This window comes from Vibrio sp. SCSIO 43097, from assembly GCF_023650755.1.
GTDB lineage: Bacteria > Pseudomonadota > Gammaproteobacteria > Enterobacterales > Vibrionaceae > Vibrio > Vibrio alginolyticus.
This window is the reverse complement of record NZ_CP071840.1, coordinates 403,700-634,385: the sequence shown is the minus strand read 5'-3', so window position 1 is coordinate 634,385 and position 230,686 is coordinate 403,700. Positions and strand designations below refer to the sequence as shown.

Here is a 230,686-nt window from a genome sequence, read left to right as displayed (position 1 = left end):
CTAGAGCAGAAACACTGATGTTTGTTGTATAACCTGTGGCATTAACAGAGATAACACTACCCAGTTTATCAAGCTCAGCTTGAATCTCTTCGACACTGCGTTTCGTTGTACCTTCTTGCAACATCGCAGCGGTCAATTGGGCAAGACCTTCTTTACCCTTTTCAACAAAACGTGTCCCGGCAGGTAGACTAAATTGCATCATCACCGTCGGCGTTTCATCGCTAACTGCACCAAGCAGCTCCGAGCCATTCTTGAAATGTAACTCGTACAGCTCTGGCATCGTCGCTTTCACTGGTTCTCCTACTGGCGGTTGCACTGAGCGATCGAAGTTATCGGTCGCACGACGATACGCCAATTGGTCATCGGAAATTTTTTCATATTCTGGCAGCGTACGCTTTGGCGTCACAAAGGTCGCAGGTTTTACGACAAGGTCTGTTTTTCCTTTTGGGACCACGCTTAGGGTCACTTTGTTCTTACCTTGGATAAAGTCCGTATACGCTTTTTCTACCGAAGTCGGCGTAACTGCACGGATTTGCTCAAGCTGTTGCTCAAGACGATCAGGATCGCCGAAAAATGTCTCGTTGGAAGCCAACTGAGTCACTTTACCTTTAACGCTTTCTAGCGCAAAAATAGCATCCGCTTCCGCTTTACCCTTCAACTGCTCAAGGCGATCCTCTGTCACGCCTTTTTCCGCAAACTGATTCAGTGATTGTAAAAGCTCGTCGTACAGTTTTGATAGGTCGCCTTTGTCTCCAGAATCACCCATTGCGTAAACGTAAAAGTTACACGCCAGTTCAGCACAGTCATGGAATGAACCAGCATCGACCGCTTTTTGAGTCTTCACTAGGTCTTGATAGAGCACGCTGTTGGTACCGCCACCCAATACTTCTGATAACGTGTCGAGAGACGCTTGGCTTTCTTCGCCGTTGTAGGTTGTTGGCCACGCGATCATCACCATAGGTTGTTGAATACGATCTTCTAGCGTGATGTATTTGTCTTCTTGCAGTTTTGCAGGTTGTTTCGGCGCATTTTCAACCTCAGGACCACGAGGAATCGAACCGAAGTACTTATTTACCCACTCTAGAGTTTGTTCAACGTCTAAGTCACCACCGATCGTGATAGTCGCATTGTTTGGGCCATACCAACGCAAGAAAAACGCTTTGAGGTCGTTCACATCAACACGATCAAGATCTTCAACATAACCAATGGTTTGCCACGAATACGGATGACCTTCAGGATATAGCGCTTCGGACATGCGCTCCCAAATTAAGCCATAAGGACGATTATCGTAACGCTGAGCTCGCTCATTTTTTACAGTCGAACGCTGAATTTCAAATTTGCGTTGAGAAACCGCATCCAACAAAAAGCCCATACGGTCAGACTCTAACCACAGCATTTTCTCGAGCTGGTTAGCAGGGACAGTTTCAAAGTAGTTAGTACGATCGCGGTTTGTTGTACCATTTAACGTGCCGCCAGCCTCTGTGATGATTCTGAAGTGCTCTTGGTCACCAACGTTCTCTGAACCTTGGAACATCATGTGCTCAAAGAAATGCGCAAAACCAGACTTACCCACTTCTTCACGAGCTGAACCAACATGGTAAGTCACATCCACATGGACCAATGGGTCAGAATCTTCAGGAGCTAAGATCACCGTTAAACCATTATCGAGTTTATACTTTTGGTATGGAATCTTAACTTTGCCTTCTTCAGCTTTCGATGACTCAACGAAAGTTACCCCTTTCGGCAGTGATGAAACTGGCGTATTTGATGCACAGCCCGTGATCACCAACAGTGAACACGCGCCAACCCAAAACATCTTCATGTACTTTCCTTAAAATAATCCGAGATAGATGGCCGCAAGTAAGCTATACCTAGCAGCCTTTCCTAAAAATATTAAAATCACGCAAGGCAGAAACTTCATTCTTAGCCACCCTGCGGCTAAACACAGCGGGTCTCCTATTACAGGTAACCAGCTAAAAAATAACCCCCAATAGCCATACTTAGAGAGCCACTTTAATGCGGTATGACCGTGCTTTTCCTCTTGTGCTTTGTTGGGAATCCACAAGCCAAGCCAATAATTTGTTAAGCCACCAAGCGTATTACCGATAGTAGCGACCATAACAATTGAAGAAACGGAGTATTGATTTAATGAGAGAGTGGCAACTAAGCCCGCCTCAGAACCACCAGGCAACAACGTGGCACTGAGAAAACCGGTCATGAAAAGCACCCATAATGCTGAATCTGAAAACCAAAGCGCTAAACTTTCAAAACTCGTGTTAAATGCTTCTAGCATGTCATATCAAGCAACACCTTGCCTCTGGTTCTTCCTGATTCGACCTGCTGGTGAGCACCAATGACATCACTCATAGGATAAACCTGTTGAATTTCAGTCTTCAGTAAGCCAACGCCGACCATGTACAACAAGGTATCTAACTGCGCAGGATCTGGTTCAACCAACATGCCACTAGCCTCAAAGCCTAGGAGTTTGGCTTTTTCACAAATCAGCTCAGCTGTGATGGTTGGAACGGTGATGACTCTCGCATTGTCTTTCAAGCATTTAAGCGCATCTAACGCAGAATCTCCGCCTACTAAATCAATCAAAACATCAACATCTTCCACACGTTCTGACACTGGTGCAAATTGATAGTTCACTGCATGAGCACCGAGCGTCGCAAGGTAGTCTAGATTTCGTTCACTGCAGGTTGTAAAGACTTCCGCTTTCGTCGCGATCGCAATTTGTACCGCGAGGTGTCCAACACCACCGGCTCCAGCGAGGATAAGTACGCGATCGTTTTCCGTCACATTAGCCTTACTGAGAGCTTGTGCCGCAGTTTGTCCCGCCAACGGTAATGCAGCAGCTGCCTCTAAAGTGACAGAGCTAGGAACATGACTTAACTCAGTTTCTGGAACACATATGTATTGACTGTATCCACCGCCTCGAACTGGGAAACCAATAAATCCAGCCACCTCATCACCTTCATTAAAGCGTGATGCCCCCTCTCCACAAGACATCACTTTTCCTGAGATGTCGTAACCTGGCACCCAAGGTAAATTATCCTTATTCTGCGCTGCCGCCCAACCGAGCCCAGCTCGAGTTTTGACATCAATAGGATTTACGCCTGAAAAAGCGACTTTTACTAAGACTTCACCAGGCTGTGGTGATGGTGTAGAAGCATGTTGAATCGCGAGTACGTTGGCATCACCAAACTCAGTGATAACGATCTGTTTGTGTTCCATAAACCATTCCCTGCAAGAAAACAAAAAGGGATGCGAAAGCATCCCTTTGACTATAAACCATTTTGTTAACCTAAGTTAATCGTGATTTTGTAAATTGGTTGATCATTCCATTTTCAATAATGTCTAACCAACAAGTGCTAACAATATACCAGCCGCAACGGCTGAACCCAGCACACCAGCAACGTTTGGTCCCATCGCATGCATTAACAAGAAGTTTTGCGGGTTAGCTTGTAAACCAACTTTGTTTACGACTCGCGCGGCCATTGGTACCGCAGAAACGCCAGCCGCACCAATAAGTGGGTTGATGTCTTCTTTCGAGAACTTGTTAAGCAGTTTCGCCATCAGGACGCCCGCACCAGTACCGATACTAAATGCAACTGCGCCTAACCCCAAGATACCTAACGTTTCTAGGTTCAAGAACTGCTCAGCTTGCAGCTTAGAACCAACACCAAGACCTAAAAAGATAGTCACTATGTTGATCAATTCATTTTGAGCAGTTTTCGATAAACGATCGACCACACCAGCTTCACGCATCAAGTTACCCAAACAGAACATACCAACCAATGGCGTAGCTGAAGGTAAGAACAGAATCGTCATCAGTAATACAGCAAGCGGGAAGATGACTTTCTCCCATTTACCAACATGACGAAGCTGAGCCATCTTAATTTGACGCTCTTCCTTGGTTGTCAGTGCTTTCATGATTGGTGGCTGGATAATCGGCACCAATGCCATATAGCTGTATGCCGCGACTGCAATCGCACCTAGCAGATCTGGAGAGAGCTTACTCGCTAAGAAAATCGCTGTCGGCCCATCAGCACCACCGATGATCGCGATAGACGAAGCATCTGCCATGGAGAACTCCATGCCAGGTACATAGTTGAGCAAAATAGCGCCAAACAGTGTTGCAAAAATACCAAACTGCGCAGCCGCACCTAACCACAACGTTTTTGGGTTTGCGATCAAAGCACCAAAGTCGGTCATCGCGCCCACACCCATGAAGATCAATAGCGGGAACACACCCGATTCAATCCCAATGTAGTAAACGTAGTAGAGCAAGCCACCAGGCTCAGTAAAGCCAGCATTTGGAATATTCGCCAAAATAGCACCGAAACCAATCGGCAATAACAGTAAAGGTTCAAATCCTTTTTTAATTGCCAAAAACAGCAAAGTACAACCAACCAGCATCATACAGATTTGGCCGAACTCGAAGTTAGCGATCCCTGTTTCTGCCCAAAGGGTTAACAATCCGTCCATGATACTCCCTTACGCTAGGCTCAACAGAGGCGCACCTACTGTGACAGCATCGCCTTCTTTAACGTTCAGCTCTTGAACCACACCACCACGCGCCGCTCGTACTTCAGTTTCCATTTTCATCGCTTCAAGGATGAGCAATACATCGCCTTCAGCTACCTCAGCACCAGGCTGAACATTCACTTTGAAGATGTTACCTGCAAGAGGAGCAGGCACCGCTTCAGCTGAAGCATTAGAAGGTGTGCTAGGTGTAGCCGATTTTGCCGGTGCATTAGAAGGAGCAACAGATGTCAGTTCACCTTGAGGGCCAACTTCCACCTCATACACCTGCCCGTCAACACGTACACTATAAGTTTCTACACCACCAGTTGCTGGTTGAGCTGCAGGTACAGCAGGCTTCGCAGCTTCTAGCGTTGGTGCTGGCTCAAATGCTTCTGGGTTTTCACGATTCTTAAGGAACTTAAGCCCAACTTGAGGGAAAAGTGCATAAGTGAGTACGTCATCAACACGCTCACTTGCTAGCTTAATGCCTTCTGATTTCGCTTTCTCCATCAGATCAACCGTAAGCGTCTCCATTTCAGGCTCAAGTAAATCGGCAGGACGACAGCTAATTGGCTCTTTACCATCAAGCACTTTCGCTTGCAGTTCTGCATTTAACTCGGCTGGCGCTTGACCGTACTCACCTTTCAATAGGCCAGCGGTTTCCTTGGTAATACTCTTATAGCGCTCGCCAGTAAGAACGTTAATCACCGCTTGCGTACCGACGATCTGTGAAGTTGGAGTCACCAATGGAATGAAACCAAGATCTTTACGTACACGAGGGATCTCTTCTAATACTTCATCAATGCGATCCGCAGCGCCCTGCTCTTTCAACTGGCCTTCCATATTGGTCAACATACCACCAGGCACTTGGGCAATCAGGATGCGTGAATCGACTCCTTTTAACTGGCCTTCCCACTTCGCATACTTCTTACGTACCTCACGGAAATATGCGGCGATAGGTTCCAGTTGCTCGAGTTTCAAATTGGTATCTCGCTCGGTGCCTTCTAGCATAGCGACTACCGTTTCAGTCGGTGTATGGCCGTAGGTACAACTCATTGAAGAAATCGCAGTATCAAGAATATCAATACCGGCTTCTACTGCTTTTACCGCTGTTGCTGTAGACAGCCCCGTTGTTGCATGACAATGAAGTGCCAATGGCACATCACAAGACGCTTTGATACGCGTGATAAGCTCTTCCGCTTCATAAGGCTTAAGTAAGCCAGACATATCTTTAATACACAGCGAATGACAACCTAAATCCTCTAGGCGTTTTGCCAAGTCAACCCAAGTGTCTGCGTTATGCACTGGGCTCGTTGTGTAAGACAACGTACCTTGAGCATGCGCACCAACATCAACCGTTGCTTTCACGGCTTTCTGGAAGTTTCGCACGTCATTCATTGCATCAAAAATACGGAATACATCCATGCCGTTAGCATGCGCGCGTTCAACAAACTTTTCTACTACGTCGTCGGCATAATGGCGGTATCCTAAAAGGTTTTGACCACGCAGTAGCATTTGCATTGGTGTATTAGGCATCGCTTTTTTTAGTTCACGTAAACGCTCCCAAGGGTCTTCCCCTAAGAATCGAATACAAGAATCAAATGTTGCACCACCCCAAGTCTCTAGAGACCAGTAACCAACCTTATCCAACTCAGCTGCGATAGGCAGCATATCCTCAATACGCATACGCGTAGCAAATAGTGATTGATGGGCATCACGAAGGACCACATCAGTAATAGCTAGTGGTTTAGACATGCTCTTAAACTCCTTTTTAATCCTAGTTCGGCTACTTCGCGAATGAGGCGCGATGTTTATGAATCGCAGCCGAGATCGCCGCCACTACTTGTGGACTAACAGCTGAAGAGGTTGATTGAATATTAGTGTTTGTTTTTGGTGCTGCGATCGGCTCTGGTACTTCTTCTGGTACCAATTTCGACATTAACCGAACGAGATAAACAAGAATAGTGAGGAAAATAAATACGACCGCCATCCCCGTTAGCATCAGGGTGGCCGCATCTACTAGCAGGCTTCCTATATTAGTCATGTTGCTTCCTTTCTTTGTCATCCTGACAACGTGCAGGACTTTAATAGTGTCAAATCCCGACCCATGGATTATCTCGATTGGTTAAATTTTGTCAATTTTGTTTAAGGAAGGTTTGTAGTAATCCTGATAAATGATTATTTATTCACTACCCAGATCACAGTTCATGACAAAATAATCACTTCAAATCGCTATCACCTTACGAACAGAGTAAAGGAGGACATAAATAAAAACTGCGATTTAGATTTCAAAATCAAATCGGGACTCACGAAGTAAAAACCAACAAAAACAAAAAGATGAACAAAATTAACAATCAATAAACAAATAACAAACAAAGTGACTACATGAGAGTAATTGAAATGAAAAATGGAAGTCAGTGTATAGGAGGGATAATCAGGATGATTTCACACGATGCGACAGAAGCTTGATAGCAAATTGCTTAGATACGCACATATTCGCTTTTAAAAAAGAGGAACATAGGCTCTAGTGATCCTACGCCATATTCCAGATGTCTAGATACAAAAAAGCCTCGCAATTGCGAGGCTTTTTCAATAAGTGGCGCGTCCTGGAGGATTCGAACCTCCGACCGCCTGGTTCGTAGCCAGGTACTCTATCCAGCTGAGCTAAGGACGCGCAGTTTTCGATATCGAATTTCATCAATATCAGGGCATTACCCTTTAATAAGTGGCGCGTCCTGGAGGATTCGAACCTCCGACCGCCTGGTTCGTAGCCAGGTACTCTATCCAGCTGAGCTAAGGACGCGCAGTTTTCGATATCGACTTTCGTCAACATCAGGGCATTACCCTTTAATAAGTGGCGCGTCCTGGAGGATTCGAACCTCCGACCGCCTGGTTCGTAGCCAGGTACTCTATCCAGCTGAGCTAAGGACGCGCAGTTTTCGATATCGACTTTCGTCAACATCAGGGCATTACCCTTTAATAAGTGGCGCGTCCTGGAGGATTCGAACCTCCGACCGCCTGGTTCGTAGCCAGGTACTCTATCCAGCTGAGCTAAGGACGCGCAAGTTTTCGATATCGACTTTCGTAAACATCAGGGCATTACCCTTTAATAAGTGGCGCGTCCTGGAGGATTCGAACCTCCGACCGCCTGGTTCGTAGCCAGGTACTCTATCCAGCTGAGCTAAGGACGCGCAGTTTTCGATATCGAATTTCATCAACATCAGGGCATTACCCTTTAATAAGTGGCGCGTTCTGGAGGATTCGAACCTCCGACCGCCTGGTTCGTAGCCAGGTACTCTATCCAGCTGAGCTAAGGACGCGCAATAATCTTATTTTACTTTGTATAACCCGTTTATCAAACGAATTATTAAATAGTGGCGCGTCCTGGAGGATTCGAACCTCCGACCGCCTGGTTCGTAGCCAGGTACTCTATCCAGCTGAGCTAAGGACGCGCAGATCTTCTTGCTAAGAAGTTGTGAAGTAAATCACATTCATTTCTTACGAAACAAAAAAAAGGCCATCGGGCCAGTCAATGAATGGCGGTGAAGGAGGGATTCGAACCCTCGATACGGGATAAACCGTATACTCCCTTAGCAGGGGAGCGCCTTCAGCCTCTCGGCCACCTCACCGTTTTCATTGTTATATCTCAAAAGAGATATGGCGCGTCCTGGAGGATTCGAACCTCCGACCGCCTGGTTCGTAGCCAGGTACTCTATCCAGCTGAGCTAAGGACGCACTTTTTGTTGATAAATCAACGTTGCAAGAATGGCGGTGAAGGAGGGATTCGAACCCTCGATACGGGATAAACCGTATACTCCCTTAGCAGGGGAGCGCCTTCAGCCTCTCGGCCACCTCACCGTCTTGCGGAGGCACATATTACGTTTTACCGAAAATATGTCAAACACTTTCTTTGAAAAAATCTACGAAACTGGCTTAACCGTTGCTGATTTAATCAAAGTGACTATTAAACGAACTTTATCACTCTATTATGATGAAAAAAAGAGAGTCTTCTCTGAAAAAAAGACATTTATTTTCAAATAACTTTCTGAAGTTCGAATCAATATTATTGATGAATTCACAGCCATACTCAACACAATAGTTTCTGCAAATTTTCAAAAACAGTAAAAACTAAAAAGGCCAACCCTTCGGTTAGCCTTTTTCATTCAAACTAAGCTCTGTAAACAGGAGCGACTTAGTAGTTACCTGAAGCAACGTTGCCATTGCCTTTTTCAGCTTGAATGCGCATGTAGATTTCTTCACGGTGAACTGAAACCTCTTTCGGAGCGTTAACGCCGATACGCACTTGGTTACCTTTAACACCTAGTACAGTTACAGTCACTTCATCACCAATCATCAGTGTTTCGCCTACGCGGCGAGTCAAAATTAGCATTCTTTGCTCCTTGAGTAATCTCTAAATTTTCTTGCTACAAAGCTATTATCCAACAAAAGTTATATTTTCGTAAACTACCTTGTTAGCGAAAATCAGCCTAAAAAGGCATGTTTTTGTTGAATGTTTAATGCTTCACTAGACGTAATGTAAGCATCATGCAGAATGTTTGCTGCTGTATCCACACATTCGGGTGCTAAAACTAGCATCATAGTGAGTGCATTCGTTGCGCTGAAATTGATCTCAATATCTCGCTTTGCCAACAAATCGCATGCGTGCTCTACCATTCCATTGGCCTCAAGCCCCACTGCGGTCAACAGGCTTACCACTTCACTATTACGGATTTTGTCGCTGAACACCAGATCGAACTTGGCACATGCATCTTGTTTTATCATGATACCTGCCCGTTCTGTTTCCTCGATCACATTCCAAATGTCGATACCCAACATCTGACATTGTTTTGTAGCACTAGATAAATGTTCTTTATCGACTTCGATTATGGCAAGGTCACGTTGAATGGCTATACCAGAGACGGCTTGATTGCCTAACTCCCCCTTTACCAGACTGCCTTCATTAACATCAAATGTCGAAAGCACGCGCAGTGGCACATTATTCTTCCATGCAAATTGCACTGAAGGTAAATGTAATACTTTCGCGCCTCGGCTTGCCATCGCTTCCATGGAAGGAAAATCGATAACCGCCAATTTTCGCGCGTTTTTCACTACACGTGGGTCACAAGTATAAATACCATCAACGTCGGTAAAGATTTGACACTCATCAGCGCGCAATGCGCCTGCCAGTGCCACTGCGCTCGTATCTGAGCCACCTCGACCTAATGTGGTGATATCCCCGTTCTCATTCACACCTTGAAAGCCTGCAACAATCACGATTTGGTCTTGCTCAAGCAATCCCAGAATTGTCTTAGTATCAATGTGTTTAATCGTTGCGTCATTGTGTTGATTATCCGTCACAATATTCGCCTGTGCTCCGGTAAGCGAGCGTGCAGCATGACCCAATTTATTGAGTGTCATTGCTAACAGTGCCATTGACACTTGCTCACCAGCAGAGAGCAAAACATCAAGTTCTCGAGCTGTAGGCACGCTATCTATCTGTTTAGCGAGGTCCATCAGTCTGTTTGTTTCGCCTGACATTGCAGACACGACAACAACAACTTGATTGCCATCATTTTTCGCCTTAATGATGTGTTCAGCAACTTGGTGGATTCTTTCAATTGAACCCACTGAGGTTCCGCCAAACTTTTGCACGATAAGGGGCTTTTTCACCAGTCTTCACCTTCCCAAGACCGAAGTCTCTTTAGAACTGCTTACATCGTCAGTATTTCCTTTTAGAAAAATTATATAAGCAGTAGTTACAACAAAAACCAAATAGCCTAAATGACTCGGTTAACTTTTGGTCAATTAAACCACTTGGCTGCTAAAAAAAATTACGCTCAATCAAAGAAACTTGATTGAGCGTAATTTTAGTAGTTAAAAGCTTATAAGCGCTCTTCTAACCAAGGCTGAACTGTTTTAATTGCCTCTGGTAGTGCGGCTACATCAGTACCACCAGCTTGAGCCATGTCAGGACGACCACCGCCCTTACCACCGACTTGCTCAGCAATCATCTTAACTAGATCACCAGCTTTTACTTTACCAGTTAGATCTTTAGTCACACCAGCAATCAGGCCAACCTTGTCACCTGTTACGTTAGCAAGCAGTACGACACCAGACCCCATTTGGTTCTTGATGTCATCAACCATAGTACGTAGGTTCTTGCTGTCAGCGCCTTCAAGAGCTGCGACTAGAACTTTTGTACCATTGACTTCAACCGCTTTGCCCATGATGTTAGCGCTTTCTGCTGCCGCCATCTTATCTTTTAGCTTCTGCACTTCTTTCTCTAGCGCTTTTGCTTTCTGTGCAGATTCTGCCAGTTTCTCTTCATACTTCGCGTTTTGAGCTTCAATCGCGTCTAATGCAGCCTCGCCTGTTACCGCCTCAATACGTCGAATACCTGCAGCAATGCCGCTTTCTGAAGTGATTTTGAATAGGCCAATATCACCTGTGCTTGATGCGTGAATACCACCGCAAAGCTCTGTCGAGAAGTCACCCATAGACAGTACGCGTACTTCGTCATCGTACTTCTCGCCGAATAGAGCCATTGCGCCTTTCTTCTTAGCTGACTCAATGTCCATCACGTTGGTTTCAATCGTGTGGTTGCGACGAATTTGCGCGTTAACTAGACGCTCAACTTCTTTCAGTTCTGCTGCAGTTACGGCTTCTAGATGCGAGAAGTCGAAACGTAGGTTGTCTGCCTTCACCAATGAGCCTTTCTGCGTTACGTGCTCACCTAAAACTTGGCGTAGTGCTGCGTGTAGCAAGTGCGTTGCTGAGTGGTTTAGAGAGATAGCTGCGCGACGCTCTGCGTCAACGATAGTTGCTACTTCATCACCTTTCGCTAGAACGCCTTCTGCCATTACACCGTGGTGCGCGATTGCGTTACCTAGTTTTTGAGTGTCCTCAACGTGGAATACACCAGACTCAGTACGGATTTCACCAGCGTCACCACACTGACCGCCTGACTCTGCGTAGAATGGCGTTTCACCAAGTACGATGATTGCTTTGTCGCCCGCAGATAGTGAATCTACTTCGTTGCCTTCAACGAACATCGCAGCTACAGAGCTAGAGCCTTTAGTAGCTGTGTAACCACAGAATTCTGTTTGCGTATCAACTTTGATTGCTGCGTTGTAGTCAGTACCAAAGTTACCCGCTTCACGCGCACGTTGACGCTGCTCTTCCATCGCTTTCTCGAAACCTTCTTCGTCGATTGCGAATTCACGCTCACGTGCTACGTCGTTAGTTAAGTCAGCTGGGAAGCCGTAAGTATCGTAAAGTTTAAATACGGTTTCGCCGTCCAGTACTTTACCGTCTAGGTTATCTAGTGCTTCGTTTAGAATCGCCATACCGCGCTCAAGTGTACGACCAAAGTTTTCTTCTTCGATACGCAGTACTTTTTCAACCACAGCTTGTTGACGCTTCAGCTCTTCACCAGCCGTACCCATGATGTCAGCTAGAACGCCAACCAACTTGTGGAAGAATGCACCTTGTGCGCCCAGCTTGTTACCGTGACGAACTGCACGACGGATGATACGGCGTAATACGTAACCACGACCTTCGTTTGAAGGCATAACGCCATCCACGATCAGGAATGAACATGAACGGATGTGGTCAGCGATAACGCGTAGTGATTGGTTTGATAGGTCTTCGTAACCGATCACTTCTGCTGCTGCTTTGATAAGAGCTTGGAACACATCGATTTCGTAGTTTGAGTGAACGCCCTGCATGATTGCAGAGATACGCTCGATACCCATACCAGTATCTACCGATGGTTTTGGTAGCGGTTCCATAGTGCCGTCTGCGTGACGGTTGAACTGCATGAATACGTTGTTCCAGATCTCGATGAAACGGTCACCATCTTCTTCAGGCGTGCCAGGACGGCCACCCCAGATGTGCTCACCGTGATCGTAGAAGATTTCAGTACATGGACCACAAGGGCCAGTGTCGCCCATTTGCCAGAAGTTATCAGACTCATACGGCTTGCCGCCTTCTTTATCACCAATGCGAACAATACGATCAGCGGGCACGCCAACTTTCTTGTTCCAGATGTCAAACGCTTCGTCATCGGTTTCGTAAACAGTTACCAATAAACGATCCGCTGGCAGTTTAAGAACTTCGGTTAGGAATTCCCAAGCAAAGGAGATCGCATCTTCTTTGAAGTAATCGCCAAAGCTGAAGTTGCCTAACATTTCAAAGAATGTGTGGTGACGAGCAGTGAAGCCAACATTTTCTAGGTCGTTATGTTTACCACCTGCACGTACGCAACGCTGAGCCGTAGTCGCTCGAGTGTAGGCTCGTTTTTCTAAGCCTAAGAAACAATCTTTAAATTGGTTCATACCTGCGTTTGTGAACAGCAGGGTTGGGTCGTTATGTGGAACTAACGATGAACTTTCTACGATTTGGTGTCCTTTGCTCTCAAAGAACTTGAGGAACGCGTTACGAACCTCATCAGTGCTCATGTACATGCAGCTCTTCCTGAAAATAGTCGAGTTAGAATTTTGCCGTATTGTAGATCATGCAAACAGCTGAGACTAGTTTTCTTGAGGAAAAGAGGGAGTAGGAGAAAAAATTTGAAGCAAAACAAAAATCAGTGCGAACGACTGACCGTTAATCTTCGTCCTCAAAGCTCAGCGCGTAGCTGATTTGGTCAAAACTGTAGCCACGATATTGCAGAAAACGAACTTGTTTTGCGTACTCTTTTTGGTCTTTGGCTTTAATACCTTTGAATTTCTTTTCTGCCGCCTGTTTAGCCAGTTCAAACCAATCTTGCGGCTCTTCAGCCATAGCTTGCTCAATCACCGATTCCGCAACACGCTTCTGGTTTAACTCTTGACGAATTCGACGCTCTCCATGTCCTTTGTATACATGCTGTCTAATTTGACTCTTCGCGTAACGTAAATCATCTAAATAGTTATGGTCTAGGCAAAAATTAATTGCGATGTCGATGTCTGATTCTTCATAGCCCTTCATCGATAATTTTTGGTAAAGCTCATACTGACCATGATCGCGACGGCTAAGCAATTGGATAGCTGCCTCTTTGCTCGATAATGTTGGCGCCTGGCGTTTTTGGTACATGATGATCCTAAAAGTATTTTTGCTGTACAGGCTCTCAATGGCCTTTGTGATAATTCGATTTTTGATTTCAATAGATACAACAAAGCCCCGCATTGCAGGGCTTTGTCATTTATTAATCTATGAGAGATTAAAACTCTTCAGCTTGCTCTGGCGCTTCACCAGCTTCAGGCGCTTCCGCAAGTGCTGGCGCTAGCAACATTTCACGCAGTTTTGTATCGATAGTTTTAGCCACTTCAGGATGCTCACGCAGGTAGTTACACGCATTCGCTTTACCTTGACCAATCTTATCGCCATTGTAGCTATACCAAGCACCGGCTTTTTCAACTAACTTGTGCTTCACACCTAGATCGACAAGTTCACCTTCGCGGTTAAAGCCTTGGCCGTACATGATTTGTGTGTTTGCTTCTTTAAATGGTGCTGCAATCTTATTCTTAACAACTTTGATGCGCGTTTCGTTACCTACGACTTCGTCACCTTCTTTGATTGCGCCAGTACGACGGATATCTAGACGAACAGAAGCGTAGAACTTAAGTGCGTTACCACCTGTTGTTGTTTCTGGGTTACCAAACATCACACCAATCTTCATACGGATTTGGTTGATGAAGATACACATACAGTTAGACTGCTTTAGGTTACCCGTTAGCTTACGCATTGCTTGAGAAAGCATACGTGCTTGCAGACCCATGTGGCTATCGCCCATTTCGCCTTCGATTTCTGCTTTCGGTGTTAGCGCTGCAACAGAGTCGACAACCATAACATCGATAGCACCAGAACGTGCAAGTGCGTCACAGATCTCTAGCGCTTGCTCACCTGTGTCTGGCTGAGAAACCAGCAATGCATCGATATCTACGCCAAGTTTCTTCGCGTATACAGGATCTAGAGCGTGCTCTGCATCGATAAACGCACACGTTTTGCCTTCACGTTGCGCAGCAGCAATAAGCTCAAGGGTTAATGTTGTTTTACCTGAAGATTCTGGGCCGTAGATTTCTACGATACGACCCATTGGTAGACCACCAGCACCCAAAGCGATATCAAGAGAAAGAGAACCCGTTGAGATGGTTTCTACGTCCATTGCGCGGTTATCACCAAGGCGCATGATAGAGCCTTTACCGAATTGCTTTTCAATTTGACCTAGCGCAGCGGCGAGCGCTTTCTGTTTGTTCTCGTCCATTACTTTCTCCGATTTATTCATCTTCTTTGGGCGACGAATAGTAATTCATTTTTCTTAAGCAGAAGAACTGCTCAGCAATGAAAGTTATTATACTGTTGATTCATACAGTGTCCATACCTGTATGAAAAAAATTTGGCTGACCTAAAGTCGTGATTTGCTCTAGCCCTTATCAATGCTGGGCTAAAACAATTTAAGAAATTCTAGAGTAGATGTTGATACAATTGAGTCAGCGCATGCTCGACCGCTTTTTTGCGAACTTCTGCACGGTCACCAGTAAAATGCATGGTTTCGACTTGCTGCCAACTTTGGTTATCAGCAAAAGCAAAGCAGACCATGCCGACTGGTTTCTCTTCACTGCCACCACCCGGCCCTGCAATACCACTGATGGACACACCGATGGTCGCATTGGAGTTTTTAATTGCACCCTGCACCATTTCAATCACAACTGGCTCACTCACTGCACCATGCGCTTCTAACGTTGAAGCTTGCACACCAAGCATCTCCATTTTCGCTTCATTACTGTAGGTGACAAACGCACGGTCAAGCCACGCTGAACTACCAGCAATGTCAGTAATGGCGGTTGCAACACCACCACCAGTGCATGATTCTGCGGTCGTTAAAAGATGCCCGTGTTTAGCCAATAATGCGCCTAAATCGGCACTCAATTTTGTTGTTTTTTCCATAGCCAAAATGCCCTTTGTCTCTTTTTACTTGATAGGGATTCACGTATCCTAAGCCGCTACGGAAATAAACAAAAGAACTTACCTGTGAAAGCTGAACAAAAACACACTCCGATGATGCAGCAATACCTCAAGCTAAAAGCTGAGAACCCAGAGATTTTGCTGTTCTACCGCATGGGCGATTTCTACGAACTCTTTTACGATGATGCCAAGCGAGCTTCTCAGCTTCTTGATATTTCATTGACCAAACGTGGTGCGTCTGCAGGTGAACCTATCCCAATGGCGGGTGTGCCATTTCACGCCGTAGAGGGCTACCTGGCAAAACTTGTTCAGCTTGGTGAGTCTGTGGCGATCTGTGAACAGATTGGCGATCCGGCCACCAGCAAGGGCCCAGTAGAACGTAAAGTTGTGCGTATCGTGACACCAGGTACAGTGACGGATGAGGCGCTGCTTTCTGAGCGTGTCGATAACTTAATCGCAGCAATTTACCATCACAACGGTAAGTTCGGTTATGCGACGCTGGATGTCACCTCTGGTCGCTTCCAACTGACAGAACCAGAAACTGAAGAAGCGATGACAGCCGAGCTTCAACGTACCGCACCACGTGAGCTACTGTTCCCAGAAGATTTTGAACCTGTACATTTAATGGCGAGCCGCAATGGTAACCGTCGTCGCCCAGTCTGGGAGTTTGAGCTTGATACGGCTAAGCAACAACTCAATCAACAATTTGGCACAAAAGATCTGGTTGGTTTTGGTGTAGAACATGCGTCCTTAGGGTTATGTGCTGCTGGTTGTTTGATCCAGTACGTAAAAGATACTCAACGTACGGCTTTACCTCATATTCGCTCTTTAACGTTTGATCATCAGGATCAATCCGTCATCCTTGATGCTGCTACCCGACGTAATCTGGAAATTACTCAAAATCTAGCAGGCGGAACCGATAACACGCTCGCTGCAGTACTCGACCATTGTGCAACTCCGATGGGCAGCCGAATGCTGAAGCGTTGGTTGCATCAGCCTATGCGTTGCATTGAAACGTTAAACAATCGCCTTGATGCGATTGGTGAGATTAAAGAACAAGCTCTGTTTGCTGATCTTCAACCAACGTTAAAGCAAATTGGTGATATTGAACGTATCTTAGCGCGCCTTGCATTACGCTCTGCTCGCCCTCGCGATATGGCTAGACTTCGCAATGCCATGCAACAGCTACCAGAGCTAGAATCTGTCACCGCTTCTTTGACCCATCCGTACCTAACGAAATTGGCGAAGTATGCAGCTCCGATTGACGAAGTATGTGACCTGTTAGAGCGCGCGATTAAAGAAAATCCGCCGGTTGTTATTCGTGATGGTGGCGTCATCGCTGAAGGCTACAATGCGGAGCTCGATGAATGGCGAAAATTGGCAGACGGTGCAACAGAATATCTTGAGCAGCTTGAGCGAGATGAGCGTGAACGACACGGTATCGATACGCTTAAAGTAGGCTACAACAACGTTCATGGCTTCTTTATCCAAGTAAGCCGTGGCCAGAGCCATTTGGTTCCACCGCATTATGTACGTCGCCAAACACTCAAAAACGCTGAACGCTACATCATCCCAGAGCTTAAGGAACACGAAGACAAAGTACTTAACTCGAAATCTAAAGCGTTAGCACTTGAGAAACAGTTGTGGGAAGAACTGTTTGATCTATTGATGCCAAACCTTGAGAAGCTGCAAAACCTAGCTTCTGCCCTGTCTCAACTGGATGTATTACAAAACCTAGCAGAGCGTGCAGATTCGTTAGATTACTGCCGCCCAACGCTTGTGAAAGACGCAGGAATTCACATTCAAGCTGGTCGTCATCCAGTCGTAGAACAAGTAACAACAGAGCCGTTCATCGCGAACCCAATTGAGCTTAACCCAGCCCGTAAGATGTTGATCATCACCGGTCCAAACATGGGTGGTAAATCAACCTACATGCGTCAAACTGCGCTGATTGCATTGATGGCACATATCGGCTCTTATGTACCGGCAGAATCCGCACAGATTGGTTCTTTAGATCGTATATTTACTCGTATTGGTGCGTCAGATGATCTTGCATCTGGCCGCTCGACCTTCATGGTAGAAATGACCGAAACAGCCAATATTCTTCACAACGCAACTAAGAACAGTTTGGTGCTAATGGATGAAATCGGACGCGGTACTAGTACTTACGACGGTCTCTCTTTAGCTTGGGCAAGTGCGGAATGGCTCGCAACACAAATTGGTGCGATGACCCTATTTGCAACTCACTACTTCGAATTAACAGAGTTACCGAACCAACTGCCAAGCTTAGCGAACGTTCACTTGGATGCCGTAGAACATGGAGACAGCATTGCCTTTATGCACGCAGTTCAAGAAGGTGCGGCAAGTAAGTCTTACGGCTTGGCTGTTGCGGGCTTAGCTGGCGTACCAAAAACGGTCATCAAAAATGCGCGTAACAAGCTATCTCAGCTAGAGCAACTGGGGCAAAACAGTGACACACCGCGTCCAAGTGCAGTAGATGTGGCTAACCAGTTGAGCCTGATTCCAGAGCCTAGCGAGGTCGAACAAGCTCTGTCAGGTATTGATCCTGACGACTTAACGCCACGCCAAGCTCTTGAAGAGCTGTATCGCTTGAAAAGGATGCTGTAAATAGACTCACACCAAGGAGCAAAAAAGAAAAAAGGCTATGGGGAACCATAGCCTTTTGTGTATCTAGTGAAATACGGATTATTTAATCGTCTTCTACGTTAAACAAGTTTTCCATATTCAAACCTTGTTTGATTAGGACTTCACGAAGACGACGTAAACCTTCCACTTGTATTTGACGTACTCGCTCACGTGTCAGACCAATCTCTCGACCAACTTCTTCCAGCGTCGAAGGCTCATAGCCTAGTAGGCCGAAGCGTCGTGCAAGCACTTCTTTCTGTTTCGGATTCAACTCTTCTAACCAATGAATCAACGATGATTTGATGTCGTCATCTTGAGTCGAAACTTCTGGATCAGAGTTGTTTGCATCAGGAATAATATCCAGCAGCGCTTTCTCACCGTCACCACCGATTGGCGTGTCGACAGAGCTAATACGCTCATTAAGGCGTAACATTTTGCTTACGTCTTCGACTGGAATATCTAATTGAGCAGCAATTTCCTCTGCGGTCGGTTCGTGATCGAGCTTTTGAGAAAGTTCACGCGCAGTACGCAGATAAATGTTCAGCTCTTTCACTACATGGATAGGTAGACGGATCGTGCGAGTTTGGTTCATCAACGCTCGCTCTATCGTTTGTCGGATCCACCACGTTGCGTAAGTAGAGAAACGGAAACCACGTTCTGGGTCGAATTTTTCGACCGCTCGGATCAAGCCGAGGTTACCTTCTTCAATCAGATCAAGTAGTGCTAGACCACGGTTACTGTATCGACGAGAAATCTTAACAACCAAACGTAGGTTACTTTCGATCATACGTTTGCGTGCCGCTTCGTCGCCACGTAGGGCGCGTCTTGCGTAAAGCACTTCTTCTTCGGCAGTAAGTAAAGGTGAGAAGCCAATTTCGCCCAAATACAACTGAGTTGCATCTAAGCTTTTACTGCTCGCGTCAAATTCTTCACGCGCAGTCGCTTTGCTTTCTGTGGATGATGATCTTTCGAGTTCGTTATCAATGGTCTTCACTGACGCATTGTCAAATGCAAACTCTTCAACTTTGGTTACTGTGTTGCTGATACTCATAACGCCTCCCCCTGGCGAGTTAGCAAGACATGACAACTCAATATGTCGCTAAATGATGTCGCAAGTTGTTTTTCAAAGTTTTAAGGCAAATAGCGTTTTGGATTCACTGATTTACCTTGATAGCGAATTTCAAAGTGTAGTTTGACCGACTTTGCACCTGAACTACCCATGGTGGCGATTTTTTGTCCGCTTTTTACGCTTTGTCCTTCTGTGACCAGCAGTTTGTCATTATGTGCGTATGCGCTTAAATAATTGTCGTTATGCTTTACTATAATTAAGTTGCCATAACCTCGTAGCGCATTGCCTGAATAAACGACTGTGCCGGCTGCGGTTGAAACGATAGGTTGACCACGCTGTCCTGCGATGTCGATACCTTTATTTCCCTGTTCTCCCGCCGAAAAGTTCTTGATTACTATCCCTTTTGTTGGCCACAACCACTTTGAGACTTTATCACTCTTTGCTGTGGTAGTTGGCGCTTTTTGCTTCACTTTTTGGTTATCTTTTGAACCAACATACTCCTTTGTTTTCGATTGTTCAACCTTCTTTGGAGGCTGTTTTTGTACGACTTTAGGCTTAGTCTCTGTAGGTTTTTGACTAGAGTTTTTACTCGAAGGTTTGGGTTTAGAGGCTGTTGATGTTTTCGTCACTGGAGCTGGGGGTGTCGTAACAACAGGAGCCACAACGGGTTCAACTTTTTGACCATATTTAGGGGCGACATATTTCGGAGCCCAAAGTTTTAGCCTCTGTCCTGGGTAGATAGTGTAAGGCTGAGTTAACTCATTGTAACGAACAAGATCATTTACATCTTTATCTGTGACATAAGCTATGAAGTAAAGTGTATCGCCTTTTTTTACCTCATAATAACTCCCTCTGTAACTCCCTCTTTCAAGGCTTGAATAGTCTTTTTTTAGGCTAGAGACAGGTGCAGGGGAATGCGCTGCACAACCAACTAGTCCTGCAGCAAACACAAAGCTAATACCAATATGACGTAGTAACTTATTCACCTATCCCTAACCCTTAAGCTAAATCACCCGCAACCAGAGGTACGAACCGAACCATTTCTACAACGGTAGAGAGATATTCGTCTCCCTTACGCTCTATTTTTAATAACTGTTGTTCCGTATCTCCAACAGGAATGACCATTTTGCCGCCATCTCTTAATTGTGAGAGAAGAGCTTGGGGAATCACTTCAGCGGCAGCGGTAACAATAATAGCATCGAAAGGACCTCGCGCTTCCCAGCCCTGCCACCCATCAGCATGCTTAGTTGAAACATTGTAGATATCCAATTGCTTCAGGCGACGCTTTGCTTCCCATTGCAACGATTTAATTCGCTCAACGGAGTATACATGATCAACAATTTGCGCCAGTACCGCGGTTTGATAACCCGATCCCGTTCCGATTTCCAGAACACGACTCGCCGGTTCTAGCTCAAGCAACTCGGTCATACGAGCAACGATATAAGGCTGAGAAATAGTTTGTCCCTGACCAATTGGTAACGCATTGTTATCATAGGCTTGGTGCATCATCGCTTGAGAAACAAAGCTTTCTCGTGGCAAGCGTTGGATAGCATCCAGAACTCTTTGGTCTTTGATGCCACTGGAGATAAGAAACGCTATCAACCTGTCAGCATGTGGGTTACTCATTACTTCTCTTCCTTTAACCAACTATCCATAGCACGCAGCGACTCGTGAGCGGTGAGATCAACTTGCAGAGGCGTCATTGAAACTCGGCCATGCTCAATTGCATAAAAGTCCGTGCCCTCTCCTGCATCTTGCTCCTTTCCTGGTGGGCCTAACCAATAAATGTCATGGCCTCTCGGATCTTTCTGCTTGATCATATTCTCTGCGTGATGACGTGCACCTAAACGCGTAACTTCAATTTCACCTAAATTCTCTGATGGTAAGTCAGGCACGTTTACGTTCAGTAGACGATTCGTTGGAATCGGCGACGCTAAATGCTGTTGTACAATTTGACGTGCAATTTTAGCGGCGGATTCGAAATGTCGCTTACCCACTAGAGAAAAAGCCACCGACTGAACGCCAAGGAAATGACCTTCCATGGCGGCTGCTACTGTTCCAGAATAAAGAACATCATCACCCAAATTAGCGCCATGGTTGATTCCTGACAGAACAAGATCAGGCAAATCATCTTTCATTAGCTCATTCAGCGCGAAATGCACACAATCCGTGGGCGTGCCTTGCACTGAGTAGATATTTGGGGCAATTTCAGTCACGCGTAATGGTTGTTCTAATGTGAGTGAATTCGAAGCACCTGAACGATTTCGATCAGGTGCGACAATGGTCACTTCAGCGATATCTCTCAACTCATCAGCGAGGGCATGAATCCCTTGAGCATGAACACCATCATCATTGCTGATTAAGACCCTTAAGGGCTTCGGGTTTCGTGAATCCTGTTCCATTAGTATTCTCTTTCTACTTCAACCTCATTAACTAACTCACGAACAATAGAGGTCGCAAAAGATCCCGCATCCAGTGAGAAAGTCAGCGTAATGTTGTTACCTTCAACCGTCCAAGCTAAATCTTTTGGCTTCAGCGCAATATCGCGACGATCGTGGCGCATGCGATTACCACGAATCAGCGCCATGAGGTCAGGCTCTTCGTCTAAAAACGGTTGCTCTAATGCCAGAGCCTCGGCTTGAGTAGGCAGTGCATTATCGCCAGCAAGCGCAGCGGTAATTGCCGCTTCACCTTGTGCAAATTGTACTTGCAAATCAGTGATGTTGTTTGCATCAATCAACTGAGTGCCAGAATTCGTCTGTGCAATGTCACCATCAATGAACTTATCAAACACACCATTCTCTAGACGAGCTGAAACGATGCGGTTGAAAATCCACGAACGAGCCGCTGATAAATACATGCTGCGCTTGTTTTGATTGCGGGTACGAACGTTTTCGCGTCCCCATCGACGTGCTTCTTCAAGGTTGTTACCATCGTTACCAAAACGCTGACTACCAAAGTAGTTTGGCACGCCAACTTGTTTCACTTTTTCAAGACGTTGCTCTACATCCGCTATATCTGTCACTTCAGACAAAGTAACCACGAACTCGTTCCCTACTAGGTCACCAGGACGCAGTTTTTTATTGTGACGATCTGTTGCAAGGATTTCGATACTTGGGTATTGAGACAAAAACGCTGAAAAATCTGGCGTTTCACCTTTTGGTAAATGGACACTTAACCACTGTTCCGTCACCGCATGACGGTCTTTAAGACCCGCCCAGCTAACGTCTTTCGACTTAACACCACAGGCTTTTGCTAACTCGTTAGCAACGAAGCTGGTGTTCTCGCCCTTTTTACGGATACGAACCATTAAGTGCTCGCCTTCGCCCGTAAAGGCAAAACCTAAATCTTCGCGAACCTGAAAATGCTCTGGCTGCGCTTTAATTTTTGCCGATGCAACTGGCTTACCCGTTAGGTAAGCCAATGAAGATAAAATGTCTGACATGATGTGTTTCCGCTGATATCACAGCTTAGGGGAGCAAATTGCTAGTTATTGCTTAAACAGAAGTACAACGGCTTCCGTTGCAATGCCTTCTTTGCGTCCAGTAAAACCGAGACGTTCTGTCGTCGTCGCTTTTACGTTGATGTTACTAATGTCGGTTTCTAGGTCTTCGGCAATTGCCGCACACATTGCGTCAATGTGTGGTGCCATTTTAGGCGCTTGTGCCATGATGGTTACATCAGCATTGCCAAGACGGTAGCCTTGCTCTTTGACTCGACGGTAAACGTCTTTCAGTAATTCACGACTGTTTGCGCCTTTCCATTTATCATCCGTATCTGGGAAATGACGACCAATATCGCCGGCAGCAATCGCGCCCAGCAGAGCATCCGTTAACGCATGCAACGCTACATCGCCGTCTGAGTGTGCAATCAAACCTTGCTCATAAGGGATTGCTACACCACCAATAATGACTGGGCCTTCACCACCGAATTTATGTACATCGAAACCATGACCAATTCGAATCATTTTCTATCCTTTCTTTATTCGCCGCGCTCACGGCTTAGATAAAACTCGGCTAACGCGAGATCTTCTGGCTGAGTGATTTTTATATTGTTCGCATTCCCTTGAACTAAGGCTGGCTTCTCGCCTAACCATTCCAAAGCCGAGGCTTCATCGGTAATGGTTACACCCTGTTCTAATGCGTCAGCCAGTGCTTGAGTAAGCTGCTGAGTTTTAAACATTTGTGGAGTAAGTGCATGCCACAATGCTTCTCTATCTACCGTATGATCGATATCTTGTACTGCGTTTGCTCGCTTCATTGTATCTCTCACAGGAGATGCGAGAATGCCACCCGTTGAGTGGGCGCAGCAAACATCAATCAAACGGTCAATGTCGGATGTTAATACACATGGCCTCGCAGCGTCGTGGACTAATACCCACTCGCTTTCCAGATGCTCATTGACATAGTTTAGCCCTGATAACACAGAGTCTGCTCTTTCTTTACCACCAGCTACACGAATCACATCTGGGTGCTTAGCAATGGACAATTCTGGGTAATATGGGTCGCCGTCAGTAACGGCAACGACAACCTTAGAAATATTTGGGTGAGAAAGCAGTTTCTCTACGGTATGTTCCAGTACCGCTTTACCTTCGATCAATAAATATTGCTTAGGGCGATCTGCCTTCATTCTGCTCCCTACACCAGCAGCTGGCACAATTGCGATATGCGATGAGTTCATATCCAACATTTTAATGGTTTTCCTCACCTATAATGCGGTAAAAAGTCTCGCCATCTTTAACTAAACCGAGCTCATGACGCGCACGTTCTTCAATCGCATCAAGACCTTGCCTTAAGTCATCAATCTCAGCGAACATTTCATTGTTGCGAGCTTGTAGCTTGCTGTTCACTTGTTGCTGAACTTCAATTTCATCTTTTACTGTGTAGTAGTCAGACACTCCGTTTTTACCAAACCATAGAGTGTATTGAAGCAAGCCAAACAGTAGCGTAAGGGCTATAACAAAGATTCGCATATCGCTGCTAACATTCTGTACCGGAAGGAATTAGATAAGGAGACATATATAGCATAAATGCGAGGTTGCCTCTAGGGGAGAAAGGGAGACTCACACGCTCCTTACAAGAAATAAGCAGCAAAATGAAACAAAGAGACTTCTCTACTCTCTCCTTCCTCGTTCTATGGAATCACAAATGAACGTAAGCGAAAGACATCAAAAAGCAAAGCCTGTTCTCATATGTCAGATACAAAAACACCCCGCCAAAGCAGGGTGTTTCAAAAGCTTTAAGTTAAGCGGTTAATTCAATTAAGAATTAAGCTTGACCTTTAACTTCTTTAAGACCGTTGAAAGGAGCGCGATCACCTAGTGCTTCCTCGATACGGATTAGCTGGTTGTACTTAGCAACACGGTCAGAACGGCTCATAGAACCAGTTTTGATTTGACCTGCTGCTGTACCTACCGCTAGGTCAGCGATAGTTGCATCTTCAGTTTCGCCAGAACGGTGAGAGATTACTGCTGTGTAACCTGCGTCTTTAGCCATCTTGATTGCAGCTAGAGTCTCAGTTAGAGAACCGATTTGGTTGAACTTGATAAGGATAGAGTTAGCTACGCCTTTCTCGATACCTTCAGCAAGGATCTTAGTGTTAGTAACGAATAGATCGTCACCTACTAGTTGAAGCTTGTCACCTAGTAGTTCTGTTTGGTGCTTGAAGCCATCCCAGTCAGACTCGTCTAGACCGTCTTCGATAGAAACGATTGGGAATTGGTTAGCTAGCTCAGCTAGGTAGTGGTTGAACTCTTCAGAAGTGAAAGTTTTACCTTCGCCTTTCATGTTGTAGATGCCAGCTTCTTTGTCGAAGAACTCAGATGCAGCACAGTCCATAGCTAGAGTAACGTCTTTACCTAGTTCGTAACCAGCAGCTGCAACAGCTTCTGCGATAACTTCTAGAGCTTCAGCGTTAGATTTAAGGTTAGGAGCGAAACCACCTTCATCACCAACTGCAGTGCTGTAGCCTTTAGACTTAAGAACTTTAGCTAGGTTGTGGAATACTTCTGCACCGATACGTAGACCTTCTTTAAGAGTCTTAGCGCCAACTGGTTGGATCATGAACTCTTGGATGTCAACGTTGTTGTCTGCGTGCTCACCACCGTTGATGATGTTCATCATTGGTAGAGGCATAGAGAACTGACCTGCAGTGCCGTTTAGCTCAGCGATGTGCTCGTATAGAGGCATGCCTTTCGCAGCAGCAGCAGCTTTAGCGTTTGCTAGAGAAACAGCTAGGATAGCGTTAGCACCGAATTTAGATTTGTTTTCAGTGCCGTCTAGTTCGATCATTACTGCGTCGATTGCAGCTTGGTCTTTAGCGTCTTTGCCAACTAGAGCTTCAGCGATTGGGCCGTTTACAGCTTCAACTGCTTTAAGAACACCTTTACCTAGGAAACGTGCTTTGTCACCGTCACGTAGCTCAAGAGCTTCGCGAGAACCAGTAGATGCGCCAGATGGAGCTGCCGCCATACCTACGAAACCGCCTTCTAGGTGTACTTCAGCTTCTACAGTTGGGTTACCACGTGAGTCGATGATTTCACGACCTAGAACTTTAACGATCTTAGACATTAATGTTTCCTCTCGTTTCAAATATAAATGTCAATCTTAAAGGGCAGCAGCACAACCTTCGCCGCCGCCCGTATCCTTTTACTTCTCGAATTCGCCGCGTGCGTTTTGGCCCGCAGCCTTAACAAAACCTGCAAACAATGGATGTCCATCGCGAGGAGTCGAGGTGAATTCTGGGTGGAACTGAGCCGCTACAAACCATGGGTGAGCTGGGTTCTCAATCATTTCCACTAACTTCTTGTCCGCAGATAGACCTGATACTTTTAGGCCTGCTTTTTCGATTTGCGGACGAAGCACGTTATTCACTTCGTAACGGTGACGGTGACGTTCATGGATCGTCGCGCTACCGTACAGTTCACGAGCTTTAGTCCCTTTCTCTAGGTGACACAGCTGTGAACCAAGACGCATCGTACCGCCTAGGTCAGACTTTTCAGTACGCTCTTCTACGCTACCTGATTCGTCTACCCACTCTGTGATCAAACCTACCACAGGGTACTTAGTCTCTTTGTCAAATTCTGTTGAATGTGCACCTTCCATACCCGCAACGTTACGCGCGTATTCGATTAGTGCAACTTGCATACCCAAACAAATACCCAGGTAAGGCACGTTATTTTCACGTGCATATTGAGCCGCACGGATCTTGCCTTCAATACCACGATCGCCGAAGCCACCTGGTACTAGGATTGCGTCCAAACCTTCTAGAAGTTCAACGCCTTTTGTTTCGATATCTTGTGAGTCTACATACTTAATTGTGACGCTTAGGCGGTTTTTCAAGCCAGCGTGTTTAAGCGCTTCGTTCACAGATTTGTATGCATCTGGTAATTCAATGTATTTACCAACCATACCGATGGTTACTTCACCAGTAGGATTTGCTTCTTCGTAGATAACCTGTTCCCATTCAGAAAGGTCTGCTTCCGGAGCAGTAATACCAAAGCGAGCACACACAAGGTCATCTAGACCTTGAGATTTAATCAACTGAGGGATCTTGTAGATAGAGTCTACATCCTTCATTGAAATTACTGCTTTTTCTGGAACATTACAGAACAGTGCGATTTTTTTACGCTCATTCGCAGGAATAACGCGATCGCTACGGCAAACTAGGATATCTGGCTGAATACCGATAGATAGAAGTTCTTTTACAGAGTGTTGCGTCGGCTTAGTTTTCACTTCGCCCGCTGCCGCTAGGTAAGGAACAAGTGTTAGGTGCATGAACATTGCGCGCTCACGGCCTAGCTCAACAGCTAGCTGACGAATCGCTTCCATAAATGGTAGTGATTCGATATCACCAACAGTACCGCCAACTTCAACGATAGCCACATCATGGCCTTCAGAACCTGCAATAACGCGATCTTTGATTGCGTTAGTGATATGAGGGATAACTTGAATAGTTGCGCCTAGGTAGTCACCACGACGTTCTTTACGAAGTACGTCGGCATAAACACGACCTGCAGTGAAGTTGTTACGCTTGGTCATCTTGGTACGGATAAAACGCTCGTAGTGACCAAGGTCAAGGTCAGTCTCTGCGCCATCTTCTGTAACGAACACTTCACCGTGCTGAGTAGGGCTCATTGTGCCCGGGTCAACGTTGATGTAAGGGTCAAGCTTCATCATAGTCACTTTAAGACCACGAGCTTCTAGAATAGCCGCAAGAGATGCTGCTGCAATACCTTTACCTAGAGAGGATACAACCCCGCCAGTAACAAAAATGTAATTTGTCGTCATGTTTAACCTGAAATTGGTTGAATGAGGGAAATGGAGTGCTTCTGGACGGGAGATAAATATACCAGAAGCTCCTTACCGCCACAACGTGAAATCTATCACACCGTAATTTTTTATTTTTTGCTTCAAATCAAAGTGAGCAAAGACAAACCAAAGTCCGTTTTCGTGTAACCAAACAAGCTGACCTTATATTATGTATTCTGCCAGTTTACCTCTGCCTCGATTCTTCTTGTTTTACTTCATCCCAAAAATGGTCAAGTTCTGATAAAGAACAATCTGTAAGTACTTTGCCTGACTGCTGGACCTTGCCTTCAACTTGTTTAAAACGTCGCGCAAACTTTACGTTTGCTTTTCCTAGCGCGACTTCTGGGTTTTTATCAAGGTGGCGAGCCAAATTGACAGTCGCAAATAGCAAATCACCGAGCTCCAACTCAACTTTCTCTTCATCGGGCTGAACTTGCAGTGCCTCTTCCATGACTTCGTCAATTTCTTCTCGTACTTTATCGACAACCGGGCCAAGTGAATCCCAATCAAACCCAAATTTTGCACATTTTTTCTGAATTTTTGTAGCACGAGAAAGTGCAGGTAAAGAGTTTGGTATTGAGTCTAGGATACTTTCTTCCGCTTTGCCTACTAGGGCTTTTTCTTTTGCTTTTTCCGCTTCCCAGTTCGCGTTAATTTCCTCGTCAGATTCAAACTCAACATCTGAAAAAACGTGCGGGTGGCGACGAGTCAGTTTTTCGTTCACGGTTTCGACGACATCCGAAAAGTCAAACAGCTCTTGCTCTTTCGCTAGTTGACTGTAAAAAATCACCTGAAACAACAAATCCCCTAGCTCTTCTTTTAGATTGGGCCAATCTCGATTTTGAATCGCGTCCACCACTTCGTAGGTTTCTTCTATAGTATGCGGAACGATGGTGTCAAAGGTTTGTTTTAAGTCCCAAGGGCAACCATTTTCTGGGTCACGCAGCTTCGCCATGATTTGTTCTAACTGTTCAATTGGATGACTCATTTTTTGTTCCTTTAAACCTTTCTATTAAAGAAAAAGGTGAGCAGCCAAAACCACTCACCTTCTACATTATATTTTCTCAGCAGCTTTCACTAAGTAATTGTTACTTTGACAAGGCAACAAATTTTCGCGACTCCTGAGCATAGCTCGTCTATGTGATGCCCCTGAGCCGGCGCGTCGGAATAAGTGCAGCTAACGCAGATAAAAAGCCAAATATGACGCAAGTGTAACTCTGTAAATAGTTGAAGTTGTAGCTAGGCGACAAACAAACGAGACTCCATCACATGGTTCACCATGTGATGGAGCGAGTGCGTGCAGTCAACAACGCTACAACGATAACTATGACGAGAGTTTTAGCCGAGGCGTTTCACCGTCATGACATCCTTGATCTGTTCCACACGTTTCGAAACCCGCGAAAGCACCTCAATATTGGTGACTTCTAGGTCAAAGTCCATGATGGCAAGTTGACGTCTGTAGTCGACTCGGTTCTTCATACTGGTCACTTTGATCTTTTCGTTGGCGAACAGTGTCGTAATGTCTTTGAGTAGACCACCTCGCTCCATCGCTTCAACACGCACGGTGAGGATGTATGACCCCACAAAGCCGCTGCCCCAGACTGTATCGATGATGCGCTCTGGCGCATGATGGCGCAGTTCTTCTAGCTGTTCACAGTCACTACGGTGTACTGAAATCCCACGACCTTGCGTTATGTAACCAGAGATATCGTCACCTGGAATTGGTTGACAGCAACGTGCTAGATGTGTCATTAGGTTATCGACGCCTTCTACTACAACTGCGTCTTTTTTCGGTCGGCTTTGCGCGGGTGATTTATGCTCAGCTTCTTGCAGTTTTTCCAGTGCTTGCTGATCTTCTTCCTCTGCCGTTGGCTTGTTAACTAACGCGTTGATATGGTTAATTATTTGGTTGATACGCAAATCACCGCTACCTACACCAACATACAATTCATCTGGTGTTTTGACGTTAAACCGCTTGAGGGCGTAATGCTCTGCATCTTTTAACGTTGCGCCAATTTTGGCTAACTCATGCTCAAGGATTTCACGACCTGCTTCAAGGTTCTTCTCACGGCTTTGTTTTCGGAACCAGGCGTTAATTTTGGCACGCGCACGACCAGAATGAACGAAGCCTAATGATGGGTTTAACCAGTCACGTGATGGGTTAGGTTCTTTCTGAGTGATAATCTCGACTTGGTCACCCATATGTAATTTATGCGTGAACGGCACAATACGACCTCCGACTTTGGCACCGATACAACGGTGTCCCACTTCGGAGTGAATGTGATAGGCAAAATCTAGCGGCGTTGCCCCCATTGGCAAATCGACAACATCACCACGTGGTGTAAAGGCATAAACACGGTCATCAAAGACTTGGCTACGTAACTCATCGAGCATTTCGCCAGAGTCAGACATTTCTTCTTGCCAATCCAGTAGCTTACGCAGCCACGTGATCTTCTCATCATAACCGCTTCGGCTGCTTGCCCCTTCTTTATATTTCCAGTGCGCTGCAACACCCAGTTCCGACTCTTCATGCATTTGCTTGGTACGAATCTGGATCTCGATGGTTTTGCCTTCTGGCCCTAGAATTACTGTATGGATCGATTGATAACCGTTTGGTTTAGGGTTAGCAACGTAGTCATCAAACTCGCTCGGTAGGTGCTTGTATTTGGTGTGAACTACACCCAAAGCCGCGTAACAGTCTTGCAGTTTGTCTGCGATGATACGTACTGCTCGAACATCAAACAGCTCATCGAATGCCAAACTCTTCTTCTGCATTTTTCGCCAAATGCTGTAGATGTGCTTAGGTCGACCACTCACTTCGGCATTGATGCCCGACACTTCCATTTCGTGCGTGAGGTCTTCAACAAAGTCTTTGATGTACTGTTCACGAACGATGCGTCGCTCAGAAAGCTGTTTGGCAATTTGTTTGTAAGTTTCCGGTTGTTGGTAGCGGAAAGCGTAATCTTCAATTTCCCATTTCAGCTGACCGATGCCTAATCGGTTTGCTAGCGGCGCATAGATGTTGGCACACTCTTTTGCCGCCGCACGTCGAACTTCATCAGGCGCTTTTTTAACTTCAATAAGGTTACAAATTCGCTCCGCAAGCTTGATAACCACGCAGCGGAAGTCATCCACCATGGCAAGCAGCATGCGGCGTACGTTATCTACCTGAGATGACGCTGCACTGCCTTCCATGTTGACGTTGAGTTGGCCAATAGCAGCCATTTCTTCAACGCCGTCGATTAATTTTATGATTTCTTTGCTGTATTTCTCTTCCAGAATTTCTCTGTTAAAAGCACCACTTGAAACCAAAGGAAACAGTTGAGCAGCCACTAAAGTGGCTTGATCCATAGACAAGGTGATCAAAATTTCGATCATTTCTCGTCCACGCCACAACAACAGTTCTGCTTGCTCGTTATCAGCTAATACTGTCTGGCAATCTCGATATACTTCGATTAAGCGTGAGGCTGTGTTTTTCTCTTGTCCTAGGCTAGCCACCCAGTTTTCGAGTTCAAACTGTTCATCTTGGTTTAAATGCGCGCTTCTTACCGCAACCATCTCATCATCCTAATTATTATATTCGTGTGGTTTGACTAACACCGTCCAGGTTAGTTCTTTTTACCGCGCGTACACGCTGGCTTTATGACCACCCACCACAAATAAGGGGTCAAAGTCCTAAAGTTAGGACTTTTCAAACAATGCCATCGATTCTAGATGACTGGTATGAGGGAACATGTCCAGCATACCTAATTTCGTTAATTTATAGCCTTGCTCTATCAAGCTTTGACTATCCCTAGCAAGGGTAGCAGGATTACAAGAAACATAAACTACACGCTGTGCGCCAAGCTCAGAAACTTGATCGATGATCCCACTCGCTCCCGCGCGTGCTGGGTCTAATAATACTTTATCAAACCGCTCTGCGGCCCAGGCTTGGCCTTCAAAATCTTGCTCAAGGTTAGCGTGATAAAATTGCGCGTTATTGATTTGGTTCAAAGATGCATTGTTTGTGGCTTTTTCTACCATCTCTGCAACACCCTCTACTCCAACCACGTACTTAGCTAATTTCGCAACTGGTAAACTAAAGTTGCCTAAACCACAGAACAAATCTAACACTCGGTCACTCTTTTGTGGGTCTAACCACTCAACCGCTTGTTTGACCATTTGTTGGTTTACACCTTGGTTTACTTGAATAAAGTTATTTGGTGCAAAAGGGATTTTCACTCCAACTTCTTGATAAAAAGGCATATCGCCTTCGATAAGGTCTAATTGTTCTGTCGATGGCATTAAGTACAACGATGCGCCATGACGTTTTGCCAACTCCGTTAGAGATTGAGTTTCACTCGTTGTCAGAGCGCTCAAGTGGCGCAGCGTAATACACGGCCCATTATCACCAAGTACCAGCTCTACATGACCCAATTGTTCAGGCTTTTTGAACGCTTTTAGCGCTGAGTAAATCTCTGGCAGCAAAACATTCAGTTCCGGTGCCAGCACTGGGCAATCGGTCACTTGCGCAATTTGCTTACTCTGCTTTTTACGGAAACCAAAATGTAGCTGACGTGTTTTTTTATCAACAAACAAGCTCACTCTCGCACGGCGACGGTAGGCCTGCGAATATCCCAATAACGGGGCATCTAGTTCAATATCACTGCCTGAAAATTTTCGCATTAGCTGACGCAACGTTTGCTGTTTGTACGTCAATTGTTGGTCATAATCTAAATGCTGCAAATCACAGCCACCGCACTCATGATAATGTGGGCAAAATGGCTCCACACGAGCTTCACTCGGCTTAAGGATTTTAATCAACTTACCGCGAGCGTATTTGCTCTTTTCTTCCACCAATTGAGTGACCACCTCCTCACCCGGCAGTGCTCCATCAATAAACAATGGCTTCTTTTTGAGGTAAGCAATGCCTGCACCGTGGTGATCTAAACGCTCTACTTGCACTGCTTGGTGCCGAGTATTGAGTTGGGTTTTCTTTTTCGGTTGAAAGATGCGTGCCATGCTCTATGCCTGATTTATATGTAATTGCTCTTCGGCTTCACTATTCTTGATTGCAGCCGTTGTGTGATTCGAGTGACTTGATTATGCTTACCGTTTATTCGGTGACGTCACTTCTTTGCTCAAGGCTTTATCGTGCGCTTGAGAAATAATGCGTTATTTTCCCATATCCAGACTCCGATGTAATTAGATAACATGACCAGATATGGCTTACGAGCACGTGTAATTACACTAACTCTCGCTCCCACTCTCATTATTGGTTTATTACTGAGCGGCTTTTTCTCATTTAACCGCTACCAAGACCTTGAGAAACAAGTTATCACCACTGGTAACAGCATTATTGAGCCGCTGGCGATTGCCAGTGAAACTCATCTACTATCAGAAAGCCGTGAGGCGGTACGTCGCTTGATAAGCTACGCGCACCGCAAAAACTCCAAACTGGTTCGTAGTATCGCGGTATTTGATGAACATCATGAGCTCTTTGTGACCTCTAACTTTCATCCTAATTTTGAAGCCTTGATGTTTCCCAAAGATAAACCGATCCCGCAACTGGGTAATTCGGAAATCTACGAAAACTCACTGATATTGCGTGTCCCCATTTTGTCAGAAGGTCACTACTTAGCGGAGTTGTCGAACGAAAGCCAAGGCACAAAAGCGATTGGTTACATCGCCGTCGAGTTAGATCTCTCCTCCTTGAGGCTGCAACAGTATCAAGAAGTCTTCTCTGCTTTTTTAGTTCTGGTTCTCGGTCTTGGCTTAGCAAGTGTGTTTGCTTCACGTCTAATGCACGATGTGACCCAACCTATCACCCACATGAAGAATGTCGTTGACCGAATTCGCCGTGGTCATCTGGATGTGCGTATCGAAGGCAAAATGCACGGTGAGTTAGACCAGCTAAAAAATGGCATCAACGCCATGGCGGTATCGTTATCAGAATATCACGTGGAGATGCAGCACAGTATAGACCAAGCCACATCCGACTTACGTGAAACGCTTGAGCAGCTAGAAATTCAGAACGTTGAGCTGGATATCGCGAAGAAACGCGCGCAAGAAGCGGCCAGGGTTAAGTCAGAGTTCTTGGCGAACATGTCGCACGAGCTGCGTACTCCGCTCAATGGGGTGATTGGCTTTACTCGTCAAATGCTTAAAACGCAGCTTTCTAACAGCCAAACGGATTACCTACAGACGATTGAGAAGTCGGCGAACAACCTGCTGAATATCATCAATGACATTCTCGACTTCTCGAAACTTGAAGCGGGTAAGCTGGCGCTGGAAAATATTCCTTTTGATTTCCGAGAAAGTTTAGAAGAGGTAATTAACCTACAAGCCACAAGTGCACATGAGAAAGGGTTAGAAATCACCCTAAAAGTGGACCCTAAAATTCCACCAGGTTTAGTTGGGGATCCACTACGTATCCAGCAAATTTTGACGAACTTAGTAGGTAACTCAATCAAGTTTACCGAGCGAGGCAACATTGATGTTAGCGTAGAAATGCGCTCTCAATCAGGAGACTCCGTCGAACTACAATTCATGGTGCGTGATACCGGTATTGGTATCTCTGAGCGTCAGCAAGCGCAGTTGTTCCAAGCCTTTAGCCAAGCGGATGCCAGTATTTCACGTCGTTACGGTGGTACTGGCCTTGGTCTGGTTATCACTCAGAAACTGGTGAGCCAGATGGGCGGCGAAATCAGTTTAACCAGCCGTCTACACCAAGGTTCAACCTTCTGGTTTACGGTGCGCTTGCACTCAACCGAGATGCCAATGAGCGAACTGATTGAAGTGGAACTTCTGACTGGGAAGCAGTTACTGCTGATTGAACCAAACATGCAAGCCGCATCCGTAACCCAACAGATTCTAAGTCAGGAGGGTATTTTAGTAACCTACCGCTCTTCGCTACCAAACAACGAAGAACAATATGATTATGTATTGTTGAATTTAGCGGCCAACCAGACTCACGATGCGGAAGTTATTACACCTTGGATAGAACAAGCGAAACGTATGGCTCCGAGTGTTCTCCTAGGGACACCGAGTACCGAATTGGCGCTTGCGGACCAAATAATGACAGAGCATCACGTCCAGTGCCTGACGAAGCCATTGTCTCGCCGTAAGTTGCTACAAAGCCTGATTAGCGAACATGTAGAATCGCCACCGGTATTAAGCGCTCCAATTACGCCAAGCGAAGGGGACCGTTTACCTCTGACTGTACTAGCAGTGGATGACAACCCTGCAAACTTGAAGCTGATCTCTGCACTGCTCCGCGAACGAGTAGAAACCGTCACCGCCTGTAGCAATGGCCAGCAAGCGGTGAACCTGGCGACAGAGAAAAAGTACGATTTAATCTTCATGGATATCCAAATGCCACAAATGGATGGTGTGACCGCTTGTAAGCACATTAAAGAGTTGGAGCTAAATAAAGACACGCCAGTGATTGCGGTAACGGCGCATGCCATGGCTGGGGAACGAGACCGCTTGCTCTCGGCAGGAATGGATGACTACTTGACCAAACCTATTGAAGAGCATGTGCTACAACAGGTTTTGGTTCACTGGAACCCAAATGCTTGTACAGAGAGCATTGGCAAAGTCGCCCCTTCATACGTTGATGAACCTGAAGGAAGCGTACCGCAATCCGTTTCTTCGCCTCAGCAGGATGTGATTATTGATTGGCAAGCAGCCTTGAAACAGAGCGCGAATAAAGAGGATCTCGCCAAAGATATGCTGCGCATGTTGATTGAGTTCATCCCTGAAGTAGAAGCAGTCGTTGACCAAGCACTGGAGCAAGAAGATATCTCTCGTGACGACCTAACTCATGTCATCCATAAGCTGCACGGCAGTAGTTCATATTGTGGCGTTCCAAGGCTGAAATCACTCTGTGCGACGCTTGAACAAGCACTGCGCTCAGGGATCAGTCTTGAGGAAGTTGAGCCTGAAATGTTCGAGCTGCAAGATGAAATGATTAAAGTAACAACAACCGCAAAGTTATACCTTGAACAGTGATCTATTGAAGAGAAACAAAAGCCAGAGCAAATGCTCTGGCTTTTTAGTATTTTGTTTAAGACTTACAAGCTAGGATTCAAAAATGACCGTCGCCACAGCGTAATGACGCTCATCGGAAATGGACAGGTGAATGTGGTTAACGCCCATCGCATCCGCTATTTGCTTGGCTGTGCCCGCCAATGCGAGCACTGGTTTTCCAAGCTCATCGTTCGAGATGGAAAAGTCGTGAAACGTGACCCCTTTTGCGATCCCTGTTCCCAATGCTTTTGAGGCCGCTTCTTTAACTGCAAAGCGCTTAGCAAGATAACGACCTTGCAGCTTAAGCTGTGAGAATTTGGCCATTTCGTCTTCTGAAAGAATCCGCTGAGCAAAAGGTTCACCACTACGAGCTAACGCTTTTTCAATACGCTCAATTTCTGCAATGTCGGTCCCTAACCCTATAATCGCCATCTAGATAGCCCTATGACTGGCGAGCCTCAATCATCAGTGCTTTCATGTCAGCAACCGCTTTATTTAAACCATCAAATACTGCGCGACCAATGATTGAATGACCAATGTTGAGTTCGTAAATTTCTGGTAATGCAGCAATTGGTGCGACATTGTGATAAGTCAGGCCATGCCCGGCATTAACAATAATACCTAGGTCATGTGCATAACTCGCACCAGCAGCAATCTTCTTCAGTTCAGCTTGCTGTTCGTCTTCTGTCGTCGCATCTGCATAGTGGCCAGTATGTAGCTCAATAAACGGAGCGCCACACTTTTTCGCAGCTTCAATCTGTTGACGGTCAGCATCAATAAAGAGCGAAACTTTAATGCCGGCATCTGTCAGCTTTTTCGTCGCAGCTTTAATTTTTTCAAGCTGCCCTACAACATCTAAGCCACCTTCCGTCGTCAGTTCTTCACGCTTTTCAGGCACTAGACACACAAACTCTGGTTTAGTTTGCAGCGCAATCTCAACCATTTCGTCCGTCACTGCCATCTCTAGATTCATACGCGTTTGAATGGTTTCACGCAGAATACGTACATCACGATCCAAAATATGGCGACGGTCTTCACGTAAGTGGATAGTGATACCGTCCGCGCCTGCACGCTCAGCAATTTCAGCAGCGTGAACAGGATCTGGGTATTTTGTACCACGTGCATTACGTAGAGTGGCAATATGGTCGATATTGACGCCTAAATAAATTGAGCTCATTTTCCGTTACTCCGTGCTCTGGGGGTCTGAATGAAAAATTCACGACTTTTTAAAGGTTTGCCGCCAAGATACGGCTTTAAGGCTATACGTGTAAAGCGTTTTGCCGCTTTTAGCTGCTCTTTAGTGACGAACCGCCGCTCACTGATAGCAATCAGTTCATTCCCTAAAAACGTGAGGTTATCGCGCCTAACCGAAGCAATAAACCCTTTCTGTTCCCGGTAACGATAGGTCATTTCTGGATCGACGGGCTCGCCGGTACCTGCACAATGCAAAAAATCCACGCCATACCCCATCGCAGACAGCAAGGCTAACTCAAAACGACGCAGTGCAGGCTCAGGGTTCTCGTTGTGCGCCAACTCGGTTAACGCATGCAAATAATCATGAAATAGTGCTGGCATCGGCACTTCAGCCATCAAAATACGGCCAATCAGTTCATTGACGTACATGGCTGAGTAGAGATTAATGCCCGTTAACGGCAAACCTAGACTTATCGGCTCGGCTTGACGCAAAGTTTTCATTGAGCCTTTCCCCGACCATTTAAGTAATAGCGGGGTAAAAGGTTGCAATGCGCCTTTTAAGTTCGAACGCTTACTGCGCGCGCCTTTGGCCATTAAAGTCATTCGGCCATATTCCTCACTAAATACATCAAGGATTAAGCTCGATTCACTGTAAGGGCGTCGGTGCAATACAAAACAGCGCTGTAAACCTTCGGAAGACAGATTACTCATCTAAGTCATTGTGCCTAAAAAGTGTGAAATAAAAAATAAGGAGCCGAGCGGCTCCTTATTTTAATCGATACTGATTTTTCATCGATGTTGGAGCGAAGCACCTTCGCAGCCAAGATTATAAATCGTCTATATAACCCAACGATCGCAACGCTCGTTCGTCGTCTGCCCAGCCAGATTTCACTTTTACCCAAGTTTCTAGGTAAACCTTACGACCGAACAATTCTTCCATATCTAAACGCGCTTCGCGACCAATGGTTTTAATCTTCTCGCCGCCTTTGCCAATCACCATTTTCTTCTGGCCATTACGCTCAACAAGAATCAAGGCATTGATGTGGAAACCGTCGGTTTCTGGGTTGTAATCAAAACGTTCAATCTCAACCGTTACTGAGTATGGCAGCTCTTCACCAGTAAAGCGCATCAGCTTTTCACGCACAATCTCAGACGCCATAAAACGCTGAGAACGGTCAGTCACGTATTCTTCTGGGAAGTGATGCGTTGCTTTAGGTAGGTGATTACGCACGTGCTTACGCAGTACGTCAATGTTCTTACCTTGCTTGGCAGAGATTGGCACAACATCCACGAAGTCCATCTTCTTAGACATCTCCGCCATGTGTAGCATCACGTCGTTACGATCTTGTACGTTGTCGACTTTGTTTACACAAAGCACAACTGGGAAGTTCGATTTTTGAAGTTTGGTCAGCACCATCTCATCATCTTTAGTCCAATGCGTACCATCGACTAAGAAGAACACAAGGTTTACATCACTCAATGACGAGTTAGCTGCACGGTTCATCAAACGGTTAATCGCACGCTTTTCTTCAATGTGAAGTCCAGGCGTGTCAACGTAAATCGCTTGGTAATCGCCGTCCGTATCCACACCCATAATACGGTGGCGTGTCGTTTGCGGCTTACGAGAGGTGATCGAAATCTTCTGACCCAAAATCTTGTTCAAAAGTGTCGACTTACCTACGTTTGGGCGACCAACAATCGCAATAAAGCCACAGTGTTGGTTTTCTGGCGAGCTTGGCTCACCCTGTGATGCGAAAAACGCATCGATATCGAATTCGTTATCAGCCATTTGTTAATTGCTCAAGTGCTGTTTCAGCAGCCGCTTGTTCTGCCTTGCGGCGGCTGGTGCCTTTACCGATTACAGGCTTATCCACACCTGCTACTTCGCACTCAACCGTGAACTCTTGGTTGTGCGCTTCACCTTTAATATTAGTCACTGTGTAGACAGGCAGCGGTTTTCTTCTGCCTTGTAGGAACTCTTGTAGGCGAGTTTTCGGATCTTTTTGTGAAACGCCTGGTTTAATGGCTTCAAGGCGTGACTGATACCAACTCAGTACAATGCCTCGCACAACTTCAAGATCACTGTCTAGGTAAATTGCGCCAATAATGGCTTCAACCGCATCGGCTAAAATAGAGTCTCGGCGAAAACCGCCACTCTTCAATTCACCTGGACCTAATTTTAAATAATCTCCTAGATCGAATTCACGACCCAGTTCCGCCAATGTATGTCCGCGAACCAAAGTAGCACGCATGCGGCTCATGTCACCTTCGTTCACTTTTGGGAAACGATGGTACAGATCATCAGCGATGACAAAACTTAAAATTGAATCGCCCAGAAACTCAAGACGTTCATTGTGCTTACTGTTGGCGCTGCGGTGCGTCAGCGCCAAATTGATAAGCCCGGCATCTTGAAACTGGTAGCCGAGCTTTCTCTCTAGTTTATCAATTGGAGAATTCATACTCTCTCGATATTTGAATGGTTAGTGAATGCCACCGATGCGGTTAAAACGCACACCAGTTGGAATCCATGAAGGTAGAACACTATCTGCGCCACGATCAAACTCGAAGCTGATCCAGATCGCGACAGCTTTACCGACTAAGTTTGCTTCTGGAACAAAGCCCCAGTAACGGCTGTCAGCACTGTTGTCACGGTTATCACCCATCACAAAATACTGACCTTGTGGTACAACCCACTCTGTCGTGCCGCTACGTGGGAAATATTGCTCCACGCGGTTACGCACAAGAGGGTTAACCAAAATATTGTGCTCAACGTTACCCAATTTTTCATCCAGTTGGATCATTGGGATACCGTTCGAGCTAAACTGACTTTCTTCAACATTGCTCAGTTTAACTGGCTTACATGCCGATTCGCCTTGGCTTTGCACGCAAAGCTGCTTATCACTTGAATAACGCACGATATCACCAGGTAAACCAACTACACGCTTAATGTAGTCCACACTTGGTTGTGGTGGGTATTTGAATACCACGATATCACCACGCTCAGGCTTACCAGTTTCCACTAGCTGAGTACGCCATACTGGGTCTTTTAGACCGTACGCGTACTTCTCAACTAAAATAAAATCGCCAACCAGCAAGGTAGGCATCATTGAGCCTGATGGGATTTGAAATGGTTCGTAGATAAAAGAACGTAATACTAAAACGAACGCGATCACAGGAAAAATAGAGACGCTATTTTCAACCCACCAAGGCTGACGCTCAACTTTTTGCAAGGTCACTGCATCCAAACCATTAGACGTCTGAGCTTGAATCTCAGCCAGTTTTTCCTGACGCTTTTTCGCGAAAACCAGCTTTTCCAATAGCCAAACCACGCCAGTTACCAAAGTCGCAATAACCAACATCAGTGAGAATGTATTCGCCATTAAATTCCCTTATCTAAAAATACGAAAGTGAAAGAGCCGAAACCCTTTCACTTATTTTAATATCTAACGTCTTAAGACCGACAAGTGTGAGACAAAGTTCAACTTTAGTCTTTACCTACGTGAAGGATGGCTAGGAACGCTTCTTGAGGCAGCTCAACGTTACCGATCTGCTTCATGCGTTTCTTACCTTCTTTCTGTTTCTTCAGAAGTTTTTTCTTACGACTTACGTCACCTCCGTAACATTTCGCAATAACGTTCTTACGCAACTGTTTTACCGTTGAACGAGCGATAATGTGGTTACCAATTGCCGCTTGGATTGCGATATCAAACATTTGGCGAGGGATGAATTCTTTCATCTTCTCTACCAACTGACGACCGCGAGTCTGAGACTGATCTTTGTGTGTGATCATCGCCAATGCATCAACAGTGTCACCGTTAAGAAGAACGTCTACACGTACCATGTTCGAAGCTTCAAAACGCTGGAAGTTGTAATCCAAAGATGCGTAACCGCGTGATGTTGATTTCAGACGATCGAAGAAATCCAGTACCACTTCAGCCATTGGAATATCGTAAGTCACAGCGACTTGGTTACCGTGGTAAACCATATCAACTTGACTGCCTCGCTTTTCAACACACAGGGTGATTACATTACCTAGGTACTCTGAAGGCACAAGGATATTACAACGCGCAATCGGTTCACGAATTTCTTCAATATCATTGATCGCTGGTAGTTTTGCTGGGCTATCAACATACAGCAGATCGCCATCCGTCTTCTCAACTTCGTAAACTACCGTTGGTGCTGTGGTAATAAGATCCAAGTCGTATTCACGCTCTAGACGCTCTTGGATGATTTCCATATGTAGCATGCCAAGGAAACCACAACGGAAACCAAAGCCTAGTGCTGCAGAGTTTTCTGGCTCGTAGAATAGCGATGCGTCGTTTAGGCTTAGTTTGCCTAGTGCGTCGCGGAAGTTCTCGTAATCGTCAGAAGATACAGGGAACAGACCTGCGTAAACCTGAGGTTTAACTTTCTTAAAGCCTGGTAGCGGTTTATCACAACCATTCTTCGCTAGAGTCAGCGTATCACCAACAGGGGCACCAAGAATGTCTTTGATACCACAAACAACCCAACCTACTTCACCAGTACGAAGGATATCGGTATCTACTTGTTTTGGCGTAAAGATACCAAGACGATCTACACCCCAAACTTGGCCCGTACTCATCACTTTGATCTTATCGTTCTTCTTCAGTTCGCCGTTTTTAATACGCACTAAAGAAACAACGCCAAGGTAGTTATCAAACCATGAGTCAATGATCAGCGCTTGTAGTGGCGCATCTGGATCACCTTCCGGTGCTGGAATCGCTGACACAATGTTCTCTAGAACGTCATCAACACCGATGCCTGTCTTCGCAGAACAGCGGGTTGCTTCCATTGCATCGATACCAACGATTTCTTCAATTTCTTCCGCTACACGCTCAGGATCAGCTGCAGGTAGGTCAATCTTGTTTAAGATTGGCACAACCTCTAGATCCATTTCGATCGCGGTGTAACAGTTAGCCAGTGTTTGAGCCTCAACACCTTGACCCGCATCCACAACCAATAGCGCACCTTCACAAGCCGCTAGAGAACGTGATACTTCATATGCAAAGTCAACGTGCCCCGGAGTATCGATGAAGTTCAGCTGATACGTCTCACCGTCTTTAGCGGTGTAGTTTAGCGTCACACTCTGAGATTTGATGGTGATGCCACGCTCACGTTCAAGATCCATTGAATCCAGAACCTGTGCGGCCATTTCACGATCGGTTAACCCGCCACAAACTTGGATTAGACGGTCTGATAGGGTCGACTTACCATGGTCGATGTGGGCGATAATCGAAAAGTTACGAATGTGCTTCATAGATTTAGGGTGACTAACTCTTTACAAATAGGGACAGTAAGAAACGCCATCTACTGACGGCATTTCAATCAAGTTGGCAGATTCTACCGAATTTCGTTAACGGGCGCACGTAATTTAAAGTACATACCCAAATAACCTTTAGTGGAGGGGGACAGCACTTACTGGATTGGCTCTCCAAGTACCCGAACGAGGGTAACTTGGCGCTTGGATTCATCTTCTAACGGACGAGAAACACGTTTTGCGATCCACATTCCACCAGCGGCAAACAATACCGATGCCAATATGATGATGCCTTCCCCGCCGGCTGTCAGCGGCGCTAACAGGAAGTGACCAAACATCGCACCGATAATCAAACCAAACAATGGCAGTAAATAAACCGCCATTGCTGATTTTATTAGGCTCGACTCAGGAAAACCAATCTCAACGACTTGACCTATTTTCACCGATTTATCCGTGCGCAGGTGCCAAGATAAACTCTTGTTACCAATGGCTTTAGTAACAACGCCCGTTCCACAGCTTTTCTGTGAAGAGCAACTACTGCAACTGGTCTGCTGTTCGCAACTTAAATCAATTTCGAATTGCTTGCCGCGACGATGCACGTCTGTCACGGTAGCCAACGCGGTCATCATTGTTATTTACTCTTTGTTACATTAAATGTGACAGATTGGGCGATACGCTGTGCTGTGGTCGGTGGAATGTCTCCTACAACAGAGATTTCATGTTGACCGCTCACAAAACTGTGTAGCGTTCTTCTGCCTTGGCGAACCAACTGCCCTTTTAACGAATGCTCATCCTTGTTTGCTACGTAAACAGAGAAGCTAAACAGACCATCAGAATACAGCTGGCTCTCCACCATTTGGTTAGTAACGGCCATACGATAGCGGTTGAGCTCGTTCGGCTCGAAACCCTCAGGGATCCAACCAACCTGCCAATTACTGGTCCCAATATCGCCTTTTGGCATGGTGAGAACAGCAGGTAATTGAACATCTTGCAGGCCACTCATTAACTCTGCGATTTTTGGGTTTACCGTGTAAGAAATAGTGCGATATTGTTCAAGCATTTCACCATCGCGGTCCACAAGGTCGGCACGTAACGGCAATTTACTCTTTTCATCGATCCATAGTACGTATGAATAGCGCAGACCGTCTTTAGGAACAATACGCAGCACTTGTGTTGCCACACCAGCTTCACGAGCTCTGCCCACTTTTACATAGTCGTAATACAAGTTTAGCTCATCGATATTGGTGTTGAGCATAGGCATAGTCGGAGCGACCATTTTACCTGACTCGATGGTGAACGGTTCTAAACCCGTTTCGATATAACTTACTTCAGTTCCGCGACGAATCACTTCACGCACAGGGCCACTTAAGTAGACAAGATGAGCATATTGATCGTCACCATGCGTGGCATGACGATACAGCAACGGCTCAATGCTGTTCTTTTTGATAAGGATATAAGAGAGTTCGTAACTTAAATTCTTACTCGCCTCGCTCATTTGATGCAATAAAGCCTCCGCTGGCTTATCACCAGCAAAGGCTTGAGAAGACATCATACTGAACAGAGCGCAAGCGCTGATCAGAAATTTTTTCATTCAATATCCGGATTCAGATTTGCATCTTGTTGAGATGCATCACTGTTAATTCGTAACTGCAATTCGTAGTCTCGCAGCATAGCATGAACACGCTTGCGCTGCTCTTGCATATTTGCCTCGCCTACAGAACGTTCTACAGACTCACGAGTCAAACTCACTGGTTCTGCGCTGCCAGCAAACGGAACCGTCTGCAATACAGGTAATTGATCTGTTTGCGGCGACATTGAATCGCTACCACCGTACTGCTGTACACCTAAAATAACAACAAGCGATACACATGCAGCAACAGCAACTTGACCAAACTGCGTCAACCAACCTGGCAACTGACGTTTTGCTTTTTGCGATTCTGGTTGCGACTCTTTTGGCGTATCCGCAATTGAGATAACATTTGCACTGTGCGAATCAAACGCACGGTGTGCAGGTTCATCTTCTAACGCTAACGCCACGCTTTCAGCAATATTCCACTCAGGTTTTGCTGGCGCTTCGCCTCGCATCACATCACCAATCAGGTGATAGTTCTGCCAAGCATCACGGCTCTCTTGGTCTTGCTCTAACTCTTGAATTAAAGCCTTATCGACCAATTCTCCATCCATGAGAGCTGAAAGTTTTTCTTTGTCAGCCATTATTTTCACCATAGTTATTACTTGTACTAGCGTTGCAAAAGAGGTCTGATTTTCTTTTCCACCGCCTCACGAGCACGGAAGATACGCGATCGTACCGTTCCTACCGGGCAATCCATCACTTCTGCAATTTCTTCATAACTCAAGCCATCGAGCTCTCGTAATGTCATTGCGGTTTTTAAATCTTCAGGTAAAGCTTCGATTGCACTGAACACCACCCGTTGCAATTCTTTGGACAACGTTAAGTTCTCAGGGTTCGATATTTCTTTAAGTGCACTACCTGTTTCGTAAAATTCAGCATCTTCAGCATCGACATCTGTCGCTGGAGGTCTACGCCCTTGAGCAACAATGTGATTTTTCGCAGTATTCACTGCAATGCGATACAGCCACGTATAAAACGCACTTTCCCCACGAAAGCTAGGGATAGCTCGGTAAGCTTTAATAAACGCTTCTTGTGCTACATCTGGTACATCGCCAGGATTACTAACGTATCTGGAAATAAGATTACATACCTTATTCTGGTACTTTGTTACCAACAGGTTGAATGCTTGCTTATCGCCATTCTGAACTCGCTCAATCAATACTTGATCGGTCAGCTGCTCGTTCATTCGAGCGGATACTCCTATTTGTTATGCCCCTACTCTTCTCAGATATGGGTACTAATTATGCAAAACGTAGTATTGACACCACTGCTTACTTGAGCACTATTGTGACCCTAACGTGAATGAGAAAGTTCCATGGTTTCTCAAGTTTTTTGTCATTGTTTTTTCACAATGTGATGTCTGTACCCAAATGACCACCGCTGCCTGACTTTAGTCTAAGTTTGACAAGCGAGCATCTTGGAGGGAAATGGGTATAATGAATGATCTCTGTCCCAGATTGTGCTGGGTCGGGCATGGAAAAGCAATGGCATTGACAAACTATTACTTTTCATTTGCATGGCTAATGGCTATCTGAACACCGCGTTACAAATTATAACTTAGGAAGCATGCTCATGCTCTGCATGAAAAAGAAGAGTGGCTCAGTCACCGCCGTAACACGGACGTCGATAGGTCTCCCAACTTAGCCCTTAGCGACAGATGTCGCGATAATGGAATGCACATGGTGTGCAAATAATACACAAGGTAACTTTGTTACCTTAGCTTGGGATTATAAAAGTTATATGAACACAAATCGTGAACATGAGTGTGATGTATTAGTGGTAGGGAGTGGCGCGGCAGGTTTGTCGTTGGCTTTGCGCGTTGCTAACCACTGTAAGGTGATGGTGCTGAGTAAAGGACCACGCAGCGAAGGGGCAACCTACTATGCTCAAGGCGGTATCGCTGCCGTATTTGATGAGTCAGACACCATTGATTCACACGTTGAAGACACGCAAATCGCCGGGGATGGTATTTGCGATGAGGAGACCGTAAGGTTCATTGCTGAGCATTCAAAAGAGTGTGTACAGTGGTTGATTGACGGTGGTGTCCCATTTGATCGTGAAGAAGATGACTCTGACGATGAACCTCGCTACCACTTAACTCGTGAAGGTGGTCATAGCCGTCGTCGTATTCTTCACGCGGCAGATGCGACAGGTATGGCGATGCAAACCTCCCTGCAAGATAACGCTCATAACCATCCAAACATTCATGTTCTCGAACGTCACAATGCTCTGGACTTAATCACCGAAGACAAAATTGGCGGTGATAAAAACAAAGTTATCGGTGCTTATATTTGGAACCGCAACGAAGAGCATGTCGAAACCGTGCGAGCCAAATTTGTGGTTCTCGCTACAGGTGGTGCTTCAAAGGTTTATCAATACACCTCTAACCCAGATGTGTCGTCTGGTGATGGTATTGCGATTGCTTGGCGTGCAGGGTGTCGTGTGGCGAATATGGAATTTAACCAGTTCCACCCTACGTGTTTATATCACCCAGAAGCACGTAACTTCTTGCTGACTGAAGCGTTGCGTGGCGAAGGTGCTTACCTGCGTCGTCCAGATGGCTCTCGCTTTATGCCGGATTTCGATGAACGTAAAGAGCTTGCTCCGCGTGACGTCGTGGCTCGTGCTATCGACTTCGAAATGAAGCGTTTAGGTGCCGACTGTATGTATCTCGACATCAGCCATAAGCCTGCTGACTTTATTACGAAACACTTCCCAACCATTTATTCACGTTTGATGGACTTGGGCATTGACATGACTAAAGAGCCAATCCCAATCGTACCTGCTGCACACTACACTTGTGGCGGTGTCATGGTGGATAGAAATGGCTGCACCGATCTGAAAAATTTGTATGCGATTGGTGAAGTTAGCTACACCGGGCTGCATGGTGCTAACCGCATGGCATCAAACTCACTTCTCGAATGCGTGGTTTATGCTTGGTCTGCGGCAAAAGATATTCTAAAACATCACACTAACGTTGAGCTACCTTCACAGGTGCCATGTTGGGATGAAAGCAAAGTAACCAATAGTGATGAAGAAGTGATTATTCAGCACAACTGGCACGAGCTTCGTCTGTTTATGTGGGACTACATGGGCATTGTGCGAACTGACAAGCGTTTAGAGCGCGCCTTACGCCGTATCCAACTGTTGCAACAAGAAACACACGAGTACTACAGCAATTTCCGAGTGTCGAACAACTTATTAGAACTGCGTAACCTTTTACAAGTAGCAGAGTTGATGGTTCGTTGTGCGATGCAGCGTAAAGAGAGTCGAGGTTTGCACTACACGCTTGACTATCCGAACCAACTGGAAAACAGCGGCCCAACGATTTTGGTTCCAGCTAAACAGCTTTAACTTTACCAAGTAAACTATTACATCAGCAGGGAGCATTAGCTCCCTGTTTCATTTCCCATTGGCGTAATACCAAAGATAATTGACGATACTGCTCATCGTCACAGCTATCACGCCAAATCGTAACACTACGGCCAGATTGCAATTGGAATGTTATCTTGAATGGTGATGCCGATGTATCAACTCGCTGTAAATGACCCTTTTCGGACTCAATATCTTCCGAGTATTCGCCACACTCAAGGGCATCAAACCTAACCGAGCCATCGCAGTGCACATACCAATGCCCATGACTTGTAGGTTGAACAAGACTTTGGTTTGAGAAAGCCTTCACAATCAGTAATAACAAATAAGTCGATAATACGAGCGGAATGCTAGAGAGGATAACAGCCCAAGTCATCAATAAGAAAAGTACAACATTGAAGACTCGGGCAGTCAGAGAGGGAGAAGCAGTAAAATTAACGAACTTTGCTGAGGTTATGGGCGACAATTTTATCAACCATTGCTGCATGACCTAAATTTTCGCTACGGCCATGCCCCATTACCCAAGTAAACAGATCAGGATCATCGCATTCAAGTAAAGAAACAAAGTCACGCTGCTCTTGTTCACTCAGAGTATCAAAGCACTCTTCAAAAAACGGCATAATTACTACGTCAAGCTCAAGCATGCCTCGACGACAAGCCCATTTAATACGCGCTTTTTCTTCCGGAGTGTACATTCACTATTCCTTCATAGATGTCTTGTTGTTAGTGCGGAGTGTAACAAGGGATGTGCTACGTCACTAGTGTGCGGGTCACAATACGATAGTGAAAGCAGACAAATGTTGATTCGTAAATCGCTCCCCTAGTATCTCAAGGTTATTTGGGTATAACATAGCGGAAAAATATCTTCAAAAGGCATTGTAATTATGGAATGGCAAACTCGTTTTTCAGCATTACCTCTCTCAACTCAAGACGCACTTCCAGAGTTATCTATCTCACTGCTGGATAACTTCGGCATGATCACCATGATCGGTGACGATAAAAAATCATACTTACAAGGTCAGGTTACCTGCGATGTTGTTTCTTTAGAACAAGACCAATCAACACTGGGCGCACATTGTGATGCAAAAGGAAAAGTGTGGAGCGTGTTCCGCCTTTTCCATCATCATGATGGCTACGGCATGATCCAACCAAAATCGGCGATTGACGTAGAACTTAGTGAAATAAAGAAATACGCTATTTTCTCTAAAGTAACGATTGAAGCTTCTGATGACGTTATCTTAGGCGTTGCTGGCGTCAAAGCCGACGAATTCATTTCAACAATGAGCAAGACAACTGGCAGCGTTCGCCCAGTTAACGGTGGCACAGCAGTACAAGTTGCCCAAGATCGCTGGTTACTGATATTAAGTGCGCCAGAAGCACAGCAAATCGTTGAAACTACCGACGCTGTCTTTACGACAAATGAGCTTTGGAATCGTTTCGATATTAAGGCAGGTTTACCATTTGTCTCTGCATCCGCGCAGAATGCTCACATTCCACAAGCACTTAACGTGCAAGCTTTAGGAGGCATAAGCTTCACAAAGGGCTGCTACACGGGACAAGAAACGGTAGCACGAGCGAAGTATCGCGGTACCAATAAACGTGCGATGTATATCGTAAAAGGTGCAACTTCTGCTCCATTCAGTGACGAACCAATTGAGCTCGAACGCAGCGTAGGTGAAAACTGGCGTTCAGTAGGTGCTTTATTAAATCACTACCAGTTCAGTGACAATCATGCGATTGGCCTGATCGTGCTGCCTAATAATCTCGATGAGGACACTCGTCTTCGTTTGGTTGCGCAACCAGAGTGTGAATGGACAATCGAATCACTGCCTTACAGTCTTGATGATGAGTAATACAATCCATACTCCTTTGATGCAATTTCTCACAGACCAACACATTCCGTTTCGTCTGTTACCGCATCAAAGACCAGCAACCACCATTGAGGATGCCGCGCACCAACGCGGCATTCGCCCTTCTCAAATGGTGAAAGCAATCTTGCTACGAGACATGGGTAATCAATATGCACTCGCCTGTGCGCCAGGTGATCGTAGCGTTGATCCCAAAAAAGTGCGCTCGTTACTGAAATGTCGCCGGATGACTTGTGTTGATCAAGCCGACGTTGAGTCCATCACTGGTTACAAAATTGGTACTGTCACTCCTCTGTTACTCAAACGTCATATGCCAATCGTGTTCGACCCTAGCTTACTAGAAGAACAGGAAGTCACGATCAGCAGTGGCGATCGAATGGCTGGGCTGGCGCTTTCTATTCAAGATCTTATCCAATTGTGCCAGCCGACCGTAGCTGAGATCTGTCGTTAATCGTCTAAAAACAATGTAATGACATGTAGTGTTTCTATCACTGCGTGATCTCGCTCATATCTACAAAAATAGACATGAGAATTTTTAATCACATATAAAACATAAATAGTCACAAAGATAAAACTCGTATATGCTGAATTTGTTGGTTAAGTTTCAAACAAGCACTTAACCGATATAAAGTGAGTCAGCTAGCTGAGTGACAGCATTCATGCAGTTAGTTATCCACTTTTGTGTAATGCATCTGTGACTATTCGCCCGCTGAAGCGGGCTTTTTTTTACGTGGAACTTTTTCTCTTTCATTTCCTCTAATCGTTAGAACGTAAAGTGTGTTGCGCGAGGCACGACCTTAATAGAAACAACTAGCAAACAACCGTTTTCGTTCTATTCTTAATTCTGTAACAAAACTATTGCTTAATGCGTCACGTAAAAAGGAGTGTATTGGCGTAAGGATTCCTTTAGAGAGGTTATTTTTGGGGTAATCCTCACGCTATTTAAGAGATGACACTGTCAAATTGTCTAAGACAACACAATTCTCTGACGCAACACCCTACATCTGTATTTAATACTATTGCTGTCACAATAATTTTCGCGTCCAGAACGTAGAATACCTAGGCTAGGTTAGATAAAAGGAAAGTAAATATGAGACTGTTTAAGCGCTATACACCAAGTATGATTGCTAAACATATAAGTCGTCTTTTTAAAGGAAGAATTTATATTTACGGGGTCGGTAGATTCGAGTTTGATAACGGTAAGTTAATACTGCCGGAGAAAGCAGAGCAACGCCATTTCCGAGCGGTCAAAGAGATCAATCAAGAAATAATGAAACTCCGATGCGCATATGCTTAGCAAAATGTTGATAAAACAAAGGCTGGATTAACCAGCCTTTTGTGTATTTGAAGTTCGCTTTGCACTTACTGACGCGCCAGATCCGGCAAGTGTCCCTTTAAACCAAGCGCGCGCTTCATGATCTCATCTTTCGCTCCCGGCAGTTGCCCCGCTAAACTTAAGCCAATGCCACGAACGAGCTTCTTAGCTGGGTTCTCGCCAGAGAACAAATCTCGAAACCCTTGCATAGTAGCGATCATCTTTGCCGCTTCCGCTTTTCGCCAACGCTCGTAGCTTCTTAGGTTGCGTTTACTACCGATATCTTGTCCCTGCTTCCAAAGTGCTAACACCTCTTGAGCAAGACTGGCCGCATCTAATAAACCTAAATTCACACCCTGCCCCGCTAATGGATGAATGGTATGAGCTGCATCACCAACCAGCGCGACTCGCTCGACAACAAAATCTCGCGCATAGCGCATTTTCAAAGGAAACGCAGCACGCTCTCCCACTACTTCACATAGACCAAGTCGAGCATCAAACTCACTCGTCAACGCTTTATTGAAATCATGTTCACTCATTGCCACTAACTGCTCTGCTCGATTTGGCTCCGTGGACCAAACAATAGAGCACATATCTGGTTGCGACATTGGCAAAAATGCCAACGGTCCGTGAGGAGTAAATATCTGGCGCGCAATGCTGTTGTGTGGCATGGCAGTTTTGACATTCGCGACCAAAGCATGATGACCATAGTCCCAATGCGTTAATGGAATATCCATTTGATGGCGAAGCCACGAATTCGCCCCATCGGCTCCGACCACTAATTTAGCGGTCATGGCTTGGCCATTATCGAGCGTCAGCCAGCTTTCTTGCTCACCGACCGCGAGAGTCGCGCAACGTGCAGGCATAAACATAGTGACGTTATCGAGCTTTTGGACTTGTTCAAGCAGTGCAAGTTGAATCACACGATTCTCAACAATATGCCCTAAATCAGGTTGTGCCATACTTTGTGCATTAAATTCAATGCTGGCAAAGCTATCTTGTTCCCATACTTCCATGCCATGGTAAGGTGAAGCTCGGCGCTGTTCTATGCCCTGCCAAGCACCAAGTTTACGCAAAATCGTCTCACTAGAGCGGCTCAACGCAGACACACGAACATCGGGTAATTCTTTCAACGAATCATCTGGCACTTTACCTTCAATAATGGCGACACGCAGATCACTGTCTTTGAACGCGGCAGCAAGTGCCAACCCAACCATCCCTCCGCCGATGATGGCGATATCTACACTTTGCATCATTGCTTTTTATTACCTAATTCAGTGCGGCCGTTCATCGTTTTACCAAGCCAAGTGTATGGCGTAGTAGCGGCTGCTTAAAAATAGAAAGGTTATCCATCGCTGCTAAGGCAGTATTTCGGCCAATTCGCATCGCGGGTAAATCATTTGAAAAAACATGCACTAAGGCACTGGTTAGCCAAATAGTTTCGCTTCGATCTGCTTCTCTACGTTGACTAAAGCGCATCAGGCCTTGATAAAGACCCACATCCTCACTTTGCTGCACAATTTCTTCTGCTAGTGAGACTACATCGCGAATACCGAGATTAAAGCCTTGTCCAGCTATCGGGTGCAGCGTTTGCGCCGCATTTCCAACAATCGCAAAGCGATGTGAAATATTTTGCTTTCGATGGCGAAGAAGCAATGGGTAACTTGCACGGCGCCCCACTTTTTTCATCGCGCCTAAACGCCAACCAAAATCGTTCTGTAAACGCTGGAGAAATGCTTGATCAGATAACTCAAGAACGGCTTGGGCTTCTTCAGGGTGCAAACACCAAACTAAGGACATTCGATTGTCACTCATTGGCAATAAAGCAACAGGGCCATTCTCAGTAAAACGTTCAAAGGCTCTACCTTGATGAGGTTCTTGAGTCACAATATTGGCAATGACAGCCACTTGTTCAAAATCTTGCTCAGAAAGTTCTAGACCAATTTTCTGACAACAGGTCGAAACAGCACCATCTGCAGCCACCAGCAGTTTTGCTTCAAGTTGCTCACCACTTTTCAACGTCACATGGGTACAGTTTTGCTCGCGCTCGATATCGGTAACGGAGTCAGGACAAAACAGCGTAATTGACTCGCTGCTGTCTAATAATTCTTGATATACACGCCCAACATCGGCTAATTCTACAACATACCCTAGAGCTTCAACCCCAACCTCTTGCTTGGTAATCTCCGTCATCCCAGCATGAGAACGGTCAGAAACGTGGATATGTTCAATGGGTGTGACAAACGGTTCTACTGACGTCCAGAGCTGTAGTTGACGCAACAGATTGACAGTACCGTAAGACAATGCGATTGAGCGAGAGTCAAAACCAGGGTGCATATCTGATTGTGCTTTAAAAGGCTCAACGACGGCAATGCGGAGCTTTCCCTGAGACAAATGGTCAATCGCCAATGCTAACGTTGCACCAGCCATGGCACCACCAGCAATGACTACATCATATTGCTTCATACTAACCTCTGGACGGTCTACGATTAGTGAATAGTAGGTTTTTTGTCGCTGCTTTCAGGACGAACACCAAATTCAGCATGGATCGTTAGTACGCAAGCTTTGATGTGCTCAATCACTTGCTCTAGCAATTGCGCTTGTTCACCAAGATCGTCATCTTCATCGATGCCTAATTTGGCAATCTCTTCTAGGTCAGCCAGTGCTTCTTTAGCGTCATCAGATGCTTTATTAAGCGCAACGCCTGCTAGACCTAGCCCAGAAATAAAGTGGTTTACAAAGTCGGACACACTGTCGACTAATGCGAATAAGCCTTCTTCGCCCGGCTCATCTGGCAATAATAAAGACAGCTCCATCGACGTGCCAGTTAGTTCATTGACAGTAACAGTGAATACGCTTTGAGCAAAAGCTAGTGCGGTAGAAGGCCAACCCATACCATCATTGGTGTAGTCAAACAGAATAGGCTGCCAAGTTTGATCATTGATCGCCAATCCACCACTTAACATGCCGACAAATAAGCCATGTAACTCCGCCGGTGTTACTGCTAGGCTTGCAGATTGCAGTTCAGCAGCAATAGATTGGTATTCAGGAAGGGTGATTTCACTCATAACTTGGCTCATTCTTGCGTAATAATGTATTGGTATATCCTACCATCAAGGTTAGTGGTCTGAAACGGCTATCAAATTCAATTTTGGACAGCATTTGTTCAATTTGCCCAATTCCTGTGTGATCTCGTCATCATTTCTCTTTCTGTGATGGGAAATGCTTGAATCTTAATAGCGGTTTTCCTATAGTTTGCTCCTCGGTAGTTGTATGAAGCAACACCTTAGATAGCGCGAATATAGAGTTTATTCATCATGAGCAATCAAGCGATCGACGTTGAAATATTAGGCAAACTTACACGAGTGAATTGTCCGACAGGACAAGAAGAGTCTCTTGTTGCAGCGGCAAAAGATCTGGATCGCCGATTGAAAGAAATGAGCGAACGTACTAAGGTAACCAATGAAATCCAACTGCTGACCTTTGCTGCATTGAATATTTGCTATGAGTTGCACACCAAGTCATACGAATCCAATGGTCAACAGCAAGAAATTACTGAGCGAATGGAAAAGCTCACCGCGTCTTTAGAGAACGCACTAAGCAAAGTTACGCAAGGACAGCAGTAAATACAAAATTTACCCTGGGGTGTGCGTCAGCAGGATTTAAGTCCCTGAGCCGATAAGCAATACCTAAGGGTTAGTATTTGGTAACTATTGAGCAAGCTCGGCATGCACCGAGAAGCCTACGGTTGTCATTGCTGATCCGCCTTGAACCAGCTGGTTCAAGGGCCACAATCCTCAACGGCACCCTGGGGTATTCTCTCTATGTCAGACCTCTCTCGACAAGACTTCCGCAAACTGATTCGTGAAAAGCGCAACGCTCTGTGCAGTGATACGCAATACCAAGCGGGAATCGACCTTATTACTCAATTTTCCCAACTTCCTGAAATCGATCAGGCGCAACATATTGCCATCTACCTTTCTGCAGACGGTGAGCTTGATACTAAACCGCTCATTGAATGGTTATGGCAACAGGGAAAATCGGTTTATCTGCCCGTCATCCATCCCTTTTCTAAAGGTCAGTTACTGTTTCTTCAGTATGTAAGTGATGAACAGCTCGTCTACAACAAGTACGGCATCTTAGAGCCCAAGCTCGATATCAGACACCTCAAACCCGTTCGCCAGCTTGATTTAATCTGCACGCCTTTAGTTGGGTTCGACAGTATCGGACACCGCTTAGGCATGGGCGGAGGGTACTACGATCGTACTCTGTCACGTTGGTTTATAACTGGAGAGGGAGCTAAACCTGTTGGTATCGCTCATGACTGCCAACATGTAGAACGCTTACCAATTGAAAGCTGGGACATTCCATTACCTAAGATCGTGACCCCAAGCCAAATATGGCAATGGGAAAGTGACAAGTAAGCCGCTATAATCACGCCCGCAAACGTTAACGAACATCTATTCAGGAGATTGGCATGACTCAAGATGAAATGAAAAAAGCGGCTGGTTGGGCAGCACTAAAATATGTTGAGAAAGGCAGCATTGTCGGTGTTGGTACTGGCTCTACCGTGAATCACTTCATCGATGCACTAGGCACTATCAAAGATGATATTAAAGGTGCAGTGTCTAGCTCTGTCGCTTCAACTGAGCGCCTTAAAGAGCTTGGTATTGAAGTATACGAGTGTAACGATGTAATGAAGCTGGATGTGTATGTTGATGGCGCAGATGAGATCAACCCAGCACGTGAAATGATCAAAGGCGGCGGCGCGGCTCTGACTCGTGAGAAAATTGTCGCAGCAATCTCTGATAAGTTCGTATGTATCGTTGACGGCACTAAAGCAGTTGACGTACTTGGCCAGTTCCCATTGCCTGTTGAAGTAATCCCAATGGCACGCTCTTACGTGGCTCGTGAATTGGTAAAACTAGGTGGTGATCCAGCTTACCGTGAAGGCGTTGTGACTGACAACGGCAACGTGATTCTGGATGTGCACAATATGCAAATTACCAACCCGAAAGAAATGGAAGACAAAATAAACGGCATCGCTGGTGTCGTGACTGTGGGTCTTTTCGCTCATCGTGGTGCAGACGTAGTGATCACTGGCACACCAGAAGGTGCAAAAATTGAAGAATAAATAACAGCCCAAAATGAACCTATCTGGTTCACTTTTCTGTTATTTCATTACATACGGTGCTGCAAGGCACCGTTTTTTATTCCTTTCTATAAGAAAATTATCTCTTATTCCGTAATTTTCTTACCCAAAGCAATTTTTTTTTGTTACTTTATTGAACAGAAGACGCACAGGGAAACGTTTGTCTTCCTACAAAACTGTTAATTATCCCCTTTTTAATAGTTTTGCCCAATGTGCGCCACATTAGCCCACCTTTCCATTTTAAGGACGAGAAAAAATGGCCAAAGTTTCACTGGAAAAAGAAAAGATTAAGATCCTCTTGTTAGAGGGACTCCACCCTTCTTCAGTTGAAGTTCTTCAAGCAGCTGGTTATACCAACATTGAATACCATAAAGGTTCCCTTCCGGAAGAAGAACTAATTGAAGCGGTAAAAGACGTGCACTTCATTGGTATCCGCTCCCGTACGAACCTATCCGAAGAGGTAATCAATGCGGCGAACAAGCTGGTTGCAATTGGCTGTTTTTGTATTGGTACTAACCAAGTAAACCTAGATGCAGCAGCAAAACGCGGTATTCCTGTCTTTAATGCACCATTCTCTAACACTCGAAGCGTGGCAGAGCTTGTACTTGGGCAAATCCTTTTACTAGTGCGTGGTATTCCTGAAAAGAATGCACTTGCACATCGCGGTATTTGGAAGAAAAGTGCAGACAACTCTTACGAAGCTCGTGGTAAGTGCCTTGGCATTATCGGATACGGTCACATTGGTACGCAGCTTGGTATTATTGCCGAAAACTTAGGTATGCGCGTTTACTACTACGATATTGAGAACAAACTGTCCCTTGGTAATGCGACGCAAGTACATACCATGAGTGAACTATTGAACAAATGTGATGTGATTTCTTTGCACGTTCCCGAAACACCGGAAACGAAAAACATGATGGGTGAAGCTGAATTTGCTCGAATGAAACCAGGTTCCATCTTTATCAACGCTGCACGTGGCACCGTTGTGGATATTCCTGCACTTTGCCATAGCTTAGAAGCTGGTCACCTTGCCGGAGCTGCAATTGATGTATTCCCAACTGAACCAAAAACAAATGCTGACCCGTTCGAGTCTCCTTTACAAAAATTCGATAACGTCATTCTCACTCCACACGTTGGTGGTTCAACGCAAGAAGCACAAGAGAATATCGGCTTAGAAGTGGCGGGCAAACTGGCTAAGTACTCTGATAACGGCTCGACACTTTCAAGCGTAAACTTCCCTGAAGTGTCATTGCCAGAACACAGTGGTGAGTGCTCTCGTCTGCTTCATATCCATAAGAACCGTCCTGGTATTCTAACTCAGATCAACACCATCTTTGCTGAAGAAGGCATTAACATTGCCGCGCAGTACCTACAAACAGCCGCTGAAATAGGCTACGTAGTGATCGACGTTGAAACTGAACGAGCAGAAGAAGCTCTAACAAAGCTCAAAAACATTGAAGGCACAATCCGTGCTCGTATCCTGCATTAAACTGTGAAATAGAAATGACAAAGGCAGGGGTTGTAACTCCCTGCCTTTTGCTTTTTACTGTTTGCTAAGCCTTACTTTAGCTTATAAATGACATCGACTTGATCGCGAATGATCATGGTTGAATCTTGGTAGCTATTCGCTCCTTCTTTACTATCCATCGCCATTGAACGCATTAACACAGGCTGAACGTGCATCTGTCTGTAATTGATCTGCCATACATCGCCCAACTTTTTCTCAAAACCAATCGCTAATGACCCTGCTTTTTCTCTTGCGTCCTTAATCGCAGCCATTCGTGCCTTTTGCTGATACTCGGCTTGGTTGCTTACCTTAAGTTGAATATTATCAACCTGATTAATTCCCGCTTCTAACGCCATATCTAGGTATTGGTTAAGGTTTTTCAGATCCGTCACCGTGACATCAATACTGCGAGATGCTCGATACCCAACAAGTTCTGCTTTTCCTGATTTAGGGTAATGGTACTGAGGAGCAAGGTATAAATTCGAGCTAGTAATATTGTCTTTTGACAAGCCGGCATCCGATAAGCTTTTTAGAAACTCTTCAACGGTTTTATCTACGGACAATTTCGCTTGTTCGGCCGTCATTGTCGTATCGACTACTTTTACAGAAAACGTAGCCATATCAGGTGTGGCCGTCACTTCGCCATACCCCGTTGTCGTAACATGAGCAAACTCTGGCGTATTCGCCAAAACTGAAGCACTGGTAAGGCTGAGTGCTGAAGCCAGCAAAAATGAATACAATTTCATTCAATAAATCCATCCATACAAAATTAAGTACTTAATCTCAGATTCCAACATCACTATCATGGCTGAGAAAGCGTGTGGTTTCATAATAGAAACTTCCGCCGATTATCCAAGCACCCATAGTGACTTCTAACACAACTTTGACTATGTAACATTGGCGTAATTTTTAAACAAAACACACTTAAGTTAACGATATGCAGCTCTGACGAACTTATTGAGGTAGATGCTGCTGCGCATACCCCACTATCGCATGTGAGATTTCTTGTAGTACCCCAGTTTCTAACTGCCAGTGGTGCCAATAAATCCGATGGGACATTAAAAAACCTGGAGTCACATCAACCAACACACCTCTGTCTAATTCGTCGGTAATTTGCAAGCGGGGGATCAAGCAATAAGCTACACCAGCTAACGCCACTTTTAGAAACGCTTCAGAACTACTGATGTTGTGATGAATAACGCTGTCAGGATTGACGTTAAAGTGCTCGGTAAGAAATGTTTTATGTAGATCATCATATTGGTCATATGAAACGGCCGGTGCTTTTGCCAATGTCTGATTATTTACGCCTTTAGAAAAATAACGCTGATAGAACTCTGGGCTCGCGACACAAACATAATCGATGCGACCTAAATAGTCTGCTCTGCATCCGGGGATTGGCTGGGACTCCAAGCTGATCGCTCCTGTCACTTCGCCACTTTTGAGTTTTTCAATAGAGCGGTATTCACCATAGATAGTCAGTTTTAGTTCAACTTGACGCTGCTTCATAACATTTTGCAGCGCTGGCAGTAGCCATGTTGCAAGGCTATCTGCATTAGTCGCTAAAGAGAGTTGCACAGGTCGCGTACTGGTATCATTTTTTAGTTCGGGGAGAATTTCATGCTCTAGCAAGCGTACTCGCCGATAAAGACCCAACAATTTTTTACCAATTGGCGTTGGCTTAGGTGGCTGGCTTCGAATTAAAACAGGCTGCGCGAGAAACTTCTCTAACTGCTTGATACGTTGAGAAATGGCGGATTGAGAAACAAATAAATGCTCGGCAGCACGCTCAAAGCTACCCTGATAAACTATAGCGTCTAATGCCTCAATCCATTTGTAATCTAACCCTCGCATACCTTTCCTCTCACTCTTGATCAAACGCCTCCCGTTAAATTAGTCTATCTAATGTAAGATTAAAATCATTAATTATACTTATTTAGATAAACGCTTTATCTTTCCCTTTTCTGTAAATGTATTTGTTATTTTGAAGTGAGGTGAAGTGTGAGCTTGTGGGTTCTATTGCAAGGTTTTGGTTTAGGAGCATCAATGATCATTCCGATCGGCGCGCAAAATGCGTATGTTTTGAATCAAGGCATAAAGCGTAACCACCACCTAACAACCGCCACTATTTGTAGCGTGCTAGATATGATTTTCATCTCTCTAGGTATTTTTGGTGGTGGTGCAATTCTGTCTCAAAATGAAATCTTACTGACGTCGGTGACACTTGGTGGTATTGCTTTCTTGAGCTTCTATGGACTGCTCTCACTAAAAAGTGCTTTTAAGCCAGAGAGTGAATCGGAATCAAAAGGGGAGATCGTAGCTCGAGGTCGTCGAACGGTTATTCTAGGTGCGTTAGCCGTCACTGTGCTTAATCCGCACTTATATTTAGATACAGTCGTTATTCTAGGTTCGATCGGTGGACAATTTGAAGGCCATGATCGCATTGCTTTTGCACTAGGTACGATTATGGCTTCCTTTGTTTGGTTCTACACTTTATCGATAGGAGCCGCCAAACTAGGTCCAACACTCTCTAAACCAAAAGTGAAAAAAACCATCGACATTGCAATCGCAATGATGATGTTCACAATAGCGTATATCTTAGCGAGTGAGCTTATTGATAAGTATTGGTAATCATAAGGTAGTAAGGCAGCAAAGACATGGAGTCACTAAAACGTATTTATAACAACAATAGAGAGCGATTCAACGCGCTCTCTATTCCTTTTCGGGAATGGCAGCACGAAGCCATCTTAGACTTTGAGACAGATATACGCATTGCGAGAGAGCTTGGTTGGACGGGTACGCATACCAAAAGCCTCTTTTTAACACTCAAAGGACAAGGTTACGCAGTTTATCTGACAGATAAGGACTCGCGCCTCGATGCCAAGCAGATTAAAGCGATTACAGGTAAACGTCCCTCTATTTGTAATGACGATGAAATGGTCGAAGTGTTAGGTTGCGTACCCGGCGCGGTTTGCCCAATAGGCTTACCGGAATACATCACTATCATTGTTGATACCAATCTCTATCAACATCAAGAGTTGCTCTATACGCCTGGCTTACCTGAGTTCACATTTGGATTTGCAGGTAAACATCTAAAACGCCTCTTACTTGCTGGTCATCACACCCTTTACGAAGTATAAAAAAGCGAGGCCTATTGGCCTCGCTTTTGAATATCGACTGCTTTTGATTAAGCGTCGACTTTGTTCAGGTGAACATCCATTTGTGGGAATGGAATCTCGATACCATTTTCATCCAATGCTTCTTTAATACCTTGCATTGCATCAAAGTATACGCCCCAGTAATCTGCAGTTTTCACCCATGGACGAACCACAAAGTTAACTGAAGAGTCTGCTAACGTAAGTACACCAATTGTGATATCTGGGTCTTTCAAGATACGTGGATCTTTCTCTAGCGTCTCACGAATCACTTTCTTCGTTAGTTTAAGGTCTGCTTTGTATGAAACACCAATCACTAGGTCGACACGTCGTGTCGCATGGCGAGAGTAGTTAGTAATGGCACCGCCGATAACTGAAGAGTTAGGCACAACAACCATTTTGTTGTCTGGTGTTTTTAGAACTGTTTGGAAGATTTGAATTGCTTCAACACTACCCGCTACACCACCGATTTCTACGTAGTCGCCTGATTTGAATGGACGGAACGCAACAATAAGTACGCCTGCTGCAAAGTTTGATAGTGAACCTTGTAGTGCAAGACCAACAGCAAGACCTGCCGCACCAATCACAGCAACAACAGAAGCGGTTTGAACTCCTAATCGACCAAGAGCCGCGATTAGCACGATTACAAATAGCAAGTAACGAACAAGACCGTGAATAAATTCAACGACGGCCTTATCCATGTTTTTCTTTTCTAGTACTTTAGAAACACTACCAGCGACTGCCTTAACGATAAGATTACCGATAAACAGAATAAGCACCGCAGAGATAATGTTCACACCGTACTGAACCAGTAGATCTGAATTGTTTGTCAGCCAAGTTTCAGCCTGAGTTAGACCATCCGTTAAAGTGGTATCGATACCCACCGATTCACCTGCCATAATTCTTATCCTCAAAAATAAAGAGATATAAATCCAATTGCCGTTAATTTATGAACCTTGTTTTTTAAAGGCTCTTTTCTAAAACAACATCCCTATTGCTCCACTGAACAGTGTCAGATTTTTGGCACAATATCCCAACTCTGACTTTTTTCAAAGTCAGAGTTTCGCAAAGATATGCAAAACAAGACTTTATCAGAGCTTTCTGACACTGACTTGTTACAGGTTACGCAATGCACTCTGATTTCGCCACTCTTAAGACTGATATTCCCATGTTTTCTTTAAAAAAAACGTTAAAGGTGAGATATCTCACTAGCAAATACAACCTAACGCATAAAAATATCGGGAGAAAGCAGAGGGGAAGAAAATGATAGATATAAAAAAAACCCGCTCAAAGAGCGGGTTTTTAAGTAACTTAATCAGTAACGATTATAGTACGTCAACTGCGTTAAGGTCAGCAAATGCTTGCTCTAGACGAGTAACCATTGAAGCTTGGCCTGCACGTAGCCATACGCGTGGATCGTAGTACTTCTTGTTTGGTGCATCTTCACCAGTTGGGTTACCGATCTGACCTTGTAGGTAATCGTGGTTTTCAGCTTCGAACTTACGGATACCATCCCAAGTAGCCCACTGTGTATCAGTATCGATGTTCATTTTGATTACACCGTAGCCGATAGATTCACGGATTTCTTCTAGAGAAGAACCTGAACCACCGTGGAATACGAAGTTTAGAGAGTTCGTTGGAAGACCGAATTTCTCAGAAACGTGCGCTTGAGAATCACGTAGGATAGTTGGAGTTAGTACAACGTTACCTGGCTTGTATACGCCGTGTACGTTACCGAAAGATGCTGCGATAGTGAAACGGTGGCTGATTGCGCTTAGTTTCTCGTATGCGTATGCAACGTCTTCTGGAGAAGTGTATAGTTCAGACGCATCCATATCAGAGTTGTCAACACCGTCTTCTTCACCACCAGTACAACCTAGTTCGATTTCTAGAGTCATGTTCATTTTAGCCATGCGCTCTAGGTACTTAGCAGAAATTTCGATGTTCTCTTCTAGAGACTCTTCAGAAAGGTCGATCATGTGAGAAGAGAATAGTGGCTTACCAGTTTGCGCGAAGTACTCTTCACCAGCGTCTAGTAGACCGTCGATCCAAGGAAGTAGTTTCTTAGCTGCGTGGTCAGTGTGTAGGATTACTGGAACACCGTAAGCTTCAGCTACAGCGTGAACGTATTTCGCACCAGCAACAGCACCTAGGATTTGAGCTTCTTGACCTTCAAGTTTTAGACCTTTACCAGCAAAGAAAGCAGCGCCACCGTTAGAGAACTGAACGATAACTGGAGCTTTAACTTTTGCAGCTGCTTCAAGTACTGCGTTTACAGAGTCAGTACCCACACAGTTTACTGCTGGAAGTGCAAAGCTGTTTTCTTTTGCAACTTCAAATACTTTCTGAACGTCATCGCCAGAGATAACACCTGGTTTTACGAAGTCGAAGATCTTAGACATGGATGTAATCCTATTTATCTGTCGTTTTTAAACAAAACTTGTTAAGTTGAAAATCTTGCAAACGTTTGCTCACAACTGAGGTTATTCTAGCAGAGTTCCTCACACGTTGCAGCAAACAAGAAAGCGGGAGAATCACTCCCCCGCTTTGCTTTAATTACTTAGCGCGTGCTTCTAGCATTTCTACTGCTGGAAGAACTTTACCTTCTACGAACTCAAGGAAAGCGCCGCCGCCAGTAGAGATGTAAGATACATCCGCTTTGATACCGAACTTGTCGATAGCCGCTAGCGTGTCACCACCACCAGCAACAGAGAAGCCTTCAGAAGCTGCGATAGCTTCAGAGATACCTTTAGTACCTGCTTCGAAGTTCTTGAATTCGAATACGCCTACTGGACCATTCCATAGGATAGTCTTAGCGTTTTTAAGGATTTCAGCTAGTTCAGCAGTTGAATCTGGACCAAGGTCGAAGATCATGTCGTCGTCTTGTACTTCAGAAACGTGCTTAATTTCAGCTTCTGCGTTCTCGTCGAATGCTTTCGCACATGCAACGTCTGTTGCTACTGGAATTGCACACTCGTCCATTAGCTTCTTAGCTGTTTCAACTAGGTCTGCTTCGTATAGAGACTTACCAACGTTGTGGCCAGCAGCTGCGATGAATGTGTTAGCAATACCACCACCAACAACGAGTTGGTCAGCGATTTTAGATAGAGACTCAAGAACAGTTAGCTTAGTAGAAACTTTTGAACCACCTACGATAGCAACCATTGGACGAGCTGGCTTGTCCATTGCTTTGCCTAGCGCTTCTAGTTCGTTCGCTAGTAGAGGACCAGCACATGCTACGTCTGCGTGCATACCAACGCCGTGAGTAGATGCTTGAGCACGGTGAGCCGTACCGAATGCGTCCATTACGAATACGTCACATAGTGCTGCGTATTTCTTAGATAGCTCTTCGTCGTTTTTCTTTTCGCCTTTGTTGAAGCGAACGTTTTCAAGAACAACAAGTTCACCCGCATTTAGCTCTAGGCCATCTAGGTAGTCTTTTGCTAGCTTCACTTCGCAATCTAGTGCGTCGTTTAGGTAATTAACAACTGGTTGTAGAGAGAACTCTTCAGCGTATTCACCTTCAGTTGGGCGACCTAGGTGAGACGTAACCATTACTTTAGCGCCTGCTTCTAGGCAGTGCTTAATAGTTGGAAGAGATGCGATGATACGTGCATCCGAAGTTACTTTACCGTCTTTTACTGGCACGTTTAGGTCAGCACGGATAAATACACGTTTACCTGCAAGATCCAGGTCAGTCATCTTGATTACAGACATGATGTGTCCTCTCAAATATTTAATAATTAAAGTTTTTGAAAACTCGGCAACCCTGCCAAGCCTGTTAATTCTTCAAACTGGTTATAGATATGGAGATATTATGGATTTATTTCAAGGCTTGAAATAAAAATTCTCCATCACTTCTTCGTCATTACTGTTCCACTTGCGAAGAAGCTTGCATTGCTAAGGCAGTATCCAGCATCCGGTTAGCAAAGCCCCATTCGTTGTCGCACCAAACGAGCATTTTTACGAGTTGCCCGTTACTCACTCTAGTCTGGCTTCCATCCACAATCGCACTATGGGGGTCGTGGTTAAAGTCGATGGAAACGAGTGGCGATTCAGTATAGTCAACAATGTTACGTAATGTACACTGAGATGCGTTAACAATGGTTTGATTTACGTCATTAACTTTCACATTTGTACTAATTGTGACACTTAAATCCATTGCAGTGACGTTAACCGTTGGAACACGAACAGAAATTGCTTCGAATTTGTTGGAAAATTTCGGGAAGATTCTTTCAATCCCCTTATGCAACTTAGTGTCCACCGGAATAATAGATTGGCTTGCAGCGCGGGTACGGCGTAAGTCGTTATGATACGCATCAATTACTTGTTGATCGTTCATGGACGAATGAATTGTGGTAATGGTGCCAGACTCTATGCCGAAGGCTTCGTCTAATACTTTAATGATGGGAACGATACAGTTGGTGGTGCAAGAACCATTGGAGACAACACGGTGCTCGTCTTTCAGAGTTTCGTGGTTCACGCCATAGATAATCGTATTATCTAGGTCGTTTGCGCCCGGGTGCGAAAACAGTACTTTCTTCGCGCCAGCTTCTATATGCGCTTGCCCATCCGCTTGCGAACCAAATACACCAGTGCAATCCAAGACGATATCAACTTCTAAATCACGCCAAGGAAGTAATTCGATTTCGGAGAGGTGGAGAATGCGAATTGAATCATATTCACCGCTGTCATGATGAACATGCAAATGTTCTTGGTCATGGGAAATTTTTTTACCAAAGCGACCATGACTGGTGTCATATTGCAGTAGGTGTGCCATCGCCTCTGGCTGTGCTAGTTCGTTAACCGCCACAACCTTGATCTGCTGGTGTTTTCCACTTTCATACACCGCTCGCAGAACATTACGACCTATACGTCCAAATCCATTGATCGCAACCTTTAGCATTTATCCTTCGCCCTACCAAAAATTTCGTGTCACAGATACTACCTGATCAGGCTGACAAACGCACCTGTTGAATCACAGTAAAGCAGGATTAAAAAAGGTCGAGACTATACTCGACCTTATTACAACGATAGATAATTAAAATGCGACGTCTAAACCTAACCAGTAGCGACGACCATCTTCAATATATCCGTATTCTTCGTAACTGATTTCCTCGTCCAGCAAGTTATAGATAGCGCCTTTAATACGAGTATTGTCGGTTAACTGGTATGTCACACCGGCGTCCACAAAGGTATAAGCTGGTTCTACAATACTGTTTCTTGATGGGCCAGTAACCGGATCCATTTCTTTACCTCGGTACGTGACTTTCGCCCAGCTCTCTAGATCTGTTGTCGTTTGCCAAGTCACATCCACATTAAACAGATGCTTTGGTAACTGCTGCAGCGGCATGCCTTTGTATTCACCTGTTTTTTGCTCTGAGTCGGTAAATGTGTAGCTCGAGCTAAGGTAAATGGTTTCCGTTAACGGCGATGCTAAAGTCGCTTCAATACCTTGTGTGACGGCTTCATCCACGTTAATACGGTACGTTGGATCTGCGCCCCATTGGTTTGGACCATCAGTACAGATAGTGTCTGGACAAACAACACGTGTGATCTTGTCTTTGAATTCGTTATGGAACGCTGTCAAAGAGACATCTAAGCCAGAATCACCTTGATACAAGACGCTGATTTCTTTGTTTAGCGACGTTTCAGGGTCAAGATCTGGGTTACCGTAGATATTACCGCCACCACTGACTTGCGCCCAGCCAGGAGTAATTTCACGTAATTGTGGAGAACGGAAACCTGTTGCCACACCGCCTTTCACCGTCCAAGACGGATCAACTCGCCATACACCGTAAACACGCGGACTAAAGTGCGCGCCATAGTTTTCGTCATGATCTAGACGACCACCAAGCGTAACGCTAAACGGATCAGCGATTCTCCATTCATCTTCAATGAAAACAGCCCACTGCGTATTCGATGTTTCAGTCTTCGATGACGCTTTGTTGGAGGTGAAATCCTCAAGCTCTGCATGAGTGGCGTCCACACCCGTCGTCAACGTATGGTTTCCGATACCAGTCACCAAGCTCGATTTGAACGTGGTGTTGGTGATCGTCATCTCACGAGATTTGTTCTCGCTCTCTTCTCGCTGTAAGTAAGTATCTGAAATGCCAATCGAATCCCAATCACCGTTGTGGCTTACCGTTACGTAATTACGACGATATTCATTCAGTGAATCTTCACACCCTCCACGACACCCAGTGGTCGGCACTGAAAGGCCCACATTGCCACGACGACTTTGTGCCGACGTGCCACCTTCTAATTGTACCGAGTGGCGCTCATTAATCTGGTAAGTCAGTTTTGAAGAGATACTCTGCATATCTTTATCTTCATAACCGTATTCGATGTCATCTTCTTCTCTGGTTGTGTACTGACCATATACTTGGAGAGATAAATTTTCAGCCAACGGACCATTAACGAAAAAGTTCGCGCTCTGCTCTCCACCTGAGCGGCTATTCTCTTGTAGTACCGTGCCCAGTTGAACATTACCCGTCCACTCTAACGCATCTTTTCGTGTGATGACGTTAATCACGCCACCAATCGCATCAGAACCGTAAAGCGTCGACATTGGGCCGCGAATAACTTCGATTCGCTCAATCGCTTGAAGAGGAGGTAACCAACCTTGTTCGATACCAGGACCGTCACTATTTGGACGAGTTTCACGCGTGCTTTGACGTTTACCATCGACCAGTATCAAAGTGTATTTAGAACCCATACCACGGATACTAATGTCGGTGGTATCACCACCACCTGTCACGACAACACCTGGCACACTTTTTAGTGCATCAGTCACATCGCGGTAATAACGAGAGTCCAACTCCTCACGTGAAATCACACTAATACTTGCAGGCGCGTCCGCTTGAGATTGCTCGTAGCTTGATGCAGTTACAACCACTGTTTCCATTTTAGAAACTGCATCATTGGCAAAAACATGAGGGACACTGACGAAGGCTAAAATACCAGTTGCGGTAATAACTGGCAGTCTAAGAGTAGACATCTACATCTCCATAATTGATAATGATTATTATTTTCGAAAGTGAATTATTCACAAATAGAATGAGATGTATAGTGAGAGTTATGGAACGGTTCTTTCCATTTATGGAACTCGTACATAACGCAGTAAGGAGTAAAAGAAATATGCACGACTTAGCATCAATTAGAGCCTTTGATGCGCTCAATCAGCATAAAAGTTTGACAGCCGCTGCTAAAGCCCTTAATCAGCCAAAATCAACGCTAAGTCGTCGCTTGGCACAATTAGAAGAAGACTTCGGTCAGGCTCTAACCGCCAGACAAGGTAATCGATTAGTTCTGACAAGAGCTGGAGAGATCTTTGCCCACTACAGCCGCCAGATTCTTGAGTTAAGCGAAGAGAGTTATGATGCACTGCAAGGTTTAACGAACCAAGTTTCAGGGCCACTGCATATTGTTTGTCACACTGCCTTAGTTAGAAGCTGGCTCGGCGGCGTACTCAATCGTTTTCTTGCTGATAATCCCGATGTTAGAGTTCAACTTACCAGTGACTTTTCTGAGGCGCATCATGACCCAGATTTGTTCATCTGGCTCGGTGAACGTAAAGAGCTAGACTGGCGAAAAGAAGTGCTGGGGGTATTTCGCTATACGCCTTTTGCCTCTCCAAATTATCTAAAACAACATGGGCCTATACCGCACCCCAAAGAACTTGAAGCACATCCATGGATCGATTTTGGTTCAGTGCAAGAAAATGGATTGATGCTAGCACACCCTCAACACGGTGAGTTCTTTTTAGAACCCTTTGTTAGTCGGTTATACAGCGACAACATAGCAATGCAAATAGACAGTATCGCGAATGGTCATGGTATTGGACTGCTGCCGACTTGGACAGCATGCGGCTATGAGAAACATCACCCAGGGCGAATCACACCTTGCTTAGAAGGTTGGCTTTCTGAGCCTATTTCCATTAACTGCTATACACCAGCAGGACGACCACCACTGCGCTTATCCGTACTTTTAGACTGCATTCACCAAAGCATTCCACAAGGTTGGAAAACCTGACAAAAATAAAAAGGCCATCATAATGATGGCCTTTCTAACTTTAGCGTTTAACAATCGTCGTTTACGTTCGACTGTTTAGACGGTCCTGCAATTACGCTAGCAATTCTTTAGCTGTGTTCACTACGTTTTCAGTCGTGAAGCCAAACATCTCGAATAGCTGACCAGCAGGTGCTGATTCACCGAATGTTGTCATACCGATGATGCGACCGTCGAAGCCTACGTACTTGTACCAGAAATCCGCAATGCCCGCTTCAATAGCGATACGTGCCGTTACGTCTGATGGCAGTACAGATTCACGGTAAGCAGCGTCTTGTTTATCGAATGCATCTGTTGATGGCATTGAAACAACGCGTACTTTCTTGCCTTCTGAAGTTAGTTGCTCAGCGGCTTTCACTGCAAGCTCAACCTCAGAACCTGTTGCGATAAGGATTAGCTCAGGCTTACCTTCGCTATCTTTCAGGATGTAAGCACCTTTCGCGATGTCTGCGACTTGTTCAGCAGTACGCTCTTGTTGCGCTAGGTTTTGACGAGAGAAGATAAGTGCAGTTGGTGCATCTTTACGTTCAATCGCTAGTTTCCATGCAACTGCAGACTCAACTTGGTCACATGGGCGCCATGTGCTCATGTTTGGAGTTACACGTAGAGACGCCATTTGCTCAACAGGTTGGTGAGTTGGGCCATCTTCGCCAAGACCGATCGAATCATGCGTGTAAACTTGGATGTTCTGAATTTTCATCAGCGCAGCCATACGCATTGCGTTACGAGCGTATTCCATGAACATTAGGAATGTTGCGCCGTAAGGAACGAAACCACCGTGCAATGCGATACCGTTGATGATAGCAGTCATACCGAATTCGCGTACACCGTAGTGGATGTAGTTGCCAGAGAAGTCCTCCGTTTCTAGAGACTTAGAACCAGACCACATGGTCAGGTTAGAAGGCGCTAGGTCAGCAGAACCACCCATAAACTCAGGAAGCATTTGACCAAACGCTTCTAGTGCATTTTGCGATGCTTTACGTGATGCAATGTTCGCTGGGTTTGCTTGAAGATCGGCAATGATTTGGTTCGCTTTTTCTTCCCATTGTGCAGGAAGTTCGCCGTTTAGACGACGTTTAAGCTCTGCCGCTTCAGCAGGGTAAGCTGCAGCGTATGCTTCGAATTTTTCATTCCAAGCTGCTTCTTTCGCGGCGCCCGCTTCTTTTGCATCCCACTCAGCGTAAACATCTGCCGGGATCTCAAATGGGCCGTACTCCCAACCTAGGTATTCGCGAGCCGCTTGGATTTCATCGTGACCTAGTGGTGCACCGTGACAGTCGTGCGAACCAGACTTGTTAGGAGAACCGAAACCGATAATTGTTTTGGTACAGATAAGCGTAGGACGTGGGTCCGCTTTTGCTGCTTCAATTGCTGCGTTGATCGCGTCTGAGTCGTGACCATCGACTGCTGGGATTACATGCCAGCCGTACGCTTCAAAACGCTTAGGTGTATCGTCAGAGAACCAACCATCAACGTGACCGTCGATAGAGATGCCGTTGTCATCCCAGAATGCAATCAGCTTGCCTAGACCAAGAGTACCTGCAAGAGAGCATGCTTCATGCGAGATGCCTTCCATTAGACAGCCGTCACCCATGAACACATACGTAAAGTGGTCAACGATATCGTGACCTTCTTTGTTGAACTGTGCCGCTAGTGCTTTCTCTGCGATCGCCATACCAACAGCGTTAGTGATGCCTTGACCTAGAGGACCCGTTGTTGTCTCGATACCAGGCGCGTAGCCGTACTCTGGGTGACCTGGGGTTTTTGAGTGCAATTGACGGAAGTTTTTCAGATCGTCAATAGATAGCTCGTAACCGCTTAAGTGCAGTAGAGAGTAAATAAGCATTGACCCATGACCGTTTGACAGCACAAAGCGATCGCGGTCGGCCCACTCTGGGTTTGAAGGGTTATGGTTTAGGTGAGAGCGCCAAAGAACTTCAGCGATATCAGCCATACCCATTGGTGCGCCTGGGTGGCCTGAGTTAGCTTGTTGAACACCATCCATGCTTAGAGCACGAATTGCATTGGCAAGATGTTTACGAGACGACATGTCTGCTCCTGAGTACATTAAGCGAAACGAAAAGTAGGTCATAATTCTCTCAAAGCCCTGTTGGGTGTGCAAACGTTTTCCAGTCCAAAACCTCACAAATATTGCACCTTTCGCGCCAAATCGTTCGAAGTTCTTAAAATTATCAATAAATCAGGCAAACGTTTGGTTATAACAAAAACCAAAAAAGAGCTTGTAATTCGAGCAATCAAATTTAGAATAGACGTCTAGATGTAGATACACCTACAAAAATTAGTATTAATTTGCGCTGGAGAGTTTATCATTCCCCAGTTTTAAACCAGATATAGTGGAGCTAACATGGCTAAGCACCTGTTTACTTCTGAGTCAGTATCAGAAGGTCATCCAGATAAAATTGCAGACCAGATTTCTGATGCGGTTCTTGACGCGATTCTAGAGCAAGATCCAAAGGCTCGTGTTGCATGTGAGACTTACGTTAAAACCGGTATGGTAATGGTGGGTGGTGAAATCACGACTTCAGCATGGGTAGACATCGAAGAGTTAACTCGTGAAACCGTTCGTGAAATCGGCTACGTACATTCAGATATGGGCTTTGACGCAGATTCTTGTGCGGTACTAAACACAATCGGTAAACAGTCGCCAGATATCAACCAAGGTGTTGATAAAGCTGACCCTAAAGAACAAGGTGCAGGCGACCAAGGCATCATGTTTGGTTACGCTTGTAACGAAACTGAAGTACTAATGCCAGCGCCAATTACTTACTCTCACCGTCTTGTTCAAAAGCAAGCAGAAGTTCGTAAAAACGGCACACTACCTTGGTTGCGTCCTGATGCAAAATCTCAGGTAACATTCCAATACGATCAAGGTAACATCGTTGGTATCGACGCGGTTGTTCTTTCAACTCAACACTGTGACTCAATCTCAACTTCAGACCTGCGTGAAGCGGTAATGGAAGAGATCATTAAGCCAGTGCTACCTTCTGAGTGGATCAACAAAGAAACAAACTTCTTCATTAACCCAACCGGTCGCTTCGTAATCGGTGGGCCTATGGGTGACTGTGGCCTAACTGGTCGTAAGATCATCGTAGATACCTACGGCGGCGCAGCTCGTCACGGTGGCGGTGCGTTTTCTGGTAAAGATCCATCAAAAGTTGACCGTAGTGCAGCATACGCAGCACGCTACGTAGCGAAAAACATCGTAGCGGCAGGCATGGCTGACCGTTGTGAGATCCAACTTTCTTACGCAATCGGTGTTGCTGATCCAACGTCTATCATGGTGGAAACGTTCGGTACTGAGAAAGTATCTCACGACATCATCATTGAAGCGGTTCGTCAATTCTTCGACCTACGTCCATACGGTCTACAAGAAATGCTTAACCTTCTTCAACCTATCTACAAGAAGACAGCGGCTTACGGTCACTTCGGTCGTGAAGAATTCCCGTGGGAAGCAACAGACAAAGCTGCACTTCTACGCGATTTCGCTGGCATCAAATAATCAAGCCAAGCAAGAATCAATCAAGCCCTCGCCTATGGTGGGGGCTTTTTATTTTCAGCAACTTTTATCTAGTCATTTCGACTCATACCGCCCTGCGCCACAAAGCAGTCCTGTTTCTCCCTCATTTTTATACCGAATAAATTTTAAGCAATTATTTGTAAATTATCCCATCTCCGCCAATAGTTAAAATATTGTTAATTCCAATTTAAATAGAGACGTCGGATGCTGGCGACTGTGGAAGCAACACTTAAGTAAAGACATGAGTCAGGCATCTTTATGGCCGATACCAAACTAAGCCAATGCTCAGATGTAAACTTGAAAAAGTCGCTTCAAGTTTGACTGAACAAAAACCGCTGTCAGTTGGTATAAGCGGATAATGTGGGAATAAATCAAGGAGGAGTTATGCCTCGAACTGTTAATCCATCGGACTTCCACAACAAGCGAAAGGAAGTGCCAGACAACGAATACGCCAGAACCATACCGTGCAATACGGTCAATCTTTCTGCACCTTTTCATTGGCTAGCATTAGGTCTGCATGATTTCGTGCGAATGCCACTTATTAGTGCTTTCTATGGCATCTGTTTTATGGCAGCTGCGATAGGCATTGTTTTGCTCGTACAGTGGCAAGGCACACACTTGGTCGTCATGCCCAGTTTGATTGTTTACATGTTAATCGGTCCGTTTCTCGCGCTGGGCTTGTATGATGCCAGTTGGGAGAGAGAGCGCGGACACAAAGCAAGCTTGTTCCATTCAATGAAAGCGATCGGTCGTAACTCAACATCTCAATGGGCGTTCGCCGTGTTACTCGCAGTGTGTATGATATTTTGGATGCGCATTGCCGCTCTACTTCATGCGCTCTACCCTTCTGTTCAAGGGGCACCTTTAAGTGAGTTCCTACCCTTCCTTGTCATCGGCTCTTTAGTTGGCTTTGTTTTGGCTTGTGTGGTGTTTAGCATTTCAGCCTTTTCTATTCCGCTCATGATGGAGCGTCGCGTAGACATGATGACCGCTGTATTTACCAGCTTTAATGCAGTGAAATCCAACATTCCAGCAATGATTGTTTGGGCAGCGATCATCTGTGGCGGTATTCTTATCGGCTTTGCGACCTACGGGATCGGAATGTTGTTTACCATGCCAATTCTAGGCTACGGTACATGGCACGCTTACCATGCCACCATCAAGAAAAAACACACACCATAATTAACTGATGCTATGATCTGGCCCTCGCAAATGCGGGGGCTTTTTTATTTGATTTATCGAGGTGAATTGTGGATATAGAACTCAGCTATAAAGCCAAGCAAGTGATGGCGGGCTGTATCGCGATGGCGGAACAAGCTTTCAAACGTTCTTTCCCGATTCCAACAATCACCTTCGACGTCCGTGGGAAAGCGGCAGGAAAAGCCTACCTTCAATTAAATCAAGTACGCCTAAACCCTGTTTTATTTCGCGAAAACACCCAAGCATTCTTAGATGAAGTCATTCCTCATGAAGTAGCACACCTGATTACTTATCAGGTTTACGGGCGAGTTAGGCCTCACGGTAAAGAATGGAAAGGCGTCATGGAAGCCGTATTTAACGTACCAGCCAAAACCACTCACAGCTTTGAAGTAAAATCCGTTCAAGGTAAAACCTTTGAGTATCGTTGTGGTTGTATGGCCTACCCTCTATCGATTCGCCGTCATAATAAAGTGCTGCGCAAAGAGGCGACGTACTCTTGTCAAAAATGCCGCCAACCACTTAACTTCACCGGCATTCAATTATCGTAGCCCTTACCTCATAGTGTTACTTGCGTTCCCAAAATAAAGATCGAGTTGATCAAAACCTTCCCTTCGCCACTTATTGTTAACTTACTCATCACTAAAGCTATTTTATGCGTGTTATCATGAATAAAGTCATACTTTATAAAGACTTTTATCATGAAATACTTACTCTCTCTGTTGCTTATCGCGCTTTCTAGCACTGCGATTGCCGCGCCACCGAGCTCATTCTCTGCAGCCAAACGTGAGGCGGTCAAAATTTATCAAGACCACCCAACAAGCTTCTACTGTGGCTGTAACATTCAATGGCAAGGCAAGAAAGGCTTACCCGATTTAGCCTCTTGCGGTTACCAAGTCCGTAAACAAGAAAAACGGGCTGCACGAATCGAATGGGAGCACATTGTTCCTGCGTGGCAATTTGGCCACCAGCGTCAATGCTGGCAAGATGGCGGACGTAAAAACTGTAAGAAAAAAGACAAAACTTTTCGTTTGATGGAAGCAGACTTGCACAACCTAACTCCTGCTATTGGTGAAGTAAACGGTGACCGTTCGAACTACAACTTCAGCCAATGGAACGGTATGGATGGCGTGAGTTATGGTCGCTGTGAGATGCAAGTGAACTTTAAGCAGCGTAAAGTCATGCCACCAGACCGTGCGCGTGGTTCAATTGCTCGTACCTATCTATACATGAGCAAAGAGTACGGTTTCAAACTGTCGAAGCAGCAAACGCAATTAATGAGTGCTTGGAACAAAACCTATCCTGCCGATAAATGGGAATGTGAGCGTGACGAGCGCATTGCAAAAGTACAGGGCAATCACAACCCATTTGTTCAAGAAGCCTGCCGCGCACTGTAACCTCCGACCTCGAAGCGTTTCAATTACTGATATTGAAACGCTTCTTGCCCCTTGTTTTTTCGGTGCAAAGCATCCATGTTAGGGTTTAAGTTTATTCTCTTGCTGGAAATCTCATGCGTACCCCTCGAATTTATCATCCAGAAACCATTCATCAACTTGGCTCACTTGCTTTAAGTGACGACGCAGCAGGCCATATCGGTCGTGTTTTGCGCATGAAAGAAGGCCAAGACGTTCTCCTTTTTGACGGCAGTGGCGCAGAGTTCCCAGCGGTTATCAGTGAAGTCAGCAAGAAATCAGTTTTGGTTAACATCACCGAGCGCGTAGAAAACAGTATTGAATCCCCTTTAGATCTGCACCTTGGTCAAGTCATTTCACGTGGCGATAAGATGGAGTTCACCATCCAAAAGTCTGTTGAACTTGGCGTCAATACCATCACTCCTCTGATTTCTGAACGTTGTGGTGTCAAGCTTGACCAAAAGCGTTTTGAGAAAAAACTCGCGCAATGGCAGAAAATCGCCATCAGTGCCTGTGAGCAATGTGGGCGTAATGTCGTGCCCGAAATTCGTCCAATTATGAGCTTGGAAGAGTGGTGTAAAGAAGAGTACGATGGTTTAAAGCTTAACCTTCACCCTCGTGCTAAATACTCAATCAACACTTTGCCAACCCCGGTTGAAAAAGTGCGCCTACTGATCGGTCCTGAAGGCGGTTTATCGTCTGAAGAAATCGAGATGACTCGAGAATACCAATTTGAAGAAACGCTACTCGGCCCTCGCGTTCTGCGTACCGAAACAGCGGCTCTGACAGCAATTACAGCCTTACAAGTTCGTTTCGGCGATCTTGGTTAAACGGAGAAAAATAATGATCAAACTCGGTATCGTAATGGACCCAATCTCGTCCATTAACATCAAAAAAGACTCTAGCTTTGCCATGATGCTTGAAGCGCAACGACGCGGCTATGAAATCCACTACATGGAAATGAATGATCTGCATCTCGATCAAGGCGTTGCCATTGCAGATACTAAAGTGGTAGAACTAAAAGAAGATCCAAACGGTTGGTACGAGTTCAAATCAGAGCAAACTATCGAACTGTCTGAGCTAGACGCGGTGCTAATGCGTAAAGATCCTCCGTTTGATACTGAATACATCTACGCGACTTACATCCTTGAGCGTGCAGAAGAACAAGGTGCACTGATCGTTAACAAGCCTCAAAGCTTACGTGATTGTAACGAAAAGCTGTTTACAGCATGGTTCCCAGAGCTGACACCTACAACGATCGTGACGCGAAAAGCAGAGAAAATTAAAGAATTTCGTGAAAAACATGGTGATGTCATCCTGAAACCACTTGATGGTATGGGTGGCGCGTCCATCTTCCGTGTAAAAGAAAACGATCCAAACGTCTCTGTGATCATCGAGACATTGACTAACCACGGTCAAAACTACGCAATGGCACAAACCTTCGTGCCAGACATCAGCAACGGTGACAAACGTATCCTAGTGGTAGATGGCGAACCTATGCCTTACTGTCTAGCACGCATTCCTGCTAAAGGCGAAACGCGCGGCAACCTAGCCGCTGGTGGTACTGGTGAAGCTCGTCCGCTAAGCGAAACCGACCTCAAAATTGCGCAAACCGTTGCTCCGACACTGAAAGAAAAAGGCCTTATCTTTGTTGGCCTTGACGTAATTGGCGACAAGCTAACAGAAATCAACGTCACCAGCCCAACCTGTATTCGCGAAATTGAAGCAGCTTTTGATATCTCAATCACAGGCAAGCTGATGGATGCGATTGAGCGTCGAGTAAAAGGCGAATAACTCAAACTGTATTACAGTTAATAGAGAGCATAGTACATTAACTTAAGCAAACTCATGCACATACCTAGATGTAAATTGTATGATGTTTGCTTAAGGGCATTTACGAGAGTTAAGGGTCAGTATGAGTATGAATCTCACAAATCACTTTTTGGTTGCCATGCCTGGGATGAAAGATCCGTACTTTCAAAACAGCGTGATCTACGTTTGTGAGCACAACGAAGACGGCGCTATGGGGCTGATGATCAATGCTCCTGTTGATATCACCGTCGGCAACATGCTCAAGCAGGTGGAAGTTCAGCCAGTACACCCGCGCCTATTTGAAGCCAGTCTAGATAGACCAGTTTATAATGGCGGCCCAATCTCGGAAGATCGTGGCTTTATTTTGCATAAACCCAAAGATTACTACGAGTCCAGCGTCCAAATGACCGATGACCTCGCGGTAACCACTTCGCGTGATATTCTGTCGGTGTTAGGAACAGAAGCAGAACCAAGTGATTACTTAGTGGCACTTGGCTACTCCGGTTGGAGTGCAGGCCAATTAGAAAGTGAGCTGGTCGAAAACTCTTGGCTCACCATTGAAGCGACGCCTGAAATTATCTTTAATACACCAATCAACGAGCGTTGGAAGAAAGCGGTCGAAAAGCTGGGTATCGACCCAAGTCACCTTTCAGCAGACTCTGGACATGCTTAGTCCAAATATACAGTTACATTAGATAGAGACACCTTATGTCACGCACAATTATGGCTTTTGACTTTGGAACCAAAAGCATTGGTAGCGCTATTGGCCAAGAAATTACTGGTACAGCTTCCCCATTAAAAGCCTTTAAAGCCAATGACGGTATTCCAAACTGGGACGATATCGAAAAGCAAATCAAAGAGTGGCAACCAGATTTGCTAGTGGTCGGTTTACCGACCGATCTGCATGGTAAAGACCTTGAGACCATAACCCCTCGTGCACGAAAATTTGCTAAGCGTCTGCAAGGCCGATACGGATTGCCTGTTGAGCTGCATGATGAGCGTTTATCTACTGCAGAAGCTCGTGCGGAGTTGTTCAGCATGGGCGGCTACAAAGCCCTATCGAAAGGTAATGTTGACTGCCAGTCAGCGGTGGTGATTCTAGAAAGCTGGTTTGAAGCCCTTTGGGGTGAGTAAACACTTCAAGCACAATGAAAAAAGGTTGGCTTCTGCCAACCTTTTTTGTTTCTGGATTGGATTAATCCATATCGATCTTAACGTTTGCCAAACTGCCCGTAGAGAATGCTTCACCACGCTGCGTTTTCAACATCAGGCGCAGATCATTCGCTGAGTCGGCACTATGTAGTGCATCCTCTTCGCTGATCTTACCTTGCATCACTAACTTATAAAGAGATTGATCGAACGTCAGCATACCAAACTCATTTGAGCGAGCCATGGTTGACTTCAACTCATGTAAATCTCCGCGACGAATCAAATCCGACACACGTGGACTATTTAGCAAGATCTCAAATACACCATGACGTCCCTGCCCATTTTTATCTCGGATCAGCTGCTGACCAACCACGCCTTTTAGGTTCATCGACAAATCGAACAAGAATTGTTCTTTTTGATCTTTCGGTACCAAGTGAAGAATGCGCTCTAAAGCTTGGTTTGCATTGTTGGCGTGCAACGTTGCCATACACAGGTGACCCGTTTCGGCGAAGGTCATCGCGTATTCCATTGTTTCACGGCTACGGATCTCACCAATCAAAATCATATCTGGTGCTTGGCGCAGCGAGTTTTTAAGCGCAACTTCATAGCTTTCCGTATCTAACCCAACTTCACGTTGAGTCACGATACAGCGCTTGTGTTCATGCACGAACTCGATCGGATCTTCGACCGTCAAAATGTGCCCGGTTTTATTGCTGTTTCGATAGCCTGTCATCGCCGCCATGGTGGTCGATTTACCCGATCCAGTAGCACCGACCACCAGCACCAAACCACGCTTAGCTATCGCCAAATCTTGCAACACTAACGGTAACTTTAACTGCTCAAAAGTAGGAATATTAGTTTCAATACGACGAATCACTGCGCCTGGTAACTCGCGTTGAAAAAAGGCACTCACACGGAAGCGACCACAATCTCTCACAATGGCAAAATTCGACTCGCGACTTTTACGAAATTCCTGACGCCGATCTGGTTCCATAGCGCTGTCGAGTAATGCAGCCACATCACTCTCGGTGAGTTTTTCCCCTTGCGGACGCAATTCGCCATCCACACGAAATAGAATTGGCGCTCCAACCGTGATGTAAAGATCCGACGCTTTCAGCGCCAACATGCCTTCGAGAAATTTATCTAGATCCATCTTCCGTATTCACCATTATCTGTATGAACGTTACGAGAATTGCTGCACTTCTAATCCGATCTTACTATCGACCTCTTCACGAGCAACCATGCCTTGCGCCATTAACTGACGAGCATTTTGCTCCATGGTTTGCATGCCGTGAGCCGCACCTGTTTGAATGATCGAATACATCTGCGCGACTTTGTCTTCGCGGATCAAGTTACGAATCGCAGGCGTTGCCATCATAATTTCATGGCATGCAATACGGCCACCACCGTTACGCTTCAGAAGCTTTTGCGCGATAACCGAACGAAGGGACTCAGATAGCATCGAGCGAACCATATCTTTATCACTACCAGGAAACACATCGATAATACGGTCAATGGTTTTTGCCGCCGAGCTGGTGTGCAACGTCCCGAAAACAAGGTGACCGGTTTCAGCCGCTGTCAGCGCTAGACTGATGGTTTCTTTGTCACGCATCTCACCGACTAGAATCACATCCGGGTCTTCGCGCAATGCACTACGCAAAGCATTTTGGAAACTATGGGTGTCACGGTGAACTTCACGCTGGTTGATCAAACATTTATTGTTGTTGTGAACAAATTCAATCGGATCTTCAATTGTGAGTACGTGCTTGTTGTGATTACGGTTAATGTAGTCAACAATGGCTGCTAAGGTCGTCGATTTACCTGAACCTGTTGGGCCAGTGACCAGAACTAAGCCTTTTTCAGCGTTCGCAATTTTTTTGAAGATCTCTGGCGCTTCTAGCTCTTCCAGAGTTGGAATGCTACTTGGAATGGTACGGAATACTGCCGCACAACCGCGAGATTGGTTGAAAGCGTTGACACGGAAACGGCCAACGTTATGCAACTCAAAAGAGAAATCGACTTCGAGTTTTTCTTCGAACTCACTGCGTTGGGCATCGTTCATGATTTCGAAAACCAAACGATGCACTTCTTGGTGTGTAAACGCTGGAATGCCTAGTTTTCTCACATCCCCATCAATACGAACCATTGGTGGGACACCTGCAGAAAGATGTAGATCCGAGGCATTATGTTTTACACTAAAATCCAGTAACTCAGTGATATCCATTTAAAATCCTTAAGTCTAAAGTACAGCTATGAGTAGTATTCAACAAAATATTGAACATATCACCTCTCAAATTCGATATGACGAGCAAAAATGTGGTCGAACTCCAGAGTCAGTGCAACTTCTAGCGGTAAGCAAAACTAAACCTGTCGAGGCAATTCTCGAAGCCTACCAAGCGGGACAAACCGCCTTTGGTGAAAACTACGTTCAAGAGGGCGTCAGTAAAGTTCAGCACTTTGCCGAGCATTATCCAGATAATCGAATCGAATGGCACTTCATTGGCCCGATTCAATCGAATAAATCGCGACTTGTTGCTGAACATTTCGATTGGGTTCACACCATCGATCGAACCAAGATTGCTCAACGCCTGAATGATCAGCGGCCAAGCGAACTTAAACCGCTACAAGTTCTGCTTCAGGTTAACACCAGTGGTGAGGCATCTAAGTCTGGTGTCACTGAAGCGGAAGTATTCGAGCTGGCAGAGTTGATTTCTCGCCTACCCAACCTCACTTTAAGAGGGTTGATGTCGATCCCTGCCAACGTGTCTGACTACGAATCACAACTCCGTGAATTTCAGAAGTTGGCTACGTTGAAGCAAACACTCGAAGCACAGTTCCCAGAAATCGATACATTATCAATGGGAATGAGTGGTGATATGACCGCTGCAATCGAAGCTGGTAGTACAATGGTTCGTATTGGAACCGCTATTTTCGGCGCTCGAGACTACAGCTAAATCAAAAAAACGCTCACTCGCGACATAAGTTACGTCGCCAAAAGTTAGAGCGTAAATGCGCAATCATCTTACTCGCCAATAGGAGCAGTAAGTAACAGCGGCGCCATTATACACCTGAGCGCACAATAAATTCTAAATATCATGATGGAAATCAGACAAATGGAACATAAGAAAATCGCCTTCATTGGTGCTGGCAACATGGTGAGAGCCATTGTTTCCGGCTTGGTTGCTAACGGATACCCAGCGCAAAACATTACCGCGACGGCTCCTTCAGAGGCTCGTCGCCTTCTGCTAGAACAAGATTTTGGCATCCGTACCACCAGCGATAACATCCAAGCTGCGACCGAGGCGGATGTGGTGGTATTGTCTGTAAAACCGCAAATGATGGCGGATGTCTGTAAACCACTGCAATCGATCGATTTCACTAATAAACTGGTGATTTCTATTGCCGCAGGCATCAACTGTTCACGATTGGATGATATGCTAGCCACCAAATTGAACTTGGTTCGTGTTATGCCAAATACGCCATCACAACTTGGGTTGGGTATGAGTGGGTTGTTCGCACCAACTCATGTAACCGAGCACGACAAAGCTTTTGCCGCAGAGTTAATGGAAGCGGTCGGTAAAGTATGTTGGGTTGAGCAAGAGTCTGGCATCAATAATGTGATTGCCGCAGCGGGCAGTGCTCCAGCATACTTCTTCCTGTTTATGGAAGCGATGCAAGCAGAAGCGATTGCGCAAGGCTTTGATAAAGAGACCGCTCGACTATTGGTTCAGCAAGCGGCACTGGGCGCGGCCAGTATGGTGGTTAGCAACCCAGAAACTGAGCTATCAACCCTGCGTGAGAACGTAACTTCGAAAGGTGGGACAACGGCAGAAGCACTGCGTACATTCAACGAACATCAACTTTCAGATATTGTCGCTAAAGCCATGCAAGCTGCTGTGGCTCGCGCGGAAGAAATGGAAAAACTGTTTTAATTATTTGGATGAACTCCGTTTAGTATCATCCATCACTTGTTAAGGGTACCTTATGAATTCAATGAGTTTTCTCATCTCAACCCTATTTGACCTGTACATCATGGTCGTAATTTTGCGAATTTGGTTGCAAGCTGCGCGCGCAGACTTCTATAACCCATTCTCGCAATTCATAGTAAAAGCGACTCAGCCGGTCATTGGTCCATTGCGCCGCGTTATCCCTTCCGTGGGGAATATTGACCTAGCAACCGTGTTGTTTGCCTACGTGTTGTGTGTGCTTAAATTTGTCGTGCTTATCCTAATAGCTTCGAACGGTTCCGTCTCTTTCAGCGCTGACTTCTTATTCTTGGGCTTATTATCATTAATCAAAGCCGCAGGTGGCCTATTGTTCTGGGTACTATTGATCCGTGCAATTTTGAGCTGGGTAAGCCAAGGCCGCAGCCCTATCGAGTACGTATTCCATCAACTGACCGAGCCAATGTGCGCTCCAATCCGTCGTATTCTTCCGGCTATTGGTGGTCTTGATTTAAGCGTACTGGTGTTATTTATCGGCTTGCAGTTCGCGAACTTCTTAATGGGCGATATCATTGGTCCAATTTGGTTCCAGCTATAATGTCAGCTGCAGTTTGGCAAGATGGTGAGGACATCATCCTGAAGCTCTATATTCAACCTAAAGCTAGCCGCGATAAAATCGTTGGCTTGCATGGTGAAGAGCTAAAAATCGCCATTACTGCTCCACCTGTCGATGGCAAAGCTAATGCACACCTAACTAAGTTCTTAGCCAAGCAGTTTAAAATCGCTAAGGGCTTGGTTAACATAGAAAAAGGTGAATTAGGACGGCACAAACAAATTCGGATAGAATCGCCTACCCAGATACCGACAGAAATTAAAGCCATCTTATGATGGCTTTTTATTTACGATTTTGTACCACACTTACTAATACCAACGACTGAGTACGCATTTTTTACCCCCTGACCAAGGTAAAATTGCAGCTATGGTTGTTTTATAACAAGTGCTTTGAGGAAGTAACAATGAGCAAATGGATTACCGCATTACTGATTAGCCTGTTGTCGTTACCAAGCTTCGCCGATCAGTTTAAAAATATGAAAGATATCGAAGTACACTATGTAGCGTTTAACTCAACATTCCTAACACCCAAAGTCGCACGTAGCTACGATATCAAACGTAATGGATACCTCGCTGTGGTTAATATTAGCGTGTTAGATAGAGCTTCATTGGGTAAGCCAGCATTAGAAGCAAAAATTGCTGGACGCGCGAAGAACCTTATCGGCCAAACTCAGACCTTGACCTTTCGTGAAGTCAAAGAAGGCAATGCGATATACTATTTAGCCGAACTGCCAATTACCCACGAAGAAACTTTTACTTTCGATATTGACGTAAAAGCTGGAAACAAAGGCTCAGGTAAGCTTAAATTCACCCAGAAGTTTTATGTTGAAGAGTAATTGGGTTGTGATGTTCCAAAAGCTTTTGGATCTAAGCAGGCTAAAAACCACTTATTAGTTAAAGAATATCTAGAGGAGAACGATTTGTTCTCCTCTATCACTATTAAAAGAGATTCCCATGAAAAAAATTGTGCTAGCAACTGGTAACCAAGGCAAAGTTCGTGAAATGGCAGATTTATTGTCTGACTTCGGCTTTGAAGTATTAGCGCAAAGTGAATTCAATGTATCGGAAGTAGCTGAAACGGGTACAACTTTCATTGAAAACGCAATCATTAAAGCTCGCCATGCCGCACAAGAAACAGGGCTTCCTGCCATTGCAGACGACTCTGGATTAGAAGTCGATTTCTTAAAAGGCGCTCCGGGCATTTACTCTGCACGTTACGCAGGCGAGAGCGCATCTGATCAAGAGAATCTAGAAAAATTGCTAGCGGCAATGGAAGGCGTACCAGAAGCAGAGCGTACAGCACGTTTCCACTGCGTATTAGTCCTCATGCGTCACGAGAACGACCCAACGCCTATCGTCTGTCACGGTAAATGGGAAGGCCGAATTCTAACTGAAGCACACGGTGAAAATGGCTTTGGCTACGACCCAATCTTCTTTGTTCCTGAAGACAACTGTGCGTCAGCCGAACTTGAACCTGCACGTAAGAAACAACTGTCTCACCGCGGTAAAGCGCTCAAGTCGTTGTTTGCTCAACTGTCTGAGCAAGTGTCTCAGTAATCACGAGCGAATTAGACCATGTTAACGCCCCCAGCACTCAGCTTGTATGTACACATCCCTTGGTGTGTGCAAAAGTGCCCGTATTGCGACTTTAACTCTCACGCGCTCAAAACCGAGATTCCAGAAGAAGAGTACATCAGTGCCCTTTTAGAAGATTTGGATACCGACATTGAGAAATACCGACTTAACGAAGCGCCACGTCCACTGCATTCAATCTTCATTGGTGGTGGTACGCCGAGTTTGATTTCGGCAGAAGGCATCGAGCGTCTACTTAAGGGCATTGAAGCGCGTATTCCGTTCAAGCCTGAAATCGAAATAACCATGGAAGCGAACCCAGGCACCATCGAAGCAGAGCGTTTTGTTGGCTACCGTAAAGCCGGGGTAACGCGTATCTCTATCGGCGTGCAAAGCTTTGAGCAACAAAAGCTTGAGCGTTTGGGGCGTATTCACGGCCAAGACGAAGCCGTCAACGCTGCTCATCTGGCGCACCAAATCGGTTTGAACAGCTTTAACCTCGATCTCATGCACGGCTTACCTGATCAAAGCATCGAACAAGCCTTGGCAGATTTGGACAAAGCGATTGAGTTGGCACCGCCGCACTTGTCTTGGTATCAGCTGACCATCGAACCAAACACCATGTTCTACTACAAGCCACCAACGCTACCTGACGATGATGACTTGTGGGATATTTTCGAGCTCGGACACCAAAAACTTGCAGCCGCGGGTTATGTGCAATATGAAATCTCCGGTTACAGTAAGCCGGGCTATCAGTGTCAGCACAACCTCAACTACTGGCGCTTTGGTGATTACCTTGGTATCGGTTGTGGCTCTCATGGCAAACTCAGTTTTACCGACGGACGTATTATTCGAACGACAAAGGTAAAACACCCGCGAGGCTATTTAGCGGCTTATCAAAATATGGTCAAACCTTATCTGCATACGGAACATGTCGTCGCGGATGAAGATCGTCCATTCGAGTTCTTTATGAACCGATTCCGCTTAATTGAAGCCTGTCCGAAGCAAGATTACGTGGACACCACGGGCTTACCGCTTAGTACGATTCAAGAAACCATCAACTGGGCGATAGAAATGGGCTACCTGAGTGAAACGCCTACCCACTGGCAAATTACTGAAAAAGGGAAGCTCTTCCTTAATGATTTGCTCGAAGCCTTTATGGCCGAAGAAAGCGAAGAGTAACGCAACCCCAAAACAAAAAAAGCCTCTCAATTGAGAGGCTTTTTATTTAGAAACTGTGTGCCGTCCTAAATAAGGTTGACACATTTCCAACCTTAGAAAATTGAACGGCCAATTCGCTCTGAGAGCAGCTCAAGCGCCTTAGTACCAGCAAGCGAGTTACCTGAAGGATCAAGCTCTGGAGACCATACTGAAATGGTCATTTCACCAGGTACTACCGCGATAATGCCACCACCAACACCAGACTTACCAGGCATTCCAACGCGATAAGCAAACTCGCCCGCGCCATCATACAAGCCACACGTTGCTAACAGTGCATTAAGTTGTTTGGTTTGCACAGGAGAAACTACAGGCTTACCCGTTTGTACCGATGTGCCCTTGTTTGCTAAATAGCTAAACGTTTTAGCCAAATCGACGCAACTCATCTTCAGCGCACAAGCGTGGAAGTAATTTTGTAGTACTGGAATCACTTCATTTTCGAAGTTGCCAAACGAACGCATGAGATATGCAATCGCCGCATTACGATCACCATGCATCATTTCGGATGCCGCAACGACTTTGTCATACACAATATGGGTATCACCAGAAAGCTGACGCACAAACTCCAACAGGCGCTGACGAGGCGCAGATAAGCGAGTTTGTAACAAATCCGCCACTACTATCGCTCCAGCATTTATAAATGGATTACGAGGAATACCTTGCTCCATTTCTAGCTGGATTAGCGAATTAAATGCCTGCCCCGAAGGCTCTTTTCCCACTCGAGACCAAATTTCTTCTTGCTTGTACAAGCACATCGCTAACGTCAAGCTCAATGCTTTTGAAATAGATTGGATAGAGAAAGGTTCATCGGCATCACCCGCCTTAATAACCTCACCTTCGTTGGTGTATACCGCAATACCTAACTTGTTGCTGGGTACTTTTGCCAGAGCAGGAATGTAATCAGCCACTTTACCTTGGCCGATTAAAGGGCGTACTTCCGCCAAAATATCTGTCAAAATTTCCACTGTCGGTTTCATTCTCTACCTTCTATTTACAAGAGAACTCGTTGAGCTCAGAGGTAAAAAAAGCCAACGTGTCGTTGGCTTTTCCATAGGGTTCGTTCGACTCAAGTCGATTATGGTTTTACTGCCACAATAATATTGCGGTTGATAGATTGATCAACACGGTGAAGATAACCGATGTAAGGCTCTTCTGAAAGTACCTTCCAACCTTGCTCTTCAAATAATGCCGCGACATCTTTCCATTTCAATGTAAATTCATTGAAAGACAACACCACTGAACCTTGTTTTTTCAATACCACTTTCCATGCAGGCAGAGCCTCTTTTAAAAGCTCTAGTGGACTGCGGTTCAGTTTGCTGTCCTTGGCATTTTTGCTGCCGTGCTGCACGCCATAAGGCAAGTCAGACACCATCACATCAACTGAGTTCTTTTTCACGACTTGATCAGCGATACGAGTATCAGCCGAATATAGCTTCATAAACTGAAGATGGCCTTGGTTGTAATCTTCTTTATTTGCTGCAGCTTCAACCACGAAACCATCCGCCACTTTCTTGCCACCCGCAGTGCGCTTTTCTTTGCTCACTTTGTGCTTAAAGCGGCCATTCTTCATGAACTTAACAATAAAGGTCTGGATCTCTTGCACCCACTTGGCGTTGATCTCAACCCCTACCACGTTCAAACCGTGGATCAAGCCTTCAAATAAGGTTGTACCTTTACCACACATTGGATCCATTAAGGTCAGTTGTTCACTTCCCGTATTGGACGCACTAATGCCGATATTCACCATCAAACGGGTAAACTGCTCGTTTGTTTTCCCGGTGTAGCGCAAAATCTGGCTCATACTTTCCGGGAAAGTGTTAAATACGGGCGCTTGAACTGGTCGAAGTAAACCATCTTCGCGCACTTCAAATAGCGCATAGTAAATCGAAGAGGCTGCGATTCTTCGCGCCTGCTCATCGGTTAGCGCTTCCTGACAAGAAAACACCAACGCAGCAGGTAAGCCAACGTCTTTACTACCAATTTCTGTCACATCCACGCCTTGTGAAGCTAAAATTGCTTTTAGCTCAGAACAGGCAATGGTCATTGCGCTATCAAAGTAAATTCGGTTATGACCCGGATTCGCTAATATCGCGTAATGGTACATCCCATGAACTCCTCTGGTTACGCAATACGCTTATATTTGATATCCCAAACACCGTGACCAAGACGGTGACCACGAGCTTCAAACTTCGTTAGCGGGCGATCGTCTGGACGAGGAACGAAATCACCATCTTTGGCAATGTTTTCGAAACCTGGCGCTTGGTTCATCACTTCAATCATGTGCTCTGCGTAGTTTTCCCAGTCGGTCGCCATGTGGAAAATACCTTCATTAGGGATAAGCTTCTCACGCACCATTTCCGCAAAACCTAATTGAACAATACGACGCTTGTGGTGACGCTTCTTATGCCAAGGGTCTGGGAAGAACAATTGCAGTGTCGATAAGCTGCCATTTGGGATCATGTGTTCGAATACTTCTACCGCATCGTGACACATTACACGCAGGTTAGTAATTCCCGCTTCGCGAGCATCGGCAAGACAAGCACCAACGCCTGGGCTATGAACTTCGATACCGATGAAGTTTTTCTCTGGCGCGTTCTTTGCCATTTCAACCAATGAAGCACCCATACCAAAACCGATCTCAAGCACTACTGGGTTATCGTTGCCAAACACCTCTTTCCAATCGAGAAGTTCAGCTTTGAAGTCAATACCCATCGTAGGCCAGCATTCATTCATCGCGCTCTCTTGACCTTTAGTCAAACGCCCTTCACGGCGTACAAAGCTGCGGATTTTGCGGATCAGCTTTCCGTCTTCGTTGTATTCGTTAGTGGTTACTTCACTCATTGATTTTGCCTGCACATTGATTAATCAAAGCGGGGATTATCCAAAGAATTTACTTAGGTGCAAGTATTTGTTGAGCTCTTGGTCTATGGCAACCCAAAAGCAACGAAACACCTCTTTATATCCCTACTGTTTATCCGTTGTACTTCTTGCCCATTATGTGGTGCAATTTTGCACCTAACCAATAATAGAATACAGAGCAAGTCGTGACACCTTTCGCCAGTGCCATCCTAGAATGGTATGACGCATATGGAAGAAAAGATCTTCCGTGGCAACAAAATAAGACCGCATACAGTGTCTGGTTGTCTGAAATTATGCTTCAGCAAACTCAGGTCACTACGGTTATTCCGTATTACCAACGTTTCTTGGAGCGCTTTCCAACCGTAATCGATCTTGCCAATGCTGAGCAAGATGAAGTCCTACACCTTTGGACTGGCTTAGGGTATTACGCCCGAGCCCGTAACCTTCACAAAGCAGCACAAGAGGTCGCCTCTACATACAATGGTGAGTTTCCTCTTGATATAGAGAAAATGAACGCCCTACCGGGGATTGGTCGCTCTACTGCTGCCGCCATTTTATCGTCTGTGTATAAACAACCACACGCGATTCTTGATGGTAACGTGAAGCGCACCCTATCCCGCTGTTTCGCAGTTGCAGGATGGCCAGGACAAAAAAAGGTTGAAAACCAGCTGTGGGAAATTGCCGAAACGCATACCCCACAAACGGATGTAGATAAGTATAACCAGGCAATGATGGACATGGGCGCAATGGTCTGCACTCGCAGCAAACCCAAATGTAGCCTCTGCCCTGTTGCTGACCTGTGTGTGGCAAAACAACAAGGTAATGTGCTCGACTACCCGGGCAAAAAACCGAAGAAAGATAAACCAATCAAGCAAACTCGTTTCGTGATGCTTCACCACAACACCGAAAATGGTCATGAGGTGTGGTTGGAGCAAAGACCACAAACAGGCATTTGGGGTGGCTTATTCTGCTTCCCACAAACCGAACATGTGGATGCAGAAAGCGACATTGAATTGCTACTGGATCAACGCGGCATTCAAGCCAGCAATATCAAACAGAAGCAAACACTGATTACCTTTCGTCATACATTCAGCCATTACCACCTAGATATCACGCCAATTTTGATTGATTTATCAAAGCAACCGGACGTGATAATGGAAGGCAACAAAGGTCTTTGGTATAACTTATCTAAACCTGAAGAAGTCGGTTTAGCCGCGCCAGTAAAACTATTGCTGGAAACGCTACCCCACGAACTTCGTTAATTGAATACAAGGAGTCATTATGAGCCGCACTGTATTTTGTGCTCGACTAAAGAAAGAAGGCGAAGGTCTAGACTTTCAACTTTACCCTGGTGAACTAGGTAAACGCATTTTCGACAACATCTCGAAAGAAGCGTGGGCTCAGTGGCAACACAAACAAACCATGTTGATCAACGAGAAGAAACTCAACATGATGGATCCAGAACACCGCAAACTGATCGAAACAGAAATGGTAAATTTCCTCTTTGAAGGAAAAGACGTTCATATCGAAGGTTACACACCGCCGAGCGAATAAAGTCGCTTGAGTTAAACAATGACATCACAACCATTTGTGGTGTCATTTTTCTATTACCTTCAATAACTCTGATACTTATGAAAAAAATTGTCTTTATCGCTGCCGCACTTTTAATGGCAGGCTGTAGCCGTGAATTCGTCGAAAAGATTTATGACGTCAACTACGAGCCAACAAACCGTTTTGCCAATAACTTAGCTGAGCTACCAGGACAATTTGAAAAAGATACTGCGGCGCTAGATGCCTTAATCAATAGCTTTTCAGGCAATATTCAAAAGCGCTGGGGTAAAAAAGAAATCAAGTACGCTGGCAAGAGTAATTACGTTAAGTACATCGATAACTACCTTAGCCGCGCCGAGGTCGACTTTCGCAAAGGCGTGATCACGATAGAGACCGTATCACCGACCGAGCCCCAAAAACACCTAAAAGACGCGATTGTCACCACCTTATTAACACCAGACGATCCCGCGCACGTCGACTTATTCTCCTCTAAAGGTATCACGTTAGAGGGGCAACCATTCCTGTATAAACAAGTTGTCGACCAAGACAATAAGCCAATTCAATGGTCTTGGCGGGCAAACCGATTTGCGGAATACCTCATCGCAAATAAAATAAAAACCAAAAATGTAGATTTCAAGAAAGCGTATTACGTCGAAATTCCCATGGTTGAAGACCACTTTTCAACTCGCAGCTACCAATACGCCGATATCGTGCGTCGAGCTTCCAAGAAATACGACATTCCAGAAGACTTGATATACGCCATTATTAAAACCGAGAGCAGTTTCAACCCATACGCGGTAAGTTGGGCAAATGCGTATGGCCTAATGCAAGTTGTACCTAAAACAGCGGGACGAGATGTGTTCAAACTCGTGAAAAAGCGCTCGGGCCAACCAAGCCCTGAATATTTGTTTAATCCAGAAAACAACATAGATACCGGTACTGCGTATTTCTATATCTTAAAAAATCGTTATTTAAGAGAAGTCCGCCACCCTACCTCTCTCGAGTACAGCATGATTTCAGCTTACAATGGCGGTACTGGAGGAGTTTTAAACACATTTCATCGCAGTGATCGCAAACGCGCAATGCAAGATCTTAATTCATTGCAACCCAACCAAGTTTATTGGGCGTTAACCAAGAAACACCCGAACGCAGAAGCGCGTCGCTACCTAGAAAAAGTTACAAATTTCAAAAAGGAATTTAACTCGAAGCAAACTTTGTAGTGACAGTTGAATAAAAAGCGTTCGAACAACCACTTTTTTGAAATTATTTAAAAAAAGTGGTTGACGCAACGCGGGAAAATCCGTTTAATAGCGCTCCGTTGCCCGGATAGCTCAGTCGGTAGAGCAGAGGATTGAAAATCCTCGTGTCGGTGGTTCGATTCCGCCTCCGGGCACCACAATTTGATTTGTTGGTGTCTTAACGAAATGTTATAACACGGACAAAAGCACAAAGAATAAAGTGTGCCGACTTAGCTCAGTAGGTAGAGCAACTGACTTGTAATCAGTAGGTCACCAGTTCGATTCCGGTAGTCGGCACCATTCTTTTGCCTCGATAGCTCAGTCGGTAGAGCAGAGGATTGAAAATCCTCGTGTCGGTGGTTCGATTCCGCCTCGAGGCACCATATTTGGTGCACTTGCTTCATAAGCAAGACACAAAAAAGAATAGTTCCTCCTTAGCTCAGTTGGTAGAGCGACGGACTGTTAATCCGCAGGTCGCTGGTTCGAGCCCAGCAGGAGGAGCCAATTTCTAGAATCTTACTTAAGTGAGATTTTAAAAACTGAAGAGATAATCTCTTCTAGAAAGAATACAGTGTGCCGACTTAGCTCAGTAGGTAGAGCAACTGACTTGTAATCAGTAGGTCACCAGTTCGATTCCGGTAGTCGGCACCATTCTTTTGCCTCGATAGCTCAGTCGGTAGAGCAGAGGATTGAAAATCCTCGTGTCGGTGGTTCGATTCCGCCTCGAGGCACCATATCTGGTGCACTTGCTTCATAAGCAAGACACAAAAAAGAATAATTCCTCCTTAGCTCAGTTGGTAGAGCGACGGACTGTTAATCCGCAGGTCGCTGGTTCGAGCCCAGCAGGAGGAGCCATATTAGAAGAAGCCGCATCACTTGATGCGGCTTTTTTGTATCTGCTTTATACGTCATTTCTCACTTTCCCATTTATCTGCACTTCATTTCTAAACATCAGCGAACATTAAATCCTTTCTTCAAAAACACTTATTTCACGCTAAAAATTTAATCCTCATCGTAATTTCAATACGCATTAGTATCCGAGCATATTTATCTTCACTAAGATGCCCGAGTTATTACATTTCTTCTTTTAGCTATGCCTTGCATAGTGATAACACTTTATTTGTGAGCTAAATATGAAACTAAAAACTCAAGCCTATTTATTATCTGCGATCATATTGCTAGCTCTCCTAGCTCTGACCGCAACGGGCTTATGGACACTTCGCGTCGCAAGTAACCTTGATAACAAAGCTCGAGTTACTGAGCTATTTAAAAGTGCGTACAGCATACTTACCGAAGTAGAAAAGATGGCTATCGAAGGCAAAATGCCGGAAGACGAAGCGAAAGCATTAGCCACTCGCCTACTTCGTAACAATATCTACAAAGACAACGAATACGTTTATGTCGCAGATGAAAATATGATGTTCATCGCCGCACCACTAGACCCTCAACTGCACGGAACCAGCTTCCATGACTTTAGAGATGGCAGTGGTAATAGCGTAGGCCAACTCATTCTAGATGTATTGGGGCACAAAACAGGTCAGATCATTGAATATACCTGGAGCCAAAAACAAGCTGATGGCAGCATTGAAGAAAAACACTCGATAGCAGAAAAAACACCACACTGGGGCTGGGTTGTCGGTACAGGTATTGGCTTTAATGAAGTTAACGCACGTTTTTGGTCGACAGCACAATGGCAGCTTGTGCTGTGTCTGATTATCGCGGGAAGTATTCTAAGTGGCCTGATCATTTCGATTCGCAAAATGCTTCATCTACTTGGTGGAGAGCCTAACGACGTGCGTAAAGCAGTTCAAGCTGTCGCTCAAGGAGACATTCAGACCAGTTTTGATACTGTGGCACCGAGAGGAAGTATCTATCGTGCCGTGCAAGATATGAGTCAATCACTAGCTACCATGGTGACAAACCTAGAGAAGTCTATGCATGCACTGCGCGCAGAGTTGTCTGCCGTAGAAGCTCGATCAAATACGATTGCCGATCTTACCGTATCTCAGCAGCAATCAACGGCGATGATTGCCACTGCGATGACTGAAATGGCATCTTCAGCCAACCATGTTGCCAATTCAGCAAGCGACACCGCAAACAATACGGACGAGGCTGACAAACAAAGCCAACATACTCAGAAACTCATTCATAACACGGTTGAAAACATTCAAGGTTTAGCTTCTCAATTAAATACTGCGAGTAAAGCGGTCGCCGATCTAGATCAGGATGTAAATAATATTGTAAAAGTGCTCGATGTGATTGGTGATATTGCAGAGCAAACAAACCTATTGGCACTCAATGCAGCCATTGAAGCAGCACGTGCTGGAGAACAAGGCCGAGGCTTCGCAGTCGTTGCTGATGAGGTACGCAACCTAGCAGGACGCACACAAGACAGCACAAAAGAGATTCAGTATATGATCTCCAATCTGCAAGAAGGCTCTCGCAATGCCATTCACAGAATGGAAATATGTGCAGAAACCAGTGAAAGCACTGTTACAGAGTCTAAGAATGCCTCTGAAGCTCTACAGCAAATTGTAACGGCGTTAGAATCTATCACCACAATGAGCCAGCAGATCGCTACTGCTGCCGCTGAGCAGATGCAGGTTAGCGATGATATTGCGCTACGCATAAACCTTATCGAGGAAAGCGGAGGCCAACTCAACTCTGTCGTAACCGAGAGCCAATCAAGTACTCAAAGTTTAGCTTCACTAGCGAATGAGCTAGAAGGTTGGGTAAACAAGTTCTCAGTAAAGCACTAGTTTAAAGTCAATTGTTCAATAAAAAGCACGTTTTCAGACGTGCTTTTTTGTTTTTATCGCCTTTATTTTGCAAGTGAACACACTATCAATGTTAAAACATCGCTTAAAGCATGGCGCATTGCTGCTAAAAACGCATAAAAACAGCCCACTCCGAGCACAAATTCATCAAACGATATTTTATTTTAATTTTATTGTTGACCTGAAAGCCGAAAAGCCTTTTAATACACCTCGTCGCCCGGATAGCTCAGTCGGTAGAGCAGAGGATTGAAAATCCTCGTGTCGGTGGTTCGATTCCGCCTCCGGGCACCACAATTTATTAATTGTTGGTGCTTAGCACGAACAATGTTAAAGAATAAAATGTGCCGACTTAGCTCAGTAGGTAGAGCAACTGACTTGTAATCAGTAGGTCACCAGTTCGATTCCGGTAGTCGGCACCATTTATTCTCTTAAAAAGACAATTCCTCCTTAGCTCAGTTGGTAGAGCGACGGACTGTTAATCCGCAGGTCGCTGGTTCGAGCCCAGCAGGAGGAGCCAATTTTCATTATTAAGTTAATAACTTATTAATGACATTGTGCCGACTTAGCTCAGTAGGTAGAGCAACTGACTTGTAATCAGTAGGTCACCAGTTCGATTCCGGTAGTCGGCACCACTTATTAAAATTTGTTCCTCCTTAGCTCAGTTGGTAGAGCGACGGACTGTTAATCCGCAGGTCGCTGGTTCGAGCCCAGCAGGAGGAGCCATATTAGAAGAAGCCGCATCACTTGATGCGGCTTTTTTGTATTAGTTTAAAGCTAAGCTCTCTCCTACCCCATAACGAAATAACATAAGCGCTTTGATTATTAAAAACCGCTTACCGCAAGCTAACTATCGACTCACTAAGTAACCAGAAAATATTAACCACAAACGCGCGTGGCAAATGGTATGCCTTTCAACTAAAAAAAAGCTAGGTAAAAACCTAGCTTTTTAATTCAATCGGCCATCTCTGAAATCAGCTTAAACCACCAAGACAAATATACTTTGTCTCCAGATATTCATCGAGTCCTTGCTTAGCACCTTCCCGTCCAACACCCGACTCTTTAACTCCACCAAATGGAGCCACTTCAGTAGAGATGATCCCTTCATTCACTCCAACCATACCGTACTCTAAACCTTCACTAAAAGTCACAATACGCTTCAAGCTATTCGTATAGAAATAGCAAGCCAAACCATATTCTGTATCGTTAGCCATTTCGAGAACTTGAACATCATTTTCAAAGGTAACAATAGGCAACACAGGCCCGAATAGCTCTTGCTGAACAATCGACATATTCTGCGTCACACTATCCAAAAGAACGGGCTCCATAAAGCGACCTGGCCGTCTCTGTGGAGAGTTAGCAATAGAGGCTCCTTCTTGTACAGCTTGATCGATCACCGCCTCTAGTCGATGCTTAGAGGCCATCGTAATAACAGGACCTAATGTGACACCTTTCTCTAAACCATTGCCAAGCTTTAATTTGCTTAACTTCGACAATACTTTATCAATAAAAGCTTGTTTTACATTTTTATGAACATATAACCGATTGGTACAAACACATGTTTGCCCTGCATTACGGAACTTCGACGCGACAAGCCCTTCCGCAGCCGCATCTACGTCTGCATCTTCAAACACGATGAAAGGCGCATTACCACCCAACTCCATCGACACCGCCTTGACTGAATCACTGGCTTGCTTCATCAAAATTTTCCCGACTCGCGTAGACCCCGTAAAAGAGATCTTCTGAATCCTAGGATCAGTACTTAGTACTTGACCAAACTCAGCAGCCTGCTCCGACACCATGACAGAAAGCAGTTCTTTAGGGATACCAGCCTGATAAGCTAACTCAACAACAGCAATTGCAGTGAGAGGGGTAAGCTCTGATGGCTTGATCAACATGCCACAACCTGCCGCTAGGGCTGGTGCTGCTTTTCTTGTAATCATCGCAATAGGGAAGTTCCAAGGTGTAATTGCAGCGCATACTCCCACAGGCTGGCGAATTGCAGATAGACGTCTATCTGTCGTGGGGGCAGGAATAACTTCGCCATAAGCACGTTTTGCTTCTTCTGAGAACCACTCGACAAAAGAGGCACCATACATCACTTCCCCTTTGCTCTCAGCTAAAGGTTTACCCTGCTCTAAGGTAATAATCGTGGCTATGTCTTCTGCATTATCAAGAAGTAGTTGATACCACCCCCTCAAACGACGAGAGCGCTCTTTGGCACTTAATTTAGCCCAACGGACTTGCTCCGTTTTGCACTGACCAATGAGATCATCTAACTCATCAAGAGTACTAGGCTTTAACCGAATTAACTCTTGCTCAGTTGCAGGGTTGATGACCACAATTCCCTCTTCGGAAGACCATTGCTTAAATACAGATTTCAGCGTTTCATTTTTTATTTGTTGCATCATCAAACATACTCCTCAAGAACTCCTCTTAGGTTAATCGCTACTAGCAAGTTCAGCAAAGAAAACAAAGTTTTCTAAAAGGCATTAATTTTCGGAAGACTTAGATCTCTTCCTCACTATATTTCGGGAAATTGCGTAATCCACGCAACGACGGTCCCGCTCTAAACATGGAAGCAATGAATGTTTGAGAAATAAGATGTAGAAAATTATTGTTTAAGAGAGACGCTAACAAAACACGCAGTACGGAAGACTATTCATTCTATTACGGTTGAGGGCGAGTGTTATAAAGACTCATTGTTCAAATGGCCAATCTTTCAACGAGGACAGGATACAAACTCGGAGTAATTGGAAGTGCAGGCAGCAGGCTCATCTTCCTGAGAAACTCATGTGCCAAAAGGGTAAAGAAAGTCGTATTGTCTCGCCTTCAATGTGTAAATGCATTTCTCGGGGACACGACCAAACGAAAAAGCCCCAGTCTTTCGACTAGGGCTTAATATAAGTGGCGGAGTGGACGGGACTCGAACCCGCGACCCCCGGCGTGACAGGCCGGTATTCTAACCAACTGAACTACCACTCCGCAGTGGTATCACTCGCTTGTAATCAGCAAGTGTCCGCTTTTGTCTTCACTTTTCGAAAAAGCGAAAATAAAACTAAAGCCTGGCGATGTCCTACTCTCACATGGGGAAGCCCCACACTACCATCGGCGCTATTTCGTTTCACTTCTGAGTTCGGCATGGAAATCAGGTGGGTCCAAAATGCTATGGTCGCCAAGCAAAATTCTTTACATTTTGTTTTAGGCTTTAATTTAAAACATAAAACAAACAATAAATGGTGCTGATACCCAGAATCGAACTGGGGACCTCATCCTTACCAAGGATGCGCTCTACCGACTGAGCCATATCAGCACATTATTTGTGTCCGTGAGGACTAAAAAAGCCCGCTTTTACAAACGGGCTCTCTTAACTTTTGTCTTCGCCTTTTTAAAAAGGAAAAAACTAAATTTAAAGCCTGGCGATGTCCTACTCTCACATGGGGAAGCCCCACACTACCATCGGCGCTATTTCGTTTCACTTCTGAGTTCGGCATGGAAATCAGGTGGGTCCAAAACGCTATGGTCGCCAAGCAAATTCTTTAATCTGGAAAGCTGTTTTTTTAATTCTCGTTCTTACACATTCAATGTTCTTACATTGAGTCCATCAAAACCCCTTGGGTGTTGTATGGTTAAGCCTCACGGGCAATTAGTACAGGTTAGCTCAACGCCTCACAACGCTTACACACCCTGCCTATCAACGTCGTAGTCTACGACAACCCTTTAGGATACTTAAAGTATCAGGGAGAACTCATCTCAAGGCTCGCTTCCCGCTTAGATGCTTTCAGCGGTTATCGATCCCGAACTTAGCTACCGGGCAATGCGTCTGGCGACACAACCCGAACACCAGAGGTTCGTCCACTCCGGTCCTCTCGTACTAGGAGCAGCCCCTTTCAATTCTCCAACGCCCACGGCAGATAGGGACCGAACTGTCTCACGACGTTCTAAACCCAGCTCGCGTACCACTTTAAATGGCGAACAGCCATACCCTTGGGACCGACTTCAGCCCCAGGATGTGATGAGCCGACATCGAGGTGCCAAACACCGCCGTCGATATGAACTCTTGGGCGGTATCAGCCTGTTATCCCCGGAGTACCTTTTATCCGTTGAGCGATGGCCCTTCCATTCAGAACCACCGGATCACTATGACCTGCTTTCGCACCTGCTCGAATTGTCATTCTCGCAGTCAAGCGGGCTTATGCCATTGCACTAACCTCACGATGTCCAACCGTGATTAGCCCACCTTCGTGCTCCTCCGTTACGCTTTGGGAGGAGACCGCCCCAGTCAAACTACCCACCAGGCACTGTCCGCAACCCCGATAAGGGGTCGACGTTAGAACATCAACACTACAAGGGTGGTATTTCAAGGACGGCTCCACGCAATCTAGCGACTGCGCTTCAAAGCCTCCCACCTATCCTACACATGTAGGGTCAATGTTCAGTGCCAAGCTGTAGTAAAGGTTCACGGGGTCTTTCCGTCTAGCCGCGGGTACACTGCATCTTCACAGCGATTTCAATTTCACTGAGTCTCGGGTGGAGACAGCGTGGCCATCATTACGCCATTCGTGCAGGTCGGAACTTACCCGACAAGGAATTTCGCTACCTTAGGACCGTTATAGTTACGGCCGCCGTTTACCGGGGCTTCGATCAAGAGCTTCGACCGAAGTCTAACCCCATCAATTAACCTTCCGGCACCGGGCAGGCGTCACACCGTATACGTCATCTTGCGATTTTGCACAGTGCTGTGTTTTTAATAAACAGTTGCAGCCACCTGGTATCTGCGACTCTCAATAGCTCCATCCGCGAGGGACTTCACCGTCGAGAGCGTACCTTCTCCCGAAGTTACGGTACCATTTTGCCTAGTTCCTTCACCCGAGTTCTCTCAAGCGCCTTGGTATTCTCTACCCGACCACCTGTGTCGGTTTGGGGTACGATTCCTTACAATCTGAAGCTTAGAGGCTTTTCCTGGAAGCATGGCATCAATGACTTCACATCCGTAGATGCTCGACGTCGTGTCTCAGCCTTAAGAAGAGCCGGATTTACCTAACTCTCAAGCCTACGCACTTGAACCTGGACAACCGTCGCCAGGCCCACCTAGCCTTCTCCGTCCCCCCATCGCAATTGTAAGAAGTACGGGAATATTAACCCGTTTCCCATCGACTACGCCTTTCGGCCTCGCCTTAGGGGTCGACTTACCCTGCCCCGATTAACGTTGGACAGGAACCCTTGGTCTTCCGGCGAGGAGGTTTTTCACCCCCTTTATCGTTACTCATATCAGCATTCGCACTTCTGATACGTCCAGCATGCGTTACCACACACCTTCAACCGCTTACAGAACGCTCCCCTACCCAATGCACTAAAGTGCATTGCCGCAGCTTCGGTTTACTACTTAGCCCCGTTACATCTTCCGCGCAGGCCGACTCGACCAGTGAGCTATTACGCTTTCTTTAAATGATGGCTGCTTCTAAGCCAACATCCTGGCTGTCTGAGCCTTCCCACATCGTTTCCCACTTAGTAGTAATTTGGGACCTTAGCTGGCGGTCTGGGTTGTTTCCCTCTCCACGACGGACGTTAGCACCCGCCGTGTGTCTCCCGGATAGTACTTACTGGTATTCGGAGTTTGCAAAGGGTTGGTAAGTCGGGATGACCCCCTAGCCTTAACAGTGCTCTACCCCCAGTAGTATTCGTCCGAGGCGCTACCTAAATAGCTTTCGGGGAGAACCAGCTATCTCCAGGTTTGATTGGCCTTTCACCCCTAGCCACAAGTCATCCGCTAATTTTTCAACATTAGTCGGTTCGGTCCTCCAGTTGATGTTACTCAACCTTCAACCTGCCCATGGCTAGATCACCTGGTTTCGGGTCTATATCCAGAGACTGAACGCCCAGTTAAGACTCGGTTTCCCTACGGCTCCCCTAGATGGTTAACCTTGCCACTGAATATAAGTCGCTGACCCATTATACAAAAGGTACGCAGTCACAGGACAAGCCTGCTCCTACTGCTTGTACGTACACGGTTTCAGGTTCTATTTCACTCCCCTCACAGGGGTTCTTTTCGCCTTTCCCTCACGGTACTGGTTCACTATCGGTCAGTCAGTAGTATTTAGCCTTGGAGGATGGTCCCCCCATATTCAGACAGGATATCACGTGTCCCGCCCTACTCGATTTCACTGAACACACGTCGTCAACTACGGGACTATCACCCTGTATCGTCGGCCTTTCCAGGCTGTTCGTCTAACGCGTGTAAAGCTTAAGGGCTAATCCAATTTCGCTCGCCGCTACTTTCGGAATCTCGGTTGATTTCTTTTCCTCGGGGTACTTAGATGTTTCAGTTCCCCCGGTTCGCCCTGTTGAGCTATGTATTCACTCAACAGTAATACCTTATGGTATTGGGTTTCCCCATTCGGAAATCCCAGACTCAAGTGGTTTTTACTACCTAATCTGGGCTTATCGCAAGTTAATACGTCCTTCATCGCCTCTGACTGCCAAGGCATCCACCGTGTACGCTTAGTCACTTAACCATACAACCCGAAGGAGTTTCGAGTTGATGTTCAAATCACCAAAGTTGTCTCTCATTATTTGAATGAGCGAGAGACATATCGATTTTGCCGGACTCAATTTCGAATAATCACTGTAAAAGTGACATTCCCAAGAACACTTGAATGTGTTTTTTGGTGTTTGTCATAAAGACAAACATTGAGAACTTTACAAACAATCTTAAAGATTGTTTTGTCAGCTTTCCAAATTGTTAAAGAGCTAGATTTTCTGATGAAAACCATTTTTAAAGATTCTTTTTCAAGAACACTTAAAGATGGTGGAGCTATGCGGGATCGAACCGCAGACCTCCTGCGTGCAAGGCAGGCGCTCTCCCAGCTGAGCTATAGCCCCATCAAGGTGTCGATACTGTCGCCAATTCCTTGGGAAAGAAATTGGTGGGTCTGAGTGGACTCGAACCACCGACCTCTCGCTTATCAGGCGAACGCTCTAACCACCTGAGCTACAGACCCAGTATCGTCTCTTTACTTTATAAACCGTATCAATCTGTGTGGACACTCATCGTGAATAATCATCGTATAAGGAGGTGATCCAGCGCCAGGTTCCCCTAGCGCTACCTTGTTACGACTTCACCCCAGTCATGAACCACAAAGTGGTAAGCGTCCCCCCGAAGGTTAAACTACCTACTTCTTTTGCAGCCCACTCCCATGGTGTGACGGGCGGTGTGTACAAGGCCCGGGAACGTATTCACCGTGGCATTCTGATCCACGATTACTAGCGATTCCGACTTCATGGAGTCGAGTTGCAGACTCCAATCCGGACTACGACGCACTTTTTGGGATTCGCTCACTTTCGCAAGTTGGCCGCCCTCTGTATGCGCCATTGTAGCACGTGTGTAGCCCTACTCGTAAGGGCCATGATGACTTGACGTCGTCCCCACCTTCCTCCGGTTTATCACCGGCAGTCTCCCTGGAGTTCCCGACATTACTCGCTGGCAAACAAGGATAAGGGTTGCGCTCGTTGCGGGACTTAACCCAACATTTCACAACACGAGCTGACGACAGCCATGCAGCACCTGTCTCAGAGTTCCCGAAGGCACCAATCCATCTCTGGAAAGTTCTCTGGATGTCAAGAGTAGGTAAGGTTCTTCGCGTTGCATCGAATTAAACCACATGCTCCACCGCTTGTGCGGGCCCCCGTCAATTCATTTGAGTTTTAATCTTGCGACCGTACTCCCCAGGCGGTCTACTTAACGCGTTAGCTCCGAAAGCCACGGCTCAAGGCCACAACCTCCAAGTAGACATCGTTTACGGCGTGGACTACCAGGGTATCTAATCCTGTTTGCTCCCCACGCTTTCGCATCTGAGTGTCAGTATCTGTCCAGGGGGCCGCCTTCGCCACCGGTATTCCTTCAGATCTCTACGCATTTCACCGCTACACCTGAAATTCTACCCCCCTCTACAGTACTCTAGTCTGCCAGTTTCAAATGCTATTCCGAGGTTGAGCCCCGGGCTTTCACATCTGACTTAACAAACCACCTGCATGCGCTTTACGCCCAGTAATTCCGATTAACGCTCGCACCCTCCGTATTACCGCGGCTGCTGGCACGGAGTTAGCCGGTGCTTCTTCTGTCGCTAACGTCAAGTAATGCAGCTATTAACTACACCACCTTCCTCACGACTGAAAGTGCTTTACAACCCGAAGGCCTTCTTCACACACGCGGCATGGCTGCATCAGGCTTGCGCCCATTGTGCAATATTCCCCACTGCTGCCTCCCGTAGGAGTCTGGACCGTGTCTCAGTTCCAGTGTGGCTGATCATCCTCTCAGACCAGCTAGGGATCGTCGCCTTGGTGAGCCCTTACCTCACCAACTAGCTAATCCCACCTAGGCATATCCTGACGCGAGAGGCCCGAAGGTCCCCCTCTTTGGCCCGTAGGCATCATGCGGTATTAGCCATCGTTTCCAATGGTTATCCCCCACATCAGGGCAATTTCCTAGGCATTACTCACCCGTCCGCCGCTCGACGCCGTTATCGTTCCCCGAAGGTTCAGATAACTCGTTTCCGCTCGACTTGCATGTGTTAGGCCTGCCGCCAGCGTTCAATCTGAGCCATGATCAAACTCTTCAATTTAAGATTTTGTCGGCTCAATGAATACTGAACATTCCTTTCGCTAATAAATAGCAGAAGTAATGTTTGAATTGACTGTGCTCTTATTGGTTTTTACTTTTGAAAAAGTAAAACAAAACAGCTCAAGGCTGCTTCCCAATTCGAATGGTCACTTCGTTTCATTGAAACCTAATTTGATACCGAGGTATCTAATTGGATTATCATCAACGAGTGCCCACACAGATTGATAGGTCTATATTGTTAAAGAGCTTGCTTTGCGAGAAGTTTTTCTCTCAAAGCGGAGGTGCATTCTAGCGATTTAGTTGTTAGTGTCAAACACTTTTTTAAACTAATTTTTTGTAGAAGCTTTTTACCTCTTCGACCCTGCTAAAGCCTTGTGGCGTCTGCCGTGTCGATGGATGCGCATTATAGGGAGAAGATTTTCTTTGGCAATACTAAAAGTGCATTTTTTCTAAAAAAACATGCCAAATGGATACTTTCCATCCAACCCTAAAATTACCCAGAAATAACACTCAGGATTTATACAATTTACCCACAAAAAGCTGTGGATAACTACTCATCACTATCAAAGAAATAAGAAATACGCGAACGCGGATTTAGATACTCTTTTACTTTATCCGGTAATTTTGACGGATGAATCGCGTTAACTATCTTTATATCTTTTGAGGCAAGATCAATGATTGGCGCTTGCGTCCTTGGTACTGATGGATCGTAAACCAAGACATTCGGGAATAATAGATGCGATGCATTCACTGAGATAACCAGGCCGACCATATTATTAGAAAGCTGAACTACGGTACCCGGAGGAAACACGCCCATAAACTTAATTAGGATGTTCAGGTTCTCTTCTTTATATAGGTGTTTACAGTTCTTATATAAATGAGAGAGTGCGGTATAAGGAATCTTTTGATCTGAGACTATCGGTGTATGACACAAGTTATCAAACGCATTGGCTACAGCAATAATTTGAGCAAACTCGTTGATCTCATCTCCTTTCAGGCCTTTAGGATAACCAGACCCATCTCTTAGCTCATGGTGCTGCGCAATCACAATTCTCGCGACTTCGGGAAAAGCCTCGATTTGACTCGCAAGATCGACGCCATATTTAGTGTGCAACTTTAAGTAGTTGGTTTCTGGCTCTGTTAGAGGTAGTTGCTTTCTTAATATTGCAGTCGGGATTTTTATTTTCCCGATATCATGGAATAGTGCGGAGAAGGAAAGCTCTTTCAACTGTGCTGCTGAGTACCCTTTAGCACGGCCAATCATCATCGAGATAACAGCCACGTTCAATGAGTGGAAATAAATATCTTCAAACTCATTTTTTCCGTTCATCAGGTGTAACGTAACATTATCATCGCACATTAACTTCTCGACGATATCTTCAATAAGAAGCTTTGCTTCATCAACTGCTGCTGTCGGACGGTTACGGATTTTAGTCATGACTGAACGCATACGTGCCAGAGAGCGCTCAAACTCTTTTTCACACTGAATCACGCGTCGACGGTATGCACTTAACTTTTCTATGCGGTTCTGTTTTTCTTGCCACATTTTTTGAGTTTCATGATCTAACGACGCTTCATTTGTTACTCTGTCAGCTTGTCTTTGATCAACAGGGAGTGGAACGGCATCGCTTTGCTCTGGATTAAAGTAAACGAACTTTACGCCGAGGTGGCGGATCATCTCGACTTGCTCTTGGTCTTTAATCTTAAAGCTATTGAGTAGAAAGGGGTGATCGTTCCACTTTAGCGGAAGACGGATATGTAATCCGGGTTGAATACGATCGACCGTTAGTTTAATGGCTGCCACTTATTCACTACTGATTTATATTTCTTAAGAGAGTTAGAATACTAGTAAATTTTGTGAATAAATTCATCAGTAACTATCAAAACATCAAACCGTTATTTCTAAGCGACTCACTTAATTAGATAGAAGTAAGCTACTTTAAGGAGCGATCTGCTTTGCGTATTTTAAGCTTGGCCTCGAACACTGGCTTGTCTATTACTTCTTGATCTTTGACTAGCCCCATTAACGTTTGTACCGCTACACGGGCCATGTCACTGATAGGAAAGTGCACTGCTGATACTGTAGGGTAAAGACTTTCACAAAGATCAACACTGTCAAAGCTAGTTAATGAGATTTGCTCTGGTACAGAAATACTGTGCTCGTGTAAGTACTGCATTGCGCCAACCGTCATTTCTTCACTGCACGAAAAGACAGCCGTCACATCAGGGTGTCGTTGTAAAATTGCAGCCATTGCATCATAACCACTTTGCCGACCATAATTCCCTTCTTCACACCAGCTTTCATCAATATCTATACCAGCATCCTTCATTGCATCAATATACCCAAGCTTTCTCAATACACTGTTATGACGTTGGGATGGACCGGCAATACAAGCAATCTTTCGATGACCACCAGCTAAAAGGTGCTCAACGGCAATACGGCTTGCATGATGATGGTTAAAGGTAACACAACGCTCTTCTATTCCTTCCACGTAGCGATCCAGGAGAACGAAAGGTGTAGGCTGTTTAGCTAGTTCACGTAAGTCATCATCTGACAAATAACGACTATGAAGTACATAGCCGTCACAACGTAAATCATTAAAACGCTGAATTGCCTCTTTTTCACCTTGTGCAGAATGATGGCCTTGAGCTGTAATCAAAAACTTCTTATGAATATCCAGCTCGGTCTGAACCTGCTCCATCATCTCGCCAAAGAAGCCCCCCGTATAGTAAGTCACCAATAACCCAACCATATTACTGGATGAGGTTGCGAGTGAACGAGCAATTGCACTGGGACGATAATTCAATTGCGCCATAGCTTGCTCTACTTTTTTTCGAGTTTCCTCGCGAAATTTCCCCTCTCCATTAATAATTCGAGAAACGGTAGAGCGATTTACACCGGCGAGTTCGGCTACATCTTTAATCCTTGCCATAATGCTATTGGGTCCAACTGCAATTGTTATTAAATATTCGTTTGTGTAGAACGGCTGCCAGCAATTCGTAAGGTGCTATAGGGGGCGAAGCTGGCAGCCTTTAATCATACACCGACCATTTGATTGGTAGAAACAAGCTCAGAGTAATCCGTGACAGTTATACCATGATGAGCTAACTGTTCTTTTAAAATGGGAGAGGTAAGAACTTGTAACTCTAGCTCTCGCTGAAGCGCATAGCCACTCTTTAAGATAAGCGCCTGATCGGCCTCTGCCGGGTGGCACATCACCTCAACCAAGTCATAGTCAGCTTTTAAGCTCAATAGATGTGCCATTAAGCCATCCAAGCTCACTTTTTGATCATAAAACTCATCAGTAAAGATATACCTGATTGTCATCGATTCTTGACACAAGCCAGTGCCCCGCAGTGGCACTCGGTATTCATTCGCTACTTCTTTAATAACGGGCAAAATTTGAGGGTGAGTATGCGCGTGATGATGGCTATCTAAGTGGCTTAGCTCTAACCCAAGCGATAAAAAATGTTCCACCTGAGCTTTTGCTTCATCATAAACGACCTGAGTTTCGAAGTCCTGCTTACTCCAAAGTTCGTCATAGTTAATAAAGTGCGCTCGGCCGTTGGTCAAGTTAGGATGCTTCGTTATAGGCACACCTGCTGTAAACCTAAGATGAACGCCAATTTTCAAGTCTGGATTATGGCGAGCTAGTTCTAAGGCATGTTGCTCAGCATCCATACCCACCATCATGGTGGTTGAATGAACCACACCTTGCTGGTGAGCTTTAACGATGCCGCTATTTACACCTCTCGTTAAACCAAAATCATCAGCATTAAAAATGACTTTCATTGGCGTCCTTCCTTAGTACTACAACGTCGTTAGTTTAAATTGAGGTAAATACGGAGCGTTCACCGCTAGGATATCATCCAGGATTGACTTGGCGCGGCCAATGTCAGGCACCAATGGGTTATTGGTTAATGCCATAAGCGCCTTGTCATAATTACCTTCGACAGCAGCTTCTATTGTTAGCTGCTCATACGCTTTAACTTGATAGAGTAATCCTTTGATATTGTTTGACAACTCGCCAACCGCAAGAGGTTTCGCCCCCCAGCTACCAATCACCGCACTACATTCAATCACAGCATCGTCAGGTAGGCCGTTGATCGCTCCATTATTTAAAACGTTAACAACATGAATACTATTACGATTGTTATAAATTGAATCAACTAGGTTCAGTGATGCATCAGAATAATAAGCACCACCCCGCTCCTCTAACTCTTTCGGCTTATGATCGAGGGTAGGATCTTGATAGAGCTTAAATAGCGCATTTTCTGTTTCCATTACCTGCTCAGCACGAGTGCCTTTTTCATCGGCACTTTGTTTCTCTTCAGCAAGCATGGCATCAGTTTGGTAGAAGTAGCGATGATAAGGACATGGTATCGCCCCCAGTGCTTTTAGAAATGCAGGATCCCACGGCTCTTCCCAGATATTCTTCATACTGAAGTTGGCACCATCACCGACTTTCTCTAATACCGTTTGAGTAATATCTTCCCCATTGAGCCATGCTTTGTGTACCCACACGAGATGGTTTAACCCAGCAAACTCAAGTTGTAGCTCTTTTGGCTCGCACTCCATCATTTCTGCAATCATCATTTCCATTGAAACGGGCACATTGCACAAACCAATACTCTTTACTTTGGTGTACTTACTGACCGCTTCGGAAACTAAACCCGCTGGGTTGGTGAAATTGAGCATCCATGCGTTTGGAGCCAACTCTTCAATGTCTTTACAGATATCAAGAATGACCGGAATGGTTCGCAGTGCTTTAGCAAAACCACCAGGGCCCGTTGTTTCTTGGCCGATGACGTCGTACTTGATTGGGATTCGCTCATCGTTAGCGCGTGCAGCAAGGCCACCAACACGAAACTGCGTCATCACAAAATCCGCATCTTTTATCGCAGCACGGCGATCGAAACCGGCTTTTATCTCAATTTTTGCTCCGGCTTTATCGACCATTCGCTGAGCCAATCCTTTGATGATCTCAAGCTTCTCAGCTCCTGAATCAATGTCCACAAAATGGATTTTCTTAACGGGTAAATATTCTAAGCGCTTAATAACCCCTTCAACCAATTCCGGGGTATAGCTACTACCACCGCCAATAATGGCAAGTTTGATCGCCTCTCTAGACATTTTCATCCCCCTTTACTTGTTCGAGATTTTTTTGTTCAGTGCGACGATTTCTACAGCCATCTCTTGAGCCAAAATCGTAGTCATCAGGTGATCTTGAGCATGCACCATCACTAACGTCATCGGGACTTTCCCTTCTCCCTGATCTTCTTCAATAAGCTGAGTCTGTATTAAGTGGGCTTTATTAATGCACTCTCTTGCTTGAGAGAGCTTCTCGTCAGCCGCTTCAAAATCTTGTTCTCGAGATAAACGCAATGCCTCGTAGCTTAAACTTCTGGCTTCACCAGCATTGCAAATGATCTCCATCACAACCAATTCTTGTTCCATCATTTTCTCTCCGAAAATCGGGCCGCGGTAATTGCGGCCCATTAAGCACAGTTAAGCAGTAACGCCTTCGCCTGACGGCTGCGTGTCACCTTTAGTTTCCTTCGTCGTTGGTAGTTCTTGCTCCAACATTTGCTTCTCAAACATTTTGAAGAATGGGAAGTAGATGATTAGATCAAGAATCAATAAACCAATGACGAGCAATACTGGCGCAAAGGTCCAACCGCTACCCCACGAAGCACCTATCAGTGCCGGTGTTGTCCAAGGTGTTGTAGCGACACCCATACCCACAAAGCCGACATGCACAGCAAAATACGCAATCGTAGCGTTGATGACTGGAGCGAAGACGAACGGGATAAACAAGGTCGGGTTCATCACAACTGGGCTACCGAAGATCACTGGTTCGTTGATTTGGAAAAAGCCAGGCACCGCACTCATTCGACCAATGCTCTTAAGGTGAACAGAACGGCTAAACGACATCAGCATAACAAGAGCAAGTGTTGCACCAGAGCCGCCAATAAAGATGTAAAAATCCCAGAACGGTTGAGTAAATACGTTTGGAATCGGTTCACCTGCAACAAAGGCTTCAATGTTGGCACCAATGTTGGTCAAAAAGATTGGAGAAAGCAGTCCAACAACAATTGCAGCACCATGAATACCCGCAAACCAAAGCAGCTGGCAAAGCAATAAAGCGCCAATAATGGCAGGCAATGAGTTAGACGCACTAATTAGCGGTTTAAAGATAGCCATAACAGCATCTGGAATCAGCATGTCGTACTGGGTTTGTACGAAAAGGCTAAGTGGATATAAGGTAATGAATATCGCTAAGACTGGTAGCAATACTTCAAATGATCGCGCAATCGCCGGTGGCACCTGCTCTGGCATGCGAATCGTAATATTGTGCTTTTTCATAAAACGGTAGAGCTCCACCGAGAAAAATGCACACATCACTGCGGTGAAGATCCCGGTTCCGCCCATGTGAGACATAGACAACGCGCCATCTTTAGCTGGGGCCGCAATGAGTAAAAAAGACATTAGTGACAATACAGCACTCGTGATCCCATCCATCTTGTAAGCCTTCGCTAAACTATAAGCAACGCCCAGCGAAACAAAAATGGTCATGATCCCCATCGACATGTTGTAGGGCATCATTATGGTATCAAAATGTGTAGTGGCGAAATCGAGCCAAATTCGACCAAAAGTAAAGGTTGTATCTTCGGCAAATGGGGGGAATGCAAAAATCAAAATGAAACTACCAACAATAATAAACGGCATTGCGACAATAAAACCGTCTCTCATTGCGCGAACATGGGGCTGATTCCCCACTTTAGCTGCTATAGGGGCTATATGCTTTTCGACTGCGCCTATAATTGCGTCATAAAGCTTCATAGAATCCATCCTTATTTTAGGCAAAAGAATCCCGCATCAAATATTTATATTTGATGTACAGTTATCTTTTTTAATTTAAAACTATGGTTTAGTTAATTAATTCTAATGCTTGCTCTAGTACTTCCTCTCCCTTCATCATTCCATAATGCTGAGGAGAAATCGCGTCAATGTTTTTACCATGCTCTTGCGCCGTTTTTCTTAGCTCTTCTAGCTGAAAACGTACTTGAGGCCCGAGAAGACAAACATCGTACTCTTTAATTGCATCTTCAAATGCATTCACTGACATCGCATCAATTTTGCATTCAATTCCTTTACTTTCAGCAGCTTGCTCCATTTTCTTAACAAGCATACTGGTTGACATCCCTGCGCTACAGCATAAAAGGATCTTTTTCATAGCCTTACTCCCGTTGTGTAAATTTCAACCTGTAAAAACTGTAGCAAAAATAACCAAGACAAAAAAGCGCAACCGGTTGCATTATTCGTGAACACAATCCCAATTTAGAAAATACCACCTATTTTTTTGTAATTATTTAGGTCTAGGATAAAAGTCATAAAATAATTTAAGACATCACATTAAGTTTCAAATTATCAATATTTTACTACTGACAACGTCGTTATTAATTTCTTAAAAGGAATAGAGAATGAAATTTAATAAATTGGCTATTGCAGCGCTTGTAAGTGCCGCACTATCACAGCACTCATTTGCTCAAACCGACTCTAAAGGCACCATTTATCTAACGTTTGATGATGGACCAATCAATGCATCTATTGACGTTATTCAAGTACTTAACCAGGAAGATATCAAAGCGACGTTTTACTTTAATGCTTGGCATTTAGATGGAATTGGTGATGAGAATGAAGACCGTTCGCTAGAAGCCTTAAAGCTCGCATTAGACACTGGTCATATTGTCGCGAACCATAGTTACGATCATATGGTTCATAATTGCGTTGATGAGTTTGGACCGAACAGTGCTGCGGAGTGTAATGCGACCGGGGACCACCAGCTTAACTCGTATCAAGACCCTGTTTACGATGCCTCAATGTTTACGGAAAACTTATCTGTGTTAGCAAAGTATTTGCCGAACATTACAAGCTACCCGAACTACAAGGCAACAGAGTTTGCTAGACTGCCCTACACCAACGGTTGGCGCGTGACGAAAGACTTCACAGCAGATGGGTTATGTGCCACGTCTGATGACCTGAAACCTTGGGAACCAGGATATGTATGCGATACATCCAACCCATCCAACAGTGTAAAAGCAGCTATCGAGGTTCAAAATATCCTAGCGAATAACGGCTATCAAACTCACGGTTGGGATGTGGACTGGGCACCTGAAAATTGGGGCATTGAAATGCCAGCAAACAGCCTTACAGAAGCAGAAGCATTTCTTGGATATGTGGATTCCGCGTTAAACACTTGTGCACCAACAACGATTAACCCGATCAACTCCAAAGCTCAAGAGTTCCCATGTGGTACACCTTTACACGCCGATAAAGTTATCGTTTTAACTCACGAGTTCCTATTTGAAGATGGTAAGCGTGGCATGGGGGCAACGCAAAACTTACCTAAGCTCGCTAAGTTTATACAGTTAGCAAAACAAGCGGGTTATGACTTCGACACAATGGATAACTACACACCGAACTGGCAAGTTGGTCATAACTACGACGCTGGCGATTACGTCTTACACCTAGGTACTGTATACCAGGCTGTAACAAACCATACTGCACAACAAGATTGGGCACCGTCTCCAACCTCTAGCCTCTGGACAAATGCAGACCCAGCCACTAACTGGACTCAGAATGTTTCCTATAAACAAGGTGATGTGGTGACTTATCAAGGTTTGCGTTATCTAGTTGATGTACCGCACGTGTCCCAAGCAGACTGGACTCCGAACACTCAAAATACCTTGTTCACAGCTCTATAGGCTGTTCCTACTATCACCATGTAGTAGTTTGCGCGAGGCATACCCCTCGCGCTTTTTTGTTTTGAAGATCCAGATACAACAAAGCCCCGACTTTCATCGAGGCTCTGTCTTAAAATATGGTACCGGTGGACGGAGTTGATTGGACTGGCATTCCTGCCGTCACCGCGAAGGCAACGCTAACTTCCTTTTGATATTTACGAGCACCTAAAACGACGAAAGGCCGCTATAAAAGCGACCTTTCTGATATGGTACCGGTGGGCGGACTTGAACCGCCACGCCCGAAGGCAACGGATTTTGAATCCGTCGTGTATACCAATTTCACCACACCGGCATCTTTGGGCTATTGCCCTTTGATGGTTGGCATTATACGTAAGCTTTTGACCTGCGCAAGCAGAAATACCTTAAATAACTATCGTTTGCTGATAATTTCGCCACAAAGTGTGACAAAGCTGTACTCATAAGAAACGTACGCTCCATTTTCTACTACTCTTCCAGATGAAAGTGAGTATACGAAACTCTTTTTAAATTCTATTCACTGTAATATCAGAAACATAACCATTCCCAATGCTCGACAACGCATTATGGAGCATCTCTGCGGCATCTTCTGCTTGCATGAAGTAACTCGTGTCCATCGTATTGCCGCTTGTTTTCCAGAATTCCGTATCCATTCCACCAGGATAAACCGCGATAATTTTCATAGGTTTTCCTTTTAGCTCCAAACGAACCGACTCAATTAATCCTTTGACGGCCCATTTCACTGCACAATACGTAGACTCTTGCGCTTTAGGTTGTTGCGCGGCTGTGGACATGATCATGACCACTTTTATTGGATGATCTTTGTAACGCTTTACTAACTCTCTTAACACATGAATCGCAGAATTCAGGTTGTTATCAATCAACTTTTGAATCTCTTTCGGCTCCTGCTCTTCCAGTAAGCCAAAATAACCACTTCCTGCACTATGAATGACCATTTCAGGCGGCTGTTTCATCCCATCAAAGAGCTGTTTCACACCTTGATGTAATGAGAGGTTGCAAGCTTGATAGCCGACGTTATGAGAGAGTTGTTTTGCTAGTGCGGATAGTTTTTCTGTATTTCTTCCTATTACATACGTCTCTTTGCCTTCCGCATCATAACGCTTTGCTAGTTCCGCCCCTAAGCCGCTACTTGCACCTGTAATTACAATCATGCGCTACCTCTTTTCAATCACATACTTTTAATTCATCTATCAATTAAGGTAACAGAATCGTGGTAATTCACACCTCAAGAGCACCATTCTTTGAAGCAAGCAGCTTTCTTACTTTCGTGATGCATGAAATATCAAGCAGAACGACGGGCATTTAACCTATGCTTAAGCAAGAATAACTTTCTGAATTTTCTATCGACTTTCTAGTGAGAACTGAATAGGAGCAAAGAATGACTGGGTCAAAATGGCAGTGGTTACTGAAACAGATGACACGAAAACTGTGGGTCCGGACGTCACTCTACGCATTACTAGCTGTTGCTACCGCCTTAATGTCGATTGTTTTAAACCAGTTCATTACTCTGCCCCCTGCCATCAACGTCAGCAAGGATTTGTTGAACAACATATTAAATATCCTCGCAACCTCCATGCTTGCAGTGACTACATTCTCTCTCAATATTATGGTCTCAGCGTACAGTGCCGCTAGTGCAGGGGTAACGCCGCGAGCGACAAAACTGTTGATGGAAGACAGCACAACACAAAATGCCTTAGCAACCTTTCTTGGCTCTTTTCTATTTAGTTTGGTAGGAATTATCGCGCTAGGTATTGGGGCCTATCATCAACAAGCACAAATTTATCTATTCATCGTGACTATCGCCGTAATCGTGATGATCATACTCACTCTGTTACGTTGGATTCAGCACCTTTCCGTACTAGGAAGGGTCAGTGAAACCACTTCATACGTAGAGCAAGCCTTGTTAGATGCGATAAGAAAACGGGGTAAAGAGCGCTGGCTAGGTGCTCACCCGTGGAGCCACCCAGAACATAAACCCAGAGGAAGTAAACCTATTTTGAGCCAAGAAATTGGCTACTTACAGCATGTTGATATGCATCATCTCGATAGTATTGCTGAAGCAAACCAATGCACCATCTATCTTGAGCGACAACCGGGAAGTTTTGTGTACGTAGGTCAACCATTGGCTTGGGTTTGTGGAGAGTTGCCAGACGAAAGCGAAGTAACGGCAGCCTTCACGATTCGAACGGAGCGTTCATATGATCAGGACCCTCGCTTTGGTTTAGTCGTTATGGCGGAAATCGCCTCACGAGCACTATCTCCGGCTGTAAATGATAATGGCACCGCGATTGACGTTCTTGGGCGTTCTGTACGAGCACTTTCATTATGGGGAGACCTACTCAGCGAGCCGCCTACCAAAACTCGATACCCTAGACTATTTGTGCCCGCATTAAGCTGGCAGGATTTGTTCGATGATGTCTTTTTGCCGATAGCACACGATGGTGCAGCGCAACTCCAAATACAGATTCGCCTACAAAAGGCCTTGCTAGCTCTCTCTAGTATGCACCCTAAGTTATTTTTGTCACCAGCAATCAAGCTGTCAGAAAAAGCTTTAGAGCTTTCATTAAGCCAACATTATACCGAAGATGAGAAACACCAACTCTCTCAGCTATCTAATCTGGTCACAGACCAAAAAGCCAATGGTTAAGAGAGTCGAATTCAGTTGAAACATATTGCTGCACGGCCTCGTGTATCATGACATGTGCTGATAACGTAGGGCAGAAAAGTCTCTTCGTTTATACACAATTAAAGACTCTGTGCGTTAGGTCTCTTTTCTCTTGGTGAGGGAATCTATATTCTGACGCACAATTTTTAAGGTAAGTGATGGAATAATGACAACGTCTACAACTCTTCCACCTGCTGGTCTCTTTCGTCGACTTGCAGCGTTGATTTACGACACATTGATTATTATCGCAATTGAAATGATGGCCGCTGGTATTGTTATGGCCGTTGTGTTTGCACTAAATGCAGCAGGATTGTTGAGCTATGGCGAGTACGCAGATGCCGCAGATATGCTCGGAAAGCACCCTGTATTGAGCCCTCTATTTACACTTTATCTTGCGGGTGTGTGGATATATTTCTTTGTGTTCTTCTGGACGCGAGCAGGACAAACTCTTGGGATGCGCGCTTGGAAACTTCGAGTTCGCAATGCCAAAGACGGAGCACCAATTACGGTAACTCAAGCTCTGATTCGTATTTCGACATCTGGCTTTGGCTTGGCAAATTTGACTGTACCGATTGATCCGAAGAGACGTGGTTTCCACGACATTTGGGCCAAAACAGAGGTTGTTGTATTACCCAAGGCAAACTAACTTGTCTAGGAACACAAAAAAGGAAGGCGTAATGCCTTCCTTTTACATTTGGTTCGGTAAAACTTGGTTTATTCGATGATGCTTCAGTTATAGCTTTCTTCGTAGTAGTGCAATCGCAATAGCTAAGAACACCAAACTCGGGGCCAAAGCACCAAACACTGGGGATATGCCATACACCAAGCTTAATGGGCCAAAGAACTCACTGGATATGTAAAAAGTAAACCCGGCAACCACGCCCGACAATACCCTTGCCCCCATGGTCACGCTTCTGAGTGGACCGAAAACAAAAGATAGCGCCATTAACATCATCACAGCAATTGAAAGCGGCTGAGTCAACTTACGCCAAAACGCCAACTCATAGCGAGATGCATCTTGTTCCGATGCTTTTAGGTAAGTCACATAATCATACAAACCGCTCAGTGACAGTTCTTCTGGCTTCACGGTCACCACAGCTAGCTTATCCGGTGCCAAAGAGGTGTGCCACTCCATCTGTTCGATGTCTTGCTTTGAAATTACGTTTTCATTTTCCATGTCCGTAATTTGTACGTAGCGCATCAGCCAGTTGTTATCTTGTTGGTAGTCGACTTCTTCGGCGAAAATAACTTTTTGTAGATTCTTATCATCATCAAAACGCCACATATTTAAAGCATAAAGCTTGTCGTCTTCGACTTTACCTATAAAGATAAAGTCGTTTGCGTCACGAGCCCACACACCTGAGCGCACAGACACAATGCTACCACCTGATATCGCAAACGCACGTAAGTCACGGGCCATCTTCTGGGCCTCAGGAGCGCCCCATTGACCTAACGCCATAACAACAATCATGAGCGGGACGGCCGTTTTGAGTACCGATAACCCGATATCCAGCTTAGAGAAACCAGCAGCTTGCATCACCACCAGCTCAGAGCTTGAAGCCAACATACCTAAGCCGATAAGGGCACCGAGTAATGCCGCCATTGGAAAGAACATTTCGATATCACGCGGCACACTGAGTAACACAAAGTACAACGCATGAGTGAGGTCGTACACACCTCGCCCTACTTTACGTAGCTGTTCTACATATTTGATGATGCCCGATAAGCCAACAAACGTCGCTAAAACCAAGGCAGTGGTAGAGATGATGGTTCTACCGATGTAAAGGTCTAAGATTTTGAACACAGCTTACGCGAGCCTCTTCTTGCGGAATTTGTCTTTTATTCGTCTAGCAGCAACGCTATCCATCATATTCGCCATGATAGCAACAATCAGCAACATCGCATTGATTGGCCACATACCAATAGCAGCCGGGATGTCACCATCTTCTAATGCAGATTTGGTTGCACTGATCGCCAAGAAATACGCTAGGTAGATCAGGATCGCAGGCCCCATTTTGGCAAACCGTCCCTGACGCGGATTCACCGCAGACAAAGGAATAACGAGCATTGTTAAGAGTGGAATGCACACAAATAACGAAATTCGCCATTGTAGCTCCGCTTGCGCCTCTGGATCTGGGTGACCTATCAAGTCAACCGTTGGGTATGCTTCCCAGTCTCGCCCTTTCTTTTTGACCTCACGTTGGCCGATAACACCTTCGTATTCATCGAATTTCGTGATCATATATTCAACGCGAGTAGGCACACCTTCATAACGCGTACCTTCTTTCATAGTGATGATCTGACGACCGTCCGAAAGCTCTTTTACTTCACCAGAAGATGAGAACATCACACTCGGTAACACTGAATCTCGAGGGCGCATCTGCGCAACAAAAACGTTGCTCAAGGTATTGTCTTTAATGTCATCGATGAACACAACCGATGAACCGTCTGGTGTACCTTGGAACTGACCTTTTTTAAGTAGGTCAACGCTGTTTTCTGACGCTACCTGCTCATAAAGCTGCTCAACGCGGTCTTGAGACCACGGCGATAGCCACAACGCATTGAAAGCCGCCACCGCTGAAGTAATCAACGCTAGGTATAAGGCCGCTTGAACCAAGAATTTATTACCAATACCTGTCGCGTTCATTACGACAATTTCGCTCTCTGCATACAGACGACCAAATGTGATCAATATGCCGATATACAGACTTAAAGGCAGCATTAACAGACCCATTGCTGGCATGTTCAAACCAACAATCGAGAAAATCAATCCAGCAGGAATATCCCCATCAGAAGCATCAGCAAGAACACTTATGAATTTCTGGCTTACAAACACCAAAAAAAGTACGAAAAAAATCGCAAATTGGCTCTTGAGTGTTTCGCGGATCAAATATCTAACAATAATCACGCTGAAATTACCTATACAAAACTTGTTTTTTTGGTCGAATCACTATAGTTTCCCGTTGAACCATTTATTTTTTTAAAAATTATAAACTAGATGTTAGTCGCTTAATCAGCTCTGCATGTAAGCCTGGAGCTAAAATTCAACAAGTAAGCGATCATTATCTAACATTTAGAGCAATTTGTCTTCAGGATGTAGGAGTACGCATGGAGTTCAGTGTAAAAAGTGGCAGTCCAGAGAAACAACGTAGCGCATGTATCGTTGTTGGTGTGTTTGAACCACGTCGCCTTTCTCCAGTAGCCGAACAACTTGATAAAATCAGTGACGGTTACATCAGTTCACTACTTCGCCGTGGTGATCTAGAGGGTAAACCTGGTCAGATGCTGCTACTGCATCAAGTACCAGGTGTTTTGTCAGAGCGCGTTTTACTTGTCGGTTGCGGCAAAGAGCGTGAACTTGGCGAGCGCCAGTACAAGGAAATCATTCAAAAGACGATCAGCACACTTAACGAGACAGGCTCAATGGAAGCGGTATGTTTCCTAACTGAACTGCATGTTAAGGGTCGTGATACATACTGGAAAGTGCGCCAGGCTGTAGAAGCGACTAAAGATGGTCTATACACATTTAATCAATTCAAGAGCGTGAAACCTGAGACTCGCCGCCCACTGCGCAAGCTTGTTTTCAACGTACCAACGCGTCGTGAATTGAACTTGGGTGAAAAAGCAATCACTCATGGTCTTGCTATCGCATCAGGTGTCAAAGCCTCAAAAGACCTTGGCAACATGCCGCCAAACGTAGCTAATCCAGCTTACCTTGCTTCTCAAGCTCGTCGTCTAGCGGACGATTACGAAACCGTAACCACCAAAATCATTGGTGAGCAAGAGATGGAAAAACTGGGTATGACCTCTTACCTAGCAGTAGGCCGTGGTTCTAAAAACGAATCTATGATGTCTATCATCGAGTACAAAGGTAACCCTGACTCAGATGCAAAACCGATTGTGCTCGTAGGTAAAGGTCTAACCTTCGACTCAGGCGGTATCTCTCTAAAGCCGGGCGAAGGTATGGATGAGATGAAGTACGACATGTGTGGTGCGGCATCGGTATTCGGTACAATGAAAGCGCTAGCGAAGCTAAACCTACCAATCAACGTTATTGGTGTTCTAGCGGGCTGTGAAAACATGCCTGGCAGCAACGCTTACCGTCCAGGTGACATCCTAACGACCATGTCTGGTCAAACTGTAGAAGTTCTGAACACGGATGCTGAAGGCCGTCTTGTTCTTTGTGACGCACTGACTTACGTAGAGCGTTTCGAACCAGACTGCGTGGTTGACGTTGCAACGCTAACTGGTGCTTGTGTTATCGCACTAGGCCACCATATCAGCGGCGTAATCTCTAACCACAACCCTCTTTCTCATGAGCTAGTAAACGCTTCTGAGCAAGCGAGTGACCGTGCATGGCGTCTACCAATGGCAGACGAGTACCACGAACAGTTGAAAAGCCCGTTTGCGGATATGGCAAACATTGGTGGTCGCCCTGGTGGCACAATTACTGCGGGTTGCTTCTTATCTAAGTTCGCGAAGAAGTACAACTGGGCACACGTCGATATCGCAGGTACCGCGTGGAAATCAGGCGTAGCGAAAGGCTCAACGGGCCGTCCTGTCTCAATGCTTGTCCAATTCCTTTTGAACCGCAGCGGCCAAGAGACAGAAGAGTAATTTCTGAACAACATCTAAAAGGGCCGCAAGGCCCTTTTTTATTATCCTAATTTTCTAAAATGAAAGTGGGACTTAAGATGGTCTTAGGAAGAGACCCAAGGCAAGTGAGAGAATGATGCAAACTGCAACCTTCTACATCATTAACGAAGAGAGCCCGCAAGCAACGGTGGCTGGCTTTGAAGAATACATCGTGTTTTTGGCTCAGCACTTTGCTCGCCAAGGCGCTAAAGTGTATTTAAACTGTCAAGACAAGCCACACGCCGAGCAGCTCGCTGAAGCCTTTTGGCAAGTTGATGCAGACAAGTTCATGGCACATAACCTCGTAGGCGAGGGACCGAAATACGCGACCAATATTGAAATCGGCCATGAAGGTGTAAAACCTAATTGGAACCGTCAGCTGGTAATTAATTTGGCGGAAAATGAGACAACCTTTGCGAACAAGTTTGCTCAAGTGGTAGACTTCGTGCCCTGCGAAGAAAAAGCTAAACAACTCGCAAGAGAAAGATATAAAATTTACCGTCAAGCAGGTTACCAGCTGCAAACGATCGAAATTCAATATCCTTAACGGTCAATCCTTATAGTTAAGGCGATCTTGTTAAGATCCCTCACTTATAAAGATTGACTAAGATTCAACCATCAACGTATCCATTAAAAGAGCGCTATGGAAAAGACATACAACCCAACTTCAATCGAACAAGCTCTGTATCAGACTTGGGAAGAGAAAGGCTACTTTAAGCCACACGGTGACACTACTAAAGAATCATACAGCATCATGATCCCGCCACCGAACGTCACTGGTAGCCTACACATGGGCCACGCGTTCCAAGATACGATCATGGATACGCTTATCCGTTGTGAACGTATGAAGGGTAAAAACACCCTTTGGCAAGTAGGTACTGACCACGCTGGTATCGCAACTCAGATGGTTGTTGAGCGTAAGATCGCTGCAGAAGAAGGCAAAACAAAACACGATTACGGTCGTGAAGCTTTCATCGACAAAATCTGGGAATGGAAAGGCGAATCTGGCGGCACTATCACTAAGCAGCTTCGTCGTCTTGGCGCATCTGTAGACTGGGATCGTGAACGCTTCACGATGGACGATGGTCTATCTAACGCCGTTCAAGAAGTGTTCGTACGTCTATACGAAGACGATCTAATCTACCGCGGTAAGCGTCTAGTTAACTGGGATCCAAAGCTACACACCGCGATTTCAGATCTAGAAGTAGAGAACAAAGACACTAAAGGCAACATGTGGCACTTCCGCTACCCACTAGCAGATGGCGCAAAAACAGCGGATGGCAAAGACTACATCGTTGTTGCAACGACTCGTCCAGAGACCGTGCTAGGCGATACAGGTGTTGCAGTTAACCCAGAAGATCCACGTTACAAAGATCTTATCGGTAAAGAAATCATCCTTCCTATCGTTGATCGTCGCATCCCAATCGTGGGCGATGAGCACGCAGATATGGAAAAAGGTACTGGCTGTGTGAAAATCACACCTGCGCACGACTTCAACGACTACGAAGTAGGTAAGCGCCACCAGCTACCAATGATCAACATTCTGACTTTCGACGCGAACATCCGCGACTCAGCAGAAGTATTCAACACTAACGGCGAAGCAAGCGAAGCTTACAGCACTGAACTACCAGCTAAATACCACGGTATGGAGCGTTTTGCCGCTCGTAAAGCTATCGTTGCTGAATTCGACGAGCTAGGTCTACTTGAAGAAGTGAAAGATCACGATCTACAAGTTCCTTACGGCGACCGTGGTGGCGTGGTTATCGAACCAATGCTAACTGACCAATGGTACGTGCGTACTGCGCCTCTAGCGAAAACTGCAGTTGAAGCAGTAGAAAACGGCGACATCCAATTTGTTCCTAAGCAGTACGAAAACATGTACTTCTCTTGGATGCGTGACGTTCAAGACTGGTGTATCTCTCGTCAGCTATGGTGGGGTCACCGCATCCCAGCTTGGTACGACAACCAAGGTAATGTTTACGTAGGTCGCACTGAAGAAGAAGTTCGTAAGAACAACAACCTAGAGTCAGTCATTGAACTGCACCAAGACGAAGACGTACTGGATACGTGGTTCTCTTCTGCACTATGGACATTCGGTACTCAAGGTTGGCCAGAGCAAACTGACGACCTGAAAGTATTCCACCCTTCAGACGTTCTAGTAACTGGTTTCGACATCATCTTCTTCTGGGTTGCGCGCATGATCATGATGACCATGCACTTCGTGAAAGACGAAAACGGCAAACCACAAGTACCATTTAAGACGGTTTACGTTACTGGTCTAATCCGTGATGAAAACGGCGACAAGATGTCTAAGTCGAAAGGTAACGTCCTTGATCCAATCGACATGATCGATGGTATCGACCTAGAGTCTCTCGTAGAGAAGCGTTGTGGCAACATGATGCAGCCTCAACTAGCGAAGAAGATCGAGAAGAACACTCGTAAGACGTTTGAAAACGGTATCGAAGCATACGGTACAGACGCACTGCGTTTCACTCTTGCAGCAATGGCATCGACAGGTCGTGATATCAACTGGGATATGAAGCGTCTTGAGGGTTACCGTAACTTCTGTAACAAGCTATGGAACGCAAGCCGTTACGTAATGATGAACACAGAAGAGCAAGATTGTGGCTTCAACGGTGGTGAGATTGAATACTCACTAGCAGACAAGTGGATCGAGTCTCAGTTTGAACTAGCAGCGAAAGCGTTCAACAACCATATCGACAACTTCCGTCTAGATATGGCTGCGAACACGCTTTACGAATTCATCTGGAACCAATTCTGTGACTGGTACCTAGAGCTTACTAAGCCAGTTCTATGGAAAGGTACTGAAGCACAACAGCGTGGTACTCGTCGTACATTAATCACGGTTCTTGAGAAGACTCTACGTCTAGCTCACCCAGTGATTCCTTACATCACTGAAACTATCTGGCAAAGCATCAAGCCATTAGTTGAAGGTGTAGAAGGCGAGACAATCATGCTACAAACACTTCCTCAATTCGACGAAGCAAACTTCAACCAAGAAGCGCTAGATGATATCGAATGGGTGAAGGCGTTCATTACCAGCATCCGTAACCTACGTGCTGAATACGACATCAACCCTGGTAAGCCGCTTGACGTTATGCTGAAAGCAGCAAATGCAGAAGATGCCTCTCGTCTAGAAGCAAGCAAGCAAGTACTGATGTCACTAGCGAAGCTAGAAGCAGTACGCGTGCTTGAAACTGGCGAACAAACTCCTGCATGTGCGACAGCACTGGTTGGTAAGTCTGAGTTGATGATCCCAATGGCAGGTCTGATCGACAAAGATGCTGAGCTTGCTCGTCTAGATGGCGAAATCAAGAAGACTCACGGCGAAATCAAGCGTATCGAAGGCAAACTAGGTAACGAAGGCTTCGTAGCGAAAGCACCTGAAGCAGTTGTTGCTAAAGAGCGTGAGAAGCTTGAAGGCTACAAAGAGACACTAGCTAAGCTAGAAGAGCAGAAGACAACGATCGCTGCGCTTTAAGCCTCAGTGAAAGAGAAGAATTAACACTTCTCACTTTTGGTTCAAAGGTTGGTCATCATGGCCAACCTTTTTTGTATACATTTCACCAAAACCATCATCAATAGCTTCCCCCTATCACAACAATACTCATTACCCATTAGCATTAATGAGAATTATTATCGATAATGAACTCATCGAAACAAACACGATTGAGTAATTATCATGAAAAAGACACTAACTTTCGCAGCACTGCATTTTACTATCGCATTTAGTGTCGCTTACGTACTCACAGGCGACATTCTAATTGGTAGTTTAATTGCCATGATTGAGCCTTCAGTGAACACCGTAGCCTTCTACTTTCATGAAAAGGCATGGGCAAAAGTCCCAGCACTTAAAGCTCGTCAGTGGATGACCAAATTAAAAACCGCAAGCTTTGCGACCGTGCACTTCAGCGTCGCTTTTACCGTGGTTTACTTACTAACAGGTGATGCATTTGTCGGCGGCGTAATGGCGATGCTAGAGCCGAGTTTGAACACGGTGGCTTACTACTTCCACGAGAAAGTATGGATGCGTAAATCATCAGAAAAAGCTCCAGCACCGCAGTTTTGTTTACATCACCACGCTTAAACATGGAGGCTCACTACGTCTCCTAACGAGAAAAATGACATTTACCATTGACAAGGTTGCGCACCGCAATTAATTTAATTGCGGTGCGCAACTTTATTTTTAGAGGTAAGTGATAATGAACGCTCGTCAACTTCGACACTACTCCCGTCAAGCCGTCCGATTGCTTGGTATGCTTGATAAACAATGCGGCGATGTCGCTCTCACTCCAGTGCAAGCGCACGCATTGGGTGAAATCCAATTGCAGCCATTGACCATCAATCAGCTGGCACAGCAGCTTAATGTCGACAAGTCCAACGCGAGCCGAACCGTTACTGGTTTGATTAAATTAGGTTTGGTCGAGAGCATCGAAAACCCAAAAGACAAACGTAGTCAACTCGTAGCGATTACAGAGCAAGGCCAACAGGCGTTATCACAACTGGACCAACAGCAAAACCACTTCTTTGAACAACTGCTTACCCAACTCGATGACAGCGAGCAAGAGCAACTCAAACTTGGTCTAGAGACTTACCTAAAAGGGCTAACAAAAGTGTGTCAGTCTGAGGAATACGTTCTTCGGCCTCTTACTAAAGCAGACAACCCGCAAGTCGCAGATGTGATTCGTAAAGTCTCTGCAGAATACGGCTTAACCGCAGACAAAGGTTATGGTGTGGCCGATCCAACGCTTGATGATATGTATTCGGTTTACAATCAATGCGGGGCCGCCTATTGGGTCATTGAACATCGCGGAGAGATCGTTGGTGGCGGTGGCTTTGCCCCTTTAGCTGGCGAGCCAAATGTGTGTGAACTACAAAAGATGTACTTCTTACCTCAAACACGAGGACACGGTTTAGCCAAACGCATCGTCGCATTGAGCTTACAATTGGCGGAACAATTTGGGTATCAGCAGTGCTATTTAGAGACAACTGAATGTCTGAGAGAAGCGGTAAGCTTGTATGAAAAGCTAGGCTTTGAGCATCTCGATGCCCCGCTTGGACAAACAGGGCATGATGCATGTGAAGTCGTAATGCTTAAGATGCTGTAATAGATAATATTATTAGAAGTTAAAGCACAACATGGGTAACACAAAGCTCCTGGCTCAAGGCAACAGTGAAGTTTTGGTGCTGCCCATCCAACTCAACAGACAATTGGTAGAGATCACTTGGATCAGGATCAGTAAGATCGGCATACTTTGGCGCTTCGATCTGGAATAAAGCGCTCGCATGCTCCGCTCGGACATCAATAGGAATATGGTAAGTCATACCATTAAACTTAACCGATGCAGAGACCAGACCCGGCGCAAAAGTTTGATAGTACAAGTCTACTTTAAACTCGCAACCACCACCGTGGTGCCAAATCTGCTCGGTTGCCACGCGGTCTAAACGTACATTGCGAATGAACTGCAGATACGGTTCTTGCCATACCCCTAAGCGCTCATCACTTTTTTTATATTCATGATCGGACAGAGAGCACAGCTCAGGTTTATCTTCATCAAACAGAAGATCCTCTTCTTCCTCTAAGAACAAGATTTCAAAGCGGTTACGCCCCATTTGCATGAACGGACGAATGTCTTTCTTGTAGACATTTTGAGAACCGTCACAGTCGAACAATGCTACTCCGTTCAAACGCACTTCTGCATGGTAATCCACACCACCCAACACCATTTCTACCGCTGGGAATGCCATCATGGATTCGTCCACTTCAATGTCATGCATCAGGTGCCACTCTTGCTGACGAATTGCTTCTTCTGTCAGTTCAGCTGGCAATACCTGACTCAAAGGAGCAGGGAAAGTAATGTCATCCTGTGGGATAGAAAGGTCCGTCAGTGGAGAGACTTGCCATAAACCGGCGAGTGAGAGTTGCATATACACCTTGAGCTAGATCAATTTTCACGCATTATAGGGAGAAATCCCCTATAAACTCAATGTGAATTATTTATCGCCTCCACATTCGTCAGTTTTTCAAGGAATAAAAAAACCAGCGTTAAACGCTGGTTTTTCCAAAAGTAGTGAGCTTTGATTACTCGTCGTCTTCATCTTCTTCAGGGTAAAGCGCATCTTCGCCTTCGTAGTACGTACCCCAACCGTCATAGATGATGTCGTATTTTTCTGCCAAGTGAATCAATTTTTCAACTTGCGCATCAATCGCTTCTGCGTCTAGTGCGGACTCCATAGTCGCATCACAGCAAAGCAACTTGTTACCATCTTCATCTTCAGTTTCTTCTGCTTCAAGAACTTCAAAGCCCATCTTGAATGCTTCAACTACCGCTTTTTCTAGCGTGTCAAAATCTTCTGCAAACAGGTGGTGCTCAATTTCGTATAGCGAATCTGGATCGCTGCCATCTTCTAGCAATGCTGCAATGATATCGCGAGTCTCTTCCTTTTGAATCTCAATTAATTCTTCTACTGATAGATATTCATCTTCGTGAGACATGTTTTGGCTCCAGATTAGTTACTTGATGGAAACACAATACCCGATACTGAGTATGCTGATCCGGTGAAATATGGCATGGATTGCGATGAAAAGCCACAAACAAACATCATACCACTGCGATTCTTATCGGTTATTTGAATCTAAATATTAAACCGACCACACAAAGAAACAAAAAATTAACAAAGAATGGCATTTTTTAATATTCAGAACATCCTAATTGACACTTAATGTGGTTATTTTCTCTTTCTATGCGTGTTTATGATGCTTTCTTGAATACACTCACGTGTAAAACGAAGAAGCATAACGAATAAATTCACTTTAATAATGCATAATTTAGAATAAAAATGCACGTTTTATGCACTGTGCGTGTATTCTTTCTCAACGGGAAAATTAGAATAAAAACGCACGCACTCTAATTTTAGTAAAATAGCATTTATATCTAATAATAAATTTCATAAGAATCAAAATAAAAATAAAAAACTCACAAAACCAGAAACACCAGAATATAAACAAAGCTTGATAACTTGCATCTTTCTAGGAAGCTTGTCATAACTAATGGCTGGAAAATTTGTAAGGATACAAAATGAGCAAGCTGTACGTTGGATCAGAAGTTGGTCAACTTCGACGAGTTCTATTAAATCGCCCTGAACGCGCCCTAACCCACTTAACTCCGTCAAACTGTCATGAGTTGCTATTTGATGACGTTCTTGCTGTAGAAGCGGCAGGTGAAGAGCACGATGCATTCGCACGTACGCTGCGCGAGCAAGACGTTGAAGTGCTTCTCCTCCACGATTTACTGGTCGAAACCCTCGCTGTTCCAGAAGCAAAACAATGGCTGCTGAACACTCAGATTTCTGACTTTCGCTACGGGCCAACATTTGCGCGAGACCTACGCCAATACTTTTCAGAAATGGATGATGAACATCTTGCCTGCATCTTTTTAGGTGGCTTAGCATACTCAGAGCTACCGATCTCCTCATCTTCTATGCTGCCAAAAATGAAGCGTCCTCTCGACTTTGTTATTGAGCCACTGCCTAATCACCTCTTTACTCGTGATACCTCATGTTGGGTTTATGGCGGCGTTTCTCTTAACCCGATGATGATGCCTGCACGCCAACGTGAAACAAACCACCTACGTGCGATTTATCGTTGGCACCCAATTTTTGCTGGCCAAGATTTTATCAAATACTTCGGTGACGATGATCTGCATTATGATAATGCTAATGTCGAAGGCGGTGATGTGTTGGTTATTGGTAAAGGTGCAGTTCTGATCGGTATGTCTGAGCGTACGACCGCGCAAGGCGTAGAGAACCTTGCAGCGAGCCTATTTAAAGCAGGCCAAGCGACCGAAGTGATTGCAATTGATCTGCCTAAACACCGCTCATGTATGCATTTAGACACCGTGATGACCCATATGGATGTAGATACTTTCTCTGTCTACCCAGAGATCATGCGCAAAGATCTCGACACATGGCGCTTAACACCAAAAGGCAACGGTGAAATGCATGTTGAAGCCTCACATAACTATCTGCACGCGATTGAGTCCGCTCTTGGCTTAGATCAGCTGAAAATCATCACCACTGGTGGCGACAGCTATGAAGCGGAACGCGAACAATGGAATGATGCCAATAACGTTCTAACTGTAAAACCGGGCGTAGTAATTGGTTACGAACGCAACGTATACACCAACGAAAAATACGATAAAGCTGGCATCAAAGTACTGACAGTACCTGGTAACGAGCTTGGTCGTGGTCGCGGTGGCGCTCGCTGTATGAGCTGTCCAATAGAGCGAGACGATATATAACTTACTCGTCCCTTTACATTAGGTGAATCAAAACTAAGGTTGATGTGAATACATCAACCTTTTTTAGCTTTATTTGAAAATAATTATTCACAATAAAAGCATTTATATGTTTTAATGAATTCTATTAATCTAATCACATGTACTAAGGGACGAGCTATGGCTTTCAATTTACGTAACCGCAACTTTTTGAAGCTATTGGACTTCTCAACCAAAGAAATCCAGTTTTTGCTCGAACTGTCTGCAGAGCTGAAAAAAGCTAAATATGCAGGAACAGAGCAGAAGAAACTTCAAGGTAAAAACATCGCACTAATCTTTGAGAAATCTTCGACTCGTACCCGATGTGCGTTTGAAGTCGCTGCCTTTGACCAAGGTGCTCAAGTCTCTTACATCGGCCCTTCTGGCTCGCAGATCGGTCATAAGGAATCGATGAAAGACACCGCTCGTGTTCTTGGTCGTATGTACGACGGGATTGAATACCGAGGCTTTGGCCAATCCATTGTTGAAGAGCTTGGTACTTATGCTGGTGTTCCAGTGTGGAATGGTTTAACGGATGAGTTCCACCCAACCCAGATCCTTGCTGACTTCCTGACCATGCAAGAGCACGGCCGTGGTAAACAGCTGCATGAAATAACCTTCGCTTACCTAGGTGATGCGCGCAACAACATGGGTAACTCACTTATGGTGGGCGCAGCGAAAATGGGCATGGATATTCGCCTTGTCGCGCCAAAAGCGTTCTGGCCTGAAGAAGAGCTCGTGGCAACTTGTCAAACTATCGCGCAACAAACCGGTGCAAAAATCACGTTAACAGAAAGCGTTGAGGAAGGTGTGAAAGGTTGTGACTTCCTATACACCGACGTTTGGGTGTCTATGGGTGAGTCTGCCGAGGCATGGGATGAACGTGTAGCGTTAATGACACCTTATCAAATCAATATGGACGTGATTGAGCAAACGGGTAATCCACATGTGAAATTCATGCACTGCCTTCCAGCTTTCCACAATGATGAAACCACCGTCGGCAAAGAAGTCGCTGAAAAATACGGTATGAAAGGCCTTGAAGTAACAGAAGAGGTATTTGAATCGGAATACTCCATCGTATTCGACGAAGCTGAAAACCGTATGCATACCATCAAAGCCGTGATGGTTGCGACGCTAGGAAGCTAAACCAGTGCGCAAAAACAGCCGATAAAAACCATGATGTAATCGCTTGCGCTCACGAAAGTTAAGCGTATAATGCTCGGCAATTTGTCTGAGGATTAAGAAATGACCACGCTGATTGCTGACGTAAAAACGCGATTTGCTCTCGCTAAGCGACTACGCTTACGTGGTGTTATTTTCGTTAATTCTATTGAATTTTAAAACCTCCCCATTGGGGAGGTTTTTTTATGTCCAAAATTCCTTTCGGTTATTTGGATGTAGTCATCAATGTTATAGGGAAGAAGATCATGGCGAACTCGCTTTACCAGAAGCACATCATCTCTATTCCAGAGCTTTCACGCGAAGAACTGGAACTTATCGTAGAAACAGCAGGTAGCCTTAAAAAAGCACCTCGACCAGAACTGATTAAAAACAAAGTCGTTGCAAGTTGTTTCTTTGAACCATCAACACGTACACGTTTATCGTTTGAAACAGCGATTCAGCGCATTGGTGGTGACGTGATTGGCTTTGATAATGATGGTAATACCTCTCTGGCGAAGAAAGGCGAAACACTCGCAGATTCAGTACAAGTCATCTCTTCTTACGTCGATGCCTTTGTGATGCGTCATCCACAAGAAGGCGCCGCTCGCTTGGCATCTGAATTTTCAAATGGCGTGCCAGTGATCAACGCGGGCGACGGTGCAAACCAACACCCAACTCAAACGCTACTCGACTTATACACCATCGCGGAAACACAAGGGCGTCTAGACAACCTGAACGTCGCATTCGTAGGTGACCTAAAATATGGCCGCACAGTGCACTCACTGACTCAAGCCTTAGCAAAGTTTAACAACATCCGCTTCTTCTTTGTTGCACCAGATGCGCTGGCAATGCCAGATTACATCTGCGAAGAACTAGACGAAGCTGGCATTCAATATAGCCTACACACAGACATGGAAAGTGTGATTCCTGAACTGGATATTCTGTACATGACACGCGTACAGAAAGAACGCTTTGACGAATCGGAATACGCACATATTAAGTCGGCTTACATCCTAACGGCGGCACTACTAGAAGGCGCGCGTGAGAACTTGAAAGTACTGCACCCACTACCACGTGTGGATGAAATCACAACTGATGTTGATAAAACGCCTCATGCTTACTTCTTCCAGCAAGCTCAAAATGGCGTGTATGCTCGCCAAGCACTGCTGGCGCTTGTTCTAAACGAAACACTGTAATCGAGGGGAAAAATCATGGCTAAAGAAACTCAATTGCAGGTAGAAGCAATCAAAAATGGTACGGTCATCGACCACATCCCTGCGCAAATCGGTATCAAAGTATTAAGACTGTTCGATATGCACAATTCATCACAACGCGTAACGATTGGACTGAACTTGCCATCATCAGCACTCGGTCATAAAGATCTACTCAAAATCGAAAATGTGTTTATCAATGAAGAGCAAGCGAGCAAGCTAGCGTTGTATGCTCCTCACGCGACCGTGAATCAAATCGAGAATTATGAAGTGGTGAAAAAGCTAGCGTTAGAGCTTCCTGAGCGCATCAATGATGTATTTGAATGCCCGAATTCAAACTGTATTTCTCATAATGAACCAGTAGAAAGCAGCTTTAGCGTGTTCGAGAAGAAACAAGAAATCCGCCTAAAGTGTAAATACTGCGAGAAAGTGTTCTCACGCGAGATCGTAACCGAGCGATAAACACGCCGCACGACTAGGCTTTGATACGTTTAAAATACCCTGCAATGTCGGGGTATTTTGCTCTTTACCTACCGAGGGTTTAGAGGCAAACTGAGAATCTTTATTCCCTACAACTGATGGAAAAAATCAAATGACGAAAGTACTTCACACTGAGTCTGCACCAGCAGCAATCGGTCCTTACGTTCAAGGCGTAGATCTAGGTAACATGGTTCTTACTTCAGGCCAAATCCCAGTAAACCCAGCGACAGGTGAAGTGTCTGCTGATATCGCAGAACAAGCTCGTCAGTCTCTAGAAAACGTAAAGGCTGTAGTTGAATCTTCAGGTCTTAAAGTATCTGATATTGTAAAGCTAACGGTTTTTGTTAAAGACCTAAATGACTTTGGCACAGTGAACGAAGTTTACGGCAAGTTCTTTGATGAGCACGGCGTAGCAAACTACCCTGCACGCTCTTGTGTAGAAGTGGCTCGCCTACCAAAAGATGTTGGCATCGAGATTGAAGCAATCGCTGTTCGCAAATAATTGCACTTGCTGACAAACATAAAAAAACGGGTAGCTCAGGCTACCCGTTTTTTATTGTTTTCTCGTGATGATATCGCAGTAAAACTTAAGCAGCGTTGCGCTGTTTGACTTCTTCATCTAACGATTCAAGCTTCTCTTTCATCTGTTCACGACAGATATTCGCTAACTCGCGAATGCCCTCTTTACCATAGCCTTCAGTGCTGATTGGAGGTAGCATTTCAACAATCACATGACCATTGTTCCAACGGTTCAGCTTAATTTTATTCGTCGAGCTACATACGATAGGAATGATTGGCACACCTGCACCAATTGCCGCATGAAAAGCACCTGTTTTGAATGGCAGCAAACCACGCCCACGAGAACGCGTGCCTTCTGGGAACATCCACACCGAAACATCACTTTCTTTCATGCTGCTCACGACCTGATCGATAGTACCTTTTGCTTTAGAACGATTCGCTCGGTCAATCAGAATGTTACCCGTAAGCCAGTAAAGCTGACCAAACAGTGGCATCCAAGCCAAGCTCTTTTTACCTACTGTCACAACTTTCGGAGTCACAGCCGCAGAAACAGTAAACATGTCCCAGTTGTTCTGGTGGTTAGCAATGTAAACATGTTGGCCGCGTGAATACGCATCTTCAGGGATACGCAACTCTAACTTAATCCCAAACACACGAGACATCTTGGCAAACAAACGGCCAAAAGTGAAAACGTGCTTAGGGTTTCTAGGGCTTAATAGGCAGTAACCACAACCACCAATAAACATAACAATCGCAAAGATAGCGACAGCAAATACACGTAACAGTGCAATCATTCTTGTTCTCCAGGAACCGGCTTTTGCCAGATACAGCTATTAATATCTCTCTTTCCATAAAGGGAAAATATGGTCATGAGAGTGATATAAAAAAGCCGAAACTCAGGTTTCGGCTCTCTTGATATCCAAGTTACCTGCGGTGCAGTTTAACTTGCCTAGCTCACTCGCTCAATATTTGCGCCAAGTGCAGCCAGTTTATTTTCGATTTTGTCGTAACCACGGTCGATATGGTAAATACGATCAACGACGGTTTCGCCTTTAGCAATGCAACCTGCAATAACCAAACTAGCCGAAGCTCGTAGATCGGTTGCCATCACTTGCGCACCGCTGAGTGACTCAACATCACCACAGATAACCGTATTGCCTTCGATCTCAGCTTTAGCGCCCATACGCATGAGTTCTGGTACGTGCATAAAGCGGTTTTCAAAGATAGTCTCTGTGATCACGCCGCCACCTTTCGCCATCATATTCAGAAGCGTAAATTGAGCTTGCATATCCGTCGGAAAACCAGGATGTGGCGCAGTACGTACACTTACCGCTTTTAGCTCGCGGTCGGTCATATCAACGGAGATCCAATCTTCACCCGTTTCGACAAGCGCGCCAGCTTCTTCCAGCTTGGCGAGAACCGCTTCAAGCAAATGAGCATTAGTGTTGCGACATACCACTTTACCGCCAGATACTGCTGCTGCGACAAGGAATGTTCCCGTCTCAATACGGTCAGCAACCACGTTGTGTTTACAACCGCCTAGGCGCTCAACACCTTCAATCGTAATGGTATCTGTGCCAGCGCCAGAGATTTTTGCGCCAAGCTTATTTAGGAAATCAGCGGTATCGACGATTTCAGGCTCACGCGCAGCGTTATCTAGTGTTGTTGTGCCTTCCGCCAGCGCTGCGGCACACATGATGGTAATCGTCGCGCCTACGCTGACTTTATCCATCACGATGTGCGCGCCTTTTAGACGACCATCCACTTCTGCTTTCACATAACCATCTTCTAATGTAATGGTTGCGCCAAGCTGCTCTAAACCAGAAATATGTAGATCCACAGGACGAGCGCCAATAGCACAACCGCCTGGTAAAGAAACCTGACCTTGACCAAAGCGCGCCACCAAAGGACCCAAAGCCCAAATAGAAGCACGCATGGTTTTCACCAAGTCATAAGGCGCACAGTATTCTGTAATACTGCTTGGATCAACATGAACAGAGCCATTGCGGCTTACTTTCGCGCCTAAACGCTTAAGCAATTCCATGGTTGTATCGATATCACGAAGGTGTGGTACGTTTGCCACTTCTACTGGCTCTTCCGCCAAGATAGACGCAAATAAAATCGGCAGTGCTGCGTTTTTTGCACCTGAAATGGTCACTTCACCAACTAGTGGTTTATCTGACCCAATAACTCGAAACTTTTCCATCAATAAACCTTAAAGCGACATCAATTTCTTATCACGAGCCCACTCTTCTGGTGTGAACGCTTTGATTGATAATGCGTGAATGTCGTTACGCTGGATGTATTCCATCAGAGGAGCATAAATTAGCTGCTGCTTCTTAACGCGGCTCATTCCATCGAAACAAGCATCAACAGCAACCACTTCATAGTGGCTACCTTCACCTTTCACATGCACTTCTTGAAGGTTTAGTGCTTCTTCTAATAACTGTTGTACTTTTGCGCTATCCACAATTTACCCCTGATAATTCTGTATGTGTTTGGCCACTAAAGATTCAACATTGCTCAGTTGAAACAAAGTGCGCAGTTGCGCCGGCACGAAACTGAGCATTATATGACAGTTTTGCTTTTTTGCATGCTCTAATAAGTGGATTAACATCACCATTCCTGCAGAGTCGACGCGCTCTATCTCTTTTAGCGAGCATTCCAGCTCCGATTGAGCAGGTTGCCATTGCTGTGCATACGCCCACAATGAAGGCACTGTATCTCTATCAAGTGCCCCTGTTAGCTTAAGAATGTTTTGATCCAATTGCCACTGAGCGGGAGTCTGGGCCATTATTTCTTAGCCTCGAAGCGGATCGGTTCTGCGGCCAATTTTTCTAGGTCTTTAGCAACAGATAGAATACCTTCTTGACGAATTTTACTGTTCCATTCGGATTGTTTACTAGAAAGCAAACTAATGCCCTCTGCAATCATATCGAATGCTTCCCACTCACCAGACTGGTTGTCTTTACGCAGTTTAAACTCAAGTTTGATGTTTGGACGCGGAGTATCGATGATATCAACTTTAATGCTTGTAATACGCTTAGAGTCATCAATGCTAGGCTCAGGACCAAACTCAATTTTTTGGTCAGAGTATTGCGTCAACACTTGTGCATAAGACGCAATCAGGTACGCACGAAATGCATCGATAAACTCAAGTACATCTTCACGCTTAGCACCTTTTAAGTTTGGACCAAGAAGTTTTAACCCTGCATAGCGGTAGTTGACGTAAGGCATTAGCTCTTCTTCAACGATCACTTTAAGTAAATTTGGATCTTGTTTGATTTTCGGCTGTTCGGCTTTCAATCTTTCGAACGTGACTTCAGCTACCTGCTTCATCATCTTATAAGGTTCAGTTTTATCCACCTCTGCTGCTGTTGCTCCAAAGACGCTAAACACAGCACAAACTGAAAGTAGTAATCTCGCTAACATAGTTATTCCTTACTTGAGTCGTCTGAACCACCTACGCTGTATAGTACTTGACCAATTAAGTCTTCAAGCACAAGCGCCGATTTGGTGTCTTCGATGGTATCACCATCCACCAGCATGACTTCATCATCAAAAACGAAGCCAGGTACTAAACCAATGTATTGCTCACCAATCAGGCCAGATGTCAAAATTTGTACGCTCGACGTTTCTGGGAACTGATTGTATTTGCTATTGATAGATAGTGTTACAACTGGCAATAAGTTGTCTGGGTTAAGCGAAATACTACTTACTCGACCAATCACAACGCCCCCCACTTTTACGGGCGAACGAACTTTTAAACTGCCAATATTATCGAACTCGGCTTTGAGGGTATAAGTATCACCAGAGCCAATGCTTTTTACGTCAGCAACTTGAAAAATCATCACAAGAATCGCGCAAATTCCCGCTAATACAAAGCTGCCAACCCATAATTCAGTTTTACGTGTTTGTTGCATGATTAATTCCCAAACATCAATGCGGTCAGTACAAAGTCTAATCCTAGTACTGCTAAAGAAGAATGCACAACAGTGCGCGTAGTTGCTCGGCTGATCCCTTCCGATGTTGGAATAGCATCATAACCGTTAAATAGAGCGACCCAAGTAACCGTAATTGCAAACGCAAAACATTTGATCATACTGTTACCAATGTCTTGTCCTAGCTCAACAGAGGACTGCATCGCTGACCAAAAACTGCCGTGATCAACGCCTTTCCAGTCAACACCAACAAGCTGAGCGCCCCAAATTCCCACAGCCATGAAAATCATAGCCAGTAAAGGCATTGAGATAACCCCAGCCCAAAACCGTGGTGCAATCACTCGTTTCAATGGGTCTACCGCCATCATTTCAAGGCTAGACAGTTGTTCCGTTGCTTTCATTAGACCTATCTCTGCGGTTAACGCAGAACCGGCACGACCAGCAAACAAAAGTGCAGTAACAACAGGTCCTAATTCACGGAGTAAAGAAAGCGCCACCATTTGCCCCAAACTGCCTTCTGCGCCGTAATCCACCAACACAACATAGCCTTGTAGACTCAAAACCATTCCAATGAACAGACCAGATACGACGATGATCGCCAGCGACTGAACACCAACAGAATAAAGTTGCTTAACAAGCAGAGGAAAGCTTCTGATCGGTTGTGGCTTAGAAAATAGCGCCCCAATCAACATGAAAGTCGCACGACCAAATGCTCCGCAAATAGAAAGCGTGCGTCGACCCAGCGAGGCGACAAAGTGAATGAAGTTATCGACCATCAAATAAGTCCTTTTCGATACTTTGAGAAGGGAAACGAAACGGTACAGGACCGTCGGCATCACCTTGTAAGAACTGCTGGACACGAGGATCAGAGTTTTGAGTCAGCTCTTCTGGCGTACCATAGGCGATGATTTTTCCATCGGCCATCAGGTATACCCAGTCAGCAATACTCATGACTTCAGGTACGTCGTGAGAAACCACAATAGAGGTCAAACCTAACGCTTGGTTTAGATTGCTAATTAGCTCAACCAAAACGCCCATAGTAATTGGGTCTTGCCCCACAAACGGCTCATCGTACATGATCAGGTCAGGGTCAAGTGCGATTGCACGAGCCAAAGCAGCGCGTCTTGCCATACCACCTGAAAGCTCACTCGGCATTAATTGCGCCGCGCCGCGCAGACCGACAGCTTCGAGCTTGAGTAACACCATGGTGCGAATCAAATCTTCCGATAAATCGGTATGCTCTCTCAATGGAAAGGCGACATTATCAAAAACATTCAAATCAGTGAATAAAGCCCCTGACTGGAACAACATGCTCATTTTCTTTCGAGCATGGTAGAGTTTTTTACGCGAGAGAGAGGGAATATTGTCGCCATCAAACCAGATCTCTCCTTGCTCGGGATACAACTGACCACCAATCAAACGCAGCAGTGTTGTTTTACCAATTCCCGATGGTCCCATAATGGCCGTCACTTTGCCTTCAGGAACATGCAGATCAATATCATCAAAGATCATGCGTTCTCCCCGTGAAAAAGTGAGGTTGTTCACGGTGACTAAATCGTTGTTCGACATATCATCTCTTCTACTGTAGGAGCGTTGCAACTCACGGAATCATCAAGCAGATACTCATCGGAGTTGAATTCTACGTTTAATAAAGTAACGTCGGTACATTTATTAGGCTGCAATCATAAGCACATTGGCGTTGAATTTAAAGCACTGTTCAATTAAATAAAGTCGAGTATATCCCTGCAATTTCTCATGGTTTATGACCTAATTAGCACGAAGTGTTTAAATCCTAGACCAGAATTGCTCATTTAAATGAGTGAGATTTACATACATTTTCGTTACTAACCTTTAATTTATTCTTCGTTTATCTTCCATTTTAGGCCGCAAAAGGTCAAAATTAGCGGTTATTCATTTTACTTATTTAATACTTAGGAATTCTCATGCTCGAAGCCGTTGCGTTGCTTATAGTCGGTCTTGTTTTGCTTGTTTGGAGTGCAGATAAACTTGTTTTTGGCTCTGCAGCGATAGCCCGCAACGTCGGCATTTCCCCGCTTGTCATCGGCATGACAATCCTTGCGATGGGCTCATCCGCCCCTGAGATGATGGTATCTGCAACCGCTGCTTGGGATGGCAAAACAGATACAGCGGTGGGTAACGTATTAGGCTCAAACATAGCGAACATTGCGTTAATCCTAGGTATTACAGCGCTGATCAAGCCTTTGTCGATTAGCTCCGCCGTCATCCGCCGAGAACTTCCACTCATGATAGCCGTAACCGTACTCGCTGGTATTCTGCTTTGGAATAGCCATCTCGGTTTTTATGAGGGTGTCTTATTGTTTGTACTCTTTGGGGCATTTTTATTTGCTATGTTGCAAATCAGCCGCAAAGAGCAAAAATCAGGTGATGTTTTTCTTGATGACCAAGAGTCAGAGATCCCTGAAGGCGTCAGTAACCCTAAAGCAATCATGTGGGTGGTTATTGGCTTGATACTGCTTCCTTTGGCAGCCAGCATGCTGGTTGATAACGCGGTAATTATTGCTAAACACTTTGGTATGAGCGACCTTGTTATCGGTCTAACTATTATCGCCATTGGCACTAGCCTGCCTGAACTGGCCGCATCACTTGCGGGAGTTTTAAAGGGTGAAGACGACATGGCTGTCGGTAACATTATCGGTTCGAATGTGTTTAACATTCTGGCGGTAATGGGGATTCCTGGCATCATTAATCCATCGGTGCTCAGTGAGTACGCGATGGGACGTGACTTCTGGGTCATGTTAGGCGTTTCATTGTTACTTGTCGCGATGTGTTTGGGTAAATCACGCAGTATTAACCGTATTGAAGGTGCCATCTTGTTTGTGTGCTTCTTAGGTTACCAAGTGTACTTATTCGCAAACATGACCGCTTAATTACCACGATCAATAAGTAGAGATCTGATATGTCCAATCAATTTGATTTTCGCGCTGCTGCTAAACAAGTTCTTGATATCGAAGTTGCTGCTCTGCAAGAGCTAGATACCTACTTTGATGATCAATTTGAAAAAGCGTGTGAACTTATCCTTTCCAACAACGGCAAAGTTGTCGTTATGGGTATTGGCAAGTCAGGCCATATTGGTAACAAGATTGCCGCCACTCTGGCAAGCACTGGGACTTCGGCGTTTTTCGTTCATCCAGGCGAAGCCGCACATGGTGACTTGGGTATGATTAGCCCTGGTGACATTGTGCTGGCAATTTCTAACTCTGGTGAATCAAACGAAATTCTGTCTCTATTTCCAGTATTAAAGCGCCTGAATATTAAGATCATCAGCATGACAGGTAAGCCAGAATCAAATATGGCCAAGCTGTCTGACTTACACCTGCAAATTACGGTACCTCAAGAAGCTTGTCCGTTAGGCCTGGCGCCAACTAGCAGTACGACTGCCACATTAGTGATGGGAGATGCATTAGCCGTAGCTCTGCTTCAAGCTCGTGGTTTTTCTGCCGAAGATTTTGCCCTATCTCACCCAGGTGGTGCACTGGGGAGAAAACTGCTACTTAAGTTGTCTGATATTATGCACTTTGGAGAAGCGTTACCTAAAGTTTCTCCTGACGCATTAATTCGCGATGCCCTGCTTGAAATTTCAGAAAAGGGGTTAGGCATGACAGCCATCGTCGATGAGCACGATGCTATGCTTGGTATATTCACCGATGGTGATTTACGTCGTACCTTAGACAAGCGTATCGATATTCATACGACGGCAATTGGCGAGGTCATGACGACAAACCCAACCACAGCACACCCTGATATGCTGGCGGTTGAAGGTTTGAACTTGATGCAGAATAAAAACATTAACGCTCTGATTTTATGTAAAGACGAAAAAATTGTGGGTGCACTGAACATGCACGATTTACTAAAAGCTGGCGTGATGTAATATCAGCACAAACATTTAAATCATTTATTAGACGAATAAAGGCAATGGTCAGGGAAGTACTGAGCTAAACGATAGGCCTTCATTATATGAGTTTTACTCGCCTTATTTATTTGCTCTTGATCTTCGTTGTAGCGTGGTGCGGTTATTACCTACTAACCCCTAAAGGCAACGACGCAATTCAAGTAGCACCAGATTCTGAACTGCCCATGTTCAGTGGTTCTGGATTAGAAAACATCACCTACGGTGAAGATGGTGTCCGCAGTTACATCATTCGCTCCACTAACTTAGACCATTATGCTAAGAGTGGAGATACTATTTTTAATAACCCGACTTTGATGGTTTACCGTGAAGGTAGCGTCATTGAATGGAAGGTGACTGCCACAAGAGCAGTGTTAGATGAAGACCAAGTTTTGACTTTATATGACAAAGTCTTAATGCAAAATCTTCTGCCTGGTGCGAGTTTTGATACCATGGCAACAGACAAATTGGTCATTAATCTAACCAATCGTGATTTTAAAGCTGACCAACAAGTGATGTTGGTTGGACCACAATTTGAAACTACTGGAGGCGCAATGCAAGGCAACTTAAAACAGCATACTGCGACTCTGACAGATGAAGTTCAAGGTCGATATGAAACCGTTACACCTTAGCCTACTGGCACTGGTATTGGCGGCGCCTCAAGCGCTGGCACTCAAGTCGGATACTCAACAGCCGGTTTACATAAACTCTGACACCCAACAGGTGGATATGAAGAGTAACCAGGTTGTTTTTGAAGGCGATGTATCTCTTAAGCAAGGGAGCATCAATATCGATGCTGATAGAATCGTGGTAACTCGCGATCCTAAAACCGAAGCAATTAAACAGATTCAAGCATTTGGTAAACCTGCGAAGTTTTCTCAGCTGATGGACGATGGTAAAACACTTAGTGGTCAAGCTACGGAGTTGGATTACCGTATTTCTACAGACGAACTGACCATGAAAGGTCAAGCGCAGCTGGCGCAAGACAACAACACCATCAAAGGTTCTTCGATTCGTTACCAAATTGGTAAACAAAAGCTAGTCGCAGATAGCTCTAAGGAAGAGCGCGTTACGACCATTTTGCAACCCAATCAGATAGAGAACTAATATGGCAGTACTGAGTGCGAAAAACTTGGCGAAAAGCTACAAAAAACGCAAAGTCGTCACTGATGTTAGCTTAGAAGTTGAATCTGGTCAGATTGTTGGGCTGCTCGGTCCAAACGGTGCGGGTAAAACCACCTCGTTTTACATGATTGTCGGCTTAGTACCTCGCGATGAAGGCACCATTACCATTGACGACAATGACATCAGTATTTTGCCGATGCATAGCCGTTCACGACTTGGCATTGGCTATCTTCCGCAAGAAGCGTCGATTTTCCGTAAGCTTTCAGTAGAAGATAACATCATGGCCGTACTTGAAACTCGTCAAGAAATGACGAGGGAAGAGCGCCAAGATAAACTGGAAGATTTGTTGGAAGAATTCCACATCCAGCACATCAGAACCAGTGCTGGTATGGCACTATCAGGGGGTGAGCGACGCAGGGTGGAAATCGCTCGAGCTTTAGCGGCCAACCCTCAGTTCATTTTATTGGATGAACCTTTCGCTGGTGTTGACCCAATTTCGGTTAATGACATCAAGAAAATCATTGAGCATCTGCGCGATCGTGGTCTCGGAGTGTTAATCACTGACCATAATGTACGTGAAACACTGGACGTATGTGAAAAAGCCTATATCGTGAGCCAAGGGCACCTAATTGCATCGGGAACTCCGGCAGAAGTTCTCAATAATGAACAGGTGAAACAAGTTTATCTCGGCGAACAATTCCGTCTATGATTATATTAGGAACGGTAAGATTCTGAGCATTACAAGGTAAGTAACACTGAATGAAACCTTCATTACAACTCAAGCTAGGTCAGCAGTTAGCCATGACGCCACAGTTGCAGCAAGCGATTCGCTTATTGCAATTGTCGACACTCGATCTTCAACAAGAAATCCAAGAAGCGTTGGACTCAAACCCATTATTGGAAGTTGAAGAAGGCCAAGACGAGCCTCTAGCAAACGGTGAAGATAAGTCAGCGGTCGAGGCTGCTGATAGCAACAGTGCTAGCGAACCAACAGAAATTGACGTTCCAGATAGCTCCGATGTGATAGAGAAATCAGAAATTAGCTCTGAACTTGAAATCGACACGACTTGGGATGACGTCTACAGCGCTAATACTGGTAGCACTGGCTTAGCTCTTGATGATGATATGCCCGTCTACCAAGGCGAAACCACTGAATCGTTACATGATTACCTCATGTGGCAGCTTGACCTAACACCATTCAGTGAAACCGACCGCACGATTGCATTAGCGATTATTGACGCTGTTGACGACTACGGCTATTTAACTTTGTCGCCTGAAGAGATTCATGAGAGCTTCGATAATGAAGAGATAGAGTTAGACGAAGTAGAAGCCGTTCGTAAACGCATTCAACAATTCGATCCTCTTGGAGTTGCATCACGTAACTTACAAGAATGTTTGTTACTGCAACTGACGACCTTCCCAGAAGACACGCCGTGGCTTGCTGAAGCCAAAATGATACTTGCGGATCATATTGATCACCTAGGCAACCGAGACTACAAGCTCGTCATCAAAGAGACTAAGCTGAAAGAAGCCGATCTTCGTGAAGTCTTAAAGCTTATCCAACAGTTAGATCCTCGTCCAGGTAGTCGCATCACTCCTGATGATACCGAGTACGTAATTCCAGACGTATCCGTTTTTAAAGACAATGGCAAATGGACCGTTTCTATAAACCCGGATAGCGTGCCAAAATTAAAAGTAAATCAACAATATGCTCAATTAGGCAAAGGTAATAGCGCGGATAGCCAGTACATCCGCAGCAATTTGCAAGAGGCAAAATGGTTAATTAAGAGCTTAGAGAGTAGAAACGAGACGCTACTCAAAGTTGCAAGATGTATTGTTGAACATCAACAAGATTTCTTCGAGTATGGTGAGGAAGCCATGAAGCCAATGGTACTCAATGATGTCGCTTTGGCTGTGGACATGCATGAATCCACGATTTCTCGTGTAACAACGCAAAAGTTTATGCATACACCACGTGGTATTTTTGAATTGAAGTACTTCTTCTCTAGCCATGTTAGTACTGACAACGGCGGAGAATGTTCGTCAACAGCAATTCGTGCACTCATTAAAAAACTGGTCGCAGCAGAGAATACTGCCAAACCACTGAGTGATAGCAAGATTGCTGCTCTTCTGGCTGACCAAGGGATTCAGGTCGCAAGACGTACGATAGCCAAATATCGCGAATCCTTGGGAATTGCCCCTTCAAGTCAGCGTAAACGCCTATTATAAGGCACTAACTGAAAAGGAAAGTCTATGCAAATCAATATTCAAGGCCATCACGTTGATCTTACCGATTCAATGCAAGACTATGTAAATTCTAAGTTTCAGAAGCTCGAAAGGTTCTTCGACCATATCAATCAAGTGCATGTTGTACTAAAAGTTGAAAAAATTACTCAAATCGCGGAAGCTACGCTTCACATAAATCAAGGCGAAATCCACGCATCAGCCGATGACGAAAATATGTATGCCGCGATCGATTCGCTGGTAGATAAATTGGTTCGCCAACTTAATAAGCACAAAGAAAAACTAAACAGTCATTAATCATGCAACTGAGCGAAATACTGTCATTGGACTGCACCAAAAGTGCGGTCCACTGCACGAGTAAAAAACGCGCCCTTGAAATGATCAGCCGTATCGTGGCTGATCAAACGGGCCAAGATTCTACCGAGCTGTTCGAATGCATGCTCAATAGAGAAAAAATGGGCAGTACCGGTATCGGAAACGGTATTGCGATCCCTCACGCGAGAATGCAATCAAGCGACAAGGCCATTGCTGTCTTACTGCAATGTGATGAAGCAATCGAATTTGATGCGATTGACAATCGACCTGTCGATCTTCTTTTTGCGCTCCTTGTACCAGAAGAACAGTGCAAAGAGCACCTCAAGACTCTATCCTCTATGGCAGAACGTCTGAGCGATAAGCAAGTATTAAAACTACTGCGTAATGCTCAGAGTGATGAAGAACTTTACGACATCATGATTCACCAATAAGCAGGACTAACTCCATGCGACTAATCGTTGTTAGCGGGCACTCAGGTGCCGGTAAAAGTATTGCGCTTCGTGTACTGGAAGACTTAGGTTACTACTGTGTTGATAACCTGCCAGTTAACTTGCTGGACGCATTTGTTCATTCTGTTGCTGACAGCAAACAGAATGTTGCAGTCAGCATTGATATTCGTAATATTCCTAAAAAGCTAAAAGAACTGACGAGTACACTAGAACAGTTAAAAACTGAGCTTGATGTGACCATGCTTTTCTTGGACGCCAATAAAGAAACGCTACTCAAACGCTACAGCGAAACACGCCGAATTCACCCGTTATCTTTAGGTGGCACCTCCCTCTCGCTCGATCAAGCCATCGAGCGTGAGAAACAAATTTTGACGCCACTCAAAGCGCATGCAGATCTGGTCCTAAATAGTAGTGGGCAGTCTTTGCATGAATTGAGTGAAACCGTGCGTATGCGCGTTGAAGGCAGAGATCGCAAAGGGCTCGTTATGGTATTTGAGTCTTTTGGTTTTAAATACGGCCTGCCTTCCGATGCCGATTACGTATTTGACGTTCGCTTCTTACCTAACCCACATTGGGAACCAGCACTACGCCCGCTTACAGGTCTGGATGCTCCTATCGCCGCATTTTTAGAGCAACACCAATCGGTGTTAAGTTTGAAATATCAAATTGAAAGCTTTATAGAGAATTGGTTACCTCTGCTTGAGAAAAACAACCGCAGCTACCTGACCGTTGCAATCGGTTGTACTGGTGGTAAGCACCGCTCGGTGTACTTAACTCAGCAAATCGGTGAATACTTCGCCAACAAAGGACACCAAGTACAAATTCGCCATACCTCACTAGAGAAAAACGCTAAGGAGTAGCCGTGGAGTTAAGTCGTAAAGTATTGATTCAAAACCGCCTTGGCTTACATGCTCGTGCAGCAGTCAAACTGGTCGAACTGGCACAGAGCTTTGAAGCGGTCATCACCATCGACAATGAAGAAGACAAAACCGCCACAGCAGACAGCGTAATGGGCCTGTTAATGCTAGAGTCCGCTCAAGGACAATACGTCACGATCCACGCAACGGGTGGGCAAGCGGAAGAAGCACTGGATGCCGTTTGCCATTTGATCGAAGATAAATTTGATGAAGGCGAGTAGTTTACTCGCTTTTTTCTTACCTCCCATTATCTTTCTCTTCCCTGACCTAATAAATAAATTTGCTTAGTATCATAAGTTGTTATTAAAAGGCGCCTAGAATTAAGTTATTATTCAACGCATTGTAAATATCAGGAATTGGGAGGAATGAATGGCAGAGCAAATTGAATTCGACCAAGCTCACCAAGCCCTCCAAGAAGTCACAGAAGCGCTAGAAAATGGCCGCTTCGTCCATGTTCGTCGTCAATTACAGGACATGGAACCTGAGGATATCGCTCACCTTTTAGAAGCCTCCCCACGTAAGAGCCGTGAAGTTCTTTGGCAACTCACCGACCCTGAAGATTATGGTGAAATCCTTGACGAGCTGAACGAAGACGTCAAAGACAGCCTCGTATCCAAAATGGCACCAGAAGCGCTTGCAGAAGCGACAGAAGGCATGGATACCGATGACGTGGCTTACGTACTGCGTAGCTTGCCTGACAACCTGTCACGCGAAGTCCTGTCGCAAATGGACTCATCTGACCGCCTACGGGTCGAAACCGCCCTATCCTACCCAGAAGACACCGCGGGTGGACTGATGAACACCGACGTCATCACAATTCGTGGTGACGTAGATGTGGACGTAGTTTTGCGTTATCTACGTATGAAAGGCGAGCTTCCAGAAGCTACGGATGCCCTGTATGTGATCGATGAAGAGAGTAAGCTCATCGGTGAACTGCCGATCACGACGCTTATTACCACTCAGCCAGACGTAAAAATCATTGATGTAATGGAAGACGCGGACGAGGCCATCACCGTCGATACTAGCGACTCAGATGTTGCGAGTCTGTTCGAACGCCGTAATTGGGTATCTGCACCTGTTGTTGATGAAAACTTGCATTTGGTCGGTCGTATCACCATCGATGACGTGGTTGACGTTATTCGTGAAGACGCGGAACACTCGATGATGAGTATGGCGGGTATGGACGATGACGAAGATACTTTCGCGCCTGTTGTAAAATCAGCTCGCAAACGCAGTATCTGGCTTGGCGCTAACGTATTAGCCGCCCTTGCTGCTGCTTCCGTTTCTAACATGTTTGAGGCCACATTAGACCAAATGGCCGCCATTGCGGTATTGATGACGATTGTTCCGTCCATGGGTGGTGTCGCTGGTAACCAAACCGTCGCACTAGTGATTCGTGGTCTTGCTCTTGGTCATATCGGAGACTCAAACAAACGCGAACTGTTAATGAAAGAAGCCTCGATCGGCTTACTTAACGGCATCATGTGGGCGCTAATTATTGGTGGTATTGTTGTTGCTTGGAAAGGTAACTGGATGCTCGGAGGAATCATTTCCGCCGCCATGCTGACCAACTTATTGGTCGCAGGTATTGCCGGAGTAACGATTCCAATCCTATTGAAAAAAATGAACATCGATCCCGCTTTAGCTGGTGGTATGGCATTAACAACAGTGACGGATGTGATTGGTTTATCTGTCTTCTTAGGGCTTGCCACAATACTGATTACCTAACAGAAAAAACGAAAAAGCCTGATGAACACATCAGGCTTTTTTGATTCTGAATTGCTAGAAAAGCTTATTCACCCGCCACTTTCATGGTATCCAGTAGGATAGAGCCCGTTTGGATTTGTGAGCGCGTTTCAATATCACTACCAACCGCCACAATCTTGGTGAACATGTCTTTTAGATTACCTGCGATGGTAATTTCTGATACTGGGTATTGGATTTCACCATTCTCAACCCAGAAGCCTGCGGCACCGCGAGAGTAATCCCCCGTTACCACGTTCACACCTTGTCCCATGACTTCTGTCACTAGAAGACCAGTACCGAGCTCTTTAAGCATTTGTTCGAAGTTTTGGCCTGTCGACTTCACGTACCAGTTATGAATCCCACCAGCGTGACCTGTCGGCGTCATCTTCATTTTACGTGCGGCATAACTGGTTAACAGATAAGTTGCTAGCACACCGTCGGTAATGATCTCACGGTCTTGAGTGTACACACCTTCACTATCGAATGGACTTGATGCCAAACCACGCAATACATGCGGACGTTCTGAGATATTGAACCATTCAGGAAGCACTTGTTTGCCTAGATGGTCAAGTAAGAAAGAAGATTTTCGGTACAGGTTACCACCGCTGATCGCCATAACGAGATGGCCAATCAAGCCTGTCGCAACATCAGCCGCAAACATGATTGGGTATTGACCTGTTTTTAGACGCTGCGCATCTAGGCGGTTAACCGTATTCTCTGCCGCCTTACGACCCACCGTTTCTGGGGTCCATAAGTCATCACGATGACGTGCCACGGTGTAGCTGTAATCACGTTCCATCTCGCCGTTTTGACCAACGCCAATTACACAACAGCTAGTACTATGTCGGCTAGACGCATAACTAGCTAATAAGCCATGGCTATTGCCATACACTTTCACGCCGTAATGACTATCATAACTCGCGCCATCACTTTGTTTGATTGCACTATTATAATTTATCGCCTCTTTTTCTGCTGCAATCGCCACATTGGCAGCATAGTCTGGATCGGGTGCGTCAGGGTGGAAAAGATCAAGCTCAGGGATCTCTTGCACCATGTATTCTTTCGCTGCAGGGCCTGCAAATGGGTCTTCAGATGTGTAATGTGCAATATCTAGCGCCGCTATAACGGTTTGCTCGATTGCAGCTTCACTTAAATCAGACGTGGAAGCACTGCCTTTGCGTTGACCTCGGTAAACGGTAATGCCCAGCGCACCATCGCTGTTGAACTCGACATTTTCTACTTCACCCATACGAGTTGAAACACTTAAACCAGTGCTTTTAGTAATTGCGACTTCGGCGGCGTCAGATTTTGCCGATGCAAGCTTTAAGGCTCTTGCTACGGCTTGCTCTAGCTCGGTACGTTGCTCAGCAACCTGCTGTTTAATATCCATTGTCTTTCACATCTTGTCTTTGATGAACAATAGGATAACAAGAATTTCGCTTTCTCCCCATGATTCTTGTTAAAATAGTCATAATATTAATCAAAACACAGGCAACTGAAATGGCACGTAAGAATCAAAAAGCGCCATGGGAACCAGAAGAAGAGATCATCTGGGTAAGTAAATCCGAGATGAAGCGAGACATGGAAGAACTGCAAAAGCTAGGTGAGGAGCTTGTCGGCCTCAAACCTTCAGTTCTAGAAAAGTTTCCATTGAGCGAAGATTTGCGAGAAGCAATTGCTGACGCGCAACGCTTTAAAAATGAAGCGCGTCGTCGCCAATTGCAACGTATCGGCAAATTGATGCGTTACGAAGATCCAGAGCCAATCCAAGCCGCACTGGATAAAATTCGTAATAAGCACTCTCAATTAACGGCGGTATTCCACAAACTTGAAGCGTTGCGTGATCGCGTAGTGGAAGAAGGTGACAAAGCCATTGATGACGTAATGGAAATGTACCCAGAAGCGGATCGTCAGCGTCTACGCCAACTTGCTCGCCAAGCAGCGAAAGAGAAAAAAGCTGGGAAACCAGCAAAAGCGTACCGCGAAATCTTTCAGATCCTTAAAGGTCTAAACGAAGAAGAGTTTTAATTCGAGGGCTCACGCAATGAGCATTCGATTTAAACGCAAAAAGCAGACGTCAATGTCTGCTTTTTTTATCTTTGGTTTTACAGTCAGCGTTACACTAAGCGATTAACGCGGTCTCCGCGCTCGAAAGCGTTAATGTTCTCAATCAAGATTTCCGCTAAACGTTGGATAGATGAGTCGCTGCCCCATGCAACATGCGGTGTCAGTAACAAATTAGGTAAACTCATATTGGCAATCAGCGGATTGCTCTCATCAGCCGGTTCTTGTGTAAAAACATCAAAACCAGCCGCTGCAATTTCTTCCTGTTTTAAGGCATCCACCAGTGCGCTCTCATCCACCAAACCTCCACGCCCTGTATTAATCAAAATGGCGTTGGACTTCATTTGTTTCAACTCTGCTTGACCAATTAAATTCTGAGTATGATCGTTGAGCGGGCAATGCAAAGTCAGCGCATCGGAGCGTTTTAATACTTCCTCAAACGACACATAACCTGGTCTACATTCTGCCGCCCCTTTACGCTCAGAAAACAAGACGGTCATTCCTAACGCTTGAGCCAGATTCGCCGTCGCTTGCCCTAGTACCCCACTACCAACAACACCTAACGTGCTACCACCAATATCCCCGATTGGGTGCGTAAAAAAACAAAACTGCTGGTTACGCTGCCACTCACCTGCGGCAATATCTTGGTGGTACCCAAATAAATTTCGTCTTAAAGCGAATAACATTGCCATCACGTGCTCGGGCACCGAACGCGTCGCGTAACCACGTACATTAGCAACCGCAATACCATTATTAGCACAGTAGTTCACATCGACGTTGTTAAAACCAGTTGCGGCAACCGCGATCATCCGTAATTTTGGTAGTTGCTCTAATACATGTTGGTCAAGCACGACTTTATTGCTAATCACGATATCGGCATCTGCTAACCTTTCTATTACCTGCCCAGGCGCAGTTAGGTCGTACTCACGCCAGTGGTGCGGAAAGCCAGGTCGTGGGATCTCAATATGTTCTGGGATGGTCGCTCGGTCTAAAAATACGATGCTTGGCAAAGACATAACAACTCCTTGTTCACGGCTGAAAGACAGGATACATCAACCACAGTAACGAAATAGCCAAAAATAGCGAACTAGAAAGAACCGTTGTTGAGTGCAATTGGCATTAAGGGTGTGGCAACGTTTTATAATCAGGCAATGTACGCTCTGGCGAAAAATAGTTAAAGATCATCGCCTCGGCTTCAGAATAAAAGTCACAGGGTACAAAAATACTGCTCAGCTGACCCGTAGCTGGATGATAAAAACTTAGCTCCGCAGCGTGCAACTCTAAACGTTCTGAAAACTGATACGCCTCTTCGCTTGCATAAAACTCATCACCCACAATCGCATGACCAATCGCCATCAAATGCACGCGTAACTGATGCGATCGACCAGTAATGGGCAGTAGTCGCACAACGGTCGTATGGGTGCCATCAGGGTGCACTTCACGCTTCACTACTTGGAATAAAGTTTGAGATGGTTTGCCGTCGTCAAAACATACTTTTTGTCGTGGACGATTTGGCCAATCACAAATTAATGGAAGATCAATATTCCCTTCTTGCGGCTCAACATGCCCCCACACACGTGCGTAATACACCTTGTGAGTGAGGCGATATTGGAACTGCTTTTTTAATGCTCGCTCCGCGGGTTTGTTTTTCGCCAGCAACATCAACCCTGATGTCGACATATCCAAGCGATGCACAACTTGAATTTCCGGATGCAACTCTTTGAGGCGGCTCCACATGCTATCGTAATGCTCTGCAAGGCGACCAGGGACAGACAGCAGCCCTGATGGCTTATTCACTGCCAGAATGTCGTCATCCTCAAAAACGATATCGACCCAAGGATCGGTGGGAGGGGTATATTCAAGCATTGCCATGGGAGATCTCTACAAAATAAAAACGCCGCGATTATATACCCAAATAGCACCCAGATGCAGGATTCTGAAGAAAAGTTCAACCCAATAAAACAAAGTCAATCCTTTAGCATAAAAACTAAAAATAGCACGTTGTAAATTTAGTTTGACAACAAGACGCATAACTGAATAGAGTGCTAGATGCACACAGCATGATATTCGCAAAGAATACTTAAAATAAATACACCAAAACACAGCATTTAAAAGACATTACCGTTGCGCAGTATAGGGCGAGCGCTCAGCTTGTCATGTACTGCGGTATGTATCTCTTTAGAAAGATACATAAGATAAAAAGGACAATAAGCAATGGACTCCGCCGTTATAGATAAACCCCAATCCAAACTTTCCTTATTTTTTCGTTCGCTAGGCCCCGGCATATTAATGGCATCTGCTGCGGTCGGTGGCTCTCACCTCGTCGCATCAACCAAGGCTGGTGCGATTTATGGTTGGCAATTGGCTGCACTGATTCTGCTCGTAAACCTGTTTAAATACCCTTTTTTCCGAGCGGGCGTACAGTACACCATGGGGACAGGGCTCACCTTGGTTGAGGGCTACGCGAAATTAGGTCGGCCTTATCTATGGCTATTTCTATTTCTGAGCGTGGTATCGGCCGTCATCAATACCGCCGCTTTGTTAATGTTTAGCGCTAGCTTGCTGGGCTACTTCATTCCGTTTTCACTATCAATGGCATCACTCAGCATCATTGTGATTGTTACCTGCCTGCTCATATTATTTGCTGGCCATTACAAAGCGCTCGATACGCTATCTAAAGTGATCATGTCGGTGTTAACCATCGCGACTTTACTCGCTGTTTCTATCGCCTTTGGTAACCCTGTTGAACAAGTGGCCAACTTCGAGCCGCCGTCACCTTGGTCTATTGCGGCTATTGGTTTTATCGTTGTGACAATGGGGTGGATGCCTGCACCGATAGAGATCTCCTGTTTAACCTCAGCGTGGCTAAAACGCCAATCAAGCCAGCAAGAAGTAACATACCGCTCTGCTCTATTTGACTTTAATGTCGGTTATATTGGCACGGCGTTTCTTGCCATTATCTTTGTATCGCTAGGCTCTTTGATGCTTTATGGATCTGGCGTTGCGCTTGAAAGCTCTGGCGTTGGCTTCTCCCACCAATTGGTTGGCTTATATGCGGCAACGATTGGCGAATGGTCTCGTTACTTGATCGCGGTAATTGCGTTTTTCTGTATCTTTGGCAGCACGATTACCGTTATTGATGGCTACTCGCGCGTTATTTCGGATTCTCAACGCCTACTGCGCTCGCAACCAGACACTAACCCTAAAACCACTTCAGCGATCATGCTGGTAGTCTCCTTACTTGCATTAGGTATTGTGGTTTTCTGGGCTTCTGCGTTATTGCCTATGCTGAACTTTGCGATGATTCTCGCCTTTATGACCACGCCATTCTTTGCTCTGCTAAATTACACCTTAGTGAGCAAAACTGAGTTACCTGAGCCTTTGGCTGTTGGACCTAAACTAAAGTGGTTGTCGATTGCAGGCCTGATTTACTTGTTTGGCTTCTTGGCTGTATTTATCTGGTGGAAGTGGTTGATGTAAATGAGATAGCTATCAGTGATTAATGCATTCCGCATAAAGAAACTAAACCGTAAATAAAGAAAAAGGTCTTCAACTGAAGACCTTTTTTAATGAGCAATAAATACTTACTTAGTTGTGGCTCACCACAATCAAACGCAGCGAGTCGAGCTGAACCTGAGCTTGGTTGATATAACCAGTAAGCTCTTTAATTTGTGCGTCGATAGCTTCAATTTCTTCGTCACGAATATTTGGGTTCACCGCTTTCAGTGCTTGCAAACGCTCAAGTTCTGCATTCAAACTATGCTGCATATCTTGATGAGCTTGCTTGCGTACTTCTTCGACCTTCTCTTCAATAAGAACATCACCAGCTTCAATTAAGCGGTGTACGTCTTTCTGTACCGACGTAACCAACTTGCTACCTAAGTGACGGTTTACAGGGCTGAGCTGGCGGTTAAAGCTTTCAAACTCCACTTGAGCAGACAAATCATTACCACGCGAGTCCATCATTAAACGGATTGGCGTTTTCGGTAAGAAGCGCGCGATACCACTGCGTTTTGGCGCTTGCGCATCTACCGCGTAAATCAACTCAAGAAGAATAGTCCCGACTGGTAACGCTTTGTTTTTCAATAGAGATACCGCAGACGTCCCCACCCCTTCACTCATAAGAAGATCGATACCACCCTGGATCATTGGGTGTTCCCAACTGATAAAGTGCATATCTTCACGAGATAACGCTGTATCACGATCAAACGTGATCGTCGCTCCTTCGTATGGCAGACCTGGGTAGCTTGGCACCATCATGTGCTCAGATGGGGTCACAATCAGGGCGTTTTCACCTTTATCGTCTTGATTCAGGCCAATCGTGTCAAAAAGAGAAAGTGCGAAGGTGACCAGATTGGTATCGCCGTCAGTTGATTCAATTTTCTCAACGATTTGTTGTGCTTTTTCCCCGCCATTCGAATGCATTTCTAATAGGCGATCACGGCCTTGCTCCAATTGGGATTTCAGCTCTTTATTCATTTTTGCTGACGCTTCAATGATCTCATCTAGCGTGCTGGTATCACCAGAGGCAAGAATTTCAATCAGATCATCGGAGTACTTATCGTAAACAGCACGGCCTGTTGGGCAGGTTTCCGCAAAAGCGTTCAGGCCTTCATCGAACCAACGTGCTAGGATCGCTTGCGATGTGCCTTTCAGGTAAGGAACATGAATGTCGATATCGCGATTTTGACCGATACGGTCCAAACGACCAATACGTTGCTCAAGCAAGTCTGGGTTGAATGGCAAGTCGAACATGACAAGTTGGTTGGCAAACTGGAAGTTACGACCTTCAGAGCCGATTTCGCTACAGATAAGAACTTGTGCTCCACCTTCTTCTTGCGCAAAGTAAGCCGCCGCTTTATCACGTTCAAGAATCGACATACCTTCGTGGAAAACGGTGGCGCGGATACCTTCACGCTCACGCAGTGCTTGCTCCAATTGCAGTGCGGTACTCGCACGAGAAGCAATCACGAGGATTTTCTCGCTGCGCTTCTCTTTTACTTTTTCAAGCAACCAATTCACACGCGAGTCAAACTGCCACCAGCTCGCGTCATCGCCTTCAAATTCTTGGAAAATTTCTTCCGGGTAAAGGTTCTTCATCGCACGTGCTTCAGAACTCATCTTACCGCCAATCATTCCAGCAACACGCATTGATGTAGTGTATTGCGGTGGAATATCCATTGGCATCAGATGCACGTTACGCGTAGGGAAGCCTTTGATGGCCGCGCGCGTGTTACGGAACAAAACACGCCCTGTACCATGACGATCCATCAAGTTATCGATCAGCTCTTGGCGTGCCGACGCTTTAGCTTCTTCGTCCGCTTCACTTTCAATAATACGGAAAAGTGGTTCTACGTCTTGTTCAGACAACAACTCAGTGATCTGGTTTTTTGCTTCATTAGGTAGCTTTTCACCGGAAAAGAGTGAAGTAATCGCATCTGCTACGGGCGCGTATTGCTCTTCTTCCTCAACGAATGCTTCGTAATCATAGAAGCGGTCTGGATCCAACAAACGCAGACGAGCAAAGTGACTCTCACGACCAAGCTGCTCTGGCGTTGCAGTCAGTAGCAACACACCAGGAGTACGTTCAGCCAAGCCTTCTACCACTTGGTATTCGCGACTTGGTTTGTCTTGACTCCACTCTAGGTGGTGCGCTTCATCGACAACCAGTAGGTCCCATTCACCTTCCAGTGCTTGTTCAAAACGCTTGCGGCTCTTGCGTAGGAAATCCAAAGAACACAGCACATATTGCTGAGTATCAAATGGGTTTTCTGCATCCGCAAACGCTTCGATACAGCGCTCTTCGTCAAAGATAGAGAAATGCAGATTGAAACGACGCATCATCTCAACCAGCCATTGATGCTGCAGTGTTTCAGGCACCACAATCAAAATGCGTTCGGCACGACCAGACAGAACTTGTTGGTGGATGATCATGCCCGCTTCGATGGTTTTACCCAAACCTACCTCATCCGCCAATAAGACGCGTGGCGCGTGACGACGGCCAACTTCGTGCGCGATGTAAAGCTGATGAGGGATCAAACCTGCACGCATACCACATAGGCCACGCATTGGGCTCTTATGCTGCTCAAACTGGTTGGTTAGCGCACGGTAACGCAGAACAAAGTTGTCCATACGGTCGATTTGACCGGCGTACAACTTATCTTGAGGTTTGTTAAAACGAATTTGGTTGCTAAGGAAAATCTCACGCAGAACAACAGCGGTTTCTTGCGTGTCTTCACGAGTACCGAAATAGGTGTAAAGACCTTCATCTTCCAGTACTTCTTCTACTTTTAGAGACCAACCTTCTTGGCAATCGATGACATCCCCAACATTAAAGGTGACTCGGGTAACAGGTGCATCGTTACGTGCGTAAACTCGGTTTTCCTCTGACGCTGCAAACATCAATGTCACAGTACGAGCATCCATTGCTACAACGGTACCTAAACCTAAATCGCTTTCCGTATCGCTAATCCAGCGCTGCCCCAAAGCAAATGTCATGAATTGACTACCTCGTTATTAGTTCTTGATTCGTATTTCTTGTTGGTCTACTCATGCCCGTAGGCATGGATAATAGTTTAGATCTGATTCTGGCTTCTGCTATGCCGATAGCATTCGTCATTCCAGTATGAACTGAGTATTTTTTAAGCCAGCTCAACATGATAAATCGGACGTAGCCTATACGCAGAAAAAGGTCGCTAATCTTACTTGAAGCTGTGATTTAGGTCACGCCGAAACCGCACCAAGCAGAAACTTTTTTTCCCAAACTCTAAATGCAATCAAATTGTAAAATACTCATGCCAATTATTAAGTTGTAGAACGTAAATATTACGTATACTTCTAATGAGGGGCGTTTAAAACCATTGCATATGATTTAAGCGCGTTAGTACACGATTAGGATCAACACGGGTTTGCAGTAAGTTGTCTTGCTACTCGGTTGCACACTAGCCGACATCAGCCCGACAACCTCTATTGCAAGCAATCAGAGTTAGGTCACTTCACACCTATTTGGAAACGACCTAACAACTCGCATGCAGAGCCGTACTACGGCAAGGAGACGCTATGGGCGATACCGATCGGAAACTGTTTGTACTCGATACCAACATTCTTCTTCATGAACCCTTTGCCATCTTCTCTTTCCAAGAACACGATGTCGTTATCCCCATGACCGTGTTGGAAGAACTCGACCGAATCAAAGACAGTAAGCGCGACGTTGCAAGAGATGCGCGCGTGGCTATTCGCACCTTGGAAGATTTGTTTAAAGAAGCAACGCCAGATGAAATCTCTGAAGGCATTCCTGTTTCTAAAGACAACCCCGACCAAGGTACTATTTCCATTTTGGCGGATTTTGAACTGCAGGAAACCGTCAAAGCCTTCGCCGACAAAGCCGGTGACAACCGTATTCTCAACGCGGTGCTTTATCTGCAAAATAAACGTGCACCACGTGAAGTGGTACTGATCACGAAAGACATCAACATGCGTCTGCGAGCCAAAGGGGCTGGTGTACGCTTTGTTGAGGACTATAGAACCGACCAACTGATTGACGACATTCAATACCTAACCAAAGGCTTTCAATTGCGTGAAGGTGATTTCTGGAGCGGTATTGAGGAAGTAGAAAGCTATGCACTGGGCGGAAAAACTTACCACAAACTCAGTCGCGAACCCTTCGACCCAACCTTTATCAACCAATACGTTATTGATGAAGACAGTGACTTTGCTGGTCGCGTAGAAACCATCAATGAAGACAAGCTAACGCTTCTCGACCTGAGCCGCGAACGCCTAATGCATCGCAAGGCTTGGGACATCACACCTAAAAATATCTACCAGGGAATGGCGTTAGATGCCTTACTCGATCCAGAAATTGACTTGGTGATTCTAACGGGTGCGGCGGGTAGTGGTAAGACATTACTGGCAATGGCAGCAGCATTGGAGCAAACCATTGAAAAAAGCATGTTCGATAAAATTATCGTAACACGTAACACGCCAGATATCGGTGAATCCATCGGCTTCTTACCCGGCTCCGAAGAGGAGAAAATGATGCCGTGGTTAGCGGCGGTGACCGATACCTTGGAAGCACTACATAAACACGATCACTGCACTGAAGGCTCATTGAAGTACATCTGCGATAAAGCCAACATTCAATTTAAATCGATCAACTTTATGCGTGGCCGTTCGATTCAAAATGCGTTTGTACTGCTTGATGAGTGTCAAAACCTCACTGCATCACAAATCAAAACCATCATTACCCGCTGTGGTGAAGGAACCAAAATCGTCTGCTCCGGTAACTTGGCGCAGATTGACTCTCATTACCTCACCCCAGTGACATCAGGATTGACGTACATGGTTGAGCGCTTCAAGAACTTTGAAGGCAGCGCAAATATTCACCTCAACGGCGTGGTTCGTAGCCGCTTGGCGGAATTTGCTGAAGAAAACCTGTAATTGACACCGACTCACAAAGCAAAAGAGCGCTCTAATGAGCGCTCTTTTTATAACGATTCAACTGAGTTACTCAGTGCCACCCACTGTCAGTGAGTCCAGTTTCAAGGTCGGCTGACCAACACCAACTGGCACACTTTGACCTGCTTTACCACATACGCCAACGCCCTTGTCGATACTTAGGTCGTTACCGACCATAGAGACTTGCTGCATTGCTTCGATACCTGAGCCAATCAACGTCGCACCTTTAACAGGGCGCGTAATTTTACCGTTTTCAATCAAGTACGCTTCCGATGCAGAGAACACAAACTTACCCGAAGTAATGTCCACCTGGCCGCCACCAAAGTTTGGCGCATACAACCCTTTCTCGACCGTCGAGATGATTTCTTCTGGCGTATGTTCACCTGGAAGCATGTAGGTGTTGGTCATACGAGGCATTGGCAAGTGTGCATACGATTCACGACGACCGTTACCCGTTGGATTTACACCCATTAGCCGCGCGTTTAGCTTGTCTTGCATATAGCCTTTCAGCACACCATTCTCGATAAGCGTGTTGTACTGACCGTTTACCCCTTCATCATCCACATTCAGTGAACCACGAAGGTCTTTTAACGTGCCGTCATCTACGATGGTACACAGTGAAGACGTCACTTGTTGACCCATTTTTCCAGAGAACACTGACGACTCTTTGCGGTTAAAGTCACCTTCTAGTCCATGACCTACCGCTTCGTGTAGCAACACGCCAGGCCAGCCAGAACCCAATACCACTGGCATCATGCCTGCTGGTGCTGCTTCTGCTTCAAGGTTGATTAACGCCATGCGAATCGCTTCGTCTGCATAATGGAAAGCTTGTTTCACACCATTGCTTTCCGTTAAAAAGAAATCGTAACCGAAACGGCCGCCGCCACCAGCGCTACCGCGTTCACGTCGTTCGCCTTTTTGTGCGAGCACGCTAATAGACAAACGCACCAAAGGACGAATATCGCCTGCATAAGTACCGTCTGTTGCCGCAACAAGCATCTGCTCATGCACACCGCTGATGCTGATCGAGACCTCTTTAATCAATGGCTCTTTAGTGCGGATGTAAGCATCTAGAGATTTGAGCAATTCTGTTTTTTGCTGCTTTTCCCATTCAGCTAGTGGATTCACAGCGGCGTAGTACGCTTGGTTTTCGGTGCGTTTAAACGCTTGGACTTTACCATTCTGCCCTTGCTGAGCAATACCGCGCGCCGCCATTGCACTCTGCTTCAGGCCTTCAGGCTGGATTTGATCAGAGTAGGCAAAGCCGGTTTTCTCGCCAGTTACTGCACGGACACCAACACCACAATCAATGTTAAAAGAGCCATCTTTGATGATGCTGTCTTCTAGAACCAGAGACTCATGCCAGCTGGACTGAAAGTAAATGTCCGCATAATCGATCTGGCGCGTCGCAATGCTGGCAAGCGTGTCAGCAATGTCTTGTTCTGTCAGACCATTTGGGGCAAGGAGTGCCTGTTCTATTTGGTTTGTGCTCATAGTTAGCTCTTTTATTTCCGTCTCAATTCATTTTGAAAGCGACTGTGTTGAGTCAGCGGCATATTCTGCCTTACTTGTTGGCTTTGTGACAAATCTATCTCAGTCACCAATAAACCTACTTCATCCTGAAGCTGTTTATGGATACGTCCCCAAGGGTCAACGACCATTGAGTGTCCCCATGTTTTTCGTCCACATGGATGCGTTCCAGTTTGTCCGCTTGCCAAAATCCAACATTGTGTCTCAATCGCTCTAGATCGCAATAATACTTCCCAGTGAGCTTGCCCCGTCACAGCGGTAAACGCAGCGGGCACCACAATGATATCCGCCCCTTCTTGACGCAATACTTTATAAAGTTCTGGGAAACGTAAATCATAACAAATACTCAATCCAACACTGCCGATATCAGTTTCCGCAACGACTATTTGATTACCCGCCATAAACGTATCCGACTCACGATAACTACCATAACCATCGGCTACGTCGACATCAAACATATGCAGTTTGTCATAGTGAGCAATGCATTTACCGTGCGGCGGAAATACCAGTGTTGTGGTGGTGACACCTTTTGCGGTTTGAATGGGCATGCTTCCGACAATTAGCGTTAACTGGTTCTTTCTAGCGATTTCACAGAGCCGCTGTTGAATCATGCCACTGCCAAGTGGCTCTGCATGTTGATGATAAGCTTCGCGACTGGAAAATAGCACTGTATTTTCAGGAGTAAGAACAAGTTTGGCACCTTGCTTGCTCGCTAAAGCACACTGTTTTTCAATGAAGTCCAAATTCGCGTTAATATCCGGACCCGAAGTCATTTGAATAATGCCAACACGCTCCATGTGTTTCCTCCCTATTCCATTATATTCGGTGAGTTATTTGGCCTGTTCACGCAGTTTTTCTGGCAGCTTGTATTCACCTTTACTTCGCGAAATTTCTTTCACCGTTGGTGAATCTAGTGGGCCTTTCACTTCATAATTGACTTGAGTGAAGACCTCAACCACCGGAGATATCACCGTAGAGATGGCCAAGACATACAAAGCAGTTTGAGGCGCAACGGCAAACGCGGTCAGCATTGGTAGGCCTGATGTGATGTCTGGTGTGAATTTCACTTCCGCATCAACCATTCTGCTGTTCATATTAGCGATGCCGCGGATTTGCATTTCCCCTGCTAACGCATCCATTACGATATCATTGGTGATAAACACACCGTCTTGGATTTTGCCGGTTCCCGTGATCGAGTTGAATGCCATGCCTTTATCGAATACGTCGGTAAAGTCGAGCTGCATCTTACGGATGATAGAATCCAAGCTAAACAAGCCTAACAAGCGTGCCGCACCACTAACTTCACTGATCACGCCTTTACCAAATTCCGTTGAGACGTTTCCTTGCAAGGTTTGTGTCTTCATTGACCAAGGTGCGCCGTCCCATTCCATATTGGCATTGATCTCAAATGGTGCTTGTTGAATGCCTGATGTAATACCAAAGCGCTCCATAAGATCGGTGTTGTTATCACCTTTCATTTTCATGGTTAAGTTGGAATGACTACTCTCTTTCGTCAGGTCCCACCAACCACTCATATCAATGCGGTTTTTGCCGCTACTAAAGGTGATATTTTTCCACTCCAAGCGGTTCTCGCGACGCTGCAAATCAACATTAACTTTGCCCACTTTGTAACCTTGCAGCCAAAAATCATCGATGTTCAAAGTTAAGTTTGGCATCTCTGCGTGAAACTTGCGGTCAAAATTGGTAATCAAAGGTGCGTTTTGATCTTCACTCGCAAAGATTGAACTGCGCTCTTTGGTCATCTCTTCAAACCCTGGGATGTACAGATGCAAGTGCTCTAGAGAGACCGATAGAACATAGGGTTTCAGATAGTTAGCTTTCCCTTTAACCTCTTGACTGTCCACCTCGAGTTGCCAACTCAAATTTTTCTTGCTTGCTGAAAAATCCACATCATGAAACTCAATCCCACCGAGCTGTAAGTTTGGCGTTTCAACTTCAATGCGTGTCGGCAATGGAATGGTCGGCGTTTTCATGCTTGCCAAAACAGACGATGAAGGCTTGCTCTCAGAGACCTGCGCAAGCTCCGCCCATTGGTCTAAATTCAGTTCTTCGACACGCACCGAAGCATCGTGCCCGACAATAGGACTAATCCGGAAGCCACCTTTGCCAACCATTAAATGAGTCGCAGTCAGAACCGGGACATCGCCAGCGATATCTATCTCAGTTTGATACTTCACATTTGGGATCTGTAGTCGTGCTGAAATACTCTCTTGGTTGCCGGATGCTTGCAGTTTCGCTTGCCCAGACTCACCAATTTTTTTCGCTAAAGGATAAGGATATTGACTAGCCAGACGATTTAGCTGCGCCAGCACTTCAAGCTGATAAGTGAAACCAACATCATTGAGTTGCAAGTCAATATCCATTTGCCACGGCGCATGGCCAGAAACAAGGTTTAACCAACGCTCACCGACATAGGGTTTGAGCGGCTCGACATCCCAATCTCCTAGTGTATTAATTGTCACGTTGTAGCCTTGCTCCGCACTCTCTCCATGGAAATCAAGAGAGATAGGCTGTTGTAATAATTCGGCCGACAAACCCGATGTGGTAACCACATCATTGTCGAAGGTGATACGCCCTGTGGCGTTTTCAAGCGTCATTGGCGGCGCTTCAATATCAACACGATTTTCTGTTAAATCTGAATAACCCCAAGCGCGAGACTCTTTCTCAAAATCAAACGGTATATTGAGTTGAAACTCAGAGTAAACGGGACCACTCACTTGCAGCGCTGTCAATGCGGCACCGACTGAATCCACTAATGGCGTCGCCATCATGTAGTCACGGACTTCATTACCCGGCGCGCTTGCTTTCGCTTCAATCTCGATGTGTCCACCTTCTGCCAACTCAGGGATTCGCCCAGTGATACGCTTAGCATGAACGCCATTTAGTGTGGCTGATTTTGAATCCAAATACATGGCATCATTTTCAAACAGCAAGTCTAGCTGCAAATCCGTGATGGTTGGCCATGCCGTATCAAAGCTAAATTTCGCGTCTTTTAATCCAACCCAAGCTTGGAACATGCCATTATGTTCTTTGTAAGGAAAATCACCTAACTCGCCATACCACAACAATTTCGCTGTATTCACTTTTCCGCCCTGAATCGCGGTCGAAAGATAGTCGGTCAAGTCTTGTCCAAGTGCCAGAGTCGGTAGATAGCGCCATGTTTCACCCGCGTTGTAGAGATCCGCTTCGGCATAGAACGATAAAAATGGGCTTTGTTCTTTTGGAAAATCAAGACGGAATGCCCCCAAGACTTGAAGATCAGGCGTTGCTGCCGTCACTTTATCCGCCCACAAACGCCAACCCGCATCATCTTGCTGCCAGATAATATCGACTTCACCTTGTTTGATATTCAGCGGAGCTTGGAATACATCGCCGTACGGAAAGACATCATCAATGACGGTGACTTTTGCTTTAGCTTGATTCACATCCCCCGATACGCTGCCCTGTACGTGATGAAACCCGGGTAGGAGCTCCCATTGTGTCATCGCGAGTTCATCCAGTTCAGCCGAGTAGCGTAAGGTGTCTAAACCGCCGTTCATTGACAATCGGACATCTTCGACCCGACCTTTCGGTGCTAGTTTGTTAATAAGGTCACTGGTCGACTCTGACTCTGGAGCCAACTTGATGAGCGGAATGAGTGCTTCGATGTCGATTTGAGAGAGATTGAGCATCCAGCCGTTTGGTTGCCAATCAAACGCGACGTCTAGCTCTGGCCAAGGGGTGTTGTCGGTTCTGATCTGAAGTGAGTGGCCATTTACTTTCCAGCCTTGTCTATCTGGTCGAAGATTGAAAATTCCAGACTCAATAAACAGCTCATGATGTCCATCTTCATTCCACACCAACTCGGAAGGCAGTAATTCAACATAAGCATCATGCGGTTGGCTATGTTTGAGCGTTAGCCAAGTATTTAAGCTGACTTTACCCGACTCTGCTCCTGACTCTTCTTGCATGTAAGTGGTCAGCCAAGGTGTGACCGAGACATCTTGAGCACTCACGTAAAACTCACCAGATACATCGCGCAACGAGCCATGATCTTTAAAGTTAGCGCTTACTAACAATGAGTTCAGGCGAACATCGGCAATGCTAACCGTGCCCTCGGCTACGTGACGCTTCCCTTGATTACTCCAACGAAGCTGCTCAATATCTAAACGGCGAGTTTCACCTGACACAGACTTATACCAAATCCGTGAATCGCTAATAGTGAAGTCTTCGAACTGACGTAAAAGAAGTGAGTCGAGTTGGTCAATGAGTTTCACTTCGCTCTTATCCACTTCAGGCTTCGGATCTTGACGATGAGAAGTCGGCAGAATGTCTACCGTGTGAATGTCTAAAGCGAGGTTATGAATGGTAAGGTCTGCAACTACAGGTTTAAGTTGAAAAAGAGATTGAATAAGGTCGAACTCAATTTGGACTTCTTCAACAGCGAAGCGTGCATCTTGCACGTTTGGTAGATTTGCCTCTAAACCCAGTAACGCGATTGAGGGATGATTATTGCGCCACGTCCCTGCGACATTGGCAATAGAAACGTCAAAACCTGTGCCTTGCTTGACCCAGGTTTTGATCTCATCTTGGAAATGGTTAAGTTGCGGCAATGTGACGCGCAGCGTGGTCACTAATATGGCTAATAACACCAATACAGTAACTAAACTCCACGCACAAAAACGCCCAAAACGGTTAACACCAGAATTCACAAATGTTCCAAATTACATCATTACGACGTCAAACTGTTCCTGAATGTACAGGGGTTCAGCCTGAACTCGCACTTGCTTGCCAATAAATACTTCGAGCTCAGCCAACGCATGAGACTCATCGCCCAATAGCGCTTCAGCAACAAACGGCGATGCGTACACGACAAAATTATCGGCGTCGTAAGCACGGTTCACACGAGTAATCTCGCGTAATATCTCAAAGCATACGGTTTCGACCGTTTTCACGCTGCCACGGCCTTCACAAGTAGGACAGCCAGAACACAAGATATGTTCAATACTTTCTCGCGTGCGCTTACGCGTCATTTCAACTAAGCCAAGCTGGGTAAAGCCGTTGATGTTGGTTTTTACTCGGTCTTTCGCCAGCGCCGTTTCCAGTGAGGTAAGTACTCGCTGACGATGCTCTTCGGATGCCATATCGATAAAATCAATAATGATGATACCGCCGAGGTTACGTAAACGTAGCTGACGCGCAATAGCTTGCGTTGCCTCTATATTGGTATTGAAGATAGTCTCTTCGAGATTACGACGACCAACAAATGCACCCGTGTTGATATCGATGGTGGTCATGGCTTCGGTTTGATCGATGATCAAATAGCCGCCCGATTTTAGCTCGACCTTGCGCTCTAAAGAACGCTGAATTTCGTTTTCGGTGTCGTACATGTCAAAGATTGGCTTGTCACCTTCGTAAAGCTCAAGCTTATCTGTTAACTCCGGTACATACTCAGAAGTGAATTCTTTCAGGTTTTCATATTCAAGGCGGGAGTCGACCATGATCTTATCAAGCTCTGTGCCAACAAAGTCACGCAGAATGCGTTGAGCTAAGCCGAGTTCACCGTAAAGTGTTGAACGCGTTTTGTATTTTGAGCGACGCTCCATGACTTTTAGCCACAAACGCTTTAGAAATGCCGCATCTTGAGAGAGCTCTTTTTCATCAGCGCCTTCTGCCGCGGTACGAATGATAAAACCACCGTGCTCATCGCAGTAATGGTTCACCACCTTTTTCAAACGCTCACGTTCTTTCTCACTTTCAATACGCTGCGAAACACCGACATGGCTGGCCCCCGGCATAAAAACAAGATAACGCGAAGGTAAGGTGATATCCGTCGTTAAACGCGCACCTTTCGTGCCGAGCGGATCTTTGACCACTTGAACAACAATGTCTTGTCCCTGGCGTACCAGCTCAGAGATATCACGGACTTGAAACTGCTGTTTTTCGTTTTCTGCCACACATTCGGTATGGGGAACAATATCTGACGCATGTAAAAACGCCGCTTTATCTAAACCAATGTCGACGAAAGCTGCCTGCATGCCTGGTAACACTCGGCTTACTTTGCCTTTGTATATATTGCCCACAATACCGCGACGCGATTCGCGCTCGATATGTATTTCTTGTAGTACTCCACCTTCAATCATGGCCACACGAGTTTCACTCGGGGTCACGTTAAGCAGCAATTCTGCACTCATGTGCACACCTCAAAACAATTATAAAAATTCTTGAATTAGCTGATCGGTTTCGAACAAAGGTAAGCCTACTACAGCGTGATAACTGCCTTCGATTCGGGTGACAAATCGCCCTCCGAGTCCCTGAATACCATAACTTCCAGCTTTATCGCATGGCTCTCCTGACTGCCAATATTGTTCGATTTCTTCGTGAGTCAGTGGTTTGAACCACACGTCAGTGGTAACGACCACTGAATGTTGTTGTTCCGATGATACAACGCTCACCGCAGTCATCACTTGATGACGACGACCCGATAAGTCAGTAAGCATACGCTTTGAATCTTCAAAACTTTTTGGTTTTTCTAGCACACGGTCATCGCATACTACGACCGTATCAGAGCCCAATACAACGGAATCAGGCTTAGCCAACGCTAAGCCTGCCTGAGCTTTTTCCAAAGAAAGACGCAACACGTAATCTCGTGCTTGCTCATGAGCCTGTTTGGCTTCCTCAATATCAGGCAATACGATCTCAAAATCATAACCCAGTTGAGCAAGCAGCTCTTTTCTTCTCGGAGAACCCGATGCGAGAACGAGAGATAAGCTTTTCTTCACCGCTTTACCTTACGTGCCATGCACGACGAACTCGTCGCATTAATAAAAACATCCATGGCCAAAGTATACAGTTTATTGCCGCCGTCCACAGAGATAATGGATTAAATACTACGTCCTGGTTCAAATATTCCCCACAGAATATCAAAACTTCCAATAACGCAGTAAAAAAGGCAATTAAAATCGACTGTTGCCACAATGCCATGTTGCGAATCAACAGGAAATTCAGCGCCACAAGGTAGATAACGATCGACATCATCATGCCACGAATTCCAAGCGTTGAGCCGATCAAGATATCCCACAATAAGCCCAACACTAGCGCAGTTCCGACGTTCACTCGGTGCGGTAGTGCCAACACCCAATAACACGTGACAAGGAACAACCATGACGGACGTAACACATCTAACACACCTGGCCATGGAATGGTTTGCAGTACCAGCGCAACGAAGAAACTGACGCCAATCACCATTCGGCTACTCAATACATTATTGGCCATCGGTTACCTCTTGTTCTTGCTCTAACCCTTCATCTACATTGGACCGCAGTACTTTGTGTTGACGGTCTTCATTCGGCCAAATCAGCAGTAGGTAGCGTAAGCGATCAAACTCCACAACCGGCTCAGCCTTGATTGAGGCGAACTCTTGACGCGTATCGTGATCCACATTGGTAACCGTCGCGACTGGATATCCTTCAGGGTAAATACCACCTAAACCGGATGTCACCAATAAATCACCAACCTGAATATCTGTGCTGGTTGGAATGTGCTCCAGTTGGATTTCATCCATTTCACCATTGCCCGATGCGATCACTCGGATATCATTGCGGATCACCTGGACAGGAATTGCATTTTTCGCGTCCGTTAGCAGCAGAACACGTGCGTTGTGCGCTGCGACAAACGTGACCTGACCAACGATGCCTTTCTCATTGATAACAGGCTGACCAACGTAAACACCATCAATACGGCCTTTATCGATCACCACTTGATGACGATAAGGTGAAGTATCAACCGCCATTACTTCTGTCACGACTTTCTTTTCATCACGGACAAATGAAGATCCTAACAACTTACGTAAGCGTTGGTTTTCTTCTTTATATTGGTCGAGCAAGATAAGCTCGCTTTTCAGGCGTAGCACTTCTCGCTTTAAGCTGCGATTGCCTTCAACCAATGCCTGATGAGAATTAAAACGTTCAAATACGCCATCGAACATACTACGAGGCAAATTCGCTGCGTACTGAATCGGTGCAACCATACTGTTTAGTAGGTATCGAACGTTGGAAAACGTATCTAGACGACTATCGGCCAGCATTAAGCTCGCCGACACGATGACAGCAAAAAACAGACGTAATTGCAGAGACGGACCTCTGCCGAAAATCGGTTTCATCTTGTTTTTGACCTGATTGCTTCCATGATTATTGAGCCTTACTTGGCAACCTAAAAATACTTAACTAAATACTTTTAGGTATGGAGCATGTTTGAATTACAGAGAGAGCAGAAATGAAGGTGAAGCCCGACATGAGCTTCACCTAAACCTTTATTCTTCAGAGAACAGATCGCCACCGTGCATGTCGATCATTTCTAGTGCTTTACCGCCACCACGCGCAACACACGTTAGTGGATCTTCCGCGATAACCACAGGAATACCAGTTTCTTCCATTAGTAGACGGTCTAGGTCTTTAAGTAGTGCACCACCACCGGTTAGTACCATACCGTTTTCAGAAATGTCTGAAGCAAGCTCTGGTGGACACTGTTCTAGTGCAACCATGACTGCTGATACGATGCCAGATAGCGGCTCTTGAAGCGCTTCTAGGATCTCGTTTGAGTTCAAGCTAAAGCTGCGTGGCACACCCTCCGCAAGGTTACGACCGCGAACTTCAATCTCTTGAACTTCATCACCAGGGTAAGCAGAACCGATTTCGTGTTTGATCTTTTCAGCCGTTGCTTCACCAATCAAGCTGCCGTAGTTACGACGTACGTAGTTGATCACCGCTTCATCAAAGCGGTCACCACCGATACGTACAGACGATGAGTAAACCACACCGTTTAGAGAGATAACGGCAACTTCAGTTGTACCACCACCGATATCGACCACCATTGAACCTGTCGGCTCTGATACGCGTAAACCAGCACCAATTGCCGCCGCCATTGGCTCGTCGATTAGGTAAACTTCACGCGCACCAGCACCAAGTGCTGATTCACGAATTGCGCGACGCTCAACTTGGGTAGAACCACAAGGAACACAAACAAGAACACGTGGGCTTGGCTTTAGGATGCTGTTATCGTGCACTTGCTTGATAAAGTGCTGAAGCATTTTTTCGGTTACGTAGAAGTCAGCGATTACGCCGTCTTTCATTGGGCGAATAGCGGAAATGTTGCCAGGTGTACGACCAAGCATCTGTTTTGCTGCGTGACCGACTGCAGCAACGCTTTTTGCAGAACCTACACGATCTTGACGAATAGCAACTACAGAAGGTTCATCAAGGACAATTCCTTGCCCTTTTACGTAAATTAGAGTGTTGGCTGTACCTAAATCGATAGATAGATCGTTAGAAAACATGCCACGAAGTTTCTTAAACATACTCTTCGCTCATCCTGCAAAAATATAGAAGACAAAAATTGCTCTAAATGTACCAATGCCTCGCTGTCACAGCAAGGTATTGGTACACAAACATGAGCAGAAAGCCTCAATTTCTTGCAGTTTCCTAACTTAAGGGCAAAAACCTAAGTTGTTACTGTCCGGTTAACCCTGGCTCACCACGGTAAATCACGCGATCGTTACCACGGTGAATACCGAAGGTGACGACGGAGGATGGGTCTTCATCTCCTTTCCCTCTCCAGTTATATTGGAGCCAAGGTTGACTCATGTAGCTACTTCCACAAGTAACATAATCAGTTTCCAACGTTTGCGGAGATGTCGTACTAGTATCATCCATTCTCAGCCAGAAGCGTAATTGTTGGCGTATTGAGCTACTATAATCTTCGGAATATGGAGTAGCATAAAGTTCGTCGTTGACACCTGAATCAACTGTCTTTGTTACTCCATTCAACGAACCGTCTGAACCAGAAGCTTCAGACCACACCTCTTGATAACAAACATAGTCTTCATCAGAAGAATAATCAGAAGCAGAGTCATCAGTATTAGTGATAAAGCGAGAACCATTCCAGTATTCTGTACGCAGAGGAATATTGATGGTACTGACAGAAGTACCACCGACATCATCCATTGCCATTCGGCCATAGCGAATATCTGGTTGAGTTGGAAAAGACTTACCAATATCGTCATTTAATTCGAGGTTGGTATCTTCTGAAGTAAGAAAGTCGACATCATCCACTTTATCTGCCACTAGTAATCCAAATCCATTTGTAAATGGCCCATCTGCTTCAGTCGTTAACGGAGAACTATTGGTTTCTGATTTATTAAATTGGAAAGACTGGTTTGATACTGACAGCTGTGATCCTGACCATGAGTCACTGCCATCCCAGTAGTTTAGATAATAATTTTCCACCCGATCGCTAATGTCTTCGTTATCATCCGTGTCCACAGCCAGCAGTTGGACATCAGCAATTAAATCAGAGCTGAAACTACTGTAATTGGTAGTAGCTTCGCCATCCATATTTTGTGCTTCGACCACAAAGTCATAACTGATAGGCTGACTCATGTACATGAAGCCATCATGGTCAGACGCATAATCCCAGTTATTGCTTACTAAGCTCAACCAGGCAGGATAAAAACGTCCGATATCACGATAGCCGGGGTTAACATTCATACCCAAATAATTTGCCTGAGTATCTGCGGTTACTTTCAATACCCCTACTTCGCTCCATGAAAGCCTACTGTACAACAGATAGGTATTATTGGTTCCCGCGCTATTGCTATAGACCAAAGTGCCAGAAAGAGAACCATCATCTCCACCATCAGGCTCAGCGACTGAATGCGTCAATCCGACCGTTGATGTGATCGCACTACCCGCAATAAAGAAATTCTGAGTGACGGGTGAACTACAATAGCCGGATATTTCTATTTCTGTTGTTCCATCTTCGGGATCACTGTCATCACCATCTGACACCCAGCGCAATGGACGGACAGAGAGTTCAAAAGAGTTCCCTGCTGCGGTAAATGCTGCACTACTGGAATCCGTAATACTGCCATCCATATTCGTATCATCCGGAGAACAAATCGCAAATGTCCAAGGACGTGAATAGACGGTGAACTGGCCTTTTAGTGTCTTCGTATTTCCGTCACCTTCAATCGGACAATCATCACCACTACAAGTGAAGTTATCATCAGTCAGAGTAACTAACATTTCACCTGAATCTTCCAGAGTTAAACCTTTAGAAGATTTTCCACTGGAAAATGATGGGGAGTAAGTTAAAGAGCCAACAGCACCTGATGCAGGGCGTACCCATTGATATGAAACATCCGGCTTACCGTCATAGTCAATATCGTCAACTTCATTATCGTCATTGCATGCCTGAGCCTTTACTTCAACCTCTTTCAGCTTTCCTGCGATTACATACTGGTCGTCAGCTGAAAATTTAAATGGCACAAACTTGAAAGTTGATGTCTGCGTTTTTGATGAGTCATTGTCCACTGTAACTTTTAACGTATATTCTTCATCAAGATCAATACTACTTTGATCTTTAACGCTCACTTGCAGTTTCAACTTACCAAGTTTCGAAGACACATTGCTTGTCGTAAAGCTAGGATAAGAGCCAGTACCAGTGCTTTCTACAACATCTATAGAAAAATTATCTGCATCAGGGTAAACCTGCACAGTAACGCCAGTGCTTTCCGCATAGCCATTGTTCTTGGTTTCTATTGCAAAACTAGGTTGTTCTGTTCCGCACATCAACGCATATTGTGCTGCTGGTGATAGCGTTACTTCATAATCATCTGAAGGTGTAAAACAGTGGTTGTCTGTAGCAATGATACTTGCCGAGTTATCCATCGAAATACTTCGAGCAGTAACCGCACCATAAACTACTGCATTGTTTTTTAACTCTACACTTGCTTCTGTATAGAGCAGTCCTGTCAATTCAGCACTGTTATCAAGAGTAATTTTATCGTTACCATGACCAATGATTATCAGCTCGGCTTTTCCGACTGTATAAAATTTCGCATTGTTTTTCAGCTCCAGCTTTTTCACATGAATTTGCACTTTTTGTGAGTCTGGAATATTTATTTGTGCGCTGTTATCAACCTTTAGCTCTTCTATCCAGTAAGTTCCCGTTTTAAATGTAACTTTAGCATTGTTTTTCACTTCTAGTTTTTCCAGTACCTCATAACTAGAAAATGTTTTACTCTCCTGATGATCGACAACAACCTCTTTAGAGCTAGTCTTAAAACTCTCTAATTCCAACCGTTTAATCATCAGTCCTTCATTACCAAAACAACCTTCATCGTCACATGATGCATTATTTTCTAAAGTAATTTTCGACTGAGGAAAACCAACGTAACGCTTACCGTTCACATAAGGGGCCCCTGAAATCCGAGCATTATTTTTCATCTTTAGAAGCGCATTAGAATTGCCAGTCCAAGTTTGAACTGGAGATGGAAACAACTCACAAATTTCACTTGTAGGAGGCTTATCGAATAAGAAGTATGAAAACGGCTCAACAACGTGACCACGTTCAGCATCTCTATCCATATCTTCTTCATTAATCAAAGCAACGCTGGTTTTAGTCACAGAACAACGCCTTAGCCAACCACCGTTATTACCATTTCGAGTACGCTTAGACGCCAATAAAACCGGAGCAGATTTGAAGCCAGTAACCGGGAAGTAGCTAAGCTGCTTACAGCCCTCAGTAACTGGTTTAATGACATTATCATTCAGAGCGCTAAGCGTATTACGGGTTGAACCATTACCTAGCCAAAATTTTCGCCCTTGAGTAAAACCTTCACCATAGCCTGCCACAAACGCCACTTCTTCAGGTTGATCAAGTACCGCATTTTTTGTCACTTCAGAGCGGTCAATGATTAATGAAAAGCCTGTACGAGTAGGATCTAGAGCGATCGTATTTAGCCAAAGTGGTTGGCTACCAACCATATTGTTTCGAGTTTGAATTTGAACCAAAACACCTGGTGGCTTTGAAAAAGCAGTGTTCAAACCAAAGTTAATAAAATTAACCTGCTTGCTGATGTTATTTGTCCCATCAGGCTTATTAGAAAATGTATGTTTAGAGCTCACTTTGCCTGCAACAAGCATGGCACCACTATCAAACTTAATAACGCCTGGTTCCATTACCAAGTAGTCAATATCATTCATAGGTGCATCAACATAAGTTATTCTCTCGCCAGTGTTTTTACATTGCCATTTATCGTTTTTACGATTGTATTTTAGATAGCGGCAAGCGGCTCTGTGAGGAGGTAATAACTGCTTTATTGTTGCTTTGGATGAACTGATAGACCAGATTTTCAAATCTGAAGGGTATTCTGTGGTCTTGCTATCAAAGTTAGAGCGACTCGCATCGATCGTCGGCATAACAAAAACCAGAGGAGGTTGTGAGTAAGAATTCTGAAACTCGATGTCACAAGTCACACTTGGCCCTGCTACAGTACATTTATCTGCTGGCACAGTGCCAAATTCAAACTGAGGGTTGTTATTTACTGCAGCAAAACTGATTGACGAAAAAAGGAAAAGAGCTACCGTAAGTAACGATGTTATTATTTTTTTCATTGTATTTTACTCCCTTACCCAAACTTCTTGCTGACGTTGAACTTTAGACACTCCAGAACCACAAACAGCCACACTTTTAACCACATATAGCTCCACTTCTTTACCAGGAAAGTCACCTGGTAGCTTACCTGCCTTCTGACATTCAATCGTTGTCACTTTGCATGCCTGATCGAACAAGCCGCTGTCGGGCTTAACGCTTTCTGCCTCGATAGCATCGCAACGGGTTGCAACAGCAGCAGATTCATCTAAAGGGAAAAACTGAGTTAACACCCAGTCATTACTCGATTGAGCAGTAAACCATGCCTTTGTACCCAAAAACTCACGCGTTAAACCACTTTGATTAGACCAAGTCACTTTCATTAGTGACGCAGCCAAATACCCCATTACGATAATGACAAAGAGCGTCACAATTAACACATTGCCTTTTTGCTTATTATGGAACATTCAGCACCTGCACATCTTGTTGGTACACACTACTTTCACCGGACTGTTTAAACACGAACCTCAGATGCACGAGCCCGCCTCGATGAAGCAATTTATCGTCATATTTGAAATAACTCTGAGATTGATCATCAACATAAATAAGATTGTCGGCAATTATTTCGCCGTTACGCTGTATCTGTGGGCCTACAAAGCAATATTTCACTGACTTAGATGGATCATAGAGATAGTGTCGATTAGAAACGGAGCGACTGGTTACTAAACTAGCGCCATCAATAATCTTATATGCTTTATCCGAATCTGGAGAAAGCGCTCCAACATCAACACTATGAGTGGATGAGGTTAAATCACTTAGCCGTGTTGGGTTAATCACCATTTTCAAGCCACTATCAAGCTCGGGAGCATTGTCACCAAAAAAGCCAACCACAAACTGTATATCATTTCCAGAAATCGCATAAAAACCAGAATGCTCTATCGGCATAAACATCAGGCAGTTTTTTTCACTCTCATCAATAAAAAAGCTATTCGGCACCGCATGACGAATTTCTCGAGACATTTTCTCAATAACGAACTGAGCCTGAGTTTGTAGTTTCTGCCTATCGATAGTGTCGGCATAGCCCTTTGCTCCTAACTGCAAATAGCCAGCAATTCCGAGCATGATAAAACTACCAACCACAATAGTGATGACCATTTCTATTAAAGTGAAACCACGATTTTTCATTAGTAGTTTCCCCTTATCGCAGACAGTGTTAAAGGCTGTGTTTGTCCGGCGTAAATAGTCATAGTGACTCGTTTATAAGCCGTGATCTCTTCCAGTGAAGGATTATTTACACCCGTACCGTCTGATTCAACGTATTGCACTTTCACTTCTACTCGAAAGTTCTTGTAATCACTTTCCATAGACGTACCAAGAACGTTACTCAGCTCATATAACGGCGTAGAGTTACATTTAGCCTTTGTGCTTTTCGTATACCAGCAACCGATATAGTCATCGACATCATTAAAACTAGCTGGGTTTGATTCATCGCTATCTGCCCCAAGACTTGTGGAACAATCCTTACCATCAAGGACAGTCTCACCACAGCGGACTAAACCACCATCAAAGTCGCTGTTTTCATCGAAGCCTCGCGCCAATATCTGAGACATGAAACCTTGGCCTAATGCGGCCGCGCGGGTTTGATAATGAGGGATGGCGGAATCTCGAATTTGAGGGACAAGAAAAGAAGTAAACGCCACCATCGCAATGCCCATTAAAACAATCGCGATGATCATTTCTATCAAAGTCATGCCACTAGATTTCTTCATGAGCATGTACCTTTAGAAACATAACCTTGAGAATTTATTTCAACTTGGCAGCGGCTTCGACCGTGCTTATCTTCAATTAAGATGTTTACAGCACCACTTACAGGATTGCCGAGAAGGTTAAAATTAATTGTATTTGCGGCGCCGCTGATAACGGAAAACCTTGCGGACTTATCGATAACCACGTCACTACGAGCATCTCGTGCACTGCCTGCTAGTGCACAGGCAGCAACCGAACCAACACATGAGCTAGAAACTTGTAAACGAAAGTTGTTATCAGGACTTGTAGCATTCGACTGCATACGATTCACCTGCACTTGGCGAATCACAGAAATCACGCGTTCTTGTAATGCATATGCAGACAAACTGCCTGAGCCCATAAAACGGCTGGCTGCAAAAAGTGAAAGGATAGAGAGGAGAACAATCACGAGGATTAACTCCATTAACGTGAACCCTAATGCAGAGCTGCGAATTTTCATAACCCAACCTTAGGCTTAGAACAAGCGAAATAAGTATACGATGAAATTATGAGATTAATGATAGGTTTGTAACTTTTCGATTCGAAGTGTGAACAGACGAACAAACAACCAATGTCTAGTTATTTTGCCCTTTTGAACGGCCAATCTCTTCTTCAATTCGATCGTAAGTTTCTTTGTTGCTTAGCGTCTCAGAAACATGCTCGGCGGTTTGCTTAGTATGCTCCCACTTAGCTTCATAAGTTTCTGGTTCAAAGCTGATAAATCTTGGTAATACCACATAACCGATCACACCTAAGATAATCAGCACAACCACAAACTCTATTGCACTAAGACCTAATGATTTACGCATATGAACTATTCCGAGATTAATCAAAGCAAAGAGATAAAGGCCAGACTAGCTGGCCTTTTTAATACAATTGAATTAGCAGCCTGTAGACACCGCTTTTAGTTTATATTCGCTGCCCACAGCTGAAGAAGTAGCTTCATCATACTGAACGTAGCAATTTGTTGTTGCAATGTCTGAAGCTTTATTACTGTTTTCACCTTGTTCAAAATTTCCATCCACAAAAGTAAATAGAACGCTAGAACCACCTGAAACAGAGTACGCCCAATCTTCATTAAGACCTTGGACTGCGTCAAACAATCCTGTGCTATCTACCGAAGGGTAACCATATTCAGTTGTAATATTATTTGATAATTTTTGACCTGCCTTTGCCTCTTTACCTTCAATAGCAGCCTTGCCATATACAATACCAGCGCCGCCATCAATAGCACCTTTCAAACCTTGTAGTGCAGATGCGCGAGCATCTGATTGTAGGTTAAGGAAACGTGGTGCTGCAGTTACCGCTAAAATACCTAGGATTACAATTACCACTACCAATTCGATAAGGGTGAAACCACCTTGTCTTTTCATTGTTTACTCTCTCTATGTAAGCATGCAGTACAACTGCAAAGTTTTGTTTAGGTCACGCGACCATTTTGGATATTGTCAAAACGGTTTGGGGCAGCAACGTTCACTAAAACTGACCGTGAAGTGGATACTGTATCTACCGCTTGAGCAGAATGACGATTCGCCATTATTCAGTTCATGCTGCAATGAGAAAAACACATTATTGTTTACCCACTATTACAGCCTGTTACTTATGGTTATGATTGCATTATACCGACTTTCATTACCAATTATAGTGCTTAGGTGTCAAAAAAATCACTCCGCCGATATTTCGACGTCTATTTTCAGTTGATTAGCAGTTGAGATAACTACAATCGACTGACCATTTTCATAAGTGTATTGACAGACATAACGATCAGTTTTGATGGCTCCACTGATATCTATTAACTTGTTGGTCATTATTTTACGTTGGGGGTAATGCACCGCTAGCCAATAACCACAATCTAATACACCTTGCTGAGTAAAGGGAGACACTAACCCGCCCTCAGTCATAGTAAGGTTTAAGCCATCCATCAGCATATGTTCTGGCTCGCCTTGTACTAGCCAAGCTTGACGATAACGCTGAACACTATCTTGCATCCAAACTCTCGCTAACTTCGCTCCAGTTACTTGTGCTTGCTCGGTCACAGGACGTAATTTGACCGCCAAACCCACCGCCATAATCGTAGCAATAACCCCAAATACAATAAGCGTTGCTCGGCTTTGATTTTCAACCACCTATTAGCCGCCTTTGATGATGTCGAGCATTCCCCACATTGGTAGGAAGATACCCAATGCCAGCACCATGACCATGCCTGCTACAATCACCAAAAGTAATGGTTCTATTCTTGCGGTCAGTGTTTTTAGATCGTAATCAACTTCTCGATCGTAAAAATCCGACACTTCCAGCAGCAACTCATCAATACGACCAGTTTCTTCCCCTACTGCAATCATCTGAATCACCAAAGGGGTAAAGATTTTACTGTTGATAGCAGTCACTGAGATGGTGCTACCCGCTTCAATCGCGGATTTCATCTCAAGAATTCGATTTTCTAAAAAGCGGTTCCCCAGGGCTTCCCCGGCTAAAGCTAAAGACTGGTTAAGTGGAACGCCTGATTTCAGCATCAACGAGAAGGTTCTAGCAAAACGAGAAAGCTGCGCACGATTAACGATATCGCCTACAATTGGCAGCCGAAGCCGAAACTTATCGAACTTCTCCCGACCATCAGCCGTCGCCACCCACGCTCTGAACACCGTAAACGCGCCAATCATTGCTACAACCAGCAACACCCAATAATTAACAAAGAAATTAGAAGTCGCGATCAAAATACGCGTCGGCAATGGTAGCTCAACCCCAAAGCGCGTGAACATCGATGCAAACTCAGGGATCACCAAGATATTCAATACAAACATGGCGATGGTGATAAAGATAATGACAAACGTTGGATAACGCATCGCCGCTTTAATGCGTTTGCGAGTCTCAAGTTCCTGTTCGTAGTAATTCGCCAGTTGCAATAGCGCTTGGTCAAGCCGACCCGTATTCTCACCGACGTTGATCATAGAAACGAACAGTGGGCTGAATACTTTACTGTGTTGCTGCATCGCAGAAGACAAACCTCGGCCATTACTCAGTTCAGAAACGACATCTTCTAGCGCCTCTTTGAGCTGTTTGTTTTCGCAATTTTGCAACAAGCCACGCATAGAGCGCAGCAAAGGTACGCCAGCTTTAGTCAAACTAAACAACTGACGAGAGAAAAGAATAATTACTTCCAACGGAATAGCAGGCACAAACAGCTTAGATAAGCTCACTTGGCTTTTTGCCGACTCTTTCTCTAAACGTACATTGAGCGGGATGACCCCTTTGTTCATCAATGCTTCCGCCGCAGCTTCTGAGTTCACTGCTTCGATTTTGCCGTTAGTGGATGAGCCGTCTAGCGTGCGGCCTTGATAACGAAAAGTTGGCATTCACTTACCTATATGAAAATGGGATCAGTCTTACCAGAAGCATCACCCTCACCTAGGGTCATCACTTCGTCCAAACTGACGGTGCCTTGTAGCGCCAGTTCCATTGCAGAAGCAAGCAGTGGCTTATAGTTTTCTGAGCGGCGCGCGGCTTGCGCAAAGCCAACCGCATCATTAGCGCGCAATTTATCCATCATCTCTTGCTCAAGTTCGAGCATTTCAAACACACCGATTCGGCCTCGATAACCAGTCAAGTTACAGTTTTGGCAACCTGCGCCTTTATAAAAAATGGTGCTAACTTGATTTGGGAAACGCCCAGCTAACCACTGCTGGCGAGACTCATCTAAGTGGTCTTCTGTTTTACAATCTGGGCAAACTCGGCGCACAAGACGCTGCGCCACCACGGCTCTGACCGCACTAGCAACCAAGTAACCCGGCGCCCCCATATCGATCATGCGTAACGCACTGTCGACAGCATCGTTGGTGTGGAGAGTGCTCAATACTAAATGCCCCGTTAGTGCAGCTCGCAGACCAATTTCTACCGTCTCTTGATCACGCATCTCACCAACAAGAATTATGTCTGGGTCTTGACGTAAAAAGGTTCTAAGAACACGCGAGAAAGTTAGATCGATCTTACTGTTAACCTGTACCTGAGTGATGCGAGGCAGACGATATTCAACCGGGTCCTCTGCTGTAATGATCTTTTTCCCAGGTTCGTTGAGCTCACTCAATGCGCCGTAAAGCGTGGTGGTTTTACCTGAACCTGTCGGCCCGGTAACCAAAATCATGCCGTGCGGACGCGCCAACTGTCGACGTAAGCGAGCAAGCAAGTCTGGCGGCAAGCCCGACTCTTCTAACGGACGCAAACCAGCGGACTGGTTAAGCAGACGCATTACCACAGATTCTCCGTACTGCGTTGGTAACGTCGACATACGAATATCAATTGATTGGCCACGAACTTTGATATTGAATCGGCCATCTTGTGGCAAGCGCTTTTCAGAAATATCTAGGTGTGCCATCAACTTCAGTCGAAGAACCAAAGCCGATGCAATGTTCACTTCATTTAAGAGCGTTTCATGCAATACGCCATCAATACGCTGGCGCAAACGCAATACTTGATCGTCTGGCTCAATATGAATATCCGAAGCTCCAACCTGTACCGCATCTTCAAACATGGAATTAACCAGCTTTACAACGGTAACCTCTTCACTATCGGCTTCATCAATACCGTAATCAAAGCTTTGTACATCTTTATGCTCTTCATGCAGCTGCTCAGCAAAGGAGGCGATCTCTTTAGTACGGCGGTAATAGCGGTCAAAGCTTGAAATGAGCTGACGCTCTGAAGCCACAATGAACTCAAGGTTGTATTGGCCCAACAAGTTCATCAATGATTCTTGGATGAACAAATCCGCTGGGTCGCTCATAGCAACGCGCAGTGTGTCCCCATTTCGAGCAACGACCATCGCACGTAAGCGACGTGCGTGTACCTCAGGTAGAATCTGCACGGCTTCGGCATCCACAGGTGCACGACCAAGATCGATCAGTGGCAAACCAAGCTGCTGAGACAAGAAGTCCAACATTTGCTTTTCGGTAATAAAGCCAAGGTCAATTAACGCATCCCCTAGCTTCTGCCCGGTACTGCGTTGTGCGTTTAGTGCTTGCTGGATTTGTTCTTCAGAGACGATACCTTCCTCTACCAGAAGGTCGCCCAAGCGTTTTCTCAACTGAATTTTCATTGTGCGCTCTCCAACTCTTTCAAGATGCTCAAACGGTCACGGATAAATGCTTGCGATTGATTCGAAATGCCAACTTTACCCAGAGCTTGGTTGTAAGAGTTGATCGCGGTAGTAAAAGCCAGGGCACGCTCTTGTTGAATAGCTAAACCTAACCACCAGCGCGCGTTTTCCGGTTCACGCTGAGTGAGGAGTTGATAGCTCTCAAGCGCAATGTCATTTTGCTTGTGTTTTTGTGCCAATGCCGCACGCATCGCCAAGTAATCTCGACTTGGTACTGGAGGCAAATGAACAAGCGGGCTCAGCGCCGCTTCAGGTTGATTAGCTTTCACTAACAACTTAGACAAGGCCAAGCGGAGTACTTGATTGTTCGTATCTAGGTTGATGCCTTCTTGAATAATCTCATATGCTTTACGCGTGTCACCTTTACCAAAGTACAACGCTGATAACTTTTGACGCGTGTCTGCATTCATTGGCTCATAACGCAACGCCTCGGCATAAGCCGATAACGCCGTTTGCATATCGTTAGCATCGAGTGCCTTTTCCGCTCGACTAACTGCCTTAAGAGAAAGCTGACGATGTGTAAGCTCAACCTGCTCAATACGCATTGAGCTGTTTTCTGATGTCGTGTGGGTTACGGGATCGTATTGTTCCTCGCTCGACATCGTTGCTAACTGCGCGAGTAAAACTGCCTCTTCAGAGGCGGTATTTATCTCAGATCTTGGCGTGAACCTATCAGTCTCTTGCATGTGAGGCTGTTGCGCTACCGGCTGTGTGGCTGGTTTGGTGTAAACCACTTGAGTTGTATCGGGCGTCATTTTACTCGTTGGCGAGTGAGTGCGCTCCGATGAAACAATTGGTGAGACATTCACAGACGACAGTGGCATAGCGTCGGTTTGAAACTGTGATAGCTCGCCTGAAGGAACAGGACCGCGAGAGACCGCCCAGCTACCAACCGCAAGGCTTAACGAAAAACCGGCGACAAGCCAAAGCCAAGGTTTACTGCGTGAGACACTTGGAATCTCCGCACGAGTAAGCTCTGACGGCGATGTTTTTTCAGCAAGTTCTGATAATGCTTTATTGATGGCACTCAAGGTTGACTCCATCCCCAAAATACGGGTGTTTTAAACTTAGGTTTACGGGCATCAAACGTATCGTGCATAGCGGCGTAAACGTGATGATTTTTCAATAGTGTGCAACGCTCATTAAATGCAGCAAGCAACGACTTGTGGCTAATTTGGTTTATCAAGCGCGGAATCCCCATGGATGAACGCCAAATCGCTTTTTTCTGTTCAATAGAAAAAATGTGTGCCCCATTACCTGCTTTATCTAAACGATTATTGATGTAAGCCACGCCTTCATCGATAGAGAGAGGACGTAACTGGCAGCTAAACGTAATGCGTTGACGAAACTGCCTTAGCTCATGGTTAGCCAATCTTTCATCCAACTCAGGTTGTCCGAATAACACCAATTGAATGAGCTTATCTTGTTCCGTTTCTAGGTTGCCAAATAGACGCAATGTTTCTAAAGCTTGTGGGGAAAGAGCTTGCGCTTCATCAACGATCAAGACGGTTTTCTTTCCCAAGGAGTGTACTTGAATCAAGTGCTCTTGAATGAGGGAAACGATACGCAGCGGATCATCGTTCTCGATACCCAACTCTCTGGCGACAGCAAACTGCAACTGTTCCCCATTCAACACTGGATTGGGTAAGTAAATAAGCTCAACTTCAGATTCAATCTGCTCGATCAGCTTACGGCATACCATGGTTTTTCCAGTGCCGACTTCTCCCGTCACCTTAATCACCCCTTCTCCCATTTGCACGGCAGCTAGGATGGTTTGGATCGCCTCATAGTGAGGGACTAACCCCAAGAACATTTCTGCATTTGGGGTTAACGAAAAAGGCTGAACTCGGAATCCAAAGTGTGACAAGTACATACTCGAATCACAAACCTTTTGAAAAACAGAACCTTTCCCAGCGCTTATTGCGCATCTGGGAACCACTCTTGCAGCAGCTCACGAGAGCGCTCTAGCTCTTTCTGCCAAGAGTTCACGCCAACTACGGTCGGTTTTAGCAAGATGACCAATTCTGTTTTCTCAGTTACGTTATTTACGTTGCGGAACAAATGCCCCAGTGCTGGTACATCGCCCAAAAATGGGACTTTAGAAACAAGCTCACGATTTTGCTGTTTCATCAACCCGCCGATAACCACAACATCGCCATCTTTAGCACGAATAACCGAGTCTGATTCACGAATAGAGCTTTTCGCTAATGGCAGTTGGATGTTTTGGAAATCTCCGCCCAAGTTCAATTGCTTCACTTCTTCCGTGACTTCAATAACTGCGGGGTGAACATGCAGGAACACATTGCCTTTGTTATCAATTTGCGGAGTCACATCGAGGGAAATACCCGAGAAGAATGGCGTCAGTTCTACTTCAGGAACTGCATTTGAGTTTTCACCGTTGCCTGCATTGCTCGATAGCTCGGTAACAAAGTACTCATCGGTACCCACTTTGATGACAGATTTTTGGTTGTTGGCAGCGGTAATACGAGGGCTCGAAAGGACGTTCAAGTCACCTTGCGTAGACATAAAGCTCAACACGGCATTGAAGTTACCATCCGAAATAGTCACGTTGGTTTGACCGCCCAATAGCGTGCCAATCGCATCCAATGGTGGTAATGCCGATTCAGGGCGGTTGACTACGATACTACCCGAGTTACCAATTGACGCCGATAAGTTTGACCAGTTGATGCCTTGTTGGTAGCCATCATTCAACGTCACTTCTAGGATTTTAGCTTCAAGAATGACCTGGCGCTGCATGCGCTCCTGCGATACACCTAAGAACTCGCGTACTTCGCGAATATCATCTGGAAATGCTCGAACCGTAATAACTCCCGCTTGTGGCGTTACAACCACACTTTGCCCTTTGCCTGAACCAATTAGATTCGCAACGGCTTGCTGCAGCATCGGCCAGAAGTCACTTTCAGTGATGGTTTCGATGCGTGTACCGCCCGTAGATGTGGTCGAGCTATCGTTGTTGTTTCCATTGTTAGAGTCTGACGAGTCAGAACTGTCTGAGCTACTACCAGAATTAGACGTACCAGCCGAGGTTACAGAGCCCGTAACAATGCTGGTTAATGAGCGACCAGAACGCTTGAACTGCAGGTAATCGACTGGAATGGTCACCGTACGCATACCTGCTGGGTAGATTTGAATAACTTTGCCAGACTTCACCACGTCATAGCCATACATATTCTGTACGACATTCAGAACTTCATCCAATGTCACATCTGACAAGTTGACGGTGATATTACCTTGTACCGATGGGTGAATCGCCACACTGTACTCTGTGCCTTTCACTAATGAGGCGAAAAAACTTCTTGCATCGACCGCATTCGCTTGAATACGAAAACGCTTCGAGGTGCCTTGCTCTGATGCAACGTTCGAGTCTAAATTTGGCATCAAGTCTGCCTCAACAGAAGAAGGGATTTCTTCCAATGTGCGGCTGTTCGCTTGATTGATCGATTCATTGAGCGCTTCTTTAACTTCCACTGGATTCCGATGACCCATTGAACATCCCATTAAAGAAGCAATCGCTATTCCTACAACTAATTTGCGCATATCTGATCGGGCTCTGGTTATTATTGTTTTACGTTTAAATCAAAAAGCTCTAGGTCCCACTGACGGTTACCACGCTTTAAAGTTACAAATTCACTATTAATGCTCGCGACGCGATAACCCTTAAATAGCTCGCCTTTTTCGACAAGTTTGTTATCCATAATCGCGATACAATCAGTACTTGGCTTACACACAATACTGTTGAGCTTAGGCAGTCGATACCGTTTAACTTTTGGTTTCGCTGACGTTTCAACCGCTGGTTTTTCCCAACCAAGTGGGGCCGTTGGGTCTTGGTTTGCCCAAGCGGTTCCTGCCGCTGCCATAACAAGCAATGAGATGATGAGTTTGTTAACCACCAATAAACTCCTCTCTAGATCCTAGTGTGTAGACTTCTAACACAAGCTTCGCTTTCGGGTACTCTTCGACTTTATAACTAAAGCTGCGCCAGTAATAACTCGCAGGAAGGCTCTCCAATTTATTCAGATAATTAGCAATAGAAAAATAGTCACCAGTCAGTTCCATACGAACAGGATGCACGTAGTAACCAGAGTATTGCGATGCTTCTTTATCTTCCGTTATTGGCTCAGATGGCAAGGTTTGCAGAGATAAAAGGTGAATGCCACTTTGCTGCTCCAACACATTTTCAAGCAGCTCAGCCATTTGCGAAGGTGTAATAAGATGCTCGATGATCTCCGCTAATTGCATCGAAAGATGCTGACTCTCAGCTAACAGATTAGATATCGCGCGATCAATCTCAGCATTTGGATCTTTCTTAAGTTGCGCCTGAATACGTAGCGTATCGATTTCAATCTTTTGATTGGCTTGCTTTAAATTACTTAGTTGCCTCTCATTACTGATGATCTCGTTAAGCTTTGGCTCCAATACCAGCGTAAAGAGCAACATGATCACGACAACTAAACCGCACAATGCAGTGAGCACTTTTTCACGCGTACTCATTTCGCCAAAGCGCCCTTCTAATGAGAGCCAGAATTCGTTCATTTCTCTTTATCCTCGCGCGTTTTTAGTTCAAACGTCACAATATCCTTATCATTTCGACCTATTTTGACGTCGTCAAACGTTCGGCCAACCAAGCTAATTTCATTTTTAAATTGGCTGACCCAATTTGGCACTGAGCTCGGTTTTTTCGCTAGTCCCTTCAGGTCTAAGGTATGGGTATTGATTCGAATTTCGGACAAAGAAATTTCTTGGTTTCCTAGCTTCGCTAATGATTGCATCACGCCAGAGTAACCCGTGCGTTGCGAGTCATCGTATTTCCCGACAGCTTTAAGCGAGTCTCGCTTCGCCTTGACTTCACGCTCTAAGCGGGCTTTAGCTGCCAGCTTATTATTGTCAGGTTGATGCTTACGTAGCTTGACTTGATAACGTTCAAGCTCTGACTTCATGATATCGCCTTTACTTTTTACAATAGCAATCTCATCTTCCAAACCGCTGCTCTGCCAAGTGACATAACCGTAAGAAAATAGAATTGCAGCCGCCGCAACGCCCCAAGATAACGCGATATTTTTTAGCGTCAGGAGCTCTTTTTTCGGCTTTAAGTAATCGGGATATAAGTTGACGCGTCGAGTATTTGAAGTAGCCGCAGTGTCAGCCAAAACATGTCCTGATAGCTCATGTTCTGGTGGTAATAACGGTGAAACCTTAGTACTTAAACGATAGTTCAGAGCCTGAACAAGCTCGCTCTCATCCTCTTCATCACAGCACACTTTCAATTGATGTAATTGCACGTGGCGTAACTGAGATGAAAGATAGTCAATCGAACGTTGCAGTTCTAACGACAGACTGTCCATCTGTAAATCGCTAGACGGAACCCCCGTTAACGGTGGCGTCACACTGCGAATAGAGCGGTGGAACGCAATAGTATTTTCAACAAAAGCGCTTATACGGAAATGACCACGCACACTGCGTTGTAATAATAGGAAGTTTCCTAGTTCACCCGCAGTCTCTCCCCAAATATCGTCTTCAGGAAGAATGGCTTCTAATGGTAACTGGGCTCGGCTGGCCAGTAACACAATCTTATCCAATATTTTTCGCGATAAGACGTATGCTTGCACTTTGGTTGAATTCGGTAACTCGACCGCATCGGCAATAATGTCGATGGCGCGCTCAGAGATCAGTTCTTTCAACAAAAACGGTAATGCGGCTGGCCATTCTTGACGCGGCATGACCGGTTTGTCGATTTGGTACATCTGGTAATAGTTATGAGAAAGAACAACCGTTAATGAATCATACGCACTCGCTGCAACGCTCAATGCTTGCTCAACAGCTTTTTCCCAATTGGACTCAGAAATATCAAATTGGTATGGACGACTACTTTTGATTGAAGATGATAAATAAACGGCGTCTGGCTGAATAACCAAAAAGCAGGAGCGACCACCACTAGATGATCGCTTAAGCTTGTCGAATAGTGCTTTGAAATCCATGATTATTATCTTTATTTTTTCCGCCAGCGATTTCGTCTTCCCAATTTAACTTGGGATTCTGATTGAGAATTCGGCAACGCTTGGGGACGAGGAAGAAACTGCTGCTCCGCAGAAAAGTAACGCCCTTGCCCACCATAAACCCCGAGCTCAACTAATGTGTTGAGCTCGTTCTGATTCTCAATTCCCACTGCTATAATTTTAGTTTTACTGTTTGCCGCCGCACCTAGCATACTGCGGACAAATAGCTGGTTTTCATGTCGTTGGTCGATTTTTGCTACTAAACTGCGATGAAGTTTTAGGTAACGAATGTCCACTTCTTTTAAATAGTGAGTGCTGACGATGGTACGCCCAGCCTGCCCAACCATTAAGTGGCACCCCAAACCGGCCAGCATTTTAGCGACTGGTCGCATAAAGTCTAAGTGTCTTACAAATTGTGCTTCAACAAACTCAAAACTGAGACACTTTCTCTGCTCACGTGACAACTGTAAGAGTTCATCACGAAACCATTTAAAGTACTCTCGGTTAGAAAATGGCGTTACATTCAAATTGAGCGCATACGATCTTGAGTTATCAAAATTATCCTTAAACTCTCTTAAGAATTTATTAATAACTGACTTATCCATTTGCGCTTCATAACCAACCTGTCTGATCGCAGAAATGAACCGAGACGCTTTAACAATCCCATTCTCAGGATCGCGAATCCGACATGTTAACTCTTCATATAATGATTTTTTATGCGTCGCGTCACTTATTGGATGCACAGATTGTGCGTAGAGTATCACACTTTCAGGTGTAAGTGCTGTGTCAAATAACGTTCTCCATCTCACACTTCCGCGAGCTTCTTCATCGTGGTTCCATTTTTTGAAGCGACTCCAATTATTGTTATTTTGTAGTTGCGCACTACGCAAAGCAGTCTCGGCTTCATCAATGATTTGGCTGTGTCGCTCACCTTCTTTATAAGTGGTGATGCCAATATGGCACCAGTTGTCTGGATCAAGTGGCTCTGGCGGCATTAACTTTTCTAACTGGCGAATGCATTGCGAGGCGAGGTTAGCCACATCTTTCGCACTTTGGTGCGGTAGAAAAAGCGCAAAATCAGCATCGTAATAACGGGAAAATACAACATCTGGGTATCGTTGAACTAAATTGGACAATAAACTCCCAACTTCAACAATAAACTCATCCGTAATTTGCTTATCTTGCTCTTCTTCAACCAGTTTCCAGTCTTGAATACGAACTAGCAACACGGCGCCGCGAGCCCCACTTTCTAGTAACGCCGATTCCAACTTGCTATCAAATAACACTCGGTTAGCGGTACCGGTTAGCTTATCAAGGAAGGTTTGAGTTCGAATAAAGGTATCAAATCGGCTTCGCTCTTGACGCGCATCTTGTAACTCTTCGATTAATACATCGAGCGCTTCACTGGCGGTGTAAGGCCATTCTTTTTTGTCACCTTTGGCATACTGCTCCACCCTACCAGCCAGGATCATTCTGCCTCGCTCTTCGAGCATTTCGGAGCCTTCTAATTGTTCCTTAAGCCATGCCACGCCGCGCATTAAGCAGAAGATGATCAATATAACGGCAAGCGTGATCGACCAAAGCGCCTGCATTGAGTAGCTGTAACCTAAGTAAGGGGGAATTGCTTTAAAGTGAATCGTGTAATCTTGATTGTGAGTCAACTGGTACTCAGCCTCAAACAAGACTGACGCTTCCATTTGATGAGAAGTATCTTTGAAGCGATAAACAACGGCGTTGTTGGTCGACAACGTCATTTCGACAATATTGGAAGCCTGCAGCATTTTCGGCATCCAGCGCTGCATAGAATAAGCGGCGTCAGGATCTTCCATCTCCTTGTCGACCACCTCTACGATCCCTTCTAAATAATGGGTGAGATATTCCTGCCCAAGACGTTTAAAAGAGAGGGTGCCACCGACAAACAAGATAAACATGGCGCAGATAACGATCATGGTGACGAAGGCCACCAGCCGTGTGCTTAACTTAAGAGTTGGGGTATACCTCATGAATACCAAATTCCTTTTTTATTCATCATATACCTTATTGAAATATTTATACTTGATAAGAGTTCATCAAACAATCGGATTAGTCTGATAGTGAGAGGCTGGAGCATAAAGAAAATCACACTCATTGATAAGTTTTATTGTTACGCCTAACCTTGCCAAGATAAGCCTGTGAGATCATTAGATTGCGACAATAAAAAAGGCCGCGATATTCGCGGCCTTTTCGATTCAAGCATAAGCAGAATTTAGAACGGGATATCGTCGTCAAAATCCATTGGTGGCTCATTGTACTGCTGCTGTGATTGCTGCGGAGCCTGTTGTTGTGGTTGCTGTTGCTGAGGCGCATTGTACTGCTGCTGAGCTGGCTGTTGAGGCTGACCCCATCCACCTTGTTGCTGCTGTTGACCGCCCATAGGTGCGCCGCCACCTTGAGCACGACCGCCAAGCATTTGCATCACACCATTGAAGCCTTGAACAACGACTTCAGTTGAGTAGCGATCTTGACCACTTTGATCTTGCCATTTGCGAGTTTGCAGTTGCCCTTCAATGTAGACTTGAGAGCCTTTACGCAAGTACTCACCTGCTACTTCCGCAAGTTTGCCGAACAACACAACACGGTGCCATTCCGTTTTTTCGCGCTGTTCGCCAGTCGCTTTATCACGCCATGAATCAGAAGTCGCAATAGTAATGTTTGCTACTGCACCGCCATTCGGCATGTAACGAATTTCAGGGTCGTTACCTAGATTCCCCACCAAAATAACTTTGTTAATTCCACGGCTGGCCATGATGTGCTCCGTTTCACTCTGGATATATAAAATTTTAGCGCATTAGAATAGCACGCTTTAATGTTTTGATTAAAGTCTAATACCATTGTGATCTATTGAGTCACCCTCTAGAACCCAAATCGTATTTCAACTTACGTGTGTAGCATTTTTGATTCGCGTTGCAGACATCGTTTCGTGAAGCTTTGAATTCGAACGCATTTATTCAGTAAAGCGATGGTTATGGCCTCTCTTTAATGCCAGTTTATGGCTTCTATTGAACCCAGGGAGATTGGAACACGTGAGAAAGTCGGCTTACGCAAGAAAGCTATTTCTGATCAGTATGGAAGATAATGCGCAAAAAAAAGTGGCGGCACTCGAAAAGTACATTGATATGAGCATCCCGGTGATTTCAACCGAAGCACTCATGGAAGCCAAGCCACAACACCGTAATAAAATTCTACTGATAGACTTCAGTGAACATAAATCACTTGTTCAATCGATCAAAAACTTGCCTCTTGTATGGAAAAACTTTGAAACCGTTGTCTTCAACGTGCCTAAAAGACTAACCACAGATGAACTTCTTTCATTTGGTCAATTAAAAGGTGTGTTTTATTCTGAAGATACGCTAGAGCAAATTGGAGAAGGGTTAAAAGGCATTGTTAACGGTCAAAACTGGCTGCCGCGTAATGTAACCAGTCAACTTTTACACTATTACCGCAATGTCATTAATACTCATACTGCACCAGCTACGGTAGACCTAACCATTCGTGAGCTACAAGTACTGCGTTGCCTACAAGCTGGCGCCTCGAACAGTCAGATGGCCGAAGAGTTATTCGTCAGTGAATTCACCATCAAATCGCACTTGTATCAGATATTCAAAAAGCTATCCGTAAAGAACCGAGTACAGGCAATCGCCTGGGCAGACCAAAACTTAATGTCGTGATGCAATGTTAGCGGCTCTGATAACTGAAATGACGAGTCGCTCATCTTTTTTCCGCACCGAGTCTCACATTTTTTCCTACTTTATTCATGATTCATTGATACCTCTCGTGTTAAAGTTATGCGCAGATTCTTGATAAAAACGAGATAGGATATTCCCCCAATGATAAAAAAATGTCTGTTCCCTGCTGCAGGCTATGGCACACGCTTCCTACCGGCAACGAAATCTATGCCAAAAGAGATGATGCCAGTCGTGAACAAACCGCTTATTGAATACGGTGTCGAAGAAGCAATCCAAGCTGGTATGAACGGCATGTGTATTGTGACAGGTCGTGGCAAGCACTCGATCATGGACCACTTTGATAAGAACTACGAACTGGAACATCAGATTAGCGGTACCAACAAAGAAGAGCTGTTGGTAGATATCCGTGAAATCATTGAATCTGCAAACTTCACTTATATACGTCAACGCGAAATGAAAGGCTTGGGCCACGCGATTCTAACTGGACGAGAATTGGTAGGCGATGAGCCATTTGCTGTTGTTCTTGCTGATGACCTTTGTGTGAACGAGCAAGAGGGCGTACTGGCTCAGATGGTGGCACTATTTAAGCAGTTCCGCTGTTCTATCGTTGCAGTGCAAGAAGTACCAGCCGAAGAAACACACAAATACGGCGTTATCTCTGGTGAAATGATCAAAGACGACATCTACCGCGTAGACGACATGGTAGAAAAACCAGAGAAAGGCACGGCGCCTAGCAACCTTGCTATCATTGGCCGCTACATCCTGACTCCCGATATTTTTGAACTGATCGAAAACACCGAACCTGGTAAAGGTGGTGAAATTCAAATCACTGACGCGCTGCTGAAGCAAGCAAAAGCGGGCTGTGTGTTGGCTTACAAATTCAAGGGTAAACGCTTTGACTGTGGTAGCGTTGAAGGTTACATCGAAGCAACTAACTATTGTTTTGAAAACCTGTATCTAAAAGATGAAAAAACCTCTGAGCTAGGTAAGCACGCAACACAAAAAGCAGTATAAAGCATCGTCTTAGTACGAAATTACTGTATCGAAAGCCCAGCACAACGCTGGGCTTTTTACTTTACTGTTTTTTTATCCAGTAATTTTCTTTGCACATTTCTCACACTATGTAATACTTGCCCCACTTGGTTATACATAGAGCAAAAACGATGGATAAAATAGAAGTTCGCGGTGCCCGAACCCATAACCTTAAAGACATTAATCTTACAATCCCTCGCGATAAACTGATTGTCATTACTGGACTAAGTGGCTCCGGTAAATCCTCTCTCGCTTTCGATACATTGTATGCAGAAGGCCAACGACGCTACGTAGAGTCTCTCTCTGCCTACGCTCGTCAGTTTTTGTCTCTGATGGAAAAACCCGATGTCGACCACATTGAAGGGTTATCACCTGCGATTTCTATTGAACAGAAATCTACTTCTCATAACCCGCGTTCAACCGTCGGTACAATTACCGAAGTCTACGACTACTTACGTCTATTGTATGCTCGTGTGGGCGAACCCCGCTGTCCAACGCATCATGCCCCTCTTGCCGCGCAAACCATCAGCCAAATGGTGGACAAAGTCCTAGAGATGCCGGAAGGCAGCAAAATGATGCTATTGGCGCCTATTGTCAAAGAACGTAAAGGTGAGCATGTTAAAACGCTTGAGAACTTAGCGGCTCAAGGCTTTATTCGTGCGCGTATTGATGGAGAAACTTGCGATCTTTCCGATCCTCCAACCCTTGAACTACATAAAAAGCACACCATTGAAGTTGTGGTAGACCGCTTTAAAGTTCGTCCAGACTTACAACAGCGCTTGGCCGAATCTTTCGAGACAACACTCGAATTATCAGGCGGAATTGCGGTTGTCGCGCCAATGGATGGCGACGGTGAAGAGATTATTTTCTCCGCCAACTTCGCTTGTCCACAATGTGGTTACAGCATGCAAGAGTTAGAGCCGCGACTTTTCTCATTCAACAACCCTGCTGGTGCATGTGGCACTTGTGATGGTTTGGGTGTTCAACAATACTTCGATCCAAGTCGAGTCATTCAAGATGATTCATTAAGCTTGGCACAAGGTGCGATTCGCGGTTGGGATCAAAAGAACTACTACTACTTCCAAATGCTCACCTCATTGGCCGATCATTATGGTTTTGACCTCCATGCCCCTTTTAATTCTCTGCCAAAGAAAACGCAAGATGTCATTCTAAAGGGCTCAGGTCGTACTGAGATTGAGTTTAAATACATCAACGATCGTGGCGATATTCGCGTTAAGCGTCATCCATTCGAAGGTATTCTGAATACCCTAGAACGTCGCTATCGTGATACAGAATCCAACTCTGTCCGTGAAGAGCTTGCGAAATACATCTCCACTAAATCTTGTTCAAGCTGTGGCGGTACTCGTCTACGCCTTGAAGCACGTAACGTGTTTATTGCTGATACGACACTACCTGAGATTGTTGAACTCAGCATTGCTGATGCATTGGAATTCTTCCATTCCTTGAAACTGGAAGGTCAACGCGCCCAAATCGCTGAAAAAGTGATGAAGGAAATCAACGACCGCCTGCAATTCTTAGTTAATGTCGGTTTGAACTACCTAAACTTATCACGCAGTGCGGAAACCTTATCAGGCGGTGAAGCTCAACGTATTCGTTTAGCAAGCCAAATTGGTGCAGGTCTTGTTGGTGTGATGTATGTTCTGGATGAACCGTCGATTGGCCTCCACCAGCGTGATAATGAACGACTCCTAAAAACACTGACTCATTTGCGCGATTTAGGTAATACCGTACTTGTGGTAGAACACGATGAAGATGCGATTCGCTGTGCAGATCATGTCATAGATATTGGTCCTGGTGCTGGCGTACATGGTGGTAATGTTGTTGCGGAAGGCACCATGGAAGAGATAGTCGCGAATCCGAATTCTCTGACAGGTCAGTACTTAAGTGGTGTTAAAGAAATCGCAGTACCGAAAGATCGCACGCCGCGAGATCCGAAAAAAACGGTTGAGCTATTAGGCGCAACAGGTAATAACCTTAAAAACGTTAACCTTTCAATTCCTGTTGGGTTATTCAGCTGTATTACAGGAGTATCTGGCTCAGGTAAATCAACGCTGATTAATGATACTTTCTTTAAAATTGCGCATACCCAACTTAACGGAGCGACAACGGCTCAGCCTTCACCTTATAAATCGATTAAAGGTCTAGAGCACTTCGATAAAGTCATCGATATCGATCAAAGCCCAATTGGCCGTACACCTCGCTCTAACCCTGCAACCTATACGGGGATCTTTACACCAATCCGTGAACTGTTTGCAGGCACACAGGAGTCGCGTTCTCGCGGTTACAAACCGGGCCGTTTTAGTTTTAACGTACGCGGTGGTCGTTGTGAGGCCTGTCAGGGTGACGGTGTTATCAAAGTAGAAATGCACTTCCTACCAGATGTTTATGTGCCATGTGATGTGTGTAAAGGTAAACGCTACAACCGTGAAACGCTCGAAGTACGTTACAAAGGTAAAACTATTGATGAAGTGCTAGAAATGACGGTCGAAGATGCACGCACCTTCTTCGATCCAGTTCCTGCCATCGCTCGCAAACTACAAACACTGATGGATGTGGGTTTGTCGTACATACGATTGGGTCAAGCGGCAACAACACTCTCCGGTGGTGAAGCACAGCGTGTGAAACTGGCGCGAGAGCTATCCAAACGTGATACAGGAAAAACCTTGTACATTTTGGATGAACCAACAACCGGCCTTCACTTCCATGATATCCAGCAGTTGCTCACTGTACTGCACAGACTTCGCGACCACGGAAATACTGTCGTGGTGATCGAGCATAACCTGGACGTCATTAAGACTGCGGACTGGATTATCGATCTTGGTCCTGAAGGGGGTCAGGGTGGCGGCGAGATAATCGCTCAAGGCACTCCGGAAGATGTGTCGCAAATCGAGGGTTCGCACACAGCTCACTTCCTTAAGCCTATGTTGAAGTAGAAAAAACAGGTAAAGTATCGAGACCAGCAAGTGCTGGTCTTTTTTCATTCAAAACAACGCAATAACTATGGCTACTATACATGTAAGTGGAACAAAGCTTTCTCCCGAAAAAGTACAGGTTCCCCTCAATCGCAAGTTTCTCATTGCCTTGGCAACACTATTTGTGTTGGCAATGCACTTTTTCATGCCCAACCCCGGCGGTTCGGGGCTTTCGCTTTCGTTCAATGCGACAACTTGGATTGCTTTTAGCTTTGCATTAGGCATTGGGTGTTACCAACTTGCGAATAATCGAGTACTACGTTACTCAAAACTAACCATCGGCTTGTTCATTAGTACTCTTATCATGACGGTGCCCATTCTGTACCCAAATGCGAATAGCAGTTTGGCAGCCAATAAGCTCATTGGCCTGTGGTGTGGTGTCCTGTTCTTTATTGTCTTACAACAATTTCATTTCAGTAATAAACATCGCCAACGCCTATTATGGTTCATTGTCCTTGCGGTTGTTATCGAAGCCATTTTTGGTTTGACACAATATCTGTATCTCAAACCAGGCAATCCGTTTGGTTACGACACGGTGGCCAATCGTCCTTATGGTATTTTCCAACAGCCCAATGTAATGGCCAGCTTTCTTGCGACAGGGTTGGTGATTGCCAGCTATTTACTTGCACGTCAGCCCTACAAATACGATCGTAAGTTAAGCGATGTTTACCTTCTCTATGCCGTACCAGTTTTAACTTTACCACTAATTGTGGCGTTGGCTTCACGCACTGGTTGGTTAGCCTCGGTCATCGCCGTGTTGTTGGTCATTCCATACATGTACCGCTTTGCAACCAAAGGGCGCTTTATCCGCTGGGTTGTGTCACTTGTAAGTGGGCTCTTACTCTCAGTCGTTGTCATGCATCTTGCCTTTCCTGATGGAGGTGGGTTAGCCGCAGAAAAAGTAAATATGGAGTCTCCTCGAGCGTATACTTTTCCACAAACATTAGACATGGTGATTGAAAAGCCTTTTACTGGTTATGGATATGGCAAGTTTGAATCTGAGTACATGCTGTATACGGCTCGTCAACATGCCCTAAATGAGAATTACCCAGCTGGTTTGCCAGCCATGGATCATCCGCATAATGAGCTACTTTACTGGGGAGTAGAAGGTGGCTTGCTGCCAATACTCGGCATCTTCTTAGCGATGGCACTGGTACTGTATCGAATCTATCAAGCCAAACGCGGAACTCGTCTTGCGTTGCTGGCCTTGTTTATACCTATCGTATTGCACTCGCAACTGGAATACCCTTTCTACCACTCTCTCGTGCATTGGTTGATCTTCGTTATCCTACTGTACTGGGTCGATCAGCGCGTCTCTCGTTATCGACAAGTCGGCTTTAGTAATGTAACCAAAAGCTTGCTGCGTGTTTTTAGTTTGGTACTTCCCGTTGCGTTTACGTTTTACATGGTAAGCGCATTACATACGAACTATGTATTGACGAAGTTTGAGACCACTAGACCAACTAACCCTGATATTCTGAATCAAGTCAGTAACCCTGTAGTTTGGAAAGACAGATTTGATTGGGATGTCTATAGCACGTTTTTAAACCTTGGGCTGTACCAACAAGACGCAACCTTGATCAAGCCTTATATCGATTGGTCGCTAAAAATCATCAAAGATAAGCCTCGCCCTGCATTTTATAATAATTTGATTTTGGCCTACCAAGGCTTAGATGACTCAAGTAAAGCGGAGCAAATTAGAGCTGAAGCGCAGTTTTTGTTCCCGAAGATTGATTTCAGTGACGTCAATTACCAACCACCTTCTCAAGCAATCTCTGCCTCACCAGCCCCCACTTCAGGAGCTGAGTAATAAATACCAAAAAGCGAAGGGATGACCTTCGCTTTTCTTTATCTCATTACTGTATGATTTTATTCAGTGAGTGACTCTTCTAACGCTTTTAAGCACAGCGCAACGTTTTCAGATCGAGCGCCGTAACCCATTAAGCCAATACGCCACGCTTTACCAGCTAATGCCCCAAGGCCTGCACCAATTTCTAGGTTATAGGTTTCTAGCAAGTGAGCACGAACTTTTGCTTCATCAATTCCTTCAGGCACGTAAATCGCATTTAATTGTGGCAACCGATGGGCTTCGTCCACAACAAATTCAAAGCCTAACTTTTGTAAGCCATTTTTGAGTTTTTCATGCATCAGTTGGTGACGAGCCCAAGCGTTTTCTAATCCTTCATTTTTCAGTATCAATAAAGCTTCATGAAGCGCATACAAGCTATTAACTGGCGCCGTATGATGGTAACTACGCTTGCCTTCTCCACTCCAATACCCCAAAACTAAACTCTGATCGAGGAACCAACTCTGTACTGGTGTTGTTCTTGCTTGAATCTTTTCAATCGCGGCAGTAGAAAACGTCACTGGTGAGAGCCCTGGTACACATGACAAACATTTTTGACTGCCAGAGTAAACCGCATCCAGTTGCCATTCATCCACTTTTAACGGCACACCACCAAGCGATGTCACCGCATCAACAATAGATAATGCATTATGCTGTTTCGCCAGCTTACCCAATGCTTGAGCATCACTGACTGCACCAGTTGAGGTTTCCGCATGCACAAAAGCAAGAATTTTTGTATCTGGGTGCTGTTCGAGTGCTTGCTCGACTTTATCAATGGAAACAGGCGTCCCCCATTCATCATCGACGATAACAACTTCGCCACCAGCACGGACGACATTTTCGCGCATGCGTTCACCAAATACACCGTTACGGCAGACGATCACTTTGTCGCCTTTCTCGATCAAGTTTACAAAGCAGGTTTCCATCCCTGCGCTACCAGGCGCTGAAACCGCAATAGTGAACTCATTGTCAGTTTGAAAGGCATACTTCAATAGCTGCTTGAGCTCATCCATCATACCGATAAACAGAGGATCAAGGTGACCTACCGTAGGACGGCTTAGTGCTTGTAACACTTGAGGATAAATATCAGAAGGACCAGGTCCCATTAAAATACGGTGAGGCGGAATAAAGCTTTGGATCGACATGTCAGCTCCTTGATTATCTTTTATCCTGAGCATTCTAAAAGTTCTATTCAATAACATGGCTCAGGTGTAGGGTTCTTCACCCTAATAGATTTTTCCTCTATCAGCAATTAGCCGTAAGTATGGAGGTCAAACCAGTGTCACAAAATCGTTAATAAAAAACACCATAACGGTTGAAATATTGATTGACATTAAGGCCTCAAAACCGTTCAATGTTTGAGCTTTATGTAGAAGAGGAGCGCTACCCAGGTAGATGATTTGTGGAACCGCAATTCCAACACCAATCATTGAGGGGGAGTAGTGCCGAGGTAAGTCAAAGTTGCAGGATTTGACTTGTCGGTTGAATTGGGCTGAATCCCATCAACTGTCATCAGCGCAGTCTGATGAAGGGCTTCTGAGGGTAAATTTTTCAAATAGCATTCTAAATACCTCTCTTTTTGCTCTGTTCCTTTTCTCACTAAACATTGGATGTACAATTTTTTAGGAAGTCGTGGGAGAACGCAGTGAGCGCATTTAACGTAGCTAAATTCGGTGGAACCAGTGTTGCCAACTTTGAGGCAATGAGTCGTTGCGCCACCATTATCGAAAACAATCCAAATACTCGCCTGGTCGTGAGCAGCGCTTGCTCTGGCGTCACCAACCTATTGGTAGAACTCGCCAACGGTGTTCAGGATCAAACGCACCGTACTGAGCTGCTGCAAAATCTGGCCAACATTCATGACGCCATTTTAACTCAGCTCGAAGACAGCACGAAAACTGCTGCCGAGGTGTATGGCATATTAGATACCGTAACCAGCCTGGCCGAGGCTGCATCTATCCAAGCTAGTGCGAAGTTAACCGATCATTTAGTCGCATGTGGCGAACTCATGTCGACGCATATTCTAACTCAGTTAATGTGTGAGCGAGGCATTCAAGCTGTGCGCTTTGATATCCGCGATGTGCTGCGTACTGATGACAACTTTGGTCGCGCAGAGCCAAACATTGAAGCAATTTCGACGCTTGCGCAAGATAAACTCGTACCACTTTGCCAACAATCCGTTGTTGTTACTCAAGGCTTCATAGGATCTGACGAAGCCGGTAATACAACAACACTAGGTCGAGGAGGCAGCGATTACAGCGCCGCCTTAATTGCTGAGAGCGTCAAAGCGGCAGGGTTAGAAATCTGGACTGATGTTCCGGGCATCTACACAACAGACCCGCGAATTGCGCCAAAAGCCTCACCAATTCCTGAGATCAGCTTTAGTGAAGCTTCAGAAATGGCTAACTTTGGCGCTAAAATCCTTCACCCTTCTACGCTAGTACCTGCATTGCGCCACGACATTCCGGTATTTGTGGGGTCATCGAAAGAGCCTGAAAAAGGGGGAACTTGGATTCGCCACCAAGTCGAAAGCTCACCGTTATTCCGTGCGCTAGCTTTGCGTTGTAACCAAACCATGGTAACGCTACGCAGCGCCAATATGTTCCACGCATACGGTTTCTTAGCAAAGGTCTTTGAGATCCTTGCAAAGCATAAGATCTCTGTCGATTTGATCACGACATCTGAAATCAGTGTATCGTTAACACTTGATCAAACTGATACATCTGGCGGAGCACCACAGCTGCCGCAAGCTGCACGAGAGGAGTTAGAAGAGTTATGTAAGGTAGAAGTTGAACATGACCTATGCCTCGTTGCTCTCATTGGTAACAACATGAGTGAGAGTAAAGGCTACGCGAAACAGGTTTTTGGCACGCTAGAAGATTTTAACCTACGCATGATTTGTTATGGCGCTAGCCCTCACAACTTATGCTTCTTGCTCCATGAATCGGTATCGAAACAAGCCATACAAAAACTCCACACGGAGTTGTTTGAGAAGTAAGTTCAACTCAATAAAACAAAGGGCTGCGTATCTGCAGCCCTTTGTTGTTTCATTAGTTGTTATATTTGGACGAGGTAAACATCAATTTAACCATTAATGTTTGGCCCTAACCATTTTTCAGCCTCGATCCTATCCCACCCCTTACGATCGGCGTAACTCTCTAGCTGATCTTCTTGGATCTGTGCGATCGCAAAGTAACGTGAGTCAGGATGAGAGAAGTACCAACCAGATACTGACGCACCCGGATACATTGCATAGCTGGAGGTTAGAGTCATGCCAATATTCTCTTCCACATTAAGTAGCTCCCAAAGCGGTCCTTTTTCAGTATGCTCAGGGCACGCTGGATAACCTGGTGCAGGGCGAATACCTTGGTATTTTTCACGAATGAGATCATCGTTAGATAAATCTTCATCCGCAGCATAACCCCAAATTTCTTTACGGACACGCTCATGCAAATACTCAGCAAACGCTTCGGCTAGGCGATCCGCCACCGCTTGAATCATAATTGCGTTGTAATCATCTCCCTGTGCTTTGTATTCATCAGCAAGCTCTCGTTCACCAATACCACCAGTGACAGCAAATGCCCCTATCCAATCATGCTTACCCGACTCTTTAGGTGCGATGTAGTCGGATAAACAATAGTTGAATCCTTTTGGTTTCTCGGTCTGTTGTCGCAAGTTACGTAATACTTTCACAACGTCGGTACGAGTTTCATCAGCATAAACTTCAATGTCGTCCCCCACGCTAGCAGCAGGGAATAAGCCACACATTCCACGCGCTTTTAACAGACCTTCTCGCTCAACTCGATCAAGTATCTCGTTGGCATCTTCGAATAAACGTTTTGCTTCTTCACCAACTTCTTCATGTTGGAAAATTGTTGGATACTTACCCACAAGTGACCAAGTCATAAAGAATGGTGTCCAATCGATGTATTGACGTAATATAGCCACATCAAAATCATCGAAGATATGAATGCCAGGCTTAACAGGCACTGGAGGGGTGTAAGCTTCCCAATCGATAGCAACTTTATTCGCTCGAGCCGCTTCTAATGTCACTGGTTTGGTTCTCGGTTTCTTTCGATTATGTTGATCACGTACTCGTTCGTAATCAGCTTCAAGTTTTTCAACAAATTCAGGGCGACGTTCATCTGACAGAAGAGAAGTACATACGCCCACTGCACGTGAGGCGTTGTTCACGTAAACCACTGGATGCTTGTAATTTTGCTCAATCTTAACTGCTGTATGGGCTTTTGACGTTGTTGCGCCACCGATGAGAAGAGGTAAGTTAAAGTCGAGACGCTCCATCTCTTTGGCAACATGCACCATTTCGTCTAATGAAGGCGTGATCAACCCTGATAAACCAATAATATCGACGTTTTCTTCTTGCGCTACTTTTAAGATCTTTTCGCAAGGAACCATGACACCAAGATCGATAATTTCGTAGTTATTGCACTGCAATACAACGCCTACGATATTTTTCCCGATATCATGTACATCACCTTTGACCGTCGCTAGCAAAATCTTACCGTTTGTTTGTCCCACCTGCTTTTCTGCATTGATGTAGGGCTCCAGATGCGCGACTGCTTGCTTCATCACTCGGGCAGATTTTACGACCTGAGGAAGGAACATTTTACCTTCACCAAACAAGTCTCCGACGACGTTCATCCCATCCATTAGTGGGCCTTCAATCACCTCTAATGGCTTTGAAGCGTTGACACGAGCCTCTTCGGTATCATCAACGATGAACTCAGTTATTCCTTTCACTAACGCGTGCTCTAAGCGCTTTTCAACAGGCCAAGTTCTCCACTCAAGTGCAGAGGCATCCTCCTCTTTACCTACCCCTTTGCCTGCATATTCCGCCGCGATATCTAACAATCTCTCAGTGGCGTCATCACGACGATTAAGAACGACATCTTCCACAGCCTCACGCAATTTTTCAGGCACGTTATCGTAGATTTCTAACTGACCCGCATTCACAATCCCCATATCCATACCATTTTTAAAACAGTGGTAGAGGAACACCGCGTGAATCGCTTCACGTACATAGTTATTGCCACGGAAAGAGAATGAGACGTTAGAAACACCACCCGAGATCATCGCGTGTGGTAAATCACGTTTGATATCGCCAACGGCTTCAATGAAATCCACCGCGTAGTTATTATGCTCCTCGATCCCCGTAGCAATGGCAAAAATGTTTGGGTCAAAAATGATGTCTTCTGGTGGAAAGCCCACTTCATCAACAAGAATTCGGTAAGCGTTGGTACAAATTTCTACTTTGCGCTCACGTGTATCTGCTTGCCCAATCTCATCAAACGCCATCACAATCACAGCCGCACCGTAACGGCGGATCAACTTAGCTTGTTCAACGAATTTCTCTTTGCCTTCTTTGAGAGAGATCGAGTTAACAATGCCTTTTCCTTGGATGCACTTAAGACCGGCTTCAATAACCTCCCACTTGGAAGAGTCAACCATGATTGGTACTTTTGAGATTTCAGGTTCTGACGCACAAAGGTTTAAAAAGCGAACCATACAAGCTTGTGCATCCAACATGCCTTCATCCATGTTGATATCGATAATTTGAGCGCCATTTTCAACTTGTTGACGAGCCACATCGAGCGCTTCATCGTACAGTTCTTCTTTAATCAAGCGCTTAAAACGCGCAGAACCGGTTACATTCGTACGCTCACCGACATTGATAAATAAAGAGTCTTTATCAATCGCGAGTGGCTCTAGGCCAGACAAGCGACAAGCAACGGGAAGTTCAGGTAATTGACGAGGGGCGATATTTTCAACCGCGAGTGCCATTTGGCGAATGTGCTCAGGAGTTGTACCACAACACCCACCAATCAAGTTTAAAAAGCCACTTTGAGCCCACTCTTTAACATGCTTAGCCATATCTTCTGGCGACAAATCGTATTCGCCGAATGCATTCGGAAGCCCAGCATTTGGGTGAGCGGAAACAAAAGATTCTGATATACGAGAGAGCTCTTCAACATAAGGACGCAGCTCATCTGGACCAAGTGCACAGTTCAAACCAAACGAAATCGGTTTAACATGACGTAATGAGTTGTAAAACGCTTCTGTGGTTTGACCGGATAATGTCCGACCGGAAGCATCAGTAATAGTCCCCGAGATCATCACAGGTAACTCAATACTCATCTCTTCAAACACACTTTCAACAGCAAATGAACAAGCCTTAGCGTTAAGCGTATCGAAGATGGTCTCGATAAGAATAAGGTCTGAACCACCTTTAATAAGCGCTCGAGTCGATTCAGAGTAAGCCTCAACTAACTCGTCGAAAGAAACATTTCGATATCCGGGGTCATTTACATCAGGAGAAATAGAACAAGTTCGGTTTGTCGGCCCTAAAACCCCTGCGACATAACGTGGTTTATCGGGTGTTTTTGCGGTCCATTCGTCTGCAACTTCACGTGCAAGCTTGGCAGCTGCAAAGTTAATTTCTTCACTTAGGCTTTCCATCTCGTAGTCAGCCATCGCAATGGTTGTTGCGTTAAAAGTGTTGGTCTCAAGAATATCTGCACCCGCTTCTAAATATGCAGCGTGAATTTCCTTGATAAGTTGAGGCTGACTTAGAACCAACAGGTCGTTGTTACCTTTTAGATCACAATGCCAATCCGCAAAGCGCGTTCCTCGATAGTCTTGCTCTTCAAGTTTGTACCCTTGAATCATGGTTCCCATACCACCATCAATCAAAAGAATACGTTGCTTCAATTGAGCTTCAATCTGTTGTCTTACGTTACTTCCCACAGTACAGCCTCATTCCTTTAGTTATCTTTCCATCCTATCACACAAACTTCAGGAGTCTAGACGTCTAAACGTGGAATTAATGATTATTTTATCTCCTTCTTAACTTACAAAATAATCACGAAAAAATGTTTGCTATTTAAGCAGCATCAGCCGAGAATTCCATTCATAAAATGTTACAAATAGAGAGCTCTATGTCGGTCTATCATACTTTATGTTTTCTATCCGCAGCTGCGATGCTAATTGCTTTTGTAAACAGCAAGATAGGAAAGATGCAAACCACCATTGCGATTACTGCAGGTTCAATGGTGCTTTCACTTCTAATCTTAATTGCGGGTCAAAACAACTGGTTCCATCTCACCGAAATTGCGACGGAGACAGTCACAAGGATTAACTTCGAAGATTTCTTGCTCAAAGGCATTCTTGGCTTCTTACTATTTGCTGGTGGACTAGGCATCAAACTCCCGAACCTTAAAGATCAAAAGTGGGAGATCACTGTTTTAGCCCTTGGAGCCACACTGTTTTCCACGTTCTTTATTGGATTTGCGCTGTATGGGTTTTGTCAGTTAATTGGCATCCAATTTGATTTGGTCTACTGCTTACTATTTGGTGCTCTAATATCGCCAACTGACCCAATCGCTGTATTGGCTATTGTGAAAAAACTAGATGCTCCTAAACGTATCTCCACTCAGATTGAAGGAGAATCGCTCTTCAATGATGGCTTCGGTTTGGTTATCTTCGTCACTCTATTTACGATTGCATTTGGCACTGAGGCACCAACTGTAGGTAGTGTCACCTTACTCTTCATCCAAGAAGCTATCGGTGGTATCACATATGGTTTCGTCCTCGGTTTGCTATTCCACTACTTGATCAGTGCCACCGATGATCACTCAATGGAATTGTTACTTACCATTGGTGTCCCAACGGCAGGTTACGCATTTGCTGAATACATCCATGTATCAGGCCCACTCGCAATGGTTGTATCCGGTATTATGATTGGCAACTGGACACGCTTTATTGGCTTTTCAAAAGAGAGTGAAGATCACCTTGACCATTTTTGGGAGCTTGTTGATGAATTCTTGAATGGCGTGTTATTCCTACTGATCGGTATGTCGATGCTGCTATTTGAATTCCACAAAGAAGACTGGATCATGATGGCTATTTCAGTCCCTCTTGTACTAGCAGCTCGCTATCTAAGTGTATTTCTTTCTTACATAGGCTTTAAACGTTACAGAAAATATAATCCATGGTCAGTGCGTATTTTGACGTGGGGCGGTTTACGCGGGGGCCTTGCATTGGCAATGGCACTTTCCATTCCATCTGGTATTTGGGTGATTCAAGATAAGTTAATCGATGTAAAAGAGATTATTCTTGTGATGACCTACTCCGTCGTTGTTTTCTCTATCCTCATTCAAGGCTCAACAATCACCCCAATGATTGAAAAAGCAAAAGCTGAAGAGAAGAAGATGGAAGAGGACAACCAAGCAATAACCACTCCAGAGCATACGGAGCCAGTGGACTCTTAAAGACACGTAACTTAATAAATAAAAAGCAGCTACCTAGCTGCTTTTTTCATAACTAATTTTCAGACTTCCCTTCAAGAACGAAGGCTCCTTATTCTTTGATATACCATCAAATATACGAAGAATCGCTACGCTACATTTTCATAGATACTAACTATTGCCGATAGATAGTATTCATAGACGAGTCTTTTAATTTACCCATTTTCATCTGTATCACTTCTCTTCCCTTGGCAATATAGGCTCCTCGCAAACATCAAAGCTAAACTTCCACAATACTTAGCAATGAGCGAGTTTGTATTTTTATGAGAAAGAGACATTTAGGGTGATTGCGTTCAGAACCCAAACGGGTTAGAAACCTCACCGAGATAAAACTGAGCTGGCACCCAGGTAGCAAAGCCTTAACGGAAGTTTAAATCCCTCCCTCTTGAACTCAGTGAGACTAAACTTGTATTCAAAGTCCTCCTGTTTTCAAATTAGAAACAAGCGACACTTCAAACAATTAAACTCTGTCACATAACTAGATTTTCTAATATCGAATAAAAGGAGCTTTGGTTAGAGCTTGGTATCGGAATAAGACTAAGGCACAGAGTTACGTGCTAGCTCGTTCACAACGGTATTAAAACCATGTGAAGAGGGTAGTGTAACTCCAGATGCAAGGTTTCAATATGAAAGTGGATTTAAGGTAAGTCGGGGAACTAAAACGAAAAAGCCTCAGTCTTTCGACTGAGGCTTAATCTTAATATAAGTGGCGGAGTGGACGGGACTCGAACCCGCGACCCCCGGCGTGACAGGCCGGTATTCTAACCAACTGAACTACCACTCCGCAGTGGTATCACTCGCTTTGATAAGCAAGTGTCCGCTTTTGTCTTCACTTTTCGAAAAAGTGAAAATAAAACTAAAGCCTGGCGATGTCCTACTCTTACATGGGGAAGCCCCACACTACCATCGGCGCTATTTCGTTTCACTTCTGAGTTCGGCATGGAAATCAGGTGGGTCCAAAACGCTATGGTCGCCAAGCAAATTCTTTAATCTGGAAAGCTGTTTTTTTAATTCTCGTTCTTACACATTCAATGTTCTTACATTGAGTCCATCAAAACCCCTTGGGTGTTGTATGGTTAAGCCTCACGGGCAATTAGTACAGGTTAGCTCAACGCCTCACAACGCTTACACACCCTGCCTATCAACGTCGTAGTCTACGACAACCCTTTAGGATACTTAAAGTATCAGGGAGAACTCATCTCAAGGCTCGCTTCCCGCTTAGATGCTTTCAGCGGTTATCGATCCCGAACTTAGCTACCGGGCAATGCGTCTGGCGACACAACCCGAACACCAGAGGTTCGTCCACTCCGGTCCTCTCGTACTAGGAGCAGCCCCTTTCAATTCTCCAACGCCCACGGCAGATAGGGACCGAACTGTCTCACGACGTTCTAAACCCAGCTCGCGTACCACTTTAAATGGCGAACAGCCATACCCTTGGGACCGACTTCAGCCCCAGGATGTGATGAGCCGACATCGAGGTGCCAAACACCGCCGTCGATATGAACTCTTGGGCGGTATCAGCCTGTTATCCCCGGAGTACCTTTTATCCGTTGAGCGATGGCCCTTCCATTCAGAACCACCGGATCACTATGACCTGCTTTCGCACCTGCTCGAATTGTCATTCTCGCAGTCAAGCGGGCTTATGCCATTGCACTAACCTCACGATGTCCAACCGTGATTAGCCCACCTTCGTGCTCCTCCGTTACGCTTTGGGAGGAGACCGCCCCAGTCAAACTACCCACCAGGCACTGTCCGCAACCCCGATGAGGGGTCGACGTTAGAACATCAACACTACAAGGGTGGTATTTCAAGGACGGCTCCACGCAATCTAGCGACTGCGCTTCAAAGCCTCCCACCTATCCTACACATGTAGGGTCAATGTTCAGTGCCAAGCTGTAGTAAAGGTTCACGGGGTCTTTCCGTCTAGCCGCGGGTACACTGCATCTTCACAGCGATTTCAATTTCACTGAGTCTCGGGTGGAGACAGCGTGGCCATCATTACGCCATTCGTGCAGGTCGGAACTTACCCGACAAGGAATTTCGCTACCTTAGGACCGTTATAGTTACGGCCGCCGTTTACCGGGGCTTCGATCAAGAGCTTCGACCGAAGTCTAACCCCATCAATTAACCTTCCGGCACCGGGCAGGCGTCACACCGTATACGTCATCTTGCGATTTTGCACAGTGCTGTGTTTTTAATAAACAGTTGCAGCCACCTGGTATCTGCGACTCTCAATAGCTCCATCCGCGAGGGACTTCACCGTCGAGAGCGTACCTTCTCCCGAAGTTACGGTACCATTTTGCCTAGTTCCTTCACCCGAGTTCTCTCAAGCGCCTTGGTATTCTCTACCCGACCACCTGTGTCGGTTTGGGGTACGATTCCTTACAATCTGAAGCTTAGAGGCTTTTCCTGGAAGCATGGCATCAATGACTTCACATCCGTAGATGCTCGACGTCGTGTCTCAGCCTTAAGAGAAACCGGATTTACCTAATTTCTCAGCCTACGCACTTGAACCTGGACAACCGTCGCCAGGCCCACCTAGCCTTCTCCGTCCCCCCATCGCAATTGTAAGAAGTACGGGAATATTAACCCGTTTCCCATCGACTACGCCTTTCGGCCTCGCCTTAGGGGTCGACTTACCCTGCCCCGATTAACGTTGGACAGGAACCCTTGGTCTTCCGGCGAGGAGGTTTTTCACCCCCTTTATCGTTACTCATGTCAGCATTCGCACTTCTGATACGTCCAGCATGCGTTACCACACACCTTCAACCGCTTACAGAACGCTCCCCTACCCAATATACAAAAGTATATTGCCGCAGCTTCGGTTTACTACTTAGCCCCGTTACATCTTCCGCGCAGGCCGACTCGACCAGTGAGCTATTACGCTTTCTTTAAATGATGGCTGCTTCTAAGCCAACATCCTGGCTGTCTGAGCCTTCCCACATCGTTTCCCACTTAGTAGTAATTTGGGACCTTAGCTGGCGGTCTGGGTTGTTTCCCTCTCCACGACGGACGTTAGCACCCGCCGTGTGTCTCCCGGATAGTACTTACTGGTATTCGGAGTTTGCAAAGGGTTGGTAAGTCGGGATGACCCCCTAGCCTTAACAGTGCTCTACCCCCAGTAGTATTCGTCCGAGGCGCTACCTAAATAGCTTTCGGGGAGAACCAGCTATCTCCAGGTTTGATTGGCCTTTCACCCCTAGCCACAAGTCATCCGCTAATTTTTCAACATTAGTCGGTTCGGTCCTCCAGTTGATGTTACTCAACCTTCAACCTGCCCATGGCTAGATCACCTGGTTTCGGGTCTATATCCAGAGACTGAACGCCCAGTTAAGACTCGGTTTCCCTACGGCTCCCCTAGATGGTTAACCTTGCCACTGAATATAAGTCGCTGACCCATTATACAAAAGGTACGCAGTCACAGGACAAGCCTGCTCCTACTGCTTGTACGTACACGGTTTCAGGTTCTATTTCACTCCCCTCACAGGGGTTCTTTTCGCCTTTCCCTCACGGTACTGGTTCACTATCGGTCAGTCAGTAGTATTTAGCCTTGGAGGATGGTCCCCCCATATTCAGACAGGATATCACGTGTCCCGCCCTACTCGATTTCACTGAACACACGTCGTCAACTACGGGACTATCACCCTGTATCGTCGGCCTTTCCAGGCTGTTCGTCTAACGCGTGTAAAGCTTAAGGGCTAGTCCAATTTCGCTCGCCGCTACTTTCGGAATCTCGGTTGATTTCTTTTCCTCGGGGTACTTAGATGTTTCAGTTCCCCCGGTTCGCCCTGTTGAGCTATGTATTCACTCAACAGTAATACCTTATGGTATTGGGTTTCCCCATTCGGAAATCCCAGACTCAAATGGTTTTTACTACCTAATCTGGGCTTATCGCAAGTTAATACGTCCTTCATCGCCTCTGACTGCCAAGGCATCCACCGTGTACGCTTAGTCACTTAACCATACAACCCGAAGGAGTTTCGAGTTGATAATCAAATCACCAAAGTTGTCTCTCATTATTTGAATGAGCGAGAGACATTCGATTTTGCCGGACTCAATTTCGAATAATCACTGTAAAAGTGATATTCCCAAGAACACTTGAATGTGTTTTTTGGTGTTTGTCATAAAGACAAACATTGAGAACTTTACAAACAACAATAAATTGTTGTTTTGTCAGCTTTCCAAATTGTTAAAGAGCTAGATTTTCTGATGAAAACCATTTTTAAAGATTCTTTTTCAAGAACACTTAAAGATGGTGGAGCTATGCGGGATCGAACCGCAGACCTCCTGCGTGCAAGGCAGGCGCTCTCCCAGCTGAGCTATAGCCCCATCAAGGTGTCGATACTGTCGCCAATTCCTTGGGAAAGAAATTGGTGGGTCTGAGTGGACTCGAACCACCGACCTCTCGCTTATCAGGCGAACGCTCTAACCACCTGAGCTACAGACCCAGTATCGTCTCTTTAATTCATAAACCGTATCAATCTGTGTGAACACTCATCGCAATAATCATCGTTTAAGGAGGTGATCCAGCGCCAGGTTCCCCTAGCGCTACCTTGTTACGACTTCACCCCAGTCATGAACCACAAAGTGGTAAGCGTCCCCCCGAAGGTTAAACTACCTACTTCTTTTGCAGCCCACTCCCATGGTGTGACGGGCGGTGTGTACAAGGCCCGGGAACGTATTCACCGTGGCATTCTGATCCACGATTACTAGCGATTCCGACTTCATGGAGTCGAGTTGCAGACTCCAATCCGGACTACGACGCACTTTTTGGGATTCGCTCACTTTCGCAAGTTGGCCGCCCTCTGTATGCGCCATTGTAGCACGTGTGTAGCCCTACTCGTAAGGGCCATGATGACTTGACGTCGTCCCCACCTTCCTCCGGTTTATCACCGGCAGTCTCCCTGGAGTTCCCGACATTACTCGCTGGCAAACAAGGATAAGGGTTGCGCTCGTTGCGGGACTTAACCCAACATTTCACAACACGAGCTGACGACAGCCATGCAGCACCTGTCTCAGAGTTCCCGAAGGCACCAATCCATCTCTGGAAAGTTCTCTGGATGTCAAGAGTAGGTAAGGTTCTTCGCGTTGCATCGAATTAAACCACATGCTCCACCGCTTGTGCGGGCCCCCGTCAATTCATTTGAGTTTTAATCTTGCGACCGTACTCCCCAGGCGGTCTACTTAACGCGTTAGCTCCGAAAGCCACGGCTCAAGGCCACAACCTCCAAGTAGACATCGTTTACGGCGTGGACTACCAGGGTATCTAATCCTGTTTGCTCCCCACGCTTTCGCATCTGAGTGTCAGTATCTGTCCAGGGGGCCGCCTTCGCCACCGGTATTCCTTCAGATCTCTACGCATTTCACCGCTACACCTGAAATTCTACCCCCCTCTACAGTACTCTAGTCTGCCAGTTTCAAATGCAATTCCGAGGTTGAGCCCCGGGCTTTCACATCTGACTTAACAAACCACCTGCATGCGCTTTACGCCCAGTAATTCCGATTAACGCTCGCACCCTCCGTATTACCGCGGCTGCTGGCACGGAGTTAGCCGGTGCTTCTTCTGTCGCTAACGTCAAATAATGCAGCTATTAACTACACTACCTTCCTCACGACTGAAAGTGCTTTACAACCCGAAGGCCTTCTTCACACACGCGGCATGGCTGCATCAGGCTTGCGCCCATTGTGCAATATTCCCCACTGCTGCCTCCCGTAGGAGTCTGGACCGTGTCTCAGTTCCAGTGTGGCTGATCATCCTCTCAGACCAGCTAGGGATCGTCGCCTTGGTGAGCCCTTACCTCACCAACTAGCTAATCCCACCTAGGCATATCCTGACGCGAGAGGCCCGAAGGTCCCCCTCTTTGGCCCGTAGGCATTATGCGGTATTAGCCATCGTTTCCAATGGTTATCCCCCACATCAGGGCAATTTCCTAGGCATTACTCACCCGTCCGCCGCTCGACGCCGTTATCGTTCCCCGAAGGTTCAGATAACTCGTTTCCGCTCGACTTGCATGTGTTAGGCCTGCCGCCAGCGTTCAATCTGAGCCATGATCAAACTCTTCAATTTAAGATTTTGTTCGGCTCAATGAATACTGAACATTACATAAGTAATGTTTGAATTGACTGTGCTGAATCTTTCGATTCAATGGTCACTTCGTTTCATTGAAACCTAATTTGATACCGAAGTATCGAATTGGATTATCATCAACGAGTGCCCACACAGATTGATAGGTCTATATTGTTAAAGAGCTTGGCTTTCAGTGCCTTAGCACTTAAGCGAGGTGCGTATAATACGCTTTCCACTTTGAAAGTCAACATAAAACTCTAAAATAATTTAGAACTTTATGGTGACTTGCTTAAATCTTAAGCAAGTGCGAAATAAAGCCTGGCGATGTTCTACTCTCACATGGGGAAGCCCCACACTACCATCGACGCTAATTCGTTTCACTTCTGAGTTCGGAATGGAAATCAGGTGGGTCCAAATCGCTATGGTCGCCAAGCAAATTCTTTAATTCGGAAAACTGTTTTAAGTTCTATTTACACATTCAATGTTCTTACATTGAGTCCATCAAAACCCCTTGGGTGTTGTATGGTTAAGCCTCACGGGCAATTAGTACAGGTTAGCTCAACGCCTCACAACGCTTACACACCCTGCCTATCAACGTCGTAGTCTACGACAACCCTTTAGGATACTTAAAGTATCAGGGAGAACTCATCTCAAGGCTCGCTTCCCGCTTAGATGCTTTCAGCGGTTATCGATCCCGAACTTAGCTACCGGGCAATGCGTCTGGCGACACAACCCGAACACCAGAGGTTCGTCCACTCCGGTCCTCTCGTACTAGGAGCAGCCCCTTTCAATTCTCCAACGCCCACGGCAGATAGGGACCGAACTGTCTCACGACGTTCTAAACCCAGCTCGCGTACCACTTTAAATGGCGAACAGCCATACCCTTGGGACCGACTTCAGCCCCAGGATGTGATGAGCCGACATCGAGGTGCCAAACACCGCCGTCGATATGAACTCTTGGGCGGTATCAGCCTGTTATCCCCGGAGTACCTTTTATCCGTTGAGCGATGGCCCTTCCATTCAGAACCACCGGATCACTATGACCTGCTTTCGCACCTGCTCGAATTGTCATTCTCGCAGTCAAGCGGGCTTATGCCATTGCACTAACCTCACGATGTCCAACCGTGATTAGCCCACCTTCGTGCTCCTCCGTTACGCTTTGGGAGGAGACCGCCCCAGTCAAACTACCCACCAGGCACTGTCCGCAACCCCGATAAGGGGTCGACGTTAGAACATCAACACTACAAGGGTGGTATTTCAAGGACGGCTCCACGCAATCTAGCGACTGCGCTTCAAAGCCTCCCACCTATCCTACACATGTAGGGTCAATGTTCAGTGCCAAGCTGTAGTAAAGGTTCACGGGGTCTTTCCGTCTAGCCGCGGGTACACTGCATCTTCACAGCGATTTCAATTTCACTGAGTCTCGGGTGGAGACAGCGTGGCCATCATTACGCCATTCGTGCAGGTCGGAACTTACCCGACAAGGAATTTCGCTACCTTAGGACCGTTATAGTTACGGCCGCCGTTTACCGGGGCTTCGATCAAGAGCTTCGACCGAAGTCTAACCCCATCAATTAACCTTCCGGCACCGGGCAGGCGTCACACCGTATACGTCATCTTGCGATTTTGCACAGTGCTGTGTTTTTAATAAACAGTTGCAGCCACCTGGTATCTGCGACTCTCAATAGCTCCATCCGCGAGGGACTTCACCGTCGAGAGCGTACCTTCTCCCGAAGTTACGGTACCATTTTGCCTAGTTCCTTCACCCGAGTTCTCTCAAGCGCCTTGGTATTCTCTACCCGACCACCTGTGTCGGTTTGGGGTACGATTCCTTACAATCTGAAGCTTAGAGGCTTTTCCTGGAAGCATGGCATCAATGACTTCACATCCGTAGATGCTCGACGTCGTGTCTCAGCCTTAAGAGAAACCGGATTTACCTAATTTCTCAGCCTACGCACTTGAACCTGGACAACCGTCGCCAGGCCCACCTAGCCTTCTCCGTCCCCCCATCGCAATTGTAAGAAGTACGGGAATATTAACCCGTTTCCCATCGACTACGCCTTTCGGCCTCGCCTTAGGGGTCGACTTACCCTGCCCCGATTAACGTTGGACAGGAACCCTTGGTCTTCCGGCGAGGAGGTTTTTCACCCCCTTTATCGTTACTCATGTCAGCATTCGCACTTCTGATACGTCCAGCATGCGTTACCACACACCTTCAACCGCTTACAGAACGCTCCCCTACCCAATATACAAAAGTATATTGCCGCAGCTTCGGTTTACTACTTAGCCCCGTTACATCTTCCGCGCAGGCCGACTCGACCAGTGAGCTATTACGCTTTCTTTAAATGATGGCTGCTTCTAAGCCAACATCCTGGCTGTCTGAGCCTTCCCACATCGTTTCCCACTTAGTAGTAATTTGGGACCTTAGCTGGCGGTCTGGGTTGTTTCCCTCTCCACGACGGACGTTAGCACCCGCCGTGTGTCTCCCGGATAGTACTTACTGGTATTCGGAGTTTGCAAAGGGTTGGTAAGTCGGGATGACCCCCTAGCCTTAACAGTGCTCTACCCCCAGTAGTATTCGTCCGAGGCGCTACCTAAATAGCTTTCGGGGAGAACCAGCTATCTCCAGGTTTGATTGGCCTTTCACCCCTAGCCACAAGTCATCCGCTAATTTTTCAACATTAGTCGGTTCGGTCCTCCAGTTGATGTTACTCAACCTTCAACCTGCCCATGGCTAGATCACCTGGTTTCGGGTCTATATCCAGAGACTGAACGCCCAGTTAAGACTCGGTTTCCCTACGGCTCCCCTAGATGGTTAACCTTGCCACTGAATATAAGTCGCTGACCCATTATACAAAAGGTACGCAGTCACAGGACAAGCCTGCTCCTACTGCTTGTACGTACACGGTTTCAGGTTCTATTTCACTCCCCTCACAGGGGTTCTTTTCGCCTTTCCCTCACGGTACTGGTTCACTATCGGTCAGTCAGTAGTATTTAGCCTTGGAGGATGGTCCCCCCATATTCAGACAGGATATCACGTGTCCCGCCCTACTCGATTTCACTGAACACACGTCGTCAACTACGGGACTATCACCCTGTATCGTCGGCCTTTCCAGGCTGTTCGTCTAACGCGTGTAAAGCTTAAGGGCTAGTCCAATTTCGCTCGCCGCTACTTTCGGAATCTCGGTTGATTTCTTTTCCTCGGGGTACTTAGATGTTTCAGTTCCCCCGGTTCGCCCTGTTGAGCTATGTATTCACTCAACAGTAATACCTTATGGTATTGGGTTTCCCCATTCGGAAATCCCAGACTCAAGTGGTTTTTACTACCTAATCTGGGCTTATCGCAAGTTAATACGTCCTTCATCGCCTCTGACTGCCAAGGCATCCACCGTGTACGCTTAGTCACTTAACCATACAACCCGAAGGAGTTTCGAGTTGATAATCAAATCACCAAAGTTGTCTCTCATTATTTGAATGAGCGAGAGACATATCGATTTTGCCGGACTCAATTTCGAATAATCACTTAAAAGTGATATTCCCAAGAACACTTGAATGTGTTTTTTGGTGTTTGTCTTAAAGACAAACATTGAGAACTTTACAAACAACAATAAATTGTTGTTTTGTCAGCTTTCCAAATTGTTAAAGAGCTAATCACTTCTTATGAAGTAACCATTTTTAAAAACTCTCAAGAGAGAATGTTTAAAGATGGTATCCCGTAGGGGAGTCGAACCCCTGTTACCGCCGTGAAAGGGCGGTGTCCTAGGCCTCTAGACGAACGGGACACTAAGTGAACATCTTGGGGGATGTTCTATCTCTTAAACTTTATAAACCGTATCAATCTGTGTGAACACTCATCGCAATAATCATCGTATAAGGAGGTGATCCAGCGCCAGGTTCCCCTAGCGCTACCTTGTTACGACTTCACCCCAGTCATGAACCACAAAGTGGTAAGCGTCCCCCCGAAGGTTAAACTACCTACTTCTTTTGCAGCCCACTCCCATGGTGTGACGGGCGGTGTGTACAAGGCCCGGGAACGTATTCACCGTGGCATTCTGATCCACGATTACTAGCGATTCCGACTTCATGGAGTCGAGTTGCAGACTCCAATCCGGACTACGACGCACTTTTTGGGATTCGCTCACTTTCGCAAGTTGGCCGCCCTCTGTATGCGCCATTGTAGCACGTGTGTAGCCCTACTCGTAAGGGCCATGATGACTTGACGTCGTCCCCACCTTCCTCCGGTTTATCACCGGCAGTCTCCCTGGAGTTCCCGACATTACTCGCTGGCAAACAAGGATAAGGGTTGCGCTCGTTGCGGGACTTAACCCAACATTTCACAACACGAGCTGACGACAGCCATGCAGCACCTGTCTCAGAGTTCCCGAAGGCACCAATCCATCTCTGGAAAGTTCTCTGGATGTCAAGAGTAGGTAAGGTTCTTCGCGTTGCATCGAATTAAACCACATGCTCCACCGCTTGTGCGGGCCCCCGTCAATTCATTTGAGTTTTAATCTTGCGACCGTACTCCCCAGGCGGTCTACTTAACGCGTTAGCTCCGAAAGCCACGGCTCAAGGCCACAACCTCCAAGTAGACATCGTTTACGGCGTGGACTACCAGGGTATCTAATCCTGTTTGCTCCCCACGCTTTCGCATCTGAGTGTCAGTATCTGTCCAGGGGGCCGCCTTCGCCACCGGTATTCCTTCAGATCTCTACGCATTTCACCGCTACACCTGAAATTCTACCCCCCTCTACAGTACTCTAGTCTGCCAGTTTCAAATGCTATTCCGAGGTTGAGCCCCGGGCTTTCACATCTGACTTAACAAACCACCTGCATGCGCTTTACGCCCAGTAATTCCGATTAACGCTCGCACCCTCCGTATTACCGCGGCTGCTGGCACGGAGTTAGCCGGTGCTTCTTCTGTCGCTAACGTCAAATAATGCAGCTATTAACTACACTACCTTCCTCACGACTGAAAGTGCTTTACAACCCGAAGGCCTTCTTCACACACGCGGCATGGCTGCATCAGGCTTGCGCCCATTGTGCAATATTCCCCACTGCTGCCTCCCGTAGGAGTCTGGACCGTGTCTCAGTTCCAGTGTGGCTGATCATCCTCTCAGACCAGCTAGGGATCGTCGCCTTGGTGAGCCCTTACCTCACCAACTAGCTAATCCCACCTAGGCATATCCTGACGCGAGAGGCCCGAAGGTCCCCCTCTTTGGCCCGTAGGCATCATGCGGTATTAGCCATCGTTTCCAATGGTTATCCCCCACATCAGGGCAATTTCCTAGGCATTACTCACCCGTCCGCCGCTCGACGCCGTTATCGTTCCCCGAAGGTTCAGATAACTCGTTTCCGCTCGACTTGCATGTGTTAGGCCTGCCGCCAGCGTTCAATCTGAGCCATGATCAAACTCTTCAATTTAAGATTTTGTTGGCTCAATGAATACTGAACATTACATAAGTAATGTTTGAATTGACTGTGCTGAATCTTTCGATTCAATGGTCACTTCGTTTCATTGAAACCTAATTTGATACCGAGGTATCTAATTGGATTATCATCAACGAGTGCCCACACAGATTGATAGGTCTATATTGTTAAAGAGCAACTCTTCTTTGTGATTGACATCACTTGGGAAGAGGCGGCCATTCTAGCGAGATAATTTATTGTGTCAAACACTTTCTTCAAATTATTTCGTTTTTCTTTTCAGCCTTATCAACTTCGCTTAACCCCTTGTGAGGCCTTGCCCTGTCGACGAGGAGGCATTATAGAGATCGCGCTCACATTGGCAAGTGTTATTTTTCAAAAATTGCAAAAACAATGGTTAAACGATGAGTTTTCGATCAAACCTTTATTTATTCAACTTTACCCCAAACTCTCACACAACTTATCCACAGAATTGTTCTTTGAGACGTGTTTTTCAAGTACCATAAATAAAGAAAGCTGCTTTATTGCAGCTATCTTTATTAAACTTAACCTAAACTCTATTTAAAGAGCATTATGGCTATATGCCAGACCCATCTTGTTCAGAGCCATCATCTTCGTGTAGGCCACATTCTCGCTTTAAGCCAAAGAATCGAGTTTCTTCCTCTGACATTCCCGGCTCCCATTTACGAGTAGTATGTGTATCACCAACTGAAAGGTAACCTTCATCCCACAATGGGTGGTATTTAAGGCCGTGTTGTTCTAAGTAGTAATGAACGTCTTTATTAGTCCAATCAATTACTGGTAGAAATTTAAACACACCGTTCTGAATTGATAGAATCGGTAAACCTGCACGAGATTTACTTTGCTCTCGACGCAGTCCAGAGAACCACGTTCCAACATTAAGCTCTTTTAACGCTCGACGCATCGGCTCAACTTTATTGAGCTTGTTGTATTTTTCAATTCCCTCTACGCCTTGCTCCCATAATTTTCCATATCGAGCTTCTTGCCAATTCGCACTTTCCTTGGCTCGATAAACTTTTAAATTTAGGTTGAGAGCATCTGTCAGCTCATCGATAAATCGGTACGTCTCAGCAAACAGGTAACCAGTATCGGTTAGAATGACGGGGATGTCCGCTTTGGCGCGAGTAACTAAATGAAGCATAACCGCGGCTTGAATACCAAAACTAGAAGAAACCGCGAACTCGCCTTCTAGATTATCTAAAGCCCACGCTACTCTCTCTTGTGCTGAAAGCTTTTCGAGCTCGACATTAATTTGAGCAAGACGGAGGATTTGCTCCGTCTTTGTTAATGTCAGTAACTCTGTGAGCTCCAGCTTGGATGCTACAGAATCAAGCATGAAAGTCCCTCTTTGATACGAGCACTTCTTGGATAATGCCAGCACGAATAGTGAAATCGCCAAAGGCTTCGCCTTCTTCACGCTCTTTCGACCATCGAGCCACCAGCAGATCAATCTCTTCTAAGATTTGCTTATCCGTGATGTTCTCTTTATACATTTTTGGTACTCGAGTACCGGCACGGTTACCACCTAGGTGCAAGTTGTAACGACCCGGCGCTTTGCCAACTAGACCAATTTCAGCCAACATTGCGCGACCACAACCATTTGGACACCCAGTTACACGCAAAATGATGTTGTCATTTTCTGGTAGGTTGTGCTTATCCAGAATCCCCTCAACATCAGTAACAAACTGAGGAAGGAAACGTTCAGCTTCTGCCATCGCTAGCGGACAAGTTGGAAAAGCAACACAAGCCATTGAGTTCTTACGCTGTTCACTTACGCCGTCGTCCATTAAGCCATGTTCACGAGCGATCTTTTCAATCTTCGCTTTTTCGTTTTTAGGTACACCCGCAACAATTAGGTTTTGGTTTGCTGTCATGCGGAAATCGCCTTTGTGGATTTTGGCAATTTCAGCAACACCCGTCTTAAGTGGTTTACCTGGAAAGTCTAATAAGCGACCATTTTCGATGAAAAGCGCTAAATGATATTTACCATCAATTCCTTCTACCCAGCCAATACGGTCACCACGTTCTGTGAATTCATATGGACGGCTTTGCTCAAACTTAACACCAGCACGTTTCTCGACTTCCGCTTTAAAGACATCGCTACCTACACGATCCAATGTGTATTTGGTTTTTGCGTTCTTACGGTTTGAACGGTTACCCCAGTCGCGCTGAGTTGTTACTACAGCTGCGGCAACATCAAGTGTCTTGTCCAGCGGAATAAAGCCAAAGTCGTCAGCGCGGCGCGGATAAGTTGATGTATCGCCATGCGTCATCGCTAAGCCGCCGCCGACCAGGACGTTAAAGCCTACCAGCTTACCGTTATCTGCAATCGCTACGAAGTTGAGATCGTTAGCGTGTACATCTACGTCATTTTGCGGTGGGATAACCACTGTAGTTTTAAACTTACGTGGTAAGTAGTTCTTGCCTAGAATCGGTTCGTCTTCTTCCGTGCTTTCTACTTTTTCACCGTCTAGCCAAATCTCTGCATAAGCGCGCGTCTTTGGTAATAGATGCTCACTGATCTTCTTCGCCCATTCGTAAGCTTCTTGGTGTAACTCTGACTCCACTGGGTTAGTGGTACACAACACGTTACGGTTTACATCACCCGCGGTTGCAATCGAATCAATGCCAATACTGTTGAGCGTTTGATGCATCAACTTAATATTCGGTTTTAATACCCCATGAAACTGGAACGTTTGGCGAGTCGTCAGACGAATACTTCCATATAAAGAGTGCTCCGTTGCGAACTTGTCGATCGCTAACCATTGCGTTGGCGTGATGATGCCTCCAGGCATACGAGCACGAAGCATCACATTATGTAATGGTTCCAGTTTTTGCTTTGTGCGTTCATTACGGATATCACGATCGTCTTGTTGATACATACCGTGGAAACGAATTAACTGGAAGTTGTCGGCAGTAAAGCCACCTGTAATAGGGTCCTGTAAATCTTGCTCAATAGTGCCACGTAATAAGTTGCTTTCTCGCTTCAGGCGCTCGTTATCAGATAGCGGCCCTAACTCTTCACCTAATACAACCTGCTTATTATTGTCCGTAGAAAAAGTCATTAGTAAACATCCCTCTGATAACGTTTCGCTTTACGTAGGTCATTAATAAATTGTTCTGCATCGTCACGCGGCATCTTGCCTTCTTGTTCAGCAACGATAACCAATGCGTCGTGCACATCTTTTGCCATACGCGTTGCATCACCGCAGACATAGATATAAGCGCCTTCTTGGATCCACTGCCACACTTGAGCTGCGTTTTCTAAGATGCGATGTTGTACGTAAACCTTTTCTACTTGGTCACGACTAAAGGCAACATCCAATCGGCTTAGTACTCCTGACTTGAGATACTTTTGCCATTCCACTTGGTACAAGAAGTCTTGAGTGAACGTGCGATCACCAAAGAACAACCAGTTTTTGCCTTCAGCATCGCGGTTTTCACGTTCCTGAATAAAGCTACGGAATGGTGCGATCCCTGTGCCAGGACCAACCATGATAATTGGAGTACTATCATCTTCCGGCAGTTTAAAGTTGTTGTTATGCTCAACAAATACTTTAACTTCATCTCCCTCTTCGAGACGCTGAGCTAAGAAACTAGACGCACCACCATATCGTTTTTCGTCGTTTTGTTCGTACTCAACCAAAGCAACCGTTAGGTGTACTTCTTCATCGACCTCTTCTTGGCTTGATGCAATAGAGTAAAGGCGTGGAGTAAGACGACGAAGCAAACCAATCAACTCATCTGCGGTTAACTTGGTTTTCTTTTCTGCCAGTACATCAACGATTTGAGTATTTGCAGAGTACTCGCGAAGCTTATCTTTATCTTCAACTAACTTTTGTAGCTTCTTGCTACCGGATAACTCGGCAAACTTTGTGATGAGCTGCGGGTTAGATGTTGTGATTTCATATTTACTCACGAGAGCACTGTGGATTGACAAGCTTTCACCATCAACGTCAACAGTCTCAACCCCAGACAAACCGACCTTACCAAGAATGGCATTTGCAAGTTCCGAGCTATTTTCAAACCACACACCTAGTGCATCACCTGGCTGATACGTTAAGCCCGAGCCTTCTAAGTCGATTTCTATATGACGAACGTCTTTTCCAGAGTCACGGCCCGTGATTTTTTGACTGGTCAGTAACGTCGCAGTGTACGGATTTTGTTTATTGTAAGGAGAGTGCGCAGTCGCAGCTTGACCCACAGGAAGTTGAACCACATCCGCTTCAGAGCCAGAAGAAAGTGTATCTTTTACCTTGTCTAACGCATTCTTACGCCATTCAGTTGCGGGGGCTTCATAATCCACATCGCAATCAAGACGCTCGATAAATGGAGTCGCGCCTAGCTTTGATAGGTAAGTGTCGAAGTCTTTACCGGTCTGACAGAAGAACTCGTAGCTAGAATCTCCCAATGCAATAACACCATATTGCAGGTTTGGCAGCTTAGGAGCCTTCTTCGATTGCAAAAACTCATGTAGCTCAATGGCATTGTCTGGCGCTTCGCCTTCGCCGTTAGTCGATGCCACAATAATGACATGCGTTTCTTTGGCTAAGTTTTTACCTTTGTAATCGCTTGCATCAAAAAGTTCGACTGCAATTCCTTCTGCTTTTGCTTCCTGTTCCAGAGCTTCAGCAACACCTTTAGCATTGCCCGTTTGGGAAGCAAAAATAATACTCAACTTACCTGCTGGCTTCGCTGATACGGCTGCCGTTGCTTGTGCAATTGGCGTTACCGCTGTGTTTGGTTGATTTTGAGCTAATCCCCAAAAATACCCACTGACCCAAGCAAGTTGCTGTGAAGACAACTCAGAGACAGTTTGTTGGAGTGAGCTAATTTGTTGGTCATTCAGAGGGCTTGCGATTGGAGGATTTCCTCCTTGCCCATTATTATCTTCAGACACATTCTTGTGAGAATACTCATTCTTTTGAAAAGACATTATCACGACATCCCTATTCATTGCGTGACGATAGAGTACCCACTCTCCTTAATAACAAGAAAGAATAGAAGTGAATGTTTTATAACTTTTTGGAAGTAAGAACGGCTTACTTTTTGCTCATCGATCTTCAATGCGGACTTGTTGAAAGCCTACTGCCATTGCCGATTTTGACGCAGTATCCAAATCTTCATAAAGACATTCTTCGCCGTGACTGTCCGTTAGAAAAACAAAACCACCGCGCGCATGTCTGAACTCTACAACCCAACCACCCTCTTGGATTGCAGGCTCAATAATCGCTTCGATAAGCTGATTTTCACGGAATAGATGTCTTAGTTCATTTATTGTCATCGCTATCCCTGTTTTAACTTTCACATTGCTCCTAGGTAAGCATGGTCTAAGTCAGCCAAATAGGGAGAAATTTCGATTAGATATAATGAAGTGATATAAAAAAACGCCGCTTATAAAGCGACGTTTTAAGTAAATCGAATATCTAACATGGCTGAGTTTAGAACGCGTATTCCGCACTCACAAAGAAGCCGTTAGCAAAAATAAACTCTTTCCCTAGATCCGACATGAATTTATCGGACTCTAAATCAATCACACGGTAACCTCCACGAAAAGCCAGTCGAGCTTTTTCGAGCGGTACATTGTATTGAACACCTGCCATGAAATCGGTGCTTTTGATACCTTTGTTGTCACCAAAGTTTATCTCACCAATCACATCAAAGTTTGTATCCGGAACTTGAATTTCTGCGTAACCATACCAAGCCCAAATCAGCTCATCAAATTCTTCTACACGCCTGCTTGAGCCAGCATCAATGTATTTAGTGTCACTTAAATTACTAAACGTGAGACCCGCATCAAAGTGCAATAAATCATGCTCTAGAACGTGGTAATACAAGGTTAAATCGAGCTTATCGAACCCCATGTAATCCGCATCAACACTTGAGTAACGAAGGCGCGCATTAGGGACGTATTTAACATCATGTTCAATCGCCGCGTAAAAAGTGCCTGCGGTACTGCTATCTCGTCTCACTTCATTAACTTTAGTGTCGGCAGCCCATACCTCTGCGCCGACTTTTGTCGATACAGAGTACTCTGCAAAAACAGGAAAAGATACTGCCAACGATAATGCCGTTAAAGCGATGTTCGCTTTATTTGTCATGTAGTATTTACTCCGAGATAGCTGATATTCACGTAGAGGACGTGAGAGGAAATATACCATATTCTCACGCCTCTCCATCAACTAAATGATGTTACTCATTATTTATAGCGGGGCTGAGCGACGTAATTCTTGAAGAACCAAATACCCAATGCAATCACGATTAACCATGGTAATAGTTTAAGTACCGCTCCAACCATTCCCAGTAAAAACATCACAACTAACGCAATACCAGTTGCTGCGAATACGGTCATCATTGTGATACCCGTAACCAACAAGGTCGCCGCAAAGACTAAAATAAAGATTAGCTCCAACATAATCACTTCTCCATTTGTTTTCAATAAACAGAGCAGTTTCCATACCAACTTACAGAAACGAAGTTAAGATTATGATTTTTAATAAAAAAACAAAGCCAGAGGCATTTCTGCACTCTGGCTTTATCATTCTTTAGTTGGTAATTTTAGCCATTCACTGGCGAATTTTACACATTCAATTCTTTTGGAATCTTAGCTAGCGCGTCTTGCAATACTTCTAGACCAGAACCTGGTTTGTGCGCATTTTCACTGATATGACGACGCCATTGACGAGCACCGGGCATGCTTTGGAACAAACCTAACATGTGGCGGGTAATATGACCAAGGTACGCACCTTTCGCTAATTGCGCTTCAATGTATGGATACATCTCTTCAACAATTTCGCTGCGTTTCTTCACTGGAGCATTAGAGCCAAACAACTCTTGATCTACCGATGCCAGTAAATATGGGCTTTGGTATGCTTCACGACCAATCATCACACCGTCAAGATGCTGAAGATGTGCTTTTGCTTCTTCTAATGATTTCACGCCACCGTTAATCGCAATCGTTAGGTGTGAGAAGTCTTGCTTCAATTGGTAAGCGCGTGGGTAATCCAATGGTGGGATCTCACGGTTTTCTTTTGGGCTTAGACCACTTAACCATGCTTTACGTGCGTGGATAGTGAACTGCTCACAGCCACCCTTTTCTGAAACAATAGAAACGAAATCCGTTAGGAATTCGTAAGAGTCTTGATCATCAATACCAATGCGAGTCTTGACTGTTACAGGGATATCGACCACGTCTTTCATTGCTGCGACACAATCCGCAACTAACTGCGGTTCAGCCATTAGGCAAGCACCAAATCGACCGTTTTGTACGCGGTCAGATGGACACCCCACATTTAGGTTAATCTCATCGTAGCCACGCTCTTGCGCTAGCTTGGCACACGTAGCCAAATCTGCTGGGTTTGAACCACCAAGTTGAAGGGCTAACGGATGCTCTTCTTCGTTATAAGCCAGGAAATCTCCTTTTCCATGAATGATCGCACCTGTCGTCACCATTTCAGTGTACAACAGGGTTTCTTTGGTCATTAAGCGATGGAAGTAGCGACAATGACGATCAGTCCAATCTAACATTGGGGCAACCGAAAAACGAGAAGGTGAAAAACTCATAATTAAAACCTTAAAAATCAACAATATAGAAATATGTCATATGTATTTTGCAATGACCTATTTCTGCATATTTTGTCCGGTTTTAACTTAAAAAGTCCCTAAAGGGATCAATTTGGGGACTTTTAGGGACACGAAAAGCAGAAATCTTCATGCGAATTTGGGTCGGGGATTATACAGCCAAGGTCACATTTCGCAAAATCTGTACCGCCACCATTGCAAGAGTCTTTGCCACAACCTGACCAGAGGAAATTAATGTGGCAACGATTAGTATTGAAAAAGTAGCAAGTAAACAGGGGACTCGATACAAAGCACGGGTGAGAGAAGCAAGAAATGGCAAACGTCTGTTCGAAAAATCTAAGACATTCGGCAAAAAAGCGGATGCAAGTAAATGGGCAAAGCAGTTAGCTAAAGAGCTACGAGAAGATGGCATCCCCTCACTTGAATCTAGTTCGAAAGAAATTTTGATTGGCGATTTAATCACGCTCTACCTTGAAGATCCCATTGCCTCACGAGATCTAGGGCGCTCTAAATCCGCAGTCTTAAGGCGGCTACGTTCTTATGACATCGCGCTTGTTCCCGCACACCTGTTGACAGCTACACACCTAGTGCAACATTGTCGAGTAAGACTTGCAGAGCCAACTGCGCCGACACCACAGACGGTTTATCAGGACATCACTTACTTGCGCAGCGTGATCAACGTGGCTGGGCCAATGTTTGGCTACAACGCTAACGTACACGCACACAACGAAGCAATACCTACCTTAATTAAATATCGCCTCATTGGTCGCAGTGAGAAACGAGATCGACGCCCAACGTCAGTTGAATTGAACTTAGCAGAACAAGGGCTTAGAAAACGAGAAAGTCACCGCGCCTCATCCATACCACTGGTCGATATTTTCCACATGTCACTTTCTACTTGTATGCGCCTTGGAGAAATTACACGGATCAGATGGGAAGACTTTGATGAGAACGCAGGTACAGTAATCATTCGAGACCGTAAAGACCCTCGTAAAAAAAAGGGAAATCACTGCACTATCCCTCTATTCAGTGATGCCATTGAAATCATAAAACGTCAGCCAAAAATTGATTCGTGCATTTTTCCCTACAAATCAACTTCGATTGGTGCTGCTTGGCAGAGAATGTGTCATGAACAAGGTATTGATGACCTCCATTACCATGACTTACGAGCTGAAGGAGCGTGCAGGCTGTTTGAACGAGGACTCAACATCGTTGAAATATCACGTATTACAGGGCATCGCGACATCAACGTTTTGAATAACATTTATCTGCGGTTGAGTGTTGAGGATATTCACCAACGCATCAACTAGCAAACGAGTGGCTCTGTCATGATTGAAGAGCCACATCCATTGTTACATATCGTTACATTTTCAAAGGCATGATTTGTTTTTTGACGAAAAGGAGCGGAATCATGGACTCAAAATTTCTAACTAATTGATAAATAGATCCCATCTAGAAAAACCAATAACCCCATGCACTAATATAAATAAAAGTATTTTACAATCAACAACTTAAAACAAAACACCATCGTATTTACAATCAAATCCAAACCATTACTATCGACTCAAACCAGTTAAAAAAGAGTCCAAAAATGGCAACAATTAGTATCGAGCCACAACATCTCAAATCCGGCATGTCTTACAAGGTCAGAGCAAGATCAGGCAAAAAAGACCCTATTAAATTTTCCATGTCTCGCACATTTAAAAAACAGTCACAAGCTGCGCGATTTGCCAAAAACATCTCAGCGCAATTTAAGGAGAAGGATTTTAGTTTTCTTCATTCAAGGCCTACTGTGCTTGCTGTTAGCGATGCCCTAACCCAATTTCAATCTTATGTGTCAGCGGATGAAGAAATGGCCTCCAAATACAACAAAAATATCTCAACCGTCATTAAGCGTTTTATTAACTCTTCATTAGCAGATCTGCCAATCGATTTGATTACACCTAGGGATATCATTCACTCAATGAGAGAGATTCAGGAAACTTATCAACTTTCACCCTCAACCCTAGGCTTCTATCTAAGCGCACTATCCACGGCGTTTTATGATGCGAACACACTATTAGGATTCAATTTCAATACAGATGCACTGCGAGATGCGAGACCGACGTTAAAAAGGCATGGATTGATAAGCCGGAGTCGTCCTCGCAATCGTGTGTTATCACTAGAGGAATTGACTAAAATTACTGAATACTATGACAAAATGGAATTAAGGGGGCGTTCATCAATCCCGATGATAGATATCATGTGGTTTGCTTTATATGTCTGCCTCCGACAAGGTGAAATTTGTCAGAAGTTAAAATGGCAGGACTACAATGAAACGACACATATCCTGACTGTCGATAAGCGAAAAGATCCAACAGATAATAAAAACAAAATAACTAAAATCACGCTCAATGCTGCCACCATTGCCATCATCAAAAAGATGCCAAAAGGAAGGCCAACTGATCCGATTTTTCCATTCAATCCAAAATCAGTGAGCACGTCATGGACGAAAGCAATGAAAGCGCTCGGTATTGATGGCCTACATTTTCGCGACCTACGAGCAACTGGCTCGTCTGAACTATACAAGCACGGCATGGACCTTTATGGCGTGTCCAAACTCGCAGGGCATAGCTCGGCTGAGATGCAACTCACACATTACCTGCGTAGTATCCCTGTTGTTTTGCCAGAAGATCACATCAAGCTCAATTAGAGATTAATGTTCGCTGTGTCATTGAATGTCAGGAAGTAAAGGTTAGCGATGAAACATATTGAAGATTTAATTTTTGAGGCGAGCCTCTGGACACTGAACTTCCATAATCAATATAAGATTGTTGGTAAGCCGCACCCTGATGCATTGATTTATCGTGGCTTTATTGATTATTACTTGGAGGGTAAACGTGTAAAACTGGTAGTTAATAAAGAGAACTACGACTCTTTCTTGTGCAAGATGCAGCATCACGAAAAAGCGATTGATTTTGCTAAAAATTGCCTAACGATTGATGACAAGGATGTATAAAAATCACTCTAGCAGTCACCTTTGTTCAACTTCAAGACAGCCTCCATAGAAAAAACCATAAAAAACAATATATTGCTGTTTTCAATCTTGTATTAAAAGATATTTAGTTGCATAATTAAATTATATAAGTTTCTGATTTTTATTAAAAACAATGACAAAAAACACTAATCGAGAACACCCAATTGTAAAACTACTGCGTTTGATTCTTTCACTGCTGGCTTTAGCTGTTTTGACATATATAACTCTTGAATTATTTGCTAACAGTTGGTGTCGAGCGGCCTTCGGTACTAGTATTGATGAAAATTCAAGCTGGGAATTGAAAGCTTGCGCTAAGTACTATTGGGATATCGACTTAGAAAATCGAGACGGTTGGTAAATCAACTCTAAAAACCCGATTTCAAGCAACGTTCAAACTGCTTAAAAGAAAAATAAACGGAGATACCCATGTCAGATGATTACATTTCAATAAAAGACCGAATGAAAAGCTTTGCGGTTGGTTTAGGCGTCATGATGGTCATTGCCTTCTTACTTCTGAAGAGCGGTGATTTGATCGGATACCTAGCAGAGTACTACGACTTGTAAGAAAAAGAAGAACAACGAGCCTCCATTAATATGGGGGCTTTTTTATGGAGACGATTTCAACGGGTATGGTCATTAAATGATTGAATTTTCTTTCTTTACTATTTATAGTCCTTTACAGCCCTCTCAGGCTAATGGTGCGTTTGCTGTAAACTGAGATCATTTTTAAGTACTTCATTTAATATTGCTACGACTAGATGCTGGTCATTGGCAAACCAACAAAATCAAACGCGGTGTGTCAAAAAATCCAGCATGATATCGAGGCAGTATGAACGTTAATGCTTATTCTCAATTTTCAGAACTCACTCCAGTACAGTTGCTTTCAGTTTTTAAAGATGAGTATAGAACCATCGCCAAAGACAATCGCACGTTATCTCTTAATCAAGGCTACCAAGCCTTAGCAAAGCACGCACAGTGCAATAGCCTTGAAGCGATGAAGAGTCAGTCGATTATTCTTATTAAAGTCAGCGAATTTATTAACGCGTTGATCGCTTGTGGCTTACCTGTTTCAAAAACCACTAATACCGCAAGGTTTGAAAGGCTACTAAAATGCGATGTGCTTTGCCCGCCTTTGAGCGGAGGCCTTTGTGTCGCAATTACTAATGATGGTTTAGTCCTTGAAACACCTTATCTAAGCAATCCTACTCCGTACATTGCTGGCTCTGAGATTTGTCATTTGCAAATCGATATGGTTGATGGAGCTTGGCTTAGCAATGACGATTGGGTCAGTTTTGTGAACAACTTAGAAGATAATTTGGATTTAGATGATGATATTCAGCAACAAGCTAGTGAACACTGGAGCGAAGTACATGCTGAAGAAAATGAACTAATCCTAGCCCCCACTCCCGACTATGAAGAGATGGCGACTTGGTCTGAAGGTCGGTTTAGGCAGTTTGTTCTAAAACACTCTCTATATACACATGTAGATACTGTATACAACTTCTTCGACGAAGAACGCAAAAGGCAATTAGCTTAACCCTAGAAAAAAGGCTTCGTCCCTTAAATAAACGAAGCCTTTCCGGCTATCCTAGATAAATACCCTAAGAAACATCTTGATAACGGGTACCTCGTTTACGATTACTTCACCCCACTCAAAATATAGAAGATAACCCGCGCAAATTGTTTTGTTCTGGTCAGGCAATAACGTTTTAGATCAGGTAATTATTGCCTGTCCCCTCAACAATCCTTGTCATCTTTTCTAGTGGCTTTATTTTTGATTTAAAGCTGAAAATAAGAAAGCACTGCGACAATGGTTAGTGGAACCCTTCAACAAAAGTTTCTGCGAAGCGTTTTAACCGCTCGGCAATACGAGGAATAATAGTCCGGCGGGATCGGAACGTCATTTTCTCTGTGGTCAGCTTGGCAATATCATCCGATTTGAGGTCGTCGACTTTCAAGCCCTGCTCGATATCAAGAATAATTTCTTTAAACTTATTGCCATCAAGCTTTTCTTCCTCTGCGAGTTGACGCATTTCTTTTTGCTTCTGCTCTTCGATGTACTCATCAAATTCAGCTCCTTGCACTAAGCCTTGCATGCTCTTCTCGATAAAACCTTCGATGAGAGAACGCTTACTGTACAGAGTTGGCTCAGTCGCTAGCAAGTTAGCGATGACTTGACGCTTTTTGTCTTTTGCTTCTTCACAAGACTCTTCAAGCATCGTCATCAGCAAATGACGAATGTAACCAACGTTGACTTCATCTCGTTGGAGCAGTTCAAGCTCAAAGTCGATGTCCGCAAGGATAGATTCTTTCTCCGCAGGGCCTTTCTTGATTTCACGGGCCAAATCGCTGTATTTAGAGGCGTAGTCGACGAACTCTTGCTCAGAAATGCCAAGCGTTTCAATATCGAAGTCGCTGAATGTCTCTAGTTGGTTCTTTAAGCGCATTAAGATACGGAACTGCTTGATGAAACCTGCTTGCATGTCCTCGTCAGGCAAGTCATCGACACTTTGCACATCAGGAGTAATTGCTTTCAACGCTTCAAGTGCTTTAGTGAAGTCCTCAGTCAAACCGTTAAGGTCTGGAACTTCGATATGCTCTGTAGGCTTCTTATTCGAGAATAGCGTAAACGCCTCATCTGCTTGCGGTTTGAGGTTGCGGTAACACATAACGTTGCCATGCGACTTCACCGTGCCATTTAAGCGATTAGTACGGGAGAACGCTTGTACTAAGCCGTGGTACTTAAGGTTTTTGTCGACATAAATGGTATTCAATCCGGGAGCATCAAAACCCGTAAGGAACATATTCACTACTAGAAGGATATCTACTTCGCCGTTCTTCGTGCGGTTAGAGAGATCTTTGTAGTAGTTGTAGAAGCTGTCGGTATCTTTGGTCGAATAGCTCGTACCAAACTGCTGGTTGTAGTCTTCGATGTAAGCGTCCAACTTGTCTCGGCTATGCACTTTGGCGTTCGCTTCTGCCAAGCCTTTAACATTGACCTCGCCTTCGAACTCTTCTTCCTCATTCACACCGTAGCTGAAGATGGTGCCGATATTGAGCTTATGCTTGCCCTCTTCTTTGAGGACTTTGAAAGTATCATAGTAAGTGATGAGATCAGGCACGCTTGCCACACACAGCATGGCGTTAAACTTGCGTTTAGTCTTATGAGCGTGAATGCCAATGATGTGCTCACAGACTTGTTTAATGCGCTTTGGAGAGCTAAAGAACTCGGCGACATCGATACTGCTCACATCGACATCCATGCCGTCATTTTTATGTTTCAGCTTACCATAATACTCAATTGCAAACGGTAGCACGTTGTCATCTTTGATAGCGTCAACAATCACATAGCTATGGAGACGCTCACCAAATAGGTCTTTTGTGGTTCGCTTCTGCGTCCCTTTACCTTCCATTTTTTTAGCGGTCGCATTGTCGGCAAAGATAGGCGTGCCCGTAAAACCAAACAACTGTGCTTTCTCGAAGAAATCAACGATGTTTTGGTGTGTTTCACCAAACTGGCTGCGGTGGCATTCATCAAAGATAAAGACCACACGTTCTTGGCGAAGGTGTTCAACCTGCCCTTTGAAACGAGGCTTAGTGATCAGGTTATTAAGCTTTTGAATCGTAGTGATGGTGAGCTTGTTGATGCGATTGACTTTAGTACTGTAGATAGGCGCATACTCTGCGACTTGTGGCAACTCTTCACTATCGTTGGCACTACTATCTTGGGAGTTTAGGGCTTTTTTAGGTACAGGTCGTGAGCCGAGGAACTGATTCAGAAGGCTTTTGGTGTCACCCGTGCTGTCGACACTACCTCTCAAAAATGCATCAAACTCTTTGGCAGTTTGGTAATCGAGGTCTTTACGATCAACTACAAAGACCACTCTATCGATCTCTTCCAACGTAGAGAGGATCTGAGCCGTTTTGAAGCTAGTCAGCGTCTTGCCACTGCCTGTGGTGTGCCAAATGTAACCGTGATTATTATTGGTCTTAACCTGATTAACGATCGCTTCTACCGCATAGAATTGGTAGGGGCGCAGCACCATCAAAAACTTACCTGACTCATTCTGTACGATGTAACGACTCAGCATCTTAGTCAGGTGTGGTTGATTTAAAAAAGCATTCGCAAATTGAGGGAGCGAGTTAATCTTGTTGTTTTCAACATCCGTCCAGTGGAAGGTCTGCTTAAACGAAAGCTCACGGTTGTTAGAGAAGTATTTGGTGTTGACGCCGTTAGATATAACAAACAACTGCACGTAATTGAACAGCCCACCTTGAGCACCATAAGTATGCTTGTCGTAACGTTTGATCTGATTGAAGGCTTCTGCCAGCTCAATACCTCGGCGTTTTAGTTCAATTTGAATTAGCGGTAAACCATTCACCAAGATAGTGACGTCGTAGCGGTTCTCGTACGTCCCTTGAATAGTGATCTGGTTAGTCACTTGGAAGAAGTTTTTCTTCGCATCATCAAATAACAGAGTCAGGTAATCGGTGGTACCATCTTCACGAGTAACATCCACCTTGCCTTTCAAACGCTTGGATTTATCGAAGATGTTGCCCTTTTCAAGCTTAATGAGCACACTTTCAAACTCACGCTCGGTGAGCGTTATGCCATTGGCTTTCTCAAGTTGAGTCTTGAGGTTTGCTTTTAGCGCATCAGCATTGCCAATATCGACAGGTTTGAAATCGGCAGCGACAAGCTGATCGATTAGCTCTTTTTCAAGTTGTGCTTCTGATTGTGTGCTCATAATTATTCTTTTTATAAATCCAACTAACGTTATTTCTGTACCATTTAACAAAGCGATTGGGACGAGTACAAGGCAGCGAGTTTATGAGACCCTCTGAGCATAGTGCGCTATGTGATGAGGGCGAATAAACGCAGCTAACGCCGTAATCGTTCCAATCGAGCAGTTAAATTAAACGAACATTTGCTGTAATAACCCCTTCTTCCACTCTTTGGCTTTTTCAAGCTCTGAGTTGGCTAAGTCAATCTTCTGATCGATAGCGGAGAGGAAATTAGCAATTTTCTTTTGCTCCCCAATACTTGGGACAAGTAGCTTAACTTTGTAGAAGTCTTTCTCACCAATGTTCAACAAGCCATCCATACGAGCCGACGATGAGATCATTTTGCGCAATTGTCTATCTAACACATGGTTCAAGAATAGTTGCTGATAAAACTCAGGTATCCCCGAAGTCAATTTGAAAGTTCTATATACAAATGGTACCAGTGCTTCATCTTCACGCATCATATAAATACAACCGTATTTAAATGTCTTGGAATTGCCTCTGTTGTATGAAAACTCACCTTTCTTTATATGAGTGTACCTGTCAAGGCTTGAACCAGCGATAACTTGACTGAAACGTTCTTTTTGATCTAGAAAACCCTGACTTGCAGAAATAGTCATTACCTTAGATACAGTATCAGTTGCTTTTCTCTTAACAGGTTTAGTGAAGTCACCCAACTTCACCTCTTCCCAATCAGGAAACTCGCTACCGTCATCTGCTTTAAAGCGCAGTGTCGGTGGGATAAAGTTTAGCTGACCATCTTGCACTTCCCATTTCCCATTGAACAACTGTTGCATCACACCTTTTTTATACTCGGTGAGCTTGTCTTTCTTTTCGGTGAGTAGTGCGATTTTCTCATCGACCTTTGACAAGAACGAAGCGATTTTTTGTTGTTCTGGGAGGGCGGGATAGTAATGAGTGAGCTTTTTAATTTCCTTTAAAGAAAAGAATGGTTGGGCACCACCAGAAGTCAATTTATGAAAAAGTTTAGCTGTCTCTTTTCTCTGGACTTGTTCAAGAAAGTATGGCTCTGCTATATCTCTATCTGGCTTCACTAGAGCAACATTCTTCATACTGAACTCGTATTCAACAGTATTAATCGCACAAGTAGCAGTACCTGCTCCAATATTTACGATTAGCAAGTCTCCCTTTTCAGGGTTACACCGTTTATAAATTACTTCGTGTACTTCAGTAGAAACATAATAACAATTGTCAAAATCTATGAATCCATCTTTTACATGGATCGCTGTCACATATGGCACGCCACTAGAAGTCGGTTTTGGTGTATCGTGAGTACCATCAGTCACCTTAGTAGCCACTTCAGATATAGATTTTCTACTCCAAAAGCCTTCAAACTCACTAAACCTAAGCTTAGGCACATTCATTTCTTCAGTCATAACGTACCTACCTTATTCTTTACCTGAAAGAAAGGGGGCCTGATGCTTAGCTGAGAGCAGAAATCAGCAATATCAGCATCCACTGAGTGCATCTTTGTTTCTAGATCCGCAAGGTCAGACGCCACTTCATCCAAATCGACAGGCTCTTCGTCTTCAAAGGTGTCTACATAGCGAGGAATATTAAGGTTGTAGTCGTTCTCTTCGATTTCGCTGAGCTTGGCGACGTGAGCAAACTTATCGACAGATTCACGCTTGCTGTAGGCTTCAATAATACGTTCAACGTCTTCATCACGAAGGTAGTTTTGCGCTTTGCCTTTTTCGAAGTGACTAGAAGCGTCGATAAACAGAACGTTACCATCGTTTTTGCGGTTCTTTTTAAACACCAAGATACAAGTCGGGATACCTGTACCGAAGAAGATACCCGCAGGCAAGCCAATCACGGCATCTAGGTAGTTCTTTTTCTCGATAAGGTGCTTACGGATGTGACCTTCTGCCGCACCACGGAATAGAATGCCGTGAGGAACAACGACCGCTAGCGTACCCGTTTCATTCAGTTGGTGGATCATGTGTAGAACAAAAGCAAAATCGGCTTTCGATTTAGGCGCAAGCTTACCGTAGTCGGCGAAGCGTTCACTGTTTAGGTGAAGCTCGCTAGCACTCCAGTTCGCTGAAAACGGAGGGTTTGCCACAACCGCATCAAAACGTTGCTCTAGGTGCATTGGGTGCTCTAGGGTGTCATCGTTTTTGATATCAAACTTATCGTAACGCACACCGTGCATCAGCATGTTCATACGAGCAAGGTTATAAGTGCTTGGGTTTTGCTCCTGACCACAAAACTCTAGGTTATGGCTACCCACTTCACGAGCAACACGCAGTAGCAATGAGCCAGAACCACAGGTCGGGTCGTATACCGATTTCACATTGCCATCAAGGCTAACAAGCTTAGCGAGGATCTTACTGACCTGCTGCGGGGTATAGAACTCACCTGCCTTTTTACCTGCACCAGAGGCAAATTGACCGATAAGGTATTCGTAGGCATCGCCAAGCAAATCAATCTCGGTATTCTCTAGGTGGAAGTCTATGTTATCTAGATGAACCAAAACCTGACTGATTAGCTTGTTGCGTGCGTCTGGGTTTTTACCCAGCTTGCTTGAGTTAAGGTCTAACTCTTCAAACAAACCATTGAAGTCATCGGCAGAATCTGCCGCTGTGGTAGATTGCTCAATATCAGCAAGAGTGCGATCAAGCTCATCGATAATAAACTCTTGTTTCTTACCACTCTCCGCAAGGCTTGAGAAAAGCTGCTTAGGCGCAATAAAGTAGCCAAGGTTTTCAACACACTCTTCACGTAGGTCATTGAGTAATTCTTTATCATCAGCACCAACAAAGGTAATGCCATCTTCAGCAAGAAGTTCATCACAGTAGCGGTTTAACTTGTCAGATAGGTACTTGTAAAAGATAAGCCCAAGAATGTAGTCACGAAAATCGTCCGCAGACATGTTGCCACGGAGTGTATTGGCAATGTTCCAAAGCTGGGTTTTTAATGCGCGTTGGTGTTGTTCAACCATTGTTTTGATAAGTCTCTAAAAATAGTGCGGCCATTCTAACAAAAAACACTGTGAAGTCAGCGTTACACCCCACGTATTGCGTATAAATTCTTGCTCAGATAATTACCAGCACTCAACTCGCCTCAGTGAATACAACCAATAATCGCCATACAACGCATTTTTAGCTCCATTTTCGCTATCTATCCACCGTTTTACATGTTTACGCCTAGGTTACTCATTTAGTGGGTGAAAATGAGGGCTTTCTGATGTTTGTGCTTTTTTCCATTTCAAAACCCAAGTTGCTACCTACATCGGTTGATGTTCCATTTTCAATTTTAAGTTCAAAACAAGCATGTACTCTTACATGCACTAATATGAAAGAAAGTATTTTACAATCAATAAGTTATGACAAATTAACTTTGACGTTTAAATTTAAATGAGTAATATAAATTTAAGCACGGGCACACATCGGCGAT

General features: G+C 45.2%; 188 protein-coding genes, 31 tRNA genes, 10 rRNA genes, 1 other RNA gene and 1 riboswitch (1 of these 231 only partly in view). Of the genes, 84 read left to right on the top strand and 146 right to left on the bottom strand.

Annotation, left to right across the window (positions count from 1 at the left end; all coding sequences use genetic code 11):
- The 22 genes from J4N40_RS03110 to pncC form a co-directional block, all read right to left on the bottom strand.
- Positions 1 to 1,822 carry the 5' portion of a M16 family metallopeptidase gene (locus tag J4N40_RS03110; protein ID WP_017820389.1) on the bottom strand. It extends 1,022 nt beyond the left edge of the window, so 1,822 of the gene's 2,844 nt are visible here — the first part of the coding sequence; it begins with the start codon at positions 1,820 to 1,822; the stop codon falls past the left edge of the window.
- Positions 1,823 to 1,831: 9 nt separating this feature from the next.
- A complete protein-coding gene (locus J4N40_RS03105; RefSeq protein WP_005379938.1) occupies positions 1,832 to 2,293 on the bottom strand; it encodes a YqaA family protein in 462 nt (153 codons plus the stop codon).
- Positions 2,287 to 3,237, bottom strand: coding sequence for an NADP-dependent oxidoreductase (locus J4N40_RS03100; protein WP_213972465.1), 951 nt, complete (start codon positions 3,235 to 3,237; stop codon positions 2,287 to 2,289). Before J4N40_RS03100 ends, J4N40_RS03105 begins: the two co-directional genes overlap by 7 nt.
- Positions 3,238 to 3,360: 123 nt before the next feature.
- Positions 3,361 to 4,491 carry a sodium ion-translocating decarboxylase subunit beta gene (locus J4N40_RS03095; protein WP_005379935.1) on the bottom strand — a complete coding sequence of 377 codons (1,131 nt, stop codon included), beginning with the start codon at positions 4,489 to 4,491 and terminating at the stop codon, positions 3,361 to 3,363.
- A gap of 9 nt (positions 4,492 to 4,500) precedes the next feature.
- Positions 4,501 to 6,285: a sodium-extruding oxaloacetate decarboxylase subunit alpha gene (gene oadA / locus J4N40_RS03090; RefSeq protein ID WP_104979686.1), complete on the bottom strand. Its 1,785-nt coding sequence runs from the start codon at positions 6,283 to 6,285 to the stop codon at positions 4,501 to 4,503.
- 31 nt (positions 6,286 to 6,316) lie between these two features.
- The gene (locus J4N40_RS03085; protein WP_005379932.1) at positions 6,317 to 6,574 is read right to left on the bottom strand and encodes an oxaloacetate decarboxylase subunit gamma; all 258 of its coding nucleotides are present in this window, start codon (positions 6,572 to 6,574) and stop codon (positions 6,317 to 6,319) included.
- Positions 6,575 to 7,127: 553 nt separating this feature from the next.
- A tRNA-Arg gene (locus J4N40_RS03080) sits at positions 7,128 to 7,204 on the bottom strand.
- A gap of 52 nt (positions 7,205 to 7,256) precedes the next feature.
- Positions 7,257 to 7,333, bottom strand: a tRNA-Arg gene (locus tag J4N40_RS03075).
- 52 nt (positions 7,334 to 7,385) lie between these two features.
- A tRNA-Arg gene (locus J4N40_RS03070) sits at positions 7,386 to 7,462 on the bottom strand.
- Between the two features lie 52 nt (positions 7,463 to 7,514).
- A tRNA-Arg gene (locus J4N40_RS03065) sits at positions 7,515 to 7,591 on the bottom strand.
- A gap of 53 nt (positions 7,592 to 7,644) precedes the next feature.
- Positions 7,645 to 7,721 (bottom strand) — tRNA-Arg (locus tag J4N40_RS03060).
- A gap of 52 nt (positions 7,722 to 7,773) precedes the next feature.
- Positions 7,774 to 7,850: transfer RNA gene (locus J4N40_RS03055), tRNA-Arg, on the bottom strand.
- Positions 7,851 to 7,905: 55 nt separating this feature from the next.
- A tRNA-Arg gene (locus J4N40_RS03050) sits at positions 7,906 to 7,982 on the bottom strand.
- An 85-nt stretch (positions 7,983 to 8,067) separates the two neighbouring features.
- Positions 8,068 to 8,159, bottom strand: a tRNA-Ser gene (locus tag J4N40_RS03045).
- A 29-nt stretch (positions 8,160 to 8,188) separates the two neighbouring features.
- Positions 8,189 to 8,265: transfer RNA gene (locus tag J4N40_RS03040), tRNA-Arg, on the bottom strand.
- A gap of 31 nt (positions 8,266 to 8,296) precedes the next feature.
- A tRNA-Ser gene (locus J4N40_RS03035) sits at positions 8,297 to 8,388 on the bottom strand.
- Between the two features lie 334 nt (positions 8,389 to 8,722).
- Complete coding sequence (gene csrA / locus J4N40_RS03030; RefSeq protein ID WP_004415691.1) at positions 8,723 to 8,920, bottom strand: carbon storage regulator CsrA; 198 nt, start codon at positions 8,918 to 8,920, stop codon at positions 8,723 to 8,725.
- Positions 8,921 to 9,012: 92 nt separating this feature from the next.
- On the bottom strand, positions 9,013 to 10,200 hold the full coding sequence (locus J4N40_RS03025; RefSeq protein WP_005383803.1) for an aspartate kinase: 1,188 nt from the start codon (positions 10,198 to 10,200) through the stop codon (positions 9,013 to 9,015).
- Positions 10,201 to 10,412: 212 nt separating this feature from the next.
- Positions 10,413 to 12,995, bottom strand: a complete 2,583-nt coding sequence (alaS, locus tag J4N40_RS03020; protein WP_005383801.1) for an alanine--tRNA ligase — start codon at positions 12,993 to 12,995, stop codon at positions 10,413 to 10,415.
- Between the two features lie 142 nt (positions 12,996 to 13,137).
- Entirely contained in the window at positions 13,138 to 13,605 is a 468-nt protein-coding gene (gene recX, locus J4N40_RS03015) for a recombination regulator RecX (RefSeq protein ID WP_017633543.1), read from the bottom strand.
- 127 nt (positions 13,606 to 13,732) lie between these two features.
- Positions 13,733 to 14,776 carry a recombinase RecA gene (gene recA, locus J4N40_RS03010; protein WP_005380874.1) on the bottom strand — a complete coding sequence of 348 codons (1,044 nt, stop codon included), beginning with the start codon at positions 14,774 to 14,776 and terminating at the stop codon, positions 13,733 to 13,735.
- A gap of 200 nt (positions 14,777 to 14,976) precedes the next feature.
- Positions 14,977 to 15,459 (bottom strand): nicotinamide-nucleotide amidase, encoded by a 483-nt coding sequence (gene pncC, locus J4N40_RS03005; RefSeq protein ID WP_017633544.1) that lies wholly within the window; start codon positions 15,457 to 15,459, stop codon positions 14,977 to 14,979.
- Between the two features lie 84 nt (positions 15,460 to 15,543).
- Here pncC and mutS point away from each other — a divergent pair, with 84 nt between their 5' ends.
- Entirely contained in the window at positions 15,544 to 18,105 is a 2,562-nt protein-coding gene (gene mutS, locus J4N40_RS03000) for a DNA mismatch repair protein MutS (protein WP_064354301.1), read from the top strand.
- Between the two features lie 82 nt (positions 18,106 to 18,187).
- Here the strand turns inward: mutS and rpoS are convergent, their stop codons facing one another.
- The 13 genes from rpoS to rlmD all read right to left on the bottom strand — a co-directional run bounded on the left by rpoS (position 18,188) and on the right by rlmD (position 32,502).
- Positions 18,188 to 19,174: an RNA polymerase sigma factor RpoS gene (rpoS, locus tag J4N40_RS02995; RefSeq protein ID WP_005380887.1), complete on the bottom strand. Its 987-nt coding sequence runs from the start codon at positions 19,172 to 19,174 to the stop codon at positions 18,188 to 18,190.
- An 80-nt stretch (positions 19,175 to 19,254) separates the two neighbouring features.
- Positions 19,255 to 20,178 (bottom strand): peptidoglycan DD-metalloendopeptidase family protein, encoded by a 924-nt coding sequence (locus tag J4N40_RS02990; RefSeq protein ID WP_250654365.1) that lies wholly within the window; start codon positions 20,176 to 20,178, stop codon positions 19,255 to 19,257.
- A gap of 13 nt (positions 20,179 to 20,191) precedes the next feature.
- A complete protein-coding gene (locus J4N40_RS02985) occupies positions 20,192 to 20,818 on the bottom strand; it encodes a protein-L-isoaspartate(D-aspartate) O-methyltransferase (RefSeq protein ID WP_005380892.1) in 627 nt (208 codons plus the stop codon).
- Positions 20,818 to 21,594: a 5'/3'-nucleotidase SurE gene (surE, locus tag J4N40_RS02980; protein WP_005380894.1), complete on the bottom strand. Its 777-nt coding sequence runs from the start codon at positions 21,592 to 21,594 to the stop codon at positions 20,818 to 20,820. The genes J4N40_RS02985 and surE overlap by 1 nt, the downstream gene beginning before the upstream one ends.
- Entirely contained in the window at positions 21,594 to 22,637 is a 1,044-nt protein-coding gene (gene truD, locus J4N40_RS02975) for a tRNA pseudouridine(13) synthase TruD (RefSeq protein ID WP_017633547.1), read from the bottom strand. The genes surE and truD overlap by 1 nt, the downstream gene beginning before the upstream one ends.
- Before the next feature lie 45 nt (positions 22,638 to 22,682).
- The gene (gene ispF / locus J4N40_RS02970) at positions 22,683 to 23,159 is read right to left on the bottom strand and encodes a 2-C-methyl-D-erythritol 2,4-cyclodiphosphate synthase (protein WP_005380896.1); all 477 of its coding nucleotides are present in this window, start codon (positions 23,157 to 23,159) and stop codon (positions 22,683 to 22,685) included.
- Positions 23,160 to 23,173: 14 nt separating this feature from the next.
- Positions 23,174 to 23,881, bottom strand: coding sequence for a 2-C-methyl-D-erythritol 4-phosphate cytidylyltransferase (ispD, locus tag J4N40_RS02965; protein WP_017633548.1), 708 nt, complete (start codon positions 23,879 to 23,881; stop codon positions 23,174 to 23,176).
- Position 23,882: 1 nt separating this feature from the next.
- Positions 23,883 to 24,164 carry a cell division protein FtsB gene (gene ftsB / locus J4N40_RS02960; RefSeq protein WP_005380907.1) on the bottom strand — a complete coding sequence of 94 codons (282 nt, stop codon included), beginning with the start codon at positions 24,162 to 24,164 and terminating at the stop codon, positions 23,883 to 23,885.
- Between the two features lie 295 nt (positions 24,165 to 24,459).
- Positions 24,460 to 25,761, bottom strand: coding sequence for a phosphopyruvate hydratase (gene eno / locus J4N40_RS02955; RefSeq protein WP_005380909.1), 1,302 nt, complete (start codon positions 25,759 to 25,761; stop codon positions 24,460 to 24,462).
- A 78-nt stretch (positions 25,762 to 25,839) separates the two neighbouring features.
- Positions 25,840 to 27,480, bottom strand: a complete 1,641-nt coding sequence (gene pyrG / locus J4N40_RS02950; RefSeq protein WP_065274849.1) for a CTP synthase — start codon at positions 27,478 to 27,480, stop codon at positions 25,840 to 25,842.
- A gap of 205 nt (positions 27,481 to 27,685) precedes the next feature.
- Positions 27,686 to 28,489, bottom strand: a complete 804-nt coding sequence (mazG, locus tag J4N40_RS02945; protein ID WP_005383780.1) for a nucleoside triphosphate pyrophosphohydrolase — start codon at positions 28,487 to 28,489, stop codon at positions 27,686 to 27,688.
- A 350-nt stretch (positions 28,490 to 28,839) separates the two neighbouring features.
- Entirely contained in the window at positions 28,840 to 31,059 is a 2,220-nt protein-coding gene (gene relA, locus J4N40_RS02940) for a GTP diphosphokinase (protein WP_005380915.1), read from the bottom strand.
- Positions 31,060 to 31,182: 123 nt separating this feature from the next.
- A complete protein-coding gene (gene rlmD / locus J4N40_RS02935) occupies positions 31,183 to 32,502 on the bottom strand; it encodes a 23S rRNA (uracil(1939)-C(5))-methyltransferase RlmD (RefSeq protein WP_025768846.1) in 1,320 nt (439 codons plus the stop codon).
- 192 nt (positions 32,503 to 32,694) lie between these two features.
- On the opposite strand from rlmD, the gene barA reads away from it, so the two are divergent.
- Positions 32,695 to 35,493 (top strand): two-component sensor histidine kinase BarA, encoded by a 2,799-nt coding sequence (barA, locus tag J4N40_RS02930; RefSeq protein ID WP_213972541.1) that lies wholly within the window; start codon positions 32,695 to 32,697, stop codon positions 35,491 to 35,493.
- A gap of 69 nt (positions 35,494 to 35,562) precedes the next feature.
- On the opposite strand, the gene acpS is transcribed toward barA, so the two are convergent.
- The 11 genes from acpS to rpoE form a co-directional block, all read right to left on the bottom strand.
- Positions 35,563 to 35,943: a holo-ACP synthase gene (acpS, locus tag J4N40_RS02925; RefSeq protein ID WP_115386289.1), complete on the bottom strand. Its 381-nt coding sequence runs from the start codon at positions 35,941 to 35,943 to the stop codon at positions 35,563 to 35,565.
- Between the two features lie 10 nt (positions 35,944 to 35,953).
- Positions 35,954 to 36,688 carry a pyridoxine 5'-phosphate synthase gene (pdxJ, locus tag J4N40_RS02920; protein WP_005384579.1) on the bottom strand — a complete coding sequence of 245 codons (735 nt, stop codon included), beginning with the start codon at positions 36,686 to 36,688 and terminating at the stop codon, positions 35,954 to 35,956.
- The gene (gene recO / locus J4N40_RS02915) at positions 36,685 to 37,416 is read right to left on the bottom strand and encodes a DNA repair protein RecO (protein ID WP_005384578.1); all 732 of its coding nucleotides are present in this window, start codon (positions 37,414 to 37,416) and stop codon (positions 36,685 to 36,687) included. The genes pdxJ and recO overlap by 4 nt, the downstream gene beginning before the upstream one ends.
- A gap of 115 nt (positions 37,417 to 37,531) precedes the next feature.
- Positions 37,532 to 38,494, bottom strand: a complete 963-nt coding sequence (gene era / locus J4N40_RS02910) for a GTPase Era (RefSeq protein ID WP_005380931.1) — start codon at positions 38,492 to 38,494, stop codon at positions 37,532 to 37,534.
- Complete coding sequence (gene rnc / locus J4N40_RS02905; protein WP_005380932.1) at positions 38,487 to 39,164, bottom strand: ribonuclease III; 678 nt, start codon at positions 39,162 to 39,164, stop codon at positions 38,487 to 38,489. Before rnc ends, era begins: the two co-directional genes overlap by 8 nt.
- Before the next feature lie 21 nt (positions 39,165 to 39,185).
- Positions 39,186 to 40,085, bottom strand: a complete 900-nt coding sequence (gene lepB / locus J4N40_RS02900) for a signal peptidase I (RefSeq protein WP_005380933.1) — start codon at positions 40,083 to 40,085, stop codon at positions 39,186 to 39,188.
- Between the two features lie 104 nt (positions 40,086 to 40,189).
- Positions 40,190 to 41,983, bottom strand: coding sequence for a translation elongation factor 4 (lepA, locus tag J4N40_RS02895; RefSeq protein WP_005384577.1), 1,794 nt, complete (start codon positions 41,981 to 41,983; stop codon positions 40,190 to 40,192).
- 158 nt (positions 41,984 to 42,141) lie between these two features.
- On the bottom strand, positions 42,142 to 42,612 hold the full coding sequence (locus J4N40_RS02890; RefSeq protein ID WP_005380936.1) for a SoxR reducing system RseC family protein: 471 nt from the start codon (positions 42,610 to 42,612) through the stop codon (positions 42,142 to 42,144).
- Positions 42,613 to 42,614: 2 nt separating this feature from the next.
- Complete coding sequence (rseB, locus tag J4N40_RS02885) at positions 42,615 to 43,574, bottom strand: sigma-E factor regulatory protein RseB (protein WP_005380941.1); 960 nt, start codon at positions 43,572 to 43,574, stop codon at positions 42,615 to 42,617.
- A complete protein-coding gene (locus tag J4N40_RS02880; RefSeq protein WP_250654364.1) occupies positions 43,571 to 44,197 on the bottom strand; it encodes a sigma-E factor negative regulatory protein in 627 nt (208 codons plus the stop codon). The genes rseB and J4N40_RS02880 overlap by 4 nt, the downstream gene beginning before the upstream one ends.
- A gap of 26 nt (positions 44,198 to 44,223) precedes the next feature.
- Positions 44,224 to 44,802 carry an RNA polymerase sigma factor RpoE gene (rpoE, locus tag J4N40_RS02875; RefSeq protein ID WP_005380946.1) on the bottom strand — a complete coding sequence of 193 codons (579 nt, stop codon included), beginning with the start codon at positions 44,800 to 44,802 and terminating at the stop codon, positions 44,224 to 44,226.
- Positions 44,803 to 45,356: 554 nt separating this feature from the next.
- Here rpoE and nadB point away from each other — a divergent pair.
- Positions 45,357 to 46,970, top strand: coding sequence for an L-aspartate oxidase (gene nadB / locus J4N40_RS02870; protein WP_005380947.1), 1,614 nt, complete (start codon positions 45,357 to 45,359; stop codon positions 46,968 to 46,970).
- Between the two features lie 22 nt (positions 46,971 to 46,992).
- Here nadB and J4N40_RS24570 read toward each other — a convergent pair whose 3' ends face one another.
- Together J4N40_RS24570 and J4N40_RS02865 are read right to left on the bottom strand one after the other, a co-directional pair.
- Positions 46,993 to 47,475, bottom strand: a complete 483-nt coding sequence (locus tag J4N40_RS24570) for a protein YgfX (RefSeq protein WP_309543986.1) — start codon at positions 47,473 to 47,475, stop codon at positions 46,993 to 46,995.
- Positions 47,423 to 47,683 carry an FAD assembly factor SdhE gene (locus J4N40_RS02865; protein ID WP_005380951.1) on the bottom strand — a complete coding sequence of 87 codons (261 nt, stop codon included), beginning with the start codon at positions 47,681 to 47,683 and terminating at the stop codon, positions 47,423 to 47,425. Before J4N40_RS02865 ends, J4N40_RS24570 begins: the two co-directional genes overlap by 53 nt.
- 189 nt (positions 47,684 to 47,872) lie before the next feature.
- On the opposite strand from J4N40_RS02865, the gene ygfZ reads away from it, so the two are divergent.
- The 3 genes from ygfZ (at position 47,873) to J4N40_RS02850 (ending at position 50,153) form a co-directional block, all read left to right on the top strand.
- Positions 47,873 to 48,841: a tRNA-modifying protein YgfZ gene (ygfZ, locus tag J4N40_RS02860; protein WP_047103180.1), complete on the top strand. Its 969-nt coding sequence runs from the start codon at positions 47,873 to 47,875 to the stop codon at positions 48,839 to 48,841.
- Positions 48,834 to 49,307: an aminoacyl-tRNA deacylase gene (locus J4N40_RS02855; protein WP_047103194.1), complete on the top strand. Its 474-nt coding sequence runs from the start codon at positions 48,834 to 48,836 to the stop codon at positions 49,305 to 49,307. Before ygfZ ends, J4N40_RS02855 begins: the two co-directional genes overlap by 8 nt.
- Positions 49,308 to 49,946: 639 nt before the next feature.
- Positions 49,947 to 50,153 (top strand): DUF1107 domain-containing protein, encoded by a 207-nt coding sequence (locus J4N40_RS02850; RefSeq protein ID WP_005380970.1) that lies wholly within the window; start codon positions 49,947 to 49,949, stop codon positions 50,151 to 50,153.
- A gap of 65 nt (positions 50,154 to 50,218) precedes the next feature.
- Here J4N40_RS02850 and J4N40_RS02845 read toward each other — a convergent pair whose 3' ends face one another.
- From J4N40_RS02845 to J4N40_RS02835, 3 genes are read right to left on the bottom strand one after another with little or no spacing between them, the layout of a single operon-like run.
- Complete coding sequence (locus tag J4N40_RS02845) at positions 50,219 to 51,427, bottom strand: FAD-dependent 2-octaprenylphenol hydroxylase (RefSeq protein ID WP_025768841.1); 1,209 nt, start codon at positions 51,425 to 51,427, stop codon at positions 50,219 to 50,221.
- Positions 51,428 to 51,458: 31 nt separating this feature from the next.
- Positions 51,459 to 52,637 (bottom strand): 2-octaprenyl-6-methoxyphenyl hydroxylase, encoded by a 1,179-nt coding sequence (gene ubiH, locus J4N40_RS02840; RefSeq protein ID WP_005380974.1) that lies wholly within the window; start codon positions 52,635 to 52,637, stop codon positions 51,459 to 51,461.
- 23 nt (positions 52,638 to 52,660) lie between these two features.
- Complete coding sequence (locus tag J4N40_RS02835) at positions 52,661 to 53,239, bottom strand: YecA/YgfB family protein (protein WP_250654363.1); 579 nt, start codon at positions 53,237 to 53,239, stop codon at positions 52,661 to 52,663.
- Between the two features lie 249 nt (positions 53,240 to 53,488).
- On the opposite strand from J4N40_RS02835, the gene J4N40_RS02830 reads away from it, so the two are divergent.
- The 5 genes from J4N40_RS02830 (at position 53,489) to serA (ending at position 56,812) form a co-directional block, all read left to right on the top strand.
- Positions 53,489 to 53,797 (top strand): cell division protein ZapA, encoded by a 309-nt coding sequence (locus tag J4N40_RS02830; RefSeq protein ID WP_005384553.1) that lies wholly within the window; start codon positions 53,489 to 53,491, stop codon positions 53,795 to 53,797.
- Positions 53,798 to 53,805: 8 nt separating this feature from the next.
- A non-coding RNA gene (gene ssrS, locus J4N40_RS02825) (6S RNA) lies at positions 53,806 to 53,990 on the top strand.
- Positions 53,991 to 53,995: 5 nt separating this feature from the next.
- On the top strand, positions 53,996 to 54,595 hold the full coding sequence (locus tag J4N40_RS02820; RefSeq protein ID WP_017633556.1) for a 5-formyltetrahydrofolate cyclo-ligase: 600 nt from the start codon (positions 53,996 to 53,998) through the stop codon (positions 54,593 to 54,595).
- Between the two features lie 53 nt (positions 54,596 to 54,648).
- The gene (rpiA, locus tag J4N40_RS02815; RefSeq protein WP_005380982.1) at positions 54,649 to 55,305 is read left to right on the top strand and encodes a ribose-5-phosphate isomerase RpiA; all 657 of its coding nucleotides are present in this window, start codon (positions 54,649 to 54,651) and stop codon (positions 55,303 to 55,305) included.
- Between the two features lie 274 nt (positions 55,306 to 55,579).
- A complete protein-coding gene (gene serA, locus J4N40_RS02810) occupies positions 55,580 to 56,812 on the top strand; it encodes a phosphoglycerate dehydrogenase (RefSeq protein ID WP_017821632.1) in 1,233 nt (410 codons plus the stop codon).
- 71 nt (positions 56,813 to 56,883) lie between these two features.
- On the opposite strand, the gene J4N40_RS02805 is transcribed toward serA, so the two are convergent.
- Together J4N40_RS02805 and J4N40_RS02800 are read right to left on the bottom strand one after the other, a co-directional pair.
- Positions 56,884 to 57,576 (bottom strand): oxidative stress defense protein, encoded by a 693-nt coding sequence (locus J4N40_RS02805; RefSeq protein ID WP_115386291.1) that lies wholly within the window; start codon positions 57,574 to 57,576, stop codon positions 56,884 to 56,886.
- Positions 57,577 to 57,784: 208 nt separating this feature from the next.
- On the bottom strand, positions 57,785 to 58,681 hold the full coding sequence (locus tag J4N40_RS02800; RefSeq protein ID WP_005380990.1) for a LysR family transcriptional regulator ArgP: 897 nt from the start codon (positions 58,679 to 58,681) through the stop codon (positions 57,785 to 57,787).
- A gap of 147 nt (positions 58,682 to 58,828) precedes the next feature.
- Between J4N40_RS02800 and J4N40_RS02795 the strand changes: the two genes are divergently transcribed.
- Together J4N40_RS02795 and J4N40_RS02790 are read left to right on the top strand one after the other, a co-directional pair.
- Positions 58,829 to 59,458, top strand: a complete 630-nt coding sequence (locus J4N40_RS02795; RefSeq protein ID WP_025998531.1) for a LysE/ArgO family amino acid transporter — start codon at positions 58,829 to 58,831, stop codon at positions 59,456 to 59,458.
- Positions 59,459 to 59,484: 26 nt separating this feature from the next.
- Positions 59,485 to 59,967 (top strand): YbaK/EbsC family protein, encoded by a 483-nt coding sequence (locus J4N40_RS02790; RefSeq protein ID WP_017633558.1) that lies wholly within the window; start codon positions 59,485 to 59,487, stop codon positions 59,965 to 59,967.
- A gap of 47 nt (positions 59,968 to 60,014) precedes the next feature.
- On the opposite strand, the gene mscS is transcribed toward J4N40_RS02790, so the two are convergent.
- The 5 genes from mscS to J4N40_RS02765 all read right to left on the bottom strand — a co-directional run bounded on the left by mscS (position 60,015) and on the right by J4N40_RS02765 (position 66,982).
- The gene (mscS, locus tag J4N40_RS02785; protein ID WP_005384548.1) at positions 60,015 to 60,881 is read right to left on the bottom strand and encodes a small-conductance mechanosensitive channel MscS; all 867 of its coding nucleotides are present in this window, start codon (positions 60,879 to 60,881) and stop codon (positions 60,015 to 60,017) included.
- 426 nt (positions 60,882 to 61,307) lie between these two features.
- Positions 61,308 to 62,384, bottom strand: a complete 1,077-nt coding sequence (gene fbaA / locus J4N40_RS02780) for a class II fructose-bisphosphate aldolase (RefSeq protein WP_250654362.1) — start codon at positions 62,382 to 62,384, stop codon at positions 61,308 to 61,310.
- A gap of 154 nt (positions 62,385 to 62,538) precedes the next feature.
- Positions 62,539 to 63,699: a phosphoglycerate kinase gene (locus J4N40_RS02775; protein ID WP_005384547.1), complete on the bottom strand. Its 1,161-nt coding sequence runs from the start codon at positions 63,697 to 63,699 to the stop codon at positions 62,539 to 62,541.
- Positions 63,700 to 63,850: 151 nt separating this feature from the next.
- Positions 63,851 to 64,888 carry an erythrose-4-phosphate dehydrogenase gene (epd, locus tag J4N40_RS02770; protein WP_005384545.1) on the bottom strand — a complete coding sequence of 346 codons (1,038 nt, stop codon included), beginning with the start codon at positions 64,886 to 64,888 and terminating at the stop codon, positions 63,851 to 63,853.
- Between the two features lie 135 nt (positions 64,889 to 65,023).
- Positions 65,024 to 66,982 (bottom strand): ligand-gated channel protein, encoded by a 1,959-nt coding sequence (locus J4N40_RS02765; RefSeq protein ID WP_005380999.1) that lies wholly within the window; start codon positions 66,980 to 66,982, stop codon positions 65,024 to 65,026.
- Positions 66,983 to 67,122: 140 nt separating this feature from the next.
- On the opposite strand from J4N40_RS02765, the gene J4N40_RS02760 reads away from it, so the two are divergent.
- Complete coding sequence (locus tag J4N40_RS02760) at positions 67,123 to 68,016, top strand: LysR family transcriptional regulator (protein ID WP_017633561.1); 894 nt, start codon at positions 67,123 to 67,125, stop codon at positions 68,014 to 68,016.
- A 91-nt stretch (positions 68,017 to 68,107) separates the two neighbouring features.
- Here J4N40_RS02760 and tkt read toward each other — a convergent pair whose 3' ends face one another.
- A complete protein-coding gene (gene tkt, locus J4N40_RS02755; protein WP_171346186.1) occupies positions 68,108 to 70,102 on the bottom strand; it encodes a transketolase in 1,995 nt (664 codons plus the stop codon).
- 315 nt (positions 70,103 to 70,417) lie between these two features.
- Here tkt and metK point away from each other — a divergent pair, with 315 nt between their 5' ends.
- From metK to ruvX, 8 genes are all read left to right on the top strand, one after another.
- Positions 70,418 to 71,572: a methionine adenosyltransferase gene (gene metK / locus J4N40_RS02750; protein WP_005381027.1), complete on the top strand. Its 1,155-nt coding sequence runs from the start codon at positions 70,418 to 70,420 to the stop codon at positions 71,570 to 71,572.
- Between the two features lie 402 nt (positions 71,573 to 71,974).
- Positions 71,975 to 72,772, top strand: coding sequence for a DUF2189 domain-containing protein (locus tag J4N40_RS02745; protein WP_005381026.1), 798 nt, complete (start codon positions 71,975 to 71,977; stop codon positions 72,770 to 72,772).
- Between the two features lie 68 nt (positions 72,773 to 72,840).
- On the top strand, positions 72,841 to 73,338 hold the full coding sequence (locus J4N40_RS02740; RefSeq protein ID WP_115386294.1) for a SprT family zinc-dependent metalloprotease: 498 nt from the start codon (positions 72,841 to 72,843) through the stop codon (positions 73,336 to 73,338).
- Positions 73,339 to 73,488: 150 nt separating this feature from the next.
- Entirely contained in the window at positions 73,489 to 74,184 is a 696-nt protein-coding gene (gene endA, locus J4N40_RS02735; RefSeq protein ID WP_005384533.1) for a deoxyribonuclease I, read from the top strand.
- Between the two features lie 113 nt (positions 74,185 to 74,297).
- Positions 74,298 to 75,029 (top strand): 16S rRNA (uracil(1498)-N(3))-methyltransferase, encoded by a 732-nt coding sequence (gene rsmE / locus J4N40_RS02730; protein ID WP_025768830.1) that lies wholly within the window; start codon positions 74,298 to 74,300, stop codon positions 75,027 to 75,029.
- 13 nt (positions 75,030 to 75,042) lie between these two features.
- On the top strand, positions 75,043 to 75,993 hold the full coding sequence (gene gshB, locus J4N40_RS02725) for a glutathione synthase (protein WP_005381021.1): 951 nt from the start codon (positions 75,043 to 75,045) through the stop codon (positions 75,991 to 75,993).
- Between the two features lie 127 nt (positions 75,994 to 76,120).
- The gene (locus J4N40_RS02720) at positions 76,121 to 76,684 is read left to right on the top strand and encodes a YqgE/AlgH family protein (RefSeq protein WP_005381020.1); all 564 of its coding nucleotides are present in this window, start codon (positions 76,121 to 76,123) and stop codon (positions 76,682 to 76,684) included.
- Positions 76,685 to 76,719: 35 nt separating this feature from the next.
- Positions 76,720 to 77,145 carry a Holliday junction resolvase RuvX gene (gene ruvX / locus J4N40_RS02715; RefSeq protein WP_005381017.1) on the top strand — a complete coding sequence of 142 codons (426 nt, stop codon included), beginning with the start codon at positions 76,720 to 76,722 and terminating at the stop codon, positions 77,143 to 77,145.
- Between the two features lie 61 nt (positions 77,146 to 77,206).
- On the opposite strand, the gene J4N40_RS02710 is transcribed toward ruvX, so the two are convergent.
- Positions 77,207 to 78,313 carry a PilT/PilU family type 4a pilus ATPase gene (locus tag J4N40_RS02710; RefSeq protein ID WP_005381016.1) on the bottom strand — a complete coding sequence of 369 codons (1,107 nt, stop codon included), beginning with the start codon at positions 78,311 to 78,313 and terminating at the stop codon, positions 77,207 to 77,209.
- Positions 78,314 to 78,343: 30 nt separating this feature from the next.
- The gene (locus tag J4N40_RS02705; RefSeq protein ID WP_005381015.1) at positions 78,344 to 79,384 is read right to left on the bottom strand and encodes a type IV pilus twitching motility protein PilT; all 1,041 of its coding nucleotides are present in this window, start codon (positions 79,382 to 79,384) and stop codon (positions 78,344 to 78,346) included.
- Positions 79,385 to 79,412: 28 nt separating this feature from the next.
- Between J4N40_RS02705 and J4N40_RS02700 the strand changes: the two genes are divergently transcribed.
- The 7 genes from J4N40_RS02700 to hemW all read left to right on the top strand — a co-directional run bounded on the left by J4N40_RS02700 (position 79,413) and on the right by hemW (position 84,470).
- Positions 79,413 to 80,114 (top strand): YggS family pyridoxal phosphate-dependent enzyme, encoded by a 702-nt coding sequence (locus tag J4N40_RS02700; protein ID WP_115386296.1) that lies wholly within the window; start codon positions 79,413 to 79,415, stop codon positions 80,112 to 80,114.
- A 159-nt stretch (positions 80,115 to 80,273) separates the two neighbouring features.
- Positions 80,274 to 81,092, top strand: coding sequence for a pyrroline-5-carboxylate reductase (proC, locus tag J4N40_RS02695; protein ID WP_005381013.1), 819 nt, complete (start codon positions 80,274 to 80,276; stop codon positions 81,090 to 81,092).
- Between the two features lie 52 nt (positions 81,093 to 81,144).
- Positions 81,145 to 81,702, top strand: coding sequence for a YggT family protein (locus tag J4N40_RS02690; RefSeq protein ID WP_005381012.1), 558 nt, complete (start codon positions 81,145 to 81,147; stop codon positions 81,700 to 81,702).
- Positions 81,702 to 81,992, top strand: coding sequence for a DUF167 family protein YggU (gene yggU, locus J4N40_RS02685; RefSeq protein ID WP_065274862.1), 291 nt, complete (start codon positions 81,702 to 81,704; stop codon positions 81,990 to 81,992). The genes J4N40_RS02690 and yggU overlap by 1 nt, the downstream gene beginning before the upstream one ends.
- Positions 81,993 to 82,120: 128 nt before the next feature.
- Positions 82,121 to 82,552: a DUF4426 domain-containing protein gene (locus tag J4N40_RS02680; protein ID WP_005381010.1), complete on the top strand. Its 432-nt coding sequence runs from the start codon at positions 82,121 to 82,123 to the stop codon at positions 82,550 to 82,552.
- Positions 82,553 to 82,670: 118 nt separating this feature from the next.
- Entirely contained in the window at positions 82,671 to 83,273 is a 603-nt protein-coding gene (locus J4N40_RS02675) for an XTP/dITP diphosphatase (protein WP_005381009.1), read from the top strand.
- A gap of 18 nt (positions 83,274 to 83,291) precedes the next feature.
- Positions 83,292 to 84,470 (top strand): radical SAM family heme chaperone HemW, encoded by a 1,179-nt coding sequence (gene hemW, locus J4N40_RS02670; RefSeq protein ID WP_065274863.1) that lies wholly within the window; start codon positions 83,292 to 83,294, stop codon positions 84,468 to 84,470.
- Positions 84,471 to 84,562: 92 nt separating this feature from the next.
- Here the strand turns inward: hemW and glsB are convergent, their stop codons facing one another.
- The 3 genes from glsB to trmB all read right to left on the bottom strand — a co-directional run bounded on the left by glsB (position 84,563) and on the right by trmB (position 87,347).
- Positions 84,563 to 85,483, bottom strand: coding sequence for a glutaminase B (glsB, locus tag J4N40_RS02665; protein ID WP_005381007.1), 921 nt, complete (start codon positions 85,481 to 85,483; stop codon positions 84,563 to 84,565).
- Positions 85,484 to 85,581: 98 nt separating this feature from the next.
- Positions 85,582 to 86,610 carry a TRM11 family SAM-dependent methyltransferase gene (locus J4N40_RS02660; protein ID WP_065274864.1) on the bottom strand — a complete coding sequence of 343 codons (1,029 nt, stop codon included), beginning with the start codon at positions 86,608 to 86,610 and terminating at the stop codon, positions 85,582 to 85,584.
- A 17-nt stretch (positions 86,611 to 86,627) separates the two neighbouring features.
- The gene (gene trmB / locus J4N40_RS02655; RefSeq protein ID WP_005384506.1) at positions 86,628 to 87,347 is read right to left on the bottom strand and encodes a tRNA (guanosine(46)-N7)-methyltransferase TrmB; all 720 of its coding nucleotides are present in this window, start codon (positions 87,345 to 87,347) and stop codon (positions 86,628 to 86,630) included.
- Positions 87,348 to 87,550: 203 nt separating this feature from the next.
- On the opposite strand from trmB, the gene mutY reads away from it, so the two are divergent.
- The 16 genes from mutY (at position 87,551) to J4N40_RS02575 (ending at position 93,654) form a co-directional block, all read left to right on the top strand.
- Positions 87,551 to 88,627: an A/G-specific adenine glycosylase gene (gene mutY, locus J4N40_RS02650; RefSeq protein WP_017635575.1), complete on the top strand. Its 1,077-nt coding sequence runs from the start codon at positions 87,551 to 87,553 to the stop codon at positions 88,625 to 88,627.
- A 19-nt stretch (positions 88,628 to 88,646) separates the two neighbouring features.
- Entirely contained in the window at positions 88,647 to 88,919 is a 273-nt protein-coding gene (locus tag J4N40_RS02645) for an oxidative damage protection protein (protein ID WP_005381002.1), read from the top strand.
- Between the two features lie 77 nt (positions 88,920 to 88,996).
- Complete coding sequence (gene mltC / locus J4N40_RS02640) at positions 88,997 to 90,136, top strand: membrane-bound lytic murein transglycosylase MltC (RefSeq protein WP_005381001.1); 1,140 nt, start codon at positions 88,997 to 88,999, stop codon at positions 90,134 to 90,136.
- Positions 90,137 to 90,236: 100 nt separating this feature from the next.
- Positions 90,237 to 90,312, top strand: a tRNA-Phe gene (locus tag J4N40_RS02635).
- A gap of 66 nt (positions 90,313 to 90,378) precedes the next feature.
- Positions 90,379 to 90,454, top strand: a tRNA-Thr gene (locus J4N40_RS02630).
- Between the two features lie 7 nt (positions 90,455 to 90,461).
- Positions 90,462 to 90,537 (top strand) — tRNA-Phe (locus J4N40_RS02625).
- A gap of 45 nt (positions 90,538 to 90,582) precedes the next feature.
- Positions 90,583 to 90,658 (top strand) — tRNA-Asn (locus J4N40_RS02620).
- Between the two features lie 71 nt (positions 90,659 to 90,729).
- Positions 90,730 to 90,805 (top strand) — tRNA-Thr (locus tag J4N40_RS02615).
- 7 nt (positions 90,806 to 90,812) lie between these two features.
- A tRNA-Phe gene (locus J4N40_RS02610) sits at positions 90,813 to 90,888 on the top strand.
- Between the two features lie 45 nt (positions 90,889 to 90,933).
- Positions 90,934 to 91,009 (top strand) — tRNA-Asn (locus tag J4N40_RS02605).
- A gap of 278 nt (positions 91,010 to 91,287) precedes the next feature.
- Positions 91,288 to 92,913, top strand: coding sequence for a methyl-accepting chemotaxis protein (locus tag J4N40_RS02600; protein ID WP_115386298.1), 1,626 nt, complete (start codon positions 91,288 to 91,290; stop codon positions 92,911 to 92,913).
- Positions 92,914 to 93,146: 233 nt separating this feature from the next.
- A tRNA-Phe gene (locus J4N40_RS02595) sits at positions 93,147 to 93,222 on the top strand.
- Positions 93,223 to 93,274: 52 nt separating this feature from the next.
- Positions 93,275 to 93,350, top strand: a tRNA-Thr gene (locus tag J4N40_RS02590).
- A gap of 22 nt (positions 93,351 to 93,372) precedes the next feature.
- Positions 93,373 to 93,448: transfer RNA gene (locus J4N40_RS02585), tRNA-Asn, on the top strand.
- 39 nt (positions 93,449 to 93,487) lie between these two features.
- A tRNA-Thr gene (locus J4N40_RS02580) sits at positions 93,488 to 93,563 on the top strand.
- 15 nt (positions 93,564 to 93,578) lie between these two features.
- Positions 93,579 to 93,654: transfer RNA gene (locus J4N40_RS02575), tRNA-Asn, on the top strand.
- A 248-nt stretch (positions 93,655 to 93,902) separates the two neighbouring features.
- On the opposite strand, the gene J4N40_RS02570 is transcribed toward J4N40_RS02575, so the two are convergent.
- The 16 genes from J4N40_RS02570 to J4N40_RS02495 form a co-directional block, all read right to left on the bottom strand.
- Positions 93,903 to 95,339, bottom strand: a complete 1,437-nt coding sequence (locus J4N40_RS02570; protein WP_171346347.1) for an NAD-dependent succinate-semialdehyde dehydrogenase — start codon at positions 95,337 to 95,339, stop codon at positions 93,903 to 93,905.
- 497 nt (positions 95,340 to 95,836) lie between these two features.
- A tRNA-Asp gene (locus tag J4N40_RS02565) sits at positions 95,837 to 95,913 on the bottom strand.
- A gap of 78 nt (positions 95,914 to 95,991) precedes the next feature.
- Positions 95,992 to 96,108 (bottom strand): 5S ribosomal RNA (gene rrf / locus J4N40_RS02560).
- Positions 96,109 to 96,165: 57 nt separating this feature from the next.
- A tRNA-Thr gene (locus J4N40_RS02555) sits at positions 96,166 to 96,241 on the bottom strand.
- Between the two features lie 101 nt (positions 96,242 to 96,342).
- Positions 96,343 to 96,459: ribosomal RNA gene (gene rrf, locus J4N40_RS02550) — 5S ribosomal RNA — on the bottom strand.
- Between the two features lie 94 nt (positions 96,460 to 96,553).
- A 23S ribosomal RNA gene (locus J4N40_RS02545) occupies positions 96,554 to 99,443 on the bottom strand.
- Positions 99,444 to 99,734: 291 nt separating this feature from the next.
- Positions 99,735 to 99,810 (bottom strand) — tRNA-Ala (locus J4N40_RS02540).
- Positions 99,811 to 99,852: 42 nt separating this feature from the next.
- A tRNA-Ile gene (locus J4N40_RS02535) sits at positions 99,853 to 99,929 on the bottom strand.
- A gap of 67 nt (positions 99,930 to 99,996) precedes the next feature.
- Positions 99,997 to 101,549 (bottom strand): 16S ribosomal RNA (locus J4N40_RS02530).
- Together the 16S, 23S and 5S rRNA genes with 4 tRNA genes alongside form the textbook arrangement of a ribosomal RNA operon.
- A 549-nt stretch (positions 101,550 to 102,098) precedes the next feature.
- Positions 102,099 to 103,352 carry a cyclic di-GMP phosphodiesterase gene (locus J4N40_RS02525; RefSeq protein ID WP_005381029.1) on the bottom strand — a complete coding sequence of 418 codons (1,254 nt, stop codon included), beginning with the start codon at positions 103,350 to 103,352 and terminating at the stop codon, positions 102,099 to 102,101.
- A 130-nt stretch (positions 103,353 to 103,482) separates the two neighbouring features.
- Positions 103,483 to 104,481, bottom strand: a complete 999-nt coding sequence (locus tag J4N40_RS02520; RefSeq protein ID WP_005381031.1) for a LacI family DNA-binding transcriptional regulator — start codon at positions 104,479 to 104,481, stop codon at positions 103,483 to 103,485.
- A 104-nt stretch (positions 104,482 to 104,585) separates the two neighbouring features.
- A complete protein-coding gene (gene chbG / locus J4N40_RS02515) occupies positions 104,586 to 105,341 on the bottom strand; it encodes a chitin disaccharide deacetylase (protein ID WP_005385547.1) in 756 nt (251 codons plus the stop codon).
- Between the two features lie 18 nt (positions 105,342 to 105,359).
- Positions 105,360 to 106,682, bottom strand: a complete 1,323-nt coding sequence (locus J4N40_RS02510; protein WP_115386300.1) for a 6-phospho-beta-glucosidase — start codon at positions 106,680 to 106,682, stop codon at positions 105,360 to 105,362.
- A 12-nt stretch (positions 106,683 to 106,694) separates the two neighbouring features.
- Positions 106,695 to 107,006, bottom strand: coding sequence for a PTS lactose/cellobiose transporter subunit IIA (locus J4N40_RS02505; protein ID WP_031777269.1), 312 nt, complete (start codon positions 107,004 to 107,006; stop codon positions 106,695 to 106,697).
- A 51-nt stretch (positions 107,007 to 107,057) separates the two neighbouring features.
- Positions 107,058 to 108,392, bottom strand: coding sequence for a PTS sugar transporter subunit IIC (locus tag J4N40_RS02500; RefSeq protein ID WP_005381064.1), 1,335 nt, complete (start codon positions 108,390 to 108,392; stop codon positions 107,058 to 107,060).
- A gap of 88 nt (positions 108,393 to 108,480) precedes the next feature.
- Positions 108,481 to 108,786: a PTS sugar transporter subunit IIB gene (locus tag J4N40_RS02495; protein ID WP_041852887.1), complete on the bottom strand. Its 306-nt coding sequence runs from the start codon at positions 108,784 to 108,786 to the stop codon at positions 108,481 to 108,483.
- Positions 108,787 to 109,033: 247 nt separating this feature from the next.
- Between J4N40_RS02495 and J4N40_RS02490 the strand changes: the two genes are divergently transcribed.
- Positions 109,034 to 110,317: a polysaccharide deacetylase family protein gene (locus J4N40_RS02490; RefSeq protein WP_250654361.1), complete on the top strand. Its 1,284-nt coding sequence runs from the start codon at positions 109,034 to 109,036 to the stop codon at positions 110,315 to 110,317.
- Positions 110,318 to 110,563: 246 nt separating this feature from the next.
- On the opposite strand, the gene J4N40_RS02485 is transcribed toward J4N40_RS02490, so the two are convergent.
- Together J4N40_RS02485 and J4N40_RS02480 are read right to left on the bottom strand one after the other, a co-directional pair.
- Positions 110,564 to 110,648 (bottom strand) — tRNA-Leu (locus J4N40_RS02485).
- A gap of 190 nt (positions 110,649 to 110,838) precedes the next feature.
- On the bottom strand, positions 110,839 to 111,504 hold the full coding sequence (locus tag J4N40_RS02480; protein ID WP_042523470.1) for an SDR family NAD(P)-dependent oxidoreductase: 666 nt from the start codon (positions 111,502 to 111,504) through the stop codon (positions 110,839 to 110,841).
- Positions 111,505 to 111,731: 227 nt separating this feature from the next.
- On the opposite strand from J4N40_RS02480, the gene J4N40_RS02475 reads away from it, so the two are divergent.
- Both J4N40_RS02475 and J4N40_RS02470 read left to right on the top strand, forming a co-directional pair.
- The gene (locus tag J4N40_RS02475) at positions 111,732 to 113,000 is read left to right on the top strand and encodes a DUF2254 domain-containing protein (RefSeq protein ID WP_250654360.1); all 1,269 of its coding nucleotides are present in this window, start codon (positions 111,732 to 111,734) and stop codon (positions 112,998 to 113,000) included.
- Positions 113,001 to 113,184: 184 nt separating this feature from the next.
- Positions 113,185 to 113,664 carry an RDD family protein gene (locus J4N40_RS02470; RefSeq protein WP_042523472.1) on the top strand — a complete coding sequence of 160 codons (480 nt, stop codon included), beginning with the start codon at positions 113,185 to 113,187 and terminating at the stop codon, positions 113,662 to 113,664.
- Between the two features lie 87 nt (positions 113,665 to 113,751).
- Here the strand turns inward: J4N40_RS02470 and lptG are convergent, their stop codons facing one another.
- Positions 113,752 to 114,822 (bottom strand): LPS export ABC transporter permease LptG, encoded by a 1,071-nt coding sequence (lptG, locus tag J4N40_RS02465; RefSeq protein WP_005381071.1) that lies wholly within the window; start codon positions 114,820 to 114,822, stop codon positions 113,752 to 113,754.
- 3 nt (positions 114,823 to 114,825) lie between these two features.
- The gene (gene lptF, locus J4N40_RS02460) at positions 114,826 to 115,926 is read right to left on the bottom strand and encodes an LPS export ABC transporter permease LptF (RefSeq protein ID WP_005381072.1); all 1,101 of its coding nucleotides are present in this window, start codon (positions 115,924 to 115,926) and stop codon (positions 114,826 to 114,828) included.
- Between the two features lie 200 nt (positions 115,927 to 116,126).
- Between lptF and pepA the strand changes: the two genes are divergently transcribed.
- The 5 genes from pepA to J4N40_RS02435 all read left to right on the top strand — a co-directional run bounded on the left by pepA (position 116,127) and on the right by J4N40_RS02435 (position 122,782).
- Positions 116,127 to 117,635 carry a leucyl aminopeptidase gene (gene pepA, locus J4N40_RS02455; RefSeq protein ID WP_250654359.1) on the top strand — a complete coding sequence of 503 codons (1,509 nt, stop codon included), beginning with the start codon at positions 116,127 to 116,129 and terminating at the stop codon, positions 117,633 to 117,635.
- A 115-nt stretch (positions 117,636 to 117,750) separates the two neighbouring features.
- A complete protein-coding gene (locus tag J4N40_RS02450) occupies positions 117,751 to 118,200 on the top strand; it encodes a DNA polymerase III subunit chi (protein WP_031777270.1) in 450 nt (149 codons plus the stop codon).
- A gap of 96 nt (positions 118,201 to 118,296) precedes the next feature.
- Positions 118,297 to 121,155: a valine--tRNA ligase gene (locus J4N40_RS02445; RefSeq protein ID WP_064377290.1), complete on the top strand. Its 2,859-nt coding sequence runs from the start codon at positions 118,297 to 118,299 to the stop codon at positions 121,153 to 121,155.
- A gap of 201 nt (positions 121,156 to 121,356) precedes the next feature.
- Positions 121,357 to 121,761, top strand: coding sequence for a DUF2061 domain-containing protein (locus J4N40_RS02440; RefSeq protein WP_005381078.1), 405 nt, complete (start codon positions 121,357 to 121,359; stop codon positions 121,759 to 121,761).
- A gap of 115 nt (positions 121,762 to 121,876) precedes the next feature.
- Positions 121,877 to 122,782: a bifunctional helix-turn-helix transcriptional regulator/GNAT family N-acetyltransferase gene (locus tag J4N40_RS02435; RefSeq protein WP_080996865.1), complete on the top strand. Its 906-nt coding sequence runs from the start codon at positions 121,877 to 121,879 to the stop codon at positions 122,780 to 122,782.
- A gap of 19 nt (positions 122,783 to 122,801) precedes the next feature.
- On the opposite strand, the gene J4N40_RS02430 is transcribed toward J4N40_RS02435, so the two are convergent.
- A complete protein-coding gene (locus tag J4N40_RS02430) occupies positions 122,802 to 123,602 on the bottom strand; it encodes a glycosyl hydrolase 2 galactose-binding domain-containing protein (protein ID WP_033906208.1) in 801 nt (266 codons plus the stop codon).
- 154 nt (positions 123,603 to 123,756) lie between these two features.
- Complete coding sequence (gene rraB, locus J4N40_RS02425; protein WP_005381081.1) at positions 123,757 to 124,170, bottom strand: ribonuclease E inhibitor RraB; 414 nt, start codon at positions 124,168 to 124,170, stop codon at positions 123,757 to 123,759.
- A 583-nt stretch (positions 124,171 to 124,753) separates the two neighbouring features.
- Here rraB and arcA point away from each other — a divergent pair.
- The 6 genes from arcA (at position 124,754) to J4N40_RS02395 (ending at position 129,343) form a co-directional block, all read left to right on the top strand.
- Positions 124,754 to 125,974, top strand: a complete 1,221-nt coding sequence (gene arcA / locus J4N40_RS02420; protein ID WP_005381082.1) for an arginine deiminase — start codon at positions 124,754 to 124,756, stop codon at positions 125,972 to 125,974.
- A gap of 156 nt (positions 125,975 to 126,130) precedes the next feature.
- Positions 126,131 to 127,135: an ornithine carbamoyltransferase gene (locus tag J4N40_RS02415; RefSeq protein ID WP_005385520.1), complete on the top strand. Its 1,005-nt coding sequence runs from the start codon at positions 126,131 to 126,133 to the stop codon at positions 127,133 to 127,135.
- Positions 127,136 to 127,234: 99 nt separating this feature from the next.
- Positions 127,235 to 127,330 carry a hypothetical protein gene (locus J4N40_RS02410; RefSeq protein ID WP_005381084.1) on the top strand — a complete coding sequence of 32 codons (96 nt, stop codon included), beginning with the start codon at positions 127,235 to 127,237 and terminating at the stop codon, positions 127,328 to 127,330.
- Between the two features lie 86 nt (positions 127,331 to 127,416).
- Positions 127,417 to 128,346 (top strand): aspartate carbamoyltransferase, encoded by a 930-nt coding sequence (pyrB, locus tag J4N40_RS02405; RefSeq protein WP_005381085.1) that lies wholly within the window; start codon positions 127,417 to 127,419, stop codon positions 128,344 to 128,346.
- A gap of 15 nt (positions 128,347 to 128,361) precedes the next feature.
- Complete coding sequence (gene pyrI / locus J4N40_RS02400; protein WP_005381086.1) at positions 128,362 to 128,823, top strand: aspartate carbamoyltransferase regulatory subunit; 462 nt, start codon at positions 128,362 to 128,364, stop codon at positions 128,821 to 128,823.
- Positions 128,824 to 128,953: 130 nt separating this feature from the next.
- Positions 128,954 to 129,343: a RidA family protein gene (locus tag J4N40_RS02395; RefSeq protein ID WP_005381087.1), complete on the top strand. Its 390-nt coding sequence runs from the start codon at positions 128,954 to 128,956 to the stop codon at positions 129,341 to 129,343.
- 85 nt (positions 129,344 to 129,428) lie between these two features.
- Here the strand turns inward: J4N40_RS02395 and J4N40_RS02390 are convergent, their stop codons facing one another.
- From J4N40_RS02390 to mlaF, 8 genes are all read right to left on the bottom strand, one after another.
- Positions 129,429 to 130,154, bottom strand: a complete 726-nt coding sequence (locus J4N40_RS02390; RefSeq protein WP_005381088.1) for a 1-acylglycerol-3-phosphate O-acyltransferase — start codon at positions 130,152 to 130,154, stop codon at positions 129,429 to 129,431.
- Positions 130,155 to 130,309: 155 nt separating this feature from the next.
- Complete coding sequence (gene murA / locus J4N40_RS02385) at positions 130,310 to 131,566, bottom strand: UDP-N-acetylglucosamine 1-carboxyvinyltransferase (RefSeq protein ID WP_005388419.1); 1,257 nt, start codon at positions 131,564 to 131,566, stop codon at positions 130,310 to 130,312.
- A 9-nt stretch (positions 131,567 to 131,575) separates the two neighbouring features.
- Positions 131,576 to 131,830 (bottom strand): BolA family iron metabolism protein IbaG, encoded by a 255-nt coding sequence (gene ibaG, locus J4N40_RS02380; protein ID WP_005381092.1) that lies wholly within the window; start codon positions 131,828 to 131,830, stop codon positions 131,576 to 131,578.
- A 3-nt stretch (positions 131,831 to 131,833) separates the two neighbouring features.
- Positions 131,834 to 132,154 carry an STAS domain-containing protein gene (locus J4N40_RS02375; protein ID WP_005381093.1) on the bottom strand — a complete coding sequence of 107 codons (321 nt, stop codon included), beginning with the start codon at positions 132,152 to 132,154 and terminating at the stop codon, positions 131,834 to 131,836.
- Positions 132,154 to 132,792, bottom strand: coding sequence for a phospholipid-binding protein MlaC (gene mlaC, locus J4N40_RS02370; protein ID WP_005381098.1), 639 nt, complete (start codon positions 132,790 to 132,792; stop codon positions 132,154 to 132,156). The genes J4N40_RS02375 and mlaC overlap by 1 nt, the downstream gene beginning before the upstream one ends.
- Positions 132,793 to 132,794: 2 nt before the next feature.
- Positions 132,795 to 133,283, bottom strand: coding sequence for an outer membrane lipid asymmetry maintenance protein MlaD (gene mlaD, locus J4N40_RS02365; RefSeq protein ID WP_005381099.1), 489 nt, complete (start codon positions 133,281 to 133,283; stop codon positions 132,795 to 132,797).
- A 2-nt stretch (positions 133,284 to 133,285) separates the two neighbouring features.
- Positions 133,286 to 134,077: a lipid asymmetry maintenance ABC transporter permease subunit MlaE gene (gene mlaE, locus J4N40_RS02360; RefSeq protein WP_005381100.1), complete on the bottom strand. Its 792-nt coding sequence runs from the start codon at positions 134,075 to 134,077 to the stop codon at positions 133,286 to 133,288.
- Positions 134,067 to 134,870 (bottom strand): phospholipid ABC transporter ATP-binding protein MlaF, encoded by an 804-nt coding sequence (mlaF, locus tag J4N40_RS02355; protein WP_005388422.1) that lies wholly within the window; start codon positions 134,868 to 134,870, stop codon positions 134,067 to 134,069. The genes mlaE and mlaF overlap by 11 nt, the downstream gene beginning before the upstream one ends.
- A 374-nt stretch (positions 134,871 to 135,244) precedes the next feature.
- On the opposite strand from mlaF, the gene J4N40_RS02350 reads away from it, so the two are divergent.
- The 11 genes from J4N40_RS02350 to mgtE all read left to right on the top strand — a co-directional run bounded on the left by J4N40_RS02350 (position 135,245) and on the right by mgtE (position 144,007).
- Entirely contained in the window at positions 135,245 to 136,210 is a 966-nt protein-coding gene (locus tag J4N40_RS02350; RefSeq protein WP_005381102.1) for a calcium/sodium antiporter, read from the top strand.
- Positions 136,211 to 136,239: 29 nt separating this feature from the next.
- Positions 136,240 to 137,211 (top strand): arabinose-5-phosphate isomerase KdsD, encoded by a 972-nt coding sequence (kdsD, locus tag J4N40_RS02345; protein ID WP_005381104.1) that lies wholly within the window; start codon positions 136,240 to 136,242, stop codon positions 137,209 to 137,211.
- 86 nt (positions 137,212 to 137,297) lie between these two features.
- Complete coding sequence (lptC, locus tag J4N40_RS02340; protein ID WP_005381106.1) at positions 137,298 to 137,861, top strand: LPS export ABC transporter periplasmic protein LptC; 564 nt, start codon at positions 137,298 to 137,300, stop codon at positions 137,859 to 137,861.
- Entirely contained in the window at positions 137,842 to 138,336 is a 495-nt protein-coding gene (gene lptA, locus J4N40_RS02335; protein WP_005381109.1) for a lipopolysaccharide transport periplasmic protein LptA, read from the top strand. Before lptC ends, lptA begins: the two co-directional genes overlap by 20 nt.
- 1 nt (position 138,337) lies before the next feature.
- Positions 138,338 to 139,063, top strand: coding sequence for an LPS export ABC transporter ATP-binding protein (gene lptB, locus J4N40_RS02330; RefSeq protein ID WP_005381111.1), 726 nt, complete (start codon positions 138,338 to 138,340; stop codon positions 139,061 to 139,063).
- 50 nt (positions 139,064 to 139,113) lie between these two features.
- Positions 139,114 to 140,583, top strand: a complete 1,470-nt coding sequence (locus J4N40_RS02325; protein WP_005381112.1) for an RNA polymerase factor sigma-54 — start codon at positions 139,114 to 139,116, stop codon at positions 140,581 to 140,583.
- 24 nt (positions 140,584 to 140,607) lie between these two features.
- Positions 140,608 to 140,895, top strand: coding sequence for a ribosome hibernation promoting factor (hpf, locus tag J4N40_RS02320; protein ID WP_005381114.1), 288 nt, complete (start codon positions 140,608 to 140,610; stop codon positions 140,893 to 140,895).
- A gap of 2 nt (positions 140,896 to 140,897) precedes the next feature.
- Entirely contained in the window at positions 140,898 to 141,344 is a 447-nt protein-coding gene (gene ptsN, locus J4N40_RS02315; RefSeq protein ID WP_005381116.1) for a PTS IIA-like nitrogen regulatory protein PtsN, read from the top strand.
- Positions 141,345 to 141,358: 14 nt separating this feature from the next.
- Positions 141,359 to 142,222: an RNase adapter RapZ gene (gene rapZ, locus J4N40_RS02310; protein WP_005388424.1), complete on the top strand. Its 864-nt coding sequence runs from the start codon at positions 141,359 to 141,361 to the stop codon at positions 142,220 to 142,222.
- A 2-nt stretch (positions 142,223 to 142,224) separates the two neighbouring features.
- Positions 142,225 to 142,500, top strand: a complete 276-nt coding sequence (locus J4N40_RS02305) for an HPr family phosphocarrier protein (protein ID WP_005381120.1) — start codon at positions 142,225 to 142,227, stop codon at positions 142,498 to 142,500.
- Between the two features lie 148 nt (positions 142,501 to 142,648).
- Positions 142,649 to 144,007: a magnesium transporter gene (gene mgtE, locus J4N40_RS02300; RefSeq protein ID WP_005381121.1), complete on the top strand. Its 1,359-nt coding sequence runs from the start codon at positions 142,649 to 142,651 to the stop codon at positions 144,005 to 144,007.
- 64 nt (positions 144,008 to 144,071) lie between these two features.
- Here the strand turns inward: mgtE and pmbA are convergent, their stop codons facing one another.
- Positions 144,072 to 145,415 (bottom strand): metalloprotease PmbA, encoded by a 1,344-nt coding sequence (pmbA, locus tag J4N40_RS02295; protein ID WP_115386307.1) that lies wholly within the window; start codon positions 145,413 to 145,415, stop codon positions 144,072 to 144,074.
- Between the two features lie 110 nt (positions 145,416 to 145,525).
- Here pmbA and yjgA point away from each other — a divergent pair, with 110 nt between their 5' ends.
- Positions 145,526 to 146,053, top strand: coding sequence for a ribosome biogenesis factor YjgA (gene yjgA, locus J4N40_RS02290; protein ID WP_005381124.1), 528 nt, complete (start codon positions 145,526 to 145,528; stop codon positions 146,051 to 146,053).
- Between the two features lie 89 nt (positions 146,054 to 146,142).
- Here the strand turns inward: yjgA and J4N40_RS02285 are convergent, their stop codons facing one another.
- Both J4N40_RS02285 and rluA read right to left on the bottom strand, forming a co-directional pair.
- Complete coding sequence (locus J4N40_RS02285) at positions 146,143 to 147,105, bottom strand: D-2-hydroxyacid dehydrogenase (RefSeq protein ID WP_171346116.1); 963 nt, start codon at positions 147,103 to 147,105, stop codon at positions 146,143 to 146,145.
- Positions 147,106 to 147,208: 103 nt separating this feature from the next.
- Positions 147,209 to 147,961 carry a bifunctional tRNA pseudouridine(32) synthase/23S rRNA pseudouridine(746) synthase RluA gene (gene rluA / locus J4N40_RS02280; RefSeq protein WP_054575320.1) on the bottom strand — a complete coding sequence of 251 codons (753 nt, stop codon included), beginning with the start codon at positions 147,959 to 147,961 and terminating at the stop codon, positions 147,209 to 147,211.
- A 342-nt stretch (positions 147,962 to 148,303) separates the two neighbouring features.
- On the opposite strand from rluA, the gene J4N40_RS02275 reads away from it, so the two are divergent.
- Positions 148,304 to 149,569, top strand: a complete 1,266-nt coding sequence (locus J4N40_RS02275) for an NRAMP family divalent metal transporter (protein WP_064377045.1) — start codon at positions 148,304 to 148,306, stop codon at positions 149,567 to 149,569.
- A 108-nt stretch (positions 149,570 to 149,677) separates the two neighbouring features.
- Here the strand turns inward: J4N40_RS02275 and rapA are convergent, their stop codons facing one another.
- Positions 149,678 to 152,587 (bottom strand): RNA polymerase-associated protein RapA, encoded by a 2,910-nt coding sequence (gene rapA, locus J4N40_RS02270; protein ID WP_005388434.1) that lies wholly within the window; start codon positions 152,585 to 152,587, stop codon positions 149,678 to 149,680.
- Between the two features lie 561 nt (positions 152,588 to 153,148).
- On the opposite strand from rapA, the gene J4N40_RS02265 reads away from it, so the two are divergent.
- Entirely contained in the window at positions 153,149 to 154,525 is a 1,377-nt protein-coding gene (locus J4N40_RS02265; protein WP_005381133.1) for a PhoH family protein, read from the top strand.
- Positions 154,526 to 154,591: 66 nt separating this feature from the next.
- On the opposite strand, the gene tldD is transcribed toward J4N40_RS02265, so the two are convergent.
- The 26 genes from tldD to J4N40_RS02135 form a co-directional block, all read right to left on the bottom strand.
- Positions 154,592 to 156,037, bottom strand: coding sequence for a metalloprotease TldD (gene tldD, locus J4N40_RS02260; RefSeq protein WP_005381134.1), 1,446 nt, complete (start codon positions 156,035 to 156,037; stop codon positions 154,592 to 154,594).
- A gap of 11 nt (positions 156,038 to 156,048) precedes the next feature.
- Positions 156,049 to 156,870, bottom strand: coding sequence for a carbon-nitrogen hydrolase family protein (locus tag J4N40_RS02255; protein WP_171346115.1), 822 nt, complete (start codon positions 156,868 to 156,870; stop codon positions 156,049 to 156,051).
- Between the two features lie 33 nt (positions 156,871 to 156,903).
- Positions 156,904 to 160,785, bottom strand: coding sequence for a YhdP family protein (locus J4N40_RS02250; protein WP_250654358.1), 3,882 nt, complete (start codon positions 160,783 to 160,785; stop codon positions 156,904 to 156,906).
- 12 nt (positions 160,786 to 160,797) lie between these two features.
- A complete protein-coding gene (rng, locus tag J4N40_RS02245; RefSeq protein WP_005381138.1) occupies positions 160,798 to 162,267 on the bottom strand; it encodes a ribonuclease G in 1,470 nt (489 codons plus the stop codon).
- A gap of 18 nt (positions 162,268 to 162,285) precedes the next feature.
- Positions 162,286 to 162,855, bottom strand: coding sequence for a Maf family protein (locus J4N40_RS02240; protein ID WP_005381139.1), 570 nt, complete (start codon positions 162,853 to 162,855; stop codon positions 162,286 to 162,288).
- A 4-nt stretch (positions 162,856 to 162,859) separates the two neighbouring features.
- Positions 162,860 to 163,348, bottom strand: a complete 489-nt coding sequence (mreD, locus tag J4N40_RS02235) for a rod shape-determining protein MreD (RefSeq protein ID WP_005381141.1) — start codon at positions 163,346 to 163,348, stop codon at positions 162,860 to 162,862.
- Complete coding sequence (mreC, locus tag J4N40_RS02230) at positions 163,338 to 164,234, bottom strand: rod shape-determining protein MreC (protein ID WP_005381142.1); 897 nt, start codon at positions 164,232 to 164,234, stop codon at positions 163,338 to 163,340. Before mreC ends, mreD begins: the two co-directional genes overlap by 11 nt.
- A gap of 150 nt (positions 164,235 to 164,384) precedes the next feature.
- The gene (locus J4N40_RS02225) at positions 164,385 to 165,428 is read right to left on the bottom strand and encodes a rod shape-determining protein (protein WP_005381144.1); all 1,044 of its coding nucleotides are present in this window, start codon (positions 165,426 to 165,428) and stop codon (positions 164,385 to 164,387) included.
- Positions 165,429 to 165,579: 151 nt separating this feature from the next.
- Positions 165,580 to 169,527, bottom strand: coding sequence for a DUF7305 domain-containing protein (locus J4N40_RS02220; RefSeq protein WP_047103640.1), 3,948 nt, complete (start codon positions 169,525 to 169,527; stop codon positions 165,580 to 165,582).
- Positions 169,528 to 169,533: 6 nt separating this feature from the next.
- Complete coding sequence (locus J4N40_RS02215) at positions 169,534 to 169,971, bottom strand: hypothetical protein (protein ID WP_047103642.1); 438 nt, start codon at positions 169,969 to 169,971, stop codon at positions 169,534 to 169,536.
- A complete protein-coding gene (locus J4N40_RS02210) occupies positions 169,961 to 170,689 on the bottom strand; it encodes a PilW family protein (protein WP_250654357.1) in 729 nt (242 codons plus the stop codon). The genes J4N40_RS02215 and J4N40_RS02210 overlap by 11 nt, the downstream gene beginning before the upstream one ends.
- On the bottom strand, positions 170,689 to 171,273 hold the full coding sequence (locus J4N40_RS02205) for a type IV pilus modification PilV family protein (protein WP_250654356.1): 585 nt from the start codon (positions 171,271 to 171,273) through the stop codon (positions 170,689 to 170,691). The genes J4N40_RS02210 and J4N40_RS02205 overlap by 1 nt, the downstream gene beginning before the upstream one ends.
- On the bottom strand, positions 171,270 to 171,749 hold the full coding sequence (locus tag J4N40_RS02200; RefSeq protein ID WP_250654355.1) for a type II secretion system protein: 480 nt from the start codon (positions 171,747 to 171,749) through the stop codon (positions 171,270 to 171,272). The genes J4N40_RS02205 and J4N40_RS02200 overlap by 4 nt, the downstream gene beginning before the upstream one ends.
- Positions 171,750 to 171,864: 115 nt before the next feature.
- The gene (locus J4N40_RS02195; RefSeq protein ID WP_250654354.1) at positions 171,865 to 172,098 is read right to left on the bottom strand and encodes a pilus assembly FimT family protein; all 234 of its coding nucleotides are present in this window, start codon (positions 172,096 to 172,098) and stop codon (positions 171,865 to 171,867) included.
- A 72-nt stretch (positions 172,099 to 172,170) separates the two neighbouring features.
- Entirely contained in the window at positions 172,171 to 172,662 is a 492-nt protein-coding gene (locus J4N40_RS02190; protein ID WP_020835336.1) for a type II secretion system protein, read from the bottom strand.
- 291 nt (positions 172,663 to 172,953) lie between these two features.
- Positions 172,954 to 173,415, bottom strand: a complete 462-nt coding sequence (locus J4N40_RS02185) for a hypothetical protein (RefSeq protein WP_054579426.1) — start codon at positions 173,413 to 173,415, stop codon at positions 172,954 to 172,956.
- Positions 173,416 to 173,418: 3 nt separating this feature from the next.
- Positions 173,419 to 174,642 (bottom strand): type II secretion system F family protein, encoded by a 1,224-nt coding sequence (locus J4N40_RS02180; RefSeq protein ID WP_005381186.1) that lies wholly within the window; start codon positions 174,640 to 174,642, stop codon positions 173,419 to 173,421.
- Between the two features lie 8 nt (positions 174,643 to 174,650).
- Positions 174,651 to 176,375, bottom strand: coding sequence for an MSHA fimbrial ATPase MshE (mshE, locus tag J4N40_RS02175; protein WP_005381188.1), 1,725 nt, complete (start codon positions 176,373 to 176,375; stop codon positions 174,651 to 174,653).
- Positions 176,372 to 177,466, bottom strand: a complete 1,095-nt coding sequence (locus J4N40_RS02170) for a tetratricopeptide repeat protein (protein ID WP_213894243.1) — start codon at positions 177,464 to 177,466, stop codon at positions 176,372 to 176,374. Before J4N40_RS02170 ends, mshE begins: the two co-directional genes overlap by 4 nt.
- Complete coding sequence (locus J4N40_RS02165; RefSeq protein ID WP_250654353.1) at positions 177,463 to 178,308, bottom strand: ExeA family protein; 846 nt, start codon at positions 178,306 to 178,308, stop codon at positions 177,463 to 177,465. The genes J4N40_RS02170 and J4N40_RS02165 overlap by 4 nt, the downstream gene beginning before the upstream one ends.
- 44 nt (positions 178,309 to 178,352) lie before the next feature.
- Complete coding sequence (gene mshL / locus J4N40_RS02160) at positions 178,353 to 179,993, bottom strand: pilus (MSHA type) biogenesis protein MshL (RefSeq protein WP_250654352.1); 1,641 nt, start codon at positions 179,991 to 179,993, stop codon at positions 178,353 to 178,355.
- Positions 179,994 to 180,013: 20 nt separating this feature from the next.
- Positions 180,014 to 180,346 (bottom strand): hypothetical protein, encoded by a 333-nt coding sequence (locus J4N40_RS02155; protein WP_005381196.1) that lies wholly within the window; start codon positions 180,344 to 180,346, stop codon positions 180,014 to 180,016.
- Positions 180,339 to 180,989, bottom strand: a complete 651-nt coding sequence (locus tag J4N40_RS02150) for a type II secretion system protein M (RefSeq protein ID WP_005381197.1) — start codon at positions 180,987 to 180,989, stop codon at positions 180,339 to 180,341. Before J4N40_RS02150 ends, J4N40_RS02155 begins: the two co-directional genes overlap by 8 nt.
- Positions 180,986 to 182,431: an MSHA biogenesis protein MshI gene (locus tag J4N40_RS02145; RefSeq protein ID WP_167415479.1), complete on the bottom strand. Its 1,446-nt coding sequence runs from the start codon at positions 182,429 to 182,431 to the stop codon at positions 180,986 to 180,988. Before J4N40_RS02145 ends, J4N40_RS02150 begins: the two co-directional genes overlap by 4 nt.
- Before the next feature lie 11 nt (positions 182,432 to 182,442).
- The gene (csrD, locus tag J4N40_RS02140; RefSeq protein ID WP_171346111.1) at positions 182,443 to 184,452 is read right to left on the bottom strand and encodes an RNase E specificity factor CsrD; all 2,010 of its coding nucleotides are present in this window, start codon (positions 184,450 to 184,452) and stop codon (positions 182,443 to 182,445) included.
- A gap of 242 nt (positions 184,453 to 184,694) precedes the next feature.
- The gene (locus tag J4N40_RS02135) at positions 184,695 to 185,234 is read right to left on the bottom strand and encodes a single-stranded DNA-binding protein (RefSeq protein ID WP_005381235.1); all 540 of its coding nucleotides are present in this window, start codon (positions 185,232 to 185,234) and stop codon (positions 184,695 to 184,697) included.
- Positions 185,235 to 185,511: 277 nt separating this feature from the next.
- Between J4N40_RS02135 and J4N40_RS02130 the strand changes: the two genes are divergently transcribed.
- The 4 genes from J4N40_RS02130 to J4N40_RS02115 all read left to right on the top strand — a co-directional run bounded on the left by J4N40_RS02130 (position 185,512) and on the right by J4N40_RS02115 (position 192,009).
- Positions 185,512 to 186,156 (top strand): LuxR C-terminal-related transcriptional regulator, encoded by a 645-nt coding sequence (locus J4N40_RS02130; protein WP_033907423.1) that lies wholly within the window; start codon positions 185,512 to 185,514, stop codon positions 186,154 to 186,156.
- Positions 186,157 to 186,315: 159 nt separating this feature from the next.
- Entirely contained in the window at positions 186,316 to 187,188 is an 873-nt protein-coding gene (galU, locus tag J4N40_RS02125) for a UTP--glucose-1-phosphate uridylyltransferase GalU (RefSeq protein WP_005381239.1), read from the top strand.
- Positions 187,189 to 187,337: 149 nt separating this feature from the next.
- Positions 187,338 to 190,160, top strand: a complete 2,823-nt coding sequence (gene uvrA / locus J4N40_RS02120) for an excinuclease ABC subunit UvrA (protein ID WP_005381241.1) — start codon at positions 187,338 to 187,340, stop codon at positions 190,158 to 190,160.
- A 67-nt stretch (positions 190,161 to 190,227) separates the two neighbouring features.
- Positions 190,228 to 192,009 carry a PglL family O-oligosaccharyltransferase gene (locus tag J4N40_RS02115; protein WP_031779063.1) on the top strand — a complete coding sequence of 594 codons (1,782 nt, stop codon included), beginning with the start codon at positions 190,228 to 190,230 and terminating at the stop codon, positions 192,007 to 192,009.
- Positions 192,010 to 192,068: 59 nt separating this feature from the next.
- Here J4N40_RS02115 and J4N40_RS02110 read toward each other — a convergent pair whose 3' ends face one another.
- Positions 192,069 to 193,190: a pyridoxal-phosphate-dependent aminotransferase family protein gene (locus J4N40_RS02110; protein WP_005381245.1), complete on the bottom strand. Its 1,122-nt coding sequence runs from the start codon at positions 193,188 to 193,190 to the stop codon at positions 192,069 to 192,071.
- 220 nt (positions 193,191 to 193,410) lie between these two features.
- Positions 193,411 to 193,589, top strand: a riboswitch (Lysine riboswitch).
- Between the two features lie 101 nt (positions 193,590 to 193,690).
- Here J4N40_RS02110 and lysC point away from each other — a divergent pair.
- On the top strand, positions 193,691 to 195,043 hold the full coding sequence (gene lysC, locus J4N40_RS02105; RefSeq protein WP_017821324.1) for a lysine-sensitive aspartokinase 3: 1,353 nt from the start codon (positions 193,691 to 193,693) through the stop codon (positions 195,041 to 195,043).
- Positions 195,044 to 195,129: 86 nt separating this feature from the next.
- Here lysC and metH read toward each other — a convergent pair whose 3' ends face one another.
- Positions 195,130 to 198,810, bottom strand: coding sequence for a methionine synthase (gene metH / locus J4N40_RS02100; protein ID WP_172563478.1), 3,681 nt, complete (start codon positions 198,808 to 198,810; stop codon positions 195,130 to 195,132).
- Positions 198,811 to 199,001: 191 nt separating this feature from the next.
- On the opposite strand from metH, the gene J4N40_RS02095 reads away from it, so the two are divergent.
- Complete coding sequence (locus tag J4N40_RS02095; protein WP_104979770.1) at positions 199,002 to 200,333, top strand: cation:proton antiporter; 1,332 nt, start codon at positions 199,002 to 199,004, stop codon at positions 200,331 to 200,333.
- Positions 200,334 to 201,076: 743 nt separating this feature from the next.
- Here J4N40_RS02095 and J4N40_RS02090 read toward each other — a convergent pair.
- From J4N40_RS02090 to dusA, 17 genes are all read right to left on the bottom strand, one after another.
- A tRNA-Asp gene (locus J4N40_RS02090) sits at positions 201,077 to 201,153 on the bottom strand.
- Positions 201,154 to 201,230: 77 nt separating this feature from the next.
- A 5S ribosomal RNA gene (gene rrf, locus J4N40_RS02085) occupies positions 201,231 to 201,347 on the bottom strand.
- A 94-nt stretch (positions 201,348 to 201,441) separates the two neighbouring features.
- Positions 201,442 to 204,331 (bottom strand): 23S ribosomal RNA (locus tag J4N40_RS02080).
- A 291-nt stretch (positions 204,332 to 204,622) separates the two neighbouring features.
- A tRNA-Ala gene (locus tag J4N40_RS02075) sits at positions 204,623 to 204,698 on the bottom strand.
- A 42-nt stretch (positions 204,699 to 204,740) separates the two neighbouring features.
- Positions 204,741 to 204,817: transfer RNA gene (locus tag J4N40_RS02070), tRNA-Ile, on the bottom strand.
- Between the two features lie 66 nt (positions 204,818 to 204,883).
- Positions 204,884 to 206,436, bottom strand: a 16S ribosomal RNA gene (locus J4N40_RS02065).
- A 316-nt stretch (positions 206,437 to 206,752) separates the two neighbouring features.
- A 5S ribosomal RNA gene (gene rrf, locus J4N40_RS02060) occupies positions 206,753 to 206,869 on the bottom strand.
- Between the two features lie 89 nt (positions 206,870 to 206,958).
- Positions 206,959 to 209,848: ribosomal RNA gene (locus tag J4N40_RS02055) — 23S ribosomal RNA — on the bottom strand.
- Between the two features lie 294 nt (positions 209,849 to 210,142).
- Positions 210,143 to 210,218: transfer RNA gene (locus tag J4N40_RS02050), tRNA-Glu, on the bottom strand.
- 89 nt (positions 210,219 to 210,307) lie between these two features.
- Positions 210,308 to 211,860, bottom strand: a 16S ribosomal RNA gene (locus J4N40_RS02045).
- A gap of 580 nt (positions 211,861 to 212,440) precedes the next feature.
- Positions 212,441 to 213,220, bottom strand: coding sequence for a phosphoadenylyl-sulfate reductase (locus J4N40_RS02040; RefSeq protein WP_005382748.1), 780 nt, complete (start codon positions 213,218 to 213,220; stop codon positions 212,441 to 212,443).
- Entirely contained in the window at positions 213,213 to 214,949 is a 1,737-nt protein-coding gene (gene cysI / locus J4N40_RS02035; protein WP_005381260.1) for an assimilatory sulfite reductase (NADPH) hemoprotein subunit, read from the bottom strand. The genes J4N40_RS02040 and cysI overlap by 8 nt, the downstream gene beginning before the upstream one ends.
- Positions 214,949 to 216,820, bottom strand: a complete 1,872-nt coding sequence (locus J4N40_RS02030; RefSeq protein ID WP_005381262.1) for an assimilatory sulfite reductase (NADPH) flavoprotein subunit — start codon at positions 216,818 to 216,820, stop codon at positions 214,949 to 214,951. The genes cysI and J4N40_RS02030 overlap by 1 nt, the downstream gene beginning before the upstream one ends.
- 117 nt (positions 216,821 to 216,937) lie before the next feature.
- Complete coding sequence (locus tag J4N40_RS02025; RefSeq protein WP_005381264.1) at positions 216,938 to 217,168, bottom strand: hypothetical protein; 231 nt, start codon at positions 217,166 to 217,168, stop codon at positions 216,938 to 216,940.
- A 157-nt stretch (positions 217,169 to 217,325) separates the two neighbouring features.
- Positions 217,326 to 217,985: a TIGR04219 family outer membrane beta-barrel protein gene (locus J4N40_RS02020; RefSeq protein ID WP_005381265.1), complete on the bottom strand. Its 660-nt coding sequence runs from the start codon at positions 217,983 to 217,985 to the stop codon at positions 217,326 to 217,328.
- A 98-nt stretch (positions 217,986 to 218,083) separates the two neighbouring features.
- Positions 218,084 to 218,299, bottom strand: a complete 216-nt coding sequence (pspG, locus tag J4N40_RS02015) for an envelope stress response protein PspG (RefSeq protein ID WP_005381266.1) — start codon at positions 218,297 to 218,299, stop codon at positions 218,084 to 218,086.
- A 164-nt stretch (positions 218,300 to 218,463) separates the two neighbouring features.
- The gene (dusA, locus tag J4N40_RS02010; RefSeq protein WP_250654351.1) at positions 218,464 to 219,447 is read right to left on the bottom strand and encodes a tRNA dihydrouridine(20/20a) synthase DusA; all 984 of its coding nucleotides are present in this window, start codon (positions 219,445 to 219,447) and stop codon (positions 218,464 to 218,466) included.
- A 254-nt stretch (positions 219,448 to 219,701) separates the two neighbouring features.
- Between dusA and J4N40_RS02005 the strand changes: the two genes are divergently transcribed.
- The 5 genes from J4N40_RS02005 (at position 219,702) to J4N40_RS01985 (ending at position 224,018) form a co-directional block, all read left to right on the top strand.
- Entirely contained in the window at positions 219,702 to 220,775 is a 1,074-nt protein-coding gene (locus tag J4N40_RS02005; protein WP_250654350.1) for a site-specific integrase, read from the top strand.
- A 281-nt stretch (positions 220,776 to 221,056) separates the two neighbouring features.
- Positions 221,057 to 222,157, top strand: a complete 1,101-nt coding sequence (locus tag J4N40_RS02000; protein WP_250654349.1) for a tyrosine-type recombinase/integrase — start codon at positions 221,057 to 221,059, stop codon at positions 222,155 to 222,157.
- Between the two features lie 48 nt (positions 222,158 to 222,205).
- Positions 222,206 to 222,463, top strand: coding sequence for a hypothetical protein (locus tag J4N40_RS01995; protein ID WP_250654348.1), 258 nt, complete (start codon positions 222,206 to 222,208; stop codon positions 222,461 to 222,463).
- A 444-nt stretch (positions 222,464 to 222,907) separates the two neighbouring features.
- Positions 222,908 to 223,045, top strand: a complete 138-nt coding sequence (locus J4N40_RS01990; RefSeq protein ID WP_158005881.1) for a hypothetical protein — start codon at positions 222,908 to 222,910, stop codon at positions 223,043 to 223,045.
- Positions 223,046 to 223,310: 265 nt separating this feature from the next.
- Positions 223,311 to 224,018 (top strand): hypothetical protein, encoded by a 708-nt coding sequence (locus J4N40_RS01985; RefSeq protein WP_250654347.1) that lies wholly within the window; start codon positions 223,311 to 223,313, stop codon positions 224,016 to 224,018.
- Positions 224,019 to 224,295: 277 nt separating this feature from the next.
- On the opposite strand, the gene J4N40_RS01980 is transcribed toward J4N40_RS01985, so the two are convergent.
- The 3 genes from J4N40_RS01980 to J4N40_RS01970 form a co-directional block, all read right to left on the bottom strand.
- Positions 224,296 to 227,229 carry a type I restriction endonuclease subunit R gene (locus J4N40_RS01980; RefSeq protein WP_250654346.1) on the bottom strand — a complete coding sequence of 978 codons (2,934 nt, stop codon included), beginning with the start codon at positions 227,227 to 227,229 and terminating at the stop codon, positions 224,296 to 224,298.
- A gap of 168 nt (positions 227,230 to 227,397) precedes the next feature.
- Positions 227,398 to 228,663: a restriction endonuclease subunit S gene (locus J4N40_RS01975; protein ID WP_065765544.1), complete on the bottom strand. Its 1,266-nt coding sequence runs from the start codon at positions 228,661 to 228,663 to the stop codon at positions 227,398 to 227,400.
- On the bottom strand, positions 228,660 to 230,231 hold the full coding sequence (locus J4N40_RS01970; RefSeq protein WP_250654345.1) for a type I restriction-modification system subunit M: 1,572 nt from the start codon (positions 230,229 to 230,231) through the stop codon (positions 228,660 to 228,662). The genes J4N40_RS01975 and J4N40_RS01970 overlap by 4 nt, the downstream gene beginning before the upstream one ends.
- Positions 230,232 to 230,686: the final 455 nt, after the last annotated feature.

Bases quoted from the DNA above. Each gene is read 5' to 3' on its own strand.
- J4N40_RS01995 (WP_250654348.1), top strand. From the start codon at position 222,206: ATGAAACATATTGAAGATTTAATTTTTGAGGCGAGCCTCTGGACACTG.
- mlaD (WP_005381099.1), bottom strand. From the start codon at position 133,283: ATGCAACAAACACGTAAAACTGAATTATGGGTTGGCAGCTTTGTATTA.
- rnc (WP_005380932.1), bottom strand. From the start codon at position 39,164: ATGAATTCTCCAATTGATAAACTAGAGAGAAAGCTCGGCTACCAGTTT.
- rng (WP_005381138.1), bottom strand. From the start codon at position 162,267: ATGAGTGCAGAATTGCTGCTTAACGTGACCCCGAGTGAAACTCGTGTG.
- J4N40_RS02760 (WP_017633561.1), top strand. From the start codon at position 67,123: ATGCACGACTTAGCATCAATTAGAGCCTTTGATGCGCTCAATCAGCAT.
- J4N40_RS02880 (WP_250654364.1), bottom strand. From the start codon at position 44,197: ATGGCTGACAAAGAAAAACTTTCAGCTCTCATGGATGGAGAATTGGTC.
- J4N40_RS01985 (WP_250654347.1), top strand. From the start codon at position 223,311: ATGAACGTTAATGCTTATTCTCAATTTTCAGAACTCACTCCAGTACAG.
- J4N40_RS02110 (WP_005381245.1), bottom strand. From the start codon at position 193,190: ATGTCGATCCAAAGCTTTATTCCGCCTCACCGTATTTTAATGGGACCT.
- J4N40_RS02415 (WP_005385520.1), top strand. From the start codon at position 126,131: ATGGCTTTCAATTTACGTAACCGCAACTTTTTGAAGCTATTGGACTTC.
- csrA (WP_004415691.1), bottom strand. From the start codon at position 8,920: ATGCTAATTTTGACTCGCCGCGTAGGCGAAACACTGATGATTGGTGAT.
- J4N40_RS02660 (WP_065274864.1), bottom strand. From the start codon at position 86,610: ATGTACCATTACGCGATATTAGCGAATCCGGGTCATAACCGAATTTAC.
- mshE (WP_005381188.1), bottom strand. From the start codon at position 176,375: ATGAAAATTCAGTTGAGAAAACGCTTGGGCGACCTTCTGGTAGAGGAA.
- J4N40_RS02165 (WP_250654353.1), bottom strand. From the start codon at position 178,308: ATGTACTTGTCACACTTTGGATTCCGAGTTCAGCCTTTTTCGTTAACC.
- J4N40_RS03100 (WP_213972465.1), bottom strand. From the start codon at position 3,237: ATGGAACACAAACAGATCGTTATCACTGAGTTTGGTGATGCCAACGTA.
- recA (WP_005380874.1), bottom strand. From the start codon at position 14,776: ATGGACGAGAACAAACAGAAAGCGCTCGCCGCTGCGCTAGGTCAAATT.
- pyrI (WP_005381086.1), top strand. From the start codon at position 128,362: ATGGCTAAAGAAACTCAATTGCAGGTAGAAGCAATCAAAAATGGTACG.
- J4N40_RS02645 (WP_005381002.1), top strand. From the start codon at position 88,647: ATGAGCCGCACTGTATTTTGTGCTCGACTAAAGAAAGAAGGCGAAGGT.
- J4N40_RS02210 (WP_250654357.1), bottom strand. From the start codon at position 170,689: ATGAAAAATCGTGGTTTCACTTTAATAGAAATGGTCATCACTATTGTG.
- J4N40_RS02865 (WP_005380951.1), bottom strand. From the start codon at position 47,683: ATGTACACTCCGGAAGAAAAAGCGCGTATTAAATGGGCTTGTCGTCGA.
- recO (WP_005384578.1), bottom strand. From the start codon at position 37,416: ATGAGTAATCTGTCTTCCGAAGGTTTACAGCGCTGTTTTGTATTGCAC.
- tkt (WP_171346186.1), bottom strand. From the start codon at position 70,102: ATGTCGTCTCGTAAACATCTTGCCAATGCAATTCGTGCTCTAAGCATG.
- J4N40_RS02480 (WP_042523470.1), bottom strand. From the start codon at position 111,504: ATGATTGTAATTACAGGTGCAAGTAGCGGCTTAGGGGCGGAACTAGCA.
- chbG (WP_005385547.1), bottom strand. From the start codon at position 105,341: ATGAAAGTCATTTTTAATGCTGATGATTTTGGTTTAACGAGAGGTGTA.
- rpiA (WP_005380982.1), top strand. From the start codon at position 54,649: ATGACTCAAGATGAAATGAAAAAAGCGGCTGGTTGGGCAGCACTAAAA.
- surE (WP_005380894.1), bottom strand. From the start codon at position 21,594: ATGGAACAGGATTCACGAAACCCGAAGCCCTTAAGGGTCTTAATCAGC.
- J4N40_RS02680 (WP_005381010.1), top strand. From the start codon at position 82,121: ATGAGCAAATGGATTACCGCATTACTGATTAGCCTGTTGTCGTTACCA.
- J4N40_RS02265 (WP_005381133.1), top strand. From the start codon at position 153,149: ATGGGCGATACCGATCGGAAACTGTTTGTACTCGATACCAACATTCTT.
- pspG (WP_005381266.1), bottom strand. From the start codon at position 218,299: ATGTTGGAGCTAATCTTTATTTTAGTCTTTGCGGCGACCTTGTTGGTT.
- J4N40_RS03085 (WP_005379932.1), bottom strand. From the start codon at position 6,574: ATGACTAATATAGGAAGCCTGCTAGTAGATGCGGCCACCCTGATGCTA.
- mreC (WP_005381142.1), bottom strand. From the start codon at position 164,234: ATGAAACCGATTTTCGGCAGAGGTCCGTCTCTGCAATTACGTCTGTTT.
- rluA (WP_054575320.1), bottom strand. From the start codon at position 147,961: ATGGCAATGCTTGAATATACCCCTCCCACCGATCCTTGGGTCGATATC.
- mscS (WP_005384548.1), bottom strand. From the start codon at position 60,881: ATGGCAGGTGAATCGGTGGGTATCGATACCACTTTAACGGATGGTCTA.
- J4N40_RS02430 (WP_033906208.1), bottom strand. From the start codon at position 123,602: ATGCAACTCTCACTCGCCGGTTTATGGCAAGTCTCTCCACTGACGGAC.
- J4N40_RS02435 (WP_080996865.1), top strand. From the start codon at position 121,877: ATGAACGCTCGTCAACTTCGACACTACTCCCGTCAAGCCGTCCGATTG.
- J4N40_RS02890 (WP_005380936.1), bottom strand. From the start codon at position 42,612: ATGATGACCGCGTTGGCTACCGTGACAGACGTGCATCGTCGCGGCAAG.
- rsmE (WP_025768830.1), top strand. From the start codon at position 74,298: ATGCGTACCCCTCGAATTTATCATCCAGAAACCATTCATCAACTTGGC.
- J4N40_RS02220 (WP_047103640.1), bottom strand. From the start codon at position 169,527: ATGAAAAAAATAATAACATCGTTACTTACGGTAGCTCTTTTCCTTTTT.
- arcA (WP_005381082.1), top strand. From the start codon at position 124,754: ATGAGCAAGCTGTACGTTGGATCAGAAGTTGGTCAACTTCGACGAGTT.
- pyrB (WP_005381085.1), top strand. From the start codon at position 127,417: ATGGCGAACTCGCTTTACCAGAAGCACATCATCTCTATTCCAGAGCTT.
- acpS (WP_115386289.1), bottom strand. From the start codon at position 35,943: ATGGCGATTATAGGGTTAGGGACCGACATTGCAGAAATTGAGCGTATT.
- endA (WP_005384533.1), top strand. From the start codon at position 73,489: ATGAAATACTTACTCTCTCTGTTGCTTATCGCGCTTTCTAGCACTGCG.
- J4N40_RS02710 (WP_005381016.1), bottom strand. From the start codon at position 78,313: ATGGATCTAGATAAATTTCTCGAAGGCATGTTGGCGCTGAAAGCGTCG.
- J4N40_RS02145 (WP_167415479.1), bottom strand. From the start codon at position 182,431: ATGGATTTCAAAGCACTATTCGACAAGCTTAAGCGATCATCTAGTGGT.
- J4N40_RS02820 (WP_017633556.1), top strand. From the start codon at position 53,996: ATGTCAGACCTCTCTCGACAAGACTTCCGCAAACTGATTCGTGAAAAG.
- ygfZ (WP_047103180.1), top strand. From the start codon at position 47,873: ATGGAATGGCAAACTCGTTTTTCAGCATTACCTCTCTCAACTCAAGAC.
- J4N40_RS02450 (WP_031777270.1), top strand. From the start codon at position 117,751: ATGCAAACTGCAACCTTCTACATCATTAACGAAGAGAGCCCGCAAGCA.
- alaS (WP_005383801.1), bottom strand. From the start codon at position 12,995: ATGTACATGAGCACTGATGAGGTTCGTAACGCGTTCCTCAAGTTCTTT.
- rlmD (WP_025768846.1), bottom strand. From the start codon at position 32,502: ATGGCACGCATCTTTCAACCGAAAAAGAAAACCCAACTCAATACTCGG.
- mlaE (WP_005381100.1), bottom strand. From the start codon at position 134,077: ATGGTCGATAACTTCATTCACTTTGTCGCCTCGCTGGGTCGACGCACG.
- glsB (WP_005381007.1), bottom strand. From the start codon at position 85,483: ATGAAACCGACAGTGGAAATTTTGACAGATATTTTGGCGGAAGTACGC.
- J4N40_RS02215 (WP_047103642.1), bottom strand. From the start codon at position 169,971: ATGTTCCATAATAAGCAAAAAGGCAATGTGTTAATTGTGACGCTCTTT.
- ispF (WP_005380896.1), bottom strand. From the start codon at position 23,159: ATGATTCGAATTGGTCATGGTTTCGATGTACATAAATTCGGTGGTGAA.
- yggU (WP_065274862.1), top strand. From the start codon at position 81,702: ATGTCAGCTGCAGTTTGGCAAGATGGTGAGGACATCATCCTGAAGCTC.
- J4N40_RS02505 (WP_031777269.1), bottom strand. From the start codon at position 107,006: ATGGAACAAGAATTGGTTGTGATGGAGATCATTTGCAATGCTGGTGAA.
- J4N40_RS02775 (WP_005384547.1), bottom strand. From the start codon at position 63,699: ATGTCTGTAATCAAGATGACTGACCTGGATCTTGCAGGTAAACGTGTA.
- lptB (WP_005381111.1), top strand. From the start codon at position 138,338: ATGGCAGTACTGAGTGCGAAAAACTTGGCGAAAAGCTACAAAAAACGC.
- mltC (WP_005381001.1), top strand. From the start codon at position 88,997: ATGAAAAAAATTGTCTTTATCGCTGCCGCACTTTTAATGGCAGGCTGT.
- J4N40_RS02690 (WP_005381012.1), top strand. From the start codon at position 81,145: ATGAATTCAATGAGTTTTCTCATCTCAACCCTATTTGACCTGTACATC.
- J4N40_RS01990 (WP_158005881.1), top strand. From the start codon at position 222,908: ATGTCAGATGATTACATTTCAATAAAAGACCGAATGAAAAGCTTTGCG.
- J4N40_RS02705 (WP_005381015.1), bottom strand. From the start codon at position 79,384: ATGGATATCACTGAGTTACTGGATTTTAGTGTAAAACATAATGCCTCG.
- J4N40_RS03105 (WP_005379938.1), bottom strand. From the start codon at position 2,293: ATGCTAGAAGCATTTAACACGAGTTTTGAAAGTTTAGCGCTTTGGTTT.
- lepB (WP_005380933.1), bottom strand. From the start codon at position 40,085: ATGGCGAATACATTCTCACTGATGTTGGTTATTGCGACTTTGGTAACT.
- J4N40_RS03095 (WP_005379935.1), bottom strand. From the start codon at position 4,491: ATGGACGGATTGTTAACCCTTTGGGCAGAAACAGGGATCGCTAACTTC.
- lptA (WP_005381109.1), top strand. From the start codon at position 137,842: ATGAAACCGTTACACCTTAGCCTACTGGCACTGGTATTGGCGGCGCCT.
- hemW (WP_065274863.1), top strand. From the start codon at position 83,292: ATGTTAACGCCCCCAGCACTCAGCTTGTATGTACACATCCCTTGGTGT.
- mgtE (WP_005381121.1), top strand. From the start codon at position 142,649: ATGGCAGAGCAAATTGAATTCGACCAAGCTCACCAAGCCCTCCAAGAA.
- J4N40_RS02600 (WP_115386298.1), top strand. From the start codon at position 91,288: ATGAAACTAAAAACTCAAGCCTATTTATTATCTGCGATCATATTGCTA.
- J4N40_RS02020 (WP_005381265.1), bottom strand. From the start codon at position 217,985: ATGACAAATAAAGCGAACATCGCTTTAACGGCATTATCGTTGGCAGTA.
- metK (WP_005381027.1), top strand. From the start codon at position 70,418: ATGGCTAAGCACCTGTTTACTTCTGAGTCAGTATCAGAAGGTCATCCA.
- J4N40_RS02275 (WP_064377045.1), top strand. From the start codon at position 148,304: ATGGACTCCGCCGTTATAGATAAACCCCAATCCAAACTTTCCTTATTT.
- ruvX (WP_005381017.1), top strand. From the start codon at position 76,720: ATGTCACGCACAATTATGGCTTTTGACTTTGGAACCAAAAGCATTGGT.
- J4N40_RS02475 (WP_250654360.1), top strand. From the start codon at position 111,732: ATGACTGGGTCAAAATGGCAGTGGTTACTGAAACAGATGACACGAAAA.
- mazG (WP_005383780.1), bottom strand. From the start codon at position 28,489: ATGAGTCATCCAATTGAACAGTTAGAACAAATCATGGCGAAGCTGCGT.
- barA (WP_213972541.1), top strand. From the start codon at position 32,695: ATGACCAGATATGGCTTACGAGCACGTGTAATTACACTAACTCTCGCT.
- J4N40_RS02200 (WP_250654355.1), bottom strand. From the start codon at position 171,749: ATGAAAATTCGCAGCTCTGCATTAGGGTTCACGTTAATGGAGTTAATC.
- lepA (WP_005384577.1), bottom strand. From the start codon at position 41,983: ATGAAGCACATTCGTAACTTTTCGATTATCGCCCACATCGACCATGGT.
- J4N40_RS02845 (WP_025768841.1), bottom strand. From the start codon at position 51,427: ATGATGCAAAGTGTAGATATCGCCATCATCGGCGGAGGGATGGTTGGG.
- J4N40_RS02000 (WP_250654349.1), top strand. From the start codon at position 221,057: ATGGCAACAATTAGTATCGAGCCACAACATCTCAAATCCGGCATGTCT.
- J4N40_RS01975 (WP_065765544.1), bottom strand. From the start codon at position 228,663: ATGACTGAAGAAATGAATGTGCCTAAGCTTAGGTTTAGTGAGTTTGAA.
- uvrA (WP_005381241.1), top strand. From the start codon at position 187,338: ATGGATAAAATAGAAGTTCGCGGTGCCCGAACCCATAACCTTAAAGAC.
- rraB (WP_005381081.1), bottom strand. From the start codon at position 124,170: ATGTCTCACGAAGATGAATATCTATCAGTAGAAGAATTAATTGAGATT.
- J4N40_RS02855 (WP_047103194.1), top strand. From the start codon at position 48,834: ATGAGTAATACAATCCATACTCCTTTGATGCAATTTCTCACAGACCAA.
- J4N40_RS02150 (WP_005381197.1), bottom strand. From the start codon at position 180,989: ATGAACGAATTCTGGCTCTCATTAGAAGGGCGCTTTGGCGAAATGAGT.
- kdsD (WP_005381104.1), top strand. From the start codon at position 136,240: ATGTCCAATCAATTTGATTTTCGCGCTGCTGCTAAACAAGTTCTTGAT.
- epd (WP_005384545.1), bottom strand. From the start codon at position 64,888: ATGCTAAAGGTTGCGATCAATGGATTTGGACGTATAGGTCGTAATGTT.
- hpf (WP_005381114.1), top strand. From the start codon at position 140,608: ATGCAAATCAATATTCAAGGCCATCACGTTGATCTTACCGATTCAATG.
- J4N40_RS02325 (WP_005381112.1), top strand. From the start codon at position 139,114: ATGAAACCTTCATTACAACTCAAGCTAGGTCAGCAGTTAGCCATGACG.
- rapZ (WP_005388424.1), top strand. From the start codon at position 141,359: ATGCGACTAATCGTTGTTAGCGGGCACTCAGGTGCCGGTAAAAGTATT.
- murA (WP_005388419.1), bottom strand. From the start codon at position 131,566: ATGGAAAAGTTTCGAGTTATTGGGTCAGATAAACCACTAGTTGGTGAA.
- J4N40_RS02520 (WP_005381031.1), bottom strand. From the start codon at position 104,481: ATGGCAAGGATTAAAGATGTAGCCGAACTCGCCGGTGTAAATCGCTCT.
- ftsB (WP_005380907.1), bottom strand. From the start codon at position 24,164: ATGCGAATCTTTGTTATAGCCCTTACGCTACTGTTTGGCTTGCTTCAA.
- J4N40_RS02030 (WP_005381262.1), bottom strand. From the start codon at position 216,820: ATGTCTTTTCAAAAGAATGAGTATTCTCACAAGAATGTGTCTGAAGAT.
- J4N40_RS02350 (WP_005381102.1), top strand. From the start codon at position 135,245: ATGCTCGAAGCCGTTGCGTTGCTTATAGTCGGTCTTGTTTTGCTTGTT.
- J4N40_RS02115 (WP_031779063.1), top strand. From the start codon at position 190,228: ATGGCTACTATACATGTAAGTGGAACAAAGCTTTCTCCCGAAAAAGTA.
- gshB (WP_005381021.1), top strand. From the start codon at position 75,043: ATGATCAAACTCGGTATCGTAATGGACCCAATCTCGTCCATTAACATC.
- J4N40_RS02190 (WP_020835336.1), bottom strand. From the start codon at position 172,662: ATGAAAAGACAAGGTGGTTTCACCCTTATCGAATTGGTAGTGGTAATT.
- J4N40_RS02495 (WP_041852887.1), bottom strand. From the start codon at position 108,786: ATGAAAAAGATCCTTTTATGCTGTAGCGCAGGGATGTCAACCAGTATG.
- mlaC (WP_005381098.1), bottom strand. From the start codon at position 132,792: ATGTTAGCGAGATTACTACTTTCAGTTTGTGCTGTGTTTAGCGTCTTT.
- rpoE (WP_005380946.1), bottom strand. From the start codon at position 44,802: ATGAACGAGCAGCTGACCGATCAAGTATTGATTGAGCGAGTTCAGAAT.
- J4N40_RS02675 (WP_005381009.1), top strand. From the start codon at position 82,671: ATGAAAAAAATTGTGCTAGCAACTGGTAACCAAGGCAAAGTTCGTGAA.
- J4N40_RS02390 (WP_005381088.1), bottom strand. From the start codon at position 130,154: ATGATTGCACTGTTACGTGTATTTGCTGTCGCTATCTTTGCGATTGTT.
- era (WP_005380931.1), bottom strand. From the start codon at position 38,494: ATGGCTGATAACGAATTCGATATCGATGCGTTTTTCGCATCACAGGGT.
- J4N40_RS02180 (WP_005381186.1), bottom strand. From the start codon at position 174,642: ATGCCAACTTTTCGTTATCAAGGCCGCACGCTAGACGGCTCATCCACT.
- ptsN (WP_005381116.1), top strand. From the start codon at position 140,898: ATGCAACTGAGCGAAATACTGTCATTGGACTGCACCAAAAGTGCGGTC.
- J4N40_RS02205 (WP_250654356.1), bottom strand. From the start codon at position 171,273: ATGAAGAAATCTAGTGGCATGACTTTGATAGAAATGATCATCGCGATT.
- J4N40_RS01970 (WP_250654345.1), bottom strand. From the start codon at position 230,231: ATGGTTGAACAACACCAACGCGCATTAAAAACCCAGCTTTGGAACATT.
- J4N40_RS02790 (WP_017633558.1), top strand. From the start codon at position 59,485: ATGGAGTCACTAAAACGTATTTATAACAACAATAGAGAGCGATTCAAC.
- csrD (WP_171346111.1), bottom strand. From the start codon at position 184,452: ATGAGGTATACCCCAACTCTTAAGTTAAGCACACGGCTGGTGGCCTTC.
- J4N40_RS02025 (WP_005381264.1), bottom strand. From the start codon at position 217,168: ATGACAATAAATGAACTAAGACATCTATTCCGTGAAAATCAGCTTATC.
- cysI (WP_005381260.1), bottom strand. From the start codon at position 214,949: ATGACTTTTTCTACGGACAATAATAAGCAGGTTGTATTAGGTGAAGAG.
- J4N40_RS02500 (WP_005381064.1), bottom strand. From the start codon at position 108,392: ATGAAGCTTTATGACGCAATTATAGGCGCAGTCGAAAAGCATATAGCC.
- rpoS (WP_005380887.1), bottom strand. From the start codon at position 19,174: ATGAGTATCAGCAACACAGTAACCAAAGTTGAAGAGTTTGCATTTGAC.
- eno (WP_005380909.1), bottom strand. From the start codon at position 25,761: ATGTCTAAGATCGTTAAAGTTCTAGGTCGTGAAATCATCGACTCACGT.
- galU (WP_005381239.1), top strand. From the start codon at position 186,316: ATGATAAAAAAATGTCTGTTCCCTGCTGCAGGCTATGGCACACGCTTC.
- J4N40_RS02440 (WP_005381078.1), top strand. From the start codon at position 121,357: ATGAAAAAGACACTAACTTTCGCAGCACTGCATTTTACTATCGCATTT.
- J4N40_RS02195 (WP_250654354.1), bottom strand. From the start codon at position 172,098: ATGCGTAAATCATTAGGTCTTAGTGCAATAGAGTTTGTGGTTGTGCTG.
- truD (WP_017633547.1), bottom strand. From the start codon at position 22,637: ATGTCAGACATTTTATCTTCATTGGCTTACCTAACGGGTAAGCCAGTT.
- J4N40_RS02805 (WP_115386291.1), bottom strand. From the start codon at position 57,576: ATGAAATTGTATTCATTTTTGCTGGCTTCAGCACTCAGCCTTACCAGT.
- pyrG (WP_065274849.1), bottom strand. From the start codon at position 27,480: ATGACGACAAATTACATTTTTGTTACTGGCGGGGTTGTATCCTCTCTA.
- proC (WP_005381013.1), top strand. From the start codon at position 80,274: ATGGAACATAAGAAAATCGCCTTCATTGGTGCTGGCAACATGGTGAGA.
- fbaA (WP_250654362.1), bottom strand. From the start codon at position 62,384: ATGTCTAAGATCTTCGACTTCGTAAAACCAGGTGTTATCTCTGGCGAT.
- pmbA (WP_115386307.1), bottom strand. From the start codon at position 145,415: ATGGATATTAAACAGCAGGTTGCTGAGCAACGTACCGAGCTAGAGCAA.
- recX (WP_017633543.1), bottom strand. From the start codon at position 13,605: ATGTACCAAAAACGCCAGGCGCCAACATTATCGAGCAAAGAGGCAGCT.
- ispD (WP_017633548.1), bottom strand. From the start codon at position 23,881: ATGTTGGATATGAACTCATCGCATATCGCAATTGTGCCAGCTGCTGGT.
- pepA (WP_250654359.1), top strand. From the start codon at position 116,127: ATGGAGTTCAGTGTAAAAAGTGGCAGTCCAGAGAAACAACGTAGCGCA.
- rapA (WP_005388434.1), bottom strand. From the start codon at position 152,587: ATGACATTTGCTTTGGGGCAGCGCTGGATTAGCGATACGGAAAGCGAT.
- lptC (WP_005381106.1), top strand. From the start codon at position 137,298: ATGAGTTTTACTCGCCTTATTTATTTGCTCTTGATCTTCGTTGTAGCG.
- J4N40_RS02285 (WP_171346116.1), bottom strand. From the start codon at position 147,105: ATGTCTTTGCCAAGCATCGTATTTTTAGACCGAGCGACCATCCCAGAA.
- J4N40_RS02255 (WP_171346115.1), bottom strand. From the start codon at position 156,870: ATGGAGCGTGTTGGCATTATTCAAATGACTTCGGGTCCGGATATTAAC.
- J4N40_RS02225 (WP_005381144.1), bottom strand. From the start codon at position 165,428: ATGTTTAAGAAACTTCGTGGCATGTTTTCTAACGATCTATCTATCGAT.
- rseB (WP_005380941.1), bottom strand. From the start codon at position 43,574: ATGAAAAAATTTCTGATCAGCGCTTGCGCTCTGTTCAGTATGATGTCT.
- mshL (WP_250654352.1), bottom strand. From the start codon at position 179,993: ATGCGCAAATTAGTTGTAGGAATAGCGATTGCTTCTTTAATGGGATGT.
- J4N40_RS02700 (WP_115386296.1), top strand. From the start codon at position 79,413: ATGAGTAGTATTCAACAAAATATTGAACATATCACCTCTCAAATTCGA.
- J4N40_RS02410 (WP_005381084.1), top strand. From the start codon at position 127,235: ATGACCACGCTGATTGCTGACGTAAAAACGCGATTTGCTCTCGCTAAG.
- J4N40_RS02835 (WP_250654363.1), bottom strand. From the start codon at position 53,239: ATGAGTGAAATCACCCTTCCTGAATACCAATCTATTGCTGCTGAACTG.
- ubiH (WP_005380974.1), bottom strand. From the start codon at position 52,637: ATGAAGCAATATGATGTAGTCATTGCTGGTGGTGCCATGGCTGGTGCA.
- serA (WP_017821632.1), top strand. From the start codon at position 55,580: ATGGCCAAAGTTTCACTGGAAAAAGAAAAGATTAAGATCCTCTTGTTA.
- J4N40_RS02490 (WP_250654361.1), top strand. From the start codon at position 109,034: ATGAAATTTAATAAATTGGCTATTGCAGCGCTTGTAAGTGCCGCACTA.
- J4N40_RS02445 (WP_064377290.1), top strand. From the start codon at position 118,297: ATGGAAAAGACATACAACCCAACTTCAATCGAACAAGCTCTGTATCAG.
- J4N40_RS02850 (WP_005380970.1), top strand. From the start codon at position 49,947: ATGAGACTGTTTAAGCGCTATACACCAAGTATGATTGCTAAACATATA.
- pncC (WP_017633544.1), bottom strand. From the start codon at position 15,459: ATGGAAAAAACAACAAAATTGAGTGCCGATTTAGGCGCATTATTGGCT.
- J4N40_RS02745 (WP_005381026.1), top strand. From the start codon at position 71,975: ATGCCTCGAACTGTTAATCCATCGGACTTCCACAACAAGCGAAAGGAA.
- mlaF (WP_005388422.1), bottom strand. From the start codon at position 134,870: ATGTCGAACAACGATTTAGTCACCGTGAACAACCTCACTTTTTCACGG.
- pdxJ (WP_005384579.1), bottom strand. From the start codon at position 36,688: ATGAGCTCAATTTATTTAGGCGTCAATATCGACCATATTGCCACTCTA.
- J4N40_RS02375 (WP_005381093.1), bottom strand. From the start codon at position 132,154: ATGGCCCAGACTCCCGCTCAGTGGCAATTGGATCAAAACATTCTTAAG.
- J4N40_RS02800 (WP_005380990.1), bottom strand. From the start codon at position 58,681: ATGCGAGGGTTAGATTACAAATGGATTGAGGCATTAGACGCTATAGTT.
- J4N40_RS02720 (WP_005381020.1), top strand. From the start codon at position 76,121: ATGAATCTCACAAATCACTTTTTGGTTGCCATGCCTGGGATGAAAGAT.
- tldD (WP_005381134.1), bottom strand. From the start codon at position 156,037: ATGAGCACAAACCAAATAGAACAGGCACTCCTTGCCCCAAATGGTCTG.
- oadA (WP_104979686.1), bottom strand. From the start codon at position 6,285: ATGTCTAAACCACTAGCTATTACTGATGTGGTCCTTCGTGATGCCCAT.
- J4N40_RS02395 (WP_005381087.1), top strand. From the start codon at position 128,954: ATGACGAAAGTACTTCACACTGAGTCTGCACCAGCAGCAATCGGTCCT.
- mreD (WP_005381141.1), bottom strand. From the start codon at position 163,348: ATGGCCAATAATGTATTGAGTAGCCGAATGGTGATTGGCGTCAGTTTC.
- J4N40_RS02135 (WP_005381235.1), bottom strand. From the start codon at position 185,234: ATGGCCAGCCGTGGAATTAACAAAGTTATTTTGGTGGGGAATCTAGGT.
- nadB (WP_005380947.1), top strand. From the start codon at position 45,357: ATGAACACAAATCGTGAACATGAGTGTGATGTATTAGTGGTAGGGAGT.
- J4N40_RS02985 (WP_005380892.1), bottom strand. From the start codon at position 20,818: ATGAGTAACCCACATGCTGACAGGTTGATAGCGTTTCTTATCTCCAGT.
- J4N40_RS01980 (WP_250654346.1), bottom strand. From the start codon at position 227,229: ATGAGCACACAATCAGAAGCACAACTTGAAAAAGAGCTAATCGATCAG.
- J4N40_RS02470 (WP_042523472.1), top strand. From the start codon at position 113,185: ATGACAACGTCTACAACTCTTCCACCTGCTGGTCTCTTTCGTCGACTT.
- yjgA (WP_005381124.1), top strand. From the start codon at position 145,526: ATGGCACGTAAGAATCAAAAAGCGCCATGGGAACCAGAAGAAGAGATC.
- J4N40_RS02765 (WP_005380999.1), bottom strand. From the start codon at position 66,982: ATGTCTACTCTTAGACTGCCAGTTATTACCGCAACTGGTATTTTAGCC.
- J4N40_RS02040 (WP_005382748.1), bottom strand. From the start codon at position 213,220: ATGCTTGATTCTGTAGCATCCAAGCTGGAGCTCACAGAGTTACTGACA.
- J4N40_RS02095 (WP_104979770.1), top strand. From the start codon at position 199,002: ATGTCGGTCTATCATACTTTATGTTTTCTATCCGCAGCTGCGATGCTA.
- J4N40_RS02570 (WP_171346347.1), bottom strand. From the start codon at position 95,339: ATGATGCAACAAATAAAAAATGAAACGCTGAAATCTGTATTTAAGCAA.
- dusA (WP_250654351.1), bottom strand. From the start codon at position 219,447: ATGAGTTTTTCACCTTCTCGTTTTTCGGTTGCCCCAATGTTAGATTGG.
- J4N40_RS24570 (WP_309543986.1), bottom strand. From the start codon at position 47,475: ATGCAGCAATGGTTGATAAAATTGTCGCCCATAACCTCAGCAAAGTTC.
- J4N40_RS02510 (WP_115386300.1), bottom strand. From the start codon at position 106,682: ATGTCTAGAGAGGCGATCAAACTTGCCATTATTGGCGGTGGTAGTAGC.
- trmB (WP_005384506.1), bottom strand. From the start codon at position 87,347: ATGAGTGAAGTAACCACTAACGAATACAACGAAGACGGAAAGCTGATC.
- relA (WP_005380915.1), bottom strand. From the start codon at position 31,059: ATGGTTGCGGTAAGAAGCGCGCATTTAAACCAAGATGAACAGTTTGAA.
- J4N40_RS02830 (WP_005384553.1), top strand. From the start codon at position 53,489: ATGAGCAATCAAGCGATCGACGTTGAAATATTAGGCAAACTTACACGA.